The following is a 201,911-nucleotide window of genomic DNA, read 5'->3' as shown; positions in this document are numbered from 1 at the left end:
GATAGGATTTTTTTTAGTTTAGCGACACTAATTTCCGAATCCCTTTTTTTATTTCAAATAACAAATAAATGTTTCTTTAAGTCAAGATGACTTCATTAAGACAAAAACGCATAAAAACAGTATTTTATGATTAAATTTAAATATTTTCATTCTCTATTTTTTTAATGATCTTTGCAGGAATTCCACCGACAATTGTATCGTCGGGTACATTTTTTGAAACAACTGCTCCGGCTGCAACCACAGAATTTTCGCCAATGGTAACGCCCGGTAAAATGGTTGCATTTGCACCAATCCATGCATTTTTTTTAATATGAATCGCTTTGCCTATCAGTCCATTTCTTAATTTTGGATTTAATGGATGGTTTTCCGTGATAAGGCTAACTTTCGGGCCTATCAACACATCGTCTTCAATCGTTATTCCACCTAAGGCAAGAAAGGTACAGTCGAAATTGATGAATACATTTTTACCAATATTGATATGCTTTCCGTAATTGATATAAATAGGTGTAAACACAGCGATATTTTGAATTTCCTGATCTAAAATTTTACTCAATATTTTTGTAATCTCTTCAGGATCTGAGGAGTTGTTCATTTCTATGAGTAGTTTTTTGACTGCGAAAGATTCATCTCTCAATCTGTGCATTTGTGGATCGTTGGGGAGGATTGTTTCTCCAGCCAATAACCTCTCAAAAATATCTAATTGAGAAAGAATGGAAGCTGAAATATTTTGTGAATTCGGCATCTTAAATTGATTTGATAATAGAATACAAAGGTATCACGACATAAGAATAAGCCGTTAAAGATTATCAAACCAAAAACTAAGAATTTCAAACCTCGGTTAGTCGAAATGATTTGGGATTAGTTCCAGTTTGTTTTTTAAAAAAGTTATTAAAGTAAGTAGGATATTCAAATCCTAGAGCATAAGCGATTTCTGAAATACTCCAATCTGTGTGTAGTAAAAGAGCTTTCGCTTCTGTGATAATGCGCTCTGTAATATGAGCCGTTGTTGATTTTCCGGTAACCTCTTTTACAGCACGGTTGAGATAATTAATGTGTACATTCAAATGTTGCGCATAATGTTGTGCTGTTTTTAGCTGAGGAGGGTTTGCGGTCGTTTCAATTGGGAACTGCCGTTCCAACAATTCCAGAAAAACAGAAGTTATCTCGAAGATGCATTTTTGTTTTGCTCATAATTTTCAGAAGGTTCCATCTTTAGAGATTCGTGAATAATAAGACTTATATAATTTCTGATCAGTTCATCTTTATAGAGGTAGTCACTTTCCTGTTCGGCAATCATTTTCTGAAAAATAGTATTGAGAAAATCTCTTTGTTCGGATGTGATTTTTAAAACAGGAGTTCCGCCAATCTTAAAAAAAGACGATTGTTGCAAGCTCTCTGAACGTTCTGAATTTTTAAAAAAATCGGCAGAAAAAAGAATGGTATATCCTACATAAGTTGTAGAAATTGTTTCCCAGGAGTAAGGAATGTGTGGATTACCAAAAAAGAGAATCGTCCCTTCCTGTTCAAAAGTTTTATCGGAATAATGAATCTTACTTTTTCCTGTCGTAAGACAGATTTTATAGAACTCTTTTCTACTGTAGGTACGTGTTTCGTTACTGTCACTTTCAATTTGAAATGCCTTAAATCCTTGAAGCTTCAATTCATTATTAAATTCTGAAATTACTCTGATTACCTTCTCTTTCATTTGATAAAGTTAAGAAATTCAAACTTTAAAATACCATTTCATGTTCTTAAGTTTACCATAAACTCAGGAATATTTATTTTATAATGAAACATAAATTTTGCTATTCAAAATCATTTATATAATTTTATATAATCAGTTATGTAATTAATTATGGATATATTCAACCGTACAGGAAAAATGGCTCTAGGAAGCAGATTAAGATTGCTGACCAGCAAAGTTACTGAAGATGCAGCTCAGATTTATGAACTGTATAATATTGCAGGATTTTCTCCAAAATGGTTTCCTGTTTTCTTTGTTCTCTCTGAAACAGAAGAAAAAACCATTACCGAAATTGCTAAAGAAATTGGACATTCGCAGCCGTCTGTTACAAAAATCATCAAAGAAATGACTAAAGCAGGCTTAGTTAAAGACAAGCTTAACTCCAATGACAAACGAAGAAACGTTGTTGGTCTTACAGCCGAAGGAACTTCTTTAGCAAAGAAAATGATTGAAGAACAATGTGCCGATATTGATGTTGCTATTGATGAAATCATAAACCAAGCGACTAACAATCTCTGGGAAGCATTAGCAGAATGGGAGTTTTTACTGGAACAAAAATCTTTACTAAAAAGAGTAAAAGACCAAAAGAAACTACGTGAAAGCAAAGATGTTACAATTGCAGAATATGAGCCCAAATATCAATCAGCTTTCAAAGCTTTGAATGAAGAATGGATTTCTACTTTTTTTGAAATGGAGGAAGCCGACTATAAAGCATTAGACAATCCCAAAGAATATATTCTGGATAAAGGCGGAAAAATATTTGTCGCTCTTTATAAGGACGAGCCTTTAGGAGTTTGCGCTTTAATAAAAATGACCGACCAAAATTATGATTTTGAAATGGCAAAAATGGCAGTTTCCCCAAAAGCTCAGGGTAAAAACCTGGGTTGGCTTTTAGGACAGACCATTATAGATTCAGCTAAGCAATTAGGAGCCTCAAAAATATATTTAGAAAGCAATACCATTCTGGAACCGGCGATTAATTTATATCATAAAATGGGTTTTGAAAAGATTGTTGGCCATCAAACGCCTTACAAACGCTGCAATATTCAAATGGAATTAAATTTAGAAAAGTAGTTGATTTTTAGAAAAAAATAATCGTTGATCAAATCCAATGATTAGTACATTTTGTTTTCTAAACTGGTAAATAATTAGCACCTGAAAACTCTTTTTAAATTGAACTTTTCGTAAGTTAGCAAAACAGGAAATCACAATTATAAATCTATTTTTAGAGATTTTATTATTTTTAAAAATAAAAGCTGTTTAAACTAATTTGAAATTTAACCACAAAAGGAACAAAAGATAATTATAAAGCTATTATTAGATAATCAAAGTTCTCAAAAGACTAAAAAATCAAAGATTTTTAAAGATTTTTGTGTGCTTTTTTCTTTGTACTCATCAACTTTAGATAAAAGTATCTAAATCTTTTGCCTCTTTTGTGGTTAAATAAAAAGTTTAAACAAGTTTATAATTTAAACTATCAAATTCTAAATAATGACTGAAGAACAAAAGATTAAAGTAAGAGAATTTAATAATCAAATCATAGCCGATAGAAATTACAGATTTAATTCGTGGCTTCCGGTTTTGGAAGATCCTAATATGAGAAGTTTAGAAGAAATAAAAGGTAGAATGTCGGTAATGAATGCTTTGATTAATATTTCGTTTGAAGCACCCATAACTTTCATCAGAAAATGGATTGAAAAACATGATTTGACTTCATATCTTTCTAATTGGGAAAACGAAATTCTGCTTAAAGACAATGATGAATTGAGCGATTACGAAAGTAATTCTCTACGTTGGTATCTTGAAGGACTTTGGGCATTGATGTGGGCAACGAAAACAGTTCCTGATCTAGACGAAACCGAGTGGTGTGGCGAAAATATGGCAACATTTTTACCTAATCTTGAAGAAAATGAAAGTAATGAAAAGATCAACCAGCTAAAGGAAATCAGAACTGATGTTGAAATTTACAATATGCTTGATTTATACTACCGTTTCCATTGGTATTGCGTTGATGAAAGAATTAAAGGGGTGGAAGCTAAAATCAGCGAAGGTATCATTTATGAAAGAAGAAAAGCTTTGGAATGGCTTATCAACAAAGATTCTGATTGGGATGATATTGAGATGGGAACTTAATAAATTTTTAATATTCATCAACAATAAACAATCTACATTACCGTTGTTTAGGCAGATTTAAAGATTTTATTTCTCAGTGTTTTGAAGAATAAAATATCATATTGATTAATAAACTCTTTATTTGAATTCAAAAATAAACTAAAAAAATTGATACAGAAAACATCATTAAAAACTGCAACGACAATCGCTGCGGTCTGCTTTAGTTCGGTCATTTTTGCGCAGCAAAGATACTCAGTAAGCGGTACAGTAAAAGATAAAAAGAATGGCGAATTGCTCCTCGGAGTTGCTGTAAAAGTTGCCGAAGACCCTACCATTTCAGTCGTAGCCAACGAATACGGATTTTATTCACTCTCACTTCCAAAAGGTTCTTATACTTTAATTGTTTCCAATCCCGGTTTTAAAGATTTTCAGCAAATTATTAATGTTGAAGACAATATTAAGCAAAATCTTCAATTGGATCAGGAAGATGAGGAAAGAACGGCTAAAATTGATGAAGTCATTATTTCCAGTGTGAAAAAAGACAAAAATCTTTCGTCGGCACAAATGGGAACCGAAACTTTGAGCATTAAGCAAATTGATAAACTTCCCGTTTTGTTTGGTGAAAAAGATGTGATGAAAACCATTCAGCTTTTGCCCGGAATTAAAAGCAACGGTGAAGGAAGCAGTGGATTTTCTGTGAGAGGTGGAGCAACCGACCAGAATTTGATTTTATTGGATGAAGCAGCCGTTTATAACGCTTCGCATTTACTCGGATTTTTCAGTACATTCAATAGTGATGCATTGAAAGATGTAAGCATCATCAAAGGAAACAGTCCGGCTCAATATGGAGGAAGACTTTCGTCTGTTTTGGATGTAAAAATGAAAGATGGAAATAACCAGGATTACAACGTTAATGGAGGAATTGGTTTGATCAGCAGCAGATTGAGTGTAGAAGGACCGATTCAGAAAGAAAAATCATCATTTATTGTTTCTGGAAGACGAACGTATGCAGATGTTTTTCTGAAAGCGACAGACGATTTTAAAGACAGCAAATTATATTTTTATGATTTAAATCTAAAAGCCAATTATCAAATCAATGATAATAACCGATTATATTTATCCGGATATTTTGGAAGAGATGTTCTAGGTTTGGGCGATACTTTTTCGACAGATTGGGGAAACACCACCGCTACTCTACGCTGGAACAGCATTATTAACAGTAAATTATTTTCCAATACTTCATTTATTTACAGCAACTACAATTATAATGTAAGCTTAAGCAGCAACAATAATACTTTCGGGCTTGATTCTGAAATTGAAGACTGGAACTTGAAGCAGGATTTCTCTTGGTTCGCAGGCAATAAACATTCAGTAAAATTTGGTTTACAGTCAATTTATCATACGATTACACCAAGCAGTGCATCGGGAACAAGTGTAAGCAGTTTTCCGAGAAATCCGAGATATTCTTGGGAAAATGCAGTTTACATCAATGATGATTTTAAAGCAACAGAAAAGCTGACCATTAATTACGGAGCAAGATTGGCGATGTTCTCTGTTTTAGGTGGAGATACTTTCAACACGTATGAAAATGGAGCTTTAACCGATTCTGAATATTTAGAAAAAGGCAAATTCGGAAAAACGTATGTGAATATTGAACCGAGAATTACAGCCAATTACAGAATTAACCAAGTAAGCAGTATTAAAGGAGGCTATTCCAGAAATACTCAAAATTTACATTTATTAAGCAACAGCGGAAGCGGAAATCCTACCGATCAGTGGATTGGAAGCAGCTACACCGTAAAACCTGAAATTGCAGACCAAATAAGTGCAGGGTACAGCCGAAATTTTAATAATAACAATTATGAATTGAATGCTGAGATTTATTACAAATCAATGCAGAATCAAATTGATTATAAAAACGGAGCACAAATTTCGTTCGATACGGCGGCAGATGTAGAAAGTGAATTGCTATTCGGAAAAGGAAGAGCTTACGGTTTAGAATTAATTGCCAAAAAGAAAAGCGGAAAACTGACCGGCTGGATTTCTTATACTTTATCTAAAACCGAAAGAAAAATCAACGGAATCAACGATAACGAATGGTACGATGCAAGACAAGACAAAACGCATGATCTTTCTATTGTAGCAACATATCAATTAAATCCGAAATGGTCTTTCTCGGGATTATTCCTTTACAGTACAGGAAATGCTGTGACTTTCCCAACAGGGAAATATGAACTAAACGGACAAACCGTTTTTCAATATAGCAGCAGAAATGCAGACAGAATGCCTGCTTATCACAGAATGGATTTGAGCGCAACGTATGAACCGAGTTCTAATAAACGTTTTAAAGGATCTTGGTCATTTGGAGTGTATAATGTCTACGGAAGACAAAATGCATACACGATTACTTTTGAAAACAATCCAAATAACCCAGAAACAACAAGAGCGATGCAGACTTCGTTATTCCGTTGGGTTCCAAATATTACTTATAATTTCAAATTTTAATTCATAGTAATTTAACAATATATTTTAGATTTAAAATTTTATTCAACTAATCTCTAAGATCTAATTTCTAACTTCTATTTAATTTATGAAAAATATATTTTTAACCATATTATCTCTGTTTTTAGTCACTTCTTGCGAAAAGGAAATTGATCTAGATCTGGAAGACCAAAGTGGTAACATCGTTATAGAAGGGAACGTAACTAATCAGGATGGTCCCTATTATGTAAAGATTACAAAATCGGTTGCTTTTACTCAAGAAAATGAATATCCGCCAGTAGAAAATTTTAATGTTAATCTGAGTGATAATTTTGGTCAGTCAGAGACTTTACAATATATGGGGAATGGATATTACAAAACTAATTTTATTGAAGGGATATCTGGTCACACTTACACTTTAAAAATAATAGCAGAAGGAAAAGAATATATTGCACAAAGCACAATGCCTGAAGCAGTTCCTTTTGATGATTTAGAACAAGATTCATTTATGGTTGGTGGCGAAACAAGTTATACACTTTTACCTGTGTTTACAGATCCTCCAGCGTTAGGAAACCGTTATTTATTCAGTTATACTATAAATAATAAGCCTAAAAGATATTTTTCGGAGTTTTCTGATAATGTAAACAACGGAATGCTCAATCAAAGGCCTTTAATACTTCCAAACGACAGCGGCGATAATCCTGATGATGTAAAAGTGATTGTAGGTGATATGATACATGTAGAAATGAGATGTATTGACAATAATGTATATACTTTCTACTCAGCATTGCTTCAACTTATGGGAGGTGGTGCCGGAGGGGGCGTTACGCCAGCTAACCCACCCAGCAATATTAGCAATGGCGCTTTAGGTTATTTTTCTGCACATACAGTGAGCAAAAAAAATATCGCCATTCAGTAAAATTAGGTTTATTTTAAACCAAATTTATAGTAATAAGCACTAAATTTTTTATGAAAAGCTATTTTGAAGACTCAAAATAGCTTTTTTATTACCTTGATTTTTAAGCAGTTTTATATAACAAATTAACATTAACATAAATTAACACATTTTAAATGTAACAAATATTCCCATACCAGTGTCTTATAATTAAAATATATAACCTTTAATGAAAAAAATATTAGCACCCGTTGCTTTATTAATAGGAACTCTAGCTTTTTAACAGGTTGAGAAAGATACCATATAATCAAAAGCAAAAGAAATAGAGGAAGTTACTTTTGTTGCCAGAAAACCAACTGTAGAATCTAAGGTTGACCGTACCGTTTTTAACGTAGCAAACAGCTCTATTCTTGCAGGAAATACGACTTGGGATGTCTTACGAATGACGCCTTTGGTAAGCATTGATAACAATGATGCTTTAAAGGCAGAAGGTGAATCTGTAACTGTTTACATCAACGACAGAAAATCTGTTTTTACAGGAAAAGAACTGAAAGAATATTTACAGACAATGCCTGCGGATAATCTGATGAAAATAGAGGTTATTACAAGCCCTTCTTCAAGATATGAAGCTTCGGGATCGGTTATTAATATTGTTCTGAAAAAACGTGATGACGAAGGACTGAAAGGAAGCGTAACATTCAACAACAGACAAAACACACAAAATTCTCAGTACACTAATCTTAATCTTAATTATCATAAGAAAAAATTTACACAAACACTCGTAGGAAGTTACAGCGACAATGTATGGGTGCAAAAAAATTCATTATTGAATACTTTGTACGAAAATAATGAGGTAACACAAATTGATAACGATATTATTTACAAAGGTAAAAACCCTTCTATTTCCTCAACTTCTGAGTATGAAATTAATGATAAAAATAGTATAGGAGCTATTTTTGAATTTTATAAAGGAATAAGAAGCAACAGCTCTGAAACCAATGCAATTATCAACCAAAATGATAATTTTGATCGTTCGTATATTCAAAATCAAACTTCATCATCTACAAGTCCTACCTTCGGAACGAATATTTTTTATAAATATTACGACAAAGAAAAAAACAGAATTCTAGACGTTAGTTTAGGAACAAACTATGATGCAGAATCTGATAATAGCTATTATCTTAAAAATACTTTAACCAAAACAGGTGCAGCTTATGTAGACGAAATCGGAGTATTAACTGATGTTGAAAACAGAAATTATTATGTAAAAATAGATTACACTCAATCTTTAGGGAAATCGGGAGGAACATTTGAAGTCGGTGGTAAGATGAATTTTAATAATAATGTTATTCCCAATTCATTGTATGGAATATTACCAAATGGTCTGAGTAAGAACGACACATTCCGGTATGAAGACAACATCAATTCATTATACGCCAATTTCTCTAAAACTTTTTTCAAAAAATTAGAAACAAGAATTGGTATTCGTTATGAGTATATTGATTATAAAATCGGGCAGGATATTGCAGGAACTTCAAGAAAAGATTCCTATGGAAGCTTCTTACCCAATTTATTGCTTAAATATTCTTTCTCAGACAAATATGATTTAAGTTTAACATATAACAGAAATCTTTGGCGACCTTGGTATTCTGAGTTTAATCCATTTTTATTGCCTCGAAACGACGGACTGTACACCCGAGGAAATATGGATTTGAATCCGAATCCTAGTGATCGAATTTATATGAAATTTGGCTTTCTGAAAAAGTACTTTCTTTCCGCAAGGTATACCTTTACCAATCAGGACTATTGGACTGATTATGTCGTAGAAAACGGAGCAAAACCGGAGGACAAAAAAACCATTTCGCAGGAAAGTAATTTTACCGGAAATGTTCACAAATATTTTTTATATGCCAATACCAATCAATCTTTCTTAAAGAATAAATTAAGTGTAAATTTTAGTTTCGGATGGAATTATATCGACAACAGCGATTTTAATGAACGAAACGATTTAAAAGGCGATAAATATCTAAGTTACTGGGCGGGTTCTAGCAATTTAACGTATACGAACCTTTTTGATAAAAATATAAATTTGAGCGCATGGGTAGAAGTTTCAAATCAGAATAATGGAAATTCTTATGCAAACAAAACAAATATTTTTCATAATATTTCGGCAACAAAAATTTTCCCAAAAACTCAGATGGAATTTAGCTTGCAGTTGATGAATATTTTCGGAAGACCAAATTTCGATTCGACTTCATTTAGCCAAATCGGTACATTCAGAAATTCATCGAAATCTGACTGGTACGGGTTTTCATTAACATTTGTAAAACGATTTGGAAATCAAAAAGTAAAAGAAAATACAAAAACCGATGTTGAGAAAAACAGCGGTGGTGGAAAATAAGAAGTAGTTTTTTTTATCATTGGAACGGATGGTGAGCAATTCACTGTCCGTTTTTTTATTAATTTAAAAGGATATGAAATTCAAAAACATTTTATCCGAATATTTTTGTTTGCTATAATTTAACATAGTTTGGACTCATCTTAAATTTTAACACAAAAAAAATAAAGATTTATTTAATAAAAAGTCAACTTTTACCTTTACCAAAGGTGTTTTCATTTATTAAAATAAAGCAGATTTGTAATGAATAAAATACTGAATAGAAATAAAAACTGTTAATTCTTTATAAAAACACTGTATGGCATAAAAATTATTATACTTATATAGTAAAACACTTTAAGATGGAAACTACACAACAAAATAAAGATACAATAGCCTACTATTTAGCTTTTAACACACAACAACAATTTGGGATTGAGATCGATCTAAAAGACGAGTTTACATTTACAGAAAATCTCGTTTCAAAGAAAACAATTATTGCTCCTACTCTTTCAGAAAATATTTTATCGAAACCGGCGGTTAAAGAATTTTTATCGGCTTTAATCGGTGACATTAATAATGAAGAACTACCCTACAAGCTGCCAAATTCAGATCAGGAGCATATTATAAGAAATGTAGTATAAAACAGCAAATCCCGACAAAAAATATCGGGATTTTATTATTTAAGAAATTATTTTAAGCTTTTTCCTGCAGATATTTAGCTACTTTATCTTCCAAATCTTCAAGGTTAAAAGGCTTTGCAACATAATCATCTGCCTGAGCTTCTTTAGCCAAAGCTACAATATCATTATTTGCTGTTACATAAATTACCGGAATTGATTTAAACTCCTCATGATTCTTTAAAAGTTGGGTAGCCTCTACTCCACCAATTCTGGGAATCCAGTTATCCATGAGAATTACATCGGGTCTAAACTGAGAAACCTTTTCGATAATATCATGAGATGTTTCTGAAATTTCGACCTGATAACCATTTTCCTCAAAGATGATCGTGATCACTTCCAGAATTGTTTTATCATCATCAAAAATCAAAATTTTCTTATTACTCATATTCTTTATTTAGCTTTTTAATTAGTTTATTTTTTATAATTCATTGATGTGATCTGCCAGATTACCAGGTGTAACGAGCAGATCATATTTTACTTCTTCCATAGCGTGTTTAGGCATATAATTTACTTCAGCAGTTTCCGGATTTTGAATCCAGACTCTACCTTTATTTTTTTTAATATAAGACAAACCTTCAACGCCGTCTGCATTGGCTCCTGAAAGCAAAATCCCTACCAAAGTTTTACCGTAAACTTCTGCCGCAGATTTAAAAGTAACATCAATTGACGGTCGAGAATAATTCATCTTCTCAGAACTGTCTAGAGACATCGTTTTTTTGTTTTCAAATAAAAGATGATAGTCTGCAGGAACGATATAAATTTTATTTTTTTTAATATCTGTTTTATCATCAATCTCTACCACTTCAGTTGAAATGAATTGTTGAAGTAAAGTCTGTAAAATATTGGTTGAATGCGCTTTTCTGTGTAGCACCAATATAATGGAGAAATTTAAATTTTCATTTAAATTTTTAATCATTTCCAAAATCACCTGCAGACTTCCTGCAGAGCCGCCGATTAAAACCAATTCGGTATTTATAGCTTCAGTATGCATTGGTAAAATATTAGTTATGATCTATTTTTTTCCAGATTCTCTGATCATCAATCTGATGATAATTTTTGTCTAATTTAGAAAATCTAATCGTCTCTTTGGCTCCTAAAGCCAAAAAGCCTAAATTTTCTAAACTGTTATCAAAAAGTTTGAAAACTCTTTCCTGCAAACCACGGTCAAAATAAATAAGAACATTTCTACAAATAATTAGCTGGAAGCTGTTAAACGAACTATCCGAAACCAGATTATGGGTCGATAAAATCAGTTTTTCCTGCAGACTTTTATCAAATTTTGCACTGTCGTAATTCGCGGTATAATAATCTGAAAAATCTTTTTTCCCTCCGGATAACATATAATTTTCAGAATATAGTTTCATTTGCTGCAAAGGAAAAACTCCCGCTCTTGCTGTTTCTAAAACCGAAGGATTAAGATCTGTACCATAGATTAAGGATTTATGATACAAATTGGCTTCTTTCAATAAAATCGCCATAGAATAAGCTTCTTCGCCTGTAGAGCAACCTGCAACCCAAATTCTGATCAACGGATAGGTTCCCAATTGTGGTAAAATCTTTTCTCTTAAACCTTTAAAGAAATAAGGATCACGGAACATTTCGGTTACATTCACCGTTACTTCTTCCACAAAACGTTTCAAATATTCAGGCTCATTGATGAGCGTGTAACGCAATTCTGCAAAACTCGTAAATCTTTCTATCAAGCAAATACGATTTACCCTCCGTTTAAAAGAAGCTCTGCTGTAGCCGGAAAAATCGTATCCGTACAGCTCGTAGACATCTTTAATAAGAAATTCTACTTCTTCATCTTTTATAATACTTGGTTCGAGCATTTTTAAGAAAGTTTTTCGACGGCCGTTAATAATACATCAACATTGATCGGTTTTGAAACGTAATCCTGCGCTCCTACATCCAAGCATTTCTGGCGGTCTTCAGGCATTGCCTGTGCGGTGACTGCAATAATAGAAACCTCGCTGATTTCAGGTGTATTTCGGATGATTTTTATGGCTTCGTAGCCATCCATTTCTGGCATCATCATATCCATTAAAACCACAGAAATATCCTGATCTTTTTTAAGCATATCAATTGCTTCCAAAGCCATTGTAGAGCTCTCAATCTGATATCCTCTGGCTTTCAAAGTCAGCTTTAAGGCAAATATATTTCGTGGATCATCATCCACTATTAAAATTTTCTTATTCATCAGAATTTTATCTGTTTAAATTTCATACAACCAAACTCTAAGCAAAGACAAGAGCTGATCAATATCTACAGGTTTTGAAATATAATCTGAAGCTCCTGCATCAATGCATTTCTGGCGGTCTCCAATCATTGCTTTTGCTGTAATCGCAATAATAGGAAGCTTGGCAAATTTCGGCATTTTTCTGATTTCCTGAATGGTTTCATAGCCATCCATTTCAGGCATCATCATATCCATTAAAATTACGTCAATATCAGGATTTTGCTTGATCTGTTCCAAGGCGTGTTTTCCATCCATTGCAACAATGGCTTCCACTTTATATTTTTCTAAAGATTTGGTTAAAGAGAAAATATTTCGGGCATCGTCATCTGTAATCAAAATCTTTTTACCGCTTAAAACTTCGGTTAATGAGCCTAAAGTTTTCGTTCTTACATTTTCTAAAGAATTATTTTTTTCTTCAACTAAATGTAAAAACAAGCCCACTTCATCTAAAATTCTTTGATAAGAATGCGCAGTTTTCACTACGATAGAATCTGCATACTGTTTGATTTTCAGCTCTTCAGATTGAGACAGATTTCTTTCTGTAAAAATAATAATCGGCAGGTTTTCGAGACCTTCATAGCTTTTTATAGATTCTATTACCTGATATTCATTTCCACGGGAATCACCAATATCTAAAATCACACAATCGGTTTGGTTTGAAGTCAATGCCTTCACCACATCTTCAACATTATTCTCAATCGATAAAGAGATATTAAAGTTGCTTAGGAAATAAGATAATGCACTCGCATGTTTTGCATTTTCTTCCACAATCAGTACTTTCTGAGGGGATTTCCTGATGGCTTCTTCAATTTTTTTGAAAACATCAGCCATCTGATCTAAAGCCATTGGTTTATTAATGAAATCAATAGCGCCTTTCATCAGACTTTCTTTTTTCACATGAAGTACAGACATCATGTGCACCGGAATGTGCTTGGTTTCAGGATTTGATTTTAATTCATCCATTACCTTCCATCCGTCTTTTATAGGAAGCTGTACATCAAGTAAGATTGCTTGTGGATAATATTGTTGTGCGGCAGGCAAAGCATGATCGCCTCGTACCACAACGATCCCTTTATAATCCTGCATCCTTGCATATTTCAACAAAGCTTTTGCAAAATTGGTATCATCCTCAATAATCAGAATCACTTTATCACCTTCATTGATCTGATCTCTGTCGTCATCAACACTTTCCGGGATTTCCAGAATTATTTTTTCATAATATTCTGTTTCACCATCATCCAGAATATTCTGAATTTGCTCTACATCTTCACGGATAACATCTACCAAATCTTGATCAGTTTCATGCTTTGTAATTTCAGCAATCGGTTTAATCGGAATGACTAAACTAAACTCACTTCCTTCATTTACCTTACTTGTTAAGCTTAGTTCTCCGCCCAATAATCTTGCGATTTCTCGGCTTATCGACAATCCTAAACCTGTTCCCCCAAACTGTCTTCGGGTAGAACCATCAGCTTGCTGGAAAGCTTCAAAAATAATTTTCTGCTTATCTTCCGGGATTCCGATTCCGGTGTCTTTTACAGAGAAAATGATGAAGTCTTTATTTTTAGGATCTTTTTTAATATTTAAATCAATACTTCCTTGTTTTGTAAATTTCAATGAATTGGAAAGAAGATTTCTTAAAACCTGATCTACACGTAAACGGTCTGTTTCGATAACCTTTTCAACTTCTTTATCGATATTGATGTTAAATTGAAGCTTTTTATCTAAAAATACAGGGTTAAAGAGACTTTTCAAATCTTGTACAACTTCAGTAATCTCAATATCATGATATTCTAAAGTCATTTTTCCGGATTCTATTTTAGCCAAATCTAAAATTTCGTCAATCAATGTCAACAAACTACTTCCAGAACTTTGAATCACTTTTGCAGATTCCACCTGATCTTCATTCAGATTTTCTTCAGGATTTTCTGCCATCAATCGGGAAAGAAGAAGAATTGAGTTCAAAGGAGTACGCAATTCATGAGACATGTTTGCCAAAAATTCAGACTTGTATTTAGTGCTTAACGCCAGTTCTTCAACCTTTTTCTGAATTTCATTATTTCTTTCAGCAATCAGATGATTTTTATCTTCCAATAATCTGGAACGTTCTTCCAGTTCAGCATTTGCCTGCATCAGCTCTTCCTGCTGCACTCTCAGTTCTTCTTCTGAAGCCTGAAGTTTTTGGGTTTGCGCTTCCAGTTCTGTATTAAGGTTTTCCAATTCAGAATGCTGTACCTGCAGTTCCTCAGACTGAGCTTGGGTTTCTTCTAATAATTGCTGTTCTTTTTCGCGCCCTTTTGCAGCGTTTAGAGCAATTCCTATATTTCGTGTACCTTCTACAAAGAAATCGATTCTGTCCTGATCAAAATTAGCAATGGATGCTAGTTCTAAAACCCCAATACAGTGACCATCAGAAAGTATTGGGATTAACAATAATCCGTTTACTTTCAGTTTACTGCTTGCAAAACTTACAATAAAATCATTTTCTTTAAGATCGTTATACACTTTAGGTTTTTCGTTGACAAAAGTTTGTCCGATCATTCCTTCACCAGGTTCAAAGCTTTTTTTCATGTTGCTTTCTAAACCGAAAGCAGAATTAAGCCTTAAAATTCCTTCATCAAATATGTATAAAGATCCGTTGATGCATTTTCCGTATTCTATAATCTGATTCAGAGATCTTTCTGATACTTCTTTTACCGATTTGTTTCCTACTAAAGATTCATTTAATAATGCTAAACCTTTTTGTCGCCAGTCGCTTTTATTAATGGTTTCGAAAGATTTTTTTAAAGAATCTGTCATGTGATTAAGAGATCCTACCAAATCTCCCAAGTCGTCTTGCGAATTATCTACTACTTTCTGGGTGTAATCACCGTTGGCTACTCTGCTTGCAATCTGTTGAACAGCAGTTACACGACGTGATATCTGTGCATCTTTATCTCTTAGATCTTTTTCAAGCTTCTCTCGGCGTACAAGATCTGATCTTAATTTTAGATAGAAAAAAACGGTCACTACAATTGCAGAAATTGCAGAAAACACAATGAATATAACCGTAGTATTTGAAGAACGATTTAAGTCTTTATTTTTTATCTCCAGCTGAGCATCTTCATACTGTACAAAATCTTTTACCACTTTACGGCAATTGTCCATATAAGCCTTGCTCTCTAATATTTGCTGTTGAGTCATCACAATACCTTTGCGTCTGTTTTCAACATAAAATTTTAGATTATTAATGCTTTTTTCAACATTTTGTTCTAAAACAGCTAAACGCTTTTGTTGCGTTGAATCTGTTACATCTAAATTTTTTGCAAGTGCGATAGCGTTTGCATATTCACTTATACTTCGGTTGTAAGGTTCCAGAAAACTTTCTCTTCCGGTAAGCTGATAACCACGGCTTCCGGTTTCTGCATCTAAAAGCGCCACCAAAACATCTTTTACAGCGGTTGCTGCACGTCTGCTTTTTCCAACGCTTTCACGATGATTCATCTGGTTCTGAATACTCAGATATGAAGCAATTGAGCTTGCAATAAGTATCAATAATGAAAAACCGACACCGAACTGCAGATTTCTTAATATTTTTTTCGGCATAAAATTAATTTAATGGTAATGTGAAATAAAAGGTAGAACCCTCATCTATAATACTCGAAACTCCAATATTTCCGTGATGCTGTTTGATGATTTCAGAACAGATGTAAAGCCCAATTCCCATTCCCTGAAACTGGAGCGAAGATTCTTCTACACGGTAAAATTTATGAAACACAGCTTCCTGCTTGAAATCTGGAATACCAATTCCAAAATCGGTTACACTCACCTTTACTTCCTGCTCTTCTTCATCTACAAAGGTGGTAACGATTACCTGGTGATTCTCCGGAGAATATTTGATGGCATTGGTTAAGAAATTAATCAAAACCTGCTCAATACGAATGGAATCCAAAGGAATAAGAATATCAGGAATATAACCGTGACGATCAATTTTCACCTTTTTCTCATCATGAGTCTGAAGAATGGTTTCGATTGCATTTTGTATTAATTGATCAAGATTGGTAGGTTTTTTATTGATTTTAAGTTTCCCATTTTCAATTTTAGAAACATCCAACAAGTCTGAAATCAGCGTATTAAGTTTTTCAATTTGATCCTGAACTTTAACCAAAAATCCGGATTCTGCACTTTCTTTACTCAGTTTCAATTTTCGGTCTAAAAGCTGAACGTAAGCTTTAATACTCGTTAAAGGAGTTTTCAGTTCATGACTGGCGATACTCAAGAATTCGTCCTTCTCTTTCTCTACTTTTTTCTGATCATCGATATCGGTAAAGGTTCCTACCCAGTTTTTGATTACATTTTCTTCACGCACCGGAGTGACGCGAAGCAAGTGGTATCTGAAGTCTCCTGATTTTATATTTTTAATTCTGATTTCTAATTCGAGTGCCTTTTCTTTCTTTTTGCATTGGGCAAATTCTTCTACAATACAGAAATCATCGGGGTGAGTTTCCGGAAAAGTCGTGTAAGAATGTGAATATTCGTACCATTTTCCGTTAACGAAATCTATCGTTCCTTCCTCATTAATCGTAAATGCAATTTGCGGTAAAGACTCCAACATCAGATGAAAATGATCGATCTGCGATTTCATGGTAACCTGAGATTCTCGTCGGCCTTTCACTTCAAGTTCAAGACTTTGCTGAGTTTTTTTCATGGCAACATTCTGTTCCTGAAGATTGTAAAACGTTTTTACTTTTAAGAGCAGAATTTCAGGATCTACAGGTTTGGTAACATAATCTTTTCCTCCCGAAGCATAGCCTTTTGTAATAAATCTTTTCTCTGTATTGACAGCCGATAAAAAAATAATGGGAATATCTTTGGTTCCACTATATCCTGCAAGAGTTTCGGCAACTTCAAACCCGTCCATTTCCGGCATTTGTACATCTAAAATAATTAAGGCATAATCATTTTTCAATGCTTTCCCTAATGCTTCCGGACCAGAATCTGCGGTATCTACCTGAAAATCTTTCGATTCTAATAATTTTTTTAATGAAAAAAGATTGTTTTGATTGTCATCAACGATTAAGATCATATCTAGGGTAAAATCAATTATTTGTTAATTTTTTCTGACTCAAAAATACTGACAATTATCCGATAAACAGTTATTTCTAAACCATTTTTATCATAATCTATATTATTAATAACTGATTCGGAAAATTCATTCAATATATTCTGAAAATCACAAATCTGATTAATGATTTTTAGATAAAATTCAGATAATTGTATGAAAAGTAATGATTGTGGTATTGTTTGAATATTCAATTTTTTCTTCTAGTTCGCAACAATGGTGCCAACAAAACTCAGTAATTTATCTTAGAAATATCTTTCGATTATTATCCTGATTTTGTTTATATTGTCATTTTAAATTTTGTTTAAAACATTTTATCGATGATTAAATCTCGAGTAAACTAAACATACTATTCAATAAAAACTTTTAATTTAAAACCATGAAAAACACATTGCTGCTATTTTTAATTTTCACTTCGATGAATATTTATTCGCAACAGCAGAAAACGATCGAGCATTTTACTGTGCGTGTAAGAGAAGAAGTGGGTGATCTGAACAGAGACGGGCTACAGGATAAAGTAATTTTAACGATGGATACCGTAGATGCGCAACGACCATTAAAACTGCAGATTTTTCTACTGCAATCAAACAGAAAGCTCAGATTAGAATTTTCTTCAAAAGATGTTTTCAATCCTCAATATCCTAATGGAAAATATGGCGGCGATCAAATCCCTAGTATTTCTATTGAAAACGGTAATCTCATTCTTTATTCGGAAATACAAGATGTAAAACAGTACTATACATTCCGTTATCAGAATGGAAAGTTTGAATTAATTCATATTTCCAAAATCATTTGGGATGGTAAAGACACGACGACTGAAACAAAATTTGATCTCATAAAAGGTGAAAAAACTGAAGTTAACAAATTATTAGGTTCAGAAAAAGCAAAAAAGAAAAAGCCAACCAAAATCGCCTTGAAAGCTTTACCTACTCTTCAGAATTTCAGAAATCCTGAAAATCAATTGGAGTAAATCATATTGAATTATGATTAGCAATAAAAAAATATTATTCAATCTTACTCACTACAAAAATTAAAGTTTAGATACCACACGAGCTATGCATGGCATATGAATTGTTATGTGTAATGCACACCACAATCAATTATATTATTATGATTTTGAATTGCCTACTTACGTAGGCAATTTTTGTATCTATAAATGTAAAGTAATATAGTTACCGAGACAAATTTGTGGGCATGCTTGTTGTTTAGAATCTTTTGACTTATAAAAATTAACCGTAATTTTAAAAATAGAATTCATGAATCATAAAGAAGCTTTATTGCATAAAAAAGAATCTCTGAAAAATGCCGATGAATCGGTATTGAAACAATATCATCTTGTAATTTCACCAGCTAATACTGACGAAAGCAAAAAATTTATAGATGATTTCCTGAAAAATCCTGAAAAGTTTGATGATGAAAGTTGTAAAAAATATTCTTCTGATGATACTTTTGAAGTCATTAGTTTTAAAAAAGAAGAAGAATAATATTTATTTAAAAATCTAATATTTACAATATATACCACAATCTAATGATTTTGACTTTGATGGTCTGAAAATTGTAATTTTAAAAGCTAAATCAACTAACAAAATTTTTTATGGAAACTAAAAGTGCATCAACGAAAAAAGCTTCGGCTAAAAAAACGGTAAAAACACCCACAAAGTCTAACGTTAAAACTCCTGCAAAAAAAGATGCAGCAAAAAATCTGAGTGATTTGTTTGAAGATTCTTTGAAGGATATTTACTGGGCTGAAAAAGCACTAACTAAAGCATTACCCAAAATGCAGAAAAATGCAACTGATCCTAAGCTTAAAAAAGCGATTGGGGACCATTTGGAAGAAACTAAAGAGCAAATAAAAAGGCTTGAAGCATGTTTTAAAGCATTAAAGAAAAAACCACAGGCGAAAAAATGCGATGCAATGCAGGGACTTTTAGATGAAGGCAAAAGCATTATGGAAGAAACGAAACCAGGTGCAGTGCGTGATGCAGGTATTATTGCTGCTTCGCAGAAAGTTGAGCATTATGAAATAGCAACGTATGGAACGTTGGCAGCATATGCAAAAATTCTTAAAGAAAAAGATTGTCTTAAACAGCTGCTTTCTACCTTAGATGAAGAGAAAAACTGTAATGATCTGCTCTCAAAAATTGCAGATACCAATCTTAACTCCAAAGCAATAAACGATTAGCCATTCCCTATAAAAGATCCTTAACCGGATCTTTTTTTATGCTTTATCAAAAATAAAAAATACCACATTGTCAAAATTAAACCTCTGTAAATCAAATACAAAAAGAAAAAATATTTTTTGAAGACGACATTTAAAATCAATAAAGGCACAGAAAATGCATATAACTAGATAACCAACCAAAAATTTATTATTATGAGAAGTATATTATGGCTTGTTGCAGTAATCTGCATCGTAGTTTGGCTACTAGGAATGCTCGGGGTAATTCCAGGAATGGATACCGGAAGTTTAATTCACGTTCTTTTAGTTATTGCAATAATTGTTGTATTAATTAATGTTATTTCGGGACGTAAACCACTCAACTAAAGAGTAAAACAAAAAGATAAAAAGTAGCTGTAAATATTTTTCAGCTACTTTTTTATTTTAGATTATATTGCATTTCTTTTGAATTAAAAATACAGTTTTACTATTGTCATATTAATTTTTTAAAATAAAGCTGAATACACTCCCCTTTCCTACTTCGCTTTCTACAGCAATGCTTCCACGTTGTGCTTCAATAAATTCTTTACTGATACTGAGCCCTAAACCTGTTCCTTCAGCTTTTGTACCAGGAACTCTAAAATACCTTGTGAAAATATGTTTCAGATATTGCTCATCAATCCCTAAACCTTGATCTTCTACAGAAAACTTCACATGGTCAGAATCAAGCTTCTCAATTTTTATAGTGACAGTTGATTGTTCATAAGAATAACGGATTGCATTAGAAACAATATTATTGAGAACCCACAAAGTCTTTTCCTGATCTGCATTGATGATATCTAACCCTGAACCTATATCTGTAATAATAGATATTTGCCTTCTATCGGCTGCCGATTTATTGGTTTTAATGACTTCTTCAAGCATTGTATCAATCTTAAACGGACGAATATCCAATTGACTTACTCCGGTTTCCAATTGAGCTATATTTAATAGCTCGCCTGTAATTTTTAGCAATCGCAAGGTATCTTCGTCAATCCCTTTAATCAATTTTTGCTGCTCTTCATTCAGGCTGCCGATTTTTTCATTTTCCAATAACTGCAATCCCATTTGTATCGAAGAAATAGGTGTTTTAAATTCATGCGAAACCGTTCCTATGAAACGAGTTTTAGCCAAATCGAGCTCTTTAAAGGGAGTGATATTTCGAAGCATAATCACCTGACCAATAAAGCGGCTATCATTTTCACCGGTTGGAATCACATTGATGTCTAAAATTTCTTTTTCAAAATAGTTTTCTTTTCCTTCCACAAAAATTTTCAATAATTCTGCAGGATTTTTCTCTGCATCAGGATCGATGATCTCTTTAATAAGATCACGCACCAGATCATTACTCACGGCAACATCCTGAATAAGTTTACCTACAAAATTTTCCTTTTTAAGCCCGGAAATTTTTAAGGCTTCATCGTTTACAAAAAGAACGTTTCTGTTTTCGTCAATTCCTATTACGGCATCGTGCATATTATCAATCAAGGTCTCAATGCGTTTTTTTCCTTTTAAAATTTTATCAATTCTGCTTTCGGAATATTCCTGAAGTTTTTCTGCCATCGTATTAAAAGATCTAGCCAGTTCGCCAAATTCACTGTTACTTTCAAACTGTACCCGCTCTCTGTAATTTTGATTGGCAATCTGATGAATACTCGAAGTCAATTCACGGATCGGATTTGAAATATTGGCTGGTAAATTAACCATCAAAATAAATGCGATTAAAAAACATAAAGTTCCGGCAATCGAAATAACCGCAATAGCATTCTGTGCTGTTGTATTCGCAATGCCGCTTTTAATCTGAATAGCATTCATATTCAGCTGCATCAATTCGGCAATATCCTTTCTTATGGCTGAATGTAAACTTAAATTTCCTTCATTATTTTTTAAATCTGAAAAATGAGCGAGTATATTTTTCGTTGCTGCTTTTTCCCCATCTTCTGTAATATTCTGACGCTGAAGATCAAGATTTTTCTGAAAATCTGCTATTGCAAAAGGTTCTTTACCAATTTCTTCGAGCGACAACAGCATATTTCGGGAATACTGCAACGTATTGTAATTGTCAGTAAGAATATTCTGCGTATCTTTTTTAAGCTGATAAATAAACCATCCACCCAAAGTTGACAGTACAATTATCATAAAAAACAGGAGACCAACGCCTGCATTAAGCTTTGTTTTTATTTTCATTACGACAAAATTACTAAATCTACGTTCTGTTTTGAAAGTCTTTTGAGTAAGGAATTAAAAGTATCGGTAGCTAAAATAATTCTCCAAATATCCAGATGCGGTTTTCCGATGCATACGGTTGTAATCTTACGTTCTTCGCATTGCTCCATAATCGTCATTGCTATATTTTTGCTTTGAATTTTTATAATTTCTGCGCCCAATTCAGTTGCCAATCTGAAATTATTAATCAAATGCCTCTGTTTATTCAACGCAATTCTGTCCGCCGACTCACGAGGAACCTGTACATACAGTAAAAACCACTGACTGTTGTAATAACTTGCCAGTCTCGCCGTTTTTCTGATTACATTTTTAGCCGTCGTTTCGTTTGAACTGATGCATGCAAGGAATTTTTCTTTCCTTAAAGTTTTTCCGGTTATAATTTCGGTTTCTACTTTCCTGGTGACCTGCGATGCCACTTCTTTCAACGCCAATTCACGAAGCTGAAGAATATTTTCATTTTTAAAAAAATTATTCAGCGCAGAAGGTATTTTGCTTTGTTCGTAAATTTTTCCTTCTTTTAACCTTACAATTAATTCATCTGCAGTAAGGTCGATATTCACCACCTCATCGGCAGAAGCCAAAACGGTATCGGGAATTCTTTCGGTAACTTCAATTCCTGTCACCGTTTTTACCTCATCGTTTAGACTTTCTAAATGTTGGATATTTACAGCACTGATGACATTAATTCCGGCATCTAAAATCTCAAAAACATCCTGCCATCTTTTTTTATTTTTGCTTCCTTCAATATTGGTATGAGCCAATTCGTCAATAATAACGATCTCAGGACGCAACACGATAATCGCCGGAACATCGAGTTCATCAAGCTCTTTTCCTTTGTAAAACAATTTCCTTCTGGGAATAATCGGAAGGCCTTCCAACAAATCGTGGGTTTCTTTACGGTTGTGCGTTTCTACATAGCCAATTTTTACATCAATTCCGTTTTGAAGAAGCACATGAGCTTCCTGCAACATTCTGTAGGTTTTTCCCACACCTGCACTCATCCCGATGTAAATTTTCAGTTTACCCCGTTTTGAACTGTTAATTAACTGCAGAAATTCTTCCGCTGATTTTCTTGATTCATTCATTTTTTTTCATTTAAAATGAAATTGCCAAAGCTGTAGTTGCCGTCAAACTGTTTTTATTAAACTCCTCTGTTCTGTTCATAAAGATAGCATCTTTACTGCTTAAATTTCTTATTTCTGTTCGCCAGACAAGGTTTGGAAAAATCTGATAGTCTGCATTGAAAGAATATCCGAAAGTTTTGAAACCATTTTCTGTACCGGTTGAAATAATAACACCTTTTTCATCCTGATAATATTCTCCTCTTGCTGTAAAACTCAATTTATCTGTAGCATTGTATTTTGCAATTAAAACTGGTGTGTACCAAACTTTATACTGGTCGCTTCCTTTTGCTTTTTGTTCGCCTCCGATGTCAAAACCTGCAGTGACTCCAAATTTTTTATTGATTTGATATACCGCATACAGATTGTGGAAATATCGCATCTGGCGAATACTGTCGGGTTTATCATTTCCTATGAAAGAACTGCTGTTAATGGTCAGTTTTTCATTAGGTTTAAAAATCAATTGATGACCGAATCCAGGAGTAGAATTTCCGTCAACTCTCTGAATACGTTGCCAACCGTTGAGTACCAAACCACTTATAAACCATTTCCCACTTTCTGAGGTGTAAGAAATTTTTGCACCAGTTTCGAAATAAGGAGAATTATCGGCAAAAAGACTTCGGGTAAGCGTCCAGTTGTCTTTTCCTACCGCACTTTCAAAACCTAAATGCGATGGGAAAATTCCTGCATCAATCCACAAATTATGTTTTTTAGAGATTTTCAAACCTGCATTGGCTTCATAAACATTTTTCATCACGCCTTGTTCGGAAACATAATTGGCATTCATATAAGTTCCCACAGCGAGAGCCAGATTAGCTCGTACACTTTCGGTGCTGTAAGCGGTTTTTATATAAGTTAAATTGACATTGATTTCATTATTTCTATTGTGGCTATACACAAATCCCGGTCGGTTATTATTTTTAGGATTATTAAAATCTGCTGTATAATAAACTTCAGCGTATCCGCTTATTGTGAGAGGTTTATTGATTGAATCGTTTTGAGCAGATGCAGTGATTCCGCATACAGCCAACAAAACAAAAAGTATTTTTTTCATTTATTTTAAATTAAAAAGTGTGGGAGAATTTCGTTAAGAAAAATCATTGTTGTCCGGTGAAAAACATAAACAAATTGATGAATAATATATTCATAGATAAATTAACAGCACGCTCCTCCGGAGCTTCGTTTTTTAGGAAATTCATTTTGTCTATTAACAGTAAATCCCGATGGGATTAAATACAGATCCAATAGGAGCGAACTCTTAATAGCAAATAGTAGTTTATAGAATTAGAGCTCCAGTGGAGCGACCTGCTAATTGCATTTAATTTTTATCGGACAAAATGTAAAAAATGAAATTTAAGATGATTAATATTGATTTTTTTAAAATTATTTTCCACTCAATTGATCGAGTGCTATATTTAATTTTAGAACATTGATTTTTTCAGGGCCAAATAGTCCAATCAATGGCTTTTCTGTATGTTCAGCGATGAGGTTATTGATTTCTCTCTCATACAGATTTCTGCTTTTAGCAATTCTTTTTGCCTGGATTTTTGCAGCTTGTACTGAGATATTGGGATCAAGTCCACTTCCGCTTGCTGTTACTAAGTCTGCTGGAATTTCTGACTTTGCAATTCCCGGATTTTTCATCATAAAAGTATTGATGCGAGCCTGAACTTGTTTTAAATACTCTTCATTTGATGGACCTTTGTTGCTTCCTCCCGAACCTGCAGCATTATAATCTACCGAAGAAGGTCTAGACCAGAAATATTTGTCGCTGGTAAAAGACTGTGCGATATTCGCATAATAGGTTTTGTTATTGTGTTTTATTAAATCACCTTTCCCATGATTGGGTGAAAGTTGAGCAATTGCCCAGATTGATATCGGATACATAATTGCAAGAAGAATAATGCACAAAGCTGTCAGTTTTATTGCAGGTAAAATATGTGTTTTCATTTTGTAATAATTTAATGAAAGGCAAATGGCAAGAAGAAATGAGATCGTTAAAAGGACGAAAAGTATGATAAGATAATAAAGCTTCTCCTTGCCAAGCCAGTTAGATATTTAGAAAAATAAAGAAACGATAAGGTCTATGATTTTAATACCGATAAATGGAATTACCACACCACCCAATCCGAAGATGAATAGATTACGTCTCAACAAAGCCGATGCGCCGATTGGTTTGTAGGCTACCCCTTTCAATGCCAATGGAATCAATATCGGAATAATAATCGCGTTGAAAATGACCGCAGACAAAATTGCACTTTCCGGACTGTGAAGATTCATAATATTTAAACCTTGCAACGCTGGAATTGCTGTAATAAACAACGCAGGAATAATCGCAAAATATTTGGCAACATCATTAGCAATACTGAATGTCGTCAATGTTCCTCTTGTCATCAGCAATTGTTTTCCAATTTCTACAACTTCAATTAATTTTGTAGGATCGTTATCAAGATCGACCATATTTCCGGCTTCTTTTGCAGCCTGAGTTCCACTGTTCATTGCAACACCCACATCTGCTTGAGCTAAAGCGGGAGCATCATTGGTACCGTCTCCCATCATGGCAACCAGGCGACCTTCAGTTTGTTCTTTTTTGATGTAATTCATTTTATCTTCAGGTTTTGCTTCTGCGATAAAATCATCAACTCCTGCTTTTTCGGCAATAAATTTTGCAGTAAGCGGATTATCTCCGGTAACCATAACGGTTTTAATACCCATTTTTCTTAGACGATCAAAACGCTCGCTGATTCCGGGTTTGATGATATCCTGAAGTTCAATAACTCCCAAAACTTTTTCATTTTCTGAAACTACCAAAGGTGTTCCTCCATTTTGAGAAATTTCTTTAACCTTTAAATCAATTTCCTGCGGAAAAGTATTTCCAGCCGCTTCAGATATTTTTCTGATAGCATCTGTTGCTCCTTTTCTAATGCGGGTTTCATCATAATCAATTCCTGAGCTTCTGGTTTCTGCCGTAAATTTGATGTATTTAGGATTATTAATTTGATATGTTAAAGGATTAATTCCAGCCAGCTCAATGATTGATTTTCCTTCCGGAGTTTCATCTGCCATTGAACTTAAAACCGCTGCTTTTATCAATTGTATTTCATCAACTTGGTTAGCAGGATAAAAACTTGTTGCTTTACGGTTTCCGATGGTAATTGTCCCGGTTTTATCTAAAAGTAAAACGTCGATATCTCCGGCTGTTTCTACTGCTCTACCACTTTTTGTGATCACATTAGCTCGTAATGCTCTATCCATTCCGGCAATACCGATCGCAGATAATAATCCGCCAATTGTAGTAGGAATCAGACACACAAAAAGTGAGATAAATGATGCAATGGTAATCGTGACATCAGAATAATCTGCAAACGGTTTTAAAGTCACGCAAACGATGATAAAAACTAATGTAAAACCTGCCAGTAAAATGGTTAAAGCAATTTCGTTCGGCGTTTTCTGTCTTGAAGCACCTTCTACCAAAGCAATCATCTTATCTAAAAAGCTTTCTCCCGGCTGTGTAGTTACCTGTACAACAATTCTATCAGACAAAACTTTTGTCCCTCCAGTTACAGAACTTTTATCACCACCCGATTCACGGATTACGGGAGCAGATTCGCCGGTAATCGCACTTTCATCTATTGTGGCAAGACCTTCAATGATTTCTCCGTCTGAAGGAATAATATCTCCGGCTTCACAAACAAAAACATCACCTTTCTGTAATTTAGAGGAGGAAATTGTTTCTCCATTTTGCAGTTTTGCAGGCGTTTCCTCTCTGGTTTTACGAAGACTGTCTGCCTGAGCTTTTCCTCTTGCTTCGGCAATTGCTTCAGCAAAGTTCCCGAACAAAACGGTGAGTAAAAGAATGATGAAAACCGTAAAATTATATGCAAAGCTTCCCTGAGATTTCTCTCCTGTCAAAGTCCAGATGCTTACAAAGAACATCACCAATGTACCAAGCCATACGAGAAACATGACAGGATTTTTAAACATCAGTTTAGGATTCAGCTTCACAAAAGACTGTTTCAGTGCTTCCTGAACCAATTCTTTTTGAAACAAAGATTTATTTTGAGTCATTTTAATTTCTGTTATTTTAAATTTTATCTGAATTTTATTTCATCGAAAAATATTCTGCAATCGGTCCTAAAGCCAATGCTGGGAAGAAAGACAGGGCTGCAATAATGGCAATCACGGCAAAAGTCATGAGTCCAAATGTTGAAGTATCTGTTTTTAAAGTTCCTTCACCTTCCGGAATATATTTTTTCTGAGCTAATAATCCTGCAATTGCTACAGGGCCAATAATAGGTAAAAAACGACCGAGCAATAAGACAATTCCTGTCGAAATATTCCAAAAAAGATTGTTATCGCCTAAACCTTCAAAACCACTTCCGTTATTGGCTGCAGAAGATGTATATTCATACAATACTTCGCTGAAACCGTGGAATCCTGGATTGTTGAGTGTAGAAGTTCCGACTTCCGGAAAATAAGTGGCGATTGCAGTTCCAACAAGAATTAAAAATGGATGAAATAATGCTACAATCATTGCAATTTTCATTTCACGGGCTTCAATTTTTTTACCCATAAATTCAGGAGTACGACCAACCATCAATCCGCTGATGAATACCGCAAGAATGATATAGATAAATATATTCAGAATACCTGCGCCATCACCTCCGTAGAAAGCATTCACCATCATTGCAAGCATTTGGGTCATTCCTGAAAGCGGCATTGCGCTGTCATGCATTGAATTAATAGATCCTGTAGAAATAACCGTAGTTACAATACTCCAAAAACCTGAAGCAGCCGATCCGAAACGAATTTCTTTACCTTCCATTGCGCCTAATGACTGGTCAATCCCCATCTGGCTGATTGCAGGATTACCATTCATCTCCATGATAACTGTTGGTACAGCGAGCAATAGAAATCCTACGGTCATGACTCCAAAAATCATATATCCGAATTTCTTTCTGCGGATAAAATGTCCGAATGCAAAAACCATCGCCATTGGAATGATAAATTGGGCAAACATCTCAACCATATTGGTAAAGTAAGTGGGGTTTTCTAAAGGATGAGCTCCATTAGCTCCAAAAAAACCTCCGCCATTGGTTCCCACATGTTTGATAGGAACAAATGCTGCAACCGGTCCTGTAGAAACTTCTACATTTTTACCTTCGAGCGTAATCATTTTATCTTTCCCGTTGAAAGTCATCGGCATTCCTTGAAAAACCATTACTGCACCCATTAAAAATGAAAGGGGTAGTAAAATTCTGGTTGTTGATTTAAGGAAATATTCATAGAAATTTCCGAGCTTTTCAGTAGATTTTTCTCTGAAAGCTTTAAAAATAACAATGGATGCGGCCATTCCTGTTGCTGCGGAAACAAATTGAAGAAACATTAACCAGATCTGTCCTAGGTAACTCATTCCGGTTTCGCCTGAATAATGCTGCAAATTACAGTTGACTAAGAAAGAAATGGTTGTATTAAAAGCTAAATCCGGCGACATGTCGGGATTTCCGTCGGGATTGAGCGGAAGCCAACTCATATTCATTAAAATCAACATACTCATAAAAAACCATAGGAAATTGATGGTTAAAAGTGCTGTTAAATGCTGCTTCCAGTTCATTTCATTTTCAGGATTAATTCCTGATGTTTTGTAGAAAAACCTTTCTACAGGCTTGAAAACAGGATCAAGAAATGTTTTTTCTCCTGTATAGACTTTTGAAATATATTTTCCAAAAGGTATCGCTAATAGTAATGTTATTAAAAACATTGCTACAACGCCTAAAATTTCAGTGTTCATAGGTTGTTTAATGAATTAATGCAAATTCTTTTACGGTAATCACCAGGTATAAAAAAGCAATGACGAAGCTGATCCAAAAAATCATGATTCCCCACTCTTTTATCTGATGTATAATCTTACGGTTCATTTGCTTATTAAATTATTTTTAAAATTTTTCAGGTTTTACAAGCACATAGCAGATATAAATAAATATGGCTATTGAAATAAGAAATAGTATGGTCATTTTTTTTAAATTTAAATTGTATCGAAATATTCAACGAGACGGTAAAACAAAACGAATAGCACAACTGCCGTGATTAATAGAATAATTGTTATCATTTTATTTAATTTTAATTAACCTGAAGAATTGCAGCAGCCACAAAAACCCCAAGAATTACGGCAATATTGATCGTGATTACTTCCAAATTATGTTTTTCGCGGGTAGACTTTAAGAGTTTCCAGTCTCCTATTTTTCTGATTTTTGATTTCATATGTAGATTTTATTGTTTTTTAAGGTCATCCCGAATAGTCGGGACAAGTAATGCAATCGGTGAATCTTCAATACAAGTTTATATTTCCAAATCATGGCGATTTCATTTCTTTTAATTTTTTAAATTCCTGATTTATATACTTGGCGCAAGTAATTGTTTTGCAGACTTGGTGACATTTTTGCGAAAATCAAATCTTTGTAGGATGGTTCACAGCAAAATGTAAGACTGTCTAAAGAATAAACAAAAATATTTTCGATAGCGTTTTTTAATGCCCGATCACCTTTGCTGTAAAACAGATTCATCTTGGTAATCGATTTCATCAGAATTTTCTGATCGTGATCTTTTATCAGCTTTTTTATTTGTTTGGTGAAAACACTGATCACCATAAACGGTGTTTTTGTTTTGTAAGACTCTTCAAATTCTTCCTGAGATTCAGGAATTACTTTTACGATTTCTCTTACGGCATCTGTATGATTCATTTTTAGATTGTTTTGAGTACTTATGCCAAGATTTGTTCCTTTCAAAAAAATAAATACATAACTGTATAATAAACAGTTAATTAGACAGAATAAGCAACATTCTAAAACACAAAAAACCCTATCAAAATGATAGGGTCGTTATCAGAATGGAAGTATTTTCTACAAAATTTTGTACTCTTCAACCTTTCTGTACAAGGTTGCAATACCAATTTCGAGTAATCGGGCAGCTTCGGCTTTATTGCCTTTGGTATGATTGAGAACTTTCTGTATCTGCATTTTCTCGGCACTTGCGATAGAAAACGCCGACATTATTTTTGTTTGTGCAGAATCTTTTTCACTGCTGTACACCGAAATATCTATGGGAAGGCTTTCTATTCCTAATTCAGAGGAATCTGTAAGAATAACGCTTCGTTCAATGACGTTTCGAAGCTCACGAATATTTCCTTTCCAGGGATGATTTTTTAATGCTTTTAAATAATCCGGCGACACTGAAATAATGTTTTTCCCTGTTTTAAGCGAAAAACTTTTCAGGAAAAAATTAACCAATAATTCAATATCTGTAACTCTTTCTCGCAGTGAAGGAAGTTTTATTTGAAAAATATTAATTCTGTAATATAAATCTTCACGGAAGTTTCCTTTTTCAATTTCTGTTTCCAGATCTCGGTTGGTTGCTGCAATGATTCTGACATCGGTTTTAGTGGGTTTACTGTCTCCTACTTTAAGGAATTCACCAGATTCCAGAACACGTAATAGTTTTGCCTGCAGATCTAACGGCATTTCTCCTATTTCGTCCAGAAAAACAGTTCCCTGATTGGCTTCTTCGAAAATACCTTTACTGTCTTTCATTGCACCTGTAAAAGCACCTGCTTTGTGACCAAACAATTCGTTTTCAAGCAAATCTTTTCCAAAAGCCGAACAGTTGATCGCAATGAAATTATTTTTATTTCTTTTGCTTGCATGATGAATAGCCTGCGCAAAAACCTCTTTTCCTGTACCTGTTTCGCCTGTCAAAAGAACGGTAGCATCTGTATTGGCAACTTTTCTTGCAGAATCTACCACGGTTGTAATATTTGATGACTTCCCTATAATGCTGTCGAAAGACTGTTTTCTGTTGAGCTGTTTTTCCAGATGCAGAACGCGTTTGTTAAGTGCTACTTTTTCTGCGGCTTTATAAATCAACGGAAGAATCCGGGTATTGTCGTCTCCTTTTGTAATATAATCGAAAGCGCCATTTTTGATGGCAAGAACTCCATCCGGAATGTTTCCAAATGCTGTTAAAAGAATGATTTCTACCGTAGCAAACTTTTCTTTTACAATTCGGGAAAACTCTACCCCATTTCCGTCAGGCAACTTAACATCGCAAATCACAATATCAATCTCTGAAGTTTCAAGTTTCTTTAACCCGCTTTTCAGATTGCTTGCTTCAAAAACTTCAAAGCCTTCAAGACTGATGATGCGTGACAGAAGCGATCTTATTTTGGCTTCATCATCGATAATTAAAATAGTATTCAATCGTGGAAATTTTAAACTTCAAAATTATAACTAAAATTGAGTTGTTGTTCAAATAATTTTTGTCTTTATAAAAACTTTCGGTTAAGTAAAGCTGAATATTTAGATTTAAACTTCAATAAAAATAGGTTTATAAGAATTGTTACATCGGCGGATAACGGCTTTAAAAACTATAAATAAAGAATTACAGCATCATTTATATCGTTGAAAATTAGCTCATTCCGTTTAATTGTTGTAGATTAGTAGAAAGGCTTACGTCTTTTAGTTTAAAAAAATACCAAACAGAAGACTTTTACCGGTCTTTGATTCTATAGCAAAATAATGCATCATGATTGGTGATAATTAATCAATGCATAAAAGCATAATTCTATTTTTTTAACTTTAAAAAACATACAAATGAAAAATTTAATTTTCGGTCTACAAGTGGCTTTATTGGCTACTTTATTCACAAGCTGCAGCAGTGATGATTATCACTATATTGATTCTCCCAAAGTCTACGAAGAAAAAGTAGTGGTAGCAAACAGAGGTGCAGGAAGTATAAGCTTTATTGATGCCACTTCTAACCAAGTCAGTATGCTTGCAATCTCAGGTTCTGAGCCGATGTACGTAGTGTACGTTCCTACTAAAGACAAGATATTTGTTGGAGACAGAGCAGGAAAGAAAATCCATATCATCAATCCTCAAACAAAAGCAGTTGAAAGTTCTATAACCGTTGGAAATGGGGTTTTCCATATGTGGGCAGATGGTTTAGGAAAACAATTATGGGTAAGTAACGATATTGATAATACTATTTCTGTAATTGATCTGAATACGAATACGGTCGTTAAAACAATTAATGTTGGGATGAAGCCGCATGATGTATTTCTAAGCAAAGATGCAACAAAAGCATATGTTTCAGTGTTTAATGCTGACGCAGCAATGCCTGATAAGGTTTATATGTATTCTACTTCAGACTATTCAAAAACAGGTGAAGCAAGCGTAGGGAAAGATCCACATTTATACCATTTACCTACTAGTAACAAATTGTTTGTTGCCTGTCAGTCTGGTCAAGTATATGCTTTGAATGGCAGTAATCTGAGTGTAATTTCTAACAATGCATTTACTGGTGCGCACGGTATATTTCCTTCTCCAGATAACAATACCGTTTTTGTAACCAATATAACCGGACAACAATTATATTCAATAAATGCTACAACAGGAATGCAAGACGGAATGCCATTAATGGCCTTGAGTGCTACACCCCATAATATTGTGGTAAATGAAGACGGAAACAAAATGTTTGTGACTCATTCAGGCGGTGCAGCAACTGCTGTATCAACTTATACAATTAGCGGAACTAATTTAACTGCAGGTACAACGATTACAGCCGGAACCAATCCTTTTGGTTTAGCTTATTATAAAAGAGAGGTCAAATAAAATATTGATCTATTCTCTACTATTTAATAATAAAAAAGCTTTCTTAATCAAATTAAAAGAGCTTTTTTATTATTTAGAAAATACCTAAATTATTTTCACAAAAAAAGACTGCCATTGGATGACAGTCTCGGATAAAAAGAAGTTATTATTTTTATTTTGCTTTAAAATACACTCTTCTATTTGCTTTGTTTTTCCATTCAGGACATTTTGAAGCTGGGTCACATTCAGGATATTTCAAATCTGTTTTTCCATTTCCTTGTGCATCAAGCTTGTTTGATTCTACTCCGTTTTTAATCAAATAATGCTTTACATTATTTGCTCTTTTTTCGGATAGATTTTTGTTGTATGCTTCACTTCCTCTTGCATCAGCAGCACCAACAACAGTGTAAGATCCATTTGAAGAATTGATATAGCTTACTGCATTATTCAAAATCGGAGTATTGTTTGATAAGATTTTATCTGAGTTTAAATCAAATTCAATTCCATCCAATTTAGTTTCAGATTCTGCAACAACACCAGTTTCTTGAGTAGCAACCGGACAACCGTTGTTTTCTACAGGACCTGGAACTGTTACACACTTATCAAGAAGATCAATTACTCCGTCTAAATCAACATCAAGTGCAACCCCTGAACCGTCAACTCTTGCTCCTGCAGGAGTATCAAGCTGTCTGTCCCAGTCATCACAAACTCCATCATTATCTGCATCACCAGCTTTACAAACTTCAAGGTCATTTACTTTTGATTCTAAAACATCAGTTCTGTAATAAATTTCCTGCATTGGATCGTGCCACATCAAGTGGGATTCATGTTTGCCTAACTTTAATGAAAGACCAAGGGTAGCGTTGATAAAATTATCCGAATTATTATCTTTAATCTTATTCACCACTCTGTCTGCACCATCAAAACTATCATCTGTAGTAACTATATACATTACTCTTCCTTCAACATCCAATCTTCTGTTGAGTTTATATTTCAAACCAGCACCACCTTGTGCAAAAAACGAAAGACCATCTTTAATTGGCGTAACATCTGTTACCAAACGTTGTCCCTGCTCATCTTTTAAATAAGCTCTATATCCTATAGTTCCTACACCAGCATATCCGTGCAATGCCCATCTATATGGAGATTTATTATCCACTCTTCTAAAAAGATTAGAGAAATTGATATCCCCTAGAACTGAGATTGCATCATACTGAGTTCTTCCTCCATACTGCCCTTTTGCAGATGCATTTGCTGGAGCTGCATCTCTAGTATAAAATGCACCCTGACGAGTTTCTCCACGGTCATATTGTAACTTCAAGCCGAATGTGTGAGTAATGGCTTTATCAATACTCAAATAAGCAGAGTATCCTACCAAACTTTTTCCTGCTCCTTCACCGAACTTTAGTGATGTAAGATCTGCATATTGCATTAATGGAACTCCTGCTCCGAATGAGATTGACCAATCATTAAATCTCTTTGCAGATTGGGTAAAAGGCTGTACGTTAGCAGAACCTGAAGAAAACGTATTCGGATATTTTCCATTGTTATTTACCTTAATTGAATCTTGTGCAAACACACACGAAGGTACCGCTATCGCAAGCGACAAAATTGCTAATTTTGATTTCATATAAAATTTTAATTTATTTTAAAAAAAAGTGTGATAAGTGTAGGGTTAATTCACCCTTAAAAACTTATCCATTTTCCCAATGCACTTGCCAGTGCGGGTTTCAGCTGTACTATCTTACTTTCAATTACTGTACCAAAAAAGAAAATTGATGTACTATAATTTGTCATTTAATTCGTAAACAACTGATGGCCAGCAAACTTAAAGCTCTAATTTATTTTAAAAACAAATTAAGAAGATTGCTTTTTTAACCAAAAATTTAGAAGGATTATTATAATTTAAGATCATATTTTTCTGGTCTGAATAAACCCCAAAATAATGGATATAATAGTAGATACAAGTAATGTTTTGAAACTTTAAACCAGATGATGATTTAAAATATTGTTGTCGTAAAAAAAATACCTCTTTTAAGATTAATTTGTCATCCAGTATAAGAAATCTGCAATTTGTCTTTTACTTACAAATACATCTGAATTAATTTCAGGAGCAGGAGAAAGTTTTAATTCAATTTTTTGGCTAGAATGCTTTATGATTTCAACGATTGCTTTTTTATTAATAATGAATTTACGATTAATCTTAAAAAAAAGCTGTGAGTTTAGTCTGGAGATGATATCTTTAATCGTATCATCATAAATGTAAGTTCGGTTATCAGTCGTTGTTAAAAAAAGATATTTACCGGAGGCAAAAAAATAAGCCGTTTCTTTTTCATCTACTGACCTGATTTTATTACCGTCTGTCACCATAAAATGCTTCATTTTTTCGGAATCATTAGCTTTATATAATGAAGAAATAGACTTCAGGACAGGTTCAGGATCGAAATTATCTCTTATAGAATTAAATTTTTGTAATGCTTTATGCAAATCTTCTTCTTCAAAGGGTTTCAATAGATAATCAATCGTAAAATGTTTGAAAACGCGCATCGCATATTCATCAAAAGCAGTAATGAAAATAATTGGTGTGAAAAGCTCAACCTGTTCGAAAATTTCGAGACTCATGCCGTCACCAAGATGAATATCCATAAAGATAAGGTCTGCGGAATCATTTTCAAAAAAATCTATGGCCTGCTTTTTTGAACGAAGAATCACCATTTCTGTAACAGGAATGATGCTTTGTTTATCTAAAAGATCTTTCAGATAGTTAACTGCCAATAATTCATCTTCTATGATTGCAATTTTCATAATATTGCAAAAATACAAAAAAACCGCTAAAACAATTAAGCTCAAGCGGTTTCGGGGTTGTTAATATGAATGTTAAATTTTTATAAGTACGGATTGTTCTTTTTAGCACTTTTCGGAAACTCTATCGTATACCTTACGTCGTTTTGCTGAAGAATATATTCCTGTCCGTTGATGTTATGAATGATTTTTTTCTGATTTAATCTTCTTAAATCAAACCAACGCTGCCCTTCCAACGCAAATTCTCTGAATCTCTCATCCATCATGAAACTCATGAATTCTGTAGCGTTCATTACATTTACCTCAGCCTGAATAGATGTAAATCCGGTTGGAGTGTATCTGTTTTTCAAAACTTTTAGCAAGGCTTCTTTAGCTTCATCCAATCTGTTTAATTTCACCAAAACTTCAGATTTTATAAAGTATAATTCTGAGGTTCTGAAAGACACTCTGAAATCTGAACTTCCTCCTTTAATCACTTTATATTTGCTGCCATTTTTTTCAAAATAAATTCCAAATCTTTTGTCTGTAGCTGTATTATATTTTGAAATAAGATCTGAAGAAGCAAACGATAAATTCTGCACGGCACTGTTGAAAGCATTATCTAAAGCCATAATCGATTCTACCGAAGTAAAATGGTTAGGAGCCTGACTAGATGTATTTAAATTGCTCAACTCTCCTTTGATCGCTAATGCCTGATCTGAATAATCCAAAGCTTTATTCCAATCTCCTTGATAAAGAGCCGTTCTTGCCTGAAAAGCCAATAAAGAAACTTTAGAAAATCTATAATTGATAGGAGAAGTCTGCTTCTGCTCTACCATCATGTCGTCAGCTTTTTTAATATCTGCATGCACCTGATCATAAACTTCCTGCACGCTTGAAGGTTTTAAAACCTGCTCAAGATCGATTTCCAAATTGATAGGAACTCCTCTATCCTGAGATGCTGTAGCTGCGTTGTATGGCTTACCATATAAATTGACCATATCAAAATAAACATACGCACGAAGTGCATAAGCTTCTGCCAAAATCTGCTGTTTTTCCGGAGAATCGGTCATTGTTTTGCTTCCTTCGTTGATGATCTGATTCAGATAAAAAACTACTGAATAAAAACTTACCCAAGGAAACTCAATCGTTGATTGGTCGTTATTGCTATCTTTCCACATTGCGATTTCACGGTAAGCGATGAAATCACTTGTATTTTCATCTACATTGAGCTCATCGGTACGAAGAGCAACCAAAGATCTGTGAATAGGATATTTTGAATACGCAGAAGTCAATACTTTACGGTAATCTTCAGCAGTAACAGGAATAATCTTCCCTTCCGGCTGTATATCTAAAAAACGATCGCATCCTATACTGGAAAAACTTAGTACTGCAACCGCAATGAATGTTGTAAATTTTCTCATGTTTTTTAAATTTTAAAAAGAAACATTAAATCCTACTGTAACCGATTTTGTGATAGGCTGTGCATAGATGTTACCATAGGTTTCCGGATCGAAATACCCTTTATATCCATTACTGAATACAAACAGGTTACGTCCTTCTACACTTAGTCTCAAAGCACTAATTCCCATCGGGCTTGTAAATTCTTTAGGCAAAGTATATCCCAAACGAATGCTGCTGATTCTTAAATAACTGATCTCTTTTGCCCAAATATCAAGAAGACTGTAAGCATTAGAACGGTTATCAGAAAGCCATTTATTCCCCATCCAACCAGGATTGGTTTCCATATCCGGACTTGTAATTCCAGGAAGTGAACCACCTGCGTTATAGATGTCTTTGGTGTAATTTCTTCCTCTATCCAGCTCCATTCCACGGTAAGAAGGTGTTTGCATTACCGTTTGCTTTATATTAAAAGTAGCCGAAACCGTAAAGTCAAAATTACTGATTTTAAAGGTGTTGATAATACCTCCTGTAAACTTCGGATCTCTGTCGCCAACATAAGTAAAAAGACTTCTCAGTTCTGCATTTGATAGTTTAGAATCTACCAATTGACCCGGAAGGAAATCTGCATATACATCATATAATGCGAAGAAATCTTCTATTTTCACTTTTTCATTTCCTTTCCAAAACATTGGGTTTCCGTTTTCGTCTATTCCTGCCGTTTTCAAAGCAAAAACAGCGTTTACCGGAAGACCTTCTCTTGACGGAAGCAATGCATTGTCACGAGGCTGCTCGCTAAGGACATTACTCTTATTATGTGCAAAATTGATCGTAGTTGACCATTTGAAATTATCTTTGTTGATGTTTTTGGTAGATACCGCCAATTCAAATCCCTTGTTGGTTAAGCTTCCCCAGTTCATCATCGTATATTCAAATCCGGTTTCCAATGGAGTTTCTTTCATACTGATCATATCTGTTCCTTTTCTGTTGTAAACATCAGCAGTAAGATTGATACGGTTATTGAAAACGCCTAAATCAAGTCCAAAATTAACGTTAGTCGTTTTTTCCCAACGAAGTTTATCGTTTGGAGGACTTATCACATTAATAATATTTTCTTTTCCACCCGGAAGAATCGTTGAATCGCTGTATTCACCAATAAAAAACGGTGACGTATTACGGTCTATATTTCCCTGCAAACCATAAGAAGCTCTTAATCTAAAGTTAGAAATAGCAGAAAGATTCTTCATAAAATCTTCTTTCGACACCAACCAAGAACCAGAGACCGCCCAAATTGGAAGATATTTGTACTTTTTATTCACTCCAAATAAATTGGTTCCGTCATATCTTACACTTCCGAAGAATGTATATTTCTGATCGTAAGTATATGAAGCCGTTGCAAACATTGAAGCATATGCATTCTCAATCGGAGGCATTTCTCTATAAGTTTCGTACTTTCTTTCAGCGGCAAAATTCGAACTTGGGAAAACAATTGCAGTTGATCTTCTTGTTACAGAATCATACCCGAAAGCTCTTGTAACCGTTGTATTATCTTCTGTTTTACGAAGTTCAGTTCCCGCCATCAAATCAATCTCGTGTACCAAATTAATTTTTGTGCTGTAGCTTCCCTGCAATTTCCAGTTGTATTGGTAGAAATTATTATCCCAATTTTGTTTTACTCCACCATCAGGTAAAAAATAACGGTATGCGCCATCTTTATAATAACGTGTGCCTTCTCTCATCTTTCTTGTGAAATAGGTATTCTCGGCTGCAAATTTCTCTGTCTTATTACCGTCATACTGAAGACCCAACTGTGAAGTCAGTTTCAGGCCTTTTGCTAATTTATAATCTAAATCGAAAATAGCTTTTAATGACTGATTTTTCAGTGTATAGCTTGTATTTTCTCTTTCTTCTAAAAAGTTGAAAGGAATATATCTGTCTTCAAAACCATCAATATCCTGATCATATCTGTAGCTTCCATCTGCATTGTAAGGACTCAAATAAGGATTGGCATTTCTTGAATAGTTGATCGGGCTGATAGAAGCATCAGCATCTGTAACAAATGATGTTCTCTCACTTTGTGTACCAAAAACCGAGACTCCAAAATTAAGCTTATCATTGATTTTATAATTGTTTTTCAACGTCAAATTATAACGCTCAAAACCGGTACCAATCGTTGTCCCTTCTTCATCATAATATCCTAAAGAGAAATAATAATCTGAACGATCACTACCTCCGGAAACACTTACTCCATATTGCTTATTAATTGCATTTTGATACAATAATTTTCCCCAATCTGTATTGCTGTTTCTTAAACCATCGATTTGCTGACGTGTCAACATATTTAAAGCTCCTAAACCTCCGTTTCTATACGCATCAAGCTGTCCGTTTTGAGTTAAGATTCTCATCACTTCCCCTTTGTCGGTACGATACGTTAAGTCGGTACGGTTGGCAAGCATTAATTCTAAATCTACTTTTTCAGAAGCATTTAAAAGATTAAGTTTACCAAAATCCGGACGCGCAGTAATAAAAGTATCTACTGAGAAATTAACTCTTAAACTTCCTTTTTTTCCTTTTTTGGTGGTAATAGAAATTACTCCATTCGCCGCTCTTGCTCCATAAATAGCTGTAGCAGCAGCATCTTTTAGAATGGTAATATCTTCAATATCATTTGGATTTAATCCGGCAATAGAGAAGTTTTGAAGCTGATCGATATTATCTTTATCACTAAAATTAGGCACATCATTTCCTTCCAACGGAAGACCATCAATTACCCAAAGCGGATCTTGAGGTCCAGAAAGAGAAGCTGTACCACGAATTCTGATTTTTGCCGGACTTCCGGGAGCTCCTGTTTCCGGCGTAACGGCAACTCCGGCAATTTGTCCTGCCAATAATTGATCTACACTGGCAACACCGGCTTGCTGAATATCGTTCATCTTCACTGTAGTTACAGCGGAAGTTTGCTTACGTTTTTCAATTTTCTGATATCCGGTGATAATTACTTCCTGAATATTATTTTTTTCTGGAATATTGTCACTTACAACAGGAATCAAAGTAATATTGTAACTCGTTTGCCCTTCGTAGATCTGAATTATTTTAGGTTCATATCCAAGATAACTTACCGTTACAGACCTTGTATCTGCAGGGATCTCTAAAGTATAATTTCCGTTCTTATCTGTGATCGTTCCGATAGAAACGCTTTCAATAATTCCGGTTTGATTGGTTTTTGTAGAAACAGACTGTGTTTCAATTTTTATAGATGCTCCTGCAATTACTCTTGAAGTATCTCCGTCATCAATTTTTCCGGTAATGGTTTTCTTTTCCTGGGCTAATGCAATCTGAGCCGCCAAAAGAGGTAAAAGTATAAATGCTTTTTTCATAACTGATTACTTGTTTAAAGCCTCTTTAATACGGATGATTAAGTCAGCATAATGAGCCTTAGAGGCATCATCTCCTTTGTTTTTACTTTTATTCAATAAATTCAACACATTCTGTAGCTCTGCTCTTTTGTAAGTAGTAACTTCAGATACTCTTTTCATAGATGAATAATTAATATTCCTAAGATTTTGAGCTTCTTCCTGGAAGTTACAGATCATCGGAATATTCAACGTTTTATCTGTTTTAATTGCTTTTACAGCAGTTTTTTCAAATAATTTATTTACCGAAACGATCAAAGCATCTACATAGTTTTTCTGCGTCATCTTTTCAAGAATTGTCAAACTTCCTTTTTTATTGAAAATTGAACCTCTCACCTGATCGAATAAATTCTCAACAGTATAAATTTCTTCTTTAGAACCTGAAACCTGATGTTTCAACTCGTTCTCAAGCATTCTCAACAAACGGTCATCCATAAATAATGAATAGAGATTACCATACTGCATTCCTCTTGCTAAATTGTAAGGAGTCTGCTCGAATGGTCCCATCGGAGAATTTTTAATAGGATAGGTTTTCTCAGTGATTGGATTAAAAAACAACCATTCCGGAAGGTTTATCGAGTTTTTAATTAAATAATCAACCGCTCTTTTCTGCGTTTCAGCAGGAACTGCTTCGTAAGCTTTTTTCTTACTTCCAAAAACAGTGTTATCCAAATAAACACCTCCCACATTTGCCATTACATGACCCGAATAGAGATCCCATTGCCCGATCGCTCCTAAATACAGTTTACCTGCATCGGTATAGCTTTTTCCATCTTCATAAGTCCATTTTAAAAGATTATCGATAACGATCTTTAGGTTTTTCATTCCATATTCGCTGGCCTTCATCGCATCATCACCTAAATCTTCGGATTGTGAACGAGGATCAATAGTTTCTAAATAACTTTGCTGTTCACCATAAAAATACATAGGATCATCCTGATGTTTTTCTATTAAATTTCTCAGTGCATTTTTCTCAGATACTGCATCAGGATACCAACGGTAACCCCATTCAATAGCATATTTATCATAAGTTCCAATTTTCGGAGTGATTGCAGTAACACCATCTTCAGGTTGTGCTACATAATTATAACGAGCATAATCCATAATCGAAGGTGCTGTACCTCCCATTTCATCTGTAAATTCTTTTGAACGCAATGATTCTACCGGAAAAGCAAATGAAGAACCCATATTATGCTTCAATCCAAATGTATGCCCTACTTCATGAGAAGAAACAAAACGAATCGCTTCACCCATATGTTCATCACTAAACACATTTCCTCTCGCTTTTGGATCAATCGGTCCGGTCTGAATTCTCATCCATTCCTGAAGAGAGGTCATTACGTTATGCCACCAAATAATATCAGATTCAATGATCTCACCACTTCTTGGATCTACCACAGAAGGTCCCATTGCATTAGATTTTGGTGACGCAGCATAGGTAATCACCGAATATCTTACATCATCAATATCAAAATCTTTATCATTTTCGTCCGGCATTTTTGCGATAACGGCATTTTTGAAACCTGCCTTTTCAAAAGCAGTTTGCCAATCGTAAACTCCAGCGATGATTTTTTTACGCCATTGGATCGGAGTTGCAGGGTCAATATAATAAACGATAGGTTTTTTAGGCTCTACCAATTCTCCTCTCAGATACTTTTCTTTATCTTCATCTTTAGGTTCCAAACGCCATCTTGTAATGAAACGTTTTTCATCCATTCTTTGTTGACGGTCATTGAATGCCCAATGTTTTTCACTGAAAAAACCAACTCTAGGATCATCGGTTCTGGAATTCATCGGCACTTTAGAAAGCAATACAATATTACTCGTAACACCCAATGTTACAGGCAAATCTACTCCTCCTTCATTCACCGATGTAGTCAATTGAGATTTAACGACAAGATTCTTAGGGAATGTTTTTACGTTTTCAATATAAGAAAGATTTGATTTTACCGAACCTCCAAGACCTACATTTGCCAAAACATCATTAAAGCTTTTTTGGTTTCCGTCAAAAACTTTGTTTACTTTGATTGCTACCGAAGTAGAATCGCTGTTTTGTGCCTCAATATCAAAAACTTCAATCACAGATTCTGAAAAATTATCTTTAACAGATCTTGTAATCACATCATTTTTGGGAGATGATACTTGTGGAATTACTGTTTTAACCCATATCTTTTTAGCTACATAATCACGGTGAAAAGAAATTACTTTATTTTCATAATTCATTCCTTTATTTAATCCGGCTTCATTTACCTGCATCGGAACTTGTGATAGCTTATTAACTACCAAAAACTGACGTCCGATTAAGCTGTCCGGAATTTCAAAGTAGATATCTGTTTTTACCTGAATTGTATTAAAAAGACCTTTTTTATAAGTCCCTTTTTTGATCAATTCATCAATTTTTTTTGTTTTTTTTGAGGAAGTATCTGTTTTAGCAGATTTTTCTTTGTCGGTTTTTACGGTATCTTTCTTCTGCGCAAATACTGCCGGAGAGGCTAAACTAAGCCCCAGATACATTGCTAGCCTGTAATTCTTCATTAAAATAGTACATTTCATGCCCTCTAGGTTTTCAGTGGGCAAAAATATAACCTACAAAACCACATCTATATTAATAGGGAGTGAAAGGGTGAATTATTGGAGTGAATGGATTTTTAGACTTTTAATTCATTACTGGTAAGAAGCAGATAAAATATCCATCATTGATAGATATGTCAAGATTATTATTCTTAAAATATCCGTAAATCTGGCTTAAATAATCTAAACCAAACTTTTCGCCTTGTACCTTTTCCGTTTTCGGTTGCCATGTGTTTTTCACAATAACTCCATCTTTTTCAACCGTAATAATAATGGCTAAAGGATTATCTATAGTTGCAATATTATGCTTTATAGCATTCTCTGCAACAAGCTGTAGCGATAAATAAGGAATTCTTTTTTCTAAACTTTCTTCGTGATTGATTATCAGGTCAAAACTAATTTCCTCGTCAAACCTGCTTTTCAGAAGATCCATATACTGTTTAATAAAGCTAATTTCCTGTGCCAAAGGAACCAAATTTTCTTTTGGTGGAACAATAAGATATCGATAAATCTTTGAAAGATTCATTGTAAACTTCTGTGCATTTTCTCTGTTGAGACCAATCAACATATAAAGAGAATTCAATGAATTGAAAAGGAAATGCGGATTGATATTATTTTTAAGCTGCTGAAGCTGATTTAGTGCTTCTTCCCGATGCATTTTTTCATTCTCAACAAGAAGCATATTTTTTTCAGACTGTATTTTTTCTTTCTCCTGAAATGCCATATTGGTTGCTCTGTAAAACAGAATAAATACGGTCACAATAAGTAACAAAGCTGCCAGAAAAATATAAACGGTATATCTTTTTGTTTGATTCACACTTTCATCAATCAGAAAACTCACGTAATTAACGACTGCATAACCTTCAAAATTATCGGTTTTTAAAGGTTTTATAAATCGGATTACTTCTACATCAAGGTATTCTGAAATCGTATTCCTTTCGGTATATCCTAATTCAGCTTTGCTGGTTAAGGTATCTTGTGGCTGAATATCGGTAAAATCAAAAATATTCTTTCCCAAATACTTTTTATCAGGATGTGTGATGCAAATCCCTTCTTTTGAAAAAACATACGTATAAGTATTCGGAGACTGATCGATCGTGGCAAAATACTGATGGAGATTATCAAGACTTACAGCAGAACCGTAATACAGCATATTTTTATTCGTCTGCAGAAGAGAATCATAACTGAGCCAATAAATACTGTCGTTATGCGTGATTAAATAATTATTAAAGTTACCGGGACCTTTATTTTTTATCTTGGTATATTTTGCTATTTTTTCATCTTTTTTGAGAACATCCGATAAAAGATCTTTATTCCCAGATTCTCCGGAAACACCATTGTAGTAATAATACCAACTGTACGGAACGAGCTTTCGCCGTTTGTTTAAATTATTTAAAACGGAGGAATAATCTTTGTAATTTTTCAGTCCGTCTTTCTGAACTAAAGCACGAAGCAGATACTGATAATCTTCAATATTTCTAAATTCTTTTTCTACCGTTTCATATTTCCTCAAAAAAGTTTTGCGGGCAAACTCTTCATTATTTCTACGGCTGTCGTGAGTAATAAGAAGACTAAGAACCGCAAATGCTACAACCGCAATTAAACAAGCAGACAAAGCCGCTATAAAAACAGATCTTTGGGTGAGTGCATGTTTAAAATTAATCTTCAAAACCTTCTGATTTATTATTATTTAAGTTAGAATAAAGTAGTTATTAAATATAATTACAGTAGATAAACTATTTTGTTTTGTTTAAGAAGTAAAAAAAAAAATTTAGTTGGAATTTTGCAGAAATCAGAAACGAAGATACATAATTTTCTGAGCAAAAAAAATGAATTTCTGATTCAAATCTTGACAATTAACAGACTTTCCTAGAATATAAAAATAAAAGGAACCGAATAATTATTCAATTCCTTTTATTTTATAGTGAGAAAACTTTTTTGTCATTCGTATATTTTAATGAAAGTTATAAGACAAACGATAAACATCTCTAAAGTAAATTTCAGTTTCCGAAACTTCTTCGTATTTAGGCATTTGTGTCGATGACTCTGAATAACTTAATTTTTGAGTTACGACTGATGATTTCGGCTTTTTCTTGCATCCGCAATATTTAAGATCATTTTTCCTGTGCTCGTTGAGCTGAATAGTTTTTATAGTAGTGTATTCAAGCTGTTCGGCTTTACTAAAACTGGATTGGTTTAAAGTAAAATAAGGCTCACCATGATAAAAGTAGTGATCAATAATTTCCGGATTATTTTTTTGAGACGAGTCGGCGTAGGTTGAAGCATGATATCCGCTACATTTTTGGCAAAAAGCCACCTTGATAAAAATCTGTTCCATACATTAATTTTGCTGTGGTTTGTATTACAGATAACATGCCATAATCCTGCGTGGAGCTTAAAATTATTAATTCTTTACAATTTTTTTCATTTCGCGTTAACCAAAAACGGAACTTCTAAAACTAATAGCATCAATTCATTTATAGGAAAACATTAACTCTCGTCTTTCGTATTTTTCACAAGACTTATGCCCGAGAAAAAAAAGATGAGTCCTATAACACCTGCGACAGCAAGTGTTGTGTAAGCTGTACTTTTATTGATTAATTCATACCCTGTATAAATTAAACCCACAATTCCTAATACCGTAAGAATAGTTCCAAAAATTCTTTTAATGTTCATGATAATTTTATTTTAATGTCTACAAATCAAGATATGTGCCTTAAAATATTCTGAAAACAGAAAAAGAGTATTTACAGATAAAACAAACCTTTTTTTAATTATACAATTAAAAAAAAAATTACCCGTAATCTGTAGAGATAAGAAATTCTATTATTTGGAACATGTTTTGTTTATTGTTGAGTATAACACATTTACAAATGATGGAAAAAAAACTTTTAAAAAAGAGAATACCAAGAAAAAAAATAATTCTTTCGACTTTCCTGGGATTTGTGACATTAATAGCCATATTTCCATTTGCATTAGATTTTTATCTGCAAAAAAAACTTCCTGACCTCATCAATGAAAAAACACCATATAAAGTGTTGCTTAAAGACTTTAATTTAAGTTTATTGAAAGGTAATCTTACTGTTAACGATCTTGAAATCAGCACAAAAAACCCAAAAAACCAATACATTACTCAGATCAATGGAAAAATAAAAAATCTTAACATAACAGATTTAAATATTTGGAAAGCAGTTTTCAGTAATAAATATCATGCAGATCAATTTACACTTACTGATTCTGATATTAAAGTAAAGCTTGCCGCTTTGAAGAAAGACCAAAAGCCTAGCAATAAAAAAATTAATCTTCACATCAATAATATCGCAATATATAACGTAAACGCAGCTATTGAAAATGGCCGCGGCAAAACGGTTTTTAGGGGACAGCATATCAATGTACAGCTAAAAGATATTAAACAAAACGCCAGCGGAAATAAGATTCCGATTGCATTTTCAGAATTTAAAATCGATGCAGAAAATGTACAGATTGGCGTTAATGATTTTTATGAAATTAATGCAAAGAAAATTAATGCAGCCAATAAAACACTGCAGCTCGTTCAATTTCATTTAAAACCAATACAGGCAGTAGCTCAATATAATTCTAAAAATGTTTTTGATTTTTCAACACAAAATCTGGCTGCAAAAGACTTTAATATCAGTCAGGATTCGTTGATCGTTTCTGATATTACCTTTACCCAACCTGATCTTAAAGTATATTCTACCGGAAAAAACACAGTTGATAAAAGTAATAATTCAAAAGAGATCGACTTGAAGATTGGTTTAAAAAACATTACTTTTCAAAAAGGGAAAATCAATGTTTTTCAGGTTAATAAAGAAAAAACAGCCTCCGTTGAAAATTTTAATTTTAAGATGAGTGATATCGTCTTTGACAAAAATACCGTTAAGGAAAAAATCCCTTTCCGCTTTACCAAACACGATATCGAAGCTGAGAATATTTACTTTAAGGCAGATCAGCTACAGGCTGTGAAAATTAAAAGTATTACTTCACGCAATGCCAATATTACTATTGATGGTTTTCAGGTTTTAGCATTGGGGACAAGCAGTACAAAAGATGTATTTTCGGTAAGCACAGATCAAATAAAAATTTTAAATAACAAAAGCAGATATATAGGTCAGAATCTTGACATAAAACTTGATGGAATAGAAATACATAATCCTTCAGTACAGATTATAACGGCAACAAAAAATAAGAAAAAAACTCAAAAAGCCACTACTCACCCACCGTTTACCGCTCATATTGGTTTTATCCGTGTCAATAACGGTAAAGTTTTGCAAAATCAGCAGAATGTAGAAAAGCTTGCCGTTGGAAAACCAGATATTAAAGTGGATAAAGTATTTAGAAATACTGAGCGTTTTAAAGAAAAAATGGCCTCCGTTGAAAATTTTAATTTTAAGATGAGTGATATCGTCTTCGACAAAAATACCGTTAAGGAAAAGATCCCTTTCCGTTTTACCAAACACGATATCGAAGCTGAGAATATTTACTTTAAGGCAGATCAGCTACAAGCCGTGAAAATTAAAAGTATTGCTTCGCGCAATGCCAATATTACCATTGATGGTTTTCAGGTTTTAGCATTAGGGAAAAGCAGTACAAAAGATGTATTTTCCGTAAGCACAGATCAAATTAAAATTTTAAATAACAAAAGCAGATATATAGGTCAGAATCTTGACATAAAACTTGATGGAATAGAAGTAAATAATCCTTCAGTACAGATTATAACGGCAACAAAAAATAAGAAAAAAACTCAAAAAGCCACTACTCCGCAATCTTTTACCGCTCATATTGGTTTTATCCGTGTTAATAACGGGAAAGTTTCACAAAAAAAACAAAATGTAGAAAAGCTTGCCATTGGAAAACTAGATATTAAAGTGGATAAAGTATTTAGCAATACTGAGCTTTTTAAAAAAGACATTCCGTTCAAAACAGAAAAAAATTATGTTAATGCAAAGAATATTCGTCTGGATGCAGGCAAATATTATTATTTGAAAGTTGCAGAAATAAAAACTACCGGAAAAAATACGGACATCAGCGAATTCAATTATCTGCCTAAATATTCGAGAGCAGGTTTCAGTAAAGTAATTGCTAAAGAGAGCGATTTGTATACCATTAAAGTAAAAAAGATCAACATCAAAGATCACAATACACAACTGGGTAAAAACAGCAGTATCGATCTCAGCAAAATAAGCATTGATGGTCTACACTGCAATATTTACCACGATCTTGCCCCACCTGATGATATTGCGGTAAGATATCTTTTCAGTAAGAAATTACGTGACGTGAAAATTCCATTATTCATCAAAGAAATATCTATTAAAAACTCAGATTTGGAATATGAAGAAGATGCTGAAAAAAGCAATATTCCGGGAAAACTGACTTTTAATAATTTCCAGGCACTGATTACGAATGTAAATAATGCTAAAATAAAAGGACGACCTACTATAATCAATACCGATGCATCTTTTGATTTTTACGGAAAAGCAGAAACTAAAGTCAACTGGAAATTTGATGTTAAGGATCTCGCCGACAAGTTCACCATCAAAGGAGATGTACAAAAACTTTCTGCTGATAATGTCAATCTTTTTGTGCGCCCGTATTTAAATATTACTTTGGATGGAAATATTGACTATTTAAAATTCGATTATTACGGATCTCAAGAAGGTATTGCAGGAAAGTTTTATTTCAAATACAACGACATGTACGTAAACTTCCTGAATAAAAAAGGAAACGAAAGAAAATTCTTAAATACGATTGCCAATTGGTTTGTGAAAAACGAATCTAAAGGAGAACCTGGGCATGTGGTTATTGATAAAAAACGAGAACCCGAAAGAAGCTTTTTCAGTATGCTTTGGCAGGGAATTATGGAAGGTCTCAAGAAGTATTTGATATAAGTTTAAATTATTCTTTTTCCGGGATTAATAACTTACCCCAATCGTTTAGTTGCCAAAGAATTTCAACTAGTTTTTCGCCAATTTCGGTTAAAGAATATTCCACTCTTGGCGGCAGTTCGTTGAAACTTTCTTTGGTTAAAATACCATCCTCAATCATTTCACTGAGCTGTTTGTTTAAAACACGCCTGTCAACATTGGCAATTCCTCTCAAAAATTCGCTTGGTCGTTTTTTGCCTTCATTAATTTGCCAGACAATAGGAATTTTCCATTTTCCGCTGATTGAATTTACAGCGATTTCCAACGGACAAATTTTATTTTCGGCGACTTTTTCCTTTGTTTTCATATGATTGACTTTTTTATCCCTATGTGCTAAAAATATGCGGTATTGCCAATATTAAAAAGCTTTTCGAGATTTGCAAAATTAATCATAATATAAGGATATAAATACATTCTATACATTTGTGAATGTAAAAATTTAATATTAAAAAAATGCTAGAATGCTATGACAGAAATAAAACGCAAAGGTTCTCGTTCCACAAAAGATATTCCTAAAGACATTTTGGAACAGTTGAATCGTGGAGAAATTGAAACAGCAAATTTAGTGGAATGGTTAGCTGTTGACCAACTCCTTTTGCTTGAAAATTTATTGAAACAATTGGGCAAAACTCTATATTTCAAACCCATATTAACCGATATTGAAAACCTGAAAAAACAAACTGTAAACACCATTAACGAAGCAATCGGAATGGGACTTTTTGAGCAGTCATTAAAAAATGATGACACCGAAATATTGACAATTATGGCGAACCATACATCAGATTTAATCCGTTGTTGGGCGACTTATACAATTGGTAAAAATCAAACATTAGATATCACTCAAAAGCTTGAACAAATCCAAGTATTTGCAGCTGATAAGCATTTTGGGGTAAGAGAAATTTGTTGGTTAGCTGTAAGGTCAAGCATTGCAAAAGACTTAACAAAAAGTATCGAAATATTATCAAGCTGGACAAATCCCAAAGATGAAAACGTGAGACGGTTTGCCAGCGAAGCCACAAGACCGAGAGGTGTTTGGTGCGAACATATTGAAGAATTGAAACATAATCCTGAATTGGGGTTGGCAATTTTAGAACCTTTGAAATCTGACAAAGCAAAATATGTACAGGACAGCGTCGGTAATTGGCTAAATGATGCAAGCAAAACACAACCGGATTTTGTGAAACTGCTTTGCGAAAAATGGAAGAAAGAAAGCCCCACAAAAGAAACTGCTTACATTATAAAAAAAGCATTACGTACAATTGAAAAATAATGGAACTAACTAATAAAATATAAATATCTCTCTTTGATTGGAATTTTGTAGATTAGTTTGAGAATTTATTTATTAAAAAATGAATTTAAGTAATAAACAATATCATATCAATTCCTTGCGAACCATACTCTTCGGTTTATGTTGTCTTTTTATAGGCCTTTTTACATTGTTGATATTAGTTTTAGCCAGTCCTAATTTCGATATTTCATATATTTTTATAATACCAATTGTCGGCATAATTTCGATTACAACGATTTACTTTGGCAGTAAAACTCTACTTAAATTTAATAAATTTATTCAGCTTGAATTACAAAATGATGAGCTTAAATACTTAATTATAGGAACAGGTAAAGGATCTGCTTTGAATTATTTTATAAATCCATCATTTAAAACAATTAAATATTCAAATATAAAATTCGTAAATGTTGTTGACACAAATTTTGAAAAATATATTGAGATAATTCAAAATGGCGATTCTAAAGTTGTAATTCCCTTGCTCTATCAAAATAAAAAGGAATTAGAAGAAATCGTATTCGAAATAAAAAAAAGATTAACATAAACCACTATTAACAAATGAAAACATTAAACCTTTTCTTCATCCTCATTTTTTCATTTTGTTTTTCACAGGAAAATAATGTTCTTGAAAGACTTTCTGCTCTGAATAACAATGGGAAAATCTGGTACAACATTGATGGATACAGTATCACGAGTGAAAAATTTAATAATTCTTTTGATGAGAAAGGCTTGAAAAAAGTTTTCAGGAAACATCAAATTACAGATTCGGATGTGAAAATAAAAGACAATCAAATCAATTTCAACAATTTATTGGTCTCAAAACAGCAAAAAATATCTGACAATAATTTCCAAACCAATAATTACTATTTTGTTGAAAATCCAGACAAAACAGTTTCTGTTGTTTGGTTTATTAAAAATGGGAAAACAGATAAAGAAACAGAAGAGAAAATGGTCAACTTAATCATCGAAAATAAAATTCCAGAAGAAAATTTTGTTCCGATGAAAATCACTTCAATTAATTTTGCAGGAAGAAAAATAGAGCTTAGAAACAGCTGTTATTGGACATTTCTGAACACCGTTCAATGTCCTTATTTGGGAGAAATGAACTGGTCTGTTCATAGAAATTTAGACAGTGCTAAAGAAGCTATTGAGAATCAGTTAAATATCACGAAATCTAAAAATGGCGGAAAAGTAAGTTCAGAAGAAAACGTCGATATAGAGTTTGAAGGAGTTCAGACTAAAGCAAAAAAAGTAATTTATGATTTTACAGGTGTGGCTTCTGCTTTGGCCGGAATGTCGAGTGGGAAAAATCTAACTGTTTATTATGTCGCTGAAAATGTAAGAAATAGAAATGTAAGCTGTGTAATGAGCTTTTGGAACAATGACCAAATAAATCCTGAAACAAAACTCCCTCCTCTTTTAGAAAAGATAATAAAGCTTAAATAAAAAGCTGAATCTATAAGTAGTCTGTATTTAACTAAACATTTCGTTTTAATTATCTGTATTAAAATTAAAGTAAAAATTTTACTTATCAATCAAAAGTTTATTGAAGAAAATAATTTTTAGTATATTGTATAACATGGTATTAAGCAAAAGATATATCTTTGCAATGTAAAAAAAAACAATAAACCATGAAAAAATTACTTTTAAGTTTTTGCTTTATTCTATTCACTCATCTTCTTTTTGGTCAAAATTTCGCAGAAAAAGTGGATCGTATTATCCAAACTGAATTTAACGAAAAAGATGGACCAGGTGGTGTATTTTTAATTTCAAAAAAAGGAAAACATATCTATGAAAAAGCTTTTGGATTGTCTAATTTAGAATTAAATGTAAAATTACAGCCCAACAATGTTTTCCAAATCGGGTCAATGACAAAACAGTTTACTGCTGTAGCGATATTATTGCTTGAACAAGATGGAAAACTAAATACTTCCGATTACATTTCCAAGTATATTCCGGATTATCCCAATGGTAATAAAATTAGTATTCACAATCTTTTAACGCATACTTCCGGCATTAAAGATTTTACAAAGGCAAAAGGTCTTTCTGAAATTGCCCAAAAAGAAATGACGCCTAAAATGATGGTCGATTTTTTTAAAAATGAACCAGTAGATTTTCAGCCGGGAGAAAAATTGGAATATAATAATTCAGGCTATGTTGTTTTAGGTTACATTATTGAGCTGGTTTCGGGGAAAACCTATGAAGACTTTATCCAATTAAACATTTTTGATAAAATTGGAATGAGTAATTCTTATTATGCAACCGACCGAAGAGTAATAAAAAATAGAGCTTCCGGATATCATCAAAAAAGCTATGGCTATGTAAATAAATCGGTCATCAGCTTTAGCGTTCCTTATGCTTCAGGTTCTTTAATGTCTACTTTGGAGGATATGTTGAAGTGGCAAAATTCGCTAAATAAAAATTTATTGCTCAACCAAAAAGAAACAGCAAAAGCTTTCACAAAATACAAACTGAATAACGGCGAAGAATTTGAATACGGATACGGATGGCATTTGAAAAACATAAACGGAATTCCGACCCGTGAACACGGTGGAAGTATTTTCGGCTTCAAATCTATGGCAGTTTATATTCCAAGTGAAGATATTTATGTCTTAGGATTTAGTAATTGCGATTGCAACTCTCCTACTCAAATTGTTAAAGATATTGCTGAATTGGCATTAAAAGATTCTCAAAAATAAAAGAATTTCATCTAAAAAACAGAAATATTATTTTACTCATCATTGCATTGATTCTCTTATTAGTTATCAATATCTTGAGACTAAGGTTCTGTAAAAACTATAAAATAACTCTGCTTAGATTTAATTCACAGAGAGAATCTATGAAATACTTAATTAGAATTTCTTGAAATAAATGTTTACAGGTGTTTTAAAAAAAATTAATCATGTCAACGTGATTATTAATTATTATTTTCTTACTTTTAACATACTTTAACAATCATATATTTAAGGTTGCTAAAAACTATACACCAAGAAACATAATAAAAAATGAGTACTTTTTTAACCGTAAAAAAGCATCTGCTTTTATCTTTCACATTATTCAGTTTGGTTTTAACCGCACAAGTCCCCGACTCCATAAAAACACAATCGGAAGACGCTGTAAAATACCCTCAAATTCAAATCAAAGGACTTTTTCAGGCGCGCTATTTGGTGGGTACGAGCAAAGATGTTGATGTTAATGGATTGCATCATTCCGACGGTTCGGGAACCAATAATAATTTCATGTTGAAATATATGAGAGTTCAGGTTCGGGCGCAGATTAGCAAACGTACCGAAGTTGTCGCGTTGGCGAATCTTGCTGATTTTAAAAACGACCCAAAATCCAGAGTTCTAGAAAATGCTTATTTAAAATACACGTTCAATCCAAAATTAGCCATAACAGTTGGGCAATTCAGGCCTTGGTTTGGTATTGAAGAAACCTATCCAATTGATATTATTAAATCACTGGACTGGTCAAATCAATATACCGAATTCGGGAAATTGGGCTGGACGAGTTTTCAAATCGGAATGTCTGCAACAGGTCAGGTTGAGTTAGGAAATATACCGTTTCAATATGCTGTTTCTGTGGTGAATGGAAATGGCAAAAATCAGGTGAATGATAATAATGATGGTAAGCAATATTCTACAAGATTGGTCTTTGGCTTGGCTAAAAAATATAATTTTAATGTTGGTTTAAATGGTGGTATTGGTGATGTTTTCGGAAAGAAAATTTATGCTGTAGGTGTAGATTTAAGCTCATTAATTAATTTCGATTCAAAATGGAGTCTTGATATGCAACTGGAAGGAAAACAGGCAACCAACCATCCTTTATATTTTGCGGTTACACCGGAATTAAGACCTTCAAATCCTGATGAATACTTAATTCGTGGCGCTTATTTCCTTCCGAATTTACGATACGAAATCAATCATAAAAATTTAAGTGCTTTCGAATTATCTTGCCGTTACGAATATTTAGATACTAATTTTAGGTTAAATTCAAATCCAAGACAGACGATTACACCGATGTTTGGTCTGGAATTTTTGAAAAACTACGGTGCAAGAATTCAACTCGGTATGCAGTTCGACCGCTACAAACATCAGGTAGAAAACACGTCTCAATACAATAATAATTTATTCATCGTTCAGGTACAAAGTAGATTTTAATCCGTAAAAACTCACTATTATGAAAGAGATTAACATTAAAGCGGTTGCCATTACATTTGCGGTTGCGCTCATTATCTGGTTTATTCCAGCTCCGGAAGGCGTTGCCGAAAATGCGTGGCATCTGTTTGCCATTTTTGCAGCCACCATTTTAGGAATTATCCTTAAAGCTGCTCCAATGGGAACAATGTGTATGATGGCCATTGGTTTTACCGCTCTTACCCAAGTTGTTGCTCCGGGAGATGCAGGAAAATCAATTACAAAAGCACTTTCCGGTTTTGGAGATAAGGTGATTTGGCTGATTGGTATTTCGTTCTTTATAGCGCGAGGGTTTATTAAAACAGGTCTGGGAAACAGAATTGCTTTTCTTTTCATCAGAGTTTTTGGAAGAAGTTCATTGGGATTAGCTTACGGATTGGGTTTGGCAGACGTTTGCTTGGCTCCTGCAATTCCGAGTAATACGGCAAGAGGTGGCGGAATTATTTATCCGATTATGAAATCGATGGCGATAAGTTTTGATTCGGTTCCAGATAAACCTGAAACTCACAGAAAATTAGGCTCTTTTTTAACTTTAAACAGTTATTACATGAATCTCATAGCTTCTTCTATGTTCTTAACCGGAACAGCGAGTAACCCGATGTGTCAGAAATTTGCAGCTAATTTAGGAATCAATATTACTTGGATGTCTTGGGCTGCTGCGGGTTTTGTTCCGGGATTGGTGGCTTTCTTTGTTGTTCCTTTGGTTTTGTACAAATTATATCCACCTGAATTAAAGAAAACGGGCGATGCTCCGAAAATGGCAGCTCAAAAATTAAAAGAAATGGGACCAATTTCTAAAAACGAATGGTTAATGCTTTTGGCATTTTTCATTTTATTAGGCCTTTGGATTTTTGGTGGAGCTCTTTCAATTGATGCTACAACAACAGCTTTCATTGGTTTGACAATGCTTTTATTAACCTCTGTTTTAACTTGGGAAGATGTAAAATCTGAAAAAGGAGCTTGGGATACAATTGTTTGGTTTGCGGTCTTGGTAATGATGGCGAGTTCGCTTAATGAATTAGGATTTATCGGCTGGTTTAGTGATTTAATTAAAATGAAAATCGGTGATATGACTTGGACGCTTGCCTTTCCGGTAATTATTCTCGTCTATTTCTTTAGTCATTATATTTTTGCGAGTGCAACCGCTCATGTTGCTGCAATGTACGCTGCTTTGCTAAGTGTTGGCGTTGCAGTAGGAATTCCTCCAATGCTATTGGCTATGATGCTTGGTTTTATGGGCTCCATTTATGGTGTGTTGACACATTACGGTCACGGTCCGGCTCCTGTTTTCTTCGGAAGCGGATATGTTGATTTGAAAGCATGGTGGCTTCGCGGTTTAGAAATAGGAATTGTCTTATTGATTATCTACATGGGAGTTGGTGGACTTTGGATGAAAATATTAGGATATTATTAAAAAGATTGAAGCACGAGGCAGGAAGTTTATGAAAAGTGAATTTAAAAACGTCCATTCTTATTAACCAAAAATTAAAAAAATATGCTGTCTACATTGTCAAGAAAAATGCTGATGTGTCTTACTGGCCTTTTCCTGAGCTTCTTTCTGTTGATTCATTTTTTGGGAAATCTTCAGCTGTTTTTACCACAGGAGCAGGCGCATCTACAGTTTAATGCCTATTCACATTTCCTGTCGGGAAATATTGTCATTAAAATGGTTTCCTATATTTTGTATGCAAGTATTATACTTCATGCTTTGGATGGATTAATCATTACTTTAAAAAATAAAAAATCAGGAGCAAATTATCAAGCTGACAAACGAGGAAGAGCCAGCAAATGGGCATCCCGAAATATGGGCGTCTTGGGAACATTACTGTTGATTTTCTTAGTAATTCACTTTCAGAATTTCTGGTATGTCTACAAATTCGGAAATCCTCCACTGGATGAAAATGGAAACAAAGATTTGTATATTTTGGTGGTAACTGTTTTCAAAGAATGGTGGTACGTCATCATTTATGTTTTATCGATGATTGTGTTGTGCTATCATTTAATTCATGGAATTTACAGCGCCGTCAGAACCTTAGGATTATTTCATCCGAAATATGTAAAATGGTTTAAAAATATTGGAATTGCTTATTCAATCATCATCAGTGTTGGATTTGCCTTAATGCCAATTTATGTATTTTTTACTTACCGTTAAATTGAAATATTATGATTTTAAATTCAAAAATACCGGAAGGGCCATTAGAACAAAAATGGGAAAACTATAAAAAAACAGCCAAGCTCGTTAATCCTGCCAACCGAAAAAAACTAGACATTATTGTTGTAGGAACAGGATTAGCAGGAAGTTCAATCGCTGCTTCGTTAGGCGAAATGGGCTATAATGTCAAATCATTCTGTTTTCAGGACAGTCCGAGAAGAGCACATTCGGTTGCTGCACAAGGTGGCGTAAATGCTGCCAAAAATTATAAAAACGATGGTGACAGCGTTTACAGAATGTTCGTTGATACCTTAAAAGGCGGAGATTTCAGAGCCCGTGAAGCCAATGTTTACCGAATGGCCGAATGTTCTTTAAATCTTATCGACCAAGCCGTTGCGCAGGGCGTTCCGTTTGGAAGAGAATATGGTGGTTATTTGAACAACCGTTCATTCGGAGGCGTTCAGGTAAGCCGGACTTTTTACGCAAGAGGACAAACCGGACAACAATTGCTTTTGGGAGCTTACCAAGCTTTGATGCGACAGGTCGGAAAGAAAAGCGTTCAGTTATTTTCAAGACACGAAATGCTGGATTTGGTTATGATTGACGGAAAAGCAAGAGGAATTATCGTCAGAAATTTAGATACCGGAGAAATTGAAAGACATGCTGCACACGCAGTTGTCTTAGCTACAGGTGGTTATGGTAAAATTTATTACTTGTCTACTTTGGCGATGGGCTGCAACGGTTCAGCAATTTGGAGAGCGCATAAAAAAGGTGCATTAATGGCTTCTCCAAGCTGGATTCAGGTGCACCCTACTTCATTGCCACAGTCGGGAGATTATCAGTCAAAATTAACTTTGATGTCTGAATCTTTAAGAAATGACGGCAGAATCTGGGTTCCTCTAAAAGAAAATGAAACTAGAACAGGCAACAACATTCCTGAAAACGAAAGAGATTATTATTTGGAACGACGTTATCCCGCTTTTGGAAATTTAGCTCCAAGAGATATTTCTTCAAGAGCAGCCAAAGAAAGAATTGATGCAGGTTTCGGAATCGGACCTTTAAAAAATGCGGTGTATCTTGATTTTTCTAAAGCGATTAAAGAACAGGGGAAAGAAAAAATTCAGGAGAAATATGGGAATTTATTTGATATGTATCTTAAAATCACGGGGTATAATGCTTATGAAGAACCAATGATGATTTCCCCTTCTGCACATTTTTCAATGGGCGGACTTTGGGTTGATTATGAATTAATGACCACTATTCCGGGATTATTTGCGCTGGGTGAAGCTAATTTTGCTGACCATGGAGCCAATCGGCTAGGAGCTAATTCTTTGCTTCAGGCTTCTGTGGATGGCTATTTTATTGCGCCTTACACGATTGCCAATTATTTATCCAATGAAATTCATACCGGAAAAATTTCAACTGATAATATTGAATTTGATAAAGCTGAAAATCAAGTTAAACAACAAATTGAAAGCTTTATCAGCATTAATGGAACTAAAACCGTTGATTATTTTCATAAAACCTTAGGAAAACTGCTCTACGATTATTGTGGTTTAGCGAGAAATGAGGAGGGTTTAAAATTTGCTATTGAAGAAATCCGAAAACTGAAACAGGAATTTTACAAAGACGTAAAAGTTTCAGGACAAGGCGACACCATGAATAGCGAACTCGAAAAAGCAGGTCGTGTTGCCAATTATTTTGAAATCGGTGAACTGATGTGTTACGATGCATTAACCAGAAATGAATCTTGTGGTGCTCATTTCCGTGAAGAATATCAAACTCCGGATGGAGAAGCGTTGAGAAATGATGCTGAATTTCAATTTATTTCCGCATGGAACTGGACTGGTGAAAATAATGAGCCCGAACTCATTAAAGAACCTTTGGTTTTTGAAGAAATACAGCCGACTATAAGGAGTTATAAATAATATTGAAGTAAAAAGGTAAAAGTTAAAAGAGCCAAGTGGTTGAAGTGAAGATATTGAAAAGAAGCCATTGATATAAAACTTAATCACAATTAAAGATTACAAAAACACAGAAATTATGGATTTACATCTTAAAATATGGAGACAGAAAAATAATCAGAGCGAAGGAAAACTGGTAAATTATGATTTAAAAGAACTGAATCCTCACATGTCTTTCCTCGAAATGTTGGACATTTTAAATGAAAAACTAATCGTTGAAGGCGACGAACCCGTAGAGTTCGACCACGATTGCCGTGAAGGAATCTGTGGACAATGCGGGATGATGATAAACGGTCTGGCTCACGGACCTTTGGAGCATACAACCACTTGTCAGCTTCATTTACGTTCTTTCAAAGATGGAGAAACTATTGTGATTGAGCCATTTCGCGCTTTAGGATTTCCGCTTAAAAGAGATTTAAAAGTAGACCGTTCTGCTTTCGACAGAATTATTTCTTCAGGTGGATTTGTTTCCATTAATACAGGTCAGGCTCCTGATGCGACAGCAATTGCGGTAACTCATCAGACTGCAGAAGAAGCTTTTGATTCGGCGGCGTGTATCGGTTGCGGCGCGTGTGTTGCGACCTGTAAAAACGGAAGCGCAGCTTTATTTACTTCTGCGAAAATCACTCATATGGTTTTGCTTCCTCAGGGAAAAGAAGAACGTAGCGAAAGAGTTTTAAAAATGGTCAAACAAATGGATGCTGAACATTTTGGTCACTGCTCCAACACAGAAGCTTGTGAAGTGGAATGCCCTCAAGGAATTTCTGTTTTAAATATTGCCAGAATGAATTATGAATACAGCAGAGCTTTGTTTTTTAGGAAGAAATAGAACCGTTTAGAACAGTTATATTTTAACTAAATATTTTATTCTGAGAATTAAAAGAAGTTCAAAAACAATCCATAAAACAACCAAATGAATTACGGAACCTAAATTATCAGAAAGCGAACCTCCTGCTTGTACAATCGAAATATAAGTTTTGAGAAACGGAGATGTCGGCAGCATATCTGACAAAATCTGAACAAATTTTGGCAATGCTTGATACGGCATAGAATATCCTGTAATCAAAAAAATAGGATAAGATGAAAATACCAAAACCTGAAATGCAAAAAGTTTAGTTTTAAAGAAACTTCCAATCAACATTCCGAAAACGATGATTGTTGCAATAAATAATGCGGAAATAACAGCCAAATCTAAATAGTTCCCCCTAACCTCAACATCAAAAACTGAAAAATTCACCATAGAAAAAAAGAACCCGAAAATCATAAATACAACAAAATAAAGCAGACTTTTCCCAAAGATCATTTTAGAAATGCTCTGCTTTGAAATTTGATAAAGATTTAATAATTTCTTCTCTTCTCTTTCGGATGTAAAAGCTGCAGCAACGCCAATCAAAAGAGTTTGCTGTAAAATAATCGCTAATAAACCCGGCAAAAGAAACGAGCCATAAGTCATACTCGAATTGTACAAAGGACGGTAATCCATATTAATAGGATTGGTCATTTTCATTGCTTCGTCCTCTCCCATTCCCTGCTTATTAAAATACGTTTTTCTAACGCCGGCTCCGACAGTAAGACAAACTTTTGTTGCGGTACTCAGCAAATCGCTTGAAGGTAAAAATCGTGAGGCATTCAAAACTAAATTCACATTCGCCTGTTTCAGCGAAAAAATATTTTTTTCAAAACCTGACTGAATATAAAAATAACCCTGAACTTCTCCCTGAAACATCATTTCCTGAGCTTCAGAAATATTTGAACTTGGTACAATTTCAATCATCGGAGTCGAGTTTAATTGTTGGGTCAAAGTTCTGGAAATCGCAGTTCCGTCGTTATCAATCAACGCCAATTTCACTTTTTCTTCACCCTTATTCAGATAAATACTTCCATACATAAAAGCATAAAGAATCGGTGCTAAAAGCAAAATCAGAAACAGACTCGAATCTTTTGAAACGTTTCTAAGTTCTCTTTTCAGTATTTCTAAAACCTCTTTCATGCCTGACTTTCTTTAAGGTATTTATTTATTTTTTTCTGAAAAAACACAATGCTCAACGGAAACGTTACTCCAATAAAAACCAATAATTTCACAATTTCGGGAGTAGCATAAGACAAAGGAAGTTCCATAAAATAAAGCTTAATAAACCCGTCCAAAAAGTGAGTATAAGGCATGATATCAGCATAAAACTGATCGTACCAAGGCATTGCCCATCTCGGAAATGTAAAACCGCTGAAAACAAATGCAGGTGAAGTAAAAAATAAGGCAACATCCGTTACAAAAAGCAGATTATTAGAGATTGCAGAAAGCATCATTCCGATTCCGATACACGCCAAAGACATTAAGGTGTAAATCAGGAAAAAATTAAAATCAGTTTGCGGTTTTCCCAATTCATAAACAGGAAAAACAACGTAAGCGACCAATACAAAAAGAATCCACGAAATACAAAGATGAGCCAGCATTTTTCCGATTACAATCTGCGAAGATGATGTCGAAATCTGTAAAAGTTCATCAATGGTGTTTCGTTTAAATTCCAGATTTAAAATTAAAACTGCTGCAACAATCAGCGCCATTTGAAGTCCAACCGTTATCAATCCCGGTGTAAGATACATCTGATAATTGAAATCTGGATTGTATAATGTTGTTGTATTGAGTCTAATAGGTTGCACCAAAGTATTTGCTTTTTCAGCAGGCATTCCTTGTTTTTCGGCTTTTTGAAGAACAACCGCAAGACCTCCTTTAATGATTACTCCAGCAGCACCTTTGTAAATCATTTTTGCAGGAACCAGATAAGCACCGTTGGTATAAAGCGTGATATTCGACTGATGATTTTTCTTAGCATCAGATTCCAGATTTTTTGGAAAATGCACTGCTCCGAAAATCTTTCCTTCTCGCATTAATTTCTCAATTTCGGCATTGCTGTAAACCGTTTGAGTAAAGTGAATATACTCATTATGTTCCATCATATCAATCAACGTTCGCGAAACAGAAGATTGGTCTTCATCCCAAACCGCCATCGGAAGTTCTTTCGCAAATTGTTTTTGATAAATAAATCCGTAAAAAAGAAAAATAATCGGCGGAATGACTAACAAAATCACGTAGAAATTAGGAATCGAAAAAATTCGTTTCCATTCCCGTATCATGATTTGGCTGATGGTTTTCAATAGGTTTAATTTTTCTGAATTAAAATCACACTTTTTAATCAAAAACAAGCTGCGCAGTCATTCCTGAACGAAGTCCTTTTATTGAATTCATATTTTCTGGTTTTACTTTTATCTGAAAAGTTCTCAGTTCAAATTCTCCATTTTGTTTTTCAGGAACCCAATCTGCATATCCTAAAGCCGGAGCTAGTTCTACAACAGTTCCTTTTATTTCTTCCGGCAAGCAACCGGGAATTTTCATTTTTACGGTACTTCCTTTTTCAATTTTGGTCATTTGGTTTTGACGGATATTAAATTTCACAAAAAAAGAATTGTCTTTCTGAATCGTCATCATCGGATACCCTGCGTTTACCATTTCGCCTTTATTGGAAACCATTGTAGAAATCTTTCCCGAAGCAGGTGCTTTTATTGATGCATTATCTTTTATTTCCTGAGCAAGTTGGTCTGCACTTTTCGCTTGATTTAAAATGGCCTGTGCAGAATTTTTAAGCTCCTGATTATTTCCGCGTTGTAGAAGTTGAACATTCAGATTAGCTGTTTCAAGTTCTTTTTGTGCCGCTTTATATTTAAAATAAATAACATCTCTTTCCTGACCTGAAACCACCCCTTCCGAATAAAGATTCTGAAAACGGGTATAGGTTTTATTCATCAAATCCATCTGCTGTTTTGCGATCTGTTGTAGATTTTCCGCAGATTTTAAAACTTCAGGTTCTACTCCACGATTAATTTTATCTAATTGATTTTGGGCAACCGTAACAGCTTCTGAAACCTGTGCCTGAATCGTCTCAATTTCAGAAGTTTTCATTTGAGCTACCACTTCGCCTTCTTTTACTTCGTCTCCTTCTTTTACCAATAATTCAATTACTCTTCCGGGCAGAGAAGCAGAAACGTCAACGAATTCAGCATCTACCATCCCTATTACAGTTTCTTTATTTTTTTCTGGAGATTTATTTTGAAAAAGGTAAATCAGAGCTATAACCAATACAATAATTGGAATGAAAACGGCCCAGTAATTTTTTATAAAGTTTTTCATCTTGTTATCAGTTTATGGAATGTAATTGGTGATATTTTCGACGTTTCCGGTAATATAAAAATAGGTTGCAATGACGGTTTGGTAAGCAACTAAAGAGGTGTAATATAATTTTTCGGCTTCGTACTGAAGCTGTAAAGCATCATTTACATCTTTTACGGAAGAAAGACTATTTTCCATTCTTTTTCTTACCATTTCTGTTGTGGTATACGTCTGTTTTCTTGCAGCATCAAATGTTTCGTTCTGTTCTTTAAAGCTGATCAATTTATTCTCAGAAATTTTGGTCGCCAAATTCACTGATTTCTGCTTTTGATTGATCAAAAGATCGGCTTCTTTTATTAAAGATTGCGAAGCCAGATTTCTGGATTTTCTTTCAGGATCAAAAAGCGTCCATTGCATCTCTACTCCAACCAACCAAGGCGGAGTAATCAGCGGAAGATCATTTCTTAAGAACTGCAAATTTCCAATGGCAAAAATATTAGGTTTAGAAAGTGATTTTGTAATATTATGGGTAGTTTCAGCTTCCTTCTTTTTGCTTAACAATAGTTTTAGATCTGCATTTTTTTCTGATGAAGAAAAATTAGGAACATCAATACTCTCATTTAAGTCTTCATTAATTTCCAATGATTCATCCAGAGAAATTCCCATGAGATCTTTTAAAGTCAACAGTGCATTTTCTTTTTCGAGCTTTAGATTTTTAAGATTGGTTTCGCCCTGAAGTTTTGTAATGTTTGACCAGTTTTTTAAATAAGGCGGAATGATCTCAGCTTTTAAAAGACTTTGTGCGTATTTCTCATTATTTTCAAGAGATTCTACAATCTTTTCCTGCTTTTTAATCATCGAATTCAGATACATGATCTGAATATAATTTAAAGAAATATTATAAGCTGTAAGATCCTGAGAAGACTGTAAATTTGCTTTTCCGCTTTCTACCTGTTGTTTTGAAAGTTCTTTTGCAGCATTTAATTTTCCACCTAAATAAATTGGTTGGCGCACCGCAACTCCGGCTAAAAAATAACTTTGCTTCGTAATTGCAGGATTATAATTGGGATAAACTGCACTGATAATATCTTTAGAAGTTTGATAGATCACATCCTGAACTTGTTGTGAAAGCTGGTTTCCTGTAATCTGCTGATATGCTGCATTGGCAGAATATACGCTTTGATTTGCCGAACCTTCTACAATTCCGTCCTTAACTTGTTGTAAATTAACTTTGATAGGCTCGCCGATATAGTTATAACCACCAAGTAAATCTACTTTTGGAAGACTGTTATTTTTGTTGGACTGCAGAAGCTTTTCCCGGGTTTCCAAGGATTGTTCTGCCAGTTTTATAATGACATTATTTTGTTTCCCTTTTTCTATACATTGTTTCAGTGTCAATTGCTGACAAAATGTTTGCGAGGAAATCACCAGAAAAGAAGCAAGTAGAATTTTCTTGAATCTCATACTTTTAAAATTTTCTATTTAAACTATTTTACCGTTTAGAATTTTCCCGTACGACAGTTAACATGATTTATAGTGGTATAAATTTAATTAAAAAATCACTAAAATTCGATTTAATATATAATAATTTGTTGCAATTTTATGCCCGATAAGAAAAGAAGATAAATTTTATTTGTTTTTTGATTTATTATTTACAGTCAAATCACAGATAAAACAATATCAGCGAAAAATCAACAGTCTAAACTATTCTAATTTATGATCAATATTTACCGTAAAACAGCAATTATCGAAGGTATATCTTATTTAATTTTACTTTTTATTGCAATGCCCATTAAATATATACTTGATATTGCTGAGCCTGTAAAATATTTTGGCTGGATTCACGGGGTTTTATTTCTTGTTTATATGGCGATTCTCATTATTACTTCTCTGAAATACCGATGGAGCATTAAAAGAATTATCATATACGTTGTAGGATCTGTGCTGCCTTTTGTCCCTTTTATTTTAGACAAAAATTTAAAAAAAGAATATCCTAATAGTTAGGAGTGGAAAATCGCAATATCAAAGAAGGGAATGGAAAAAAAACTAAATTTTAAACTTGTTGAACCTGATCAATCTTTAGCCGACTTTGTCTATTGCTTTTCTTCATTACAAAACATTTCACACCAGCATAATGCTGTTATCATTCCTAATGGAAAAGTTGATCTGATATTTTCAAAAAAAAATGATACAACTCTTACTGTTGCATTATTGGGTTTAGAAACCGGACCAAAGAAAATAAATCACGAAATTTCAAACTTTTTTGCCGTTAGTTTTAATCCTTTTGCTATTGAATATATTTTTAATGAGTCTATTGCAGACATTTTAAATTCCGGAAAAATACTGCAGAATAATTTTGGGGGCATCCATTCTGATGATCTGAACGATTTTGATAACTTTTGCAAAAAAATTACACAAAAGATATCTGAGATATTGCCTGAAAAAATAGATGAAAGAAAACGCAGATTATTTCAATTCATTTTTGAATCAAATGGCGAAATTCCAATCAAAGAACTTTCTGAAAAACTCCTGTGGAGTCCAAGACAAATCAACCGTTATTTTAATCAACAATTTGGGCTTTCCTTAAAGGCTTACTGTAAGATCCTCCGATTTCAGGCGTCACTTGACCATATTAAAAATGGTGAACTTTATCCGCAACTTAATTTCACAGACCAATCGCATTTCATCAAAGAAATAAAACAACTCTCCGGTGTTTCACCAAAAGAACTACACAAAAACGAAAACGACCGATTTTTACAATTTTTAGTCTACAGCCAAAAGTAATTTTGCATTATAAAATTTTAAAATAATGTTATTACAAAATAAACAAATAGCCATCATAGGAGGAGGTCCGGGCGGATTGACATTGGCAAAACTTTTACAACTAAAAGATGTTGACATAAAAGTATATGAAAGAGATTTGAATAAAAATGTACGCGTACAAGGTTCTCCTCTCGACCTACATGATGAATCGGGTTTAGCAGCATTGCGAAAAGCAGGTTTGCTGGATGATTTTAAAAATAATTTTATGGTAGGTGCAGATCAATCGACGATTACAAACCATAAGGCAGAAATATTTTTTAGCGATCACGGTCAAAAACAAGATGAAAATTTTGGAGACGAACATTTTCGTCCGGAAATTGACAGAGGCGTTTTACGAAAAATTTTACTGGAATCTTTAGATCCTGAAACCATCATTTGGGACAGTCATTTTCTATCCATGGCAAAGCAAGATGAAGGTTGGCTGCTACATTTCAAAAATAAGGAAAGTGTTTATGCAGATATCGTGATCGGTGCTGATGGAGCCAATTCAAAGATACGCCCTTTTATTACCGATATAAAAGCGTTTTATTCGGGTATTACCATGCTTGAAGGCAATGTTTATGAAGCTGAAAAAAAAGTTCCAAATATTTCTAAAATACTTCGTGGTGGAAAAATAATGGCTTTCGGAAACGAGCAGGATATTTTAATGGGACAAAAAGCAAATGGTGAGATTGGTTTTTATGCCAGTTTTAAAGCTGATGAAAATTGGGAAGTTGCGTCCGGTTTAGATTTTTCTGATCAATCTGAGGTGTTGAAATGGTTTCAAAAAGAATATCCCGAATGGAGCTCTGTTTGGGATGAATTATTTGAAAATAGTTCTACTCCATTTATACCAAGACCTATTTATTGCATGCCTCTCGACCAAACCTGGAACACAGTAAAAAATCTTACCATCATTGGTGATGCCGCACATCTAATGCCTCCGTTTGCAGGTGAAGGTGTAAATATGGCAATGCTTGATGCTTTAGAGTTGAGCGAAGTTTTAACTTCTTCTCAATTTAATTCGATAGAAAGTGCTATTGCTGAATATGAAATGAATATGTTTAAAAGGGCATCAAAAATAGCACAAGAGTCACTCGAAAACGGAGAACGAATGCACAGTGAAAATGCTTTAGCAACGATGCTTGATTTTTTTGCTGGACACAAAGGTCTTTAACAAAAACTGTATCCATTAAATAATCCATTTCTGTATCTGTAATTATTGAGCTGTTGTAAATAAATTTGTTTACAGAATAAAACAATATGCCAACAATAATAAAGGAGAAAACAGATCTAAAATTTGAATCTGTTCATCTTTCCGATTTAGCCGAAATAACAAATCTTTACTTTGCTCAATCAAAAAAAGAAAGTAAAAATTTTGAACAACCTAAGCTGACTGAAGAATTTGGGTTTCCAATCTTTAAGTTGGTTGAGAAAGATTTAATTATCGGATATTCCTATTTTATAATTAACAGTTCTAAAGATGTTGTCTTCAAGGCAATCATCAACCCTGAATATTCTTTTGGAGATCTTGAAAACAGATTTATTAATCAATCAAAGCAAAAGTATTTATCCAAAAAAGTATTAGACCGTGAAGGAATGAAGAATTCAATCACTAGGATGGTAGATTGGCTGAATTGGTGTGGGTAAAATCAAATTTAATTAAGAAAATATTCGGTCTAAATTTCAATCAATTATTATTTGAGATTTAAAAACATAATTTTAATAAATTTACTGAAAACAGAGCAGAATATAATGACGAAGGAAATCCTATATATAAAAATTGCAAAGATCTTAGAAGATCAAATTCTATCGGAAACTTTAAGAATCGGAGACAAATTACCTTCGATACGTTCTGTTCAGAAAATATATGATGTAAGTCTCAATACCGTAAAATTGGCTTTTTTGGAATTAGAAAGCAAATCTCTTATTGAGTCGAGACCCAAATCCGGTTACTACGTCAGCAAAACATCACAGAGAAAATGCGCTCTTCCATCAGTCAGTAAACCTGAAATTTCCCAGAATGAGTCAGATCCTGAAGACCTCATCAGTAAAGTATTCGATACGTTACATTACAAAAACATCCGTCAATTTTCTTTAGGAGTTCCTGATCCCAGCTTCCTGCCTATTGCAAAATTAAATAAGGGAGTCCTTAAAACAATAAGAAATTTGGAAGGTAGCGGAACTGCTTACGAACCTGTAGAAGGCAGCCTGAACCTAAGAAGAAATATTGCAAAATGGTCTCTCGTTTTAGAAGGAAAAATTACTGAAGACGATTTAATAACGACTTCAGGCGCAATGAATGCTATCTTTAATTGCCTGATGGCAGTTACAAAACGAGGCGATACACTCGCGATTGAAAGCCCTGTCTATTTTGGAATTATACAAATTGCAAAAGCAATGGGTCTTAATGTGATTGAATTGCCGACCCATCCAGTTACAGGAGTTGATATAGATGCATTAAGAAAAATCATCCATAAAGTCGATGCATGCTGTTTTATCAGTAATTTCAGTAATCCTTTAGGCTCTTTAATGCCCGAAGAAAGAAAAAAAGAATTGGTAAAATTGCTTACGTATCACAATATTCCGTTAATAGAAGATGATTTATATGGCAATCTGTACTTTGGTACAAGCAGACCAAAACCCTGCAAAGCATTTGACGAAGCGGGAATCGTTATGTGGTGCGGTTCCGTATCTAAGACTTTAGCACCCGGTTACAGAGTAGGCTGGGTTGCTCCGGGAAAATATAAAGAAAAAATTCTACGTCAGAAGCTCATTCAAACGATTTCTACACCGCCTCTTTATCAGGAAGTAATCGCTGATTTTTTGGAAAACGGAAGGTATGATCATCATTTAAGAGGATTTAGACAAAAACTTCATACGAATTGTTTGAAATACCAAAGAGCCGTTGAAGAATATTTCCCTGAAAATACCAAAATATCTCAACCTCAAGGCGGATTTGTACTTTGGCTCGAATTAGACAATAGAATTGATACCGCACAACTCTACGACGTTGCTATAAAACAAAATATAAGTTTTGCACCCGGTAGAATGTTTACGCAGCATGACCAGTTTAATAATTGTATGAGACTTAATTTTGCTCTAAAATGGGACGAAAGTCTTGATAATGACTTGAAAAGATTAGGAACCATCGTTAAGAACGCGCTTTAAACTATATCTAATTTATTTCTGAATTGACATTAATATTATTTGAATAAAGCATTAAAATAATGTTTCAACAGTAATAATAAAAAAGCAAAAGCTAATGTAAATCATTAAACAATGACTTCCTGATACAACCTTTTTTAACTATTTTTACTTCAAAAATATATAAATAACTTATGAGAAAAATAGTATTTGCAGGATTGGTAGCTTTAGGAGGATTTGTAACCGTAAATGCACAGTGCAAAACGGTAACTTCACTTACAGAAAATTTTGATGCCTGGAAAGAAATGAACAAATGTTGGACGGCTCAACCAGGGAAAGCAATGCTTTATGCCAGTGAAAAAAAAATTGTGTTTTACTCAATGAACAGCCCAAGAGAAAATATGTATTTGGTAACTCCAAAAATCAAAGCCGGAAAATATACATTGACGCTTGATGCTTCAGACAACGGCGGAGAAACTACAATGGAATTGTTCTCTATAAACAATGCATCTGATGCTAAATCTTATGTTTCAATCGCTAAATCTTCAAAAATAACGGGAACTAAAAAATCGTTTGATATTACTTTAAAAAAAGATTCTAACTTAGGACTTAAAGTTGTCTTAAATGGAGTGCATCAAGCAGTTTATGTTGATAATTTTTCTTTAACTCCAAAAAAATAATCGTTTAAACAGTATTCAAACTTAAAATTGAGAGATACTATTTAAGTTAAATCTTTAATATATACCTCAACGCATTATTTTTGTAAAATAATTTTAGACATTATTGATATGAAAATAAGAGCTTTATTTTTTGCTGTGATGTCATTTATATCTGTCGCTTTGGGTCAATAAGTATTGATTAAAGCGACTTTTTGTTTGAATTTAATAAACAAGTTTTTATATCAGTTTAACGTTGTCGATACATTTTAATACCTTTGCATGAAAGTATATCAATAATTTACTTCATTATTATTTCAAGGTGAATTTCCACAACAAAAAAAAATTCGTAAGTTTTCTTAAGTTTAAAAGAGATTTTCAGCAATATGGTCTCAAAAAAGCACGCAGCTATGAGATCATTCTTCATTGGCTTAAGAATCATTTAAGCAGAAATCAGTTTCTCATCCTGTCAGGTATTTTGGTAGGATGTACCGCAGGATTGGCGGGCGTTATTTTAAAAACTGTTGTACACAATATTCACCATTTCATTACCCATAAGGTACATTTTGAGTATCAGATTATATTTTATATTGTTTTTCCGTTTCTTGGAATTGTCTTAACCGCGGCTATTGTAATTACCCTATTTAAAGGGCAGGACAAAAAAGGAATTGGAGCTATATTATATGAAATTGCCCAAAACTCAAGTATTGTATCTAATGTGAAAATGTATTCACAAATAATACAAAGTGCCGTTACCGTTGGGCTTGGAGGTTCTGCCGGAATCGAAAGTCCTATTGCAGTTACGGGGGCAGCCATCGGATCCAATTATGCACGTACTTACAGGCTAAGCTACAAAGAACGAACACTTCTTTTGGCTGCAGGTGCCACTGCCGGAATTGCTTCAGCTTTTAATGCGCCGATTGCAGGGATTATGTTTGCCTTCGAGATTTTACTTACCGGAGTTGTATTTACTGATTTTATTCCATTGGTTGTAGCTGCGGTTTGCGGAAGTTTACTGTCCAGAATATTACTTCAGGAAGATGTTTTATTCAGATTCTATACCCGTGAAGCGTTCAATTATTATAATGTTCCTTACTATTTAATTCTTGGTCTTATTACAGGTCTTTATGCAAGATATTTTGTTGTTGTATCTCAAAAGGTAGAGCATTTCATCAATGGTTTACAGCTTTCGCGACTTAGAAAAGCGATGTTTGGTGGTGCTGTACTTTCTTTACTGTGTGTGCTTTTCCCGCCATTATTTGGTGAAGGATATGATACGGTAAAAGATTTTACAAATGGTAATATCAATTCGGTAATTCATAACAGTTTTTTCAGGTATTTTGAAATAAAGGAATGGACTGTTATTGTATTTCTGGTTTTAGTTTGCCTTTTAAAAGCTTTTGCTACTTCATTCACTATTTTTAGTGGGGGAAATGGCGGAAACTTTGCCCCTTCTCTATTTGCAGGAGGATCTGTTGGGTTTTTATTTGCAGTTATCTGTCAAAACTTAGGATTTACTGATGTTCCTGTAACCAATCTTATTTTAGTAGGAATGGCCGGTGCAATGAGCGGTGTATTATATGCTCCTCTTACCGCTATTTTTCTGATTGCGGAATCGAGTTTTGGATATGATCTATTTATCCCGTTGATGATTGTTGCTGTGATGTCTTATCTTATTGCTAAATGGTTTGCTCCTATTTCTCCTGAATTAAAAAATCTGGCAGACCAAGGAAAGATATTTACACACAAACATGATAATAATCTTTTGTCTTCGCTTCAAACCAAAGATTTTATTGATTTCAATTCTCAAATAATCAATGAAAATTCATCGTTAAAAGAGCTATATCACCTCATCAGCAATGGAAGGAAGAATAATTTTGCGGTGGTAAATGATGAGTATAAACTTAAAGGCATTGTTACATTAGACGATATTCGTCCTTATTTATTTAATGAAGACCAACAGCTGAATATTTCTAAATTGGTAAAAATTCCTGAAGGTCTTGTCCATTTAAATGATAAACCTGTAACGATTATTCAGATGTTTGATGATACCGATACATGGCATCTTCCGGTTGTTGACGATGACAATAGATTTATCGGTTTTATTTCAAAATCTGCTATGCTTACAAGCTACAGACAGTTATTGAAAGATTATTCTTCATAGTATGTATTTAAATCAACTATCTTAATAAAAAAAGGCTTAGCAATTAAGCTAAACCTTTTAATGATAATATCAATGTAATCGATTGTATTAAAAACTTTCGCAAATATTACCACTTAAAGTAGCACCTGCATTGGCTGTTACATCTGCCTTTACAGCGTTAGTTGCAAGTTTAACAATAGTGTATGGAGGAGTGAATGCAGTACCGCTTCCAACCTTATTTCCGGTAACATTAGTGAAAGTACTTCCTGTTTCGGTAACCGCAGTAAAGCCGCTCATTAAGTCTATAGGCTGTTTTACATTTTCAAACACATTTCTTTCAACAAGAATATTTGCTTTAACACCTGCAGCTATACATTTATTACTTACTGTACTATTGAAATAACTGTTTAAAATATGAATCTTACCAAAACGTACTCTTGGCATACGCTCTCTACAACCTTGTGCCCACCAGCAACGTACAAATGTTACATTAAGCTTATCTGTATCTGCCGTAGCACCGTCACTAGAACCGATAAGATTAGAAAATCTATGATCATCAGTACCTCCAGATCCACCTGCCTTAGGTGTTTTTAAATAGTGAAATTTGGTATAGGAAACGGTAATAAAATCTGATTTGTTCTTAATATCAAAGTTTCCATCTACTCCATCTCTGAACTCACAATGGTCTATCCAAACATTTCTACAATCATCTAAAATTGCATTATCCCAACCATCTGTATCGTACGCTCCCGGGCCTTCGAAAATCAAATTTCTTACAATAATATTATTACATCTTTTGATGTTAATAATACCTGAACCATCTTTTGTCTGATTGGTAGAAACCAACTTTGCACCACTGGTTCCATAAATAGTTTTCCCGGTTTGGTCCTGAAAAGATAAACGTGAAGTTACGGTAATTGTTCCTACAACTTTTACCACTTTAACACTAGAATTCTCGATAGCGCTTTTTAACTGAGCAAAATTTGTAACGGTAGTCTCAGCCGCAGTTCCACCGCCGGTTGTCCCCCCATTGCTGGATGCCCATCCCGGAGCTACACAATTTGCCAAAGGCACAATAGTTTTTGCAAAAAGAGAGTTTTGAGAATTGCTCTCATTAGAGTTTTCTAGTACATCCGTCTCAAGATTAGTGTTTGTACATGAAGTAAATGCTAAAACAACAGTTAAAGCTCCCGCAGAAAATGCGGACTTGAATTTGAATTTCATAGTTAATATTTTTTTGATTCAGGCAAATTTATAATTATTTATAATAATCGCAAATTTATTAAACAATAAATAACAAAATAAATATTATTACAAACATAACATATTGGAAAACGATTGCGCAATGATATTATATTAAATATAAAAAAACAATATTTAACTCATAAAATCAATAACAAATTATTTTTAGAAATAATGAAAAAATAGTTTTTCATTATTGATGATTTCACATTATAATTTCCATGTAAATACTTGAAGAATTTACAGTATTAATCAAATCAATTTAAGATGGCCTTTATTGATATTGATGATTATTTAATAAGATATCAATTTTTACGTGGATTAAAAATTTAAAGGTATTTCAGTTTGAAAATATAGGGTCTATTTTCACTATCAAGTATTATCATCCCCCGAAAACAGGTATTATATTTCCATATATAAAATTTCCTATTAAAAATATTAATAAATATCAATTGAAAAAAGATTATTGGAACCAAATTTGCTTAAAATCGATATCGTGATTAAAGAAACATCAATACATTTTAATTTAAAAGTATCGCGTCTAGCAATCATAACATATGAAAAGATAGAAAACTCGTTAATACAAGCCTCATAATATTGAATAACTTACTCAATCGCAGTTTCTGTTAACCAGAAAAGTTTATAAAAATAAATTCTAAAATGTATAAAATAACGAATCAAATCACAAATAATGGATTTTGCTTCTCACCTCTTTCAAAAATAGTTGATAAAGAAAATAATTGTCAACGATTTAATACCCTCGATTTTTTTTGCATTCTTCTTACGGCAGAAAATATATCTTTAAAAATTGAAGACGAGCTTCATCACATCGATAGCGGAAAAACAATATTTGTAGGCCCCGAAAAAACAATTGAATTACCAAATAACACAGAGGCAAAAGACTTCTATATCATTGCCTTTTCGGAACATTTTTATAATAGTCCTACCAAAAACAGTATTCTTTTAGATTCAGGCATCTTTTTCAATCAATTATCACCTATTTTCATCGTGCCAAATTTCGATTATAATAAACGAAATAAAGTTGTCTTAATTGAGCGACTATTAAAATTCTACCAGAAAGAAAAATCAATCTTTAAAATGCTGGCTCACAATACCGTAGAAAATCTCTTATTAGATGCATATCTTCATATTAAAACAAGTACATAGCAATAAAATTACCAATATAGCATGTCCGAATTTTCTAAAAAATATTGTAAAAAAGTAATCTATTTAAATCAAAATTGTTTCCTCAAAAACTCCAAGCTTTTCTTTGCTAAATCCTCAGCTTCGTAGGGGGATTGCTGCCATAATGAAACAGCTTGCTGCATTCCGGGAATGGAAGATGAAAAATTTTCCAAAACCAAATTTCCTTCAAAATCAGTTTCTTTTAAAGCCCTGAAAAGTTCGTTCCAATTAACTGTTCCTTCGCCAAGCATTCCGCGGTGAGATTCTGTGATGTGTACGTGTTTTAATTTTTTCCCGGCCAAAATAATGGGGTCATAAAAATTATTTTCTTCAATATTCATATGGAATGTATCAAGATGAAGAAACAGATTGTCTTTTTCTGTTTTTGTAATTAAATTCAAGACATTTTCTGCTGTATTACAAACATAAGATTCATAACGATTAATCGGTTCAATGCCGACATTGACGCCTTTTTTTTTAGCATAATCAGCAATATTGCTCCAAACTTCGACAATGATTTCTACTTCATTTTCAGAGAGAGGATTTCCTGAGAAAACACCAATTCCACCATGAAGAACACCGCCAAGAAAATCAGTTTCCAATTCTGAGGACTTATCAATAGCTTCTTTAATCAATTTTTCTGCATTTTTTGGATAGAATGCAATGTGTGCTTCTTTTGGTAAATTCAATGAACAAACAACATCGAGATCATTATTTTTCAATTGCTGTTTTACATCTTTTGAATTAAATTCCATTGAGTTGGGAAGAAGAATTTCTATCAAATCAAACCCTGCTTTTGCTGTTTTTTCTATTGCATATTTTCCTGCTTCAGGATTCCAGTTTGGAGTGATCCAAGACAAGAGTGAAGCGCCTAATTTTACTTTCATTTTTTAAAGATTTAGATGATGAGTTTGTTTCAACTCAAAAAAAATTAAACAGATTTTATTTTAAAAGATCCACCATTCTGTTCTTACTCCAAAGTAAGTTCCGAATCTTTTCGCTCCAGATTGCTGTAAAAACGGTGAATAAAGACTCATCATTGCCTGGTTATTGTATCGAGAAAGCTCAGCAATCAAACGGATGTGAGGTCTTGCCCAAACACTTCTTTCTGCAGTCGGAGCGATGGTTGGAGCCAGAACTAATTTTGTCATTGATGCAGAATCCTGTGTTCCATCTTTCCGTGACGCAAAATGCAGTTCTGAAAGTAGATGAAACCAATTATTGAAATAATAAGTAGCTCTTAAACCTGTATTAAACTCTGATTTTTCATTGAAAATTTCTCTTTGATAATAATCGACAGCTTTGTTATCACTTTTTGCTCCACCTTTACTTTTGGTATAAACTGCATACGCATTAATAGACCATTTATTGGAAAGGTTTAACAAAATATGCTCAACCAATGTCAATGAATAAGCATCTTTGTAAGTTTTTGTCAATTCATCGGGAGCACCATATGTTCTCCAGGTCTGTGTATTTCCTCCGTCACCCCCATTGGCGATCCCGCTTCCATATCGTAAAGATATTTGATTGAATGAGCCTGTGATTTTGGTCTTAATATTCGAATTTAATTTTGCCCCAAAAACCCACCCGTTATCTGATGGATAATGTTCTACAGAATTCCCCCCTGATTTCTCAATCTTATGAAACTCAGCTAGAAGTTTTAGTTTTTGATCGTTATTTTTAAAAGGAATAATCTGTTCTAATACCAAAACCTCACGTTGTCTGTAGATCAAACTTTTAGTTCCGCTAATAACGTTAGTATAAGAATAAGGCGTCGAATTACTCGCTGCTGTATCTATTGCCGCAGGAAAGAACATAGAAAATCGAGTATTTTTATGTCTCACTCCCCAGCCTGTCGCCGAATGGTCATCAAAGTAAAAATAATCGGCAATATGTACATCATCATATCTCAACCAACGAGAGCCAACCCAAACATCCCAATCGCTCCCCATAATATTTCGAGCTTCTACAAAAGCTTCTGGTAAAGCGATAATCATCCCCTGATTTGATTTTGAATCTACATTTCCCAAAAAAGTCCCTCCGGAGTAGAAACTTAATCTCGCCTGCATGTCTATTTTTGTACTTTTTGCACTGTCTCCATTCACAACAGGAGTAAAATGAAAAGCCGGTAAAAAATCTACATAATCACCTTGGTCCATTCTTCCTCCGAGCGAGCCTTGATTATTAAGATTCAACTGTCTACCCGTTTTCCCATCGGCATTTGGTGAATAACCAGCTCCGATTCTACCCGTTGTACCAAAAGAAAAGTCTTTATTGGTAATTACAATTTGGGCATAAGAATTACTACTGATGCATAATAAAAAGATGCACCAGTAAGATAAAATCTTTGTTTTCATCGATTTATTTTAAAGTTTTAGGCTTGTAGAATTTCAAAGCAAAAAGCAAAATAAAAACGTAACAAATGATTGGAAGTAGATAAGCGTGAGCAATATCAGTTTCCGCAATTTTCCCCATTAAAGGAGGAAAAACAGCGCCGCCAAACATTGCCATTACCAGAAATGAAGAAGCTTGGGGTACTTTACTACCCAACCTCTTCAAACCAAGACTGAAAATAGTAGGATACATCACACTTAAGAATAAATTTAATAATATCAGACTGATAAAAGATGTCCAACCCCAACTTTGTGAAATAATTAAACACAACACAATATTACAAGCCGTAAAGATGGCAAGCAGTTTATTGGGAGCAATGAATTTCATTAAGAATGTTCCTACAAAACGACCAATCATCATCATCGCCATGCTTAATGAAAAATAATAAGAAGCCTGAATCTCCGGAAGATGCATTTTTTCTACACCATAATTGATGAAATACGCCCACGTTCCGCCTTGCGCAGCGATATTGAAAAACTGAGCAATAACTGCAAAAATAAAATGTCTTTGTTTATAAAGTGGCGCGTGCGGGTCTGAAACATCACCTTCTCCCTCATTTTCGCTCTCGGAAACCTGAATATCTTCTGCATGAGGGTCTTTCAAACTGGGAACTTTAATAAAAGAAAAAATAATGGTTATTGTCAAAATCACAACACCGATCCAAGTGTAAAGATTTTTCACAGAATCTAATGAGTCATTCTCTACCTCTCCGTTTCCGAAGATGAAAAAACCTCCCAGCAGCGGACCGATAATTGCGCCTAATCCATTAAAAGACTGTGCAAAATTAACACGCTGGTCGCTTGTTTTTTCATTTCCTAATGCTGCTACAAAAGGATGTGCTACGGTTTCTAAAGTTGCCATTCCCATTGCCAGAACAAAAAGTGCCAACCTGAAAAAATTAAACGAAACCATATTGGCTGCCGGAATAAAAAGAAATGAACCCAATGCAAAAAGTGACAATCCTAAGATGACCCCCATTTTGTAACCAAATTTTTTCATAAATAAGCCCGCAGGAATTCCCATCAGTGCGTAAGCACCGAATATTGACAGCTGCACTAGCCCAGATTTTGATTTGGAAATATTTAAAACATTCTGGAAATGCTTGTTTAATACATCGCCCATTGTCAAAGCAACAGCCCAAAAGAAGAACAATGAAATCACAAATATTAATACAAGATAATATTTTTTCTCCGTAAATTTCGCAGTATTCATAGTCGTTATATTAAATGGTTTTTGTGTAATGTTCTTCTCTGAAGCTTCTGAATTCTTCATAAGTATAATCAGGACAGGCACCAGATTTTGAAGTAATAAATGCACCTAAGGAAACCGCTTGCTTCATAATTTCTTTAGGAGATTTAGCCTGAATTCTTTTCGATAAAAAACCGGCAAGGAAAGAATCTCCACTTCCTACCGTGTCATTAACGTCAATAGAAACCGCCGAGAAAGTAAAACTGTCTTTTCCTACAAAATACCTTGCCCCCTTACTTCCTTTCGTAAGAACAATTTCGTTAAGATTAAAATACTGTTGAATAAATCGAATACTGGTTTCCTCATTAAGATATTCTTCATCAAGATACTGAATGATTGTTCTCAGTTCTGCTTTATTCATCTTCACCAGATGCGCTTTATGCAGTAATATTTTGATAAAATCAAAATCAATAAATGGCGGACGAAAATTAACGTCAAATACTCTAAACTTTGATAGCTCGACCAACTCAAGTAAGGTTTTTCTGGATTCCTCATTCCTGCCAATTAAGCTTCCAAAAACAAGTGCCTCAGAATTCTGAATCAAATCACGATGTTGTGGTATTGTAGAAATATAATCCCAGGCTACATTATTTAAAATATCATAATGAGCCTCACCGTGATTATCAAAAGTTGCCATCACAGTTCCGGTTGCTTTGTCATCATCCACCTGGATATAATCAGTGGAAACGCCCCAGTTTTTTATCTGCGTCAAAAGATTTTTTCCTAGTTCATCGTTTCCTATTTTACTGATCATTTGTACTTCTACTCCCATCTTATCTAGATTATAAGCCACATTAAAAGGTGCACCACCCGCTCGGAATCCGTTGGGGAAAATGTCCCAGAGAATTTCTCCGAAACAAACGATATAAGGTTTATTTGTATTCATAATTTTAGTTAAACGTTTAACCTAAATGGTAAAAAAATTATTTTATAGATTTTTTGATAATCAAATCTCCAGACAGTGTAATCTTTTTTGAGGTTGCTGTATAATCTGAGATTTGAAAATCTAATAACTTGATGGCCTCATCAGCCATTTCTTCTAATGGTTGCTTGATATAAGTAATTTCAGCAGGAAATAATTTATAAGCCTCTGTTTCATCAAAAGCCAGCACAGAAACCTGTTGTGGAACTTTTATACTATTTTTAATAAGATACTCAAGACCTGCAACAGCTAGTTTATTACTCGAAAAATAAAGTGCTGTATTTTTAGGATTTTTGCCTATAACTTTTTCCATTTCAGCATGAACTTCCCCACTAATATTCTCAAGTCCAACCATGATATACTTAGCGTCAATATCGCTTGTTGAATCTTTAACACTTGCCTCAAAACCTTTTTGCCTGTCTAAAAGATGTTGTAATTTGGTTTCATAACCAACATACACAATTTTATCAAACTTTTTATCGATCAAAAATTGAGTCGTGGTCTCTGCGATCTCTCTGTTATTTAAAATGACTCCCGGTGCGTTTACTCCTTTCAGATATCTATCAATGGTAACTAAAGGATAATTTCTGTCTAAAAGTTTTTGAAGAATATCTTCACAACCTGCCACTGGTGCAACAATCATTCCGTCTACCTGTTGCTGGGAAAATAAATCGATAAGCTTTTCAAACTTTTCAGCATTTTCATCCGAACTTCCTATTATTAAAGTATATCCTAGCTTCAGAGCTTTATTCTCAAGATTACGGGCGATACTAGAATAAAAATCATTAGAAATATCCGCAACAATAAGCCCTAATAGTTTACTTTTATTATTCTGAAGACTTCTCGCTATTCTGTTGGGAGTATAGTTAAGCGTTTCAGCAACTTCGAAGATTTTCTTCTTAGTATCTTCACCTATCCTGTGCCCTTCTTTTTTGTTTAGAACATATGAAACCGTTGCCACGGATACCCCGGCAATTCTAGCAATATCTTTAATGGATGCTCGTTTCATTCTTCTTATTTATAATGCAAAGTATTCTATAAAATATTAAAAAAACAATAGCGTATTTATTTTGCGTAATTAGAAAAATAATGTAATTTGGCAAATTTTTCAAACCAAAAACAAATCCAACAAACCACTTAAAATCAATAATTTAAAAATAAAATCAAAAATAAAATGAATTGAATATTAACAAATAGATGAGCTAATATTAAGTTTTGGTTAAACGTTTATTCAAAAATTTTAAATTTATTTTTATAGAAATTATTATATTTCATTACAATGGATTAAAATAATTCATTGTTTTTTTCTGATATGTAAACTCGATTATTGCTTTTTTAACATTTAAAACTTACTAAGATTAACCAATAGCTTGTCCAATATGAGCATTCTCACTTCGGGTGTTTACTGTGTGAAAGTGAAAACAGAGAAGTCAGTGGTTACAGAGAAAGTACTTAAAAAGTAAATTTAATTGAAATATTTTTTAGATAGGAGCCCTCCATTACGTTTTATGTCTTGTAAAGTTCTTTTTTCAATTTTTTAATCACAGGTTCTAAAGTTTAGTGAAAAAAAAATCCTAATTTGGATTTTATAAAAATACATAACCATTTAAAATTCAATAATCATGCAAACACTCATCGAAAGGGTTACTTTCATTATGAAAGGAATCACAATGGCGGCTCCACCAGATTACGAAACAGATCTGATAAGCAGCTTTAACACCTCTTCAGGTACAACTTTCTCCGATTTTGTGAAACAATTGCGTGGCGGTCAGGCAGTACTTCCCTTTAAAACCAATCCCTACCAACCAACTTCTGACAGCGAGAAGGAAATCGTAATGCCTGCGCGGCAGATATAGACCTTACAAAAATCTAATCATTGCTAAATTGCAAGACCAACTAGCACCGCTTCTTAAAGCGGCCAAAGTTTTTACTGGTGCAACAATACCGCATGCAATCCCATCACTGTAATATAGCATATCACAATGTAATTCAGTAATTTAGAAACATAAAATCTGAATTAAAAATTATCTTTTCTTCATTAATATAAAAAACTATGGCTCAATCACCAGAAAATAATAGCGACGGATTAATCATCTGTAATATAAGTAGTAATGGATCAAAAATCAGTGACTCGTTTGGAATTATTTCTGTCTGGGTACGAAGAGAGGTTAACAAAATAGGTTTTGCTAAAATCGTACTCGAAGCAGGAAATACACCTAAACAAGAAACCACAGAAAGCGATGACGAAACATTTGCACTTGGAAGAACAATTACTATTGAAGCGGGTTATAAACGGGGTGGAAAAAAAATATTTGAGGGCGTTATTAGCTCTCATAGTCTTGAAATAGAAGAAAATGAAAACAAACTGATTATTGAATGTCGGGAATTTGCTTATCCTATGATGCTTTCCAAAACCAATAAAGTTTTTGAAAATAAAAAAGACAGCGAGGTGATTAGGGAATTAATTGGTGGGTACAATTTAGAGGCTAACGTAAAAAGCACACCCTTAAAATACAATGACTTGGTGCAATACTATTGTTCAGACTGGGATTTTATGTTGTCTCGTTCAATTCTGAATGGTATGATTGTCATCACAGATGGAAAAAATGTGAATGTTGCACCTCCCATCTTATTTTCTTCTCCTTTACTTGTCGTCACTTATGGAAAAGACATGATCACTTTTAAAGGTAATCTACAGACGGATCGACAGGCTTCAGATGTTGAGGCTTATACAGTGGATAGTGCAAAGCAAAAATTAGTCAATGAGAGAGGAAGCAACCCTACTCTTAATGAACAAGGTACACTTTCTTCTGCACAACTTACAGAAGATTTAGAAATAAATCAATCAATTTTACAGACAAATATGGTAACTGATGAAAGTATCCTAAAAAGCTGGGCAGATTCTCAGCTTTTAAAAGCTGGCTTGTCAAGGATAATTGGAGAAGTCAAATTTCAAGGCAATGCTGATGCTAAGTTAGGTGGGACTATCACGTTAGCTGGATTGAGCAAACACTTTAACGGTGATGCCTTTATAAACATGGTAGAACATGAAATCAAAAAAGGAATGTGGACTACAACTGCAGGGATTGGATTATCTCCAAATATAATGGATAATAACTCGAATGTTATGGCTTCATCAACATCTGCTTTGTTACCGGGGATCCAGGGAATGCACATTGGAAAAATCATCAAAATAGATGAAGATCCCGACAACGAAAATAAATTGCAGGTAGAAATTTCATCACTCACCGGAGAAAACAATAAAATTTGGGCTCGGCTGGCGACTTTTTGGGCAAGTAATCAATATGGAGCATTTTTCATTCCTGATATCGGAGATGAGGTTGTACTTGGATTTTTTAATAACAACCCATGCTCCCCCGTTATATTGGGAAGTTTATACAGCAGTAAACAGAGTCCAGCTTCAGGCATTCAGAAAGAAAACAATATCCGAAGCATCGTAACAAAATCGAAACTTAAAATCGAGTTTGAAGAAGAAAAAAAGAATATCACCATCACAACACCCGGAAATAATATTATAGAAATCAGTGATGAAGGTAAAAGTATCAAAATTACAGACCTCAACAAAAATAAAATAGAAATGACCAACAGTGGCATTGCTATCGAATCTTCTCAAAGTCTTTCATTAAAAGCTAAAACCAATATTAAAATAGAAGCCGGAACCAATATTGACATTCGAGGAAAAGAGGCATTAAACTTAAAAGCAACTACAATAGAAGCTAGTGCCGATACAACTTTTACTGCCAAAGGAAGTGCAAAAGCAGAACTTTCTGCGGCAGGACAAACAGTTGTTAAAGGAGCAATGGTAATGATTAACTAAAAACAAGAATATATGCCAGCAGCAGCAAGAATTACAGATATGCATGTTTGTCCAACAGTAACTCCCGGATCACCACCTCTCTCACATGTAGGAGGACCAATTATTGGGCCAGGAGTTCCAACAGTATTAATAGGTAATCTACCAGCAGCCGTTTTGGGTGATATGTGTACATGTGTCGGGCCTCCAGACTCTATTATAAAAGGTTCTGCCACGGTTATAATTGGAGGAAAACCTGCTGCTAGAATGGGTGACAACTGTGCTCATGGTGGGAGTATTGTCATTGGATGTTTAAACGTAATAATTGGAGGATAGAATAGGAAAACCATTTTTAGGACGGGAGATATTTTAATAATAAAGATATAAATTAATTATGCCTTAAATCAAGTTTGTACATTTAATTTTTTGAAATTAAATTGTATTTAAAGCAGTCTCTTTTATTACCAATAAACATCTCTTTATCTAACTTTACAACCTGAAATTAATGTGCGACATTTTAATATTCTGTTTGAAACAAACAGGCTGGAATTACCCCAATAGTAATCTTTGAAACAGTATCAAAATTTTAAACAAAAAAAATCCCGCATTAACGGGATTTTACTGTCTTATATTTAAATTTATTTTATCTCTACAGGAACTGAGATTTTATCCCAATCCATTGTGAATCCATTATTGTTTATTTTATACACTAAAGTTTCCTGTGTTGCTGGTAAAGCTTTTGTTTTTACATCAACACGTAAAGCATCTTTTGCTTCTTCGTACTTATAAGCTCCCCATTGTTTTGGCTCTTTGTTAAAAATCGCAGTCCATGTTCCAGATTCTTTTGGAATTAAGAAAAAGCTATATTTACCTGCAGGAAGCTTTTTACCCTGAACGGTAATGTCCTTACTGGTTTCAAAAGTCGTTGCATCATTGGCACCCGCACGCCAAACTTTATTATAAGCTTCTAAACCACCCCAGATTGTACGTCCTTTAACAGAAGGACTGCTATAGGCAATTATAATGGTTGCATCTTTAATTTTACCCGTAGCAGTAGCCGGAGGACTGGCAGGTTTTTTAGCTTCCTGTGCAAATGCATTTACTGAAATTGTCATTGTAGCAAAAACTACAGCAACGGTTTTAATGATTGTTTTCATAATATTTTTGTTTTATGTATTTTTAAATATATGCGTTACGAATTTACTGCTTTCTGCTTATAAAACAATAAACCGATTGTCGAAAATATAATGACTGCCGCTGCCCCAATGACGTTGAGCCAAAGGAAAGAAACAATATCGAAATTGTAAATGGCAATCACCGTAATTTCTGATAAAATTGCAGAAATAAATACATTCGCCCCATCAATTTTTTTATAATAAAATGCAACAAGAAAAATCCCCAATATCGGGCCGTAGAAAAGAGAACCCAATACATTGACTGCTTCAATAAGGGAACCCATTTGAGTGGCAAACATTGCTACACCGATTGAGAAGATACCCCACGCTAAAGTATGTAGACGACTATACTTCAATTCGGTTGCATCATCTGGAATTTCTTTTTTAAATATCAAATGAACATCTTTCAGTGAGCAGGCGGCAAGGGAATTCAGCGCTGCGGAAATTGAACCCCAACTGGCTAGAAAAATGACGGCAAACAGTAAACCGATCATCCCGACAGGCAAGGTATTTTTTACGAAAAAAAGGAAAATATAATTGGTATCCGTTTTTTCCGCATTATAGTTTGAGTTATTAATAGCTTCCTCTACCCTTCCGTGAAGTGCTTTTACTTCGGTTTGTGTGTTTTTAAAATCCTGAATTGTTTTGTTAAGTTGAGGAGATTGAGTTTCTTTCAGCCTTAAAATTTCTTTCGATTCTGAATTAAATTTTGTTTGTAAATCCTGATGCTCTTTTTCGAATACTGCAGCCTGTTCAGGTTGTGTTTCCTTCAGATTTTGATAAGAACGTTCGTTAAAATAAATCGGAGCAGGTTTTAGAGAAAAAAATGCAAAAAGCAAAGCACCAATAAGCAGAATAGCAAACTGCATCGGAATTTTAACCAATCCGTTCAACAGCAAGCCCATTTTTGCATTGGTATTGTCCTTTGCAGTAATATACCTCCCAACTTGACTCTGGTCGGTACCGAAGTAAGAAAGTGCCAGAAAAAAACCACCAATTAAGCCACTCCAGATATTGTATTTATCTTTCCAATCGAATTCTGTGGTGATGACATTGAGCTTTCCGGATTTCCCCGCCAGATAAAGCGCATCCTTAAAACCAATTCCATTCGGCATATTTTGAATAAGCAGATAACCTGCAAAAGCCATGGTGCCCAGAATAATAAGAAACTGTATTTTTTGGGTGTGAGCAATTGCTTTTGCACCGCCAATATAGGTATAAATCAACAAAATGCCACCCGTTAAAACATTGGTTAAATAAATATCCCAGTTTAAAACGCTTGATAAGATGATACTCGGAGCATAAATGCTGATTCCTGTTGATAAACCTCTGGAAAAAAGAAAAAGCAGTGAAGTAAGCACCCTTGTTTTTTTATCAAAACGGTTTTCCAAATATTCATAGGCCGTGTAAACATTTAAACGCTGAAAAATCGGGATGAAAGTAATACAGATAACAATCATCGCCAACGGCAAACCAAAGTAATACTGAACGAAACGCATGCCGTCTGTGTAAGCCTGACCCGGCGCCGAAAGAAACGTAATGGCACTTGCCTGCGTCGCCATAATGCCTATCAGCACAATGTACCAGGGCATTTTATTATCTGCTTTCAGGTAAGATTCGTTGCTTTTTTGACCACGACCGATAAATACGCCATAAACAACCACTGCAACCAGTGTAAAAATAAGAACCGTCCAATCTATTGTACTCATGCCCAAAATTTAGTAAACAAATAATAAAATACGATTTGCAATACTAATGCAATTGCTAATAGTATGTACCAGATATTCCAATTTTTAAGTTGCTTGTTCATCAGTTTTTCTGTGCAGATAAAAAGTTTAAAAATAAACGTGCCGCCCCAACATTTCCCGCAGGCAACTGTCTGAAAAATGCCAACGGTGTGTAAATGAAATTACCTTTTCCGTATTTTGCATATAAAGTTGAGCCCTGCAAAGGCTCTTCACCTGTATCGTGCATTTCAAAAAGCGGTTCGTACGCTGCATCCCATTGAGTAGGGAAATAAGCGCCACGCTCCTGTACCCAACCTTTAAAATCATCCGCCGTAATTTTGTTTGGAAAATTCAGTAAGTTATGATTTGGATTTAAAAATTTAACCTCAGCATTTTCTTCGGTAACCCGCTTATTGGCAATGCTGAAATTATACATTCCCAATTGGTCAACCGTTGTATCCTGGTTTGTGTTATATTGCATCACTAAATTACCTCCTGCTTTTACATAAGACCATAAAAAAGGCATCCATCGACCGAGCTTTTTCTCTGTGTTATTTACACGAACACCCAATACAATGGCGTCATATTGCGACAGCTTATTTTGACTACCGTTTCCGACAGAATTATCTAAGTTGCCATAAAAATCTTCGTCTTTCAAGACATCTACCTGAATACTTGCGATACGTAGGAACTCGGGAATGAAATCGCCCGCACCTTGTATATAACCCACTTTTTTAACCTTCGCCTGAATATCGCCTTTCATTACAGTTACAGTGGCAGGCGTAAAATATTGTAAGGATGGTAAATGCGGGTATTGAATTAATACCTGTTTTTTATTATAAGTAACGTCGTCTGAAATAAAATTAGCATCCAATTGTAACTGATTTGATTTTATTGAGGCAATTTTAGCTTTTGGAATGACATACTCAACGGTAAAATCTTTCCCATTGATGGATTTTAAATCACCGCCGCCTAATCGTTCTCCGTTATACATCAGATTTACTTTTCCATTATTGAACTTTTTGTTGGAATTTACCTTAAAATTTAAACTTAAATGTAAATCTTCATTTTCTTTGACTAGATAAAGCGGTTGTGTAAATTTCAGTTCCAATGCAGGAACAATGCGCAAGGCTTCAACAACATCACCACGCACCGGATCTAATTTCTTGAAAGATAAAGGAAGTTGAACCTGAAACTTTTCCGAACCGATTTTTAAACCAAGCAAAACATTCAGTGGTGATTCTGCTTCCGGCAAACCGATTAAAGTATCATTAGGAACTGAGAAAGTTGCCACGTCCTTGGCTGGTTTTGCCAACCAGTAAGGCTCTGTGAGTGCCGCATCTGCAGGAATCTGAATTTCGTGCTGAATGGTAATTAAAGAATCTTTTGATAATTTTCTGTTGAAGCTTTCTGATTGGCTTAACCATTGTACATTTTCTAAAACGACAGGATTATCAGCTCTTGAAATCAGATTTAACCTGAAATTGTGATTTTCTCCGGCAACAGCTTCAGCCTGATTAGTAACTACTTCGCCCATAAACCCAGCACAACTTAAAATGATATGATCAAGAGATTTAATTTTATCCTTCTTCAGGTCTGAATCTTTTAGCGTCATTACCTTTTTTCGCAAAGCAATCAAAGCAGGTAAACTAAGGTCAGGATTATTGAAGTTGAAAGCGGAAATAATTGTATCCAATGATTGGTCAATATCAGCGTTTCCTTGTGAAGTCCAGGTTTTAACTATTCCGTCAAAAAGTGTTGATTTTGCAGGTTCGCCGTTAACATGAGAAAAATATTCAGTTTTAATGCCGGCTACAGACTGTGTTCCTGCACCTTGGCTCTTATGTAAACTTCTGCTTAATCCTGCCAATTCACCATAGCCCATTCCCAGTTGCGCATCATATTGCCCCACAGTAACTTTCAGTTGATTTTCAGCGGTTGTATTAACTGCACCAAAGCGGAAAGTATTCCACAGGGTACGTTTGGGTTGCCAAACATTCACATATTTTAGTTGATCTGGAAAAGCCGTTTTATCACCAGCCAGCTTAAAAGCTTTTTCCGCAACCACTGCCGAAGCCGCGTGCTGTCCGTGACCCGCCGCCGCAGTAGGAGGAAAACGACAAATAATCACATCAGGACGGAATTTACGGATTACCCAGACTACATCAGCGATAATGCTATCTTCATCCCATTGTTTAAAGGTATCGGTGGTATTTTTAGAAAAACCGAAATCAATCGCCCGGGTAAAAAACTGTTGAGCACCGTCTAGCTTTCGTGCCTCCAATAGCTCATGCGTTCTGATTAAACCTAAAGCAGCACCTTGCTCAGTACCTAATAAATTCTGACCGCCATCACCTCTGGTTAAAGAAAGATATCCCGTTTCCACATTTTGGTCGTTGATTAACCAAGAAAGTAAACCCGTATTTTCATCATCAGGATGAGCAGCTAAGTATAAAACTTTAGGTAAATTTTTGAGCGTTTTGAGGTCGCGGTAAATTTCAGATGATTTTGAAGGTCGAACCTGTTGAGCCGAAAAAACCGTATAGAAGCTAAGGATACATACAGTGATTACTTTTTTGAACATATGAATTTGCTTTGCGGGGCAAATATAAGTAAATCGTTTTTCTTGTTACTTGGTAATCATTATAATTTGAAACTAAAGCATTATCAAAATCCGGCATCTTTAGTTTCTCTTTGCTATAGAACATCATAATTGCCTATGCTATACCATTAGAAGAACTCTTCCTATCGAATTCACAGTTTTTAGTTTATATTGATTTCCGCTTATCTTAGCAATTATCCTTCCATAACGGTCAGAACTAGTTGAATAATAAATTATAGTTTTTCCAAAAACTTGTAAACTTGTAAATTGCTTGGCATTTTTCCCATATGCCTGACTACTTTCTGGGCAATCAACTTCTGCTATTGTCAATGTTTTCTTGGTATTATTTGATAAAAAACTAAGAGCCTTTTTAAATTTTATTGAGTAATAATTTTATAGCAGATAATTTAACCTTGTTTTCAGAAGATTCCCTTAGAAGTTCATGATTTTGCTTCGTCGAACCACTTCATTAGGTTTCTACATAATTTTCTATCATTATCAAACCAGGGAAAAGTACGTTCTATAACCCATCGTTTACGAATTGGCTCAAATTCTTTTACTTTTTTGTCACTCCGCATAACGATTTGAATAATATAATTAAACTTAATTTTTATTTCGTCAATAATCTCACCTCTGTAACCTCCGTCCGCCAATATTACCTCAAGCGGAATCAATAAATATCGCAGTGTCATCATCAGCAACAATGCAGCTTTACTGTCATGAACATTGGCTACACTTACCATTACCGCTAACAAAACCCCATTTTTGTCTACCACAACGTGTCGTTTGATGCCTTTTATTTTTTTACCTCCGTCATAACCATTGAGTGAACGGCTATTCCCCAACGAACACTTTGGCTGTCCATAATTCCCAAACTTGCCTCGGCTTTCTGACCTCTGTCTCGTCGTACTTTTTCCCTTAATTTTGACAATAATAAATCGAAAATCTCCAGATTTGACTATTTTGAATAATAGTAATAAACCAATTGCCATTTTGGAAAATCATAAGGTAAAAGCCGCCATTGACAACCCGTTTTCACCAAATAACTAATCGCATTCCAAATGACAATTAAATCATATTTTCGTTTTCTGTCATCAAAATCTAATGCTTTTTTATAAATTGCCACTGAGTCTGGGTTAAATCTGTTGGGTACATTGACGTTTTTTGTTTTATGCTTAACCTTTACTGGACGCTAAGTTAGGATATCCAAAATGCCTTTACGTTGAATGGTGTAAATCGACTTGAAACCTAGATTGATGCTATGACCTTATCCGAAAGAAATTCTATATGACCGATTACAAAAGACGATATATTATTCAGACGTTACTCGACGCAGATTTGTTTCAAAAAAAGAAAATGATCGACAGACATTCTTTTCTGACTTTGGAAGGCGATATCGACAGCAATATTTATTATGTTGAAAAAGGAAGTTTGCGCATTTTCATTAGAGATGAAGATCAGGAAAGAACTATTCGTTTTGGATATAAAGAAAATATTATTGTCTGTCTCGATTCTTTTTTATCTGAAAAACCGACCGATTTTTATATTCAAGCGATTAAGAAAACCGAAATTAAAGTCGCTTCCAAAAAAGATTTTTATGAATTTATAAAATCGTCAGATGACAACCTGAAATTGTGGACTGTGATTTTGGAAGATTTAGTTTTACAACAAATTGAAAGAGAAAAAGATCTGTTAATAAATTCTCCTAAAGAACGTTATGAAAGGATTTTAAAGAGAAGTCCGAAACTTTTTCAGGAAGTTCCCAATAAACATATTGCCAATTATCTTCGGATGAGACCGGAAACATTATCACGACTTAAAAAATCTTGACTGTAATCAAGATTTATCATTTACGAAAACTGGAAATTTACAATAAAAATGGTTATGAAAATTCCTTCACAACAACTGCTTCATGATTTAAAAGTAATTACAGAACAAAATATACAGTTTGTTGAAAACATTCTAAACGAAACGGATAAAAAACTCAATTTCAGACTTTCAGAAAAAAGCTGGAGCATTTTAGAATGTCTCGAGCATCTGAATTGTTACGGCAAATTTTACATTCCTGAAATCAGCAAAAGAATTAAAAATTCAGATACAAAATCAACAGTGATTTTTAATTCTGGGATTCTAGGAAATTATTTTGCGAAATCGATGCTTCCAAAAGAAAAACTGAATACAATGAAGACTTTTAAATCTATGAATCCAATTCACAGCACGCTTGATAAAAGTGTTTTGAATGAATTTATTACTCAGCAAAAACAAATGATGCATCTTTTGAATGAAGCCGAAAGTATAGATTTAAACAAAGTGAAAACCAGCATCAGTATTACAAATCTTATTCAATTTAAACTAGGTGATACTTTCCGCTTTGTAATCTATCATACTTTAAGACACATCGAACAAGCAAAAAAAAATCTTTAACTAATCTGTGACCTTTGCTGAATGAAACGCCTTTGCGAACTTAAACACAGTTAGTAGTTAAAAAATCTTTGCGACCTTTGCGTTAAAATAAAAACAGAATCATTTTTCTTCATCAATTTAATTTAACAAAATTTATCAATCTCAAAAAGTGATTTATGAACTCGATTTTGTAATTTTAGACAAAATTTTAAAAGTGAAAAAATTATTATTTGCAGTTTGCATTTCGGCTTCGGCTTTAAGCTTCGCACAAGATTATTCGGTACCTGCAGCAAGTCCGCGTCAGAAAGTAGAACAGCAGTTTTCAATGTCAAAAATCTCTGTAGATTACGGTAGACCGGGGGTGAAAGGAAGAAAAATCTTTGGAGAATTGGTTCCTTACGGACAAGTTTGGAGAGCAGGCGCAAACTCTTCTACAAAAATTACATTCGGACAGTCTGTTAATTTCGGTGGAAAAACTGTTCCAGCAGGAACTTACGGTTTGTTTATCGTACCAACAGAAAAAGATTGGAAAGTTATTTTAAATAAAGATTTTCAACAGTGGGGAGCGTATACATACGACCCAAAACAGGACGTTGTAGACGTAACAGTTCCGGTTAATAAATTAGCTGATAAGCAAGAGTGGTTTGAAATTACTTTAAACCCAACGGATGAAAATTCAGGAAATCTTGTTATTAAATGGGATATGGCTCAAGCTGAAGTAGCTTTAAAGCCAGCAAAACCTGAGGCAGTAACCAAAATTGCTGAAAAATTAAGAGAAATTAAAAAAATAGAATCTGACGCTGCAAAAGCAAAAAGCTAAGACTCAAATTTATAAAAGATGAATTTTTCTATTCAACCTGTTTTAGAAAACGAAGAATATCAATTAATCCCCTTACAGCAAGGGGATTTTGACTTATTGTACGAAGTAGCTTCAGATCCTAAAGTTTGGGAGCAGCATCCTAATAAAGACCGCTACAAAAGAGAAGTTTTTGAAAACTTTTTTAAAGGAGCTATGGAAAGTCAGGGCGCTTTTAAAATTGTTGAGAAATCTACCGGAGACTTTTTGGGAAGTACCCGTTTTTATGATTTTGACGAATCTGAAAATAGTATTTTCATTGGTTATACTTTTTATGGAACAAATTCTTGGGGAAAAGGGATCAATCCACAAGTTAAGAAGCTGATGCTGGATTATATTTTCAAATTTGTAGACAAAGTTCATTTCCACATTGGAAAAGAAAATTTCCGTTCTCAAATTGCATTAGAAAGATTAGGCGGAAAGAAGATTGCGGAAGAAGAAGTAGCTTATTTCGCAGAACCGACCAGAACCAATTTTGTCTACGAAATCGCAAAAGAAAACCATTTTAAAGTTGATTAAACTTAAATAAATTTTCTTGCAGGTTTAGCAGATTACGCTGATTAATTTTAGGCATTAAAATCTGCTCAATTAGCTAAATCTGCGAGAAATTAATTAAATAAAAATATAATCATGAAAAAATATAAAATTCAGAAGTCACCATTTGTAGTTCCTACAACCGACGGAAAATTAATTGAAGAACATTGGGGGAATTCAACTCAAAATCCAAACATCTCTATTGCGCATATGGTTGCTCCGCCAGATTGGAGTGAGCCCCACCAAACTCCCGAATTTGACGAATTTACCATCATCATTTCCGGTAAAAAACAGTTTGAAATTGATGGAGAAAACGTTATTTTAGAAAAAGGACAAAGTATTTTAATTGAAAAAGGAGCAAGAATCCGTTACAGCAATCCGTTTTCAGAACCTTGCGAATATATTGCGATTTGTCTTCCGGCTTTTTCGATGGATTTGGTGAATAGAGAAGAAGAAATAATTTAAATATGGCGTTACAAATTTGCCCAAAGTGTAAAGAAAACTCTTTCACTTGGTTCATCAATGGAAAGACTCATTTAACGAGTTGGAGTTGTTTTAATTGCGACTACGAAGCGAAAGAAAACGAGAATGATGAATGTGTCTGTGAGAATTGTGAAGAGAAAACAAAAACGAAGCTGAAAGATAAAGAAAAAGAATACTGGTGGTGTTCTAATTGTAATACAATCAGTGATTTATAAATAGAAACAACCTCAATTACTGAGGTTGTTTTTAATTTACTGTTGCTTAATTACTTCAAAATTTCTTTCAAAAATAAAAGCGTATGATTCCAGGCTCTTTTTGCCATCACAGGATTATAATCGGCTGATTTTGGGTCAGTGAAAGTATGTTTTGAATTAGCATATGTAATGATTTGCCAATCTGCTTTGCCATCATTCATTTCTTTAACCAGATTATTGTAATCTTCCGGCGTCACACTTTTATCTTCTGCAGGATTTTCAACTAAAATTTTAGTTGAAATAGCTTCATTGGGTCTCGATTGGTCTTTTCCGATGCTTCCATGAATGGAAACAACGCCTACAACTGGTAATTTCCCTCTCGCAGATTCCAAAGCTCCGGTTCCGCCAAAACAATAACCAATTACCGCAATTTTATCTGGAACCGCTCCGTTTTTCTTCAATTGCTCTAAAGCCAAAGAAATTCTCTTCTGATAAGCGGCATGATCCTTTTTATAAGATCCCGCAGTTTTTGCCGCTGAAGCATTATCAGTCGGAATATTTCCTTCTCCGTAAATGTCGGCAATAAATGCGATGTAACCTTGCTTTTCTAAATCTGCTGCGGCCGTTTTTGCTTCGTCATCAATTCCTTTCCATGCAGGAAGAATCAATACTCCCGGAAGTTTTTTTCCAGCATTAGAGGTTACCAAACCATTCAGTTTTTGCGAACCATCCTGATAAGACACAGGTTTTAAATTCTGACTGAAAATAGTTCCTGAAGTCATAAGAAATGCTGATAATAATATTGAACGTATCATATTTTGTAATTTAATTTTTTTGAAGCTTTTTCCTGCTTTTCGTTGCAATCTTTTTTTTCAAAAAGGATTTTCACTACAATCAGGGCTAGGTATTTGTCAGATTTACAATTTTTTCAGATAATTAATACGCAGTTTGCCGTCCTGACAGAATCTCTAAAATACAATTAAAAAATGATAATTATAAAAACTCTTTAATCGTTTAGATTCTTTCAGAATGACAAAACGAGTGGTTTCTTCGTGAAAAACAAAAAATCCTCATCTAAATTAATGAAAATAACTTTCAATGAAGATTAACAGAATGTTATAAAGTTTTAATTAATCGAATTTTACGCCTAAATTATTCAGCTCAGTTTTCAAATCTGTTTCCGGTAGAATATGAATAGTTTTGAAACCTAATGTTTTTGCCATCTCAATGTTGTTGAAATTATCATCAATAAAAACTGATTCGTTGGCTTCTAACTTGTATCTTTCCAATAAAACATTCCAGATTTTAGGGTCGGGTTTTATTAACTTTTCAGTTCCTGAAACCACAATTTTTCCATCAAATAATTGAAAGAAATCATAATTTTCTAAAGCATAAGGAAAAGTTTCTTCAGACCAATTGGTTAATCCGTATAATTGATAAGAAGTATTTCCCAATTTTCTAAGAATTTCTACATTTTGAGGAATGTCGCTTTTCAACATTACTGTCCAGTTATCATAATAAGCTCTGAGTTCTTTTTCCCATTCCGGAAATTTTTTAATCTGAATTTCAGTACCTTCTGCTAAAGTTCTCCCTCTGTCTTGCTCAATATTCCAGTCATCTTGGGCAATGTTTTCAAGAAAATATTCCATTTTCTCATCATCATTAAAATAGGTTTTGAAAAAATACCTTGGATTCCAATCCATCAAAACACCTCCAAAATCGAATATTATATTTTTAATTTCCATACTGATATTTAAATTTACCATACAAAAATCACAAAAGTTTTTTACTTAAACACCCTAAAACAGATATGTTTAGAAAAGTTTAACATTCAGAAATAAATACTTATTAAATCGATATTATTCAGGCTTATAAAATTGGTATTGTTCGTTTTCGTAATAGGCATTAATGTGTTGCAAACCGTTCGTTAAAATAATTTCAGAAGCACCGATAACAGAATTATATCTTGCGGTCTGTTCGAATGTTTTTTCGGTCAATTTGATTTGTGGCGCTTTACATTCGATAAGAATTTTTGGCTGAGCTTTTTCTGTGATTAAAAGGTCAATACGCTTCGTTAAGCCATTCAGAACAATCTTTTTTTCGGTAATTAAAGCCGATACAGAATAAGATTTTACGGTAAGATAATAATGAACCCAATGCTGTCTTACCCACTCTTCGGGAGTGAGCAAAAGGTAAGTTTTACGAACCAAGTCATAAATAAAAAACTTATCTTTGTCTTTCTTGAATTTAAAATCAAAAGTTTCCTGAAAGTTCAGTTTTGGAAGTTCCATTTATATGATGAAAGAATTAGATTTAATCCTCAAAAATATTAAAAATAAAGAAGTTTTACCGATTTATTTTTTCCACGGAGAAGAACCTTACTTTATTGATGTTGCGGTAAAAGCCCTTGAACACGACTTCCTGGAGGAAGACGAAAAAGCTTTTAACCAAACCGTCACGTACGGGAAAGATACCACGTACCAGGAAATTCTTTCTTTGGCGCGACAGTTTCCGATGATGGGCGACAAACAGGTGATTATCGTAAAAGAAGCGCAGGATTTGAAATTTAATGATGAAGAAAGCAAAGCTTTAGATGCGTATGCCGAAAATCCGGTGCCTTCAACGGTTTTGGTTTTTGCTCATAAACATAAGAAGCTGGACAGCCGAAAAAAGGTTACCAAAACTTTAACAAAGCTAAATGCTCTTTTTCCGAGCGAATCTTTAAAAGATCATACGCTTCCCAAATGGATCGCTGATGAGTGTCTCAGATTAAAAATAAAAACAGCCCCGAATATTTCTAACCTTTTAGCAGAATATCTTGGAAACGACCTTTCCAGAATCTCAAATGAGTTAGGAAAACTTAAAATTATTTTAAAAGAAGGACAACTTTTAGACGGTACTATCGTTGAAAACCATATCGGAATAAGCAAAGAGTTCAATGTTTTTGAGCTTCAGAAAGCTTTAGGAGCGAAAAACGCTAATGCTGCATTCAGAATTGCCTATTTTATGGGGAAAAACCCTAAGAATAATCCTTTTGTAATGCTTCTTTCCAGTTTGTACAATTACTTTTCGAATGTAATTATTTACAATACAATGATTGGGCAACCCCAGCAAGTAATCGCTTCACAAATGGGTATTAATCCTTACTTTATTAAAGATTATGCAGAAGCAGCGAGATTATATCCACTAAAACATTCTACCCGTGTCATTTCTATTTTAAGAGAATTTGATATGAAAGGAAAAGGTTTGGGAGCCGTGAATATGGATGATGCAGAACTGATTAAAGAATTGGTTTACAAAATCATTAATGTCGATAAGATTAAAATGAAGGTGTAAAAGTAAATAACTAATTTGCTTTGCGTGTGAATTTTTATTTTGGCGACAATTTCCGCCCTCCGTTCCCGCTTTTTTGTTGCACAAAAAGAGCTCCACTCAGGTCGGGTCGCAAAGCGGTATGAAAATTAAAATTTTGTCATTGAAATTTGACATATTAAAAATTGACAAGTATCATTAAATTTCCTTTAATTAAACATTAAAAATTACGAAATTAGCATCCTTGAAATTGATAAATAAATTATGGAAGAAAATATTTTAGATTGTGTGATCGTTGGATCGGGACCTTCTGGTTTTACAGCGGCAATTTATGCAGCAAGAGCAGACTTAAAACCTGAATTGTACACAGGATTAGAGCCTGGTGGACAATTAACTACAACAACAGAAGTTGATAATTTTCCGGGATATCCTGCAGGAATTACCGGTCCTGAAATGATGATGGATTTACAAAAGCAGGCTGAAAGATTCGATACCAAAGTACATTACGAAATGATTACCAAAGCTGAATTTTCAAAAGAAGAAGGCGGTATTCACAAATTGTATGCAGGAAATAAAGAAATTCTGGCTAAATCTGTAATTATTTCTACAGGAGCTACTGCAAAATATTTGGGTCTTGATGACGAGAAAAAATATAATGGAGGAGGAGTTTCTGCATGTGCAACGTGTGACGGATTTTTCTACAGAGGAAAAGACGTTGTGGTTGTAGGAGCAGGAGATACTGCGGCTGAAGAAGCTACTTATCTTTCTAAGTTGGTGAATAAAGTAACCATGTTGGTAAGAAAAGGTGAGTTCAGAGCGTCAAAAGCGATGATTCACAGAGTAGAAAATACACCGAATATCGAAGTGAAATTTCACCATGAATTGATTGGTATTGAAGGTGAAAACAATCTTGTGGAAAGAGCGGTTGTGATTAATAACCAGACTCAGGAAAAATCTACAGTAGATGTTCACGGAATTTTCATCGCAATCGGACACAAGCCAAATACAGATATTTTTGCTGGTCAAATCGATTTGGATGAGAATGGATATATTGCTACTGAAAAAGGCTCTACAAGAACAAATCTTCCAGGCGTTTTTGCAGCAGGAGATGTTCAGGATCATATCTACAGACAAGCGATTACAGCAGCAGGAAGCGGTTGTATGGCAGCGATGGATGCTGAAAAGTATTTGGCAGAATTACATTAATTATTAAAATTAATTTATAAAACAAAAAAACGTACTTCTATGAGGTACGTTTTTCTGTTTTCAATCTGTATTTTTCTTTATGTTAATCAATATTTGAGAAAATAATTGCTCTGATTTTTAGTTGATTATTAATTTTTGTTAAAATTTACAGTAAAAATATTTTGACGTAATTGAAAAACTTTCTATATTTGCACCACTGAAAACAACGATATAATCGAAGTTTAAGGAGAGATGGCAGAGTGGTCGATTGCGATAGTCTTGAAAACTATTGACTGTAACAGGTCCGGGGGTTCGAATCCCTCTCTCTCCGCCAGTTGGGAAACCAAAATAAGCTAAAACGCTGTAAACATCAATGTTTACAGCGTTTTTTGTTTTTACGCTAGAGTCAAAAAAAATCAAAATAGGTCACGATTTATATGACCTATTCCGTGACCCATCCTGAAAATTTGAAAATAGGTCACGAAAAATTCAGGGAAACCCGACTAATAGGCAGTCTAACGATTGTACATCTTGCAAAAAGTGGTAACAAAAACTAAATTATTAGACAATTAAAGTTACCACATCATGAACAAAACATTCAATCTGTTATTCTTTATAAAAAAGAATAAGATCCGTACAAACGGCACCGCTCCCATCTACTTACGAATTACGATAGATGGCAAGGCAGCGGACATTGCTGCTAAAAGATATATTGGACCGCAGAAATGGGATGGTAAAGCGCATAAGGCACTGGGTAACTCTCAGGAGGCTAGAACGCTTAATGTCTATCTTAAGACTTTAGAGCAACAGGTTTAAGATTCACACTACGTAACGTTAAAAGAGGATAACAATGTAACGGCAGTTGGTTTAAAATCTAAACTGCTTGGAACTGATGTTTCCACACGAATGCTCATTCCTATTTTTCAGGAACATAATGATAAAGTGGAAGCACTGATAGGTCAGGATTTTGCCCCGGAACATTGGAGCGCTATAAAACATCGTTAAAGCATACACAGGAATTCCTAATCTGGAAATATAAAACTTCTGATATTGATATCAAGGCAATTGATCATGCTTTCATAATGGATTATGATTTTTGGCTTCGCAGCGTACGCAAATGCGCTAATAATACCGCGGTAAAGTATATCAAGAATTTCAAAAAGATCATTCGGTTAAGCATGGCGAATGGCTGGCTTTCCAAAGATCCTTTTCTTAGCTACAAAGCAAAGCTTAAAGCTGTTGAACGACCATATCTTACTAAAGAAGAAATTCAGATGATCTATGAAAAGGAATTTGTGTCCGATAGATTGACACAAGTAAGGGATGTTTTTCTTTTCTACTGTTAAACAGGCTTAGCCCATGTGGATGTGAAGAAATTGAAAAAGGCTCACATCAATATCAGAATTAATGGAGACCAGTGGATATTCACCCGTCGTCAGAAGATCGACATCTCAACCGTCGGTTTTTCAGATAAAAAAGAATCGAGACAGACAATAATATTTTCTTTATATCCAAAACGAATAGTTCTTTCCTGATCTTCATCTCTAATGAAAATGCGCAAACTTCCTTTTTCAACATAATAAATATTGCTGTCGATATCGCCTTCCAAAGTCAGAAAAGAATGTCTGTCGATCACTTTCTTTTTTTGAAACAAATCTGCGTTGAGTAACATCTGAATAATATTCACATTCTTAAATTTTAATGAAACAAAAACCTCATAAAAATATGAGGTTTTAAAATATATTAGAAAAATTTATTCCGGCATTGCTTTCCATTTCTGCAAAATAGCAGTATAAAAATACATGAAAACAAAACCTAGTATCAGGATGATATAACTTAATATAAAGCCCAAATCTTCAAAAATATTCGGACAGTTTTGGTAGGTATAATCGTAGTCTATATGGGTAACAGGTATTTGACATGCTGCTTTCTGATGAAGACTGATAATTGCAAAAATTAAAAGCATCAACAGCACAAAACCGTTCAAAGAAATATTAATCAAAACAGATGATACCATTTTATTGGTCATATTCATTTTCAGTAACGGAATTAATAGAATAATGAGACCGATAAACAAAACAAAATAGGCAACAAAAAACTCTTCCTGTCCTCTGAAAGTGAGTCCGTAAAACATAGTAATCAACGTAATAGATAAGGTTAAAACTCCTGCGCTAATCACACTGAAAAGTAATGAACGAAGCCCGGTAATTCTGAAACCAAAAATAAAAGTAGAAAGGAAAAATGCAATCCAGATATAAATATGTACGTTATCTGAAAAGAAATCATCTTTCTTCACAGAATCTACATTTTTAAGCAGGTCTTTCATGTTTTCAGACAGATAATAATACTCTGTCATATTATTTTTCACATATTTATCCGGAGCTAGCTGTTGATTGATTTCAGGATTAAACTCACTGATCTTTATACTGTCTCTGATATCATTTTCATTAGGATAATCAGCTGCTACAACTACAGAATCTACTGCCACTGTTTCTTCATAATACGCATCTTCATCTATTCTTGTTTTTCCACCATAATCTTTGATGAAATAACGGACTTCAAAATTTGGGTTGTCTTTTGAGTAAATCATAGAAACCCATTTTTTAGCATTCAGATTATTCCTAACGCTGTACGTTTTAGAAATCGAAAGAAAATCTTCAAAAAGTTTTTCTAATTCTGCAGAATTTTTTGAATTTAAAAGTGCAGCCGTTTTTTGATTAATAATCGCTTTTTTATTTTTAAGAATATAATCAGGAGAGTTTTTATCATAGTAATTAGCATCTACAGCTCCCACTCCGTCATCAAAACTTTTAAAATCATAATCATAGAAAATCTCAGAAAAATTATAAAAACTTGGCTGAGTCGTTTGAATCTGTGATGAAAGATCTACAACATCTTTTTTATAATAAAAGGTTTCAAATTTTTCTTCCTCGTCTGAATAAGCGGGCTGTATCTTGTTCGAATATTCAGGATTTGGAGGTATGAAATTTCCTTTCTTATCTTTTTGATAAGATTTCTTTGAATAAAGAATATAATACTGATACACTCTATTGTAATAGACAAAAAACTTTTTGTTTCGGTCTATTTTTTCAATATTATTTTCACAATACAAATCGAAGAAAGGTTTTGGAAACAATCTGTTCTCTAAAGTATAAGACTCTATATTTTGAGAAAGAAAAGGTGCAGTTCGGTTGATGATATCAACGTTTTTTGCCATTTCCTGGTCAGGATATTTATTATCGATAAACATTCTGAAACCCGTCATGTACGAGAAATAAAACGTGGTACACGAAAAAATAATAATAAAATACTGCACAAACTGACCAAACAGTTTCCCTTTAGAAGTAGGATAAAAATTCTTGAATGCATTGTTTTTAAGCATCATCAAAAGCCATCCTACAATCAGTAAAATGGAAATAATAAGATGAATGAAAATGACACCATTTCTGAAATAATCATCTTTTACTGAATATTTCTGAAGCGAAACAGGATCGATATGCGACACATAACCGATGATAAAAAAGACAATATGAAAAACGAGAGCCGCCAAAAGCATCCATACAATTTTAGTGTTCCAAACTGTAGGATATCTTTCGAGCAAATATTGGTTGAATTTATTGAGTTTTTGCATTTTAATTTGAATTAAAAAAGATTAATTAACGAAAAACCTTCTCGTAGAAGACGAGATATTTCTGATGTAAATAATTTCTGCTTTTGCATTTCCTAAAGCTGAAATCACTTCATAAAACTGAGTTTCAGTGGAGAAATAAGCGACATAAACACCACCATTGAAGTTCAGTTTTTCCAGTTTGAAATCTTTAAAAACTTCGAGCAATTTATCACGACTTTCATTCGTATCAATTTCTATAATCAATTGGTTTTCGTCATCATCATTTACCTCAGAATTATCTTTGTATTTTCCGTTTTTCAGAAAAATTACTTTGTCTGAAATCTTTTCAACTTCGTATAATTGTTGTGAGCTTAAAATCAAAGCAATCGGATGATTTACCGAATTGGCAATCGATTTTAAATCTTCCAGAATTACCTGTTGTGCCAAAACATCAAGGTTCGCTAAAGGCTCATCCAATAAAAGAATTTCGGGTTTTCTTAAAAGAATTCTCGCCAATTCAAAACGCATTTTGTAACCTGATGAAAGTTCGCTCCATTTCAGATGTTTATAATTCCACAATCCAAGACGGGCAATCATCATTAACGTTCTGGTTTCGTTTTCCTCAGGAGAAACGCCATGATTTGAAAGAACGAATTTCAGATTATCTTTCAGACTTCCGTACCATTTTTCAGTTCGTTGCGGAATGTAAACCAACTTCGTTCTCAGGTCATATTCATTTTTTGATTTTTCGTTGAAAGAATAGTTTAAACTTCCATCATTAAATGAAATTTCATTCGCCAAAATTCTCAGCAACGTCGTTTTACCATTTCCGTTCTCTCCTACCAAACCGTAAACCTGTCCTTTATTGATTTCCACAGAAACCGGACCGAGCGAAAAACGGTTGCTTCCGTAAGATTTTACAATATCTTTTGCTTTCAAAACAGACTGTTCAGAAATATGTTCTTTTACCTGAACTTTTTCAATTTTGGCGAGAAGATTTTTTGATTTTTCGATTAATTCGTCGATGGCGTGATTGTGAGTTTCTTTCCAGTCTGTCAAATCAATCGCTTCTTTATAAATCGACATATCTTGAGTGTCAATAGCGCAATCTAACAGCTTTCTGAACCCTAAAACAGTGTCTTTATTATCAAAAAAATGGTAGACTTCGGCGACTCTTTGCTGATGTTTCGTCATTTGGTTTATTTAATTTAACCGAAGATAATTATTTTTAAGACAAGTTATATCTAAATGGTGAGAAAAAATTATTCTATATTTGGGGATATTTTAAGAATCGAAAAATGTTTAAGAATTTTAGCTGTTTAGCCATTGTTTTATTGAGTTTAAATCCTTTCAAAGCTCAGGAGAAGATTCCATTCAGATTGACGAAACACAATAATATCATTGTAAAAACATTGGTTAATGATAAAGATTCGCTTCATCTGATGTTTCAGATTGCGATGGAAGATGCTTCAATTTCTCCTGAAAGAATCAGAAAAGCAGATCACATTAAGTTTAAAGATGAAATAAGTGACGGAAACACGGTGAAAATCGGCAACAAAAAGTATGAAAATATAAGATTTTTCGATAATGAATTTACCGGTCACGAAGCCGATGGAAAAATAGGAACCGGGATTTTTAAAGACCAATATTTTAAAATCGATTATGACAACAGTCAGTTTGTTTCTTATGATAAAGAGCCAGATTTAAAGGATTATCAACCGATGAATCTTTATGTAAAAAATGGGCAATTTTTTATCGTTGCAGATAACGTGGTTGAAGATAAACAACAGGAAGCTTATTTTCTTCTTCAGTCTGGTTACTCAGGAGGTTTACTATACAGTAATGAATTCGCAGAAGCCAATAATTTGAATGAAAAGCTAAAAATTACAGGTGAAAAGTCAATGAAAAATTCTGCCGGACAAATTATCACAACAAAGCAAGGTGTTTTACCTTTTTTAAAGCTTGGAAATATTGTATTAAAAAATATTAGTGCAGGATTTTTCACAGGAGACCTAAAAACTCAACACGCCAATTATTTCGCAGCCGATGTGATGCGTAGATTTAACTGGATTTTTGATAAGGACAGAAAGATGGTTTATATAAAACCGAGTAAATATTTTAATGAGCCTTATTATAAGATAAATTAACCCATTCCCGCCATCATCGACATATAATAATTGGCACAATGTAAGGAGATAAGCAAAAGAATATTTTTTTCCTCAAACGTTTCTAAAACCTCCGAAGTATTTATTTGATATTCATAATTCAGACTTCGCCACTGAATATTGGGTTTCATTATCAGAAGTTCTGTTCCTTTTACATCGCTTAACACAAAAGATTCCCTGAAAAAACCTTTGTGGCTAAAGGTGTATTTTTTCTCAATATTATTGAAAAAGGTATTCATAACGATATTCCCGTCCCAGTTCATGGTGAATTTGAGTGAAACTATTTTCCCATCAATAACTTCAACAGTTGTTCCCCAAAAACCTTTTGGTTCGACCTGATATTTTGAGTTTAAAATTTCGATTTCAGCATTGAATTTAAACCAGCTTTTATAGTTCAACTGCCCGACTGGGTTTCCGTCTTTTGATACTTTAAAACTGGTATATTTTTCTGCAATAGCTTGATATTCCATTGTGTGTGTTTTTTTAAATTGTAACAAGTTCTAAATTTAATCTTTTTTAAAATACGTCATTTTATTTATTCCAATTTTTATTAGCCTTAAACCTTATCTGATAAATAATTTTTATCACAAATCTAAATTTCATTAACTTTGATAAAAATAAATGAAATGAATTCTAACACCTTACATATCATTAACCAAAAATTAAAAGATGAACCGGAGGAAATACTGAAGCAGGTTTTGGGATATTTAGACGGAATTCTTGAAAAAAAATCTCAAAAAGATTGGTATGAACACAATCTAAATTACCAATTAACAGATGCGCAAAAACGTGAATTGGATGCAATGGAAAATTTAAAGGATGAAGATTTTATGCCCGCTGAAGAATTCCATAAAAGGATAAAAGAAAAATATGGCTTTTGAGATTGAATATACTCATCACGCTGAGATTGATGTAGCCAAAGCTATAGATTACTACTCCGAGAATGCGTCATTGAAAGTTGCAAAATTCTTTTATAAAAAACTTTTAATTGCTGAAAAAACGTTAAAGCAAACACCATTTTTTCAAAAAATCCATAATGATTTTCATCGTTTACCATTGAGAGTTTTTCCTTTTATCATTATTTATAAAATTGAAAAGGAAACTATCAAAATCTTTAGAGTTTTTCACACTTCTCAAAATCCTGAAAAATACCCCTAAAAAAGCGGAAGAAAACTTACGAGGATTTACATTTCTTTGTTACAGACAACAGTGTTTTTAATCAGGTAATTGCATAAAACTTGCTCCGATAACTTTCAATGTGTCGTCAAAGCGTTTCCAAACTCTAAAATATCTAAATTTCCCTTCTAATGGTGTTTCCATTATGCTTCCTTTCGCTGTCATTGTTACGATAGAAAGTGCGGTGTCGCCAGTTATTTTAATGTCATTAATTTCTATTGAAGCGTTTTCAATAATCATTGTTTTCCCTTTATGCGAGTTCAAATCCATTTCTTTCGTTATAATTTGTCCTGTCGGTGCAACTGCAACCAAATCATCATGCAATAATTGGTCAAGCATGTCTACATTGCTTACAAGTTGAGCTGAAAAAAGTTTGTTTTCCGCTTCAATAATATCTTCTCTGGTAATTGCTGTTTTATCCATATTCTGTTGTGTTAGGTTGTTGTTGGTTTGTAATATTTTTTTTCTGAATTTGTGATATGACCAATATATTTACTGCGTTAGGCAGGAAAAATTATTTTTTTAAGGTCTTTAATTGTTCAACTCTACTTTGTTGATTCTTTTTCTGAACCATAAAAATTGCATTATCGTCAGGAATAGATAAATTATTGAAAAAATTGCAAGTGTTGTAAGAACGGTTAAATCATTGGTGCAAATATCTATCAATAGTGTGATTACAATAAAAATAACACAAAATGCTGGTAATCCCAAAAATGTAAAAAGCGACAGATAGAAACTGGTCCTGATTTTTTTTATCAGATTTAGAAGAAGTGCAAAAGAAGAGATAAGCATAGCAACAAGGTATACCAATGAAAATCCTAAATTTAATATAAGTTCTAAAATCTGCATCCATTTTTCAAATGAACTTCCATCAATCAACTTTGTTTGAGAAATCACAATTCTATAAATAACAAATAATATGATGCTAATCAACAAATTGCTTCCCCAAAACCTAAATACAATTTTATTTATTTCCATTTTGATCGTAGTTTTTGTTTTTGCCAATTGTAAAAAATTAAAAGTAGGAATAGTTTTTTATTTCCGATGCATTCATTTTTCACAATATCTTCCCACATTACCCTTCAAATCTCGAACAAATAATCTTCTTTCTCCATAGTAATATTCTATGGTGTCGATAACCCCAAATAATGAATCGTTTTTGTTAAAATAGATACTGTCATTTCTTACATATACAGCGCGTTCTTTCCCAATAACAATAACGTCTGATATTGGGTAATCTCCACAATGTTTCCAAAAAGTATTTTCTAAATTGTATTTGTTTTCACAGGATTGCAAATTCAAAATAGAAATGATTATTATAAGTTTTCTCATCTTTTTTGTCAACAATTTATGCAGAATGCTGATTTGGCATATCGTACAACGTTGCGGGTCATTGCAATGTGGATTTTTAGCACAGAAGTTCAATCGAATGGCAAACTTTGGATTTTGAAGTTTCGTCCCACTATTTTTAAGCCTTTGTTTTACGATTGCACTTTTTTAGTATTTTTCTGTTTCTAATAACTTACCTTGTTTATCATAATACTTCCATTCTCCCACCTTTTCCCCATTCACATAGTTTCCTATGCTTGTTAACTGCTCATTTTCATAATAAGCCTTCCATTCACCTATTTTTTCTCCGTTTTCATAGTTTCCAATTCCTGCTAATATTCCATTTTCGTGATATTCTTTCCATTCTCCTGTCTGTCTACCTTCTTTAAATTTTACTTTTCCTCTTAATTCTCCATTAGGCCAATAATAAGTCCAATAATCTTTTTGCTTTCCATTCTCAAATAATCCAATAATTGATAATTTTCCGTTTTTAAAATACTGTTTCCATTCTCCAATTTGTTTTCCGTTTTGATATTGACCAATCCGTTCCAATTTTCCATTTGGATGATAAGCTTTTGCCTCTCCTGTTGTTTTTCCACTCTTGTCATATTGAGCGACTTCTTTAATTTGGCCAGTTGTATAAAATGTTTTTTTTTCGGTCTGTGCGTACGAAGAAGATAGAAGACTCATTAAAAACAATAGAAAAAGTATGTATTTTATGGATAATTTATTCATTTTTTGTGTTTCATTTTTATCTTTATTGTTTTAGCGTATCGCACAACGTTTCAAAGCTTTGCTATGTGGCGGAAATCTAAGTATAAATGTTCTGTTTTACACAATATTTCAATCGAAGAATTGCCGTTAAATTTAGCCGAAAACCACCATATTACTAAGCCGATGTTGGCAGAAGTTTTTTCAATTGCCTTTGGTAGGAACAGCATCTGAAGCATCAGATTTGGAACTATTTGCTAAATAATTTAATACTTGACGTTTAAAATTCTCTGTTATAAATATCTGTTGAATTGTATACTTAAAATGTTTATCAATCCCTTTAGAAAAAGTTGTGATAAATTTTTGTTTATTTTTCTTGTCAAAAGAGTCAAAAATAAATGTCAATTTTGTTGAATTTTCGTCTGCTGTTTCAATTTTAATCTTCCATTTAAGTATTCCGTTCTTAGAAAAAGATTCGTTAATACTTGGTTTTATTGGATATTTAAGCGTTTCTGCATTGTATTCTCCTTTGAATAGCATTAATATATTAGTTTCAAAAGATTTCTGTTTGATTGTTTTCTGATATTTATTCAAATCCGTTAGGATTATAGCGGATTCGTAATTTTTGTTTTCCGTAAGATAAAGTGTGGTAATATTATTATTTTGAGTTATAGAATCTATTTTCGTTTCATTCAACTTATATTCACTCAGATAATGATAGTTAAAATCATTAAAATATTGTAGAATTTTTTTTACAGGCAATTTTATTGTTTCTGTTTGATTGTTATTAATAATTTGCTGTCCGTACAAAAATGAACTTGAGAAAACCAATAAAAGAGCAATTGATAATTTGAAAATAAAATTTGAATTGTTTTTCATTTTTTTACTGTTTAGATAAAATTTCCGCCAACACCTAGATTAAAGCAATACTTTAAGCTCGTTTATTATTTTTCTAAAGTAACCAATTTTCAATCAATCAACAAATTATTTAATTTTTCATAAACAAAAAAAACCTAACAGGTTTTAAAAACCTGTTAGGTTTGACGAAAAGTTTCGTTCAAATTTTATTTAAAAATTACATCGTCTCCATTTTGAAACTCATGCTTTCGATAACTTTCAATATTGCTTCAACTGTATCCATCGAAGTTAAACAAGGAACACCGTTTTCTACACTCATTCTTCTGATTTGGAACCCGTCTCTTTCAGACTGTTTTCCTTTCGTCATAGTGTTGACAACGTATTGTACCTTTCCTTTTTGAATCAAATCGATTAAGTTTACACTTTCCTCTCCTATTTTATAACCAATTTTGCAAGGAATTCCTTGTTCTCCGAAGAATTTCGCCGTTCCTTCTGTTGCCCAGATTCTGAAACCAACTTCATGGAATCTTGCAGCTAAATCTGCCGCTTCCTGTTTATGTTTATCAGCTACAGTGAATAAGATTGAACCGTGCATCGGAACTTTTCTTCCTGCTGCAACCAATCCTTTATAAAGCGCTTTTTCTAAAGTTGTGTCTTTCCCCATCACTTCTCCTGTAGACTTCATTTCTGGGCCTAAAGAGATGTCAACTTTCGTTAATTTTGAGAAAGAGAATACCGGAACTTTTACGAAAACACCTTCTTTATTCGGAACCAATCCGTTTTTGTAACCTAAGTCAGTCAGTTTTTGACCTAAAATTGCTTTTGTAGCAAGGTTTGCCATCGGAACTTCCGTAATTTTAGATAAGAAAGGAACTGTTCTTGATGAACGTGGATTCACTTCAATTACATATACATTTCCTTCAAAAAGAACGTATTGAATATTCATTAAACCAATTACTTTCAAACCCTTAGCTAATCTTTGTGTATAATCTACCAAAGTATCAACTTCGCTTTGAGAAATATTCTGTGGAGGATACACCGCAATCGAGTCTCCGGAGTGAACTCCCGCTCTTTCGATGTGCTCCATAATTCCTGGAATGATTACCGTTTCACCGTCGCAGATTGCATCTACTTCAATTTCTTTTCCGACCATGTATCTGTCAACTAAGACAGGGTGTTCCGGACTTGCATCTACCGCAAATTCCATATAATGAGAAAGTTCTGCTTCGGTATAAACAATTTCCATTGCTCTACCTCCCAAAACGTAACTTGGACGAACTAATACCGGATAACCGATTTCGTTGGCAATTTTTATCGCTTCTTCTTTTGATGTTGAAGTTTTTCCTAAAGGTTGAGGAATTCCCATTTCCTGAAGGGCTTTTTCAAATTTATCTCTGTTTTCAGCTCTGTCTAGATCTTCCAAAGAAGTTCCTAAGATCTGAACTCCGTGAGCTGCCAATTTATCAGCTAAGTTAATCGCTGTTTGTCCACCGAACTGTACCACAACCCCTTTTGGTTTTTCAAGCTCGATAATATTCATTACATCTTCTTCCGTTAAAGGTTCGAAGTATAATTTATCTGAAATTGAGAAGTCTGTAGAAACTGTTTCAGGGTTGTTGTTGATGATAATCGCTTCATAACCCATTTCTTTGATTGCCCAAACCGAGTGAACTGTTGCGTAATCAAACTCAACCCCTTGTCCGATTCTGATTGGTCCAGAACCCAAAACGATGATTTTTTCTTTGTCTGAAGCTACACTTTCGTTTTCTTCTTCGTAAGTTCCGTAGAAATATGGAGTTTCAGATTCAAATTCCGCAGCGCAAGTGTCTACCATTTTGTAAACCGGCATTACTCCGTTTTCTTTTCTGAAATTGAAGATTTCACGCTCTTTTACATCCCAAAGAACAGCGATATTTACATCTGCGAAACCTAATTTTTTAGCCTGAATTAAAGTTTCTATATCAAACTTATTATCAGCAATTACTTTTTCGAAATCAATTAATTTCTTGATTTTCCAGATAAAGAATTTATCTATTTTGCTCCATTCTACGATTTGTTCCCAGTCGTATCCTCTTCTTAAAGCATCACCGATGATGAATAATCTTTCGTCATCACAAACTCTGATTCTTCTTTCGATTTCTTCTGCCGTAAGTGCTTCCGCCTGTTTCGTTTTTAAACCAATATGTTTAATTCCAGTTTCAAGAGAACGAATCGCTTTTTGTAAAGATTCTTCGAAATTTCTTCCGATAGCCATTACTTCACCCGTCGCTTTCATCTGAGTTGATAATCTTCTGTCTGCTGTTTCGAATTTATCAAATGGGAATCTTGGGAACTTCGTTACCACATAATCTAAAGCTGGTTCAAAACAAGCGTAAGATGTTCCGGTAACTGGATTCATGATTTCATCTAAAGTTAATCCTACCGCAATTTTTGCAGCAATTTTAGCAATCGGATAACCTGTAGCTTTTGATGCCAAAGCCGATGAACGAGAAACTCTCGGGTTAACTTCGATGATATAATATTCGAATGAATGTGGATCTAAAGCCAACTGTACGTTACAACCACCCTCAATTCCTAAAGCTCTGATGATTTTTAACGAAGCGTTTCTCAACAGTTGATATTCTCTATCAGAAAGTGTTTGAGAAGGTGCCACAACGATTGAATCACCAGTGTGAACTCCAACCGGATCTATATTTTCCATGTTACAAACCACAATCGCGTTGTCGTTTGCATCACGCATTACTTCGTATTCAATTTCTTTGAAACCCGCGATTGATCTTTCAATCAAACATTGTGTAACAGGACTATATTTTAATCCTAATTCAGCAATTTCTTTTAATTCAGCTTCAGTAGCAGCGATTCCTCCACCTGTTCCCCCCATTGTGAAGGCAGGACGAACAATTACCGGATACCCAATTTCATTAGCAAAATTGATTGCTCCTTCTACCGTATTTACGATATCAGATTCAGGAACTGGTTCGTTCAATTCTCTCATCAATTCACGGAAAAGATCTCTGTCTTCCGCTCTGTTGATTGCTGAAAGCGTAGTTCCAAGAACTTCAACTTTACATTCTTCAAGAATTCCTGATTTTTCCAATTCTACCGCCATGTTCAAACCTGTTTGTCCACCAAGAGTTGGTAAAAGCGCATCGGGACGCTCTTTTCTGATGATGTGACTTACAAACTGAAGTGAAATCGGCTCGATGTAAACCTTGTCAGCGATTTCAACATCTGTCATGATCGTTGCAGGATTTGAATTGATCAAAATAACCTTGTAGCCTTCTTCTCTCAAAGACAAACAAGCCTGCGTTCCCGCGTAATCAAATTCTGCCGCCTGACCAATGATGATAGGTCCTGAACCGATTACTAAAATTGTTTTTATATCTGTACGTTTTGCCATTTCTAAGTTAGATGTTAGATGCTAGAAGCTAGATGTTAGACTTTTAGCACTGTTTTTTTATTTAGATTTAATTTACACATTGTCATTGACTTTGTCGAATCTGCGATTTCCGTAGGAATCTAAACTTTCTTTGTAGGGATTCTTTACTGCGCTTTCGCTTTGTTCTGAATGACAAACTTAATGTTTTACTTATTCTTAAAATCCTCCATCAACGTGATGAAATCATCAAATAAATAATTCGCATCTTCAGGACCGGGACTTGCTTCCGGGTGATACTGAACTGAGAAACAAGGGTGAATTTTGTGTTTCAAGCCTTCATTTGTTCTGTCGTTCAATGCGATATGCGTTTCAACTAAATCTGTATCTTTAAGACTTTCCTGATCAACTGCGTAGCCATGGTTTTGAGAAGTAATTGCCACTTTGTTTTTCTCTAAATCTAAAACCGGGTGATTTCCTCCTCTGTGACCGAATTTTAACTTGAAAGTTTTCGCTCCACAAGCTAAACCTATTAATTGGTGCCCCAAACAGATTCCAAAGATTGGAACTTTTCCTAATAATCCACGGATCATTTCTAAAGCTCCTTGATTATCTTCTGGGTCTCCAGGACCATTTGATAACATGATGCCGTCCGGATCCATCAATAAAATATCTTCGGCAGTTGTATCGTGAGAAACTACTGTGATGTCGCAATTTCTTTGAGATAATTCTCTGATAATTCCTAATTTAGAACCAAAATCCACAAGTACTACTTTAAGTCCTCTTCCTGGATTTGCATATGCCGTTTTTGTTGAAACCTGCTCCACTTGATTGGTTGGAAAAGTTGTGCCTTTTAATTCAGTAACAACCTCGTTTTCATCAGCTTCAACGTTTACGATTTTTCCTTTCACCACTCCGGAATTACGAAGAATTCTCGTCAGTCTTCTGGTGTCGATACCTGAAATTCCTGAAAGGTTTTTCTTTTTAAATAATTCATCTAAAGTAATCTGAGTACGGAAATTTGATGGCAAATCACAAAGTTCTTTCACGATAAGACCTTTGATAGCCGGCTCTATACTCTCATAATCATCTCTATTAATCCCATAATTTCCGATAAGCGGATAGGTCATACAAACAATCTGACCGCAATAAGACGGGTCAGAAATCAGCTCCTGATACCCTGTCATTCCGGTATTGAAAACTACTTCTCCTGCAGTTTCCAATTCTGTTCCGAAACCTTCTCCATGAAACACTTCACCAGACTCCAGTATTAACTTTTTCTTCATTTTTTAAATTAGATATTAGATTTTAGAAATTAGAAGTTAGACTTCTTCATTCTGTTATTTTACTTCTTATTTTTTCTTTAATTCTATTGGCTTATTTAAAAGTGTATCCTTGTCCTTCCAAAGCTTCTTTTAAAATTGCCATTCTTGCGAAAACACCGTTCTCCATTTGTTTGAAAATTCTTGAGCGTTCGCATTCTACCAAGTCTGTATCAATTTCTACTCCTCTGTTGATTGGAGCTGGATGCATGATGATCGCTTCTTTCTTCATTGCTTTTTCTCTTTCTTTCGTCAAACCATATTTTCTGTGGTAGTCTGAAGCTGAGAAACTCATTTTTGCATCGTGTCTTTCATGTTGAATCCTCAATAACATTAAAACATCAACTTCTTTAATTAATTCATCAACAGAAAGATAAGTCCCGTTAATTAAAGCTCCTTCATCAAACCATTGTTCAGGTCCTGAGAAGTATACTTTTGCACCTAATCTTCTTAATGCTTCTGCATTTGAATTGGCAACTCTACTGTGTTTTACATCTCCAACAATTCCTATTTTCAACCCTTCAAATTTTCCAAATTCCTGATAGATTGTCATTAAATCTAACATACATTGAGAAGGATGATTTCCGGTTCCGTCTCCTCCGTTGATAACGGGAATTGTAATATTTTTTAATTCGTCAAAATACCTGTCTTTCTTGTCTCGGATTACGACAAGATTTACTCCTAAACTTTCAATAGTTTTTACTGTGTCGTATAAACTTTCACCTTTATTCACAGAACTGTTTGAAGCATCGAAAGGAACCACCTGCAAACCTAATTTTCTTTCAGCAATATCAAAGCTTGTTTTCGTTCTTGTGCTGTCTTCAAAGAAGAGATTTGAGCAAAAAACTTCTCCTTCAATTTTGGCAGTTTTTCCATTAGCAAAAGCCAGCGCTTCTGTTACTATACTGTTGATTCTCTCGGTACTTAGTTCTGTAATCGTAAACATAATATCTTAATTTTTCACAAAAAAAAAGCGAAGAAACATCTTCGCTTAAAATAAATAAATATCGTAAAGGGCGTCTACGCCCGGTAATTCTAATGATATAAATACTGTGTTATTCATTAGGTGCAAAGATATAACATTTGAGCGAACTGACAAAACTAAATTATGATTTGATTAAAAAATATTATTCTCTCCTTATTTTCATTTATAAATACTATTTTTGTTTCCAACTCAACCCTATTTTATGGATTTAAAAGACAAAATGATTCTCAGTATTATTCAGGAAGATTCTACACATTCTGTAAAGGAAATTTCAGAAAAAATCGGGCTTACCTTTACGCCAACGTATGAACGTATCAAACAACTGGAAAAACAGGGAATCATCGAAAAATACGTTGGCCTTTTGAACCGTGAAAAATTAGGTTTAAATATTGTTGTTTACTGTAACGTACGTTTAAAAGAACAATCACAAAAAGTTCTTGAAACTTTCGAAAAAAACATTGGAAAACACGATGAAGTTCAGGAAATCATTAGTCTTTCAGGTGAATATGACTATATGTTGAAAATTATTGCAAAAGACATTAATTCTTATAATGAGTTTGCGGTAAACATTATTTCAAACATTCCTAATATCGGACAATATCATAGCTCTATCGTACTTCATGAGGTTAAAAAATCTACTAAATTTAAAATTGATTTGGATTGAGTTTTTTATTTAAAAAAAATATTTTAACTCATAAATTAAATAAAAATGCTTCGACTTTGCTGACACCGCTAGAAATGAATCGCTAATAAAAACAGCTAGTATTACAGATGTCATGCTGAGCGGAGTCGAAGCATCTAAGAATAGTTTTAGTTTAAAATTTTCAACCCAATAATTTATTTTTCAGTTTATTAAACTGATATTCTATTTTATCTAAACAAAGATTTCCTATGCTTCCCTCGTGAGTATGATTAAGATTTTTTATATCAAAATCAAACTCATTATTTTCAATCTCCTGCCCTACTTTTACATAAGCATCACGGAATGAACTTCCGTTTTTCACCTCTTCGTTGATTTTCTCTACACTGAAAAGATATTTATACTTTTTGTCTTCCAAAATACCATCTTTCACCTGAATATTCGGTAATGTATAGCTTAAAATCTCCAGACATTCTTTCAATGAATCAATTGCCGGGAAAAGAATTTCCTTTGTCAACTGCATATCTCGGTGATAACCTGAAGGAAGATTATTCGTCAATAAAATAAATTCATTCGGCAACGACTGAATTCTATTGCAACGTGCACGAACCAATTCAAAAATATCAGGATTTTTTTTATGGGGCATAATGCTGCTTCCTGTCGTAAACTCCTTTGGAAAGCTTATAAAATTAAAATTCTGATTTAAATACAAACAAACATCATATGCAAATTTCCCCAACGTTCCCGCCAAAGTTGCCATTGCCATCGACAACATTTTCTCTGATTTTCCACGCGTCATTTGAGCGTAAACCGAATTATAATTCATTGATTGAAAACCTAAATTATACGTTGTACTTTCACGATCAATCGGGAAAGATGAGCCATAACCTGCCGCAGATCCCAATGGATTCTTATTAATGATATTTTTAACAGAGAAAAGCATTTCAACATCATCTAACAAGGCTTCTGCATACGCTCCAAACCACAATCCGAACGATGAAGGCATTGCAATTTGTAAATGTGTATATCCCGGAAGCAGAACGTTTTTATGTTGTTCCGCCAGTTTAATTAATATTTGAAAAAACTCATCCGTTAAAGACGTAATTTCACGGATTTCATCCACCAAATACAATTTTATATCCAATAAAACCTGATCATTTCTTGATCTTGCCGTATGAATTTTCTTTCCTGTATCGCCTAATTTCTCAATTAAAATAGATTCAATTTGCGAATGAATATCTTCCGCACTTTTATCGATTTCAAAAGTTCCGTTTTCGATATCATTCAAAATTTCTTCCAAAACAGACAACATCTGCTTCGATTCTTCATTGGAAATAATTCCAACTTCTGCCAACATTTTACAGTGCGCCATCGAACCTTTGACGTCATATTTTGCCAAACGTTCATCAAAATCAAGATCTTTCCCGACTGTAAATTTGTTGACTAATATATTAGTGGCATTGTTGTCTTTTTGCCATATTTTTTTCATAAAATCTAATTTTTGTTGGAAGATGGAATAATTAAAAAATTCCATCAACCTATTTTTATTGTGACCTTTTTCTTTTGTCTTGAAACAAAAGAAACAAAAATTCAAGACTGGAAACTCCGGCTAAAAATAAATTCTATTCTCTAAAAATTCTAAAACTTGCGCGAATTCAACATTAACCTTTTGATTTAATATTTGTCTCGCGCTTCAAACAGTAGAATTTTCTTAACGTTCACAGACTTTATTTTCTTAACGCCTCCGTTTCCTAGGTCGCTTTATAAAACCTTTTCAAGGATTTCGATATAAATAGCAATCCCCTCTTCTATTTCCTTAATATAAATGTATTCATCCGCGGTATGAGAACGTGTGCTGTCGCCAGGACCGATTTTCACCGATGTGCAAGGAATAATCGCCTGATCAGATGAAGTTGGTGAACAGTAAGTTGTCCTCCCGATTTCCAGACCTGCCTGTACAAAAGGATGATCCATTTCTATTTTTGAAGAATTTAATCTGAAAGATCTTGCTGTTAAGGTTGATTTCATCTGTGCTTGAATGATTTCAAATGCTTCTTGATTCGAATATTCGTCCGTAACTCTTACATCTAATGTAAAAACACAAGATTCAGGAACTACATTATGCTGAACTCCGGCATGAATTCCTGACAACGTAACTTTAACTTCACCTAAATAGTCTGAAACTTTTGGAAATTTGAAGTTTAAAATTTGCTGCAAATCTTCCATACATTTCACAATTGAGTTATCGTCATTAGGATGGGCGGCGTGAGAAGGAGTACCTTTCATTTCCCCGTCTATGACCAAAAGTCCTTTTTCCGCGATTGCCAGATTCATTTGCGTTGGTTCTCCTACAATGGCAAGCTCGATATTGGGTAGTTGGGAAAATAAAGCTTCGATACCGTCAAACCCAGAAATCTCCTCCTCAGCCGTCAAAGCAATAATTAAATTATATTGTAAATCTTCTTTATCAAAAAAATGTAAAAAAACCTGCGCCATCGAAACCAATGAAGCTCCAGCATCGTTGCTTCCCAATCCGAATAACTTTCCATCTTTTTCAATCGGTAAAAAAGGGTCTAAAGTGTAAGCTTTATTCGGTTTTACGGTATCGTGATGCGTATTCAACAAAATTGATGGTTTGAAAACATCAAAATTTTTATTCACTGCCCAGATGTTATTTTTAAAACGTTTTGTCGGAATATTGTTCTTTTTAAAAAAGTTTTCAATTTCCACAGACGTATTATATTCATCTTTGCTGAATGATGGAATTTCAATCAGTTTTTTCAACAAATCCACTGCGTTATTCAGTAATTCTTCTTTACTATAAACAGATTTCAGTTCCTGCATGATGATTTTCTATATGGTTTTTCAATTCGGTTTCTTTAATTAAGAATACCTTATTTACATTATTTTTTACAGCTTCAAGAGCGTTTTCAAGTTTCGGTAGAATTCCTTTGTGAAGTTTTCCTTCATTTTTTAATGTTGAAAATTCTTCTCCTGAAATATTTTTTATGACTGATTTAGGATTTTCAACATCTTCCAAAACTCCTTCTTTATCAAAACAATACAACAACTCAACATCATATTTTGAAGACAAGGCCTGCGCAATCACCGAAGCGATTGTATCTGCATTGGTGTTGAAAAGATTTCCTTTTTTATCATGCGTAATCGCAGAAAATACCGGAACCAATTTAAGCTTAATCAATTTGGAAATCAATTTCCTGTTGATACTTTTCTTTTCAATATCACCTACAAATCCAAAATCTATTTCTGCGTGTTCTCTTTTCGTAGCTTTAATTAAATTTGCATCAGCTCCCGAAAATCCTATTGCTTTACATTTTTTATGCTGAAGTTTTGCCACAATATTTTTGTTGATTCCTCCTGCATATACCATCGCCACAATATCCAACGTTTCTTTATCCGTGATTCTTCGCCCATTAATCATTTTTTGTTCAATGCCTAATTTGTCAGCTAAAATAGTCGCTAATTTTCCACCACCATGAACTAAAATTTTCTTTTCCTTAATTTCAGAAAACTGCTCCAGAAATTCGTTCAATAATTCCTCATCATCGATTAATGCTCCGCCTATTTTTATGATGTATAATTTTTCTTTCATTGCAAAACTTTTTGAGAACCTTGTCAAGGTTTGCGAGTTAAAACCTCATAGGTTTCAAAAACCTATGAGGTTTAGTTATTTTGAATTTATTTCATCTAAAATTTCAGAAAAAACCGCCTGAGCAGAGAAAATTCGGTTTTTCGCCTGTTGATAAATGATAGAATTTTTACCGTCCATTACCTCATCACTCAATTCTACATTTCGACGAACCGGAAGACAGTGCATTACTTTTCCCTGATTGGTATTGGCTAATTTTTCATTCGTCAGCATCCAGTTTTCTTTTACCTCAGGCATTGCGGCATAATCATCGAAAGACGACCAGTTTTTCACATAAATAAAATCAGCATCTTTTAACGCTTCATCCTGATTGTGAATCACTTTTACATCTTTCGTGAAGATTTTATCTAAATCATAACCTTCAGGATTTGCGATTACCAACTCAACATCCATCTCCTGCATCCATTCTGCGAAAGAATTTCCTACCGCATGAGCAATCGGTTTGATGTGAGGAGCCCAAGTCAATACCACTTTAGGCTTATGACTTTCTTTCCAGTTTTCTGTAATTGTGATACAATCTGCCAAACTTTGCAAAGGATGACGCGTTGCAGATTCCAAAGAGATAACCGGAACTTTTGCATATTGCTCGAACTGGCTTAAAATACTTTCGTTAACATCATCTTCCTTGCTTTTCATTCCAGCGAAACAACGAACCGCGATGATGTCGCAATATTGGTTTAATACCTCGATGGCATCTTTGATATGTTCAACAGTATCGCCATTCATTACAGCTCCGTCTGCGAACTCCAGATTCCATGCTTCCTGTGCAGCATTTAACGTCAAAACATTTAAACCTAAATTTTGCGCAGCAATCTGACTGCTTAAACGCGTTCTCAAACTTGAATTTAAAAATACAAGTCCAATCGTTTTTCCTTTTCCTTTCTCGGTTTCCGAAAGAGGATTTTCTTTAATTTGTAACGCTTTTTTTATAATTTCCTGTAAGTTTTTAACATCGCTTACAGAGGTGAATTTTTTCATTTTGAATTGATTTTAAAGATTTTTTATCTTACATATTCGTGTTGAGTTTTTAACGCCATGGTCGCAAAGTTTTTTTTAACTACCAAGATTTTTTACGTTCGAAAAGGCATTTCACTCAGCAATTTGAAGTTACGCTTGTCATTCTGACAAAGGAAGAATCTATTAATATTATAAAAAGAGATTATTCACTCCACTTCGTTTTATTCAGAATGACAGACCGTGTAACTTTCACAGACTAAATATTTTCCAATACTTCCTTTAAAGCATTAATAAAAATATCGGTTTCTTCTTTTTTAATGTTAAGTGCCGGAAGAATCCTCAACACAGTCTTATCATTAGAGTTTCCTGTGAAAATATGATGATTGTACAACAGGCTGTTCCTCACTTCCGAGCAGTCCCTGTCGAGTTCAATTCCAATCATCAAGCCTTTCCTTCGAATGGTTTTAATATGTGGAAAATCTTTAATTTCATTTTCAATATACTCGCCCATTTCCTGAGCGTTTTCGATGAGATTTTCATCTTTCATTACATCTAATACCGCAATTGCAGCGACACAAGCTAAATGATTTCCTCCGAAAGTTGTTCCCAACAAACCATTTCTTGCCTGAAATTTCGGGTGAATCAATACGCCACCAATGGGGAAACCATTTCCCATTCCTTTTGCTGTTGTGATGATATCTGCTTCAATTCCAAATTCCTGATGAGCAAAGAAATATCCGCTTCTTCCGTAACCTGACTGAACTTCATCTAAAATCAAAACTGCGTTATATTTTTCGCACAGTTCTTTGATTTTAGTTAAAAATTCAACCGTTGGAATCATAATTCCTCCAACTCCCTGAATTCCTTCAATAATTACAGATGAAATTTCACTTTCTTGTTTTTCAAAAACTGCTTCAAGCTGTTCAATATTATTCCATTCAGATTTAATAAATCTTTCATCATAATTTACCGGCGCTACAATTTTTGGATTGTCTGTCACAGAAACTGCTGCAGAAGTTCTTCCGTGAAACGAACCTGAGAAATACAATACTTTACTTTTTCCGTTGTGGAAAGAAGCTAGTTTTAAAGCATTTTCGTTCGCTTCAGCTCCTGAATTGCACAGGAACAGATTATAATCTTCTAAACCTGACATTTTTCCTAATTTATCTGCTAATTCAGTCTGTAATTCGTTCTGAACCGAGTTTGAATAGAAAGATATTTTATCTAATTGGTTTTTTAATTGAGTTTGATAGTGTGGATGGTTGTGTCCGATAGAAATCACGGCATGACCTCCGTAAAAATCAAGATATTTTTGTCCTTTATCGTCCCAAAGAAATGATCCCTGAGCTTTTACTGGATTGATGTTGAATAATGGATATACGTTGAATAAATTCATGTCTATTTATAAATGATAATTGATGTTTGATGAATGATTTCATCTTTCTTATATTTTTCTTTTGTCTTGAAACAAAAGAAACAAAAGTTCAAGACTGGAAACTCCGGCTAAAATTTTAAACAATTTCCTAAAATTTCTAAACTCGGGCGGAAAGCAAAATTTCGTATCCTAAAGAGTTTTTTGACCCGCCACTCAAACAAGAGAAATTTTTTAACGGAATTTCTTTAAAATTTCTTAACGCCTCCGCTTCCTAGGTCGGTTTTGATTCGAGTTTTAAAATTCACAATTGACTTATTGACAATTCACATTTTTAATTCATATTTAAAACGCGACAGGTTTCAATTTCAATCCTGAATTTTCTTCCCAACCCATTGCAATATTCATGTTTTGAACTGCTTGTCCGGAAGCTCCTTTTAACAAATTGTCAATCGCTGAGTGAATAACTGCAACATTCCCACTCTTTTCAATATGAATCACACAGCGATTCGTGTTGACAACCTGTTTTAAATCAATTGCTTTCTCGCTTACCTTTACAAAAGGTTCATCTGCATAAAAATCCTTAAACAATTGATGAATATCTGAAAGTTCTAAATCTGTTTTCACCGTGGAACTCGTAAAAATCCCTCTCGCAAAATCCCCTCTCCATGGAACAAAATTCAGACTGATTTCATTCGTATTAAAAGAAATTAACTGCTGTAAAATCTCATCCACATGCTGATGTGTCAAAGTTTTATAAGCCGAAATATTATCGTTTCTCCAGGTAAAATGGGTCGTCGGCTGTAAAGACTGACCTGCTCCTGTGGAACCTGTAATTCCCGTTGTGTAAACTTCATTCAACAAACCTTTTTGAGCTAATGGAAGCAAAGCCAATTGAATTGCCGTTGCAAAACATCCCGGATTCGCTATGCTTTTCGCTCCTAAAAGTTGGTTTTTGTTGATTTCGGGTAATCCATAGATAAAATTTCTGTTTCCAAAATTTCCTTCTAAACGAAAATCATTTCCTAAATCGATCACTAACGTTTCATCTTTCACAGCATTCTGAGTCATCCAATTTTGGCTTTCTTTGTGAGGAAGACATAGAAAAAGAATGTCCACATCTTCAGGTTGATCTGTTAAAACCATTTCACAAACCGTCGTTAAATCCGGGTACAAATCTGAAATCTTTGTCCCCGAATTTGAACGACTATATAAAAAACTCAAAGTCACATTGGGATGAAAAGCTAACAGACGAACTAATTCGCTTCCTGTGTAGCCGTTGGCACCGATAATTCCGATATTTTTTTTCATTTTTATTTTTTTCACGGGTTGCACCTGAGGCTATTATTGTTGAACCCTTCAGGTTCTGATTATTCATTGATTTTATTAACCATAGCTTTCACCTACGGCTACTATTATTGAACCCTACGGGTTCATTGATCATCGAATCTCTCACAGCCCGACTTGATCGGAAATCCTTTTATGAGGAGGAACAACGAACAAAAGATTGGGAGCGGAAGGCGGATTAAGCTGCCCAAATCTTATTTATTTATCTGATGATATATATTTAAGGAATTACTTACGATTTTCGTGTAGCCTTTTACATCTTCACCTGTCCAAGCTCTGTTTGCTTCACCGTAGCTTCCAAATTTATCGGACATTAAATCATGTTTAGATTCAATTCCATTTAAGATAAATCTATAGGGATGAAGCATTACAAATACTTTTCCACTAACTGTTTTTTGAGAATTATCTAAGAAAGACTCGATATTTCTCATCACCGGGTCTAAGAAAAGTGCTTCGTGAAGCCAGTTTCCATACCAATCTGATAATTGAGACTTCATCATCTGCTGATACTTTGAAAGCGTATGTTTTTCCAATAAATGGTGCGCTTTAATAATCACAGACGCCGCTGCGGCCTCAAAACCCACCCTTCCTTTGATTCCGACAATCGTATCTCCAACGTGAATATCACGACCGATTCCATAAGCAGAAGCCAGTTCTTCAATCTTTTGAATCGCATAAACCGAATGTTCAAAATTTTCTCCATTTACTGCTACAACTTCACCATTTTTAAACTCAATTTCCAATTCTGAAGGCTGAGTTTCTTTAATTTGAGATGGAAAAGCTTCTTCGGGCAAATAGTTTCTTGAAGTCAAGGTTTCTTTTCCACCGACTGAAGTTCCCCAAAGTCCTTTATTAACAGAATATTGTGCTTTTTGGAACTCTTTTTCGTAGCCGTGGCTTTTCAAAAACTCAATTTCTTCTTCACGAGATAAAGACATATCACGAATTGGCGTAATAATTTCTACATTCGGACACATCACTTGGAAAATCAAATCGAAACGAACCTGGTCATTCCCTGCACCTGTGCTTCCGTGAGCAATTGCATCAGCTCCAACTTCAATAGCAAATTTTGCAATTTCCTGTGCCTGAATAGTTCTTTCAGCACTTACAGATAATGGATATGTATTGTTTTTCAAGACATTCCCAAAAATCAAATACTTTACGCAAGAATTGTAATAATCTTCCTGAGCATCTACGCACCTGTATTCTTTCACCCCAAGATTAAGGGCTTTTTTCTCCAGTTCTTTTTCCTCTTCTTTAGAAAAACCTCCGGTATTTACAGTCACTGCATACACTTCATACCCAAGTGTTTCACTCAAATATTTGGCACAGTAAGAGGTGTCTAAACCTCCGCTAAACGCTAAGATTACTTTCTTGCTCATTTTGATATTGATTTTCGGGTTGATTATTTACAACCTCATTTACTTTATTATTATCCGGAACGAAAAGCATTGCTGTACACAGGCAGTTTTTGCGTTCCTTTTTCATTAAAATTTCATAATTCACACAATTCTTACAACCGTTCCAAAATTCTTCATCCTGTGTTAATTCAGAATAAATTACTGGCTTGTAGCCTAAATCACTGTTGATTTTCATCACAGCAAGACCAGTTGTTAAACCGAATATTTTTGCATTGGGAAATTTCTCCCTTGACAATGCAAACACCCTATCTTTGATTAAGGTTGCAATCCCTCCATGCCTGAATTTTGGAGAAACAATTAATCCTGAGTTAGCCACAAACTGACCATGCGACCATGTTTCGATGTAGCAGAAACCTACCCATTCCCCATTCTCAGTAGCCACAACTGCGTTACCTTCTGAAATCTTTTTACTTAAATATTCTATGGAACGTTTTGCGATTCCCGTTCCTCGTCGCTGTGCAGAATCATACATTTCCTGCTGTATTTCACTCACATACACTAAATGTTCGCATGAGGAAATTTCTATTTCCATTTATTTATCTGAATTTTTTGGCAAATTTAAAACATAATAACTTTAAAAACCAAATAAAAAAGATAATTTTATTGTTTAATTAATATTCACAGGTAAAATTATCTTTAATCAATTTTAAACATTTGCTAACTTGTTATATATTTGCTAAAATACTATATATGGAAACTCAGTGTCCGAAATGCAAAAGTGATAAAGTCGTAAAAAGTGGAATCATTAATGAAAAGCAAAGATTTCACTGCAAGCATTGCAATTACTATTTCACTGTTAAAAAATTAGGTAAAAAAATTGATGATTATTACGTCACAAAAGCTCTTCAGCTTTACCTTGAAGGATTGAGTTTCCGTGAAATAGAGCGAATTATTGGAGTTTCTCATGTAACAGTAAGTTCATGGATCAAGAAATATAATATTACACGACCACCTCACTCAGATTTCCATCCGGTTTATAAGATTTTGAAACAAAATGAATTGATTGAATATATTTCGAAAGAAGAAAATATCAAAGATTCCGGTTTAATTATTACGCAGTTTGCAGATAAGTATATGCTGATTAAATGGGAACGATTTAAGAAATAATTTTTTAGAGTTATAAGTTATTAATTATAAATCATGAGTTTTTAAAGTTTTAAAAATAAAATTAAACACTTAATAATCATATAATTAAGCTTTATTTTATTTCAAAATTTAATTAAAAGACAGAATCGTTTTTAGCTCATAATTCATAAATAATAATTAATAACTATACTATGACCATAAATATATATTAAATTTTTATAACTAAATTATTAATTACAATTTGGCTTTCACAAAATAACAGCCAAAAAATTAATAATTTATGAAGAAAATATTAAGTTTTATTGGATTAGCTTTAATTAGCAGTTCTGTATACGCTCAAGGTTCTCCTGATTATGGAAATGGTTTAAAAATAAATTTAAATCCTGAAGGAGATAAGTATGTGCGATTTATTTTATGGGATCAGTTCTGGATCAGGAACACAGACATGAATCCCGGAAGTATGGTTGGAAATGAACCTACTGATAATACCTGGAATTTAGGAAACCGAAGAGCCCGTATTTTGGCTTACGCACAAGTAACCAAGCGTTATATGATTTTATTGCATTTCGGAATGAATAATCAGACATTCATTAATGGCGGTGCAACCGGAACAACCGGAACAGGAGGCTACGGAAACGGAAAAAAAACACAACTTTTCTTTCATGATGCCTGGAATGAATACGCTGTAATTATGCCTGGTGAAGCAGGAAAATTCAGCTTAACATTAGGAGGCGGACTTCATTATTACATGGGACTTTCCCGTATGACAATGGCTTCAACATTAAACTTTCTTACGGTAGATTCTCCGATTTTCAGCTGGCCTTTAATTGATAATTCAGACCAGTTTGCAAGACAAATGGGAGTTTTCGCAAAAGGTAAATATGGAAAATTTGAATACCGAATGAGTTTAAACAAGCCATTCGCAACAGATTTAACACCTCCAAATACTTTAATTCCAGGAAATGAAGTCGCAGTTGACAATAATGGAAACCCGAACTGGTCTAAAGCCGGTTATTTTGAATATCAATTTTTAGATACAGAATCTAATCTTCTTCCGTTCAAAGTAGGTTCTTATTTAGGGACAAAAAAAGTTTTCAACGTCGGTGCAGGTTTTTATCATCAAGCCGAAGGAACGAGAACTTCAGTCAACTCAAACATCGAAAAACACGACATCACCCTACTTTCCGTAGATGCTTTTGCCGATATTCCTTTAGGTGAAGCAAAAAATAAAATGGCAGTTTCGGCTTATGCAGGATATTTCAACTATAATTTCGGACCCAATTACGTTAGAAATTTAGGAACAATGAATATTGCATCGAACGACCCAAATTTTGTAGGACAAAGAGCTTTGGCGGGTCCCGGAAATCTTCAACCGATGATTGGAACCGGAAACGTAATTTACGCTCAGGCAGGTTTATTACTTCCCAATCAATCAGAAAAACCAAAAATCAGAATCCAGCCTTTTGCGGCTTACACTTACAAAGATTTCGAAGCGTTTGATAAACCTTCTTCGCAGTTTGATGTGGGAGCCAACTGGTTTTTGGACGGTCATCATGCGAAAATTACCACACAGTATTCCACAAGACCTGTTTACACAAGTCCTACAGAAAGCCCAAAATCTAAAGGAGAATTTATTTTACAACTTCAGATCTATCTATAAAAATTAATTTCCATTATAATAATTTAAACAAAAAAATCTAGTGATATGAGCGAACAACACCACGATGCTTACGAGAATATGACAGATAAGCAGAAAAACCGCACCATCTGGAGCGTTATCACTGCATCATCTCTCGGTACTTTGATAGAATGGTATGATTTCTATATTTTTGGAAGCTTAGCTGTCGTTTTGGCAACCAAATTCTTCCCGTCAGATAATCCTACCGCAGCATTTTTATCTACACTGGCAACTTTTGCAGCAGGATTTGTAGTAAGACCTTTCGGAGCTTTATTTTTCGGAAGATTGGGAGATATTATCGGAAGAAAATATACTTTTCTCGTTACTTTATTAATCATGGGATTCTCCACATTTCTAATTGGATGTATTCCAGGATATGAGACCATAGGATATTTGGCACCGGTTTTAGTTTTAATTTTAAGACTTTTACAAGGTTTAGCTTTAGGAGGGGAATATGGAGGTGCAGCAACTTATGTTGCGGAATATTCACAGCCACACAGAAGAGGCTATTGGACTTCTTGGATTCAAACCACCGCAACTGCAGGACTTTTCATTTCTTTAATCGTTATTTTAATTACAAAAAATACACTTTCTGCTGAAGACTTTGATTCTTGGGGATGGAGAGTTCCGTTTTGGATTTCAATTTTAATGGTAGGCGTTTCTTATTTCATCAGAAAAAACATGAAGGAGTCTCCGCTTTTTGCAAAGGCTAAAAGCGAAGGAAAAACTTCTAAAAATCCTTTAAAAGAAAGTTTCGGAAATAAATTCAACTTCAAATTTGTCTTATTGGCATTATTCGGTGCTGCAATGGGACAAGGAGTAATCTGGTACACAGGTCAGTTTTACGCCATGAGTTTCCTACAAAAAGTAATGAATATCAATTCAATGCAGGTTGATTATCTGATGGCAACAGCATTATTGATGGGAACACCTTTCTTTGTATTTTTTGGTTGGCTTTCAGATAAAATTGGTCGAAAAGCAATTATGATGACCGGAATGCTGGTTGCCATTTTAGCCTATAGACCAATCTACGATGCAATGTATAAAAGTGTAAACATTGAAGCAAAAACTGTTGCAAGTGATGGTATTAAAGAAACAAGAGTCGCAGCAATTCATAAAACTATTGCATCAGACAGCGTAATTACCTTCCACAAAGAAACCACTTTCACTGACGGAACTTTAATCAAAAAAGACAGTATCGTTCATTGGTCTGCAGCAGGTTCGGTGATGAATGACGGAAAAACCGAAGAAGCAAAAGTTTCAACATCAATATCACTGAACGACGATACAAGATGGTATTTGGTATTTTTTGTTTTTATTCAGGTGATTTTTGTAACGATGGTTTACGGTCCGATTGCAGCATTTTTAGTTGAAATGTTCCCTGTTAGAATTCGTTATACATCGATGTCTTTACCGTATCACATTGGTAATGGCGTTTTTGGAGGATTGCTTCCTGCAGTTGCCACGTATCTCGTAACTTCTGGAAAAGATGCAGGACACGCAACGTGGTATCTTGAAGGACTTTGGTATCCAATAGGAGTTGCTGCAGTCTGTTTAGTCATCGGATTGATTTATCTAAAAAATAAGAACAACAATATCCACGATTAATAGGGATAATCACTTAAAAATTTATTAATTTTAAATCTACTAAAATGAACGGATTAAAAAAAATATTAGGCATTGTTTGGATTTTGATTGCCTTAATCGTTGCCTACTTTGGAATAACGGTGATGGGCATCCCAAAAATCACATCAGAAAAACAGGAGGACCTTGTATTCGGAATCATTATACTTTTTGTATTGGTACCAATTGTAACAGGCGGAATGGCAATCTTCGGATATTATTCCTTGATAGGAGAATATTCTGACGATAAAGTTTAAACTATAAACGATAGATGATAATTGATGAATGATTTCGATCTATTCATCAATTATCTTTTATTATTGATTATTCAATATTCATGAAAAAGCGACACGAACAAAAACTGATTATTCTGAGCGTAGGTTTACTTATCGCTTTCAGCATTCCTGTTTCACTGCTTTTTAACAGTGAAAGGGAAATTTTCGGTTACCCGATGATTCTCGTTTACTTATTCGCAGTCTGGATGATTTCCATCATTATTTCTTTTGTAATCGTAAAAAAATATGATGAGTAGTTTCGCATTATTTATCGTTGTTCTTATTTACCTCGCACTTTTGTTCTTAGTTGCTCATTTGGCAGAAAAGAAGAAGAGCAAAGTTTGGATTAATAACCCTTACATTTATGCATTGTCTCTTGCGGTGTATTGCACTGCATGGACATATTATGGAAGTATTGGTGTTGCAGCGACAAGCGGTCTTAATTATTTACCAATTTACATCGGTCCAATCATGGTTATTCCGGCGTGGATTTATATTAATACAAGAATTGTAAGAATCTCAAGAGTTAATAAGATAAGCAGTCTTGCAGATTTTATTTCTTTGCGATACGGAAACAGCAGAAGCTTCAGTGCAATTATTACCTTGGTTTGTCTTTTTGCGATCATTCCTTATATCGGATTACAAATAAAAGCAATATCTGAAACATTTCACTTAGTGACAGAAACCAGTGTTTCTAAAAACATTTTTACCGACAGCGGAACTTTTGTAGTTATTTTGATCGCCGTATTTTCATCTTATTATGGAACAAAATATGTGGATGCTTCCGAAAAACGTTTAGGAATTATCTCCGCAATCGCATTAGAAAGTTTTCTTAAATTATTTTTCATTATTATTTTAGGATTATTTGTCATTTACTATGCTTTTGACGGATTTTCAGATCTATATCAAAAGGCGAGTAAATTTTCAGATTTTAAAGCAAAAAACACTTTTAACGGAATTGAAGGCGCCATGAACTGGATGGTTCTTTGCTTAATTTCCGGAACAGCAATCTGTATTTTACCAAGACAGTTTCACACCGCAATTGTCGAAAACAGACAGGAAAAACATATTAAAACCGCAATTTGGTTTTTTCCGTTATATCTTTTAATATTTACCATTTTCATCTTCCCGATCGCATGGGGTGGAAGATTGATCTTTCAAGGTCAAAACGTAAATCCGGAGTTCTACTCTATCCTCATTCCCCAACATTTTGATAATACTTTGATTACGGTTTTGGTATTTTTAGGAGGTTTGAGTTCGTGCATTTCAATGATTATTATTTCAGCAATCACCTTGTCGATCATGCTTTCCAACAACCTGATCATTCCTTACGGTTTATTGGGAAAATTTAAAGCTGAAAATGAAACTCAAAATACCAGAAATATTACAAACGTCCGTAAATTTTCGATTTTCGGATTGATTATCGTAGCGTTTGCTTTTTATAAATATTTCATTTTAAAGACTTCATTAGATTCGGTTGGTCTTATTTCATTCGTTGTGATTGCTCAACTAGCACCATCGTTTTTTGGGGCAATATTTTGGAGAAGAGGAAGCTACAAAGGGGCAATAGTTGGGCTTTTTACGGGATTGATTATCTGCTATTTTGGCTTAATCATTCCGCAATATTATTTTTCTTATAATTCTGAATTAAAAGGAGTTTTACGCGAAATGTACGATGCGTTTCAGTTTTTTGACATTATTTTTTTAGACAGAATTCCTGAAATTTTCTTTTGGTCTATTTTAGTCAATACAGGTTTATTTACAATACTTTCTGTAAGCATGAAAGGAAATTATCGAGAGAGAAATTTTGCTGAATTATATGTTGACATCGACAAGTACATTCAAAATCACGAAAACGCTTTTATCTGGAGAGGAACCGCTTATGTTTCTGATATCAAAAATATTCTGGAACGTTTTTTAGGCAAAAAGAAAACCGAACAGGCAATGCGGATTTTCAATATTAAATACAATATCGATTCTCAGACGGAAACCGCCGATTCAAGATTCATTAAATTCTCTGAAAACCTTTTGGCCGGAAGAATCGGTACAGCTTCTGCGAAAATTTTAATTGAAGGAGTAACGAAAGAAGATAAAATATCTCTGAAAGAAGTTCTAAATATTTTAGAAGAATCAAAAGAGAATATTTCATTAAATAAAAAACTGACTGAAAAATCTGAAGAACTAAAACAACTTTCAAATGACCTGAGTGCAGCCAATGAGAATCTAATTGTAAAAGACCGTCAGAAAGATGATTTTCTCGATTCAGTTGCACACGAACTCAGAACGCCAATTACAGCGATTCGTTCTGCAGGAGAAATTTTAGCAGATGACGACGATATTCCTTTAGATATTAAGAGAGAATTTTTAAACAATATCATCACGGAATCTGACCGTTTAAGCGAAATTATCAATGACATTCTGTATTTAGATAAACTTCAGCACGGAGAAATAGCTTTAAATATTCAGGAAAACAATATTATTGAAACCTACAAAAAAGCTTTAAATCCAATTTTACATTTAATTCAGCAGAAATTAATCCATGTAAGTGAAGTTGATTTATTAAAGAACTATCTTTTTAAATATGATGAACCAAGATTCATCCAACTGTTTCAGAATATCTTAGGAAATGCTTTAAAATTTACTGATGAACAGGGCACTATTCAAACTAAATTTTCAGAGAAAGACAATAATTTAATCATAAAAATATTCAATACCGGAAAAAATATTCCGGAAGAAGATTTGGAGGTCATTTTCGATAAATTTTACCAATCTAAAAATCAGAACATTATAAAACCAACCGGAAGCGGGCTCGGATTAGCAATATCAAAAAGAATTGTTGAAGCTCACAATGGAACTATAAAAGCAGAAAACAGCGGATTGGGGGTGACTTTTGCTATTATTTTAACAAAGGAGAATAACATCCAAAATGATGAACCCGATAGGGTTTAACAAAAATAACCGTAGGTGAAACCTATGGAAAATTCAACACAATCAGAACCCGAAAGGGTTCAATTTTAAAACAAACACAAATGGGAACATACAGACAAATATTCTATCATATTGTTTTCGGAACAAAATATAGAAAACCAACAATTAATGAAAAGAACGAAACACAACTTTACAAATATATTTGGGGTGTTTTAAACAAAAAAAAAATGTAAATTATATAGAATTAATGGAATGCCAGACCACATTCATATTTTTTGTGACCTCCATCCAAACATAAATCTTAGTAATTTGGTAAAAGATATCAAAGTTGCGACAAACTTATGGATGAAAGAATCAGGCTTGTTTCCCACATTTGTGGGATGGCAGGAAGGATACGGAGCATTTACCAGCTCAATAAGAGATAAGGAAAGAATTATAAATTATATAAAAAATCAAAAGGAACATCATAAAACAGAAACGTTTGAAGATGAATTTAAAAAGCTTTTAACAGACCATGGAATCGAATCATTCGAATGAACATAAATTCATTCAACCCTTACGGGTTGATTTAATACGAATTATAATCTGTATTCCATAGGTTTCACCTATGGCTATTAAGACTGAACCCTTCAGGTTCTCAAAGAAAATATAAAAAGTAATGAAGTTGAACCTTAACGAAGTACAAAAATGAAGAAAATATTGATTGCAGATGACGAACACAAAATATTAATGTCTTTGGAATACAGTTTCCGGAAAATTGGTTACGAAGTATACATTGCACGAGACGGAGCTGAAGTTTTAGAATTCCTGAAAACACTTATTCCGGACGTTATTTTGCTGGATATTATGATGCCCAATCTTGACGGATACAGCACCTTGGAAGAAATTAAAAAAAATGAAGCTTTAAACAATACAAAAGTTCTTTTCTTAAGCGCTAAAAACAATCCGAAAGATATAGAAAAAGGCCTGGGAATGGGAGCTGATGCGTATGTAACAAAACCTTATTCGATTAAAAAACTCATTCAGCAGATTGAGGAAATGTTTGAATAGATTTTAGATGAAAGAGCAAAGATAAAAGAATAAAAAAAATTACGCACAACTGTCATTCTGAACATAAACTGAAGGTTTACGAACGAAGTTCAGAAATGGAGTGAAGAATCTAAATTAAATATTTAAAAATTTTAACCGTTAAGATTGATTTAAGAATTTAAGATGATTAAGAGATTGCTCCTCGCAATGACATATGAAGCAATGATCTAAAACACAAAATTAATATGGATACAGATAGACTTTTTAAACAAAGCATAGAAAATAAAGAGCAGTTTTGGAAAGAACAGGCTCAGGAAATTTCATGGTTTGAGTTTCCGAATCAAATTATTTCAAAAGACGAAAACAATTACACTCAATGGTTTGCAGATGGAAAACTCAACATGTCTTATCTCTGTATTGACAAGCATATTGACGATGGTTTCGGAGAAGAAATTGCGATTATTTATGATTCTCCGGTTACGAATCAAAAGAAAAAATATACTTTCAATCAGGCTAAAGAAGAAATTTCAAAATTAGCAGGCGGATTAATTTCTTTAGGGTTAAAAAAAAGTGATACGGCAGTAATTTACATGCCGATGATTCCGCAGACACTTTTTGCAATGTTGGCTTGTGCGAGAATTGGAGTGATTCACAATGTTGTTTTCGGAGGTTTTGCGCCGCAGGAATTGGTCGTAAGAATTGATGACTGTAAACCAAAAGCTTTGATTACAGCAACTGCAGGAATTGAAATTGCCAAAAGAATCCCTTATCTGCCTTTAGTTGAAAAAGCGATTGAATTAGCGCAGGATAAAGTCGAAAACATCATCGTTTTCAACAGAAAATTAGCCGATAATCAAGATGAAATGTTCGAAGGAATTATTGATTATGAAGAATTAGTTTCAACATCAGAACCTGCAAATTGTGTTTCTGTAGAATCCAATCATCCTTTGTATTTATTATACACTTCAGGAACAACCGGAAAGCCCAAAGGAATTACAAGAGACACCGGAGGTTACGCAACCGCTTTGAAATTTTCCATGAAATATATTTATGCAATTGAACAAGGAGAAGTTTTTTGGGCAGCTTCCGATTTTGGTTGGGCAGTGGGTCACAGTTACAGTGTTTACGGACCTTTAATCAATCGAAACACCACAATTATTTTTGAAGGAAAACCGATAATGACTCCCGACGCAGGAACTTTTTGGAGAATTATTTCGGAATATAAAGTTTCAGCAATGTTTACAGCTCCAACCGCAATCAGAGCAATAAAAAAAGAAGACCCGAATGGAGAACTTATAAAAAAATACGATTTAAGACATTTCAAAAAACAGTTTTTGGCGGGTGAAAGATGTGACGTTGCAACTTTAGATTGGTTTGAAAAACATATTGGAGTTCCAGCCATCGACCATTGGTGGCAAACAGAATCTGGTTCACCAATGTTAGGCTTAATGACTTTTAATGATAATTATAAAATTAAAAGAGCAGCTGCAGGAAAGGCAATTCCAGGATATGATATTAAAATTTTTAATGAAAACGGATACGAATTAGACGAGCACAAAGAAGGATATTTAGTCATCAAACTTCCGCTTCCTCCGGGTGCTCTTTTAGGGGTTTGGAATGATTATGAACGTTTTGAAAAAAGTTATTTATCACAATATAAAGGTTATTATTTCTCAGGAGACGGCGCGATAAAAGATGAAGACGGTTATATTTTCATCACAGGAAGAGTTGATGATGTGATCAATGTTGCAGGCCATCGACTTTCAACTTCCGAAATGGAAGAAATTGTTTCTTCACATCCCGATGTTGCAGAATGTGCCGTTGTAGGAATTGATGATGATCTGCGTGGACAAGTTCCTTTTGCAACGGTTGTTTTAAAAAACGGTTCTGAAATCTCGGAAGAAAATGTAGAAAAAGAAATTATTCTGAAAGTAAGAGAAAAAATAGGCGCTGTTGCTTTCCTGAAAAGCGTGATGGTTGTAAAAAGACTTCCAAAAACAAGATCCGGAAAGACTTTAAGAAAATTGATCAGAACAATTATTGATGGAAAAGAATTTCAAATCCCGTCGACAATCGATGATGAAAACATCATTGATGAAATTCAAGAAAAATTCAAGACTTACAAAGACAAAAAATAATTTAAAATAAATAATTTCTAAAAAAAAGAAAGTATGAGAAATTACGTGATAGAAGATTTACCGCACTATTTTGAAGAGTACAAAAAATCAATCAAAAACCCTAAAAAATTCTGGGATAAAGTTGCTGATCAGAATTTTGTATGGTACCAAAGATGGAGCAAGGTGGTAAAATATAATATGAATGAAGCAAAGATCACTTGGTTTAAAGATGCCAAATTAAATATCACCAAAAACTGCCTCGACAGACATTTATCGGTAAGAGGAGAAAAAACTGCTATCATTTGGGAACCGAATGATCCGAAAGAAGAAGCACAACACATTTCTTACAATGATTTATATACAAGAGTCAACAAAACAGCCAATATCTTGCGCGAAATGGGTATTGAAAAGGGCGACAGAGTCTGTATTTATCTTCCTATGATTCCTGAATTGGCAGTTACCATGTTGGCGTGTGCAAAATTAGGAGCAGTTCATTCTGTTATTTTTGCAGGATTTTCAGCATCTGCAGTGGTTTCAAGAGTGAATGACTGTGGCGCGAAAATGCTGATTACTTCAGACGGAAGCTACAGAGGAAGTAAAGTTTTAGATTTAAAATCGATTATTGACGAAGCTTTAGAAAAATGCCCGACCGTAGAGAAAACTTTAGTCGTAAAAAGAACCCACAACGAAATAAAAATGAAGGAAGGCAGAGATTTCTGGATGGATGATCTGTACGAAAAAGCTTCTGCAGATTTTGTTACCGTCATTATGGATGCAGAAGATCCTTTATTTATTTTGTACACTTCCGGTTCTACAGGAAAACCAAAAGGAATGCTTCACACTTCTGCCGGTTACATGGTATATTCCGCGTATACTTTCAAAAATGTTTTCAATTATCAGGAAAATGATATTTATTGGTGTACTGCAGATATTGGTTGGATCACTGGTCATTCTTATATTCTTTACGGGCCATTATTAAATGGTGCAACAACCGTAATTTTTGAAGGAGTTCCAACATATCCTGAACCGGACAGATTTTGGGACGTGATTGAAAAACATAAAGTAACTCAGTTTTACACCGCTCCAACTGCCATCCGTTCTTTAGCAAAAGAAAGCACAGAATGGGTTGACAAACATGATTTAAGTTCATTACGAGTAATCGGATCTGTTGGAGAACCTATTAATGATGAAGCTTGGCATTGGTTTAACGATCATGTCGGAAGAAAAAAATGTCCGATTGTAGACACTTGGCGGCAAACAGAAACCGGCGGAATCATGATCTCTCCTATTCCATTTGTAACGCCTACAAAACCAACTTATGCAACATTACCGCTACCGGGAATTCAACCCGTTTTGATGGATGACAAACGCAACGAAATTACAGGAAACCAAGTAACAGGAAACCTTTGTATCCGTTTTCCGTGGCCGGGAATTGCAAGAACAATTTGGGGCGATCACCAAAGATATAAAGAGACTTATTTCTCAGCATTTCCTGGGAAATATTTCACAGGTGACGGTGCTTTAAGAGACGAAGTAGGTTATTATAGAATTACCGGTCGTGTAGATGATGTGGTGATTGTTTCAGGGCATAATTTAGGAACTGCACCGATTGAAGATAGCATTAATGAACATCCTGCTGTTGCAGAGTCTGCAATTGTTGGTTTCCCACATGACATCAAAGGAAGCGCTTTGTATGGTTTTGTGATTTTAAAAGATTCTGGTTCTGATAGAAAGCAGGAAAATTTGGTTAAAGAGATCAATCAATTAATTTCTGATCAAATCGGTCCGATTGCCAAGCTCGATAAAATCCAGTTTGTTTCCGGGCTTCCAAAAACACGTTCCGGAAAAATTATGCGTAGAATTTTAAGAAAAATTGCAGAAGGAGATTTCAGTAATTTTGGAGATACGTCTACTCTTTTGAATCCTGAAATTGTGGAGGAGATTAAAAATGAAAGAATTTAAACTAAAAACTTCTTATAACAAATATGAAACTCTGTATTTAAGTACAGAGTTTTTTTATTTTCAACATGAAAAAAATAATTTTTCTGCAAAATAGACAAAATCTTAATTTTTATTAAATTATTATAGATAAAATAAAATATTATAAATTATATTAAATTTTTATCAATTATATTGAAAATATTTATATCTTTAGATAATCAAAACAAATTTACTATGTCAAGCATCTTAGCAGGATTATTTGGACCGCAGAGTGATTACAAAAAACTCGAGAAAGAAGTTGAAGATTTAGGATTCTTAGATTCAGAGTATATTGTATATCTTAGTGACGATCATCATCACTCCCAGTACTTGGCGAGTGTGGAAATAAAGAATAAAGATTTAGCCGATAAAGTGAGGCATATCTTTAATGAAAACCATGTACATAAAACCTACTTATTTGAAAATATGAGTATTGATCAAGCATCTTATATTAATTTAAAAAGATTAATTGATGCGCGGAGTAAAGCGGAAATTCACAACTGCCCGGATGTAAAAATTAAAGTACAGCATGACGGAATGAATTCTGAGGTAAAAGCTTAAACCTAAAACTAAAAACTTATAACCAGATCCGTGGAATTTATTTCTACGGATTTTTATTTTTATAAATCGACTAATCATAATATTTTTCGTATTTTCGTTTAAATAAAGCCTTTTACACAGATGAGTTACGATTTGGAACAAGAAAATAAAGAAATCTCTGCGAGGTACAAAGACCTGATTTCTAACACATACAGAACTTTGGATGAAGAAAACAATAAACTCATCCGAAAGGCTTTTGATATTGCTCTTGACGCACACAAAGACCAGCGAAGAAAAACTGGCGAACCTTATATTTACCACCCTATTGCTGTGGCTAAAATTGTTGCTACAGAAATAGGTTTAGGAGCATCGTCAATCGCGTGTGCTCTTTTGCATGATGTCATTGAAGATTCCGATTACACTTATGAAGATTTAAAAAAAATATTTGGTGAAAGAATTGCAGGAATTGTAAACGGGCTGACCAAGATTTCTATCATGAATCATCAGAATATTTCTGTACAGTCTGAAAACTATAGAAAATTATTACTGACGCTTTCTGAAGATTTCCGTGTGATTTTGATTAAAATTGCAGACCGACTTCACAACATGCGAACGCTGGAGAGCATGGCTCCCGACAAACAGAAAAAAATTGCTTCCGAAACGGTTTACATTTATGCGCCAATGGCTCATAGATTAGGTTTATACAACATCAAATCTGAACTCGAAGATTTATCTCTAAAATATAATAATCCTGAGATTTATAATGAGATTACTGAAAAACTGGAGTTGGCAAAAGAAAGTCGAATCCGCTATATCGATGAGTTTACCAAAGAAGTTTCTGAAAGATTAAAAGACGAGGGGTTAAATGTAAGTATAAAAGGTCGTGCAAAAGCCATTTCTTCTATTTACAGAAAAATGCTTAAACAGGGAGTTTCTTTTGAAGAGGTTTTCGATAATTATGCGATTAGAATTATCTATAAATCTGATGCTAAAAACGAAAAATTCCTTGCCTGGAAAATATACTCCATCGTAACTGATGTTTATCACAGTAATCCATCAAGAATGCGTGACTGGATTACCCAACCGCGTTCTACAGGCTATGAAAGTTTACATTTAACTGTTCTGGGACCTGATAAAAAATGGATTGAAGTACAGATCCGTTCTGAAAGAATGGACGATATTGCCGAAAAAGGGGTTGCCGCACATTACAAATACAAAGAAGGTTACAAGCAAAGTAATGATGACAGAAATTTTGAAAAATGGGTTACCGAAATACGTGATGTACTCGAGCAGCAGCAAAACCTTACCACTTCTGAGCTTTTAGATAATATTAAACTCAATTTATATTCTAAAGAAGTTTTTGTTTTTACTCCAAAAGGTGAAATTAAAATTCTACCCACCAATGCAACGGCATTAGATTTTGCTTTTTCTGTACACTCTGATTTAGGAATGAAATGTTTAGGGGCGAAAATCAACGGAAAGTTGGTTCCTATATCGTATGTTCTTCAAAATGGTGACCAGGTAGATATTCTTTCGTCTCAAAATCAAAAACCTAAGTTTGACTGGCTTGATTTTGTGGTAACTTCAAAAGCGAAGTCAAAAATTAAAAGTTATCTAAATTCTGAAAAAAACACTTTCGTAGAAGAAGGAAAAGAGATTTTACAGAGGAAACTTCGTCATGCAAAAATTAATTTTAATGATGAGGAAATTAATAAGCTTCAGAAATTTTTCAACCTTAAATCTTCTCAGGAACTATTCTTAAAATTCCAAACTAATGAACTGGATGCAAGCAGCTTAAGGAAATATATTGAAAGTAAAAACGTATTTAATAATTTACTTTCAAGATTTAAGAGAAATAACACTAAAAACCAGCATTACGAAGAGCCTAAAGAAATCAATCTCGATATGATTGTTTTCGGTAAAGATGAAGAAAAGCTTAATTATAGCTACGCAAAATGTTGTACGGTAATTCCGGGAGATAAAATCTTCGGCTTCATTACCATTTCAGACGGAATTAAAGTACACAGCGATAATTGTCCGAACGCTATTAATCTTCGTGCTCAATATGACTACCGTGTAATTCCTGCAAAATGGGTGAATGAAGAAAGCTTCAAAAACCGTATTAAAATTGAGATTGAAGGTCTCGACAGGATGGGAATGATTAACGATATCACCACCGTAATCAGTGGTGCCATGGGAATGGATATGAAAAGTATGTCTATTGAATCTAATAACGGAATTTTCACAGGAAATATAAACTTAGAAGTAAAACATAAAGGTCAACTTGAAGAAACATTCAAAAAATTAAAGGCAATTGACGGAATTTCAAGAATCAGACGTATTTAAAATAAAAAAATGATGTTGACCCAGTATTTTAAAAAATTTTTCCAAAGCAATCAATCATCCGGAGTTTTACTCATCTTGTGTGTGGTTTTTGCATTAATTATCGCCAACTCTTCTTTAGGAACTGGTTTTCAACAATTTTTAGATTTTCAATTAGGCTTTGAAGATTTACATTTAAAATATCCAATCAGTATTTGGATTAACGATGGTTTGATGGCAGTTTTCTTTCTTTTGGTAGGGTTGGAAATTAAAAGAGAACTTGTAGAAGGTGAGCTTTCATCTTTTAAAAATGCTTCGTTGCCAATTTTTGCAGCAATCGGCGGAATGTTGGTTCCTGCAGTCATTTACACCGCATTTAATTTCGGAACAGAATACAGCAACGGATGGGGAATTCCGATGGCAACCGATATTGCTTTTTCTTTGGCTATTATTTCAATGTTGGGAAAAAAAGTTCCGGCTTCGCTAAAGATTTTTCTGGCGGCTTTAGCGATTGTAGATGATTTGGGTGCCATTTTGGTGATTGCTATTTTTTATACCGAACAAATTCACTGGATCTATCTTTTGCTTTCTTTTGGTATTGTTGCGGTTTTATTTCTCTTAAATTATCTGAAGGTTACAAAACTGGTTTTCTATATTGTTCCGGGAATATTTTTATGGTATTTCCTGCATCATTCAGGAATTCATGCAACAATTGCGGGAGTTTTACTGGCTTTTACGATTCCAACTAATGTTTCTAAAACAAAAATTTCACCTTTAGAAAAACTTGAACATTCGCTCCATTTCCCAGTGAGCTTTATTATCATGCCTATTTTTGCATTGACAAACACCAATATTGCCTTTAATAGCAGTATGGTTGACGGATTATTCAACAGTTTAGGATTGGGAATAATTGGCGGACTTGTTTTAGGTAAACTGATAGGAATTAATCTTTTCTCATTAATTGCTATAAAACTAAAAATCAGTTCGCTTCCCCAGCGCTCTTCGTGGAATCAAATGATCGGTGTCGGTCTTTTAGCGGGAATAGGATTTACAATGTCAATATTCATTGCCTTGCTTTCTTTTAAACATGAAATATCTTTTCAGGATGAAGCTAAATTTGCGATTTTAATTGCTTCATTTATCGCAGCAGTTTCCGGATATTTGATTTTAAATTTTAGTGCAAATAAAAAGAGAATAAAAAAACATAGGAAAATCAGTTCTTCTTAACGGTCCAGTTTCCTTTAAGGCCGCCCATTTCCCAGGTTCCCATTTTCGAATTAAGATTACCGATCAGCATAAAACCCGATGCTGCTTTATTTGTGGTGTTAAAAGATGCGTTTATAAAACCAGTAAGATAAGTTTCACTTGCGTTAAGAGTATTCCTGGTTATTTCTATCGTTCCTTTTTCGCTTACATTAATAATCAGGTTTCCACTCACGTCTCCAGTGTAAGTTCCGGTATAATTTCCTTGATATGGTGAAACAGCGTTCTGTTCTTGTTTATTCTCATAAATCTGATCGATAACATCTTCACACGACTGAAAAGATACAAGAGATATAATCATTAATACGACTGAAATAGATTTTTTCATCCTAATTTTCTTTTTTCTCATGATAGGGTCTTCTGTGTTCATCATCACTTTCAAGATTGGGCTCAGAATTTTGAGAATGATAATTTTTTGCTTCTCTTTTGATTTCGTCTGAAAGCAATTTTTCAATTCTTAATTTTCTCAATGCCATATTCAGTTCGTTTCCAAAAAGCAAAAGATAAACATTTACATTCACCCAAACCATTAATAAAATCATACTTCCAATGGAACCGTAAAGTACATTGTAACGGGCAATATTTTTCACATATAAAGCAAAGAAATACGTGGTCACAACAAACAGAACGGTTGTAAGAATTGCTCCAGGAATCGCCTGTCTGAATCTGATAATTTTGACCGTTCCCAACCAGTAAAACATCGCCAATAGGATAAAATAAAATACAGGAAATGATACAAAACCAATAATTTTGGAAAGGTTTTTCACGAGCCATGAAACATCATAAGACGGTGTAAACAGTTTGAGCACAACTTCCACATAATACACGCCGAAAAGCGCCAAGAAAATAATACTTACAAAACCAATGGTGATAAAAAAAGAAAGTATAAATTCTTTTACATCCGTCAGCTTTTCTTCTGAATTTTCATTGAATCCGTTAATTAAAGAAAAAGTACCGTTCGTGGCAAAAACAAGTGCCACAAGAATCGTTAAATTACTGATTCCCTTCATGTTGGGGATGATACTATCTTCAATATAGCTTCTTACATCGCCTTCAATATTTGATGGGAAAATATTATGCATTAAAACTTCAAAAATATAGAACTGAAGCTTATCATAATGCGGCATATACGGAATTACCGAAAGTAAGAAGAGTAAAAAAGGAAATAAACTTAAGGTAAAACTCCATGAAATGGCAGCTGCTTTCCTCCCTATATTACCTTTAAAAATTCCTGAAATATAGATTTGAAACATCTGCAAAAGCGATATTCCGAGTACCGGAAGATGGATGTCGTCTAGAAATTCTTGAAATTTCACGATAAATTTAGGAATTTTTAAAGCCATAAAGTATATTTGCGCTTAGCAAATATAAGAAATGCGAATCAGTTTAGTTTGTATTGGTAAAACAGATGACAAAGAAATTACATCTTTGATCAGTTATTACCTTATCCGCCTTCCAAAACATTGGAATTTTGAGATTACAGAAATTCCGGATGTGAAAAATGCCAAAAATCTTTCGTCGGACCTTCTCAAAAAAGAAGAATCCAAATTATTTTTAAATCAAATCGATAAAAATGATCTGGTCATTCTTCTAGATGAAAAAGGGAAACAGTTTACCAGCCGTGAATTTTCACAGAAAATAGATTCATGGATGAATTCTTCCGTAAAAAAAGTTCATATCCTGATTGGTGGAGCGTATGGTTTTTCAGATGAGATCTACAACAGAGCCAACGAAAAAATGTCATTATCTAAAATGACTTTTACGCATCAGATGATCCGACTTTTTATTGTAGAACAGCTTTACAGAGCAGATCAGATTTTACAGGGAAAACCTTATCACAACGATTAACTATTTTGTAGTAACCGAAATAATCTCTTTAATCCCTTTTTGTCTGAATTTTTTCTTTACAGAATCGTCTAAAAGTACTTTTACGCCTTTTACATGATCTCCTTTAAGTTCTTTAAGATCCTCAAGTGAGCTTTCATTTTTATCAATAAAAATCAAAGTAGTTGCTTTTAATTCAGGAGACGCTTCATGTCTTTTAACCGTATTTCCTAATAGTGAATTGGTATTGATAGCAAGTTCATTTTTAGTTTCCTGAGCAAAAGCTGTATTTGAAATTGCTAAAGTCATTACAAAAGCTGTCGATAAAATAAGTCTAGAAAATGTTTTCATAATTTAAATAAATCTTCAATAAGTGATATTCTTCAAATATACAAAAGACTTTTAATAAAATTTAAATTTCATTATTTTTTAACTATAATTAGGAGTGATCTACAAATCACAATCTGCATTAAATTGCTTTTAGTGAAATTGTAAAGACAGCAAATTCCAAAAGAACAAATTTTGAAAAATAAACACGGAGTATTCCTTTGAAAACTATTTTTTTAAGGTAATCTGTCTTTTCGCCTCTCCTACTACAAATGCAACCGAATTGGCGATATTAAAGCTTCGAATCAATTTAGACATCGGAATCGTCAAATGATTTTCAAAACGGTCTAAAACGTCTTTGCTCAAGCCTACACTTTCTTTTCCGAAAACCAACCAATCTCCATCCTGAAAATCAATTTCCAGGTAAGATCTTTCAGCATGTGAACTCATTAGAAAAACACGAGACAAATCAGGGATACTTTTCATCCATTCGTCGACATTTTCATATTCTGTTACATCAAGATGCACCCAATAATCTAAGCCGGAACGTTTCAGGTTTTTATCATCGATCAAAAATCCGAAAGGATGTATTAAATGCAACCTGCTTTCGGTTCCTACGCATAATCTTCCGATATTTCCGGTATTATTAGGGATCTCTGGTTCTACGAGAACAATATTTAACATGATTTTTTTTATTTTTATTTAAATGATGAATCTGTTTTGTATCTGTATCTAACTTCAGTGAAAGATGATAAATAATATCTGAAGTGTTCTTTTTTATTTTTAATTATACCCTCGGTTGTTTTGAATCTTCTTAATTGCGAATTATTGGGGAAAAGGATCGATGAATTATTACTCCTGCAAATTATACATTTGTCATCCAAAACTGATCTTCGTGTACAAACTAAACATTTTTGTAAGTTCAAAATTCTGTTTCGCAATTCATTCTGTTCAATAGATAAATATTGTGAAGGAATTTTTTTCAATACCTTAAAAAAATTGAAGGTATTGAATGAATTAAAAGGTAAATACTGTGTAGGATCAAAAACATATCCGTCAATAAAAATGTCTTCATCCTTTATTTTAGATAATTTTAACCAATACTCTCCTTCTCCCCCTTCAATCTCTATTTTTTTAATTTCCTGCCAGTTTACGTTCATGAACTTTTTCAAAGAGGTCTCGTAGTATCTAAATCCTGCCGCATTGATCTTTGTGATTCTATTTTTTTGTAAATTTGAAATAATGCATTTTTGACATAAGTACTCATCATTAAAATGTTCTACTTTCTTTATGCTGCTACAATTATTACAGGTCAAATGGAATATCTCTTTATATTTTCTGTAAATATCCAAACATTTACTGTTTGCCTCGGCACGAAAACCTTTGATAACAAATTCGCCCCAAGAATATTTATAATCGAGCGGTACATCATTGGTCCATCCGTTAGCCGATAGATCATCAAACATTTTTCTCAAAGTTTTTCTCCATCCGGTCGGAAAATCTTTAACTACGTATTCAATATATAGGTTTTGAGTCATTCTTGAAAAATCATAATTCCTTTTTTTCAATTCATCAATTGAACCGGAAATATATTCTTTTTGATAACTGAAACTCGCGACATGTATCTGGTAAACTAATGTATCGGTATTTTCTTTTTGAATTTGTTCTTTGTAAGGGTTTTCCATAAGTAAAATATGCCAAATTATTTTTTCGCACACTTACCTTCAAACTCTGTCAATAAAGCTTTTTCGTGACCCAATGCAGCCGCTTTATCTAAATTGGAGCATGCTTCTTTATCTTTTGCAGATTCAAATAAAATGATAGCTTTTGTAACATAAGACTGCGAAAATTTAGGATCGATAGAAATCGCTTTATTGATGTCTGCTAAAGCTTCTTTTGATTTTTTCATTTTCAGATAAACATCAGCTCTTCCGTTGTAAAGCAAAGACTCAGGTTTTTCGGTAAGCAACTGGTTGTAATCTTTTAAGGCACCTTCAAGGTCTCCGTTATTTTTTTTAAGATTGGCTAATCCTGTTCTTGCCAAAAATATTATCGGGAGCAAAAGTGAGAATTTGTTTCAGATCTGCCATTGCAAAATCTTTTTTGCCTAAATTATTGTAGATCTTGGATCGTATTAAATAAATTTCAGCATTTTCAGGTTCAAGTTTCACCCCTGTATTGGCATATTCTAAAGCTTTTGTACGATTTCCTTTTTGATTATGTAAAGAAGCCAGACTTTCGTAAACAGCAATAGATTTAGGGTTTGATTTTAAAGCAGATTCATAGGATTTAAAAGCCAAAGTTGTTTTACCTAATCTTCTTTGTGCAGTTCCTAAATTAACGTAATATTCTGATTGATATTTCTGAATATGTTCTGAAAGCACCAATTTTGAATATTGCTCTTCAGCACATTGGTAATCGGCTTTTTTAAAACATTCTTCAGCTATTTTTTTATCCTGAGCAGATAAAAAACCGAAAGACGTTATCACTACACTAAGAGTGAGTAAATGTTTTTTCATGGTTTTATAGTTTGTTTGTTTATCACTTTTTTTGCGAGCACAGCAAAAAGCCCTCCCAATAAAGTTCCAACAAACGCCCCTACCAAAATATCTATCGGGAAATGTACTCCTAAATATATACGGCTGTAAGCCACAACTGCAGCCCAAACAAATATAGCATAAGGAAACCATTTAATTTTATCTTTCAATAAAAAACTTAAATAGCTTGCTAAAAAGAAAGTATTTGAAGCATGTGCCGAATAAAAACCATATTGCCCTCCACATTTTACAATACGCATTACGTTTTGAATTGAAGGGTCATGACAAGGTCTTAATCTTGCAACGCCATATTTAAAAATCCCTGAAACCTGGTCTGAAACAGTGACTCCAATTGCTATGAAAAGGAGAATATAGAGCAGAGATTTTAATTTGAAATTTTTGTATAAAAGATAACAGAGAATTACATACAGCGGAACCCAGATCCAGGTTGCAGAAATCATCATCCAAAACTGGTCAAACGGAGTATCGCCTAAATTGTTGAGATAAAGGAAGAGATTTTTATCTTCCTGAATAATTTCTTCCATATTTTAACGGCTTACCGGTCCTTCGTAAGTTTCATCATCTGCAGGTTTTACTTTTGGTAATTCTGTTTCAGAAGGCTGTTCCTTTAAAATATTTTCTTCGATGTTCTTCATCGGGTTAAAATCTTTTGCAGCATCTTTTACTTTCTCGATCTCACGTTTTATTTCAGAAACAGGATTATCTGTCTCTTTCATGATTTCAGTTTTGATGTCTTCTACTGCGCCACGCATTTTTCTCACTCCCGCTCCAAGGTCGCGAGCAATTTGAGGTAGTTTATCCGGACCAAACAAAACTACAATTGCAATGGCAATAAGTGCCATTTCTCCAATGCTTAATTCCATGGTGCTAAATTACAAAAGATTATATATATAAATTATGATATATTTAATTTTAAATAAATTTTAAGATTTATTTTTCTGAAAAGCATAATAGGTAACCACTACACTTACAGACATTAAGATAAATGCTAAAAAGAAAGGTGCTCCTGAAAATTTAAACGGTGCTTCGTCATGCGTAAAAAAGTAGAATAAATTGGTCATTACAGGCGGTCCGATGATGGATGTGGCGCTCATTAAACTCGTTAAAGCGCCCTGCAATTCTCCCTGCTCATTTGAAGGAACCGATTTTGTAATCACAGATTGCAATGCCGGACCACAAATTCCGCCCAGACAATAAGGAATTAAAAATACAAACATCATCCAACCTTCGGATGCGAATGAGAACAGTAGCAATCCTATCGCATATAATATTAATCCGTAATAAATACTTTTTTGTTCACCTAGCTTTGGAGTTGTCCATCGGATTAAAACTCCCTGAACCAACCCTACCAAAAGGCCGACGACTCCTAAAGATATTCCGACCATTCTTTCTGTCCAGTCAAATTCATACATTGTAAAGAAGCTCCAGTTACTTTGCACTGCATGACCTGCAATATAAATTAAAATTAAAGCAAAGATTAACCCTGAAATTTCAGGATGTTTTCCTAAAAACTTGAATGAACCAACAGGATTTGCACGTTTCCAACTAAACTCACGTCTTTTGTCTTTATCTAAACTTTCTGGAAGTATAAAATAACCATAAAGGAAATTTAAAAGACATAAACCTGCGGCTGCATAAAACGGAACTCTTGCTCCGTAATGCCCTAAAACACCACCTAAAACCGGACCTATAATAAAACCCAGACCAAAGGCAGCCCCAATTAATCCGAAGTTTTTGGCTCTATCTTTATCTGTAGAAATATCTGCAATATATGCACTCGCGGTGGTAACACTCGCGCCGGTAATTCCTGCAATAATCCTTCCTATAAACAACCATAGAATTGTTGGAGCCAAAGCAAGCAAAATATAATCAATGGCAAAACCAAAAAGTGAAATCAAAATAATAGGTCTTCGCCCAAATTTATCACTAAGATTCCCCACAACCGGAGAAAAAACAAACTGAACGAAAGCATAGGCAAAACCGAGCCAGCCACCGTATTTTGCAGCTTCGCTGATGTCTGCATGAATCAGTTCTTTAATTAATTGCGGCACTACAGGAATGATGATTCCCCATCCCGTTATATCTATCAGCAAGGTGATAAATATAAAGCTCATTGCTGCTTTCTTTTTTGAGTTTTCCATTGTTGTGCAAAAATAAGGAAATCAGGAAAAATATTCGTGTTAAATTGATGAATTGTTGTTGGTTGATAGTTGATAGTTGATGGTTTTTGGTTGATGGAATAACTGTTTTAGTTTTAATTAAAATCAAATTATGCATATCCGTTTTACATCATAATAAAAATTTTAACGCAAAGAGCGCAAAGATTTCTTTAAACAATTCGCTGTTTTTAAGCTCGCAAAGGCGTTTCACTTAGATAAGTACACAAAGATTTTTTTAATATGACAAAAAGCGGACAATCATTAATCAAATTTAAAAGTCATAAAAAAAGAGCCTTTCAAATGAAAGGCTCTTTAATATATTTAATGTAGTTGATATTACTTTGTAGCAAGTAATTCTTTATCTGAAGAAGATTTACCGTGTACGTCTTCTTCTTTTCCTGATTTAAGGAAATCGTAAGCGATTGCCGATGCGATAAAGATGGATGAGTATGCACCAAAACCAATACCGATTAGCAATGCAAACATGAATCCTCTCAAGTTGTCTCCACCAAAGATGAAGATGGCAAGAATTACAAGTAAAGTGGTAAATGTCGTGTTAAACGTTCTACCTAAAGTACTTGAAATAGCATCATCAAACAATCCTGATAAAGTAAGTGCTTTCTTCTCTCTCAAGTATTCTCTAATTCTATCGAAGATAATTACGGTATCATTGATTGAATAACCCAATACTGTAAGAATTGCCGCGATGAAATCCTGGTTAACCTCCATGTTGAAAGGCATTACCGAATGGAATAACGAGAATGCACCTAAGATGATAATCGCATCATGTAATAATGCTGCAACAGCACCCAATGAAAACTGCCATTTTCTAAATCTCACCAAAATATAAAGGAAAATACCTGCCAAAGCAGCAACAACCGCAAGAGTACCATGTGTCTGAATATCATCAGCAACAGAAGGTCCTACTTTTTCAGAAGAGATAATTCCTGCGTGATCTGTATCTGCAGATTTAAATTCTTCTAGAGTCATTTTTGCAGGAAGATTCGGTTTTAAACCTTCAAATAATTTTTGCTCAATCGTCTGGTCAGCTTTCAATGATTCGTCATTGATAAGGTAATCTGTAGAGATTTTCAGCTGATTGCTGTTCCCAAAAGTTTTAGCTTCTACAGAAGAGTTTTTACCATCCTGAGTCGTGAAAACTTTAACTAAACCATTTTCAACATCTTCTGCATTTACTTCTTTATCAAATCTTACAACGTAGTTTCTACCACCCGTAAAATCGATACCAAATTTAAATCCATTAACGAAAATTGATCCTAAAGAAATTACCGTTAAAATTGCAGAAATGATATATGAATATTTTCTTTTTCCAATAAAATCGATCCAGGTATTTCTGAATAAGTTTTTCGTTGGAGGAGTCCAAACTGAAAGACCTTTACCTTTATTTAATCTATGGAAGATCATTACTCTTGAAAGTAAGATTGATGTAAACAATGTCATTACAGCACCAATCAATAGCGTCAATGCAAATCCTTTGATAGGCCCTGTTCCGAAGAAGAACAATACTACCGCCGTCAAAATCATCGTTAAGTGACCATCAATAATTGCATTCAATGCATGTTTGAAACCATCTTTGTAAGCTTCAAGAATATTTTTCCCAGCAAACAATTCTTCTTTAGTCCTTTCGTAAATAATTACGTTGGTATCTACCGCCATCGCCATTGAAAGTACAATACCCGCAATACCAGGAAGCGTTAAAGTAAAGTCTCCGGAATCCATAATTCCGAAAATATAGAATAAGTTGATAATCATTGCAATTACCGCATAAACTCCTGCTAAACCGTAGTAGAAAATGATGTATGCAATAATAATTAAGAACGCAATAGAGAATGATAAAACTCCCGCATCAATAGACTCCTGTCCTAAAGACGGACCTACTTGTGTAGCTTGTACTACTTTTGCACCCGCAGGTAATTTACCTGCTCCTAAAACGTCAACCAATTCTTTAGCTTCTTCCTGAGAGAAGTTACCAGAGATTTGAGTTCTACCGTTAGGAATTGCACCCTGTACATTTGGCGCAGTATATACTCTGTTATCTAAAGTTACAGCAACTGGTTTTCCTACGTTTTTCTCAGTAAGCGTTTTCCAATCTTTAGCACCTTTAGAATCCATTTGCATATCTACCACTACTCTGCTTAATTCATCGTAACCGATGCTTGCAGTTTCTACAGCACCGTCTACCGGAGCTTTTTGATTGATATTACCTCTTATAGCATATAGGACCAAGCTTTTTTCATCCGTAGATTCTGGCTTGTAACCCCACATGAACTGAGTGTATTTAATATTTGCAGGACGTAAAGACTGTGCAATTTTACTATTTAATATCTTGTTTACTTTTGCAGTATCTGTCAATTTCACACTTCCTACAGAGCTCATGCTTCCAGATTTACCACCTTGCATAAGATTAAGGAAATTAGTGTTTTTAGCAACTCCCATAGAGTCACCTTTTGCAGCAACTACAGCCGTTAAAGTCTGGAAATAAGGTGCAACCTCAGCAAACTGCTGTATTTCCCAAAACTGGAGTTTCGCAGAAGTCTGAAGCATCTTTTTTACCTTATCGATATCTTTCATACCCGGCATTTCTACAGAGATTCTTGCCGTTCCCGGAACTCTCTGTACGTTTGGCTGGATAGCTCCTAGTTTATCAATTCTGGTTCTGATTACTTCAAAAGCAGTACCTACAGAAAGATCAATTCTTTTTTTAACAATGCTTCTTACCTGATCATCGGTGGTGTTAAATTTAATCTCAGAAAGATTAGTATTTCCGAAGATTTCAGGATCTGCAAGTTTAAGGTTTGCGCCTTTTGCTTTGTTTACGGCATCAAACTCAACAAAGAAATTGTCGATATAAGATTTTGTAGAGTTTTTTTGAGCTTCATCTGTTCTGTTTAGAGCTTCAATAAGAATAGGATTGGTAGAATAATTAGTTAAATCATTCACCAAATCTCTCTGATTGATTTCCAAAAGAACATTGATCCCCCCTTTCAGGTCAAGACCTAGCTTCATTTCTTTGTCTTTTGCCTTAGCATAAGAAAGTTCTGTAAACCCAAGATTTAAAGTTTCATCCTTTAATCTCTGAATTTCTTTCTCGTTTCCGTTCGCAGCTTCGATTTGCGATTCAATTTTGCCGGCGTACCAGGTTGGTAATAGCTCATTTAAGCAAATTAACCCTAGTACAATAGCAACAATTGTAATAAGTCCTTTTCCTTGCATTTTGTTATAACTACGTTAAATTAAGTCGGCAAATATAATGATTTTATTGATATTTTATGAACTTTTGACAACAGAAATGGTTTATTTTCAGATATATCGGTAATCTTATTTTAACGATATTTTATGACTTATTTTATTAAATATTAAAAACAGGTAATGGTACGAAATTTTCATTTAAACTTTACAACACCTTAAATTTCAAAATATTATGAAAAGACTATTACTTTCAATAACATTATTCTCTTCCCTAATACTACAATCCCAAAGTTTTATTCTGGAAGAATTCGCAACTGGGCTTACAAGTCCTGTAGAAATTACCAACGCAAATGACAGCCGTCTTTTCGTAGTACAACAGAATGGAATCATTAAGATTATACAACCCAACGGAACCGTGAATGCTGCAGACTTTCTTAATATAAGCAGTAAAATCACATTCAATGGAGAAAGAGGACTTTTAGGTCTTGCCTTTCATCCACAATATGTAACCAACGGATATTTTTTCGTGTACTACAACAATACAGCTGGAAATATTATCGTAGCAAGATATTCTGTGAATTCTACCAATCCGAATACCGCTGATCCTAATTCAGAAAAAATTATTTTAAATATTCCAAAACCTTTTGCTAATCATAATGGTGGAAGCATTCATTTTGCTCCTGACGGAAATTTATGGATTGTAACAGGAGATGGCGGAAGTAGCGGTGACCCTAATAATAATGCTCAAAGTAAAAATTCATTATTAGGAAAACTCTTAAGACTTGATATTAATTCTACAGGACCATACAATATCCCTACAGGAAATCCTTTTGTAGGAATCGAAGGTTTGGATGAAATTTGGTCTTACGGACTAAGAAATGCCTGGAAATTTTCTTTCGATCTTACTGCCGGGAATGCAATGATCGCCGACGTAGGGCAAGGTCTTTTTGAGGAAATCAATCGAATGCCGATCACACAGGCGGGAATCAATTATGGATGGAGATGTTATGAAGGAAATAACACTTATAACGCAACTGGCTGTGCTGCTTCTTCAACGATGACATTCCCGGTTGCGATTTATGATCATTCCGGAAGCAAATGTTCTATTACGGGAGGTTACGTTTATCGTGGAACACAAAACCCAAGCTTACAGGGAAAATACTTTTTCGCAGATTATTGTTCTTCACAGATCGGTATGATGGACGCAAACAATTCAATTTCATGGACGACACCATTTACCGGAAATAATTTTTCTACCTTCGGACAAGACAATCTTAAAGAACTTTATGTGGCTGCTGTAAACAATGGTAAGATTTATAAGATTACAACAACAACTTTGGGAGTTCAGGATGCAACATTCAGCCAAGTCAGAGTTTACCCAAATCCTGCATCAGAAAGAATTTTTGTGGATGGATTAAAAGGCAACAACAATATTGCTGAAATTTTCAGTACGGAAGGAAGAAAAGTTCTAGACGAAACAAAATTTGATTTTGAAAACAGCATCAACATCTCGGGAATTCCTGCAGGAGTTTACTACATCAATATTAAATCGGGAGATCTTAGATCTTACAGCCAGAAAATAATTATTAAATAGCCTTAATTCGGCTTAAGAAAAACACATAAGTTATTCATTATGAATATTTATATTTAACGCAAAGATTGATTTTCACAAATCTTATTTTTAAGGAGCAAAGATGAATCAATAAATTGATTTTTATAAAGCTCTCGTTTATTCAAGCTTCATCAGCGACTTGTCGCTATTCTTTGCTCCTTAAAATAATAGCTTAAAAATTAAAATCTTTGCGTGAAAAAAGATTTTGCTCAATTACTTTTCCAAAACTCAGATTAAATAAACAAGCTAATTTTAAAAAATATACTTTAGATCAATAAAAAAGCGATTCATTTCTGAATCGCTTTTTTTTATATTGTCATTGAAAAAATTCTGGTTTCGGGCTTGTTCCTCAACATTCTGAGATCAAAAACCATCGCTACATTTCTTGTGAAAGCTCTACCCTTTTCTGTTATTTTTATTTGATTATGATTAATTTCAACCAATTCATCGCGTTCCATTTCCTGAAGCATATCAAAAGCATTTTCAAGCTCTGGAATGGCATCTTTATTTTCAAAAGTAGTTTCCAATTGGCACATTAAGTTTAGAATATGTCTTCTGATTGATAAATCTTCTTCATTTAAAACATGTCCTTTCACTACAGGGATTTCGCCTTCTTCCACAATTTTTTGGTACTCCTCAACTGTTTTTACGTTTTGAGCAAAAGCATACCAAGAATCTGAGATAGAACTCATCCCTAAACCTATCATCAATTGAGTTTTGCTCGAAGAATATCCCATAAAATTACGATGAATATCTCCTGAGATCATAGATTTGTACAACTCATCTTCTTCAAGAGAAAAATGATCCATCCCGACTTCTTTATAGCCTAATTCTTCTAATAATTTTTTTCCGTCTTCATACAATCTTCTTTTCTCTTCACCGCTTGGCAGGTCGTTTTCATCAAAACCTCTTTGTCCTACTCCTTTTATCCATGGCACATGAGCATAAGAATAATAAGCAAGACGATCCGGTTTTAGCTCTAAAGTTTTATGAATGGTAAGAGCCATACTTTCCCAATTAGAATGTGGCAAACCATAAACTAAATCGTGAGAAATACTTGTATACCCAATTTCTCTGGCCCATTCTGTAACATTTTTCACGTTTTCAAAAGGCTGAACTCTGTTGATCGCTTTCTGAACCTTCAAATCATAATCCTGCACCCCAAAACTCGCTCTTCTAAATCCTAAATCGAATAAAGTCTGAAGATGCTCTCTTGTAGTATTATTTGGGTGACCTTCAAAAGAAAATTCAGGATGTTCTGCAATTTCAACCGTATCAAAAATTCCCTGCAATAAGGTTTTTAGATTTTGCGGAGAAAAAAACGTGGGTGTTCCTCCTCCTAAATGCAGTTCTTTTAACTTCGGCTTTTCATTAAATAATTGAAGATAAAGCATCCATTCTTTTAAAACACTTTCAAGATAAGGAACTTCTACACTGTGTTGCTTTGTAATGCGCTTATGACAAGCACAAAAAGTACATAATGCTTCACAGAAAGGAAGGTGAATGTATATTGAAATTCCTTCTCCCGAATTGCTTTCATTAAAAGATTTTATCACACTTGATTTCCATTTTTCCGGAGAAAAAGTCGATTCGTCCCAATAAGGAACAGTTGGATAAGACGTATAACGCGGACCTGGAATATTATATTTATCGATTAACGAATTCATTTGAAACTTTATATTTTTTCTAAACTGATGAAATTGATACATTTCATTCTGCAAAATTAACCATTACTTCTGAATTAGAGCTTATGAATTATATTAGTCTTTCTTTTCGAAATTTATAATGAGTCTAAATACCTCGTCTGCAAAACTCTTTCCCAAATCGATGTAACCCGCACTGTCATAATGCCATGGGTCGTTTCCGTAATTGTATTTTTGGGTTGATCGAACAATCGCAGCATTTTTATCATCTCTTACAAATTTCTCCTGAGCATACTGTACCAACTCTCCCATTGGCCAGACTTTTCCTTTTTCATTTTTTCCCGAATCTGAAATTTTTCCAATAACAACCGGTAAATCACCAGTGCGTAAGGCAGCCCGCATTTGATACATCAAAGTTTTCAGATGAATATAATAATTATTGGCAATTTCTTCGTTGTAGCTTGCGTCTCCCTCCCCTTGCATCCACAAAATTCCGGACATTTGTAACTCGTCTGTTTTTCCGTTTCCGTCAATATCTTTTTCGCTTAAAGCATTTTTTACCGTATTCAGAAAATAATCATATTGATTCAATCCATTCTTACCGTGATAATCTGAATCCCAACACCCAAAACTTCCTGTCGCAAGACTGTCTATTGAAGTTCCCTCTCTTGCATATTTTATCAACGCAATTTTATCGTTTGGGAAGAGTTCTTTCATTCTTTTAGCAAACGTTACTTCCAAACCAAATCGGTCTGAAAGTGTATTTGTTTTTCCGTCAGTTTTAAATCCAGTTCCATTTCCGGCTTTCAAAACATCCCATTTTCCTGTTCCGCCATTTTTTTCTCCGTCAGGAACAGAATTCCCCTGGAAAATATAAACATCTTTAACCATTTTCAAATCATTGGGAAGATCTTTATTATAACCAAAACCATTCATATTCGACTGGCCTGCCAAAACGAAAACCCTTATTTTCTGAGTATAAAAAAATGTCGGAAGTAATAATAGAAATATTTTTAAATTTTTCATGCGAAAATTTTATCAAAGGTAATTTTAAGAAATTTCAATTCTGTTTCAATTGAAAAGATATGTTCTATCTAAAAGATTTAAAATTTTAATTTCATAAGCGAAATTTTATCTTTTCCGGCAAAAACAACCGTATTTCCATCTACCCATTTGCAAACATAAAACCCTTTTTCATCAGAAATTTTCTTCCACGTTTTTCCGAAATCTGAAGAATAACTGATGTGTTGATCTCCAACCGAAATCATTTCTTTTCCTTTTGAATTGGGTTTTATCTTTACACACGTTGTATATCCTGCATTTTTTCCTGATGCCTGAATCTGCCAGGTTTTTCCGCCGTCATTTGTTGTTGCAATATTATTAACGTTAGCTTCCTGCTTTGTGTAATCACCACCAACTGCAACTCCGAATTTTTCGTTATAAAAATCTATTGAATAAATCCCCTGAGAAGATTCACCTTGAATAAAAGGCGTTTTAAAAATGTCAAAATCTTGTGTATTCAAATTCAATCTAAAAATTCTTGAAAATGCACCGCCAGTTGCCATCCAAATAAAATTTTTAGTAGAAGAAATATTTGTATTGCTGGCTGCAAAAGCAGCTTCACCTTTATAAAGTAAAAAAGCTGATGATGTTTCTAAATGAAAATTAAAACTTCCATTTTTTTCAGAAAATGTAGGCATTTTAAATTCTAAATCATCTTCAGGGTCGCTGAATGTGTAAAATTTATCCTTATTAAAATGTAACGCATCATAAAACGCATTTTTTGCAGAATCTATTTCTACAATCTCACTTTCTAAAGTTTTTTTATCAACTCTGAAAAATATAGCCGGGCTTTCGATATTAATAGCATAAAAAGCGTCTTTATTTTGTGCTAATGTTCTAAACTGCAATTTCTTTTCAGACAGTTTGATCTGTTTTTGAGTTTTATTATTTTTTAAATCAACAAAACCGAATTTAGAATCCGTTCCACTGTACCAGACTTTGTTATCGTACAATTCGATTGCTCTGATGCTTATTTTATCATTTAAAATAGTTTCAAAAATTTCGATCTTTTGAGAAAACATCAATATACCAACCGTAGAAAATAACAAAGTGAAGATCTTTTTCATAATAACAAAAATAAAAAAATCCGCAGAAGATTAGTCTGCGGATTGTAAAGTATATATTTAAAATTTATTTTTCCATAAATTCATCGTAACCCCCTTTATTCAGAACACTGTTTCGTTTCCCATACAAGAAGTAAATCAAAAGCCCTAGAGCTAACCAACCAATTGCCATATAGATTGCACTAGGCTCTAAGTTGATGATCAAATAAATATTGATTAAAATACCTAATGATGCCACAACAGGAAGCATTGGTGTTTTGAAACCTCTTTTTAGTTCCGGTTTTTTTATTCTTAGCAACCACACTGCAAAACAAACCATTGTAAATGCAAATAAAGTCCCGAAACTACACATATGTACCAAAGTACTGATTGGTGTAAGTGCTGCAACTGTAGCTACAATTAAACCTAAAAGAATCGTGTTTTTATAAGGAGTTTTTCTTACCGGGTGAATTTCTTTAAACATTTTCGGAAGAAGACCGTCTTTTGCCATTCCCAAAAATATTCTAGACTGTCCCAACATCATTACCAATAATACAGAAATAAGTCCGATAGTTGCTGCAACGGTGATTAAGATTACTGCCCAATTCATTCCGGTAGCCTTCTCAAAAGCGACAGCAACAGGTGCCGTTAATGCATCAGGAACCGATCCAAAGTCTTTATAACTCATCATTCCCGTAAGAACCAATGACATTAAAATATATAAAGCTGTACAAACCAACAATGAAGTAATAATTGCAAAAGGGATATCTTTTCTAGGATTTTTTGCTTCTGCAGCCTGTGTAGAAACTGCGTCAAAACCAATGTATGCAAAGAAAACAGCAGCTGCTCCGGCAATAATACCGTTAAAGCCATACGCCGCTCCCATTTTTCCATCTGACTGAAGAATCATTTTTTCGTCCGGAATAAATGGTGTAAGATTATCCATATTGATAAATAGAGCTCCAACAACGATTACAAAAACAACAACAGAAGTTTTTAAAATTACAATCATATTGTTTGCGCCTGCAGCTTCTTTAGTACCTTTTACCAAAATTGAAGTAACAATCAAAACAATGATAAATGCAGGTAAATTAAATGCAAAGCTAGGTTCTGTTAAACCATGAGCTACTGCATATTGCTTTGCTGTAGCAAAATCATTGGTGAGATAATAAGGAAGCTCTACGTTAATGATTTTTAAAAATTTATTAAAATATCCGGACCAGGAAACTGCTACCGTCATCGAGCCCATCGCATATTCCAATACCAATCCCCAACCAATAAGCCAAGCGAATACTTCACCTACCGTTCCGTATGCATACGCATACGCAGAACCTTCAACGGGTAATAAAGCTGCAAATTCTGCATAGCAGAGTGCTGCAAATATACAGGCAATACCTGCAACGACGAATGATAAAGCTAAAGCAGGACCTGCATGATAATAAGCTCCGGTACCTGTAAGTACAAAAATTCCACCTCCGATAATCGCTCCGATACCAATGGCAGTAAGGCTCCATTTCCCCAGAACTCGCTTAAGCTCACTCTTTTTCATATCAGCCTCATAGGCTCCAAGCGGTTTTGTTTTCCAAATATTTGACATATTGTTTTCTTTGTTTTAAAGATTTACGAAAATATAAAAAATTTGGAGACCTTAACATTTATTGACAAACTTTCGTCAATTTATTTTAATTCCAGACTATATAAAACTGATTTACACCTATTTTAATGCATTTTAAAATGCCGTGTTTTTTGCTTATTTTTGAAGCCATGAATATGTATGACCTCTTCATAAAACCTTACGAAACATACACTGATCTGCAAATTTTCCTTGAAACTTTTGCCACTGTTCTAGGAATTATGAGCGTATTTTTTTCGATTAAAAAGAATATTTGGGTTTATCCTACAGGAATTGTTTCTACCATCATCTATGTTTATCTTCTTTTTATCGCAGGCTTGCTTGGAGATTGTATGATTAATGTCTACTATTCGGTGATGAGTGTGTACGGATGGATTTTGTGGAATAAAAGTTCTGAAGATCAAATTCACGTAGAAGTTTCCTGGGCAAAAAAGAAAGAATGGATGATGGCAGCAATACTTTTCATCTTAAGCATCTTTCTTGTAATGGTCATTTATTACTACAAACCTTACATCGATAATCGTTTTTCTGTAGAAAATATAGAATTTGGTTTTTATCATCTCGATTGGGCAAATTGGCTGGATGTTTTTACAACTTCTGTATTTTTGGTCGGAATGTGGTTGATGGCGAAAAGACGCATCGAAAGTTGGTTTTTCTGGATTTTGGGTGACCTCATTTCTATCCCGATGTATATTTATAAAGGATACGGAATAACTTCGGTTCAATATTTGGTATTTACTATGATGGCAATCTTAGGATATGTCAGCTGGAAAAAAAGTTTTAAAGAAAAATAAAGAGTACAATTATGAAAAATATATTAAAAATAACAGCAGGTCTTTTATTAGGTTTTAGTTTAACATCCTGCGCGGTCTACAGCGACAACAATGCTTACGGAGATCCATATTATGATAACGGATATTATTATGCTCCTTCGGGATATTACGGTTCTGGTGGATATTATGGTAACGACGGATATTATTACAGAGACGATATGCGATACTATTATGACAACGGAGTACCGTACTATTATGGAAGCAACAGAAATAAAGTCTATGTACAACGTAATTCTGGAGCGGTAGGAAAGGTTACAACAAGTCAAAGACCTAATAACGGTGTAGGAAACGGAAGTAATTCTTACCGATACAACAACAATCAGAGAACATATAATAATAATAATAATAATAATAATAATAATAATAATAATAAGCCTCGAAATAATTCTAACAACGGTGTGAGAAATCAAAATAATTCAAACACACGTAATCAGAGTCAGAGAAGCAGCGGGATGAGAAACCAACCGCAACCTACACAGAACAATAGCGGAAATTACAGAAACAATACGCAGACAACGCCTCAAAACAACAGTAATTCTGACAACAATCCTCAAAGAAGCGGATCAAGAAGATAATCATTCTAAATAATAAAACGGACAGCAATCGCTGTTCGTTTTTTCGTTTTAATTACATTAATTTTGCAGGCTAATTTTAGAGAAAAAGAAGTATGGAATTTTATAAATATCAGGGAACTGGAAACGACTTTGTAATGATAGACAACCGCTCTGGAGAGTGGGATTATCTTTCAATTGCAAATATTCAAAAACTTTGCGACCGCCGCTTTGGAATTGGTGCAGACGGATTGATTAAAATAAACACCGCAGCAAATGTAGACTTTGAAGTTGATTACTACAATTCTGATGGCTCAAAAAGCTTCTGTGGAAACGGAGCCCGTTGTTCGGTAGCTTTTGCTCACTTCCTTTCTATTTTTAAAGATAATAAAACCGTATTTACTGCCATTGACGGACTTCACGAAGCCGAAATCAACGGAAATATTGTAAAACTAAAAATGGGTGATGTTACAGAAATCACCAATGATGGAGAAGATTCTGTTTTAGATACGGGTTCGCCTCATTATATTAAATATGTAGAGGACATTGCCAGTTTCAACGTTTTTGCAGAAGGAAACAGCATCAGAAATTCTGAAAATTATAAAGAAAAAGGCATCAATGTCAATTTTGTGGAAAATATTTCTGACGGAGAAATATTCGTAAGAACCTATGAACGAGGCGTTGAGGACGAAACTTACAGTTGTGGAACAGGAGTTACAGCTTCTGCTTTAACTTTTTTGAAAAAAAGCAATCTAACCTCCATAAAAGTTAAAACGTTGGGCGGCGACCTTAAAGTTTATGCTGAAAAAGATGGAGAAACATTCCGTCAAATTTGGCTTGAAGGTCCTGCGAAACAAGTTTTCAGAGGAAAAGTAAATCTTCTTTAAAAAAACATAAAAACTTTTAATCTATTTAATTATAATGAAAAAAGCTATTCTCATTATTGTACTCCTTATTCTTGCGGTAGCAGGATTTTTTGGTTTAAAATTCTACAGTAAGTATTACAGAAACAATGTATCAAAAGACGGATATGTTTTGATTCCACATGGTGCAAAATTTAATCAGATTTTAGACTCCATCGCTCCTTATATTGATAATAAAGAATCATTTGTAGAAGTAGCAAAAGATAAAAGCATGGAGGAATATTTCAAACCGGGGCGTTATCATTTTGCTAAAGGAGCTAGTAATACAAGTTTGGTAAATATGATAAAAGCCGGAAATCAGTCTGAAAACTCATTCAGAATCGGTGATTTCGGGGATATTTATCAGATGGTAGGAAAAGTAAGCAAAAAGACTGAGCTAGATTCATTAAAATTCGTTAGTGACCTTGACAAAATAGCTTCTGAAAAAGGATATAAAAATGCTGAAGATCTAAAAAAATATTTCTTCATCGATACTTATAACTTTTTTTGGACGGTTACTCCAAAAGAATTTTTCAAAAAATTCGAAGATCAGTACAACGAATTCTGGACTTCTGAAAGAAAAGCCAAAGAACAACAATCTGGTTTAACAAGAGATCAAATCTATGCTTTGGCATCGATTGTTTACAAAGAATCGGGTGGAAAACCTGACGAAATGAAAACGATTGCCGGTTTATATTTAAACAGATATAAAAAAGGAATGAAATTGCAATCTGACCCAACCGTTATTTACGCAATAAACAAACAGACCAACTTTAAAGAATCTATTAAAAGAGTTTTTTATAAACACCTTTCTACTCCATCCCCTTATAACACTTACGCCAACAAAGGAATACCTCCGGGACCGATTTGTGTGGTAGATAAAAATTCTGTGGATGCGGTTTTAAATCCTGAAAAACACGATTATATCTTTATGTGTGCAGACCCTGAAAGATTTGGATTCCACAAATTTACGGCAAGTGCAGAGCAACATGTTATCAATGCAAAAGCATATCAAGACTGGTTGAATTCAAAAAATATCAAATAATAAACATATTTAACTTTATTTTAACAAATTAATAATTAACATTTGTCGTATAAAAGCGACATATCTATTAAAAATAATAAACGAATCGTGAAATTGTGATTTTAAAAGGGTTAATAAATTAATAAAATTAAAACCTTTTCATTACAGTTTTATCTAAAGAATACCTTATGAATCAGACGGAAATAATCAGTATTTTCACAAAGAAAACCTTAGGACTTACTTTTGTGTTATCTGCAGCAGCTTTTGCTTTTGCTCAGGATAAAGTGGGAGTTTCAGGAACTGTGGTTGATAAAAGCAACCAGCCTGTCGCTTACGCTTCTGTAACTTTCAGCAATAAAGCAAGTAAACTGTTGAGTGATGCTACACTTACAGATGAAAAAGGAAACTATAAACTAGACCTTACTCCGGGCAACTATGATATTACAATAGAAGCAATCGATTACAAGAAAAGCGTTATTAATAAACAAATTACAACCGCTGGAAGTATTGGTGCACTTTCTATAGAACCTGAAGCAACAAGTACCAACTTAAAAACTCAGGATATTCAGGGAGTTGTGATTACAGCAACTGCAAAACCATATAAAGTTGAGCTGGATAAAAGAACTTATGACCCGTCTCAGGATATTGTAAGTAAAGGTGGTAACCTACAGGATGTTTTATCAAACGTTCCATCGGTTTCTGTGGATACCGACGGTACAGTTTCGATGAGAGGTAGCTCAAACGTTCGTTTCTTAATTAACGGAAAACCTTCTGCCCTTCTTGGAATTGATGACGGAGCCAATGCATTGCAAAGTATTCCTGCCGATCAGATTGAAAGAATTGAAGTAATTACCAACCCTTCTTCAAAATTTGAAGCCAGCGGAACTGCAGGTATTTTAAATATTATTTTAAAGAAATCAAAAAAAACAGGTTTCAACGGTAGTGTTACCGGAACTTTGGGATATCTACCTCAAACCAATTTGAATACGAATTTAAGCTGGAGAAAAGGTAATCTTACCTGGTTCTTGAATGGTGGCGGTGGTTACCGTGAATCTAAAAATACGAATAGAAACAACGCGACTTTCTTCAACGCAGCTAATGGCGGAAGAACTCAAACTGATCAGGAATCTATTTCTAAAAACAAAAACAGCAATTATAATGTTTCTTCAGGTTTAGTTTACGATCTTTCAGATAAAACATCAGTTAACGCATCCGGGACGATAAGAACTTTTGAAAGTGATAACATGGGAAATATTACTTATGATTATCGTTTTTTGAATGCTCCAAGCTTGTTTACAGAAAGAATCAATACAGGATCTAATAACAACTTGGCTTTTCAGGGAGATTTCGGTTTAGATCACAAATTTGATGATAAGGGACAAAATATTTCATTATCATTAAGCTTACAAAGCAACAGATCTTATAACGATACCGACGTTAATCAAATTACAAATAATATTTTTGAACTTCAGAACAGCATTAGCCAAAATACAAGAAATAAGACTTTGGTAGGTAAAGCTGATTATGAGCTTCCGATAGGAGAAAACTCAAAAATTGAAGCTGGTTACAGATTAGATATCAACAATAACAATTACGACAATGATGTTTTAGAGCGTTACTCTCCTTTTGCTGATTTTCATTATTTAAACAACTTCACATACAATGCAAACTACAGAGAAATGTTTAATGCAGGATATGTACAGTTTAAAAGTAAAATCGGGAAATTGGGTTATCAGATTGGTGTAAGAAACGAATATTCAAATGTTGATATTCAGTATTCAAACTTAAATTCAGATACGAAAAACATTGATAATAAAAAGGGATACAATAATCTTTTCCCTACTATCTTCTTAAGCTACGAAATCACAAAAGACAATCAGTTTTTAGTGAATTACTCAAGAAGAATTGACAGACCGAGATCATGGTTCTTGATTCCTAATCCGAGCTATACAGATAATCAGAATATCTTTGAAGGAAATATTGATTTAAATCCTTCTTATGTAGATTCTTATGAATTGGGTTATAGTATTTCAAAAGGAAAATTTACAATTAATCCTACTCTTTATTACAAACATTCTACAGATGACGTAAAAATGTTGGTATATTCTGATGGAGGAGTTTTTAAAACTAAACCAATAAACTTAGGAACTAATGATAGCTATGGTTTAGATTTAAACTTTAACTGGGATGCTACAAAATGGTTGAAATTCTTAGGAAATGTTGATTTATTCGGATATAAAAATACCGGAATATTCAATGATTTATCTGTAGTTTCTAAACCTGTACCTTTTGATGGTAGTGGTTTTTCAGCGAGGGCACGTTTAACATCAACTTTTAAAGTAGATAAGACGTTTAGTTTCCAGTTACAAGGTTTTTATAGAGGTGGTCAAAAAACTTCGAGCATTGAAAGAAAAAGTATGTATGCTCTTAATTTTGGTGCGTCAAAAACAATTTGGAATGGTGATGGAACACTTAGTTTTAATATTCAAGATATCTTCAATACAAGAGCAATGGAATCAACAGCATATGGCGATAATTTCGTAAGAGATTCTTATATGCAATGGCAACCAAGACAGTTTGCAGTATCTTTAACGTACAGATTTAAGCAAGGTGAAAAGATTGAGCAGCCGAAAAGAAAGAAAGATGTAAATTCTAATGCTACAGGAGACGACCAACAAGGCGGACCAATGTAATATTATTCACAATCAATCATAAAAAAATCCCGAAAAGTAATTTTTTCGGGATTTTTATTTATTTAGATTTTGCCATTTCGGCTTCGTAGATTCTTTTCCTTAAATCGCTTGAAGAAAAGCGGTGATCTCTTTTATTATAAAAAATCTCAATGCCTTTTTCCTCACAATATTGTTTTCCGGTGAAATCACGATCCAAATAATCATCTCCAATAATCCTTACATCAATTACAAAAGATTTTAAAATATCTTCTAAATCTTCTTCTGTATAATAAGGAATAATCTCATCAACCGCATTCACGGCTTTCAGCTGAATATATCGCTCAACAATTGTTTGAGTAGGTTTATTCTTTGTTGGACGTTCATGTGAAGGATCAATTTGCAAACCAACAATCAGGTAATCACAAACTGTTTTAGCTTCTTCCAACATTTTGATGTGACCTGCGTGCAAAAGGTCAAATGACGAAAATGTAATGCCTATTCTTTCCGTTTTCATATCTATTTATAGGTGTTATTTCTAATTTAATTTTTTCTTGATTCTAAATACTTCTGCCATTCCCATACCGTTTTCAAAGATTCTTCCAATGAAGTTGCAGATTTCCAGTTGAGTTCTCTTTCAGCTTTATCAGCATTGGCGTAAGCAATAGTGATATCACCTTCCCTCCTATTGCAAATTTGATAAGGTACGGCAACTTCATTTGCAGATTCAAAAGCTTGTACTACTTCCAAAACCGATGAACCTTTTCCTGTCCCCAGATTATAAACATCAATGACCGTTTCTTCTGTCTCTTTATTCATTAAACTTTTCAACGCAGCAACATGAGCTTTCGCCAAATCTACTACATAAATATAGTCACGAATTGCTGTTCCGTCTTCTGTAGGATAATCATTGCCCCAAACGCTTAATTTCTCACGAATTCCAGCAGCGGTCTGCATCACATAAGGCACCAAATTATTGGGAACACCAATGGGTAATTCCCCAAGCAAAGATGAAGGATGCGCTCCAATTGGATTAAAATATCTTAATAAACAAATTTTACTTTTGTAAGACTGAGCAAAATCTTTTAAAATCTCCTCACCTATTTGCTTTGTCTTTCCGTAAACACTTTCCGGCATTTTTAGCGGAGTATTTTCGTCGATTGGCATTTTATCAGCCTGTCCGTAAACGGTACAAGATGAACTGAAAATGAAATTTGATATTTTTCTGGTTTTAAATTCCTGAAGAATATTAATTAACGAAAACAAATTATTTTCATAATAGTCAATTGGTTTTTCCTGACTTTCGCCAACCGCTTTAAAAGCTGCAAAATTAATGCATCCTTCAATATCGTGTGCCTCAAAAACCTGATGAAGAAGCTCTTTTCTTTTTAAATCAAAAGGATAAAATATAGGTCGTTTCCCTGTAATTTCTTCAATATTATGTAAAATAAATTTTTCTGAATTGGATAAATCATCAACAATGATTACTTCAAAGTTATTATTAATGAGTTCTACAACAGTGTGAGAACCAATATATCCAAGTCCGCCTGTGACTAGTATTGCCATTTTTTATTTATGTTTTTAATCTTGGAGTTTCCCAATTTGTTCTATTTCGTTATTTGGAGGTAAATGTTTTGAATAATTTATAAATACAACAGGTATTAAAATAAATAAAACATTCATAATTATGAAAGAATATATGTAATATGTAGAATCGTTAATTTTTTGATATCTAACATAAAAAAATAAGAGATGAAAAATAATCATCAACAATACAGAAGTATTTAAATACTTAAACATCATTTTTGATTCCTTAAATATACTTATAAATGTAAAAATTAATAATGGAAATATTATAAAATATAATATATAAATTGGAATTTTAATAATATTATATTCTTCTTTAAATCCATAATCCATTAAAAAAATTTTAAAAATATTGTAGGCATAAAAAATTATCCAACCAAGAACAAATATGATTGAAAAAAAGTATGCAAACTTATTTTTTAATATTCTTTCGTCGTGAAGCATAATTTATCCCATAAACTCCAAAACAGCATCCGTAATATACTTCAACTGTTCTTCATCTAATTCGGTGTGCATCGGAAGAGAAATTACCTGATCCAAAAGCTTGTCTGTATTCACAAAATCAGCGTCATTACTTTCTTGGTAATAAGCTTTTTGTTTTCTTAAAGCAACAGGATAATAAATCATCGCCGGAATTTCCTTTTCAGTAAGGAATTTTTGTAATTCGTTACGTTTTCCGTTTAAAATTCTTAAAGTATATTGATGAAATACGTGAGTTGAGTTTTCTTCTCTTTTCGGAGTCAGGATATTTTCATTTCCTGCAAAAGCTTCGTCATAATAATCAGCAGCTTTTCTTCTTGCATCGTTGTAAGAATCAAGATTCGGAAGTTTTTTTCTTAAGATCGCAGCCTGAATACTGTCTAATCTTGAGTTCACCCCTACTTCGTCATGGTAATATCTTTCATACATTCCATGGTTTACAATTCCTCTTAAACGGTGAGCAAGCTCATCATTATTGGTGAAAATTGCTCCACCATCACCGTAACAACCTAAGTTTTTAGATGGAAAAAAAGAAGTAGTTCCAACCGTAGACATCGTTCCTGCGTGTCTTACGCTTCCGTCTGAAAAAGTATATTGAGCACCGATTGCCTGTGCATTGTCTTCAATTACAAATAAATTATGTTCTTCAGCAATTTTTAAAATCTCTTCCATATTGGCACATTGTCCGAAAATATGAACCGGAATAATCGCCTTTGTTTTAGGAGTAATTGCTTTTTTTATAGCTTCTGTAGAGATGGTAAAAGTATCGTAATCTACATCTACCAAGACAGATTTTAGTTTTAATAAATGAATAACTTCAACGGTGGCTGCAAAAGTAAAATCAGCGGTGATTACCTCGTCTCCTTCCTGTAAATCTAAACCCATCAAAGCAATCTGCAAAGCATCAGTTCCGTTAGCACAAGGAATTACGTGTTTTACATCCAGGTAAGTTTCCATTTCATTTTGGAAAGATTTTACTTCTGGTCCGTTAATAAAAGCAGCAGAATCCATTACATTTAAAACCGCATTGTCTACATCATTTTTAATTTTGTAATACTGACTTTGCAAGTCAACCATCTGTATCTTTTTCATATGTAAATTTTATTTTTAAGTTTTAAATCGCTTCACTCTTTGAATTCATTTTTATAAAGCGATTCTTAAACGAATATTTTCGTAAAAATAAGGATTTTAAAGTGCTATCAAAAATTTTATTGATTTTGTTTTATCTTTATACAAAATTATTAGATGAAAAAACTTTTACTCTTTTGTTTTTTAGCGGGTTATTCTACAACATTTGCTCAAACTGAACTTGTTTTTGTTTATTTTACCGGTAAACCAAACAAAGCTGCATTTTACGCCAATCCTCTTTCTGAACTTAGTCAGAAGTCGATTAACAGACGTACCGCATTAGGAATTGCATTAAATGACCAAGACGCTCCGATCGAGCAATCTTATATTCAAAACTTACAAAATTTAGGATTTACCATCACCGATTATTCAAAATGGCTGAATGGTGTTGCCGTAAACGTTAATCAGGCACAAGCAAATATCATCAAAGCACAACCATTTGTACAATCTGTAGAAAGTTTTGCTAAAAATTCTTCTTTAGTTTTAAAAACTCAAAACACCAATAAATGGTCAGAATTTGAATCAACTCAGAAAAACCAAACTGTATTCGATTATGGTTCAGGGTCTGAACAAATCGATCAAATCAATTTAAGACCGCTCCATCTCGCTGGATTTACCGGAACAGGAGTGACAATCGCTGTTATTGATACCGGATTTCCAACCGTAAATACAGGTTCTGCTTTTTCGAGATTATGGACGAATAGTAAAATAAAAGGCGGTTACGATTTTGTTTCAAAAGGTACGGACATCTATAATCCTTCGCTAAACAACCACGGAACGGTAGTTTTAGGAGCAATTGGCGGTTATATTGCCAATACATTTGTAGGTTCTGCACCTGATGCTGATTTTTATCTTTATCGCAGCGAAAATTCGACAGTTGAAGTTCCTGAAGAAGAATTATACTGGATTGAAGCCGCAGAAGAAGCAGATAGAAAAGGTGTAGATATTATCACAACATCTTTAGGATACAATAATTTTGATGACCCAAAATACAGCTACACTTACAATGATATGAACGGTACAAAATCTTTTATCGGAAGAGCCAGTGAAATTGCTGTAAACAAAGGGATTTTTGTTTTAATTGCAGCCGGAAATTCTGGTGAAGTTCCTTGGCATTATATCACAACTCCGGCAGACAATGTTAAAGTTTTCAGTATTGGTTCGGTAGATGCAGCAGGAAACGCTTCTGCATTTTCATCTTACGGCCCCAACTCTTTAGGAATGATAAAACCGGATGCGAGTACGAGAGGAAGTTCTTCTACTACGGTTGATAATAATACGACTATTTCGGTTTCAGGAACATCCATTGCAACTCCGATTGCCGCTGGTGGAGTTGCTTGTTTAATTCAAGCTTTTCCGGGAATGAACAGAGATCTGATGAGAACAAATTTAAGACAAACTGCATCATTATTTCCTGCGCACAACGATCAAATAGGCTATGGAATTCTGAATTTTGGAAGTTTTTATAATTCCACACTAAATACTTCAGAGCTCGTTAAAAAGAATACGATAGCGATCTTCCCAAATCCCGTAAAAAACATTCTGAATATTGCGACCGAAGCACAAATTATTTCAACAGAGGTTTACGATAATCTGGGAAGAATGATTTTAAAATCTGCTCAAAAATCTATCAAAGTAGAAGATTTCGCAAAGGGAACTTATTATTTAAAAATCCAGACTAAGGATAAAATATATTATGAAAAATTTTTGAAACAATAATTTGATTATTGTTTCAAAAATTCTAAAATATCCTGATTAAGCTGATCTGCATTTTCAAAAGGGATCATGTGAGTGGCGTCTTTGTATATTTTCAGTTCAGAGTTGGGGATTTGTTTCGCCAAAAACTCGGTGTGGCTTTGTTTAATGACATCTTTTTCACCGGCAATGACTAATACTTTATTCTGAATTTTATTGAGTTGTTTTTCACTGATATTTGGTTCTTTCAACATCAGTTTCAACAGTCTTCTTTCATTCAGTTTTTCAGGACTATTTTGAAGCTGTAAAACTTTATATTTAATATTAAAATTTTTGAGTAATTCCTTATCAACACCATCCGGAAAAGCATTTGCGCCAGTTGTAATCAATCGATTTAAATTCTGTGGATATTTTAAAGCAAATTCCAACCCTGTATTTCCGCCGTCACTCCATCCTGCAATATTGATTTTTTGCAATCCCAAATGATCAGCCAAAGATTTTACATCATCTGCAAAAATTTTATAATTAAAATCATTTTTAGTTTTATCGATGCTTTTCCCCTGCGCTCTTGTATCCATCACAATCACTTTATATTGCTTTGAAAGCACCGGAATCTGCTGATAAAAATCTTTGATGCTTCCAGAATTTCCATGAAGTAAGAAAAGTGGCTCCCCTTCACCATAAACTTCATAATAAAGATTTGCATCTTTTAATATTAAAAGCTTACCCATTTCTTGGTTTTTACCATAAATTTCTTTATCAGATTCCTCTATATATTTACTTACATCAGGAAAAAGAGAAGCAATACTTTGGTCATTCATTTCTTCAAATTTATTTTCATCTTTTGCATTTTTATCCACTTTCACATCAATATTTATGGCCGGAGCAGCAATGGTCATTTTGTTCCATTCATCATAAAACTTTCTGATATATCCTGTTCTGAAAAGCGCAGCACTGATATTTAGCTTTCCTTCAAACTCTCTCAAAAACTGAATTCCTACAAAAAATTTCCCCTGAACCCAAATATTTTGGTCATTGACATCCAGAGTAAAAGTTCCGTCAACAATTTTATCTTTTGTTAATTCAACCGTAATTTCTTCATCCAAAATACTTTCGTTCGGCAAACCATTTTTTTCATTATAAATCGTATACCGCATAATTACAGGTCGATCTGCTGTAATACTTGCAATATTTAGGTGAATATTTTTAATTTTAGATTTTTTACTTGCTTTAAATTCCAATGCTGTTTCTCCTAAAAAATCTTCTTTTTTGAATGCGGGATTTACCGAATACATCACGCTTTTAGTCTTCGTATTTACTCCCCAATTTTTATCGACTAATTTTTTAGTTTTTAAAACAACTTCCTGAATATTTTTTACTTTTTCTTTCAGATAAATCTTCTGTTGATCTTGCTTCACAAAATTGGCAACAGTTTCAGTAAATGGTTCATATCCCGCAACTTCAACTTTAATCTTATTGGAAATATTTGCTTTAGAAAGATCGATTGTAAAATTTCCGTTTTCATCGGTAATGACGCCAATATTTTCTTTATCTACACCAATTTTGGCATAAGAAACCGGTTGATTTTCATTTTTAGAAATTACAGTTCCCGAAATGGTTTGTGAATAATAAAAACCTGCGGTAAATAGAAGTAGTATAAAGTTGAGCTTTTTCATGATAATAATTTTGAAGCAAAAATCTCAAATCCACCTATTAATCACTCATAAAATCCTATTAAATTTGAGCTTTGTTTAGTTAAAAATAACACAAATAATCACGTTAAAGTGAACATAATTCTTAATTTATTTAAAAGGTTTCCTTTGAATCCAATCAACTTTAGGATTTAATGATGTGAAAATCTTTTCCATAAAAGGATTGATGGCTTTGTTGTTATGTTTTATCAGTCCAAAAATCTCTACAGGTTCGGCACCAATTGTAGATTTTATTTCGAGCGCAGTTCTACCGAAAACAATACGTTTAAATTGGTTAGAAATTCCAAATTCGGTCATATCAAAAAGCATATTCAGGTAAATCTGTTTTTCTTTCTGAATCTCTTTATCGTAGCCTAAAAAATAGGTATCAATATATTTATTATTAAGAATTAAAGTATAAAAGCCAATCAGTTTATCATTAAAAAAATATCCGAAAACCTTGAAATTATCTTTCAAATTGTGTTTCATACTTTCAAAATGATTTTTTGTAAGAAAAAATGTATTGAAGGGAGCGTTTTCTGCAACGTTTTGATACAAAATATTCATTTCATTCTGATACTTTTTAATTGACTCAATATCCAATTCTCTTTTTTGAATTCCTTCGATTTTTTTCTTTGCCGATTTTAATCTTGCCCGGTATTTTTTAGACAAATCATTAGAATAATCCTCAAAGCTGTTCCATTCCGGTTTTATATTTAAAATCATATTAGGCTGGACTGAAAATCTATAAAATGATTTAAATTCTTCTTCCTCAAAGTTTTTTAAAAACGATTTCTGATAATCTTTATAAATGACCAAAGATGTTTTCCCTAATACATTCAACGCCTCTTTGGAAGCTTCATTTAAAAGAAGAATCGCTTTTTCGGTTGGAATTTTTGAAGTATCGAAATAAAAACCGTTTTGCCCGGTCAGCATATTATTCCCTAAAATCATCACATCTTTACTCAACTGTCTGGTCAGAAAATTTCTTATGCTGCACAAAACTTCGCCTTTCTGAAAACTTTTATGTTCAATAAAACTTAAGTATTGAAATAATGCGCCGCCAATCAAATCCTTATCAGAAAAGAAACCTACAAAACAATATTTCATGTTAATCGGTTTTGATTCTTCCAAAACACGAAAATATTCTTCAGACAACATGATGTTTTGTTGCCCGATTACGTAGTTCCAGTCACTCGGAAGTTCTGTAGTAGAATTAAAAATTTTAAAAGTATAAGACATAAAAAAGGTCACAAATCTAACCTTAAAAATTATTTGTTTATTTTCTCAAATCTACATTAAAAATGATTACAAAAAACATAGCACAAAAATATCCGGTCTATTGAAAAAGACTTTGAATAAGTTTAAAACTTTCAGAAATTCTTTCGGGATTGGTTATATAATAATAAAGAGCGTAAGGAATACCCGGTAAAATCTCTAAAAGTATCGCAAATAACGGCAACAACAAATAAAGAAGGATGGGAAATTTTCTTTTCATCGAAAACTTTTTGATCATTGTATTCCAAATGATTTTTATCCTCTCTTTATCATTCCATAAAATTAAAAAACATAAAACAAAATAGTACGCAAAGCGTCTCGCAAAAGCCCGTCCCATGCCTTCATCCATAAAACTAATATCCATTAAAATAATATTTGCGGCAATGGGAATGAAAAATACAACACCCAAAATCGCGGTAGATTCAAACAAAAGTAAAATTCCGGTAATAATTTGGAGTATGCCTACCGCAGTTTTTAATGGTTCATGATCAAATAAAAACCACATTACTTTAAACAAAGGCAGGTCTTTTAACGGAACCAGTAAATCATTGGATGAAACTCCAAACTGACCATCAACAAGTTTGCTATACCCATAATTTATAAAAGTAAAAGCAAGTAAAAATCTTGCTACTAAAATAAAATAGTCCCAATATCTTTTTTTAGGAATCGAACGTAATTTTGCAATCATATTTTTAAGGTTTTAATTTTGTATTTTTGCGGCTCAATTGAAATTTCAAATAAAATCTTCATAATATAATGAATTACGTTTCTGTCGAAAATCTTACCAAATCATATGGTATTAAAACTTTATTTAAAGATATCTCTTTTCATGTCAACGAAGGCGACAAAATTGCCATTGTTGCCAAAAATGGTAGTGGAAAATCTACCCTTTTGAAAATTTTGATGGGAAAAGAAATCGCAGACAGCGGAAGTGTAGTTATTAATAAAGACATTCAGGTGGTTTTGTTTGATCAGGAAATAGATTTTGACTCTGACCTTACGATTGACGAGTTTATGATGACTTTAGATTCTGCACCTATTTTAGCTTTAAAAAAATACCATCATGCTTTGCTATCTGGAAATCCCGATGAAATGGAAACAGCACTTGCTGAAATGGAGATTCACAAAGCATGGGATTTGGAAAATGAAATGAGCCAGATTCTTTCACAGTTGAAAATTACAGATTTAACCGCTAAAATGGGGATGCTTTCGGGTGGACAGATTAAACGTGTTGCTTTGGCAAAACTTTTAACGGAAACCAGAGCAGAGCACCGTCATACCCTTTTGATTATGGATGAGCCCACCAACCACCTTGATGTGGAAATGGTAGAATGGCTTGAAAATTATTTGAACAAGGCAAAAATCACTTTAATTCTTGTTACTCACGACCGTTATTTCCTTGATGCTGTTTGCGGAATTATCTGGGAAATGGAAGATCAAAATTTATATTTTCATAATGGTTCTTATGCGACTTATCTTGAAAACAAAATGATTCGTGAGGATAATATGAATTCTACGATCGATAAAGCACAAAACCTTTACAGAAAAGAATTGGAGTGGATGCGTCGACAGCCAAAAGCACGAACTACAAAATCTAAATCGAGACAAGATGACTTTTACGAAACTGAAAAAGTAGCAAAAACCGATACCAGAAAAGAGTCTTTGGAGCTTGATTTTGAAATGAAAAGATTGGGTAATAAAATTCTGGAACTTAGAGATATTTCTAAAAGTTATGGTGATAAATTATTGCTAAAAGATTTCAGTTACCAGTTTCAAAGAGGTGAAAAGGTAGGAATTGTAGGAAAAAATGGAGCCGGAAAATCTACTTTACTCAACATTATTCAAGGTTTTGAACCAAAAGATTCGGGGGAAATAGAAACCGGAGAAACTATTAAATTCGGATATTTTTCTCAAAAAGGACTTCAATATAAAGAAGAAGAAAGAGTGATTGATTTCATTAAAGAAATTTCTGAAAACTTCCCTTTAGCTAATGGAAAAACAATTACTGCATCTCAGTTTTTGAGGTTATTCTTATTTGATGATCAAACGCAATACTCACCGATTTCTAAACTTTCGGGAGGTGAAAAAAGAAGATTGCATTTGATGTATATTCTATATCAAAATCCTAACTTTTTGATTTTTGATGAGCCTACGAATGATCTTGATCTTCCTACTTTGACGGTTTTGGAAAATTTCCTTTTAAACTTTCAAGGCAGTTTGATCATCGTTTCTCACGACAGATATTTTATGGATCGTATTGTTGATCATATTTTAGCGTTTGAAGGTGAAGGAAAAATCAAAGATTTCATCGGAAACTTTTCAGAATACCGAGAAAATAAAAAACTGGAAGATGGTAACCAAAAGAATGAAGATAAAAAAGCAAAAACTGTCGTTGAGAAAGTAATTGAAAAACCTGTTGTTGCCGAGGTTCTAAAGACTCAAGCTCCAAAAAAGAAATTATCTTTCAAAGAACAGCGCGAGCTTGAAACGATAGAAAAAGAAATTCCGGAATTTGAAGGTAAAAGAGCTACAATCCTGAAGCAACTGAACAATGAAGCTGATTACGAGAAAATATCTAAACTTTCTGCAGAACTGGAAAGTCTTGCTGAAAAACTTGAAAATCACGAAATGAGATGGCTTGAGCTTCAAGACTAAATAAAACTAAAAAAAATAGCTGTTCAATCACTGAACAGCTATTTTTTTATGATATTTAAAATTACTTCTTTCTGATCATTGTAAAAATACTGTAAAAAAGAAATGCTGTTCCCACAATAAGAAACCCATATTTCAAATATATATTATCTTGAACTAAAGTCATTGCAATCCCCACAAACAACAAACCGATAACGGTAAAACTTGAACTTCTTTTTTGCATAATTTACTTTACAGATAAGTGTATTAGCAACTAATTTTGTTACAAAAAAACTATGCTAACTCAATAATTTTTCCTTTTTTAGAACTTTCAAGAGCAGCTTCAATAATTTTCATGTTTTGAACAATCTCATTTCCTAAAGAAGGCAAAGCATATCCAAAAACAATATGTTCGTAGATTTGCTGATAATAATTCATATAATTTCCGAACTCACTTGAAGTTAAAACTCTTTTTGTTTCTGAATTTTCATTTAAATAATTAAGAATTCCATCAGGTTCCTTTAAAGGTTCCATCCATTCTTTTCCGTAAGCAGGAATCGCTCCTGCAACTAATTCATTTTCCTGATTATCGGTACGTTCCTGTAAAAAACTTCCTTTATCGCCATGAATTTTATAGGCATAATGGTCTTCTTTGGTAAAAACAGAAGATTTTAATCTCACACGCAAATCATTTTTATAATACAAAAGAATTTCAAAATAATCATTAGCATACGCTTCTCCTTTCATTGAAAAAATATCCGCAAAAACGTTCTCAGGAAAACCAAAGAACTGTGTTGCCTGATCTACTAAATGCGAACCCAAATCGTGTACAGATCCGGAGCCATTTTGTTCTGGGTTTTCTTTATGATCTTTTCCGCTTGGATCAGTTCTGAATCTGTCGAAACGAATTTCAGTTTCTCGTACGTTTCCTAATTTTCCTTCTGCCAAAACTTTTTGTACCTGAAGGTAATCACGATCGAATCTTCTATTTTGATAAACACTTAAAAAAAGATTTTTGTTTTCAGCTAAATTTACCAACTCTTCAGCTTCTGAAACCGTAACGGTAAACGGTTTTTCTACAATCACATTTTTTCCGGCTTCCAAAGCCATTTTTACATATTCAAAATGAGTCTGAACCGGAGTATTTACAACAACGACCTCGATATCTGCATTTTTCAGCATTTCTTCTACCGAACGGTAAATTTCTGCATCAGGATATTTTTCTTTAGAATCTTCTTTTGAACGTTCTACAACCGCAGACATAAAAAAACCTGGGTGCTCTTTCAAAAAAGGAGCGTGAAAAACCTTACCACTCATTCCGAATGCACAAAGACCTACTTTTACCAATTGCATAGATTTATTTTTTAACAAAGATATTTAAATTTAAAACATAAGAAATGGAGAATAATTCACTAAAAACGACATGATATAAATCAGAAAATTATTTTTAATTATTCTAAACAACAAGACTACATTTGCGCATTATTCAAAACAACTCTAAATAATCTAATGAAAAAACAAATTATCTCCTTAGGCTTTCTGGTTATTTCTATAACAGTTAGTGCTCAATTAAAAAATGCAGAAGCTGATACGATTAGAATCGGAACCATTGAAGATGTGAATATCCGTAAGACAGGAAACCCTAATAAGGCAACTCCGATGTCAATAAAATCGAATCTTACGGTAATGGAAACTCCTCAACCCATTGCAATCATTACTCATGATATCATTGAGCAACAACAGTCAAAACAGCTTAGTGATGTTTTGCAAAATGTAAACGGAATGTATATAACATCATCAAGAGGAAATTCTCAGGATAGTTTTGGAGGACGTGGTTTCGCACTAGGTAATGATAATATTTTTAAAAACGGATCAAGAGTTAACAGTGGTGTTTTCCCGGAAGTAAGCGGATTAGAAAGAGTGGAAGTTTTGAAAGGAGCCAACGCAATGCTTTACGGAAATACTGCTGCAGGAGGTGTTATCAATATGATTACTAAAAAACCTAGGTTTGATTTTGGTGGAAGTATTGGTTTAAATGCAGGAAGCTGGAATTCTTACAAACCAACGGTTGATATGTATGGACCTTTAACAAAAAATATAGCTTTCAGAGTAAACGGTGCTTACGAATATGCTGAAAGTTTCAGAGATGTGGTACAGTCTGAAAAATATTATTTCAATCCTTCATTTCTATTTAACCTGAGCCCGAAATCTCAATTAATCGTTGAAGCTGATTATCTTAAAAATGATTTCACTCCGGATTTTGGAATTGGTGCTATTGAAAATAAAGATAAAAGCTATTCTTTGAACACAGGATTAGATAGAAGTGCGTTTTTAGGAACCGATTGGCAGTATCAAAATGTAGAACAGGTTTCTACCAATGTTACTTTTAACCATAAGTTTAGTGAAAATTGGTCTTTAAATTCTACTGCTTCTTATCAGAATTATACAAAAGATTATTTTTCTACAGAAAGAGTTCAGTGGGGTTATGCAACAGCAAGTCCTAACCGACTTTCTTGGAACAGACCATTGAACAGAACGTATAACGAACAAAACTATACTTCTGCACAGGTAAACTTGAATGGAGAATTTAATACCGGAAAAATCAATCATAAAGTTTTAATCGGTACAGATGCAGATTATGGTGTAGCGGATTCTTATGCTTACTATAATCCTGATAATAATAAAGTTTTTGGGACAAGTTATTATTTTGGAACAAATGGTGCAACAGGCATTAATGGGCAACCTGGAACTATTTATCTTGATGACCAATCTACTTGGGCTTCCGGAGCAATGCCAAACTCTACAGTATTGAATAAAACAAGAATCAATACGAGAAGAATTGGTTTCTATGCCCAAGACTTTGTTAGTTTAACAAAAGAATTTAAAGTAATCGCAGGTTTACGTTGGTCATATATTGAAAATATGCCTACTATAAAAACAGATTATAAAATAGCAAAAAATAATATTGTTGATCCAAATTCTGTATATGGTAAAGGATTAGTAGATAATTCAGCATCTTCAGACCAAGCAATATCTCCAAAAGTAGGTTTTGTTTACATGCCAAATGATAATCTTTCAGCTTTTGCAACTTATACCAATTCATTTGTTGCAAACGTAGGAAAAGAAAGAAATGGAGAAGCATTAACACCTACAAACATTGATCAGTATGAAGTTGGAGTAAAAAAGAATCTTTGGAATAATGCTTTGGCTGTAAATTTAACTGTATATCAAATCTTATACAAAAATTACTATCAAAATGCTTTAGATAATAATGGAAATGCTGTTGATCCTACAGGTTTAACAAAAGATTTTGCAGGACAAATGAGAAGCCGTGGTGTTGAGCTTGACATTACAGGAAATCCTACTGAAAACTTATCAATTATCGGAGGTATTTCTTACAATAATTCTGTTTATTTGGATACTCCTGAAATGTTTGGATATGTGGAAGATCAAAGATTGGTAAGAACACCTGCAACTACAGCTAACGCTTCTGTTTTCTATAAGTTTACAAAATTAGTTCCCGGACTTAGAGTTGGAGCAAGTGTATACTATATCGGTAATAGATTGGCTGGCTGGAACGACACAAAAACTGGCGCAAACAGTTTAGTAGCCAGAAATGGAGTGAGCAGAGTTTTTGAAGTAAAAGATTATACTACAGTTGCTTTGTCTGCAGGATATGAATGGAAAAAATTCATGATTCAGGCAAAAGTTGGAAACCTGTTTGATGTAGAAAATTACAATGTGCACGAAAATTATTCTGTAAACCCTATTACACCAAGAAATTATTATTTTACGCTTACTTACAAGCTTTAAATAATTAATCAATCATTTACTATATAAAGTGGAAGTTGCAATATTGTAACTTCCACTTTGCATTTTAATAATCTTTCATCTAAAAATATTTTTCAGTAAGATTCTAAATCCCGATTGAAGTAATAATATTTTAGATTTAAGTTTAAAATTAAACCTGATTGGTAATTTTATTACTTCTTTACTAAAAACATTATAAATTACTTTTCATATCTTATTTATGTTAAAATATTTCGCAAATTCAATTACATTATTCTTAATTTATAACAACAGAAAAGTTAATTTTTAGTTAAAAAAAAATATTGAAAATATTTAAATCCTTTTCTTAACTAGCATTTTGGCACATTAATTGAATTTTATGTTTTATAAAAATAATAAACATTAATATTAAAATTATAAAATATGAAAAAGTTAATTTTTACAGGAATATTAGCTATCGCAGGTTTAGCTACTACTGCAAATGCACAAATTCAAAAAGGGAACTGGATGGTAGGAAGCAGCTTGCTTTCAAGTAACTTCGGACTAAATACAGGAGGAGGATACAGCATCGGAATTCAGCCAAAAGGAGCTTATTTTATTGAAGATAATTTAGCTGTAGGTGGTTATGTAGATTTAGGAATTTCTAAAGTGACTAATGGAAGTCCTACAGAATTTACTTATGGTGTTGGAGGTTTAGGTCGTTATTATCTATCTCCGGGAGAAAAAGGTGTTGACAACTTATTAAATCACGGTCGTTGGTTTTTTGAAGGTAATGTAGGTATTGGTGGACGTAACGTTGAAAACGGAAACTCTACCACTGGTTTAGACTTCGGTGTTGGACCTGGTTATTCTTACTTTATCACGCCAAATATCGGTCTTGAAGGATTGGTAAAATATAGAGGTCAATCTGGTTTTGGTAATGAAGGATTAAATTCAAACATTACATTCAATGTTGGTTTCAGTATTTTCTTGCCGAGTTCAAAAGCTAAAGATATTGCTAACGATGTAAGATAGTAAAACACAGTTTTATCATAATAAACGAAAGCGGCTTGGAAATTTCCAAGCCGCTTTCTTCAAATTAAAACTAAACTATATATAATAAATAAAAAATCTAAGCCTATTTATTAGGTTGAGGGGTGTATCGTAAATATGGTTTTATTTCGGTTACCCCTTTCGGAAAAATATTTTTGGCATCTTGCGTAGAAATTGAGGATGGAATAATCACATCATCACCGTCATTCCAGTTGACCGGAGTTGCAATTTTGTGAGAATCTACGAGCTGAAGAGAGTCTAAAACTCTATTGATTTCATTAAAATTTCTTCCTGTAGAAGCAGGATACGTAATAATCAGTCTCACTTTCTTTTCGGGATCAATAATTAATAATGAACGAACTGTAGCAGTTGCAGAAGCATTAGGATGAATAAAATCATATTGTTCTGAAACTTTTCTGTCTTTATCAGCAATAATTGGAAATTTCACTTCCGTATTTTGAGTTTCATTAATATCATCAATCCACTTTTTGTGATCTTCTACTCCATCTACACTTAATGCAATCACTTTTGTATTTTTTTTCTCAAAATCTGACTGCAGTTTTGAAGTAAAGCCTAGTTCTGTCGTACAAACCGGAGTAAAATCTGCAGGATGCGAAAACAAAATCCCCCAAGAATCTCCTAAGTATTCATAAAAATCAATATTTCCTAATGATGAATCTGCCTGAAAGTTGGGTGCGGTATCTCCTAGTTTGATTGACATAATATTTCGTTTTATTAGTCTACAAATTTAATAGACTTTTTGTGACTGGCAAAATTTTTGCTTAAAAAATATTTTAAAATTTAAAAGATTATTATGGAATATGGCTTAAGCTACGTAGATACAGTCTACAAAGTTCTAGAGAACTGGTATATCGCATTTGCAAAACTCACTCCGAAGCTCGTTGTGGGTATTTTAGTTTTTTTATTCTTCCTTTTTACCAGTAAATATCTAAGTAAGCTTGCCGTAAAAATCATGCACAAGGTTTTTCCACAAAGTAAGAACGAAGGTTCGGTAATTACCATCATCGGAATTTTTAGATTTATCATCATGATGATGGGGTCATTTATTGCTCTTGAAATCATGGGATTCAGTGGGTTTTTATGGAAATTTATTGGTAGTTTAGGAGTTGCCGGGGTAATTGCCGGGGTTGCATTAAAAGATCTGGTTTCAAGTATATTCTCAGGAATGCTGATTGGAATTGATAAAGCTTTCAAAGTGGGAGATTATATTACGATCGGAAATCACTCTGGAACCGTGCAGGACATTGGTTTTCTAACCACAAAAATGATTACAGATGACGGAAAAAAAGCATACATTCCGAATCAGGTAATTTTTAATGCTCCGTTTTATAATATTACGGCATCTCCGCAAAGGAGAATTATTTTAGATTTTGAAATTCCTGCCGATGAAGATATAAGCAAAGCACAGCAAGGTATTTTGGATGTTATCAAAAATTTACAAAATATCGATAAGCTTGAAACTGCCGAGGTAAATTTTACCAGTCTAAAACAAGGAATTTTTAATCTTCAGGCTAAATTCTGGATCGTAGCAGGATCCAATATGGTTCATATCAAAAGTGAGGCTTTAGAAAAAATAAAAAAACGTCTTGATGCAGACAACATTCCTTTGGTTACGCCGACAAGTATCAATTTGGTCAATCAGGTAAGTGAACAGACAAATCCTAATGACAAATTAGGTTTATAAAAAAAAGAGACTGTCTTTATGGCAGTCTCTTTCAATTTATTTAAAAAATTCTTTACGCCGAATTTCTACTAGCATTAATATTTCCAAATAGAGAACGCGTTACCAATTTTTCGTAAGCTTCTTTATTACCTTCCCCTTTCTGAATTTTCATTAAAGCATATTGCTGGATACTCAACAACGGAAGTACAATTCTCTCTCTGATTTTCACAGATTTTCTTGATAATGGATCTTCTTCCTGAAGTTGTTTAAATCCTGTCAATTCAAGCATAATGTTTTTAGAAAGATTAAATTCATCAAATAAAACATTCCAGAATTCTCCAAATTTCGGATTCTTTTTAATATAATAAGTCAATGGGAAGTAAGACTTGTTCATGCTCATCATCGAGTTTAAAACTAAAGTTTTAAAGAAATCTGAACCTCTGTACAATTCGATTACTTCTTCAAACCTACCCTGCTCTTTCATCTGCTGCATGGCAAAACCAAATCCGAAAAATCCAGGAACATTTTGTTTCAATTGCGACCAAGATCCTACAAAAGGAATCGCTCTCAAATCTTCAAATTTAAGTTCGCTATCTCCACCACGTTTTGATGGACGGCTTCCGATATTGGTTTTTCCGTAATATTCAAGCGTACTCATTTCCTGCAAATAAGGAACGAACATTGGATGCGCCTTCAAATCTGAATATTTTTGATAACTGATATCTGCCAATTCAATAATTAAAGCTCTTTCTTTTTCAGTTAAATCTTTTTTAGAGTTTTTGAAAACATCATTTTCAACTCCGGCTGTTAAAAGCTGTTCAAAATTATATTTTGCCTGTTCTTTATTCCCGAAAATACTGGTAATTGTCTGTCCTTGAATAGTTAATTCAATTTTATTATTGGCAATTGTTTTTCCTTGTGAAGCGTAGAAATCGTGGGTTTTTCCGCCTCCTCTTGCAGGTGGGCCACCTCTACCGTCGAAGAATACTACTTTAATTCCGTTTTCTTCGGAAAGTTTCGTTAGAACTTCTTTGGCTTTATAAATTTCCCAGTTCGCCTTTAGATAACCTCCGTCTTTGGTTCCGTCTGAAAAACCAAGCATAATGGTTTGTTGATTTCCTCTCTTTAAAAGATGCTTTTTGTAAACCGGATTTTGATACAATTCATTCATTACATTTTCGGCATTCGCAAGACCTTCCATTGTCTCAAACAGTGGAACAATATCCATATTGATATCTTCATCTTTATAACCGCAAACTTTGAAAAATGCATATACATTCATCACATCTTTTACGGCATCAGAATTCGAAATAATATATCGATTCATTCCTCTCAATCCGTTCAATTCCTGAATTTCTGAGACTTGAGAAACGGTCAATAATGTATCTTTTACAATATCTTCAAAATCATCAGTATTAACCTTATCTGAAATTTGAATTAACTGATTAAACTTATCTTCATTGCTCGCTTCAATATTTCCGAAAACTTTGGCAAAAACGGTATCAATTACCTGTTGATGAATTCTGCTGTCCTGTCGAACATCCAACGTTGCAAAATGAGTTCCGAAAATCTTCACACGATCTTTGAAGTTCACTAAAAGATCAAGGAATAGCGAATTATGCTGTTCAACCAAGATCTTTTCAGCTTCTTCTAATCTTTTAATAATATCTTCCGCAGTGATTTTCTCATTTCTAAAAATGGCAGAATACAATTCATTGCTCAGCTTTGTCAACACATCAGAAACTCCTCGGAAACTTAATCTTCTTCTTACAGACTTCAGATTATTATAGTAAGCTTTTAAAATGGCTGAATGCAGTTCTTCCGCTACTCTTTTCGTAACATCTGCCGTCACAAAAGGATTTCCGTCACGGTCACCTCCTGGCCAAAAACCTAATTGAATAAGGTCTTCATGCAGATGAAAATGTTCATTTCCGAATGTTGATTTAATCTTTGTGAAAAGTTCGCCAATGGTATCATAATACACATATCTCAGATAATAAATAATGCTCAAAGCTTCATCAATCGGAGTCGGTTTTTCTTTATTAACAAACGGGGTTTTTCCCAACTGTTGCAGCAACATATCAATGTTTGTGATTGAATCTGTCGTGATTGCATTTCGAAGATCATGAAGAATTCTCTGCACAGAATTCGGATAAAACTGCGTAGGGTGAGCCGTAAACACAATTTTCACGGCAAAGTCCTTCAATTTTTCACGAATTTTTTCGAGTTTGTGATCTTGCAGTGAACGTTCGTACATATTAGTTACTGTTCCATTATCACTTTCGGAGTGAATGTTAGGAAAGGCAGCGTCTTCAATACTATCAAACAAAACAACCTGTCTTTCAATATATTGTATGATTTTAAAAAGCAGTTCGGTCTTTTGCTCTTCAGTCTGTAAATCAGTATGATTTTTAAAGAATTCTTCAACGATTTCTTCAGGTGTTTTTCCTGCTTCGTAACCGATCTTGCTTTCTTCACAAAGAAACGGAAGCAACATCCCAATATTCGTCATTTTATCATAAGGCAGGCTCATAAATAATGAATTGTAGATCTGAAACTTATTTTCAACGATCTGCCTGAATTTTTCTGCGCGTTGGTCGTGTATCATATAACAAATGTAATCGATTTAAACTTGAATTCAAATGGTGTTTGGTTTAAAAATAATTTAAATTTAAAATATTTAATATACTTTACTTGAATTAATTATATAATTTTAATTAAAACTATTTATCATGAAAGACGACTCAATAAATGACCCTTTTTATCTACAAATTCAAAAAGAGGTTAACAGAATTGAAAGAAAAGCTGATAATTATATTCGGCTGTTTTATTTTATCAGGATCACTCAAATTGTTTTTGCCGGAATAATTACTGTTTTAGCTGGAATATCTGAAATTGATGGTTCTAGAAAAACTCAAATCATTTTGATTTTAGGCGCTGTAACTACTGCGGTCACAGCATTTGACACCTTATTTCAGGTTGACAATAAGAAAAACACTTATAAGCTTGTTCTCTTTGAACTTAGAGCTATTAGAGCCGAAATTGTTTATGAATTCATGAAGACTGAAAAAATTGATGATGCATTTAAAGAGGCTTTTTTCACAAAATATCAAAAGGCTACTTCTTATGCACGAGACCTGATTAGTGCAGATATTGATAAAGCAAAGGATATAAAAAAATAAAACTTTACAACAATTATTACATTTATTTCAATTTATCAAGAATTAATTTTTTTTTGATTTTTTTCTCATATCCTTTTTTTCTTATCTCAGTACAAAATTCTTTCCTGACGAATTTTAAATACAAATGATTAATTTTACTTTCATACTAATTAATCTATACCCAATGAAAAAAATATTTATGTTCCTTGTTATTACTTTTCTTTTCACAGCTTGTGGCGAAGAATGCTATAACGCTCCACAACCCATTGTTTTTGAGTTCGTAAATTCAGATGATGAAAATCTGATTACAAATGGAACACTAAGTAATTATTCGATTCAAGATGAAAATAATGCTAGTCTGCAACTCACTAAAACCGATGATAACAAAGTTATTTTAGAAAATGTTGGCGCTTATAATGGAACAAAAAACTACACTTTCTTTTCTAATCTTAAAGTTTTTGATTTCTCGATACAATCTTCAGAATTTAAAGGAGGTTGTGATGGTTATCAAATCAATAAATTAACATTTACTGGGATTGCGATTGATGTAACCGACGAGAAAGGGTACTACAAAATTATATTAGAATAATTATCATTACAGATTTCTCATTCGTGAAAACTTTCACAAAAGGTGATACACCGATAATAAAAAATAAGATCAAAATGAATTAAAAACTAATACTTTAAAGCATTTATTTTTTCAACTTAAAGGGAATTTTAATTAATAATTCCCTTATTTTTTCGTAATTTCGTGAGATTCAAATCTTAAAATATTTATTGTGTTAAAAAAATTACTGCTAGTGCTTTGCTTTTCGTTAATTCTAATTTCATGTAAAAAAGATTGTTATACAGCTCCCGAAAAAGTAGTTTTTGAGTTTGTGAATTCTGCTGGAGAAAATTTAATTCAGAATGGAAGTCTTACAACATACAGCATTATGAGAAAAACCGGGCAAGACAGTTATACAAGCGTAGAGCTCACACAAACTGATGATCATAAAGTTATCTTAAAAAATGTAGGATCGTTTAACGGAACTCAAGAATACAGATTTACTGCAGCGCCAAATATTTTCTTTTTTTCTATTAAATCATCTGATGTTACAACAGATTGTGATGGCTTTCAAATTGATAAAATTGATTTTGAAGACGTTATAGCGACAAAAGAAAACGGATATTACAGAATTGTATTGGATTAAAATTATGAAAGCAAATAAATTATCTGAACTGAGCATAGAAGAACTAGAATCAAAAAAGAAAACAATTTTAAGTTTTACGATAGGCATTGGAAGCGTAATGATTATTGCGTGCTGTATTCTTTTCTATTTTGCCATAAAATCTAAAAATTTTGCTTTAATTGCTGTCGCGTTTGGTTGCTCAATGACATTAATGCCAAGTTTTATCAGCATTGGCCAGATCAATTCTGAGATTAAATCAAGAAAATCTAAGTATTTATAATTTTTGAATTTAATTCTAACAGCCGAAGAAAAAGACTTTATTTATTCTCACTTTTATTTTTTTCTCGGTACAAAAACGTGCATTCTTATCTTGATTATCAAAAAAACTTAGCTTTGTCTAGAATTATTTGAAACCATTGAATCAAAAGGAAAAGAAGAAATTTCAACGATTTACAGTTTAGATGAAATAAAAGCAAAATTGCAATAGTTTTAGTAAAATACAATCATATAAATTTTAAAACTTTCTTAACTCATATTTTGTATTTCTATGCTTACATTTGATGTAAATAATTAGAATAATGCTTAATTTCGAGTTTAAAAACCCCACAAAAATACTTTTCGGAAAAGGTGAAATTGCAAAAATTTCAAATGAAATCCCTAAAGATGCCAAAATCTTAATGATTTATGGTGGTGGAAGTATCAAAAGTAACGGCGTTTACGACCAAGTAAAAGAGGCTTTAAAAGATCATGACTTGCATGAATTTGGTGGAGTTCCTGCCAATCCTGAGTATGAAGTTTTAGTCAATGCTTTAAGCTTCATTAAAGAAAACAAAATCAATTATCTTCTTGCTGTAGGTGGCGGATCTGTGATTGACGGTGTGAAATTTCTTTCTGCAGCTACCAATTATGAAGGTGAACCTTGGGAAATTCTTAAAAAACCAGTCCGTACTTTTGAAGGAGAAGGAATGCCTTTCGGAACGGTTTTAACTTTACCGGCAACCGGATCTGAAATGAATTCAGGGTATGTCATTTCAAGAAGAGAAACCAACGAAAAATTATCTTCAGGCGGACCAGGATTATTTCCTCAATTTTCAGTTTTAGATCCCGAAGTAATCAGATCAATTCCTAAAAATCAAATTGCAAACGGAATTGCAGATGCTTATACACACGTTTTAGAACAATACATGACGGCACCGTCATCCGCAGATCTTCAGGAAAGAATAGCAGAAAGTATTTTGGTAAGTCTCCAAAATGCGGCTCCAAAAGTAATGTCGAATGACTTTGATTATGACGCAGCTGGAAATTTCATGTGGTGTTGCACGATGGCTTTAAATGGATTAATCCAAAAAGGAGTAATTACCGATTGGGCTGTTCATGCAATGGGGCACGAATTAACCGCTTATTATGGAATCGACCATGCAAGAACTTTAGCTGTAGTCGCCCCTTCGCATTATCGCTATAATTTTGATACTAAAAAAGGAAAACTGGCACAATATGCAGAACGAGTTTGGGGAATTACAGAAGGAAGCACCGAAGAAAAAGCTGAACAAGCGATTGTAAAACTGGAAGAATTTTTCCACAGTCTTCAAATTCAGACTAAACTATCAGATTACACCCAAGATTTTGCCGGAACCGCAGAAAGAGTAGAAAAAGCTTTTACTGAAAGAAATTGGCTGGGTCTGGGTGAAAGTAAAAATCTTACTCCTCAGGATGCTTTCAAAATCGTTGAGATGAGTTATTAAAATTAGAAAATAGTTATTAGGACTTAGGATTTAGTTAAGGAAATAGCATGATATATTTTTCAGAAAATGAGAAATTATGATACTTCAGAGACTTTCTAAAACCTAAATCCTAAAACCTGCTACCTAGATTATATTTTCTACAAACATTTGTTTAAAAAACCTTAATTTCATTATAGATATTACAAATTTATTTATATTTTAGCATATTCTTAAATTTGTGAAAATGAAAAAACACTTACTCTTATTTGCCTTTTCTGCATTAGCATTGACATCATGTGAAGATGATGACGTTCAAGGTTATGAAATGGACATGCTGAAAGGCGAATGGAAAACGGTAAAAACTGAAGTAATATCAGGAAAAGATAACACCACTGTATTGAAAGCATTCACTCCTACAGGTTGTGATATCAAAAGTACTACAGAATTCAGAACCGATTATTACACTTCTTATACTAGTTTTTCAGGAGTTGGTGCAGACTGTACCAGTCAAAAAACAGAAGGAACCTATACCTACTCCAATGAAGATAAATTATTGGTTACTAAATATAATAATGACAGCGAAAACCCATACAAGGTTGTTATTCTAAGCAATACCGAGCTTAGGTTAATGCAGATGTTTGGTAATGTTGATATCAATGGTGATATGGTAATAGATGTCACATACATTACTTATAAAAGATAAAACTATAATACTGGCTCCCGTTTTTACGGGAGTTTTTTTTATATTTACTTTTGTAAAAAATTTAGAAACAATGAAGAAGATTTTCTCAGTAGTATTGCTACTCACTTTCACCCTGATTTTCGCTCAGGAAAAACAACCGATGTTTTGGCAAGACATTCAGTATTTCAAAAAGCTAGATCAAGAAAATGCCCCGCCAAAAAATTCTATTCTTTTAGTAGGCAGCTCATCATTCACAAAATGGCAGGATGTTGCAGACTATTTTCCTGGTAAAACAATTATCAATAGAGGCTTCGGAGGATCAAGATTAACAGATTTAAACTATTTTTCTGAAGATTTATTGTCGCCTTATCAACCTAAGCAAATCATTATTTATTGTGGAGAAAATGACTTTGCTGATGATGCCACCTTAAAAGCTGATGTTGTAGTTGACCGATACAAAACGTTCTACAAGAAAATACGTGAGAAATTCCCGAATATTCAGGTTGATTATATTTCAACAAAATATTCTCCGAGCCGCGAAAACCTATGGCCTCAAATGAAAGAAGCCAACAAAAAAATCGAAAAGTTTATGAAAAAGGAAAAAAATGCTGATTTCATAGATATTACGAAGGTTATGAATGATGCTAACGGAAATGTCAGAAAAGATCTTTTTATAGAAGATATGCTTCATATCACACCTGAAGGTTACAGTCTTTGGACAAAGGTGATGAATCCTTATATGAAATAAAATTAAACATTAAATACATTCGATTATTCGAACAATAAGAGCGGTTTCAGTTGAGATCGCTTTTTTTTAATTATTTCATTGTCAGTGTTTTAAAAAAGCATAGATTTGTAAAAATACAACACAAACAAAACACCGATGAAAAAAAACTTCTTACTGGCATTTGCCACCATATTTCTACTTACTTCCTGTGGTAATGATGACAACGAAAATAATCAAAACGCTATAAAACCTATCGTAGGAACTTGGAAAATGAGTAAAATAATGATGATTTCAGGTTCTAACAATGCCATTCTACGATCAAGTCCTGTTTCAGGTTGCGAAGCTCTAAACACTTTTGAGTTCGGGCAAAATCAAAGTTTTAGTATAAAATATTATACTAAAAATAATATGGAATGTATTGCTGACGGATTCGATACCGGTACGTATCAATATAGTGAAAATTCAAAAATGTTGACTTTTACCTACTCAGATTCTATGGTAGAATCTTCTGTAGTTCATTCGCTCAACAGTATTGAAATGATGACTGTTGATCACATTGAAGATTACAATGATGATGGTGTAAATGATACCTCAGTGATTTTATTTAAAAAGCAACAATAAAATTTATTGGGTTTAAAAATGAAATTCTACAGAAAAACGACATCCACTTTGAATAAAAAAATAATGCGCCTCGCTTGAGACGCATTATTTTATTTCTTTCTTTTAGACTTAGAAATTGCTTTCTGTTGTGACCTATTCGCTCCGAATTTCTTGGGCGTTTTTCTTTTGGAAGGTCCACCCCAGTTTTCTTTTTTATTCTTATCTTTTTTCTCATGGAAAGCTCCTCCACCGTCAAAAAGTTTTGCATGCGCCGGATTTTTCATGATAATCTGATCTTCTTCAGATACAATTTTCTTAGGATTGATTTTCACCTCTTCAGGGAAGTCGATGTATGCCAATTCTTTGTCCATCAGCAACTCGATATCTAAAGCCCAATCATCCTCTTTTTTGGTGACAAAAGTAACCGCTTTACCATCTTTATCTGCTCTACCTGTTCTACCTATTCTATGAATATACTGTTCAGGAACTTCAGGAGTTTCAAAATTCACAACATGGGTAATATCTGAAATGTCAAGACCTCTCGCCATAACGTCAGTCGTAATCAATCCTCTGATTTCTTCATTTTCAAAGCGTTTCATTGCCTTCAGTCTGTAGTTCTGAGATTTGTTAGAGTGAATTACATCAAACTGCTCTGGAAAAAGCTCATTAATTTGGGTAAAAAGTAAATCTGCATGCTTTTTATTGTTCGCAAAAATCAATACTTTAGACATCTCTTCATTGCTTTTCAGCAAATGCTCAAGTAAATTGATCTTCGTATTGAAGTTTTCAACTTTATAAGCAGTTTGTTCGATTTTTTCAAGCGGAGTTCCAGATTTTGCCAATGAAATTTCGATAGGTCCTGCAAAATATTCATCCAACATATCATCAACAGCTTCAGTCATCGTTGCTGAAAAAAGAATATTCTGTCTTTTCTCACGCATCATTTCGAAGATATGCGTTAATTGTGGTCTGAAACCTAAATTCAGCATTTCATCAAATTCATCAATAATCAATTTCTGAACTTCTTTTAATGAAATTGCATTATCAATCGACAAATCCATGATTCTACCCGGAGTTCCTACCAAAATATCGCAACCATCGTTGAATAATAGTTTCTGCGTATTGATATTTTTCCCACCATAAATTCCTATTACTCTTGCAGTAAGATTTTCTGTCAGTTTTTCTATGATTTCTGTTACCTGAACAACCAATTCTCTTGTAGGAACCAAAACAACCACGGTAGGATTTCCGTTTTTATTATATTTCCAAGTTTTTAAAACCGGTAATAAATAAGCTAACGTTTTTCCTGTTCCCGTTTGTGCAATTCCCATCACATCTCTTCCCGAAAGAATCGGACCGATACTTTTTTCCTGAATTGGAGTGGGCTCAAATAAATTTAAATCTGCTAAAACATCAAGAACTTTAACCGGAAGTTCAAAGTCTGCAAAAGTGAGTTTTTCCATTTTGCAAAGATAGGTAATTAATTTTTGTGTTTTTGAGGTTTAATAAAGCGAATTTAACTCCCACGCGTTTAACAGATTTTCGCTGATAATTCAGAATAAAAATCTGTGGGAAAATCACTTCCTTGAAATTCTCAATAAAAGAATAATGGCAAGCAAAACTGAAAAACAAAATCCCAAAACAGCAACCAAAGACATTTCACCGATGCGCGGTCCTGATTCTGAAACAAAAACGATAGCTGTAGCAATAATATTAGCTCCTAAAATCATCGTTAGCATCAGATTAACTATACTCGATTTTATTAACTGATTCGTTTTTTCAATATTTTTTATTTCACTTGAAATGGTAAAACTGTTATCATCTAGCTTTTGTAATACAGATCTCAGTTCTTTAGGAATTTCATCTATATTATCGGTGAAAGTCATTATCTTTTCAATTCCTGTTTTCAGGAGTTTCTTCGGACTTATTTTGTTGCTCAGTATTTTTTTTGTGTACGGATGAAGACTTTTGACAATATCCAAATCAGGATTGATCGTTCTTCCGACACCTTCTATCAAACCGATTCCTTTAAATAAAAGATAAAAATAATCAGGCATGTACAATCTGTTATCTTTCAGAACATCTTTCATTTTATTGATAATAATATGCGGATCAATGTCTTTCAGAGAAGTGCTGTGAACGAAATTTAAAACTTCATCAACATCATTTTCAAATCTTCTTTCATCAGGAATTTCATAGCTCACTGCCATTTTTTTCAGATGACGTACGATTTTATGAGAATTTTTAGCCACAAAAGCAACAATCAGACTTTCCAAAATATCCTTATCATTTGGTTGAATTTTCCCGACTGCACCAAAATCGATGAAAACAACTTTTCCATCTTTTTTCACCAAAATATTGCCGGCATGAGGATCGGCATGGAAAAATCCATAATCTAAAATCTGTGAAACAAAAAGTCTTAAACCTACTTCTGAAACCACAACTGGATCAATATTACGCTTTAGCAGCTCTTCTCTATCGGTTACTTTAATTCCGTCGATGAATTCCATACACAAAACATTGTTGTTGGAAAATTCACCATAGACTTTCGGAACGTAGGTTTCTTTATTATTTTTAAAATTTAAAGCAAACTGTTGGATATTATTTCTTTCATTCACCAAAGAAACTTCTTCCAGTAATGATTTTTCAAAAGTTAAAATTGCCTGCTTCAGATTGAGTTTAGCACCAATTTCAGAATAGGTGGAAATGAGTTTTACCAAATCTTTTATCAACAGTAAATCGTCTTCAATAACCGATAAAACATCCGGTTTTTTGATTTTTAAAATTACTTGTTCTCCAGAAATTAAAGTTGCTTTGTAAACTTGTGCAATAGACGCTGTTGCCAAAGGTTTTGTAATAATTTCTAAAAAATGTTCTTTGGGAATAATATTAAATTCATTCTCAAGAATTTCCTCCACATTCATTTCCACCACTTCTACTCTATCCTGAAGTTTTTGAAGCTCCTGAATAAGTTCCGGTGGAAGTAAATCTTCACGATTACTAAAAGTCTGCCCAAGTTTTACAAAAGTGGGTCCCAACTCTTCCAAAGCAAGACGAATGCGTTCGTAAACAGTTCCTTTTGAGATAATTTCATCAGACTGATCAACGGTATCTTCCGGTTTTTTGCCCATTCTGGCAATCATGTCTTTAAAACCGTATTTACTTAAAACGGAAATCATTTTTGCCGATCTTTTGAGTTTTCGTTGCTGTTTATCAAACATATTGTTAGAGTAAATTGAATTGCAAGTTACGTTCAAAAATTATTCCTTTTAAAAACTACTTTCAATATTAAAACTTGAAATTTCAGATCAAATATTAAATAACCCTAAAAACTGTCAACAACAAGATCAAAGTCTGCCATCCCAAAATAAGATAGAAAAACAGTCGGCTTGGTTCTGAAATATCTTTAAGCTTATTTATAATTTTAGTTTTTAAGATCTCGGTAAAGCTTACATTTTCATCTTTAAAATCTATTTCGTCAAGTTCAACTTTTTTGAAACCATAAATGATTATTTTTTTGAACCATTTATTTTCTTTAGAATCTCTTATTTCCTGTAAAATTTTTAACTGAAGCTTGGCTTTATCTGTTCCCTTTTGAAATAATTGAGGCTGATTGGCTTTTACTTTATTTAAAATCCTGTCAATCATCGGGAAAAGTATTTGTTCGCCTTTATCAGCAATCAATCTGTTGATAGTACGAGCCATCACATATTTATTTCCTAATGTAAAAAGCAAAAATGGAGCTCCAAAAGCAGTCAGAATAGTTAAACCAAACGAAATTGGTCTTGCTAAAAACAGAACCAAAACAGCAGCTTGTCCATTGGTATGAACCGGACCGCCTCCATTATTAAAAGTTTGAGCAATAATTAAAATGATCGTAATGACGCATAAAACAGCAATAGAAATTTGCCCGATAAGATTGATCTTAAGGAAGCTAAATGTCGCACGGCTTATAAGTTTGGCAACATATTTAAATTCATCATTAATACTGTTTTTAGATCTTAATTTATCTATCATCTGTGAAAATTTTGGAAATGTAAATTACAGAAATTTTAGCAATTATCGTTTACCTAAATTTCTGTAATTCATTATTTTCATTTATTCAGATTTCAAAATATCTTAATTTAAACAAACTAGTTTCAAATTACACTTAATCATTTCAATTTGACAGAGAAATTTATTTCATTTAAACATTAAATTTTAAGCTTAAATAAGCCAAATTAAGGATTTTAAAAAATTATTCTTCTACAACATATTCGTTATAATGTCCTAAAAATTTCACATTAGAACCTAATGAGATAATCTCATCGATTGCATTTTGAGACAGAACATTATGCCATTCGCTTGCTACATTGATGAAGAAAAAATAATTTCCCAAACCTGTTTTTAGTGTTCTACTTTCGATTTTAGAGAGATTCATTTTTCGCCATGCAAAAACTGAAAGTACCTGATGGAGACCTCCTGCATGATCTTCGGGAAGCGTAATGATTAAAGAAGTTTTTTCTGAAATTCTGGGTAAAGGAATATCTAAAGCAGATTTTGTTTTTGAAATTACAATAAACTTGGTATGATTCTGTTCAAAATCCTGAATATTTTCATGAACAATCTTTAAACCATACAATTTTGCAGAATATCGGTTGGCGATTGCTGCCCATTTTTCCTGAGGATTTTCAGAAACCAGCTTTGCTGAAGCCGCGGTAGAACTGAAATCCTGCGACGGAATATCTTTAAAATTTTCATATCTGAAATGAAAAGTCTGCGCCAAGGCTTGCGGATGTGAAATGACCTTCTCAAAAGTTTCGTTATCTGGATGAATCATCAAATGATGCGCAATTGGCATCACCAATTCGGTTTCGATAAAAACTTCAAAATCGTAGAGATAATCGAGGGTCATAGAAACTGTTCCTTCAATAGAATTCTCTAGAGGAACTACGGCTTTATCTACTTCATTATTTTTCACCGCATTAAAGCAATCTAAAATACTCGACTGAGGAACTAATTCTTCACTCGGGAAAATCTGAGATGCTGCTAACTGTGTGAAACTGGCTTGTGGACCGAGGTATGCTATTTTCATAAGACAAATGTAAAAAATATTGAGCAAGTCATTTTAACTCTCACAAATTTTATTATTATATTTGCTCATTATTCGAAATTCATGAACAGAAAAAGCTGTCTTCCTCCTCCTACGCCTTAATAAATACTTATTTTGAAGCACATTCATTACCAAATTTCTTTGGTACTATCTCTTTGTGTCTTCATCACATTCAATTTATCTATTAACAGGCAAAGACCTTTTTCATGAAAAAATAATATCTAATGCTGCACATTGCAGTTCTTTTAGCTGGATTCACCGGCGTATTCGGCAAACTTATATCTCTTAGCGAAATTCCATTGGTTTGGTACAGAGTTTTATTTTCAAGTATATTTTTATTTCTGAGTTTAAAAATTTTTAAAGTTGAAAAACTCAAGTCTTCGAAAGAAGCTTTCGATGTTGGAAAAATAGGACTTCTCATTACCATTCACTGGATATTTTTTTATGCGAGTATAAAATATTCTAATATTTCAATCGGCGTTGTATGCTATTGCCTGACCAGTTTTTTCACTGCGATATTTGAACCATTACTCAACAAAACAAAGTATAAATTTGTTCAGCTTTTTCTTAGTGCGCTTACTTTATTGGGAATCAGTCTGATTTTTCATTTTGATGCGTCGTATCAAATCGGAATTATTCTGGGTGTCATTTCTTCAGCTTTTGCAGCATTGTACACGATTTACAATGAAAGATTGGTTCAGAAATATGACAGTCAAGTCATCAATTATTATCAAATGTTGGCTGGAACTTTAGGATTGACCGTTTTATTGCCTTTTTACTATTACTTCTTTCCAAATGAGCAATTTATTCCTAATTTAAAAGACACATTTTATCTGATATTATTGGCATTAATTTGCACGGTAGGTTTGTATGTACTTTTTGCTGAATCGCTTAAAAAGCTTTCAGCTTTTACTGTGAATTTAAGTTTTAATTTAGAACCTATTTATGCAATTATTATCGCTTTTCTATTTTTTGATGAAGGACGAGAAGTAAATACTTCATTTTATTTCGGATTAGCTTTTGTCATCATATCTGTGATATTACAATCTATTATTTCAAGGAAGAAAAAGAAATAATTCAAAATAATTTAAAATGAAACAAAAAATCCTGCCTAAAATAAGGCAGGATTTATATTTAAAAATTCAAGTCAAGATTATTCCCACTCGATTGTTGCAGGTGGTTTACTTGAAATATCGTAAGCTACTCTGTTGATCCCTCTTACTTCGTTGATGATTCTGCTTGAAACAGTATCTAAAAACTCGTAAGGAAGTCTGCTCCATGTTGCCGTCATAAAGTCAATGGTATTGGCTGAACGAACAACCGCAGTATATTCATACGTTCTTTCGTCCCCCATTACTCCTACAGATTTCACAGGAAGTAAGACTACAAATGCCTGAGAAACTTTATCGTACAAGTCATTTTTGTACAATTCTTCGATAAAAATATCATCAGCTTCCTGAAGGATTTTCACTTTTTCAGCATCTACAGCACCCAAAATTCTGATTCCTAAACCAGGACCAGGGAAAGGATGTCTGTGTACCAAATGATGAGGAATACCCAATTCTTCACCTACTTTTCTTACTTCGTCTTTAAACAATTCTCTTAAAGGCTCCAATAATTCAAACTCCATTTCTTCAGGAAGTCCGCCAACGTTATGATGCGATTTGATCACTGCAGAAGGGCCATTTACCGATTGGCTTTCGATAACGTCAGGGTAAATTGTTCCCTGAGCTAAGAATTTAGCGCCTTCAATTTTATGAGATTCTTCGTCGAAAACGTGAATAAATTCATTTCCGATGATTTTTCTTTTAGCTTCAGGATCATCAACTCCAGCTAATTTTGAAAGAAATCTTTCTTTAGCATCCACCAATTTAATGTTCATATGGAAATGTTCTCCATAGTTTTCCATTACTTTTACGTCTTCGTCTTTTCTTAACAATCCTGTGTCTACGAAGATACATTGCAATTGATCACCAATCGCTTTATGAATTAAAACTGCTGCAACAGAAGAATCTACCCCTCCTGAAAGCCCAAGAATCACTTTTTGATCTCCTACTTTTTCACGGATTTCTTCAACTGTTTTTTCAATATAATTGGTTAGTTTCCAGTTTTTCTCTGCATTACAGATAGAGAAAACAAAATTTTCTAACATTTTTCCACCTTCTTCTGTGTGAGAAACTTCCGGGTGAAACTGTACGCAATATATTTTTTTGTCTTCGTTAGAAATCGAAGCAATTACACCAGATTTTGCATTTAATTCAAAACCTGCAGGTAATTCTCCAACTTCGTCAAAGTGGCTCATCCAAACAATAGAATCGTTGGTAACACCCTTTAATAATGAAGATTCTTTTACGATTTCTAAGTGTGCTTTACCGTATTCACCTTTTACTCCTTTATGTACTTTTCCACCTAAAAGATGTGCTGTAAGTTGCATTCCGTAGCAAATTCCCAAAACTGGAATTCCTTGTTCATACAATTCTTTTTCAACCAAATGCGCATTTTCTGCATTCACAGAACTGGGTCCACCAGAAAGGATGATTCCTCTCGGTTGCTTTTCTAAAATTGTTTCTAATGGTGTATTGAAAGGTAAAATTTCAGAATAAACCCCCATCTCACGGATTCTTCTTCCGATAAGCTGGTTGTACTGAGATCCGAAATCTAATATGATAATACCGTTGTTCATTTTTATAATTGATAAATGATGATTGATAACTAATTTTTGTTGAAATACCGAAAACCATAGCCCCGATTGCAGCGACATCCTTTTTTGTTATTGCGATTGTACATCAGTTCAACAGATTGCTGTACTTTGTTCGCAATGATAAAAAAGATATAGCGGAAAGCGGGAAATAGCTTCTAATAAAAAAAGCCCCGACAAATCAGGGCTTTATATTAAAACTTTCCGATGTCTTCTCTATAGAAGCCGTAATCGAAATGTACGTGACTTGCATCTTCGTACACTTTTTTACGAGCATCTTCGTAAGTTGCTCCAGTTGCAACGATATTTAAAACTCTACCGCCGTTTGAAATTACTTTATCTCCTTTTTTGATGGCACCTGCATATAAAAGCTGACTGTGTCTCACTTTTTCTTCACCAGTGATTTCAAAACCTATTTCCATATTTCTAGGATAACCACCAGAACACATTACCAAACAAACTGCTTTTTCGTCTTTAAATTTAAGTTTGATCTCTTTACCGTCCATACAGTCGTTGATTACATCAAGAAGATTATTCTCCATTAACGCCATCAAAACCTGAGTTTCAGGGTCACCAAATCTCATGTTATATTCTAATAAGTAAGTCCCGTTTTTAGTAATCATCAATCCAAAGAAAATCATTCCTTTGAAAGTGAAACCTTCAGCCTTAAGACCTTTTACAGTTGGATTCAAAATATTATTTTCAAAATCAACATAATGCACTTCCGTGAATTCAGGGCTTGGAGCTACTGAACCCATTCCTCCTGTATTTGGACCTGTATCGCCGTTTCCTACTTTTTTGTAATCTTTAGCTGCAATACATGGGTATATTTTTTCACCATTTGAGAATGCAATAATAGACGCTTCAAAACCTACTAAATGTTCTTCGATAACCAAACGAATTCCTGCATCACCATAAATTCTTCTAATCATGAAATCGTGAATCGTAGCTTCTGCTTCTTCTAAAGTTTCGCAGATTACAACTCCTTTTCCCCCTGCCAGACCACTTGCCTTAATTACCAAAGGATATTCCTGCTTTTGAACATATTCTTTAGCCTCAGGATAAGAATCAAATACTACAGCTTTTGCTGTTTTGATATCATAGGTCTGCATAAATTTCTTAGAAAAAGCTTTACTACCTTCTAAGCTTGCCACTTTTTGATTAGGACCAAAAACTTTAAGATTATGTTTCTTAAACTCATCCTTCAAACCAGCTACAAGAGGAGCTTCTGGACCTACAATTGTAAGGTCTACTTTCTCCTTAATTGCAAAATCTCTAAGTTCTTTAATCTCTGATAAATGAACATTTTTTCCTATCGCACCAGTAGTTGCATTTCCGTTGGCGAAAAACATATGACTCACTCTAGAATCTTTCTGAAGTTTTGCTGCCAAAGCAGATTCTCTTCCACCTTCACCTATGATTAATATTCTCATACTTTATTTATTATCTAGTCTATTGTACAAATATATAATTTTGAATGCTATAAATACAATCTCAAATTATTTTTTAATTCTATTTTAATTAATGGAAAAAATGTCTAATTCCAGTAAACATCATCGGGATTTTGTGCTCGTTTGCCGCTTCGATGCTGTCTTGGTCTTTTACACTTCCACCCGGCTGAATAATTGCCGTAATACCTTCCTGAGCGCAGAAATCTACTACATCACGGAAAGGGAAAAATGCATCAGAAGCTAAAACTAAGTCTCCTGTGAATTTTTCTTTAGCTCTTTCAATTGCTTGTTGAGTTGCCCAGATTCTGTTTACCTGTCCGCCTCCGATTCCGAAAGCCTGGATTCCGTTTGATACAACGATTGCGTTAGATTTCACGTATTTTACCACTCTCTGAGAAAACAATAATGCTTTTTTCTGCTCGTCTGTTGGTTGAGTTTCTGTTACCACTTTAATATCATCAGAGAAAATACTGTCGTTATCCTGAACCAAAATTCCTCCATCAACCTTCACCCAAGTTTGTTTGTCAGAAACAGGGTTTACGATTTTTATAATTCTTAAATTTTTCTTTTTTCTTAAAACTTCCAAAGCTTCGTCATCAAAATCAGGAGCCATTACGATCTCAAGGAATGTTTTGTTAAGTTCTTCAGCTGTTGCTGCGTCGATTTTGTAGTTCATTGCAACAATTCCGCCAAAGATAGAAACAGGATCACATTCGAAAGTTTTTGCATAAGTTTCTAAAGCCGAAGTTCCGATGGCAACTCCACAAGGTGTAGAATGCTTTACCGCACAACAAGCCATTTCTTCTTTAAATTCTGTAACTACTTTCCAGCAAAGATCCATATCACGAAGATTATTGAAAGACAATTCTTTACCTCCCAATTGTTCGAAATCTTTCATTGCTCCATTTTCGAAAGTAGAAGCGTAATAAGCGGCAGTTTGATGAGGATTTTCACCATATCTAAGGTCAGCTACTTTTTTGTAAGAAGCGCTTAAATAAGTTGGATATTCTTCATCTAAAAGCATTCTTGAAATTGCTGCATCATAAGCTGAAGTCAAATTGAATACCTTTCCTGCTAATCTTTTACGAGTTTCGATAAGCGTATCACCATTCTCCTCCATTTCGATTTTTACTTTCGCATAATCTTCTACGTCAGTAAGTACTGTTACAGAATCGAAATTTTTAGCAGCAGAACGAAGCATTGAAGGACCTCCAATATCAATAAATTCTACCTTTTCGTGAAGAGGAATCTCTTTGTTTACATTTTCAAAGAAAGGATAAAGATTTACGATGACCATATCGATTAAACCGATATTGTGCTCCTGAACAGTTTTCATGTGTTCTTCGTTTGAACGAACCGCCAATAAACCACCGTGAACTTTCGGGTGTAAAGTTTTCACTCTTCCATCCAACATTTCAGGAAAATCGGTTACTTCATCAATCTGAATGGGATTTAAACCAGCCTCTTTCAAATGTTTGAACGTCCCTCCTGTAGAAATCAATTCATAATTTTGGGATTCCAAAAACTGTGCGAATTCTGTTAATCCGCTTTTGTCAGAAACACTGATCAAAACTCTCTTGCTCATAGATTTTTAATTTTTTGTAAGTAAAAATCGCAATTGCTGCGATTTTCACTCATTTTTACTTGCCCTTTCGGGACTTTTCACTTTTTACTTTTTACAGTTATTTCAAACTGTAGACCGGTTCTTTCACCTCCGATCTTACTTTTACTTAGATTTTTTACTTTTCGAAATATTTTTTAATCAATCTAAGGGTGTCTTTATTTCATTAATGTATCAGTTTACCAATTTGATTAATTGGTAAACTGATACATTGTTACATTGGTACATTATTTAGTACTTTATTTATTGCTATTGGGAAAATTTCATATTCAATAATATGGACTTTCTCAGCAACGGTTTCTGGGGTATCGTTTTCTGTAACTTCGAATGATTTTTGAAGAATTGCTTCTCCTTCGTCAATTCCTGGAGTTACAAAATGTACCGTCGCTCCGCTTTCTTTTTCTTTAGCTTCAATCACTGCATGATGTACATGATGTCCCCACATTCCTTTTCCTCCAAATTTTGGAAGTAAAGCAGGATGAATATTGATTATTTTCCTGCCCCAGTTTTCACAAAATTCAGGTTTTAGAATTGATAAAAAACCAGCTAAAACGATAAGATCAGTATTTTCAGGAATGATCTTACTTAACTCGCTACTGAAGTTTTTCCCTCTCGGAATCAGAACGTTTTCTATGTTATGATTTTTTGCTCTTTCCAACCCGAAACATTCTCTATCCGCAACCACTAAAGATACTTTTGCATTTTGGATCTCTCCATTATCAATGGTATCAATAATTCTCTGTAGATTGGTTCCTGAACCTGAAACTAAAATGACTATATTTTTCATTTTTATTTTGTGAGCCTTGTCAAGGTTTGAAACCTTGACAAGGCTTTCTATATTATTAACTAGCCCCGATTGCAGCGGCATCCTTTTTCTGAAATGGCTTAAAAAAAGCATTGGCGAAAAAGATACAGCGGAAAGCGGGATTAAGCTCCTAAAATTTTAAATCTATTTTTTCAGCTCCTTCTGTGATCTCTCCGATTTCGTACGCATCATCCAAAAGGTGTAATACTTTTTCTGCATGTTCTGCATCAACTACGACGATCATTCCAACCCCCATATTGAAGGTTCCGAACATTTCTTCGTGAGCTACGCCTCCTCTTTTTTCTAGTTCTACCATGATACTAGGAATCTGAATTTTTGAAGCATCGATTGAAGCACACAAACCATCACCAATAATTCTTGGAATGTTTTCGTACAAACCACCGCCAGTAATGTGAGCGATACCTGCAACTTTTACTTCTTCAATTACCTTGTGAATATCTTTATAATATAATCTTGTAGGAACTAAAAGTGTTTCGTACAAAGGTTTTCCTTCAAATTCTTCGTTAAAATCAGGGAACACTTTTCTTACCAAAGAGAATCCGTTTGAGTGGAAACCTGAACTTGGTAAAGCAATAATCTTATCTCCAGGTTTGATTTTTGAACCGTCAATAATCTGATCTTTTTCAACAATTCCAACGCAGAATCCAGCAACATCATAATCTCCCGGTTTGTACATTCCCGGCATTTCAGCAGTTTCTCCACCGATAAGCGCACAGTTGTTGTCTTTACAAGCTTCTACCATTCCTAAAACGATCTCTGCAGCGATTTCGGAATCTAATTTTCCACAAGCCAAATAATCCAAGAAAAATAATGGCTTTGCACCATGACAAAGAATATCATTTGCACACATTGCGAAACAGTCAACCCCAATAGAATCGTATTTTTTTGAATCTAAAGCTACTTTCAGCTTCGTTCCTACTCCATCTGTTCCTGAAACCAACACTGGATTTTTGTATCCTCCGATCTCATAGAAAGCTCCAAAGCTTCCCAAATGATTCAAAACATTGGAATTGTGAGTTTCGCCCACCGCTTTTTTGATCTTGTCAACGGTTTTGTAACCTTCTTCTTTGTCTACTCCTGCAGATTTGTACGTGTTGCTCATGCTTAATAATTTAGCAATGTATCAATGTAATAATGTAACAATGGTTTAAAATTGATAAACTGTTACATTGATAAATTGGTACATTTTATTTTTACTTTTTATTCAAATTTAGAAAACAAAAAAGCCGACAATCTTGGTAGATTATCGGCCGTTATTTTATCTCAGAATTTCAGAGTCCACAATTTTCCCTTTTTCGGAGAAACATTCTTTAAAAGTGGTCTGAATTTTCATTACTTTTTCTTTTTGCAAAGATATTAATTTTATATTAATTTTCAAATGCTATTTTCTAAGATTATTTCAACAGCAGAAATCTTATTTAATTTTTCTTGTAACTCACTGCTTTTTTCGATGTTAGAGATCTTATTATTTTCTCTATCGAAGTTATCATTAAAGAATGGAAGCGTAAAAGTATCGATAATATTCCCGCCGTGTAACGGAAAACGTTTTTCGGCAGCTTCCAAAACTCCCAAACCACCCCTTCCACCAGGAGCTGTAGCCATTAACAACATTGGTTTTTTGTTCCAAACTGCTCTGTCTTTAATTCTTGAAGTCCAGTCGAAAACATTTTTAAATGCTGTAGAATACGTTCCATTGTGCTCTGACAAAGAAACTAAAAGAATGTCTGCAGCATCTATTTTTTCTGCCAAGTTTTTTGCTTCCTGAGGAACTCCGCTTTCTACTTCACGCTGATGTTTGTAGATTGGCATTTCGAAGTCGTTCATGTCAACGATCTCTACTTCTGCATTTTCAATTAATGAAGCTGCGTAAGAAACTAATAATTTATTGATTGATGTTTCGGAATTGCTTCCTGCTACTGCTAAAATTTTCATTGTATAATTTAAAATATATTATTTTACTTTGTTTTTTTCAACCACAAAAGTCGCAAAAGATTTTAACACTTATGTTATTTAAGTTTAATATATTATCTTAAAAAGAGCACGTAAGTTTTAAAAATCTTTGATTTTTTTCTTTTGAGAACTTTAAAAAGTTTTTAAAACTCTTGGTAAAATCTTTTGTGACTTTTGCCGTTATTTTTTTTATTTTAAATAAGAGGGTAATTCCATAGGAACTTCCATTAAAAGGATTTCGGTATCTTCTGTTGCTTCAATGTTGAAACTTTGGGTATCCCAAATTCCTAAGCCGTCTCTTTCACCTAAAACTCTGTCGCCTATTTTTGCACTTCCTTTTAAAACAAAAGCGTAAACACCATTTCCTTTTTTATTAATCATGTAGTTTTTACCGTTTCCTTTGGAAAATTTAGCCAAATTGAACCATGCATCCTGGTGAATCCAAACTCCGGCATCGTTTTTATTCGGTGATAAAATCTGTTGAAATCCGTTATTTTTTTCACCATCTGCAATACTTTTCTGATCATATCTTGGCTCAACACCTGTTTCTCTTGGAAAAACCCAAATCTGCAAGAATTTTACGGCTTCATCTTTATTTTTATTGTATTCGCTGTGCATCACACCTGTTCCAGCGCTCATTACCTGAATTTCACCTTTTTTGATTACAGCAGTTGTCCCCATAGAATCTTTATGCTCTAAATCGCCTTCCAACGGAATTGAAATAATTTCCATGTCTTTGTGTGGATGTGTTCCGAAACCCATTCCCTGAGAAACGGTATCATCATTCAACACTCTTAAAACTCCGAAATGGGTTCTTTCAGGATTTTGGTAACCTGCAAAGCTGAATGTGTGATAAGAATTTAACCAACCATAATTGGCGTGACCTCTTGAATCTGCTTTGTGATAAACTGTTTTCATATTTTTATTATTTATTTGTTATCTAATTATTATAATTGCTTTTAATTATGACACAAATGTACAGCTTGCAGATGTTGAGAATATTGATGTAAGGTAAGAAAGAGCAAAACAAAGATATTTACTTATATCAAAGTAAAAAACCTCTATTTAAAATTTATTTTTTTCCCTGTATTAGAAATTATAGTTGTATAATCTGCATTATAAATTCTGGTTTTTATATTGAGCTTATTTAAAATATTTTCAGCATCAATTCTTATTTTAATCCATATCTCATTTGTATCTAGCAATTCCCAATCCCAGAGTTCAACAGGAATATCATCAACTTTCTTTTTAAATAGTAAAAGTTCTTCCTTAAAACTTTCGTCAAGCAATTTATTTCTAAAAACTGTTTCAAAAAGAACGGGTAGAAAAGCATAATCAAGTTCTTCATATAACTCTGTCAGTGGATCTATTAGAATAGGAGTCATTTTATCTAATTTCTCTACGTTATAAGTATATAGAATTAAAGAATTCAGAATATTAATGTGATAAAATTTCACATTTTTATCATATTCTTCCAATTCAATTTTAGTAAATCCTAAATTGTCATAATCCTCAGTAATAGGATGAATTTCTTTATCCTGTTTTGACTTGAAAAAACTATTAAAATTGAATTTCATATTGAACTTGTTTAAACTTATTTAGAAAAAGAGTTTCCAGAAAATTAGCAATTTAGAGTTGCAAAAAAAAAGAACTAAAATCTGGAACTCATAAGCA

General features: G+C 33.7%; 183 protein-coding genes, 1 tRNA gene and 1 pseudogene. 83 read left to right on the top strand and 102 right to left on the bottom strand.

Going from position 1 to position 201,911, the window contains the following annotated elements; translation table 11 throughout:
• Positions 1–136: 136 nt before the first annotated feature.
• Both B5X64_RS11110 and B5X64_RS11105 read right to left on the bottom strand, forming a co-directional pair.
• Positions 137–742, bottom strand: a complete 606-nt coding sequence (locus tag B5X64_RS11110; protein WP_079465301.1) for a sugar O-acetyltransferase — start codon at positions 740–742, stop codon at positions 137–139.
• 85 nt (positions 743–827) lie between these two features.
• Positions 828–1,705: pseudogene (locus B5X64_RS11105) on the bottom strand (helix-turn-helix domain-containing protein).
• Between the two features lie 150 nt (positions 1,706–1,855).
• Here B5X64_RS11105 and B5X64_RS11100 point away from each other — a divergent pair.
• The 6 genes from B5X64_RS11100 to B5X64_RS11075 all read left to right on the top strand — a co-directional run bounded on the left by B5X64_RS11100 (position 1,856) and on the right by B5X64_RS11075 (position 10,253).
• Complete coding sequence (locus B5X64_RS11100) at positions 1,856–2,818, top strand: bifunctional helix-turn-helix transcriptional regulator/GNAT family N-acetyltransferase (protein ID WP_079465300.1); 963 nt, start codon at positions 1,856–1,858, stop codon at positions 2,816–2,818.
• Between the two features lie 417 nt (positions 2,819–3,235).
• On the top strand, positions 3,236–3,877 hold the full coding sequence (locus B5X64_RS11095) for a DUF4272 domain-containing protein (protein WP_079465299.1): 642 nt from the start codon (positions 3,236–3,238) through the stop codon (positions 3,875–3,877).
• A 147-nt stretch (positions 3,878–4,024) separates the two neighbouring features.
• Positions 4,025–6,361 carry a TonB-dependent receptor gene (locus tag B5X64_RS11090; RefSeq protein ID WP_228418873.1) on the top strand — a complete coding sequence of 779 codons (2,337 nt, stop codon included), beginning with the start codon at positions 4,025–4,027 and terminating at the stop codon, positions 6,359–6,361.
• Between the two features lie 85 nt (positions 6,362–6,446).
• A complete protein-coding gene (locus B5X64_RS11085) occupies positions 6,447–7,256 on the top strand; it encodes a DUF4249 domain-containing protein (protein WP_079465298.1) in 810 nt (269 codons plus the stop codon).
• A 418-nt stretch (positions 7,257–7,674) separates the two neighbouring features.
• Positions 7,675–9,633, top strand: a complete 1,959-nt coding sequence (locus B5X64_RS11080) for an outer membrane beta-barrel protein (RefSeq protein WP_228418870.1) — start codon at positions 7,675–7,677, stop codon at positions 9,631–9,633.
• Positions 9,634–9,971: 338 nt separating this feature from the next.
• The gene (locus B5X64_RS11075; RefSeq protein WP_079465297.1) at positions 9,972–10,253 is read left to right on the top strand and encodes a hypothetical protein; all 282 of its coding nucleotides are present in this window, start codon (positions 9,972–9,974) and stop codon (positions 10,251–10,253) included.
• Positions 10,254–10,305: 52 nt separating this feature from the next.
• Here B5X64_RS11075 and B5X64_RS11070 read toward each other — a convergent pair whose 3' ends face one another.
• Genes B5X64_RS11070 through B5X64_RS11045 form a run of 6 tightly spaced genes read right to left on the bottom strand, consistent with a single transcriptional unit; the run spans position 10,306 to position 17,596 of the window.
• Positions 10,306–10,677 carry a response regulator gene (locus tag B5X64_RS11070; RefSeq protein WP_079465296.1) on the bottom strand — a complete coding sequence of 124 codons (372 nt, stop codon included), beginning with the start codon at positions 10,675–10,677 and terminating at the stop codon, positions 10,306–10,308.
• A 33-nt stretch (positions 10,678–10,710) separates the two neighbouring features.
• Entirely contained in the window at positions 10,711–11,283 is a 573-nt protein-coding gene (locus B5X64_RS11065; RefSeq protein ID WP_079465295.1) for a chemotaxis protein CheB, read from the bottom strand.
• Positions 11,284–11,293: 10 nt separating this feature from the next.
• Positions 11,294–12,124: a CheR family methyltransferase gene (locus B5X64_RS11060; RefSeq protein WP_079465294.1), complete on the bottom strand. Its 831-nt coding sequence runs from the start codon at positions 12,122–12,124 to the stop codon at positions 11,294–11,296.
• A 2-nt stretch (positions 12,125–12,126) separates the two neighbouring features.
• A complete protein-coding gene (locus B5X64_RS11055) occupies positions 12,127–12,492 on the bottom strand; it encodes a response regulator (RefSeq protein ID WP_079465293.1) in 366 nt (121 codons plus the stop codon).
• Positions 12,493–12,507: 15 nt separating this feature from the next.
• Positions 12,508–16,116 (bottom strand): response regulator, encoded by a 3,609-nt coding sequence (locus B5X64_RS11050; RefSeq protein ID WP_079465292.1) that lies wholly within the window; start codon positions 16,114–16,116, stop codon positions 12,508–12,510.
• 4 nt (positions 16,117–16,120) lie between these two features.
• The gene (locus B5X64_RS11045) at positions 16,121–17,596 is read right to left on the bottom strand and encodes a hybrid sensor histidine kinase/response regulator (RefSeq protein WP_079465291.1); all 1,476 of its coding nucleotides are present in this window, start codon (positions 17,594–17,596) and stop codon (positions 16,121–16,123) included.
• Between the two features lie 415 nt (positions 17,597–18,011).
• Here B5X64_RS11045 and B5X64_RS11040 point away from each other — a divergent pair, with 415 nt between their 5' ends.
• The 4 genes from B5X64_RS11040 (at position 18,012) to B5X64_RS22560 (ending at position 20,177) form a co-directional block, all read left to right on the top strand.
• Positions 18,012–18,602: a hypothetical protein gene (locus B5X64_RS11040; RefSeq protein WP_123920831.1), complete on the top strand. Its 591-nt coding sequence runs from the start codon at positions 18,012–18,014 to the stop codon at positions 18,600–18,602.
• A 286-nt stretch (positions 18,603–18,888) separates the two neighbouring features.
• Positions 18,889–19,116: a hypothetical protein gene (locus B5X64_RS11035; RefSeq protein WP_079465289.1), complete on the top strand. Its 228-nt coding sequence runs from the start codon at positions 18,889–18,891 to the stop codon at positions 19,114–19,116.
• Between the two features lie 110 nt (positions 19,117–19,226).
• Positions 19,227–19,814 (top strand): YciE/YciF ferroxidase family protein, encoded by a 588-nt coding sequence (locus tag B5X64_RS11030; protein ID WP_079465288.1) that lies wholly within the window; start codon positions 19,227–19,229, stop codon positions 19,812–19,814.
• Between the two features lie 192 nt (positions 19,815–20,006).
• Positions 20,007–20,177, top strand: coding sequence for a lmo0937 family membrane protein (locus B5X64_RS22560; protein ID WP_034673671.1), 171 nt, complete (start codon positions 20,007–20,009; stop codon positions 20,175–20,177).
• Between the two features lie 111 nt (positions 20,178–20,288).
• Here the strand turns inward: B5X64_RS22560 and B5X64_RS11025 are convergent, their stop codons facing one another.
• The 10 genes from B5X64_RS11025 to B5X64_RS10990 form a co-directional block, all read right to left on the bottom strand.
• Entirely contained in the window at positions 20,289–22,016 is a 1,728-nt protein-coding gene (locus tag B5X64_RS11025) for a HAMP domain-containing sensor histidine kinase (RefSeq protein ID WP_079465287.1), read from the bottom strand.
• Entirely contained in the window at positions 22,016–23,140 is a 1,125-nt protein-coding gene (locus B5X64_RS11020) for a histidine kinase (protein WP_079465286.1), read from the bottom strand. Before B5X64_RS11020 ends, B5X64_RS11025 begins: the two co-directional genes overlap by 1 nt.
• A gap of 10 nt (positions 23,141–23,150) precedes the next feature.
• Positions 23,151–24,230, bottom strand: coding sequence for a porin (locus B5X64_RS11015; protein ID WP_079465285.1), 1,080 nt, complete (start codon positions 24,228–24,230; stop codon positions 23,151–23,153).
• 329 nt (positions 24,231–24,559) lie between these two features.
• Positions 24,560–25,126, bottom strand: coding sequence for a K(+)-transporting ATPase subunit C (locus tag B5X64_RS11010; protein ID WP_079465284.1), 567 nt, complete (start codon positions 25,124–25,126; stop codon positions 24,560–24,562).
• Between the two features lie 108 nt (positions 25,127–25,234).
• Complete coding sequence (gene kdpB, locus B5X64_RS11005; protein WP_079465283.1) at positions 25,235–27,244, bottom strand: potassium-transporting ATPase subunit KdpB; 2,010 nt, start codon at positions 27,242–27,244, stop codon at positions 25,235–25,237.
• Between the two features lie 34 nt (positions 27,245–27,278).
• Positions 27,279–28,967, bottom strand: coding sequence for a potassium-transporting ATPase subunit KdpA (gene kdpA / locus B5X64_RS11000; RefSeq protein ID WP_079465282.1), 1,689 nt, complete (start codon positions 28,965–28,967; stop codon positions 27,279–27,281).
• A gap of 145 nt (positions 28,968–29,112) precedes the next feature.
• Complete coding sequence (locus B5X64_RS23320; protein ID WP_084550507.1) at positions 29,113–29,190, bottom strand: potassium-transporting ATPase subunit F; 78 nt, start codon at positions 29,188–29,190, stop codon at positions 29,113–29,115.
• A 106-nt stretch (positions 29,191–29,296) separates the two neighbouring features.
• Entirely contained in the window at positions 29,297–29,437 is a 141-nt protein-coding gene (locus B5X64_RS22795) for a hypothetical protein (protein ID WP_164463419.1), read from the bottom strand.
• A gap of 119 nt (positions 29,438–29,556) precedes the next feature.
• Positions 29,557–29,916: a DUF7674 family protein gene (locus B5X64_RS10995; protein ID WP_139377607.1), complete on the bottom strand. Its 360-nt coding sequence runs from the start codon at positions 29,914–29,916 to the stop codon at positions 29,557–29,559.
• A gap of 159 nt (positions 29,917–30,075) precedes the next feature.
• Positions 30,076–31,428 carry a sigma-54-dependent transcriptional regulator gene (locus tag B5X64_RS10990; RefSeq protein ID WP_079465280.1) on the bottom strand — a complete coding sequence of 451 codons (1,353 nt, stop codon included), beginning with the start codon at positions 31,426–31,428 and terminating at the stop codon, positions 30,076–30,078.
• A gap of 393 nt (positions 31,429–31,821) precedes the next feature.
• On the opposite strand from B5X64_RS10990, the gene B5X64_RS10985 reads away from it, so the two are divergent.
• Entirely contained in the window at positions 31,822–32,841 is a 1,020-nt protein-coding gene (locus B5X64_RS10985) for a YncE family protein (protein ID WP_079465279.1), read from the top strand.
• A gap of 151 nt (positions 32,842–32,992) precedes the next feature.
• Here B5X64_RS10985 and B5X64_RS10980 read toward each other — a convergent pair whose 3' ends face one another.
• The 8 genes from B5X64_RS10980 to B5X64_RS10945 form a co-directional block, all read right to left on the bottom strand.
• The gene (locus tag B5X64_RS10980; protein ID WP_079465278.1) at positions 32,993–34,450 is read right to left on the bottom strand and encodes an OmpA family protein; all 1,458 of its coding nucleotides are present in this window, start codon (positions 34,448–34,450) and stop codon (positions 32,993–32,995) included.
• A 410-nt stretch (positions 34,451–34,860) separates the two neighbouring features.
• Complete coding sequence (locus tag B5X64_RS10975) at positions 34,861–35,625, bottom strand: LytR/AlgR family response regulator transcription factor (protein WP_079465277.1); 765 nt, start codon at positions 35,623–35,625, stop codon at positions 34,861–34,863.
• Positions 35,626–35,705: 80 nt separating this feature from the next.
• On the bottom strand, positions 35,706–37,025 hold the full coding sequence (locus B5X64_RS10970) for a RagB/SusD family nutrient uptake outer membrane protein (RefSeq protein WP_079465276.1): 1,320 nt from the start codon (positions 37,023–37,025) through the stop codon (positions 35,706–35,708).
• Positions 37,026–37,037: 12 nt separating this feature from the next.
• Complete coding sequence (locus tag B5X64_RS10965; protein ID WP_079465275.1) at positions 37,038–40,379, bottom strand: SusC/RagA family TonB-linked outer membrane protein; 3,342 nt, start codon at positions 40,377–40,379, stop codon at positions 37,038–37,040.
• A 6-nt stretch (positions 40,380–40,385) separates the two neighbouring features.
• Complete coding sequence (locus B5X64_RS10960) at positions 40,386–42,968, bottom strand: zinc-dependent metalloprotease (protein ID WP_079465274.1); 2,583 nt, start codon at positions 42,966–42,968, stop codon at positions 40,386–40,388.
• 103 nt (positions 42,969–43,071) lie between these two features.
• Entirely contained in the window at positions 43,072–44,655 is a 1,584-nt protein-coding gene (locus tag B5X64_RS10955; protein WP_079465273.1) for a histidine kinase, read from the bottom strand.
• A 285-nt stretch (positions 44,656–44,940) separates the two neighbouring features.
• Positions 44,941–45,324, bottom strand: coding sequence for a hypothetical protein (locus tag B5X64_RS10950; protein WP_079465272.1), 384 nt, complete (start codon positions 45,322–45,324; stop codon positions 44,941–44,943).
• 152 nt (positions 45,325–45,476) lie between these two features.
• On the bottom strand, positions 45,477–45,662 hold the full coding sequence (locus B5X64_RS10945) for a hypothetical protein (protein ID WP_074228403.1): 186 nt from the start codon (positions 45,660–45,662) through the stop codon (positions 45,477–45,479).
• Between the two features lie 200 nt (positions 45,663–45,862).
• Between B5X64_RS10945 and B5X64_RS10940 the strand changes: the two genes are divergently transcribed.
• A complete protein-coding gene (locus tag B5X64_RS10940; RefSeq protein ID WP_123920835.1) occupies positions 45,863–48,892 on the top strand; it encodes an AsmA family protein in 3,030 nt (1,009 codons plus the stop codon).
• 7 nt (positions 48,893–48,899) lie between these two features.
• On the opposite strand, the gene B5X64_RS10935 is transcribed toward B5X64_RS10940, so the two are convergent.
• Entirely contained in the window at positions 48,900–49,235 is a 336-nt protein-coding gene (locus tag B5X64_RS10935; RefSeq protein ID WP_079465270.1) for a winged helix-turn-helix transcriptional regulator, read from the bottom strand.
• Between the two features lie 159 nt (positions 49,236–49,394).
• On the opposite strand from B5X64_RS10935, the gene B5X64_RS10930 reads away from it, so the two are divergent.
• From B5X64_RS10930 to B5X64_RS10890, 9 genes are all read left to right on the top strand, one after another.
• On the top strand, positions 49,395–50,198 hold the full coding sequence (locus tag B5X64_RS10930; RefSeq protein ID WP_079465269.1) for a DNA alkylation repair protein: 804 nt from the start codon (positions 49,395–49,397) through the stop codon (positions 50,196–50,198).
• A 79-nt stretch (positions 50,199–50,277) separates the two neighbouring features.
• Entirely contained in the window at positions 50,278–50,757 is a 480-nt protein-coding gene (locus tag B5X64_RS10925) for a hypothetical protein (protein ID WP_079465268.1), read from the top strand.
• Positions 50,758–50,771: 14 nt separating this feature from the next.
• A complete protein-coding gene (locus tag B5X64_RS10920) occupies positions 50,772–51,659 on the top strand; it encodes a hypothetical protein (protein ID WP_079465267.1) in 888 nt (295 codons plus the stop codon).
• A 185-nt stretch (positions 51,660–51,844) separates the two neighbouring features.
• On the top strand, positions 51,845–52,912 hold the full coding sequence (locus B5X64_RS10915; protein ID WP_079465266.1) for a serine hydrolase domain-containing protein: 1,068 nt from the start codon (positions 51,845–51,847) through the stop codon (positions 52,910–52,912).
• Positions 52,913–53,218: 306 nt separating this feature from the next.
• Positions 53,219–54,373: a porin gene (locus tag B5X64_RS10910; RefSeq protein ID WP_123920836.1), complete on the top strand. Its 1,155-nt coding sequence runs from the start codon at positions 53,219–53,221 to the stop codon at positions 54,371–54,373.
• Positions 54,374–54,392: 19 nt separating this feature from the next.
• Positions 54,393–55,823: an anion permease gene (locus B5X64_RS10905; protein WP_079465265.1), complete on the top strand. Its 1,431-nt coding sequence runs from the start codon at positions 54,393–54,395 to the stop codon at positions 55,821–55,823.
• An 81-nt stretch (positions 55,824–55,904) separates the two neighbouring features.
• Positions 55,905–56,561: a succinate dehydrogenase cytochrome b subunit gene (locus B5X64_RS10900; protein ID WP_079465264.1), complete on the top strand. Its 657-nt coding sequence runs from the start codon at positions 55,905–55,907 to the stop codon at positions 56,559–56,561.
• Positions 56,562–56,572: 11 nt separating this feature from the next.
• Positions 56,573–58,489: a fumarate reductase/succinate dehydrogenase flavoprotein subunit gene (locus tag B5X64_RS10895; protein WP_079465263.1), complete on the top strand. Its 1,917-nt coding sequence runs from the start codon at positions 56,573–56,575 to the stop codon at positions 58,487–58,489.
• 115 nt (positions 58,490–58,604) lie between these two features.
• Positions 58,605–59,354, top strand: a complete 750-nt coding sequence (locus B5X64_RS10890; protein WP_079465262.1) for a succinate dehydrogenase/fumarate reductase iron-sulfur subunit — start codon at positions 58,605–58,607, stop codon at positions 59,352–59,354.
• 15 nt (positions 59,355–59,369) lie between these two features.
• Here B5X64_RS10890 and B5X64_RS10885 read toward each other — a convergent pair whose 3' ends face one another.
• From B5X64_RS10885 to B5X64_RS10870, 4 genes are read right to left on the bottom strand one after another with little or no spacing between them, the layout of a single operon-like run.
• A complete protein-coding gene (locus B5X64_RS10885) occupies positions 59,370–60,515 on the bottom strand; it encodes an ABC transporter permease (RefSeq protein ID WP_079465261.1) in 1,146 nt (381 codons plus the stop codon).
• Positions 60,512–61,657, bottom strand: coding sequence for an ABC transporter permease (locus B5X64_RS10880; protein WP_079465310.1), 1,146 nt, complete (start codon positions 61,655–61,657; stop codon positions 60,512–60,514). The genes B5X64_RS10885 and B5X64_RS10880 overlap by 4 nt, the downstream gene beginning before the upstream one ends.
• 55 nt (positions 61,658–61,712) lie before the next feature.
• Positions 61,713–62,708, bottom strand: coding sequence for an HlyD family secretion protein (locus tag B5X64_RS10875; protein ID WP_079465260.1), 996 nt, complete (start codon positions 62,706–62,708; stop codon positions 61,713–61,715).
• Positions 62,709–62,720: 12 nt separating this feature from the next.
• On the bottom strand, positions 62,721–64,151 hold the full coding sequence (locus tag B5X64_RS10870) for a TolC family protein (RefSeq protein ID WP_079465259.1): 1,431 nt from the start codon (positions 64,149–64,151) through the stop codon (positions 62,721–62,723).
• A 252-nt stretch (positions 64,152–64,403) separates the two neighbouring features.
• Between B5X64_RS10870 and B5X64_RS10865 the strand changes: the two genes are divergently transcribed.
• The 7 genes from B5X64_RS10865 (at position 64,404) to B5X64_RS10835 (ending at position 71,456) form a co-directional block, all read left to right on the top strand.
• Positions 64,404–64,691: a DUF3817 domain-containing protein gene (locus tag B5X64_RS10865; protein WP_079465258.1), complete on the top strand. Its 288-nt coding sequence runs from the start codon at positions 64,404–64,406 to the stop codon at positions 64,689–64,691.
• A gap of 30 nt (positions 64,692–64,721) precedes the next feature.
• Complete coding sequence (locus tag B5X64_RS10860) at positions 64,722–65,471, top strand: helix-turn-helix domain-containing protein (RefSeq protein WP_079465257.1); 750 nt, start codon at positions 64,722–64,724, stop codon at positions 65,469–65,471.
• A gap of 25 nt (positions 65,472–65,496) precedes the next feature.
• Complete coding sequence (locus B5X64_RS10855) at positions 65,497–66,666, top strand: FAD-dependent oxidoreductase (protein WP_079465256.1); 1,170 nt, start codon at positions 65,497–65,499, stop codon at positions 66,664–66,666.
• An 86-nt stretch (positions 66,667–66,752) separates the two neighbouring features.
• On the top strand, positions 66,753–67,139 hold the full coding sequence (locus B5X64_RS10850; protein WP_079465255.1) for a hypothetical protein: 387 nt from the start codon (positions 66,753–66,755) through the stop codon (positions 67,137–67,139).
• 105 nt (positions 67,140–67,244) lie between these two features.
• Positions 67,245–68,660: an aminotransferase-like domain-containing protein gene (locus tag B5X64_RS10845; RefSeq protein WP_079465254.1), complete on the top strand. Its 1,416-nt coding sequence runs from the start codon at positions 67,245–67,247 to the stop codon at positions 68,658–68,660.
• A gap of 170 nt (positions 68,661–68,830) precedes the next feature.
• Positions 68,831–69,316: a hypothetical protein gene (locus B5X64_RS10840; RefSeq protein WP_079465253.1), complete on the top strand. Its 486-nt coding sequence runs from the start codon at positions 68,831–68,833 to the stop codon at positions 69,314–69,316.
• Between the two features lie 298 nt (positions 69,317–69,614).
• Positions 69,615–71,456, top strand: a complete 1,842-nt coding sequence (locus B5X64_RS10835; protein WP_079465252.1) for a chloride channel protein — start codon at positions 69,615–69,617, stop codon at positions 71,454–71,456.
• 87 nt (positions 71,457–71,543) lie between these two features.
• On the opposite strand, the gene B5X64_RS10830 is transcribed toward B5X64_RS10835, so the two are convergent.
• Positions 71,544–72,659, bottom strand: coding sequence for a pectate lyase family protein (locus tag B5X64_RS10830; protein ID WP_079465251.1), 1,116 nt, complete (start codon positions 72,657–72,659; stop codon positions 71,544–71,546).
• Positions 72,660–73,337: 678 nt separating this feature from the next.
• Between B5X64_RS10830 and B5X64_RS10825 the strand changes: the two genes are divergently transcribed.
• Positions 73,338–73,844, top strand: coding sequence for a hypothetical protein (locus B5X64_RS10825; protein WP_079465250.1), 507 nt, complete (start codon positions 73,338–73,340; stop codon positions 73,842–73,844).
• 68 nt (positions 73,845–73,912) lie between these two features.
• Here B5X64_RS10825 and B5X64_RS10820 read toward each other — a convergent pair whose 3' ends face one another.
• From B5X64_RS10820 to B5X64_RS10800, 5 genes are read right to left on the bottom strand one after another with little or no spacing between them, the layout of a single operon-like run.
• Positions 73,913–74,749: a sugar phosphate isomerase/epimerase family protein gene (locus B5X64_RS10820; protein WP_079465248.1), complete on the bottom strand. Its 837-nt coding sequence runs from the start codon at positions 74,747–74,749 to the stop codon at positions 73,913–73,915.
• Between the two features lie 60 nt (positions 74,750–74,809).
• The gene (locus tag B5X64_RS10815; protein ID WP_079465246.1) at positions 74,810–76,219 is read right to left on the bottom strand and encodes a carbohydrate porin; all 1,410 of its coding nucleotides are present in this window, start codon (positions 76,217–76,219) and stop codon (positions 74,810–74,812) included.
• A gap of 4 nt (positions 76,220–76,223) precedes the next feature.
• A complete protein-coding gene (locus tag B5X64_RS10810) occupies positions 76,224–77,528 on the bottom strand; it encodes a sugar MFS transporter (RefSeq protein WP_228418868.1) in 1,305 nt (434 codons plus the stop codon).
• Positions 77,479–78,390: a carbohydrate kinase family protein gene (locus tag B5X64_RS10805; RefSeq protein ID WP_079465245.1), complete on the bottom strand. Its 912-nt coding sequence runs from the start codon at positions 78,388–78,390 to the stop codon at positions 77,479–77,481. Before B5X64_RS10805 ends, B5X64_RS10810 begins: the two co-directional genes overlap by 50 nt.
• A gap of 37 nt (positions 78,391–78,427) precedes the next feature.
• Positions 78,428–79,435, bottom strand: a complete 1,008-nt coding sequence (locus tag B5X64_RS10800) for a LacI family DNA-binding transcriptional regulator (RefSeq protein ID WP_079465243.1) — start codon at positions 79,433–79,435, stop codon at positions 78,428–78,430.
• A gap of 361 nt (positions 79,436–79,796) precedes the next feature.
• On the opposite strand from B5X64_RS10800, the gene B5X64_RS23315 reads away from it, so the two are divergent.
• The 4 genes from B5X64_RS23315 to B5X64_RS10785 all read left to right on the top strand — a co-directional run bounded on the left by B5X64_RS23315 (position 79,797) and on the right by B5X64_RS10785 (position 82,576).
• On the top strand, positions 79,797–79,889 hold the full coding sequence (locus tag B5X64_RS23315; protein ID WP_123920843.1) for a T9SS type A sorting domain-containing protein: 93 nt from the start codon (positions 79,797–79,799) through the stop codon (positions 79,887–79,889).
• A gap of 159 nt (positions 79,890–80,048) precedes the next feature.
• A complete protein-coding gene (locus B5X64_RS10795) occupies positions 80,049–80,282 on the top strand; it encodes a hypothetical protein (protein ID WP_079465242.1) in 234 nt (77 codons plus the stop codon).
• A 197-nt stretch (positions 80,283–80,479) separates the two neighbouring features.
• Positions 80,480–82,264 carry a type VI secretion system tip protein VgrG gene (gene vgrG, locus B5X64_RS10790; RefSeq protein ID WP_079465240.1) on the top strand — a complete coding sequence of 595 codons (1,785 nt, stop codon included), beginning with the start codon at positions 80,480–80,482 and terminating at the stop codon, positions 82,262–82,264.
• A gap of 12 nt (positions 82,265–82,276) precedes the next feature.
• Positions 82,277–82,576 (top strand): PAAR domain-containing protein, encoded by a 300-nt coding sequence (locus tag B5X64_RS10785; RefSeq protein ID WP_079465239.1) that lies wholly within the window; start codon positions 82,277–82,279, stop codon positions 82,574–82,576.
• A 302-nt stretch (positions 82,577–82,878) separates the two neighbouring features.
• Here B5X64_RS10785 and B5X64_RS10780 read toward each other — a convergent pair whose 3' ends face one another.
• The 6 genes from B5X64_RS10780 to B5X64_RS23035 form a co-directional block, all read right to left on the bottom strand.
• Positions 82,879–83,397 carry a DUF2911 domain-containing protein gene (locus tag B5X64_RS10780; protein ID WP_079465238.1) on the bottom strand — a complete coding sequence of 173 codons (519 nt, stop codon included), beginning with the start codon at positions 83,395–83,397 and terminating at the stop codon, positions 82,879–82,881.
• A 35-nt stretch (positions 83,398–83,432) separates the two neighbouring features.
• Positions 83,433–85,124: a sodium:solute symporter family protein gene (locus B5X64_RS10775; protein WP_079465236.1), complete on the bottom strand. Its 1,692-nt coding sequence runs from the start codon at positions 85,122–85,124 to the stop codon at positions 83,433–83,435.
• Between the two features lie 100 nt (positions 85,125–85,224).
• Positions 85,225–87,726, bottom strand: coding sequence for a PIG-L family deacetylase (locus tag B5X64_RS10770; RefSeq protein WP_079465235.1), 2,502 nt, complete (start codon positions 87,724–87,726; stop codon positions 85,225–85,227).
• 138 nt (positions 87,727–87,864) lie between these two features.
• Positions 87,865–88,074, bottom strand: a complete 210-nt coding sequence (locus tag B5X64_RS10765) for a thermonuclease family protein (RefSeq protein WP_228418866.1) — start codon at positions 88,072–88,074, stop codon at positions 87,865–87,867.
• Positions 88,075–88,184: 110 nt separating this feature from the next.
• Positions 88,185–88,736: a transposase gene (locus B5X64_RS10760; RefSeq protein ID WP_228418863.1), complete on the bottom strand. Its 552-nt coding sequence runs from the start codon at positions 88,734–88,736 to the stop codon at positions 88,185–88,187.
• The gene (locus B5X64_RS23035; protein ID WP_228418860.1) at positions 88,703–88,870 is read right to left on the bottom strand and encodes a transposase; all 168 of its coding nucleotides are present in this window, start codon (positions 88,868–88,870) and stop codon (positions 88,703–88,705) included. The genes B5X64_RS10760 and B5X64_RS23035 overlap by 34 nt, the downstream gene beginning before the upstream one ends.
• A 161-nt stretch (positions 88,871–89,031) precedes the next feature.
• Between B5X64_RS23035 and B5X64_RS10755 the strand changes: the two genes are divergently transcribed.
• The 6 genes from B5X64_RS10755 (at position 89,032) to B5X64_RS10730 (ending at position 92,235) form a co-directional block, all read left to right on the top strand.
• A complete protein-coding gene (locus B5X64_RS10755; RefSeq protein WP_079465232.1) occupies positions 89,032–89,574 on the top strand; it encodes a Crp/Fnr family transcriptional regulator in 543 nt (180 codons plus the stop codon).
• 54 nt (positions 89,575–89,628) lie between these two features.
• Positions 89,629–90,168: a DinB family protein gene (locus B5X64_RS10750; protein ID WP_079465308.1), complete on the top strand. Its 540-nt coding sequence runs from the start codon at positions 89,629–89,631 to the stop codon at positions 90,166–90,168.
• A gap of 193 nt (positions 90,169–90,361) precedes the next feature.
• Positions 90,362–90,967 (top strand): DUF2911 domain-containing protein, encoded by a 606-nt coding sequence (locus B5X64_RS10745; RefSeq protein ID WP_079465307.1) that lies wholly within the window; start codon positions 90,362–90,364, stop codon positions 90,965–90,967.
• An 18-nt stretch (positions 90,968–90,985) separates the two neighbouring features.
• Positions 90,986–91,522 carry a GNAT family N-acetyltransferase gene (locus B5X64_RS10740; protein WP_079465230.1) on the top strand — a complete coding sequence of 179 codons (537 nt, stop codon included), beginning with the start codon at positions 90,986–90,988 and terminating at the stop codon, positions 91,520–91,522.
• A gap of 111 nt (positions 91,523–91,633) precedes the next feature.
• Positions 91,634–92,002 carry a cupin domain-containing protein gene (locus tag B5X64_RS10735; RefSeq protein WP_079465229.1) on the top strand — a complete coding sequence of 123 codons (369 nt, stop codon included), beginning with the start codon at positions 91,634–91,636 and terminating at the stop codon, positions 92,000–92,002.
• Between the two features lie 2 nt (positions 92,003–92,004).
• A complete protein-coding gene (locus B5X64_RS10730; protein WP_079465228.1) occupies positions 92,005–92,235 on the top strand; it encodes a hypothetical protein in 231 nt (76 codons plus the stop codon).
• Between the two features lie 50 nt (positions 92,236–92,285).
• Here B5X64_RS10730 and B5X64_RS10725 read toward each other — a convergent pair whose 3' ends face one another.
• The 3 genes from B5X64_RS10725 to B5X64_RS10715 all read right to left on the bottom strand — a co-directional run bounded on the left by B5X64_RS10725 (position 92,286) and on the right by B5X64_RS10715 (position 94,505).
• On the bottom strand, positions 92,286–93,029 hold the full coding sequence (locus B5X64_RS10725) for a dienelactone hydrolase family protein (RefSeq protein WP_079465306.1): 744 nt from the start codon (positions 93,027–93,029) through the stop codon (positions 92,286–92,288).
• Between the two features lie 315 nt (positions 93,030–93,344).
• A complete protein-coding gene (locus B5X64_RS10720) occupies positions 93,345–93,959 on the bottom strand; it encodes an HAD family hydrolase (protein ID WP_079465227.1) in 615 nt (204 codons plus the stop codon).
• A gap of 114 nt (positions 93,960–94,073) precedes the next feature.
• The gene (locus tag B5X64_RS10715; protein WP_079465226.1) at positions 94,074–94,505 is read right to left on the bottom strand and encodes a type I restriction enzyme HsdR N-terminal domain-containing protein; all 432 of its coding nucleotides are present in this window, start codon (positions 94,503–94,505) and stop codon (positions 94,074–94,076) included.
• 7 nt (positions 94,506–94,512) lie between these two features.
• On the opposite strand from B5X64_RS10715, the gene holA reads away from it, so the two are divergent.
• The 5 genes from holA (at position 94,513) to B5X64_RS10690 (ending at position 98,057) form a co-directional block, all read left to right on the top strand.
• Positions 94,513–95,550: a DNA polymerase III subunit delta gene (holA, locus tag B5X64_RS10710; RefSeq protein ID WP_079465225.1), complete on the top strand. Its 1,038-nt coding sequence runs from the start codon at positions 94,513–94,515 to the stop codon at positions 95,548–95,550.
• A gap of 240 nt (positions 95,551–95,790) precedes the next feature.
• Positions 95,791–96,732, top strand: a complete 942-nt coding sequence (gene trxB / locus B5X64_RS10705; RefSeq protein ID WP_079465223.1) for a thioredoxin-disulfide reductase — start codon at positions 95,791–95,793, stop codon at positions 96,730–96,732.
• 225 nt (positions 96,733–96,957) lie between these two features.
• Positions 96,958–97,045: transfer RNA gene (locus tag B5X64_RS10700), tRNA-Ser, on the top strand.
• A 251-nt stretch (positions 97,046–97,296) separates the two neighbouring features.
• The gene (locus tag B5X64_RS10695) at positions 97,297–97,527 is read left to right on the top strand and encodes an Arm DNA-binding domain-containing protein (protein WP_079465222.1); all 231 of its coding nucleotides are present in this window, start codon (positions 97,297–97,299) and stop codon (positions 97,525–97,527) included.
• A 164-nt stretch (positions 97,528–97,691) separates the two neighbouring features.
• Positions 97,692–98,057: a phage integrase SAM-like domain-containing protein gene (locus tag B5X64_RS10690; RefSeq protein WP_079465220.1), complete on the top strand. Its 366-nt coding sequence runs from the start codon at positions 97,692–97,694 to the stop codon at positions 98,055–98,057.
• Positions 98,058–98,146: 89 nt separating this feature from the next.
• Here the strand turns inward: B5X64_RS10690 and B5X64_RS10685 are convergent, their stop codons facing one another.
• From B5X64_RS10685 to B5X64_RS10675, 3 genes are all read right to left on the bottom strand, one after another.
• A complete protein-coding gene (locus B5X64_RS10685) occupies positions 98,147–98,398 on the bottom strand; it encodes a cyclic nucleotide-binding domain-containing protein (protein WP_123920845.1) in 252 nt (83 codons plus the stop codon).
• A 66-nt stretch (positions 98,399–98,464) separates the two neighbouring features.
• Positions 98,465–100,342 (bottom strand): hypothetical protein, encoded by a 1,878-nt coding sequence (locus B5X64_RS10680; protein ID WP_079465218.1) that lies wholly within the window; start codon positions 100,340–100,342, stop codon positions 98,465–98,467.
• Positions 100,343–100,363: 21 nt separating this feature from the next.
• Entirely contained in the window at positions 100,364–101,515 is a 1,152-nt protein-coding gene (locus tag B5X64_RS10675; protein WP_079465217.1) for an ABC transporter ATP-binding protein, read from the bottom strand.
• Between the two features lie 104 nt (positions 101,516–101,619).
• On the opposite strand from B5X64_RS10675, the gene B5X64_RS10670 reads away from it, so the two are divergent.
• The gene (locus tag B5X64_RS10670) at positions 101,620–102,468 is read left to right on the top strand and encodes a hypothetical protein (RefSeq protein ID WP_079465215.1); all 849 of its coding nucleotides are present in this window, start codon (positions 101,620–101,622) and stop codon (positions 102,466–102,468) included.
• On the opposite strand, the gene B5X64_RS10665 is transcribed toward B5X64_RS10670, so the two are convergent.
• Positions 102,465–102,956 carry a hypothetical protein gene (locus tag B5X64_RS10665; RefSeq protein ID WP_079465214.1) on the bottom strand — a complete coding sequence of 164 codons (492 nt, stop codon included), beginning with the start codon at positions 102,954–102,956 and terminating at the stop codon, positions 102,465–102,467. The genes B5X64_RS10670 and B5X64_RS10665 overlap by 4 nt on opposite strands.
• A gap of 156 nt (positions 102,957–103,112) precedes the next feature.
• Here B5X64_RS10665 and B5X64_RS10660 point away from each other — a divergent pair, with 156 nt between their 5' ends.
• Positions 103,113–103,367: a hypothetical protein gene (locus B5X64_RS10660; protein ID WP_079465213.1), complete on the top strand. Its 255-nt coding sequence runs from the start codon at positions 103,113–103,115 to the stop codon at positions 103,365–103,367.
• Positions 103,357–103,644: a type II toxin-antitoxin system RelE/ParE family toxin gene (locus tag B5X64_RS10655; RefSeq protein WP_079465212.1), complete on the top strand. Its 288-nt coding sequence runs from the start codon at positions 103,357–103,359 to the stop codon at positions 103,642–103,644. The genes B5X64_RS10660 and B5X64_RS10655 overlap by 11 nt, the downstream gene beginning before the upstream one ends.
• A 57-nt stretch (positions 103,645–103,701) precedes the next feature.
• On the opposite strand, the gene B5X64_RS10650 is transcribed toward B5X64_RS10655, so the two are convergent.
• The 8 genes from B5X64_RS10650 to B5X64_RS10615 form a co-directional block, all read right to left on the bottom strand.
• Positions 103,702–104,085, bottom strand: a complete 384-nt coding sequence (locus B5X64_RS10650; protein ID WP_079465211.1) for a nuclear transport factor 2 family protein — start codon at positions 104,083–104,085, stop codon at positions 103,702–103,704.
• Positions 104,086–104,193: 108 nt separating this feature from the next.
• Positions 104,194–104,640, bottom strand: a complete 447-nt coding sequence (locus B5X64_RS10645) for a hypothetical protein (protein WP_079465210.1) — start codon at positions 104,638–104,640, stop codon at positions 104,194–104,196.
• A 72-nt stretch (positions 104,641–104,712) separates the two neighbouring features.
• The gene (locus tag B5X64_RS10640) at positions 104,713–104,994 is read right to left on the bottom strand and encodes a hypothetical protein (RefSeq protein ID WP_079465209.1); all 282 of its coding nucleotides are present in this window, start codon (positions 104,992–104,994) and stop codon (positions 104,713–104,715) included.
• A 165-nt stretch (positions 104,995–105,159) separates the two neighbouring features.
• Positions 105,160–105,726, bottom strand: a complete 567-nt coding sequence (locus tag B5X64_RS10635; protein ID WP_079465208.1) for a toxin-antitoxin system YwqK family antitoxin — start codon at positions 105,724–105,726, stop codon at positions 105,160–105,162.
• A gap of 180 nt (positions 105,727–105,906) precedes the next feature.
• Positions 105,907–106,581 (bottom strand): hypothetical protein, encoded by a 675-nt coding sequence (locus B5X64_RS10630; RefSeq protein WP_079465207.1) that lies wholly within the window; start codon positions 106,579–106,581, stop codon positions 105,907–105,909.
• Between the two features lie 196 nt (positions 106,582–106,777).
• Entirely contained in the window at positions 106,778–109,960 is a 3,183-nt protein-coding gene (gene carB, locus B5X64_RS10625) for a carbamoyl-phosphate synthase large subunit (RefSeq protein WP_079465206.1), read from the bottom strand.
• 185 nt (positions 109,961–110,145) lie between these two features.
• Entirely contained in the window at positions 110,146–111,222 is a 1,077-nt protein-coding gene (locus tag B5X64_RS10620; RefSeq protein WP_079465205.1) for a carbamoyl phosphate synthase small subunit, read from the bottom strand.
• Positions 111,223–111,313: 91 nt separating this feature from the next.
• Complete coding sequence (locus B5X64_RS10615; RefSeq protein WP_079465203.1) at positions 111,314–112,204, bottom strand: aspartate carbamoyltransferase catalytic subunit; 891 nt, start codon at positions 112,202–112,204, stop codon at positions 111,314–111,316.
• A 241-nt stretch (positions 112,205–112,445) separates the two neighbouring features.
• Between B5X64_RS10615 and B5X64_RS10610 the strand changes: the two genes are divergently transcribed.
• A complete protein-coding gene (locus tag B5X64_RS10610) occupies positions 112,446–112,907 on the top strand; it encodes an Lrp/AsnC family transcriptional regulator (protein WP_079465202.1) in 462 nt (153 codons plus the stop codon).
• Between the two features lie 160 nt (positions 112,908–113,067).
• Here B5X64_RS10610 and argH read toward each other — a convergent pair whose 3' ends face one another.
• The 8 genes from argH to B5X64_RS10570 form a co-directional block, all read right to left on the bottom strand.
• Positions 113,068–114,372 carry an argininosuccinate lyase gene (gene argH / locus B5X64_RS10605; RefSeq protein ID WP_079465200.1) on the bottom strand — a complete coding sequence of 435 codons (1,305 nt, stop codon included), beginning with the start codon at positions 114,370–114,372 and terminating at the stop codon, positions 113,068–113,070.
• Positions 114,373–114,644: 272 nt separating this feature from the next.
• On the bottom strand, positions 114,645–115,727 hold the full coding sequence (locus B5X64_RS10600; RefSeq protein ID WP_079465199.1) for a M20 family metallo-hydrolase: 1,083 nt from the start codon (positions 115,725–115,727) through the stop codon (positions 114,645–114,647).
• The gene (argB, locus tag B5X64_RS10595; protein ID WP_079465198.1) at positions 115,702–116,496 is read right to left on the bottom strand and encodes an acetylglutamate kinase; all 795 of its coding nucleotides are present in this window, start codon (positions 116,494–116,496) and stop codon (positions 115,702–115,704) included. The genes B5X64_RS10600 and argB overlap by 26 nt, the downstream gene beginning before the upstream one ends.
• A gap of 75 nt (positions 116,497–116,571) precedes the next feature.
• A complete protein-coding gene (locus tag B5X64_RS10590; RefSeq protein WP_079465196.1) occupies positions 116,572–117,531 on the bottom strand; it encodes an N-acetylornithine carbamoyltransferase in 960 nt (319 codons plus the stop codon).
• 235 nt (positions 117,532–117,766) lie between these two features.
• The gene (locus B5X64_RS10585) at positions 117,767–118,906 is read right to left on the bottom strand and encodes an aspartate aminotransferase family protein (RefSeq protein ID WP_079465195.1); all 1,140 of its coding nucleotides are present in this window, start codon (positions 118,904–118,906) and stop codon (positions 117,767–117,769) included.
• A gap of 321 nt (positions 118,907–119,227) precedes the next feature.
• Positions 119,228–120,193, bottom strand: coding sequence for an N-acetyl-gamma-glutamyl-phosphate reductase (argC, locus tag B5X64_RS10580; RefSeq protein WP_079465194.1), 966 nt, complete (start codon positions 120,191–120,193; stop codon positions 119,228–119,230).
• Positions 120,194–120,423: 230 nt separating this feature from the next.
• Positions 120,424–121,611, bottom strand: coding sequence for an argininosuccinate synthase (gene argG, locus B5X64_RS10575; protein WP_079465193.1), 1,188 nt, complete (start codon positions 121,609–121,611; stop codon positions 120,424–120,426).
• On the bottom strand, positions 121,583–122,182 hold the full coding sequence (locus B5X64_RS10570; protein WP_079465192.1) for a GNAT family N-acetyltransferase: 600 nt from the start codon (positions 122,180–122,182) through the stop codon (positions 121,583–121,585). Before B5X64_RS10570 ends, argG begins: the two co-directional genes overlap by 29 nt.
• Positions 122,183–122,340: 158 nt before the next feature.
• On the opposite strand from B5X64_RS10570, the gene B5X64_RS10565 reads away from it, so the two are divergent.
• The 14 genes from B5X64_RS10565 to nhaA all read left to right on the top strand — a co-directional run bounded on the left by B5X64_RS10565 (position 122,341) and on the right by nhaA (position 138,455).
• Positions 122,341–122,757 (top strand): IS1/IS1595 family N-terminal zinc-binding domain-containing protein, encoded by a 417-nt coding sequence (locus tag B5X64_RS10565; protein WP_079465191.1) that lies wholly within the window; start codon positions 122,341–122,343, stop codon positions 122,755–122,757.
• 259 nt (positions 122,758–123,016) lie between these two features.
• Positions 123,017–124,396: a porin gene (locus B5X64_RS10560; RefSeq protein WP_079465189.1), complete on the top strand. Its 1,380-nt coding sequence runs from the start codon at positions 123,017–123,019 to the stop codon at positions 124,394–124,396.
• A 45-nt stretch (positions 124,397–124,441) separates the two neighbouring features.
• Positions 124,442–126,022, top strand: a complete 1,581-nt coding sequence (locus B5X64_RS10555; protein ID WP_079465187.1) for an MFS transporter — start codon at positions 124,442–124,444, stop codon at positions 126,020–126,022.
• A 44-nt stretch (positions 126,023–126,066) separates the two neighbouring features.
• Positions 126,067–126,294 carry a DUF6814 family protein gene (locus B5X64_RS10550; protein WP_079465186.1) on the top strand — a complete coding sequence of 76 codons (228 nt, stop codon included), beginning with the start codon at positions 126,067–126,069 and terminating at the stop codon, positions 126,292–126,294.
• 80 nt (positions 126,295–126,374) lie between these two features.
• Positions 126,375–126,569: a hypothetical protein gene (locus tag B5X64_RS10545; protein ID WP_074230182.1), complete on the top strand. Its 195-nt coding sequence runs from the start codon at positions 126,375–126,377 to the stop codon at positions 126,567–126,569.
• The gene (locus B5X64_RS10540) at positions 126,562–129,261 is read left to right on the top strand and encodes an ATP-binding protein (protein WP_079465185.1); all 2,700 of its coding nucleotides are present in this window, start codon (positions 126,562–126,564) and stop codon (positions 129,259–129,261) included. Before B5X64_RS10545 ends, B5X64_RS10540 begins: the two co-directional genes overlap by 8 nt.
• Before the next feature lie 80 nt (positions 129,262–129,341).
• A complete protein-coding gene (locus tag B5X64_RS23150) occupies positions 129,342–129,473 on the top strand; it encodes a transposase (protein WP_249414647.1) in 132 nt (43 codons plus the stop codon).
• Positions 129,474–129,492: 19 nt separating this feature from the next.
• Positions 129,493–129,777: a transposase gene (locus B5X64_RS10535; protein ID WP_249414646.1), complete on the top strand. Its 285-nt coding sequence runs from the start codon at positions 129,493–129,495 to the stop codon at positions 129,775–129,777.
• A 150-nt stretch (positions 129,778–129,927) separates the two neighbouring features.
• Positions 129,928–130,290 (top strand): response regulator transcription factor, encoded by a 363-nt coding sequence (locus B5X64_RS10530; RefSeq protein ID WP_079465184.1) that lies wholly within the window; start codon positions 129,928–129,930, stop codon positions 130,288–130,290.
• A 224-nt stretch (positions 130,291–130,514) separates the two neighbouring features.
• Entirely contained in the window at positions 130,515–132,407 is a 1,893-nt protein-coding gene (locus tag B5X64_RS10525; RefSeq protein WP_079465183.1) for an AMP-binding protein, read from the top strand.
• A 33-nt stretch (positions 132,408–132,440) separates the two neighbouring features.
• A complete protein-coding gene (gene acs, locus B5X64_RS10520; RefSeq protein ID WP_079465181.1) occupies positions 132,441–134,348 on the top strand; it encodes an acetate--CoA ligase in 1,908 nt (635 codons plus the stop codon).
• 213 nt (positions 134,349–134,561) lie between these two features.
• On the top strand, positions 134,562–134,927 hold the full coding sequence (locus B5X64_RS10515; RefSeq protein WP_079465179.1) for a hypothetical protein: 366 nt from the start codon (positions 134,562–134,564) through the stop codon (positions 134,925–134,927).
• A 120-nt stretch (positions 134,928–135,047) separates the two neighbouring features.
• Complete coding sequence (locus tag B5X64_RS10510) at positions 135,048–137,252, top strand: RelA/SpoT family protein (RefSeq protein ID WP_079465178.1); 2,205 nt, start codon at positions 135,048–135,050, stop codon at positions 137,250–137,252.
• A gap of 9 nt (positions 137,253–137,261) precedes the next feature.
• Entirely contained in the window at positions 137,262–138,455 is a 1,194-nt protein-coding gene (nhaA, locus tag B5X64_RS10505; RefSeq protein WP_079465176.1) for a Na+/H+ antiporter NhaA, read from the top strand.
• Here nhaA and B5X64_RS10500 read toward each other — a convergent pair.
• Entirely contained in the window at positions 138,442–138,819 is a 378-nt protein-coding gene (locus tag B5X64_RS10500) for a hypothetical protein (protein WP_139377606.1), read from the bottom strand. The two genes, nhaA and B5X64_RS10500, sit on opposite strands and share 14 nt — an antisense overlap.
• A 1-nt stretch (position 138,820) precedes the next feature.
• On the bottom strand, positions 138,821–139,834 hold the full coding sequence (locus B5X64_RS10495) for a YihY/virulence factor BrkB family protein (protein ID WP_079465173.1): 1,014 nt from the start codon (positions 139,832–139,834) through the stop codon (positions 138,821–138,823).
• A gap of 31 nt (positions 139,835–139,865) precedes the next feature.
• Here B5X64_RS10495 and B5X64_RS10490 point away from each other — a divergent pair, with 31 nt between their 5' ends.
• A complete protein-coding gene (locus B5X64_RS10490) occupies positions 139,866–140,339 on the top strand; it encodes a 23S rRNA (pseudouridine(1915)-N(3))-methyltransferase RlmH (RefSeq protein WP_079465172.1) in 474 nt (157 codons plus the stop codon).
• Here the strand turns inward: B5X64_RS10490 and B5X64_RS10485 are convergent, their stop codons facing one another.
• The 9 genes from B5X64_RS10485 to secD all read right to left on the bottom strand — a co-directional run bounded on the left by B5X64_RS10485 (position 140,340) and on the right by secD (position 148,593).
• Positions 140,340–140,666 carry a hypothetical protein gene (locus B5X64_RS10485; RefSeq protein WP_079465170.1) on the bottom strand — a complete coding sequence of 109 codons (327 nt, stop codon included), beginning with the start codon at positions 140,664–140,666 and terminating at the stop codon, positions 140,340–140,342.
• A gap of 204 nt (positions 140,667–140,870) precedes the next feature.
• A complete protein-coding gene (locus B5X64_RS10480) occupies positions 140,871–141,326 on the bottom strand; it encodes a tRNA (cytidine(34)-2'-O)-methyltransferase (RefSeq protein WP_079465169.1) in 456 nt (151 codons plus the stop codon).
• A 14-nt stretch (positions 141,327–141,340) separates the two neighbouring features.
• The gene (locus tag B5X64_RS10475; protein ID WP_123920848.1) at positions 141,341–142,327 is read right to left on the bottom strand and encodes a hypothetical protein; all 987 of its coding nucleotides are present in this window, start codon (positions 142,325–142,327) and stop codon (positions 141,341–141,343) included.
• A gap of 17 nt (positions 142,328–142,344) precedes the next feature.
• The gene (locus tag B5X64_RS23030; protein WP_228418857.1) at positions 142,345–142,686 is read right to left on the bottom strand and encodes a tetratricopeptide repeat protein; all 342 of its coding nucleotides are present in this window, start codon (positions 142,684–142,686) and stop codon (positions 142,345–142,347) included.
• Complete coding sequence (locus B5X64_RS23025) at positions 142,658–143,161, bottom strand: tetratricopeptide repeat protein (RefSeq protein ID WP_228418854.1); 504 nt, start codon at positions 143,159–143,161, stop codon at positions 142,658–142,660. Before B5X64_RS23025 ends, B5X64_RS23030 begins: the two co-directional genes overlap by 29 nt.
• Positions 143,158–143,724, bottom strand: a complete 567-nt coding sequence (locus B5X64_RS10465) for a phosphatase PAP2 family protein (RefSeq protein WP_079465166.1) — start codon at positions 143,722–143,724, stop codon at positions 143,158–143,160. The genes B5X64_RS23025 and B5X64_RS10465 overlap by 4 nt, the downstream gene beginning before the upstream one ends.
• A gap of 3 nt (positions 143,725–143,727) precedes the next feature.
• On the bottom strand, positions 143,728–144,063 hold the full coding sequence (locus B5X64_RS10460) for a Sec-independent protein translocase subunit TatA/TatB (RefSeq protein WP_079465164.1): 336 nt from the start codon (positions 144,061–144,063) through the stop codon (positions 143,728–143,730).
• Positions 144,064–144,123: 60 nt separating this feature from the next.
• Positions 144,124–145,341 (bottom strand): TCR/Tet family MFS transporter, encoded by a 1,218-nt coding sequence (locus tag B5X64_RS10455; protein WP_079465163.1) that lies wholly within the window; start codon positions 145,339–145,341, stop codon positions 144,124–144,126.
• Positions 145,342–145,695: 354 nt separating this feature from the next.
• Positions 145,696–148,593 carry a protein translocase subunit SecD gene (secD, locus tag B5X64_RS10450; RefSeq protein WP_079465161.1) on the bottom strand — a complete coding sequence of 966 codons (2,898 nt, stop codon included), beginning with the start codon at positions 148,591–148,593 and terminating at the stop codon, positions 145,696–145,698.
• A gap of 208 nt (positions 148,594–148,801) precedes the next feature.
• Between secD and B5X64_RS10445 the strand changes: the two genes are divergently transcribed.
• A complete protein-coding gene (locus B5X64_RS10445; protein WP_079465160.1) occupies positions 148,802–150,163 on the top strand; it encodes a PQQ-dependent sugar dehydrogenase in 1,362 nt (453 codons plus the stop codon).
• A 326-nt stretch (positions 150,164–150,489) separates the two neighbouring features.
• Here the strand turns inward: B5X64_RS10445 and hemN are convergent, their stop codons facing one another.
• The 4 genes from hemN to B5X64_RS10425 all read right to left on the bottom strand — a co-directional run bounded on the left by hemN (position 150,490) and on the right by B5X64_RS10425 (position 155,526).
• The gene (gene hemN / locus B5X64_RS10440) at positions 150,490–151,848 is read right to left on the bottom strand and encodes an oxygen-independent coproporphyrinogen III oxidase (protein WP_079465305.1); all 1,359 of its coding nucleotides are present in this window, start codon (positions 151,846–151,848) and stop codon (positions 150,490–150,492) included.
• A 93-nt stretch (positions 151,849–151,941) separates the two neighbouring features.
• On the bottom strand, positions 151,942–152,850 hold the full coding sequence (locus B5X64_RS10435; protein ID WP_079465159.1) for a sialate O-acetylesterase: 909 nt from the start codon (positions 152,848–152,850) through the stop codon (positions 151,942–151,944).
• A 77-nt stretch (positions 152,851–152,927) separates the two neighbouring features.
• On the bottom strand, positions 152,928–153,953 hold the full coding sequence (locus B5X64_RS10430) for a WD40/YVTN/BNR-like repeat-containing protein (RefSeq protein WP_079465158.1): 1,026 nt from the start codon (positions 153,951–153,953) through the stop codon (positions 152,928–152,930).
• A 64-nt stretch (positions 153,954–154,017) separates the two neighbouring features.
• Entirely contained in the window at positions 154,018–155,526 is a 1,509-nt protein-coding gene (locus B5X64_RS10425; protein ID WP_079465157.1) for an APC family permease, read from the bottom strand.
• Between the two features lie 167 nt (positions 155,527–155,693).
• On the opposite strand from B5X64_RS10425, the gene pnuC reads away from it, so the two are divergent.
• The 5 genes from pnuC to B5X64_RS10400 all read left to right on the top strand — a co-directional run bounded on the left by pnuC (position 155,694) and on the right by B5X64_RS10400 (position 161,565).
• Entirely contained in the window at positions 155,694–156,356 is a 663-nt protein-coding gene (pnuC, locus tag B5X64_RS10420; RefSeq protein ID WP_079465304.1) for a nicotinamide riboside transporter PnuC, read from the top strand.
• Between the two features lie 11 nt (positions 156,357–156,367).
• Positions 156,368–156,970: a hypothetical protein gene (locus tag B5X64_RS10415; RefSeq protein ID WP_079465156.1), complete on the top strand. Its 603-nt coding sequence runs from the start codon at positions 156,368–156,370 to the stop codon at positions 156,968–156,970.
• A 92-nt stretch (positions 156,971–157,062) separates the two neighbouring features.
• The gene (gene dapF, locus B5X64_RS10410) at positions 157,063–157,833 is read left to right on the top strand and encodes a diaminopimelate epimerase (RefSeq protein ID WP_079465155.1); all 771 of its coding nucleotides are present in this window, start codon (positions 157,063–157,065) and stop codon (positions 157,831–157,833) included.
• Between the two features lie 34 nt (positions 157,834–157,867).
• Positions 157,868–158,893, top strand: coding sequence for an endolytic transglycosylase MltG (gene mltG / locus B5X64_RS10405; RefSeq protein WP_079465154.1), 1,026 nt, complete (start codon positions 157,868–157,870; stop codon positions 158,891–158,893).
• 167 nt (positions 158,894–159,060) lie between these two features.
• Positions 159,061–161,565, top strand: a complete 2,505-nt coding sequence (locus B5X64_RS10400; protein ID WP_079465153.1) for a TonB-dependent receptor domain-containing protein — start codon at positions 159,061–159,063, stop codon at positions 161,563–161,565.
• Between the two features lie 58 nt (positions 161,566–161,623).
• On the opposite strand, the gene B5X64_RS10395 is transcribed toward B5X64_RS10400, so the two are convergent.
• The 3 genes from B5X64_RS10395 to B5X64_RS10380 form a co-directional block, all read right to left on the bottom strand.
• Positions 161,624–162,058 (bottom strand): adenylyltransferase/cytidyltransferase family protein, encoded by a 435-nt coding sequence (locus B5X64_RS10395; RefSeq protein WP_079465152.1) that lies wholly within the window; start codon positions 162,056–162,058, stop codon positions 161,624–161,626.
• Positions 162,059–162,084: 26 nt separating this feature from the next.
• Positions 162,085–163,107: a UDP-glucose 4-epimerase GalE gene (galE, locus tag B5X64_RS10390; RefSeq protein WP_079465151.1), complete on the bottom strand. Its 1,023-nt coding sequence runs from the start codon at positions 163,105–163,107 to the stop codon at positions 162,085–162,087.
• 468 nt (positions 163,108–163,575) lie between these two features.
• Positions 163,576–164,700 carry a DegT/DnrJ/EryC1/StrS family aminotransferase gene (locus tag B5X64_RS10380; RefSeq protein ID WP_079465149.1) on the bottom strand — a complete coding sequence of 375 codons (1,125 nt, stop codon included), beginning with the start codon at positions 164,698–164,700 and terminating at the stop codon, positions 163,576–163,578.
• 153 nt (positions 164,701–164,853) lie between these two features.
• On the opposite strand from B5X64_RS10380, the gene B5X64_RS10375 reads away from it, so the two are divergent.
• Positions 164,854–166,455, top strand: a complete 1,602-nt coding sequence (locus B5X64_RS10375) for a S8 family serine peptidase (protein ID WP_079465148.1) — start codon at positions 164,854–164,856, stop codon at positions 166,453–166,455.
• Between the two features lie 5 nt (positions 166,456–166,460).
• On the opposite strand, the gene B5X64_RS10370 is transcribed toward B5X64_RS10375, so the two are convergent.
• From B5X64_RS10370 to B5X64_RS10360, 3 genes are all read right to left on the bottom strand, one after another.
• Positions 166,461–168,107, bottom strand: coding sequence for an alpha/beta fold hydrolase (locus tag B5X64_RS10370; RefSeq protein ID WP_079465147.1), 1,647 nt, complete (start codon positions 168,105–168,107; stop codon positions 166,461–166,463).
• A gap of 126 nt (positions 168,108–168,233) precedes the next feature.
• On the bottom strand, positions 168,234–169,364 hold the full coding sequence (locus tag B5X64_RS10365) for a peptidogalycan biosysnthesis protein (protein ID WP_079465146.1): 1,131 nt from the start codon (positions 169,362–169,364) through the stop codon (positions 168,234–168,236).
• Positions 169,365–169,461: 97 nt separating this feature from the next.
• Positions 169,462–170,088, bottom strand: coding sequence for a hypothetical protein (locus B5X64_RS10360; RefSeq protein ID WP_079465145.1), 627 nt, complete (start codon positions 170,086–170,088; stop codon positions 169,462–169,464).
• 68 nt (positions 170,089–170,156) lie between these two features.
• Between B5X64_RS10360 and B5X64_RS10355 the strand changes: the two genes are divergently transcribed.
• Positions 170,157–172,055, top strand: coding sequence for an ABC-F family ATP-binding cassette domain-containing protein (locus B5X64_RS10355; protein ID WP_079465144.1), 1,899 nt, complete (start codon positions 170,157–170,159; stop codon positions 172,053–172,055).
• 270 nt (positions 172,056–172,325) lie between these two features.
• Here B5X64_RS10355 and B5X64_RS10350 read toward each other — a convergent pair whose 3' ends face one another.
• Positions 172,326–173,384: a Gfo/Idh/MocA family oxidoreductase gene (locus tag B5X64_RS10350; RefSeq protein ID WP_079465143.1), complete on the bottom strand. Its 1,059-nt coding sequence runs from the start codon at positions 173,382–173,384 to the stop codon at positions 172,326–172,328.
• A gap of 156 nt (positions 173,385–173,540) precedes the next feature.
• Between B5X64_RS10350 and B5X64_RS10345 the strand changes: the two genes are divergently transcribed.
• Together B5X64_RS10345 and B5X64_RS10340 are read left to right on the top strand one after the other, a co-directional pair.
• Positions 173,541–175,844 (top strand): TonB-dependent siderophore receptor, encoded by a 2,304-nt coding sequence (locus tag B5X64_RS10345; protein WP_079465142.1) that lies wholly within the window; start codon positions 173,541–173,543, stop codon positions 175,842–175,844.
• Positions 175,845–176,243: 399 nt separating this feature from the next.
• Complete coding sequence (locus B5X64_RS10340; RefSeq protein WP_079465141.1) at positions 176,244–176,834, top strand: hypothetical protein; 591 nt, start codon at positions 176,244–176,246, stop codon at positions 176,832–176,834.
• Positions 176,835–176,937: 103 nt separating this feature from the next.
• Here the strand turns inward: B5X64_RS10340 and B5X64_RS10335 are convergent, their stop codons facing one another.
• Positions 176,938–177,573 carry a peroxiredoxin gene (locus B5X64_RS10335; protein WP_079465140.1) on the bottom strand — a complete coding sequence of 212 codons (636 nt, stop codon included), beginning with the start codon at positions 177,571–177,573 and terminating at the stop codon, positions 176,938–176,940.
• 93 nt (positions 177,574–177,666) lie between these two features.
• On the opposite strand from B5X64_RS10335, the gene B5X64_RS10330 reads away from it, so the two are divergent.
• On the top strand, positions 177,667–178,557 hold the full coding sequence (locus B5X64_RS10330) for a mechanosensitive ion channel family protein (protein WP_079465139.1): 891 nt from the start codon (positions 177,667–177,669) through the stop codon (positions 178,555–178,557).
• A gap of 52 nt (positions 178,558–178,609) precedes the next feature.
• Here B5X64_RS10330 and B5X64_RS10325 read toward each other — a convergent pair whose 3' ends face one another.
• A complete protein-coding gene (locus B5X64_RS10325) occupies positions 178,610–181,144 on the bottom strand; it encodes a phosphoenolpyruvate carboxylase (protein WP_079465138.1) in 2,535 nt (844 codons plus the stop codon).
• 124 nt (positions 181,145–181,268) lie between these two features.
• Here B5X64_RS10325 and B5X64_RS10320 point away from each other — a divergent pair, with 124 nt between their 5' ends.
• The 8 genes from B5X64_RS10320 (at position 181,269) to B5X64_RS10285 (ending at position 186,620) form a co-directional block, all read left to right on the top strand.
• Positions 181,269–181,718, top strand: coding sequence for a DUF4231 domain-containing protein (locus tag B5X64_RS10320; protein ID WP_079465137.1), 450 nt, complete (start codon positions 181,269–181,271; stop codon positions 181,716–181,718).
• A gap of 163 nt (positions 181,719–181,881) precedes the next feature.
• Positions 181,882–182,286: a membrane lipoprotein lipid attachment site-containing protein gene (locus tag B5X64_RS10315; protein ID WP_079465136.1), complete on the top strand. Its 405-nt coding sequence runs from the start codon at positions 181,882–181,884 to the stop codon at positions 182,284–182,286.
• A 190-nt stretch (positions 182,287–182,476) separates the two neighbouring features.
• Positions 182,477–182,890, top strand: a complete 414-nt coding sequence (locus tag B5X64_RS10310; RefSeq protein ID WP_123920856.1) for a hypothetical protein — start codon at positions 182,477–182,479, stop codon at positions 182,888–182,890.
• Positions 182,891–182,894: 4 nt separating this feature from the next.
• Complete coding sequence (locus tag B5X64_RS10305) at positions 182,895–183,149, top strand: hypothetical protein (RefSeq protein WP_079465134.1); 255 nt, start codon at positions 182,895–182,897, stop codon at positions 183,147–183,149.
• Between the two features lie 298 nt (positions 183,150–183,447).
• The gene (locus B5X64_RS10300) at positions 183,448–184,611 is read left to right on the top strand and encodes an iron-containing alcohol dehydrogenase (RefSeq protein ID WP_079465133.1); all 1,164 of its coding nucleotides are present in this window, start codon (positions 183,448–183,450) and stop codon (positions 184,609–184,611) included.
• 223 nt (positions 184,612–184,834) lie between these two features.
• Positions 184,835–185,293 carry a lipocalin-like domain-containing protein gene (locus tag B5X64_RS10295; protein ID WP_079465132.1) on the top strand — a complete coding sequence of 153 codons (459 nt, stop codon included), beginning with the start codon at positions 184,835–184,837 and terminating at the stop codon, positions 185,291–185,293.
• A 70-nt stretch (positions 185,294–185,363) separates the two neighbouring features.
• Positions 185,364–186,020 (top strand): GDSL-type esterase/lipase family protein, encoded by a 657-nt coding sequence (locus tag B5X64_RS10290; RefSeq protein ID WP_079465303.1) that lies wholly within the window; start codon positions 185,364–185,366, stop codon positions 186,018–186,020.
• Positions 186,021–186,155: 135 nt separating this feature from the next.
• Positions 186,156–186,620 (top strand): lipocalin-like domain-containing protein, encoded by a 465-nt coding sequence (locus B5X64_RS10285; protein ID WP_079465131.1) that lies wholly within the window; start codon positions 186,156–186,158, stop codon positions 186,618–186,620.
• Positions 186,621–186,709: 89 nt separating this feature from the next.
• Here the strand turns inward: B5X64_RS10285 and B5X64_RS10280 are convergent, their stop codons facing one another.
• From B5X64_RS10280 to pheA, 4 genes are all read right to left on the bottom strand, one after another.
• Positions 186,710–188,062 (bottom strand): DEAD/DEAH box helicase, encoded by a 1,353-nt coding sequence (locus B5X64_RS10280; RefSeq protein ID WP_079465130.1) that lies wholly within the window; start codon positions 188,060–188,062, stop codon positions 186,710–186,712.
• 114 nt (positions 188,063–188,176) lie between these two features.
• On the bottom strand, positions 188,177–189,820 hold the full coding sequence (locus tag B5X64_RS10275) for an ABC1 kinase family protein (protein ID WP_079465129.1): 1,644 nt from the start codon (positions 189,818–189,820) through the stop codon (positions 188,177–188,179).
• Positions 189,821–189,914: 94 nt separating this feature from the next.
• A complete protein-coding gene (locus B5X64_RS10270) occupies positions 189,915–190,616 on the bottom strand; it encodes a hypothetical protein (RefSeq protein ID WP_079465128.1) in 702 nt (233 codons plus the stop codon).
• A 220-nt stretch (positions 190,617–190,836) separates the two neighbouring features.
• Positions 190,837–191,673 (bottom strand): prephenate dehydratase, encoded by an 837-nt coding sequence (gene pheA / locus B5X64_RS10265; RefSeq protein WP_079465127.1) that lies wholly within the window; start codon positions 191,671–191,673, stop codon positions 190,837–190,839.
• Between the two features lie 242 nt (positions 191,674–191,915).
• Here pheA and B5X64_RS10260 point away from each other — a divergent pair, with 242 nt between their 5' ends.
• Positions 191,916–192,767 (top strand): DMT family transporter, encoded by an 852-nt coding sequence (locus tag B5X64_RS10260; protein WP_228418851.1) that lies wholly within the window; start codon positions 191,916–191,918, stop codon positions 192,765–192,767.
• Between the two features lie 77 nt (positions 192,768–192,844).
• On the opposite strand, the gene guaA is transcribed toward B5X64_RS10260, so the two are convergent.
• The 8 genes from guaA to B5X64_RS10220 all read right to left on the bottom strand — a co-directional run bounded on the left by guaA (position 192,845) and on the right by B5X64_RS10220 (position 201,814).
• Positions 192,845–194,374, bottom strand: coding sequence for a glutamine-hydrolyzing GMP synthase (guaA, locus tag B5X64_RS10255; protein ID WP_079465126.1), 1,530 nt, complete (start codon positions 194,372–194,374; stop codon positions 192,845–192,847).
• A gap of 209 nt (positions 194,375–194,583) precedes the next feature.
• Positions 194,584–195,822, bottom strand: coding sequence for a phosphoribosylamine--glycine ligase (gene purD / locus B5X64_RS10250; protein WP_079465125.1), 1,239 nt, complete (start codon positions 195,820–195,822; stop codon positions 194,584–194,586).
• An 88-nt stretch (positions 195,823–195,910) separates the two neighbouring features.
• Entirely contained in the window at positions 195,911–197,425 is a 1,515-nt protein-coding gene (gene purH / locus B5X64_RS10245) for a bifunctional phosphoribosylaminoimidazolecarboxamide formyltransferase/IMP cyclohydrolase (protein WP_079465124.1), read from the bottom strand.
• A gap of 250 nt (positions 197,426–197,675) precedes the next feature.
• A complete protein-coding gene (gene purN / locus B5X64_RS10240; RefSeq protein ID WP_079465302.1) occupies positions 197,676–198,248 on the bottom strand; it encodes a phosphoribosylglycinamide formyltransferase in 573 nt (190 codons plus the stop codon).
• Between the two features lie 148 nt (positions 198,249–198,396).
• Complete coding sequence (gene purM / locus B5X64_RS10235) at positions 198,397–199,389, bottom strand: phosphoribosylformylglycinamidine cyclo-ligase (protein ID WP_076559025.1); 993 nt, start codon at positions 199,387–199,389, stop codon at positions 198,397–198,399.
• Positions 199,390–199,661: 272 nt separating this feature from the next.
• Positions 199,662–200,219, bottom strand: a complete 558-nt coding sequence (locus B5X64_RS10230) for an NADPH-dependent FMN reductase (RefSeq protein WP_079465123.1) — start codon at positions 200,217–200,219, stop codon at positions 199,662–199,664.
• A 207-nt stretch (positions 200,220–200,426) separates the two neighbouring features.
• Positions 200,427–201,155, bottom strand: coding sequence for a pirin family protein (locus tag B5X64_RS10225; protein ID WP_079465122.1), 729 nt, complete (start codon positions 201,153–201,155; stop codon positions 200,427–200,429).
• Between the two features lie 143 nt (positions 201,156–201,298).
• Positions 201,299–201,814, bottom strand: coding sequence for a hypothetical protein (locus tag B5X64_RS10220; RefSeq protein ID WP_079465121.1), 516 nt, complete (start codon positions 201,812–201,814; stop codon positions 201,299–201,301).
• Positions 201,815–201,911 lie beyond the last annotated feature (97 nt).

This window comes from Chryseobacterium balustinum, from assembly GCF_900168205.1.
Classification (GTDB): Bacteria; Bacteroidota; Bacteroidia; order Flavobacteriales; family Weeksellaceae; genus Chryseobacterium; species Chryseobacterium balustinum.
This window is presented reverse-complemented; position numbering and strand designations above follow the sequence as displayed.

Bases quoted from the DNA above. Each gene is read 5' to 3' on its own strand.
- B5X64_RS11110 (WP_079465301.1), bottom strand. From the start codon at position 742: ATGCCGAATTCACAAAATATTTCAGCTTCCATTCTTTCTCAATTAGAT.
- B5X64_RS11100 (WP_079465300.1), top strand. From the start codon at position 1,856: ATGGATATATTCAACCGTACAGGAAAAATGGCTCTAGGAAGCAGATTA.
- B5X64_RS11095 (WP_079465299.1), top strand. From the start codon at position 3,236: ATGACTGAAGAACAAAAGATTAAAGTAAGAGAATTTAATAATCAAATC.
- B5X64_RS11085 (WP_079465298.1), top strand. From the start codon at position 6,447: ATGAAAAATATATTTTTAACCATATTATCTCTGTTTTTAGTCACTTCT.
- B5X64_RS11080 (WP_228418870.1), top strand. From the start codon at position 7,675: ATGACGCCTTTGGTAAGCATTGATAACAATGATGCTTTAAAGGCAGAA.
- B5X64_RS11075 (WP_079465297.1), top strand. From the start codon at position 9,972: ATGGAAACTACACAACAAAATAAAGATACAATAGCCTACTATTTAGCT.
- B5X64_RS11070 (WP_079465296.1), bottom strand. From the start codon at position 10,677: ATGAGTAATAAGAAAATTTTGATTTTTGATGATGATAAAACAATTCTG.
- B5X64_RS11065 (WP_079465295.1), bottom strand. From the start codon at position 11,283: ATGCATACTGAAGCTATAAATACCGAATTGGTTTTAATCGGCGGCTCT.
- B5X64_RS11060 (WP_079465294.1), bottom strand. From the start codon at position 12,124: ATGCTCGAACCAAGTATTATAAAAGATGAAGAAGTAGAATTTCTTATT.
- B5X64_RS11055 (WP_079465293.1), bottom strand. From the start codon at position 12,492: ATGAATAAGAAAATTTTAATAGTGGATGATGATCCACGAAATATATTT.
- B5X64_RS11050 (WP_079465292.1), bottom strand. From the start codon at position 16,116: ATGCCGAAAAAAATATTAAGAAATCTGCAGTTCGGTGTCGGTTTTTCA.
- B5X64_RS11045 (WP_079465291.1), bottom strand. From the start codon at position 17,596: ATGATCTTAATCGTTGATGACAATCAAAACAATCTTTTTTCATTAAAA.
- B5X64_RS11040 (WP_123920831.1), top strand. From the start codon at position 18,012: ATGAAAAACACATTGCTGCTATTTTTAATTTTCACTTCGATGAATATT.
- B5X64_RS11035 (WP_079465289.1), top strand. From the start codon at position 18,889: ATGAATCATAAAGAAGCTTTATTGCATAAAAAAGAATCTCTGAAAAAT.
- B5X64_RS11030 (WP_079465288.1), top strand. From the start codon at position 19,227: ATGGAAACTAAAAGTGCATCAACGAAAAAAGCTTCGGCTAAAAAAACG.
- B5X64_RS22560 (WP_034673671.1), top strand. From the start codon at position 20,007: ATGAGAAGTATATTATGGCTTGTTGCAGTAATCTGCATCGTAGTTTGG.
- B5X64_RS11025 (WP_079465287.1), bottom strand. From the start codon at position 22,016: ATGAAAATAAAAACAAAGCTTAATGCAGGCGTTGGTCTCCTGTTTTTT.
- B5X64_RS11020 (WP_079465286.1), bottom strand. From the start codon at position 23,140: ATGAATGAATCAAGAAAATCAGCGGAAGAATTTCTGCAGTTAATTAAC.
- B5X64_RS11015 (WP_079465285.1), bottom strand. From the start codon at position 24,230: ATGAAAAAAATACTTTTTGTTTTGTTGGCTGTATGCGGAATCACTGCA.
- B5X64_RS11010 (WP_079465284.1), bottom strand. From the start codon at position 25,126: ATGAAAACACATATTTTACCTGCAATAAAACTGACAGCTTTGTGCATT.
- kdpB (WP_079465283.1), bottom strand. From the start codon at position 27,244: ATGACTCAAAATAAATCTTTGTTTCAAAAAGAATTGGTTCAGGAAGCA.
- kdpA (WP_079465282.1), bottom strand. From the start codon at position 28,967: ATGAACACTGAAATTTTAGGCGTTGTAGCAATGTTTTTAATAACATTA.
- B5X64_RS23320 (WP_084550507.1), bottom strand. From the start codon at position 29,190: ATGACCATACTATTTCTTATTTCAATAGCCATATTTATTTATATCTGC.
- B5X64_RS22795 (WP_164463419.1), bottom strand. From the start codon at position 29,437: ATGAAATCAAAAATCAGAAAAATAGGAGACTGGAAACTCTTAAAGTCT.
- B5X64_RS10995 (WP_139377607.1), bottom strand. From the start codon at position 29,916: ATGAATCATACAGATGCCGTAAGAGAAATCGTAAAAGTAATTCCTGAA.
- B5X64_RS10985 (WP_079465279.1), top strand. From the start codon at position 31,822: ATGAAAAATTTAATTTTCGGTCTACAAGTGGCTTTATTGGCTACTTTA.
- B5X64_RS10980 (WP_079465278.1), bottom strand. From the start codon at position 34,450: ATGAAATCAAAATTAGCAATTTTGTCGCTTGCGATAGCGGTACCTTCG.
- B5X64_RS10975 (WP_079465277.1), bottom strand. From the start codon at position 35,625: ATGAAAATTGCAATCATAGAAGATGAATTATTGGCAGTTAACTATCTG.
- B5X64_RS10970 (WP_079465276.1), bottom strand. From the start codon at position 37,025: ATGAGAAAATTTACAACATTCATTGCGGTTGCAGTACTAAGTTTTTCC.
- B5X64_RS10965 (WP_079465275.1), bottom strand. From the start codon at position 40,379: ATGAAAAAAGCATTTATACTTTTACCTCTTTTGGCGGCTCAGATTGCA.
- B5X64_RS10960 (WP_079465274.1), bottom strand. From the start codon at position 42,968: ATGAAATGTACTATTTTAATGAAGAATTACAGGCTAGCAATGTATCTG.
- B5X64_RS10950 (WP_079465272.1), bottom strand. From the start codon at position 45,324: ATGGAACAGATTTTTATCAAGGTGGCTTTTTGCCAAAAATGTAGCGGA.
- B5X64_RS10945 (WP_074228403.1), bottom strand. From the start codon at position 45,662: ATGAACATTAAAAGAATTTTTGGAACTATTCTTACGGTATTAGGAATT.
- B5X64_RS10940 (WP_123920835.1), top strand. From the start codon at position 45,863: ATGGAAAAAAAACTTTTAAAAAAGAGAATACCAAGAAAAAAAATAATT.
- B5X64_RS10935 (WP_079465270.1), bottom strand. From the start codon at position 49,235: ATGAAAACAAAGGAAAAAGTCGCCGAAAATAAAATTTGTCCGTTGGAA.
- B5X64_RS10930 (WP_079465269.1), top strand. From the start codon at position 49,395: ATGACAGAAATAAAACGCAAAGGTTCTCGTTCCACAAAAGATATTCCT.
- B5X64_RS10925 (WP_079465268.1), top strand. From the start codon at position 50,278: ATGAATTTAAGTAATAAACAATATCATATCAATTCCTTGCGAACCATA.
- B5X64_RS10920 (WP_079465267.1), top strand. From the start codon at position 50,772: ATGAAAACATTAAACCTTTTCTTCATCCTCATTTTTTCATTTTGTTTT.
- B5X64_RS10915 (WP_079465266.1), top strand. From the start codon at position 51,845: ATGAAAAAATTACTTTTAAGTTTTTGCTTTATTCTATTCACTCATCTT.
- B5X64_RS10910 (WP_123920836.1), top strand. From the start codon at position 53,219: ATGAGTACTTTTTTAACCGTAAAAAAGCATCTGCTTTTATCTTTCACA.
- B5X64_RS10905 (WP_079465265.1), top strand. From the start codon at position 54,393: ATGAAAGAGATTAACATTAAAGCGGTTGCCATTACATTTGCGGTTGCG.
- B5X64_RS10900 (WP_079465264.1), top strand. From the start codon at position 55,905: ATGCTGTCTACATTGTCAAGAAAAATGCTGATGTGTCTTACTGGCCTT.
- B5X64_RS10895 (WP_079465263.1), top strand. From the start codon at position 56,573: ATGATTTTAAATTCAAAAATACCGGAAGGGCCATTAGAACAAAAATGG.
- B5X64_RS10890 (WP_079465262.1), top strand. From the start codon at position 58,605: ATGGATTTACATCTTAAAATATGGAGACAGAAAAATAATCAGAGCGAA.
- B5X64_RS10885 (WP_079465261.1), bottom strand. From the start codon at position 60,515: ATGAAAGAGGTTTTAGAAATACTGAAAAGAGAACTTAGAAACGTTTCA.
- B5X64_RS10880 (WP_079465310.1), bottom strand. From the start codon at position 61,657: ATGATACGGGAATGGAAACGAATTTTTTCGATTCCTAATTTCTACGTG.
- B5X64_RS10875 (WP_079465260.1), bottom strand. From the start codon at position 62,708: ATGAAAAACTTTATAAAAAATTACTGGGCCGTTTTCATTCCAATTATT.
- B5X64_RS10870 (WP_079465259.1), bottom strand. From the start codon at position 64,151: ATGAGATTCAAGAAAATTCTACTTGCTTCTTTTCTGGTGATTTCCTCG.
- B5X64_RS10865 (WP_079465258.1), top strand. From the start codon at position 64,404: ATGATCAATATTTACCGTAAAACAGCAATTATCGAAGGTATATCTTAT.
- B5X64_RS10860 (WP_079465257.1), top strand. From the start codon at position 64,722: ATGGAAAAAAAACTAAATTTTAAACTTGTTGAACCTGATCAATCTTTA.
- B5X64_RS10855 (WP_079465256.1), top strand. From the start codon at position 65,497: ATGTTATTACAAAATAAACAAATAGCCATCATAGGAGGAGGTCCGGGC.
- B5X64_RS10850 (WP_079465255.1), top strand. From the start codon at position 66,753: ATGCCAACAATAATAAAGGAGAAAACAGATCTAAAATTTGAATCTGTT.
- B5X64_RS10845 (WP_079465254.1), top strand. From the start codon at position 67,245: ATGACGAAGGAAATCCTATATATAAAAATTGCAAAGATCTTAGAAGAT.
- B5X64_RS10840 (WP_079465253.1), top strand. From the start codon at position 68,831: ATGAGAAAAATAGTATTTGCAGGATTGGTAGCTTTAGGAGGATTTGTA.
- B5X64_RS10830 (WP_079465251.1), bottom strand. From the start codon at position 72,659: ATGAAATTCAAATTCAAGTCCGCATTTTCTGCGGGAGCTTTAACTGTT.
- B5X64_RS10825 (WP_079465250.1), top strand. From the start codon at position 73,338: ATGTATAAAATAACGAATCAAATCACAAATAATGGATTTTGCTTCTCA.
- B5X64_RS10820 (WP_079465248.1), bottom strand. From the start codon at position 74,749: ATGAAAGTAAAATTAGGCGCTTCACTCTTGTCTTGGATCACTCCAAAC.
- B5X64_RS10815 (WP_079465246.1), bottom strand. From the start codon at position 76,219: ATGAAAACAAAGATTTTATCTTACTGGTGCATCTTTTTATTATGCATC.
- B5X64_RS10810 (WP_228418868.1), bottom strand. From the start codon at position 77,528: ATGAAGAATTCAGAAGCTTCAGAGAAGAACATTACACAAAAACCATTT.
- B5X64_RS10805 (WP_079465245.1), bottom strand. From the start codon at position 78,390: ATGAATACAAATAAACCTTATATCGTTTGTTTCGGAGAAATTCTCTGG.
- B5X64_RS10800 (WP_079465243.1), bottom strand. From the start codon at position 79,435: ATGAAACGAGCATCCATTAAAGATATTGCTAGAATTGCCGGGGTATCC.
- B5X64_RS10795 (WP_079465242.1), top strand. From the start codon at position 80,049: ATGCAAACACTCATCGAAAGGGTTACTTTCATTATGAAAGGAATCACA.
- vgrG (WP_079465240.1), top strand. From the start codon at position 80,480: ATGGCTCAATCACCAGAAAATAATAGCGACGGATTAATCATCTGTAAT.
- B5X64_RS10785 (WP_079465239.1), top strand. From the start codon at position 82,277: ATGCCAGCAGCAGCAAGAATTACAGATATGCATGTTTGTCCAACAGTA.
- B5X64_RS10780 (WP_079465238.1), bottom strand. From the start codon at position 83,397: ATGAAAACAATCATTAAAACCGTTGCTGTAGTTTTTGCTACAATGACA.
- B5X64_RS10775 (WP_079465236.1), bottom strand. From the start codon at position 85,124: ATGAGTACAATAGATTGGACGGTTCTTATTTTTACACTGGTTGCAGTG.
- B5X64_RS10770 (WP_079465235.1), bottom strand. From the start codon at position 87,726: ATGTTCAAAAAAGTAATCACTGTATGTATCCTTAGCTTCTATACGGTT.
- B5X64_RS10760 (WP_228418863.1), bottom strand. From the start codon at position 88,736: ATGGCAATTGGTTTATTACTATTATTCAAAATAGTCAAATCTGGAGAT.
- B5X64_RS10755 (WP_079465232.1), top strand. From the start codon at position 89,032: ATGACCGATTACAAAAGACGATATATTATTCAGACGTTACTCGACGCA.
- B5X64_RS10750 (WP_079465308.1), top strand. From the start codon at position 89,629: ATGAAAATTCCTTCACAACAACTGCTTCATGATTTAAAAGTAATTACA.
- B5X64_RS10740 (WP_079465230.1), top strand. From the start codon at position 90,986: ATGAATTTTTCTATTCAACCTGTTTTAGAAAACGAAGAATATCAATTA.
- B5X64_RS10735 (WP_079465229.1), top strand. From the start codon at position 91,634: ATGAAAAAATATAAAATTCAGAAGTCACCATTTGTAGTTCCTACAACC.
- B5X64_RS10730 (WP_079465228.1), top strand. From the start codon at position 92,005: ATGGCGTTACAAATTTGCCCAAAGTGTAAAGAAAACTCTTTCACTTGG.
- B5X64_RS10725 (WP_079465306.1), bottom strand. From the start codon at position 93,029: ATGATACGTTCAATATTATTATCAGCATTTCTTATGACTTCAGGAACT.
- B5X64_RS10720 (WP_079465227.1), bottom strand. From the start codon at position 93,959: ATGGAAATTAAAAATATAATATTCGATTTTGGAGGTGTTTTGATGGAT.
- B5X64_RS10715 (WP_079465226.1), bottom strand. From the start codon at position 94,505: ATGGAACTTCCAAAACTGAACTTTCAGGAAACTTTTGATTTTAAATTC.
- holA (WP_079465225.1), top strand. From the start codon at position 94,513: ATGAAAGAATTAGATTTAATCCTCAAAAATATTAAAAATAAAGAAGTT.
- trxB (WP_079465223.1), top strand. From the start codon at position 95,791: ATGGAAGAAAATATTTTAGATTGTGTGATCGTTGGATCGGGACCTTCT.
- B5X64_RS10695 (WP_079465222.1), top strand. From the start codon at position 97,297: ATGAACAAAACATTCAATCTGTTATTCTTTATAAAAAAGAATAAGATC.
- B5X64_RS10680 (WP_079465218.1), bottom strand. From the start codon at position 100,342: ATGCAAAAACTCAATAAATTCAACCAATATTTGCTCGAAAGATATCCT.
- B5X64_RS10675 (WP_079465217.1), bottom strand. From the start codon at position 101,515: ATGACGAAACATCAGCAAAGAGTCGCCGAAGTCTACCATTTTTTTGAT.
- B5X64_RS10670 (WP_079465215.1), top strand. From the start codon at position 101,620: ATGTTTAAGAATTTTAGCTGTTTAGCCATTGTTTTATTGAGTTTAAAT.
- B5X64_RS10665 (WP_079465214.1), bottom strand. From the start codon at position 102,956: ATGGAATATCAAGCTATTGCAGAAAAATATACCAGTTTTAAAGTATCA.
- B5X64_RS10660 (WP_079465213.1), top strand. From the start codon at position 103,113: ATGAATTCTAACACCTTACATATCATTAACCAAAAATTAAAAGATGAA.
- B5X64_RS10655 (WP_079465212.1), top strand. From the start codon at position 103,357: ATGGCTTTTGAGATTGAATATACTCATCACGCTGAGATTGATGTAGCC.
- B5X64_RS10650 (WP_079465211.1), bottom strand. From the start codon at position 104,085: ATGGATAAAACAGCAATTACCAGAGAAGATATTATTGAAGCGGAAAAC.
- B5X64_RS10645 (WP_079465210.1), bottom strand. From the start codon at position 104,640: ATGGAAATAAATAAAATTGTATTTAGGTTTTGGGGAAGCAATTTGTTG.
- B5X64_RS10640 (WP_079465209.1), bottom strand. From the start codon at position 104,994: ATGAGAAAACTTATAATAATCATTTCTATTTTGAATTTGCAATCCTGT.
- B5X64_RS10635 (WP_079465208.1), bottom strand. From the start codon at position 105,726: ATGAATAAATTATCCATAAAATACATACTTTTTCTATTGTTTTTAATG.
- B5X64_RS10630 (WP_079465207.1), bottom strand. From the start codon at position 106,581: ATGAAAAACAATTCAAATTTTATTTTCAAATTATCAATTGCTCTTTTA.
- carB (WP_079465206.1), bottom strand. From the start codon at position 109,960: ATGGCAAAACGTACAGATATAAAAACAATTTTAGTAATCGGTTCAGGA.
- B5X64_RS10620 (WP_079465205.1), bottom strand. From the start codon at position 111,222: ATGAAGAAAAAGTTAATACTGGAGTCTGGTGAAGTGTTTCATGGAGAA.
- B5X64_RS10615 (WP_079465203.1), bottom strand. From the start codon at position 112,204: ATGTTTACGATTACAGAACTAAGTACCGAGAGAATCAACAGTATAGTA.
- B5X64_RS10610 (WP_079465202.1), top strand. From the start codon at position 112,446: ATGGATTTAAAAGACAAAATGATTCTCAGTATTATTCAGGAAGATTCT.
- argH (WP_079465200.1), bottom strand. From the start codon at position 114,372: ATGAAAAAAATATGGCAAAAAGACAACAATGCCACTAATATATTAGTC.
- B5X64_RS10600 (WP_079465199.1), bottom strand. From the start codon at position 115,727: ATGCAGGAACTGAAATCTGTTTATAGTAAAGAAGAATTACTGAATAAC.
- argB (WP_079465198.1), bottom strand. From the start codon at position 116,496: ATGAAAGAAAAATTATACATCATAAAAATAGGCGGAGCATTAATCGAT.
- B5X64_RS10590 (WP_079465196.1), bottom strand. From the start codon at position 117,531: ATGAAAAAATTCACCTCTGTAAGCGATGTTAAAAACTTACAGGAAATT.
- B5X64_RS10585 (WP_079465195.1), bottom strand. From the start codon at position 118,906: ATGAATTTATTCAACGTATATCCATTATTCAACATCAATCCAGTAAAA.
- argC (WP_079465194.1), bottom strand. From the start codon at position 120,193: ATGAAAAAAAATATCGGAATTATCGGTGCCAACGGCTACACAGGAAGC.
- argG (WP_079465193.1), bottom strand. From the start codon at position 121,611: ATGAGCAAGAAAGTAATCTTAGCGTTTAGCGGAGGTTTAGACACCTCT.
- B5X64_RS10570 (WP_079465192.1), bottom strand. From the start codon at position 122,182: ATGGAAATAGAAATTTCCTCATGCGAACATTTAGTGTATGTGAGTGAA.
- B5X64_RS10565 (WP_079465191.1), top strand. From the start codon at position 122,341: ATGGAAACTCAGTGTCCGAAATGCAAAAGTGATAAAGTCGTAAAAAGT.
- B5X64_RS10560 (WP_079465189.1), top strand. From the start codon at position 123,017: ATGAAGAAAATATTAAGTTTTATTGGATTAGCTTTAATTAGCAGTTCT.
- B5X64_RS10555 (WP_079465187.1), top strand. From the start codon at position 124,442: ATGAGCGAACAACACCACGATGCTTACGAGAATATGACAGATAAGCAG.
- B5X64_RS10550 (WP_079465186.1), top strand. From the start codon at position 126,067: ATGAACGGATTAAAAAAAATATTAGGCATTGTTTGGATTTTGATTGCC.
- B5X64_RS10545 (WP_074230182.1), top strand. From the start codon at position 126,375: ATGAAAAAGCGACACGAACAAAAACTGATTATTCTGAGCGTAGGTTTA.
- B5X64_RS10540 (WP_079465185.1), top strand. From the start codon at position 126,562: ATGAGTAGTTTCGCATTATTTATCGTTGTTCTTATTTACCTCGCACTT.
- B5X64_RS23150 (WP_249414647.1), top strand. From the start codon at position 129,342: ATGGGAACATACAGACAAATATTCTATCATATTGTTTTCGGAACAAAA.
- B5X64_RS10535 (WP_249414646.1), top strand. From the start codon at position 129,493: ATGCCAGACCACATTCATATTTTTTGTGACCTCCATCCAAACATAAAT.
- B5X64_RS10530 (WP_079465184.1), top strand. From the start codon at position 129,928: ATGAAGAAAATATTGATTGCAGATGACGAACACAAAATATTAATGTCT.
- B5X64_RS10525 (WP_079465183.1), top strand. From the start codon at position 130,515: ATGGATACAGATAGACTTTTTAAACAAAGCATAGAAAATAAAGAGCAG.
- acs (WP_079465181.1), top strand. From the start codon at position 132,441: ATGAGAAATTACGTGATAGAAGATTTACCGCACTATTTTGAAGAGTAC.
- B5X64_RS10515 (WP_079465179.1), top strand. From the start codon at position 134,562: ATGTCAAGCATCTTAGCAGGATTATTTGGACCGCAGAGTGATTACAAA.
- B5X64_RS10510 (WP_079465178.1), top strand. From the start codon at position 135,048: ATGAGTTACGATTTGGAACAAGAAAATAAAGAAATCTCTGCGAGGTAC.
- nhaA (WP_079465176.1), top strand. From the start codon at position 137,262: ATGATGTTGACCCAGTATTTTAAAAAATTTTTCCAAAGCAATCAATCA.
- B5X64_RS10500 (WP_139377606.1), bottom strand. From the start codon at position 138,819: ATGAAAAAATCTATTTCAGTCGTATTAATGATTATATCTCTTGTATCT.
- B5X64_RS10495 (WP_079465173.1), bottom strand. From the start codon at position 139,834: ATGGCTTTAAAAATTCCTAAATTTATCGTGAAATTTCAAGAATTTCTA.
- B5X64_RS10490 (WP_079465172.1), top strand. From the start codon at position 139,866: ATGCGAATCAGTTTAGTTTGTATTGGTAAAACAGATGACAAAGAAATT.
- B5X64_RS10485 (WP_079465170.1), bottom strand. From the start codon at position 140,666: ATGAAAACATTTTCTAGACTTATTTTATCGACAGCTTTTGTAATGACT.
- B5X64_RS10480 (WP_079465169.1), bottom strand. From the start codon at position 141,326: ATGTTAAATATTGTTCTCGTAGAACCAGAGATCCCTAATAATACCGGA.
- B5X64_RS10475 (WP_123920848.1), bottom strand. From the start codon at position 142,327: ATGGAAAACCCTTACAAAGAACAAATTCAAAAAGAAAATACCGATACA.
- B5X64_RS23025 (WP_228418854.1), bottom strand. From the start codon at position 143,161: ATGAAAAAACATTTACTCACTCTTAGTGTAGTGATAACGTCTTTCGGT.
- B5X64_RS10465 (WP_079465166.1), bottom strand. From the start codon at position 143,724: ATGGAAGAAATTATTCAGGAAGATAAAAATCTCTTCCTTTATCTCAAC.
- B5X64_RS10460 (WP_079465164.1), bottom strand. From the start codon at position 144,063: ATGGAATTAAGCATTGGAGAAATGGCACTTATTGCCATTGCAATTGTA.
- B5X64_RS10455 (WP_079465163.1), bottom strand. From the start codon at position 145,341: ATGGAAAACTCAAAAAAGAAAGCAGCAATGAGCTTTATATTTATCACC.
- secD (WP_079465161.1), bottom strand. From the start codon at position 148,593: ATGCAAGGAAAAGGACTTATTACAATTGTTGCTATTGTACTAGGGTTA.
- B5X64_RS10445 (WP_079465160.1), top strand. From the start codon at position 148,802: ATGAAAAGACTATTACTTTCAATAACATTATTCTCTTCCCTAATACTA.
- hemN (WP_079465305.1), bottom strand. From the start codon at position 151,848: ATGAATTCGTTAATCGATAAATATAATATTCCAGGTCCGCGTTATACG.
- B5X64_RS10435 (WP_079465159.1), bottom strand. From the start codon at position 152,850: ATGAAAAATTTAAAAATATTTCTATTATTACTTCCGACATTTTTTTAT.
- B5X64_RS10430 (WP_079465158.1), bottom strand. From the start codon at position 153,953: ATGAAAAAGATCTTCACTTTGTTATTTTCTACGGTTGGTATATTGATG.
- B5X64_RS10425 (WP_079465157.1), bottom strand. From the start codon at position 155,526: ATGTCAAATATTTGGAAAACAAAACCGCTTGGAGCCTATGAGGCTGAT.
- pnuC (WP_079465304.1), top strand. From the start codon at position 155,694: ATGAATATGTATGACCTCTTCATAAAACCTTACGAAACATACACTGAT.
- B5X64_RS10415 (WP_079465156.1), top strand. From the start codon at position 156,368: ATGAAAAATATATTAAAAATAACAGCAGGTCTTTTATTAGGTTTTAGT.
- dapF (WP_079465155.1), top strand. From the start codon at position 157,063: ATGGAATTTTATAAATATCAGGGAACTGGAAACGACTTTGTAATGATA.
- mltG (WP_079465154.1), top strand. From the start codon at position 157,868: ATGAAAAAAGCTATTCTCATTATTGTACTCCTTATTCTTGCGGTAGCA.
- B5X64_RS10400 (WP_079465153.1), top strand. From the start codon at position 159,061: ATGAATCAGACGGAAATAATCAGTATTTTCACAAAGAAAACCTTAGGA.
- B5X64_RS10395 (WP_079465152.1), bottom strand. From the start codon at position 162,058: ATGAAAACGGAAAGAATAGGCATTACATTTTCGTCATTTGACCTTTTG.
- galE (WP_079465151.1), bottom strand. From the start codon at position 163,107: ATGGCAATACTAGTCACAGGCGGACTTGGATATATTGGTTCTCACACT.
- B5X64_RS10380 (WP_079465149.1), bottom strand. From the start codon at position 164,700: ATGAAAAAGATACAGATGGTTGACTTGCAAAGTCAGTATTACAAAATT.
- B5X64_RS10375 (WP_079465148.1), top strand. From the start codon at position 164,854: ATGAAAAAACTTTTACTCTTTTGTTTTTTAGCGGGTTATTCTACAACA.
- B5X64_RS10370 (WP_079465147.1), bottom strand. From the start codon at position 168,107: ATGAAAAAGCTCAACTTTATACTACTTCTATTTACCGCAGGTTTTTAT.
- B5X64_RS10365 (WP_079465146.1), bottom strand. From the start codon at position 169,364: ATGTCTTATACTTTTAAAATTTTTAATTCTACTACAGAACTTCCGAGT.
- B5X64_RS10360 (WP_079465145.1), bottom strand. From the start codon at position 170,088: ATGATTGCAAAATTACGTTCGATTCCTAAAAAAAGATATTGGGACTAT.
- B5X64_RS10355 (WP_079465144.1), top strand. From the start codon at position 170,157: ATGAATTACGTTTCTGTCGAAAATCTTACCAAATCATATGGTATTAAA.
- B5X64_RS10350 (WP_079465143.1), bottom strand. From the start codon at position 173,384: ATGCAATTGGTAAAAGTAGGTCTTTGTGCATTCGGAATGAGTGGTAAG.
- B5X64_RS10345 (WP_079465142.1), top strand. From the start codon at position 173,541: ATGAAAAAACAAATTATCTCCTTAGGCTTTCTGGTTATTTCTATAACA.
- B5X64_RS10340 (WP_079465141.1), top strand. From the start codon at position 176,244: ATGAAAAAGTTAATTTTTACAGGAATATTAGCTATCGCAGGTTTAGCT.
- B5X64_RS10335 (WP_079465140.1), bottom strand. From the start codon at position 177,573: ATGTCAATCAAACTAGGAGATACCGCACCCAACTTTCAGGCAGATTCA.
- B5X64_RS10330 (WP_079465139.1), top strand. From the start codon at position 177,667: ATGGAATATGGCTTAAGCTACGTAGATACAGTCTACAAAGTTCTAGAG.
- B5X64_RS10325 (WP_079465138.1), bottom strand. From the start codon at position 181,144: ATGATACACGACCAACGCGCAGAAAAATTCAGGCAGATCGTTGAAAAT.
- B5X64_RS10320 (WP_079465137.1), top strand. From the start codon at position 181,269: ATGAAAGACGACTCAATAAATGACCCTTTTTATCTACAAATTCAAAAA.
- B5X64_RS10315 (WP_079465136.1), top strand. From the start codon at position 181,882: ATGAAAAAAATATTTATGTTCCTTGTTATTACTTTTCTTTTCACAGCT.
- B5X64_RS10305 (WP_079465134.1), top strand. From the start codon at position 182,895: ATGAAAGCAAATAAATTATCTGAACTGAGCATAGAAGAACTAGAATCA.
- B5X64_RS10300 (WP_079465133.1), top strand. From the start codon at position 183,448: ATGCTTAATTTCGAGTTTAAAAACCCCACAAAAATACTTTTCGGAAAA.
- B5X64_RS10295 (WP_079465132.1), top strand. From the start codon at position 184,835: ATGAAAAAACACTTACTCTTATTTGCCTTTTCTGCATTAGCATTGACA.
- B5X64_RS10290 (WP_079465303.1), top strand. From the start codon at position 185,364: ATGAAGAAGATTTTCTCAGTAGTATTGCTACTCACTTTCACCCTGATT.
- B5X64_RS10285 (WP_079465131.1), top strand. From the start codon at position 186,156: ATGAAAAAAAACTTCTTACTGGCATTTGCCACCATATTTCTACTTACT.
- B5X64_RS10280 (WP_079465130.1), bottom strand. From the start codon at position 188,062: ATGGAAAAACTCACTTTTGCAGACTTTGAACTTCCGGTTAAAGTTCTT.
- B5X64_RS10275 (WP_079465129.1), bottom strand. From the start codon at position 189,820: ATGTTTGATAAACAGCAACGAAAACTCAAAAGATCGGCAAAAATGATT.
- B5X64_RS10270 (WP_079465128.1), bottom strand. From the start codon at position 190,616: ATGATAGATAAATTAAGATCTAAAAACAGTATTAATGATGAATTTAAA.
- pheA (WP_079465127.1), bottom strand. From the start codon at position 191,673: ATGAAAATAGCATACCTCGGTCCACAAGCCAGTTTCACACAGTTAGCA.
- B5X64_RS10260 (WP_228418851.1), top strand. From the start codon at position 191,916: ATGCTGCACATTGCAGTTCTTTTAGCTGGATTCACCGGCGTATTCGGC.
- guaA (WP_079465126.1), bottom strand. From the start codon at position 194,374: ATGAACAACGGTATTATCATATTAGATTTCGGATCTCAGTACAACCAG.
- purD (WP_079465125.1), bottom strand. From the start codon at position 195,822: ATGAGAATATTAATCATAGGTGAAGGTGGAAGAGAATCTGCTTTGGCA.
- purH (WP_079465124.1), bottom strand. From the start codon at position 197,425: ATGAGCAAGAGAGTTTTGATCAGTGTTTCTGACAAAAGCGGATTAACA.
- purN (WP_079465302.1), bottom strand. From the start codon at position 198,248: ATGAAAAATATAGTCATTTTAGTTTCAGGTTCAGGAACCAATCTACAG.
- purM (WP_076559025.1), bottom strand. From the start codon at position 199,389: ATGAGCAACACGTACAAATCTGCAGGAGTAGACAAAGAAGAAGGTTAC.
- B5X64_RS10230 (WP_079465123.1), bottom strand. From the start codon at position 200,219: ATGAAAATTTTAGCAGTAGCAGGAAGCAATTCCGAAACATCAATCAAT.
- B5X64_RS10225 (WP_079465122.1), bottom strand. From the start codon at position 201,155: ATGAAAACAGTTTATCACAAAGCAGATTCAAGAGGTCACGCCAATTAT.
- B5X64_RS10220 (WP_079465121.1), bottom strand. From the start codon at position 201,814: ATGAAATTCAATTTTAATAGTTTTTTCAAGTCAAAACAGGATAAAGAA.